The organism is Streptosporangium nanhuense, from assembly GCF_059358815.1.
In genome coordinates, this window is record NZ_JCADBG010000003.1 from 229,294 (window position 1) to 459,979 (window position 230,686).

Consider the following 230,686-nt stretch of genomic DNA (forward strand, 5'->3'; position numbering starts at 1 on the left):
GCGCGGCGCCCCTGATCGGGGTCGTCATGTTCTCCTCGACGTAGCCCCACTCGGGGGGCATGCCCTTCACCCAGCGCTTGAGCAGGTCGCGGTAGTCCATGCCCTTGAAGGACTCGCTGGTGTTCAGCAGCCCCAGGCCCACGTTGGAGGTGCCGTCGCCGACGCCGAAGATCCAGCCGTAGCCGGGCAGCAGGGTGTCGCCGTCCCACAGCTCCAGCCAGGTCTCCAGGTAGTCGTCGTCGTGGCGGGGGCTCTCGAAGTAGGTCCGGACCGCGACGCCCATCGGGCGGTCCTCGCGCTTGTGCAGCCCCATCGCCAGGGAGATGCGGGTGGAGTTGCCGTCGGCGGCGACCACCAGCCGGGAGCGGTAGGTGACCTCCTCGCCGTCACGCTTGGCGACCACGCCGACGATGTGCCCGCTGCGGTCGTCGAGGACCGGGGCGGTGACGTTGACCCCCTGCAGCAGGCGTACGCCCGCCTTGACCGCGTTGGCGGCGAGGATCTCGTCGAAGTCCTGGCGGGTGCGCACCAGGCCGAAGTCGGGGAAGCTCGAAAGCTCAGGCCAGTCGAGTTCGAAGCGCATCCCGCCGCCGACCACGCGCAGGCCCTTGTTGCGGACCCAGCCGGGGGCGTCGATGTCGATCCCCATCGCGATGAGCTGCTTGACGGCTCGGGGCGTCAGCCCGTCGCCGCAGACCTTCTCGCGGGGGAAGGTGGTCTTCTCGAGCAGCAGGACGTCGAGCCCGGCCTGCGCGAGGTGGAATGCGGTTGTCGAACCGGCGGGCCCGGCGCCGACGACGATGACGTCGGCGTCAGCCTCAGCGACTTTCCGCTGTGGGGCGGCTGGCACGGTCACGGGACCTGTCCTGTCCTACACGCTGTGGGGGCCTCGGGGTAAGGGGCCTTTCGTTCCTTTGTGAAGAGCTTCACAAACTTGTCGGGCCGAAGTCTAACGCCTTTGCGGGGCAAAGTGTCAGGCGGGTGTTGCCCTCGTCGCCAATCTTCCACGCGGGCGGCTACGCGGGCTTGTACGCGCGGTGCAGGGCCACGATCCCCAGGCTCAGGTTGCGCCAGGCGACCCGTTCCCAGCCAGCTCCCTGGATGATCCTCGCCAGCCCCGCCTGGTCGGGCCAGGCCCTGATCGATTCGGCCAGATACTCGTAGGAGTCGTCGTTGGAACCGAAGAGCTTCGCGGCCTGGGGCATCAGCTTCATCAGGTACTGCGAGTATACGAGGTCGAACGACCTGGGCGTCGGGTGCGAGAACTCCAGGATCACCAGCCGCGCGCCCGGCCTGGCCACCCGGTACATCTCCCTCAGCGCCCGGCCGGTGTCCTGGACGTTGCGCAGCGCCGTGGAGATCGTCACCGCGTCGAAGACGTCGTCGGCGAAGGGCAGCCGCAGCGCGTCGCCCGCGACGAAGCTGACGCCGCGCACCCCGCCCCCGGATATGCCCGAGCCGCCCCTGCGCCTGACCCCGGTGCTCAGCATGCCGAGCGAGAAGTCGGAGGCGATGGCGCGGGCACCCAGCGTGGTGAACGCGTCGGTGGACGTACCGGTGCCCGCGCCGAGGTCGAGGACCAGCTCGCCGGGGCCCGCGTCGACGGCCGCGGCGGCGGCCTTGCGCCACAGCCGGACCTGGCCCAGGGAGATAACGTCGTTGACAAGGTCGTAGCGCCTGGCCGTGCGATCGAACATCGCGGCGACCTCGTGCGGCTGCTTGTCCAGAGAAGCGCGCGTCATGACTCCCACCCTAGGCCCGCCCCGACAATCCACGGAAAGTAGTCATTCCATCACCCAGAGCATGCTAAAAATTGTCGAATGTTTGCCAGAGCCACTTACGCGCTGGTCGCGGCCCTGACCCTGGTCCCCCCCGGGACCGCCGCCGCCGGCACCACGGAGCACGACGGGGTCGTCTCGGCCGATCCGGTCGGCACCACCCCCCACGTGCTCGACGGGATCGTCAACGCCATCGCGCTGGTGGACGGCACGGTGGTGGTCGGCGGCTCGTTCGCAAAGGTGCGCGAGGCCGCGGACGAAAGGGTGCTGCCGCGCGCCAACCTCTTCGCCTACGAGCTCGCCACCGGCCGGATCCTGCCCGGCTTCGCGCCGCGCCTCGACCGGCCGGTCCAGGCCCTGGCGGCGGGGGTCCACGGCACCGTCTACGTGGGCGGGCGGTTCACCAAGACCGGCGGCGCGCGGACGCGGGGCCTGGCCCTGCTCCGGCTGTCCGACGGCTCCCCGCTCCCCCGCTTCGGCGCCCAGGTCCGCGGCGGCACGGTCACCAGCCTGGCCAGGTCCGGCCGCCACCTCTACGCGGGCGGCGACTTCACCCACGTCGGCCCGGTCGCCCGTACGGCGCTGGCCAGGCTCGACGCCGTCACCGGCGAGGCCGACCCGTCCTTCACGATCGAGCCGGGCGCGCCCAGGGGAGGCAGGACCAGGGTCCACGCGATCTCCCTCGGCCGCGGCAGGCTGGCGGTCGGCGGCGACTTCACCACCCTGGGCGGCCTGCCGCGCGCCCAGCTCGGCCTGGTGGGCGTCGCCCCCCCGGCCGCCACCGCGCGGGGCCTCGCCGCCTCACCGGCCGCGGTGGCACCGTGGCGGACCGACGCCTACCGGGGCAGGTGCATGGCCGACTTCCCCGGCTACGTGCGGGGGCTCGACTTCGCCCCCGACGGGAGCTATCTGGCCGTCGTCACGACCGGCGGGCCGGGGGGCCGGAGCAGGATGTGCGACACCGCCGCCCGGTTCGAGACCGGCGCCCCGTCCGAGACTCGCGCGGTGCGGCCGACGTGGGTGAACCACACCGGGGGTGACTCGCTGTACGCGGTGGCGGCGACGGGGGCGGCCGTCTACGTCGGCGGGCACCAGCGCTGGCTGAACAATCCGGACGGCCACGACTCGGCGGGCCCCGGGGCGGTGGCGCGGCCGGGGATCGGCGCGATCCATCCGCGCACCGGCAGGGCACTGGCATGGAACCCGACGCGGGAGCGCGGAATCGGGATCAAGGCATTCCTCGCGCATCCCGGCGGATTACTGGTTGGTAGTGACACAACCCGCCTTGGTCACGAGTACCATGCCCGAGTCGGCATGTTCCCGTTGCCGATCACTCCCGATTCTTAGTGATTCGCTCGCTCACCGCGTCTCTCTGCTTCGAGAGCAGGACGTAACTGGCCACACCGCTGACCAGGAATGCGGCGATCAACAGGACCAGGGGCTGGCGCAGGCCGAGGATATAGAGCACTCCAAGGCTCACGGCCAGCAGACCGGCTCTGGACGCGGTGTAAACGATGACGGGATGCACACGTCGAGGCTACGTCACTCCGCTCAGAACCTCGCGATCGCGGTGGCTGTACGCGTAACTCTTCGCATCTACTGCGAGCACTGCTAGTCTTCCCAAGAGATCTGTTTCGTAAAGAAACACCCACGAGAGTCCCAAAAAGGCTCTATCATATAACAATCGGGCAGGCAGTAGATAACAACCCGTGATCTTTGTTGAAAACCACGGATAAATCAGGCTTCGCTCGGCACACTGGTTACCTGTCCGCCCGCTGGCAGGAAGCGGGATGCGAGGGGGAGAGATTGTGGAGAGTAGCAGCGAGCGTCTGCTGACGCCCGGAGAGGTTGCCGCCCTCTTCCGGGTCGACCCAAAGACGGTTACACGCTGGGCCGCGGCAGGCCGCATCAGCAGCATCCGTACCCCCGGAGGGCACCGGCGTTTCCGCGAGTCGGAAGTGCACGCCCTTCTGCGTGGAGAGGACGTCTTGACGGCCGAACGGCCGGCAGGCGAGTCCCCGCGCGTCTGACGACTTATGACGTCACACCATCGGTGATCCTGCGCGCCTTACCCGGAAGCCGCAGGGTCACCGTGGAGTCATGTGAAGTAGGACACGACACGGACGGTGACCTCCCCCGTCACCGCGTTCCGCGCCCGGAGCCGTCGCGCTCCGGCCCCCGATCCTCCGGCGACGGCCTCCCCGCCTCCCGGCGACGATCTCCCGCCCGGCCCCGGAAGCCGGCCCCGGTCCTCCGCCCGGCCCCCAGAGGGCTCCTCAGGCGCCCCTAGGTCTCCTGCTCGGCCTTGAAGGCCAGGAACTCCCGCTCCAGCTCGTCGTTCTCCTCCAGCCACCGCCGCCGCCGTTCGGCCCACTCCTCCTCGGTGAGCGACTCGGCCAGCCAGCGGTCGTAGTCGGGATCTCCCGGAGAGACCTCCACGTAGGCGTTGCCGATCAGACGCCCGTCCTCGCTGGCCAGGGTCTGCGGCACGCGCAGGGTCCCGTCAGCGAGTCTGATGACGTACATCCCAGATCACCTAGATTCCGTAGCGCCGGTTGAAGAACAACATGACGTTGAGCGCCATCCGCGTGTCGCCGCCCAGCATGTCGACCAGCGCGGGGCGCTGCCGGGAGACGATCGCGGCGAAGGCGTCGGCGAAGAACTCCTTGCGGCCCAGGTCGCCCGACTGGAGATGGAACCCCGAGGCCAGCGCGGGAACGCACTGGGCGTAGAGGGCGGCGAACTCCGGGGAGTCGGAGACCCAGTCGCCGTGGGGGGCGTCCACGTCGTCCAGGGCGTGCCCGACCTCGTGCATCATCACGTCGGGGGTGGGCGAGGGCCGGTCTCCCACCACGATCTTGCGGTCGCCGTACGCCCCCGCGCACACGTCCCACGTCGCCCGGCCCGAGGGGAGCGGCGCGCCGCGCAGGTAGCCCATGTCGTCGAGGTCGGGCACCCCGCCCTCGCCGACGTAGATGCCGTCGAGGCCGTCGGCCAGCTTGCCCTTCAGCACGTCGGGCAGCCTCGCCAGGCTCTCCACCGCCCGTACGACCTCGGGGGACGGTGTCTCCCGCCGTGAGTCCCACTGGCGGTGCAGGATGCGCTCCAGGCGCCCGCAGTGGCGCAGGCCGTCGCCCAGGCCGGGGGTGTCGGGGGAGTTGGGCTGGGCCCGGGGACTCTCGTCGTCGAGCTCGAAGTCCTTCCAGGTGTACTGCGGCCGGTCGGCCACCGGGGCCGTGACCGTCCCGACCCGGCGCTCGGCCTCGCGGGGGACCTCACGCGGAGCCTCCCGCAGGGCACTCTCCGCACGCGCGGCCGGACCTCGCTGCCACCACCGCCGTCGATGGCGGCCCTTGTCGCCCGAATGTGCCATCACACCCCCTGGGGAAGTGGCAACGGGTCCACGGTACGGGGTGCGACCCCTGCCAGTCATCCGTAACACGGAGCCGGACCGCAGCAGGTCTCACGATGGCTTACAGTTCGGGCATGCCCCTGCTTGTCGGTCTGGCGATACTCGCCTTCTGGCTCTACTGCCTGTTCGACGTCATCACCACGCCGGACGAGGAGACCAGGAACCTTCCCAAGCTCCTCTGGGCGCTCATCGTGGTGCTGATGCCGATCGCCGGGGGGGCCTTCTGGTTGCTGCTCGGACGGCCGACCGGCCCCAGGGCGCCCCGCCCGCTCCAGGCCAATGAAAGGCCGCCGCGCCCCGAGGCTCCCAAGGGCCCCGACGACGACCCCGATTTCCTCAAGGATCTCGACCGTCGCCTGCGCGACGACGACTGACCTCTCCCGGCTCCCGACTCCCGACGATCGACCGGCCGGTGCGGCCGCACGGCCCACCGGGAATTCCGGCGCGGAAACTCACCGGGAATCCGGCGTGGAAATCAGCGGGATCCCGGTTGGGAAATTCGGCGAAAATTCCGATGTGAAAATTCGGCCCGAGGAAATCTCGGCATCGAGATGATTCTCGATGCCGAGAATCAGGGAACCTCGGCGTAGGAGTGCAGGCCCCCGAGGAAAATGTTCACCCCGACCAGGTTGAACAGCAGGCAGGCGAAGGCGACGAGCTGCACGATCATGGCGGCCTTTCCCTTCCAGCCCGCGGTGGCCCTGGCGTGCAGGTAGGCCGCGTAGGCGATCCAGGTGATGAACGCCCAGATCTCCTTGGGGTCCCAGCCCCAGTAGCGGCCCCACGCCTTGTCGGCCCAGAGCGCACCGGCGATGACGGCGAAGGTCCAGATCGGGAAGCCGATCACGATGGCCCGGTGCGCGACCCGCTCCAGGTCCTGCCGGGACGGCAGCCGGACCGCGGTGTCCTTCCTGACCAGGTAGAGGATGCCGGAGACCCCGGCGACGATGAACAGTCCGCTGGCGACGATCGCCGCGGACACGTGGATCGCCACCCAGTACGAGTTCAGCGCGGGCACCACGGGACCGGCCTGCACGTGCAGGTACCGCACGGCGAAACCGAGGCCCAGCGCGGCGGCGACCGTGACGAAGGCGCCCAGGAAGCGGACCGGGTAGCGAAGCTGCATGAACAGGAACGCGCTCACCGCCGCGAAGCACATCGCGACCACGAACTCGTACATGTTGCCCCACGGCCACCGGTCCACGGCCAGGCCGCGGGTCAGGAGGGAGGCGAGGTTGGTGGCCCAGCCGAGCCAGCTCAGCCCGACGGCCACCGGCCCGGCCCACACCGCCCAGGCGGGCGGCGCCTTCTCCGCGGGGGCCCCCTCGGCGGGGGCGGGGCCGGCGCCCCCGCCGACGGTGACCGGAACGGGCTGTTTCGCGCGGGCCGAAGCCGCGGCGGACCGTCCGAAGGCCAGGTCGAGGGCGTAAGCGATCATTGCGGAGACGTAGAGCAGAACCGTCGCCAGGATGAGCTGGTCGCTCAACGTGGCGAGGCCGGCGTCGACCTCAGCGGACATCCTTCACTCCTGAATCGGGAACTCCCGGGTTCGAAACCCCTGGGTTCAAGGCGGAGACGATCTCGGCGAACTCCTCGCTGAAATCGCCGCCCTCGGTGCGCGTGAGACCACCCGCCTCGACCTCGCGGTCCTCGTGGATCCGCACCCACACCCTGCGGCGGCGGACGGTCAGGGTCAGGACGAGCCCGACGACGGCGAGGACCGAGGCCACGAGGGCGGGCATCCGGCCCGGGTCGTGGGTGATCTGCAGGGCGATCCACTCCCTGACGCCGGTGAACTCGATCGAGCCGGCGCCGTTCGGGAGGGTGAGTTTCTTGCCGACCGCCAGCGGGTCGGCCTTCATGACCAGCGGCTTCATCTTCTTCAGGCTCGCCGGGTCGAGCTCGTAGACCGACTGCGGCCGGCCGGTCCGGAGGCCCAGGTCACCGGCGAAGGCGCCGTACACCTGGGCGGTGGGGTTGGCGGCGCCGGGGAAGACCGAGACCCACTCGGCGCCCATCGGGACGGTCGTCGGCAGGAAGCCGACGAGGATGCCGAGCTGCTCGGGCTGCGCGTCCGGAACCTTGATCACGCACTCGGAGGTGAAGGTGGCGGGCTGCACGACCAGGCAGGGCACCGGCCCCTCGAAGGCGACCTGGCCCTTGCCGTCGGTGATCCTGAAGGTCGGCGCGTAGCCGTGGTCGATCAGGTAGCTCAGCGTGCCGTTGACGTCCAGCGGCTCGTTGACCTTCAGGACGTAGTCGCGCGGGGCGGCGCCGGGGGCGTCCTCGACCTTGAGCCTGGCCTCGTAGTCGAGGGCCTGCCCGGCCTTCTCGCCCTTGGCGATGTAGGTCGCCTGGAAGTCGTCGACGGTGAAGGAGAACGGCTCCAGCGACTCGGCGTTCACCTGGGGGCCGGGCATGTAGCGGTCGTAGGCGGCGACCGTGTTGGCGAAGCCCTCGCCCTCCACGACCAGCACGTTGCCCCGGTAGCCGTACAGCGCCCCGGCCCCGACCGCGACCAGCAGGCCGAGCAGGGCCACGTGGAACAGCAGGTTGCCGGTCTCGCGCAGGTAGCCCTTCTCCCCGGCGACCCAGCCGGGCCCCGTGGTCACCCGGAACCGCCTGGCGCGCAGCCTCCTGGCCGCCTCCTCGACGGTGAGGTCGGCCTCGAAGGAGGCGTACTGCGGCAGCCTGCCCAGGTTGCGCGGCGCCGCGGGCGGCTTCCTGCGCAGCTCCCGCAGGTGGGTCGCGGTGCGGGGGATCACGCAGCCGATCAGCGACACGAACAGCAGGAGGTAGATCGCGGCGAACCAGGGCGCCCTGAACACGTCGAACAGCCAGAACCTGTCCAGCCACTCGGCCAGCTGAGGGCTGTCGTCGAAGTACTGGAAGACCTTGGCGTCGGAGACCCCGCGCTGCGGCCAGATCGAGCCGGGGATGGAGCCCAGGGCGAACAGGAACAGCAGGATCAGCGCGGTCCGCATCGAGGTGAGCGTCCGCCAGAACCAGCGCGCCCACCCCACGACCCCGAAGCCCGTGGGCCGCCGCGCCTCGCTCACCACTCGCTCCCCCGTCCCCGGGTCGACGGACACCATCAGATCACCGGCTCGAATCCGCCGACCCAGCCCTGGGTCGTCGCGACGAGCTGCTCCCACAGCCCGGTGACGAGCAGCACGCCGACGACGACGAGCATGACGCCACCCGCCCGCGTGATCAGCTGCGAGTGCCGGCGCACCGCCTTGAACGTCCTCAGCGCCCTGCTGTACGCCAGCCCGGCCGCCACGAACGGCAGGCCGAGGCCGAGCGCGTACGCGAAGGCGAGGATCGCGCCGCGACCGGCGCTGCCCTCGTTGAGGCCGAGGGTGAGCACGACCCCGAGGGTGGGGCCGATGCAGGGGGTCCAGCCCAGGCCGAACACCAGGCCGAGCAGGGGCGCCCCGGCCAGGCCCGCCGCCGGGAGCCGGTGGATGCGGAACTCACGCTGCAGCCCGGGAATGATCCCCATGAAGGCCAGGCCGAGCACGATCGTGAGGGCGCCCAGCACCCGCGTGATGATCCCGGCGTTGTGGAACAGGGCCTGGCCGAGGCCGCCGAAGAGCGCTCCCCCGGCCACGAACACGAAGGAGAAGCCCAGGACGAACAGCACGATGCCCGCGACCATGCGCCCCCGCCGGGGGTCGGCGCTCATGCCGGTCACGTACGACAGGTAGCCGGGGACCAGCGGCAGCACGCACGGCGACAGGAACGACACCAGCCCGGCCGCGACCGCGATCGGCAGTGCCAGCGCCAGGGAGCCGCTCGCGACGGTGCCCACCAGGTCGGCGCTCATCGCGGGCCCGGCCGTCGCCCGGAGCCGTTACCTCTCATCGCGGACCTTGGTCACGGCGGCGAGGAGGTCGTTGTACTTGACCGCGCCGAGGGCCCTGGCGGCGATCCGGCCCTGGCGGTCGATGATCAGGGTGGAGGGGATGGCGGCGGGCGGGACCGTGCCCTGGAAGGAGAGCGCGACCTTGCCCGGCTGGTCGAAGATGCTCGGGTAACCGGACTGGTGGCTGCGTTCGAAGGCGAGCGCGTCGGCCTTGCGGTCCTTGAAGTCGATGCCGAGGAACTCCACGCCTTCGGCCTTCGTCTTGGCGGAGATGTCCTTGAGCACCGGTGCCTCGGCCCGGCAGGGCGCGCACCAGGAGGCCCAGAAGTTGAGCACCACGATCTTGCCCTTGTGCGCCGCGAGGGTCGCGGTGCCCCCGTCGAGGGTCTCTCCCTCCACGGGCGGGGCGATCTTGCGGTCAGCGGCCTGGAAAAGGGTGATCTTGCCGTCGCCCGCCACGAAGCGGGTGTCGCCGGTCTGCGGCTGCGATCCCTGGTTTCCGGCGCATCCGGCCACGGCGATCAGCAGCGCGGCGGCGGCGAAGGATTGTGCGCGCATGGGTGACGGAGGCTCCCTGTACTACAACCGGTAGAGCAATCACTGTACCGGCGGGGTCAGGCGCCCGGCACAGTGGGGCGTTTGACGAGCGCGGCGGCGGGTTCGCTGTATCCGACGCTGATCAGGCGGTTTCCCTCGAAGGAGAAACTCGTGAGGCTGGCGAGGCCGCACTGCCTGCGGCGAGGGTCGTGCGGCAGGCGCCTGCCCTCGGCGGCGAGCCTGATGGTCCAGATCGGGAGCTGGTGACTGACCATGATCGCCTCATGGCCGCGCGCCGCGTCGCGGGCGGCGTCGATCGCGGCCCTCATCCGGCTGACCAGGTGGGTGTAGCGCTCCCCCCAGGAGGGACGGAGCGGGTTCCACAGGTAGCGGTAGAAGCGCGGGTTGCGGAAGAGGCCGTCGCCCCTGCCGAGGGAGAGGCCCTCGAAGATGTTCTCGGCCTCGATGAGCCGTTCGTCGATCGTGACCTCCAGGTGGAAGGTCTCGGCGAACGGGGCCGCCGTCTCCTGGGCACGCTCCAGCGGCGAGGAGAACAGCGCGGTGACGTCACGTCCGGCGACCGTCTTCGCCACCGTCTCGGCCATCTGGCGGCCGTTGTCGGAGAGGTGGTAGTCAGGGAGCCTGCCGTACAGGACGTTAGCGGGATTGTGCACCTCACCGTGGCGCAGGAGGTGAACGACGGTGGTCTCAGCCATGGTGCCGCCAGCCTACCGACAGGTACGGGTTGGTGGCCGGGCAGGTGGGCCACTCGGGCCCGATGGGACGAGATGGGACAGGATAGGGTCACCCGCGTGAGCCCCCTCGCGCTCACTCTCGTCCTCTCCTCATAGGGTCGCCTCCGTGAGCCCCCTCGCGCTCGCCCTCGTCCTCTCCTCCGCCGTCGCCCACGCCTGCTGGAACCTGATGAGCAAGCAGGCGGCCCAGGCCGACGGCGTCGTCTTCGTCTGGATGGTGGCCGCCGCCTCCACGCTGGTCTGGACCCCGGTCGCGGCGGGCTATCTCCTCCTCGGCGGCACCGGCCCCTCCTGGGCCGACCTCGGGGTGATCGCCGCGAGCACCACGCTGCACCTGGGCTATTTCATGCTGCTGCAGCGCGGCTACCGGCACGGCGACCTGTCGATGGTCTACCCGATCGCCCGCGGCACCGGCCCGCTGCTGGCCAGCCTGGTCGCCGTCCTGTTCCTGGGCGAGCGGCCGGGACCCGTCGGCGTCGCCGGGATCCTGCTGGTCGGGGTGGGCGTCCTCCTGCTCGGCGCGGCGCGCCGGCCCAGCCGCCGGGACCTGAGCGGGATCGGGTTCGGGCTGGCCACCGGGGTGTTCATCGCGGCGTACACCGTCTGGGACAAGCAGGTCGTGAGCGCCTTCGCGGTGGCGCCGATCCTGCTCAACTACGGCGGCGACCTCGGCCGCGCCCTGGTCATGACCGCTCCGGTGCTCGGCCCCCGCCGCAGGGGCCTGATCATGCCCGTCTGGCACGAGCACCGGGCCCGGGTGCTGGGCGCGGCGGTGCTGATGCCCCTCTCCTACATCCTGGCGCTGACCGCGTACACGTTCTCGCCGATCAGCGCGGTGGCTCCGGTACGGGAGGTCAGCGTGCTCGTGGCGGTGGTGCTCGGCGGCAGGCTGCTGGCCGAGGGCGACCTGACCCGGCGGCTGCTGGCGGCCTGCGTCATCGTCGGCGGCGTGGTGACGATCGCCCTCAGCTAGGGACGCCGGGCACCGGAAGCCGCCGGAGACGTCACGCGGAACCGCCGGGACCGCTCGGGACCACCGGGGAGACCGTCGTCGAAGCCGCCGCCGGGACCACCACCGGCCTTACCGGCTCGGACACGGGGCCGCGGAAGTCGGCGGAGACGGCCTTCAGCGCCTCGACCGCGGCGCGGATGGCCGGGCGGCGGGCGGCGTCGCTCCGCCAGAGCGCGTAGATCCTGCGCGTCGGGCGCGACCGGATCGGAACAACCCGCACCCCTTGCGGGACGAAGTCGCGGCCCAGCCGGGGGATGATCGCGCATCCCTGCTCCGCCGCGACGAGGGCCATCTGGGTCGGATACTCGTCCGTCATGCAGGTGATGTCCGGCTCCAGCTCGGCCGAGCGCAGTGTGTGGACCAGCCAGTCGTGGCAGACCGTGCCGGGCGCGGAGCTGATCCACTGCTCCCCGGACAGCTCGGCGAGCTCGATCTCGGGACGGTCCGCCAGCGGGTGGGACCCGGGCAGGATCGCGTCGGCGATGTCGTCGAAGAGTGTGGCCCTGGACAGCCCCTCGGGGATCGCGACCGGGCGGTTCATCCAGTCCTGGATCACCGCGAGGTCGAGCTCGCCCCTGGCCACCTCTCGGATCTGCCGCTCCGGCTCGCGTTCCATGAGCTGCAGGCGCAGGTCGGGGTGGCGGGTTCGCAGCAGGACGAGCGCGGCGGGCATCAGGCCCCGGGCCGCGGTGGGGAAGGCGCCGATGCTCAGCCGCCCCACGACCTCACCGCGCAGCGCCTCGAAGTCGGCCTCCGCCGTCTCGACCAGCGCGAGGATGCGCCCGGCGTGGTCGGCGAGCAGCCCGGCCGCGTCGGTCAGCCGCACCCCGCGCCCGTTGCGCTCCAGCAGGGTGGCGCCCGTCTCCCGCTCCAGCTTGGCCAGCTGCTGGGAGACCGCGGAGGGAGTCACCATGAGCGCCTCGGCCGCGGCGCCCACGGAGCCGTAGACGGAGACCGCGTGCAGGGCCTTGAGCCGGTTGAGATCCAACATGTAAGCAATCCTAAACGGCACGAGACAGAAAGTCTCACTTGTGCTGAAATATCATCGGAAACGACGATTGCTGCATGCGTACCCGGCATCTCCTCCTCGCCATCGGCCTCGCCGCCATGTGGGGCTTCAACTTCGTGGTCATGGAAGCGGGACTCCGGCACTTTCCCCCGCTGTTCTACGTGGCGCTGCGCTTCCTGCTCGCCGCCTTCCCCGCCGTACTGCTCGTCGGCGGCCCCGGAGTGCCCTGGCGGAAGGTGCTCGTGGCCGGGGCCACCCTCGGCATCGGCCAGTACACCCTGCTGCTGATGGGCATGCGGGCGGGCATGCCCGCCGGGCTCACCTCGCTCGTCGTCCAGGTCCAGGCGGTGTTCACCGCGGTCCTGGCGGTCCTCCTGCTGGGGGAGCGGCTCACCCGGCGGCGGATCATCGGCATGGCCGTCGCGTTCGCCGGTCTGGCGCTGATCGCCGCCGACCTGGGCGCCGGCGGCCCCATCGGCGCGTTCCTGCTGGTCGTCGGCGCGGCGTTCTTCTGGAGCGCGGGCAACATCGCGATCAGGAACGCCGCGCCGCCCGACTCGTTCCGCTTCATGGTCTGGATCTGCGGGGTCGCGGCCATCCCCATGACGGCCCTCGCCCTGCTGGTGGAGGGGGTTCCCCGGCTGGAGTTCTCGGTGGAGGGCACCCTGTCGGTGATCTACGTGGCACTGGTCGCCACCCTCGGCGGCTTCGCCATCTGGGGCTTCCTGCTCCAGCGCTACGACGCCTCGGTGGTCGCCCCGACCGCCCTGCTCGTCCCCCTCTTCGGCATGACCTCCGCCGCCCTGTTCACCGGCGAGTCGATCTCCCTCACCGAACTCGCCGCCGCCGCCCTGATCATCTCCGGCGTCCTCTACTCCACAACCCGCGCCCGTACGCCCGCCCTCACCGACAGGACTCCTGAAGCGGAAAGAGTATGAATCCCCCGACGGGCAACGGAGCCGGAAACTACGGTGACCGGCATGGATGCCGCCCTCGACCACTGGCCGTCCCCACCCCCGGCAGGCTGGACCGCCGACGACCTCGACCGCCTCTCCGAAGGCCCCGACGGCGAACCCGGCTTCTTCGAGCGCGTCGAGCTGATCGACGGAGCACTCGTCTTCGCCGCTCCCCAGACACGTTTCCACCAGCGCGTCCTGACCGGCCTGGCGACCGGCCTGAAGATCCAGGCACCCGGACACATCGCGGTAGTGACCCGGATGGACATCAAACTCGGACACCGGACGCGCCCTTGCCCCGACATCATGGCCATAGACGTGAAGGCGGCCGATGACGACGACCGGACGTTCTACACCCCCGGCGCGGTGCACCTCGCCGTCGAGGTGGTCTCCCCCGAGTCCGAGGACCGCGACAGAAAGACCAAGCCGTCCCGGTGCCCTTCCCGATCACCACCTCGGCGACCCGCCCCGGTGAAAGGCCGTCCTCGACGCGGCGGAGAAACGCGGTCCAGCCGCCGACCGGCGGCGTCCCATGAGCCTCGTACGCCGAGCGAGCCCCGGCGAGCGCCCATGCGCTCCTTTCCGCACCGGCGCTTCAGCTACGGAGCCAGGCCCTGAACGACCTCGTACGGATTGCTTCAGCGTCAAAGGGCCCGATGGGCGGCCCGTCGCAAAGCGGCTACGGTCCGCGGGGCGTACGGCGAGACCAGCCGTGTGCGGAGGTGGGTGGGTGTTCCGGGCGGCTTATAAAAATCCGCGACCAGCGCGCCCGCCAGGCCGGAGGCCTGACGCACCAGAGCCGCCACCGACGACGGCCGCCCGGAACACCCACCCACCGGAGCGCGAACCCACCCGACCCCCAGCGCCCACCCGGCCAGGCAGCCGGCGAACACCCGCCGAGAAACGACGGCCGCCCGAAGCACGAACCCACCCGGCCCTATCAGCACCTACCGACCAGGCCGACCAACGAAGACCCGCACTAAACGGAAGCCTGAGCGGCGGCCTTCGCGGCGACCGGAAGGGCGTCGGCGATGCGGGAGAGGGCCTCGTCGTCGTGGGCGGAGGACAGGAACCACGCCTCGTACGCCGACGGCGGCAGGTAGACGCCCTGGTCGAGCATCGCGTGGAAGAACGCCCGGTAGGCGACGGTGTCCTGCTTCTGGGCGGTGGCGAAGTCGGTGACCCGCTCGTCGGTGAAGAAGATGGAGAACAGGCTCCCGGCGCGCTGCAGGCGGTGCGGCACCCCGGCCGCGGCCAGGGCGTCGGCGGCGGCGCGGCCGATGACCAGCGCCGCGGCGTCGACCCGGTCGTAGACCCCCTCGTCACAGGCGCGCAGGGTGGCCAGACCGGCCGCGCAGGCCAGCGGGTTTCCCGACAGGGTGCCCGCCTGGTAGACCGGCCCCTCCGGCGCGAGGTGGGCCATCACGTCCGCGCGCCCGCCGAACGCGGCGGCGGGCAGCCCGCCGCCCATGACCTTGCCGAAGGTCATGAGGTCGGCGTCGACCGGGTCGAGCCCGTACCAGCCGGACTCCGACACCCGGAACCCGGTGAGCACCTCGTCGACGATCAGCAGCGCACCGTACTCCGTGCACAGCTCGCGCAGGGTGGCGTTGAACCCGTCGAGCGGCGGGACGACGCCCATGTTGGCCGGGCACGCCTCGGTGATCACGCACGCGATGTCGGCGCCGAAGGTCTGGAAGGCCTCCGTGACCGCCTCGACCGAGTTGTAGGGCAGCACCACGGTGTCGGCGGCCGAGGCGCCGGTCACGCCGGGGGTGTCGGGCAGGCCGAAGGTCACCACACCGGAACCGGCCGAGGCGAGCAGAGCGTCGACGTGGCCGTGGTAGCACCCCGCGAACTTCACGATCTTGGACCGGCCGGTGAACCCCCGGGCCAGCCGCACGGCGGACATGGTGGCCTCGGTGCCGGAGCTGACCAGGCGGACCTTCTCCACCGGCTCCACCCGATCGACGATCTCCTCGGCGAGCTCGACCTCGCCGGGCGTCGCCGTACCGAACGAGGTGCCGTCGCGCAGCGCCTCCTGCAGGGCCTCGATCACGGCGGGGTGCCGGTGGCCGAGGATCATCGGCCCCCACGAGCAGACCAGGTCGACGTAGCGGTTGCCGTCGACGTCGGTGATGTAGGGGCCCTGCCCCGAGGTCATGAAGCGCGGCGTGCCGCCGACGGCGCCGAAGGCTCGGACCGGGGAGTTGACGCCCCCGGGGACGATCTCACGTGCGCGGGCGAACAGGGCCTCGGAGTTATCAGTACGGCTCACGCCCTACAGGGTAGCCACCGCAGGACGAGCCTCCGCCCGTTCTGTCCGGGCATCCCCTGTCCTCCCTGACCGGAACTCCCGGTACGGGACACCCGCCTCAGGACGGCCTGCGCGGAACCCCCGCGCACCGGTGACCGACGACCGGCTCACTCGCAGGTGTCGGCGAGCCAGTCGAGAATGCGCAGAGGGTCGGGCAGCGGGCGTCCGTCGGGCGGGCGCAGCCACGAGCCGGGCCCGCCGGTCGGCAGCAGCGAGGGCGGGGCGAGAACGTAACTGTCGCGGCAGTGCCAGCGCAGGCCGGGCATCTCCTCGATGGTGGACGGGCCGAAGTCGAGGGCGCAGGTCCACCACTCGTCCTCGTCGTCGGAGGCGTTCCTGGTGGCCACAAAGAACAGGGCCCGGTCGCCGTTGACGGCGACCGGGCCCGAGGCTGCTCCGGCGGAGTCCATGTTCGCGAGGGTGGTGCGCCCCGCGGCGAGCGGTACGTCGAAGACGTCGAACACCCGCCCCGTGGGCAGGACCACGTTCGCCTCCGGCTCGTACCGCCACCAGTTGGTGAGCAGGGTCGGGTCGGTGGTGGCCTGCATCTGCCAGGCCCGGGAGAGCGGGTGCGCCCCCGGGTCGGGACAGCCGACCCGGTCGCAGGAGCAGGATCGCGAACCGCCCTTCAGCGGCCTCGCGCCGGGACAGCTCGCCCAGCCCAGGGCGGCGTACTCCAGCACAGAGTTGATCATCTGCTTCGGATGAGCATGTCGTCTGCTTCGACGAACCATCGGTACCCCGACCATTGTGTCCTCCGTCGTCCGCGCACCCCGCGTGCCATCCGGATGCGATCGACCTGTCCCACTCTGGTCAGTGAAGAACGTCAAATACCCAGGGTCTACGCCACCTGGGACACATCCGCACCGGTTATCGCACTCTAACGCACACGCTTCTCCATCAAGCGACGAACCTCCAGTTCTCGGCACGTGCCGTCCGTCTCATCTCGGTTTCGCGGCCACCCCGATCGGCCTCATCTCAGTTTCGCGGCCACCTCGATCGCCCAGTAGGTGAGGATCATGTCGGCACCCGCCCGGCGGATCGCGACCAGCGACTCCATGATCGCCCGGTCCCGGTCGATCCAGCCGTTCGCCGCCGCGGCCTCGATCATGGCGTACTCACCGCTGACCTGGTACGCCGCCACCGGGACGTCCACGGCGTCGCGCACCTGGCGCAGGATGTCGAGGTAGGCCAGCGCGGGCTTGACCATGACGGCGTCGGCGCCCTCGTCGAGGTCCAGCCGCACCTCGCGCAGCGCCTCGCCGGCCGGTCCCGCCGGGTCCTGCTGGTAGGCGTTGCGGTCGCCGAACTGGGGGGCGCACTCGGCCGCCTCGCGGAACGGCCCGTAGAACGCCGAGGCGTACTTGGCCGAGTACGCGAGGATCGGGATCTGCTCGAAGCCGTCGCCGTCGAGGGCCGCCCTGATCGCCGCGACCTGGCCGTCCATCATGCCGCTCGGCGCGATGACCTGCGACCCGGCCCGCGCCTGGGCCACCGCCGAGGCGGCGTAGCGCTCCAGGGTGGCGTCGTTGTCGACCTCCCCGTCCGGGGTCAGGATGCCGCAGTGCCCGTGGTCGGTGAACTCGTCCAGGCAGGTGTCGGTCATCACGACCAGCGCGTCGCCCACGTCGGCGACCAGGTCGGCGACGGCGAGCTGGACGATCCCCTCCGGGTCGTCGGCGGCCGACCCCTGGGCGTCCTTCACCGCGGGGACGCCGAACAGGATCAGCCCGCCGACCCCGGCCTCGGCGGCCTCGTGGGCGGCCTTGCGCAGCGAGTCGCGGGTGTGCTGGAACACCCCGGGCATCGAGCCGATCGGGTTCGGCTCGGTGATGCCCTCCTTCACGAACATCGGCAGCACCAGCTCCGCCGGGTGCAGCCGGGTTCCGGCCACCATCCGGCGCATCGGTGTCGTACGGCGGAGCCTGCGCGGGCGCGCGACAGGGAACTGGGCCGTCATGCTTCTCCCCCTCTCCCCGGCCGGTAGGGGACTGCGGGCCGGAGGAGCTCGGTCGTGTGTTCTATGGCTCGCCGCTCGGCGCGGCGTGGTGCCGATCAGCGTGACGCGGTGCCGACCGCAGTACCGATCATCGCGACGACGACCACACCCCGTGGCGCTCGCCCGGGGCCGTCGAACGCGGCCTGCCCGCCCGCCGTGCGCGGACGGGCGTCGTTTTCAAGGTTACTTCGCGCGGCGCCGGGCTCCCCGCCGGGTCTGCGAGGGCCTGCGGGGGGCGTCCCCCGCCATCACGGCCGCCTGCCGCTGCTTGGCACCATACTCCGCCAGCGCCGCCGCGAGAGCGGAAGCCGAGGGTTTGTCGGCCATCACGTCGACGCGGAGCCCGAACTCCTCGGCGGTCTTGGCGGTCTGCGGGCCGATCACGGCGATGACCGTGACGTTGTGCGGCTTGCCCGCGATGCCCACCAGGTTGCGGACGGTGCTCGACGAGGTGAAAAGGACCGCGTCGAACCCGCCGCCCTTGATGGCCTCGCGGGTCGGGGCGGGCGGCGGCGCGGCGCGGACGGTCCGGTAGGCGGTCACGTCGTCGCACTCCCAGCCCAGCTCGGTCAGCCCGGCCACGAGCGTCTCGGTCGCGATGTCGGCGCGCGGCAGCAGCACCCGGTTGATCGGGTCGAGCATCGAGTCGTACGGGGGCCACTCGGCCAGCAGGCCCTCCGACGACTGCTCGCCGGACGGCATCAGGTCGGGCTTGACGCCGAAGCTCACCAGCGCCCGCGCCGTGCTGTCCCCCACGGCCGCGACCTTGAGCCCGGCGAACGCACGGGCGTCCAGGCCGTACTCCTCGAACTTCTCGCGCACGGCCTTGACCGCGTTCGCGCTGGTGAAGGCCACCCACTCGTAGCGTCCGGTGACCAGGCCCTTGATGGCGCGGTCCATCTGCTGCGGGGTGCGCGGCGGCTCGACGGAGATCGTGGGGACCTCCTCGGGCACCGCGCCGTACGAGCGCAGCTGCTCGACCAGGCCGGCCGACTGCTCCTTGGTCCTGGGCACCAGCACCCGCCAGCCGAACAGCGGCTTGGTCTCGAACCACGACAGCCGGTCGCGCATGCCGACGGCCTCGCCGACCACGATCAGCGCGGGCTCGGTCATCCCCGCGTGCTTGAGATCGGGCGCGAGCCTGCCCAGCGTGGTCACCACGGTGTGCTGCTCGGTGGTGGTGCCCGCGCTGCTGACCGCCACGGGCGTCGAGTCGGGACGGCCCGCCGCGATCAGCGCCTTGCCGATGGGCACGGCCTCGGCGACGCCGTTGTAGATCACCAGGGTGCCCGCCCCGGTGGCGTACGCCGACCAGTCGTCGATCTGGGTCGCGTCCACGACCCGGAACTCGGGCACCGACACCGCGGCGGGGATCCCCGCGTAGGTGAGCACCGCCGTCGCCGGCGGCACGCCGGGCACGACCTCGAAGTCCACCTCCGCCTTGGCGCAGGCCGCGACCTCCTCGGTGATCGAGGAGAAGAACATCGGGTCGCCGGCGCACAGCCGCACGACGGCGCTGCCGCCCTTGGCGGTCTTGACCGCCTTCAGCGAGACGGCGCCGTCCTCGGCCACGTCGACGACCTCGACGCCCTCGCGGCAGTGGCGCAGCAGCGGGCCGTACGCCTCCCGGTCGAGGATGACGACGTCCGCCTTGGAAAGCAGGTCGGCGCCGCGCAGCGTGAGCAGGCCCGCGTCACCGGGGCCGGCGCCGACGAAGGCGACGAACCCTGACGGGCGCTCGAAGGTGGTACTTCCGGAGCTCAATGTGCTCGCTCCCCTATCAACGTGCCGGCCCCTTCCGCGATCATCTCGGCCGCGAGGTCGCGGCCGAGATCCATGGGCGCGGAAGAGCTTCCGGCGGCGGACTTGCGCACCGCGCGCCTGCCGTCGACGGCGACGACAGCGGCGGTAAGGATCAGATCGGACCCGTTCTCGGCCGAGTACGCGCCCACCGGGGCGGCGCACCCCGCCTCCAGGGCGTTGAGCACCGCGCGCTCGGCGGTGACCGCGGCGCGGGTGCGCGCGTCGTCGAGCACGCCCAGCAGGGCGATCAGGTCGGAGTGGTCGGAACGGCACTCCACGGCCAGCGCCCCCTGGCCGGGGGCGGGCAGCATCTCCTCGACCTCGAAGACCTGGGAGATCTCGGCGTCGCGGCCCAGCCGGCCGAGCCCGGCGGCGGCGAGCACGACCCCCTGCAGCTGGCCGGAGGCCACCTTGCCGATGCGGGTGTCCGCGTTGCCGCGGATGGGCACGTATTCAAGATCAGGACGGATCATCCTGAGCTGGGCGATCCGGCGCGGGGACCCCGTGCCGATCTTCGCGCCGGGCTGCAGGTCGGCCAGCTTGGCGACGCTCACCAGCGCGTCCCTGGGGTCGTCGCGCGGCGGGATCGCCGCGATGACCACGCGCGGGTCGGGCGTGGTGGGCAGGTCCTTCAGCGAGTGCACCGCGAGGTCGATCTCGCCCGCGATCAGCTTGTCGCGCAGCGCGCTGACGAAGACGCCCGTACCGCCGAGCTGCGTGAGGTCGGCCTTGGTCACGTCCCCGAAGGTGGTGACGCCGACCAGCTCGACGGCCGCACCGGTCAGCTCGGTGAGGCGGGCGGCGACCAGGCCCGACTGCGTCGTCGCCATGACGCTCCGCCTGGTGCCCAGCCGGAGCGGAGGAGAAACGCTGCTCACAGGCCTGCCTCCTTCTTGCTCGGCTCGGTGTTCTTACCCGGCTCGGCGTCGATCGTCTCGATGCGCCTCACCGCTTCGGGCACCTTCGGGTCAAGATTGAACAGCTCGCGCAGCGCTTCCGCGTAATGATCACCCGCCGGGGACTCCGCCAGCTGCTTGACGCGCACGGTGGGCTCGTGGAGCAGCTTGTCGACCACACGCCTGACGGTGTGGCCGACCTCGTCCCTGACGCGTCCCTCAAGATCGGGAACCCGCGCGGCGAGCCGCACGAGCTCCGCCTCGACCACCTGGGCCGCCTTGCTCCGCAGCGCCACCACGGTCGGCGTGACGCGCGCGGCGCGCTCGGCCGACAGGTAGGCGGTGACCTCCTCGGCGACGATGCCCCGCACGGCGGTGACCGCCTCGGCGCGACCGCCGTCGTCGGTGCCGGCGTCGGCCTCGTCCTCCTGCATGGACTCCAGGTCGACCAGCGTCACACCGGGCAGCCGCCGTACGGCGGGGTCGATGTCGTGCGGCAGGGCCAGGTCCAGCAGGAACGTCTCGCGGGGGGTCACCATGTCGGCCGTGATGACCACGTCGGTGGCGCCGGTGCAGGAGATGACCAGGTCGGCCTCCGCCAGCTCGGCCGCCAGGTCGCCGAACGCGGCGGCCCTGCCTCCGACCGTCTGCGCCAGCCGCACGGCGCGGTCGTGGGTCCGGTTGACCACCACGATGTCGGTGACGCCCACCCGCTGCAGGGTCGCGGCCGACAGGGCGCTCATCGAGCCCGCGCCCACCACCAGGGCCCGCTTCCCCTGGAGGGGGCCGAGGGCGCGCTCGGCGAGGGTGAGCCCCACGCCGACGAGGGAGGCGCCCGCCCGGTCGATGCCGGTCTCGGTGTGCGAGCGCTTGCCCACCCGCAGCGACTGCTGGACGAGCTCGTTGAGCGTCGGGCCGAGGGTGCCCTCCTCCTGGGCGAGCCTGAGCGCCGAGCGCACCTGGCCGAGGATCTGCCCCTCTCCCACGACCATCGAGTCGAGGCCGGAGCCGACCGAGAACAGGTGTTCGACGGCGCGGTCCTCGTAGTGCACGTAGAGGTGGGAGACCAGCTGCTCCATGGAGACGCCGGAATGGGTGCTGAGCAGCCGGGAGAGCGAGGTCACCGCGGCGTGGAACCGGTCGACCTCGGCGTAGATCTCGACCCGGTTGCACGTCGAGACGATCATGGCCTCGGCGACGTGGACGTCCTGCTGGACGTCCTGGAGCAGCTTCACCAGCGAGTCACCGGAGACGGAGACCCGTTCCAGCAGGGCCACCGGTGCCGTCCGGTGGCTCAGGCCGACGACGAGAACGCTCATCGGCCCTCTCCTGCCTTCCGGCCGCCCGCGGAGGCTCCGGAGCCTCGGGAATCCCCGAGGCTCCGGGAATCCCCGGGGCTTCGGGAGGGGAGATGGCCGGCCGGGGCCGCGGCGCTCGCCGCACTACTGGTCACCCTGCTCATGCTCGCCGTGCTCGTGCTCACCGTCTCCGTATTCATCCTCATACGGGCAATGGTCATAGTGATCGCCATGCTCGTCGGGGTCGTCCGGGAAAGTCGGGAGATGCCGTGCCTGTCAGCGTGATCACCGGCTCGTGCGCCGCGCCTCTTCACAAGTCCACCGCCTCGGGCCACTCCTCGGCCATCGCGGGCCCCCCAGTCATCCGATCCGCCTTGCGCTGCTCGTGGAACGCCAGGATCTGCAATTCAATTGATAGGTCGACTTTACGGATATCGACGCCTTCTGGCACGGAAAGGACGACGGGGGCGAAGTTCAGGATGCTGGTGACCCCCACGGCGACGACCCGGTCGGCCACCTGCTGGGCCGCCACGGCCGGTGTCGCGAGCACCACGATCGACACTCCCCGCCGCCTTATCACGGCTTCCAGCTCGTCGATGTGCTCCACATTCAATCCCGCGATGTGGTCGCCCACCACTTCGGGGTCGGCGTCGAGCAGCGCCGCGACCCTGAACCCGCGGGAGACGAACCCGCCGTAGTTGGCGAGCGCACGCCCGAGGTTACCGACTCCGACGATGGCCACGGCCCAGTCCTGGGTGAGACCCAGCTCACGGGAGATCTGGTAGATGAGGTACTCGACGTCGTAGCCGACCCCGCGGGTGCCGTACGACCCCAGGTGGGAGAGATCCTTGCGAAGCTTGGCCGAGTTGACGCCCGCCGCGACGGCCAGGTCCTCCGAGCTCACGGTCGCCAGGCCACGCTCGGCCATGCCGTTCAGCGCTCGCAGATAGAGCGGCAGCCGGGCGACGGTCGCCTCGGGAATGCCGCGTTCGCGGGCTTGGGACAGACGGCGGATCACGTGCCGGAACTCCAGGGGGACAGGCGGCCGGCGCGGCCCGGACGCGACGGATGACGAGGTGAAACCACTGTCATTCAGGTTAGTCCTTTTGTGAACCGATGCACAAAGTGAGTGTTCACAATCTTGGCCGTGCCCCCCTCCGGTCCGCCTTCCGACCCCTCACCAGGCCACTGAACTGCACTTTTGCCGGGTACGAACCCCGCCGTCACTGGATCTTCGCGGTCGCCGGACAGGATCCCCACCCCTCGCCGCGGTTCGGCTACCGTGGCGGTCATGTCACCGCGAGACCATCGCATCACCCTGCTCGGCAAACCCGGTTGCCACCTGTGCGACGACGCGCGGGCGGTGATCGAGCGGGTCGCCGCGGACCTCGGCGTCCCGTGGGAGGAGCGCGACATCACGGCCTCCGAGGAGGACCAGGCCCGCTACTGGGAGATGATCCCGGTCACCCTCGTCGACGGGGTGCAGCACGACTTCTGGCGCGTCGACGAGAACCGTCTGCGCGCCGCCCTCGGCGCCCTCGACGCCTAAGGACCCACGCGGGTGACCACCTGGCGGACCACCCGCGCCGCGCTCACGACCTGAAGGCGGTCGGGAGCGGCATCACCTTCGCGGCGTTCACGGTGAGTTCGATCACATTGGTGGCGAGCACCATCGCCTGGCGCTCGGTGACGAAGCGCTGCGTGTGGGGCTGGCGCTGGTGGTCGCCGTAGGCGACCTCGTCCCGGTAGAGCTCGTAGACGATGCGCTGGAGAGGCGCCGACTTCACCGAGTGACAGGTGTAGACGAGCGTGTCCGGCTCGGAGCGGCGCACCGCCTCGACGGTCTCGTCCGCGAGCCGGTCGAACCTCTCCCCGGTGCCGTCGAGCAGGGTGAAGACGGTCAGCAGGCCGAAGATGCTCGGCGAGGGACGGTTCGAGCCGCCCTGCGGGGCACCGGCACCGCCGGGAATCCCCGGCCCGCCCGGATACATGGCACCGGTCGAGGGGGCGGCGCCGAACGCCTGGTCGTAGCCCGGGGAGCCTCCCCGGTCGTAGCCCCGGGAGCCTCCACGCCCCTGCTCGCTCCCCGGTGAGGGCGCGCCGCCGAAGGCCTGGTCGGCGGGCATCGGCTGGAGGCTGCCCGGCCTGCCGGGCCCGGGCGCGCCCGGCATGCCGAACTCGCCGGTGCCGGGGCCCGCGGGCCTGCCGAACTCACCGGTTCCGCCGGGCCTGCCGAACTCGCCCGTGCCTCCCGGCCTGCCGAACTCGCCGGTGCCCGGGCCCGGCTGCCTGCCGGAACCGGGGGCGCCGTGCCTGCCGAACTCGTTGGCCGGGATGTTGTACTCGCCGGTCGCGGGGCCGGGCACGCCCGGCATGCCCTGCATGCCGAACTGGCCGGTGACCGGCGGCTGCCTGCCGGGATCGCCCCCGCGCCTGCCGGGGTCACCGCCCGGCGGCTGGTCGGCGGGCGGCATGCCGTACTCGCCCGCCATGAACATCCCCGTGGCGGGGCCGCCGAACCTGTCGTCGGGCGGGGAGGGTTGCTGCCGCATGCGCGCAGCGTAGTCGACGTCCTGCTCGCCCGCGCGGTACTCGGCCACGAGATCACCGAGACCGGAGCGGCGGGGTGTCTCCTCGGCCAGAGCGCGGGCGGGGGGGCTCTCCGGGGTCACGCGGCGGCCGGCGACCTGCACGTCGCGGGGCTGGTACTCGGGGCGGCTCCTCGGGGGGTTGTCCTCCCACTCGTCGTCCGCGTCGTCGTCATCGTCGTCCTCGTAGGGCGCGAGCGGGCGGAGCATGGCGTACCAGACCGCGGCGGCCGTGACGAAGAGCAGGAGCGCGGTGAACATCCCCGGCACCGCGAAGCTGACGGCTCCGACGAGGGCGAGCCCCGTGGGCCCGAGCACCAGGAGCGCGTGCATGTTGTCGGCGTCGTAGTCGTCACCGCCGCGCCAGCGCAGGACCGCCAGCAGCAGCCCGCCCAGCAGCACGAGCGCGACGATCACGTGGACGGCCCCGAGCAGGTAGGCCGGGGGCAGGTTCCAGTGGTGGCTGCCCAGCGGGAGGGCCTTGGCGAAGTCCTTCTCCTGCAGGACCGGGTCGATCGCCAGGATCACCGTGGCGATGACGGTGAGGGCGATCCCCAGGAGCCAGGAGGAGAACCTGGCCGTGCTCTTCCTGGCCAGCAACTGGATGACCCCGACGGACAGCCACAGGGGCGCCAGCATGGATCCGGTCAGTTGGTAAATACGGAACGTGCCCGTCCCGAACCCGATCAAGTAACCGGTGGCGATTACTGCGAGTGAGACGGAGAGAGACGCCGTCGTGATGCTCCAGGCGATCAGCCAGCCCTTGGGCTCACTGCGGAGGCGACTGACGAGAGCACCGGTGGCGATGGCTGCGAGCAATGCACCGGCGAAGGCGATGACAGCGACGAGGACTTCCATGGTGTCTCCAATGCTGCCGGACATTACCCCCCAACCGGTAGCCGAACCCTTGGCCGGCTACCGGAGCCGGTTGGAAACAACCGGCCCCACACCGTATCTGGCGATTACCCCCAGTCACGACGCTTCAAAGTGGATTGTGGAATTACCCGTTCATTTCTAGAGTGATCGAGCACGCCGTACCCCCTCCCCTCAGGGATACCGGATGCCTGAAACGTGGCCGCTCGCAGGGCACCTCCCCACGACAGCCGGGGTAGCCCAGCCCGTCCGCAGCAATGACCTCACCGTGCGTGAGGATGCCTCCGAAGAACTCCGGAGGCTCGTTTTGCGTGCCAAAACCGGAGACACGGATGCTTTTGGCACGCTCTATGATCGTTACCTCACCCTGGTGTACCGCTACGTCTACTTCCGGGTCGGCTCACACCCGCTGGCCGAGGATCTCACGAGCGAGACCTTTCTCCGCGCGCTCCGCCGGATCACGGACTTCACGTGGCAAGGGCGTGATTTCGGGGCCTGGCTCGTGACCATCGCGAGGAACCTGATCACCGATCACTTCAAGTCCGGCAGGTACCGCCTTGAGGTCACGACGGCGGAGGTGATCGACACCCCGCTCGACGGCCCGCACATCCCGGAGAACGCCGTCGTCACCGCGATGATCAGCGATCGGGTGCTCACCGCCGTCCGCGGCCTCGGTCCCGAGCAGCAGGAGTGCGTGGTGCTGCGCTTCCTGCACGGCATGTCACTGGCGGAGACCGCGCTCATCATGAACAAGAAGAGCGGCGCCATCAAGGCGCTCCAGTTCCGCGCGATCCGCGCCCTGGCCCGCGCGCTGCCCTCGGACCTCAGCTGAGACCGAAGCCGGCACCGGCCGACACAGGCTGACACCGGGTCGTCGCTCCCCGGCCGCGACCGTCGCGTCCGAAACGATGTTCCAATGCCGATGCGGTTCGACGCGTAACCTGCCGTGCCGAGTCGTCGTTAGGCAAGTGACACCGATGGATCATGAGCTGGGGGCGGCAGGGAGCGTTCATGGGGAAGTGGCTGCCCGGATTCTCTCGGAGGTCGCAGGCGCGCATTCAGGATCGCGTGTCACGACTCGGCGCCCGCATGGCGGCCACCCCCCGGCCCGAGTTCAACGCCAGGCTCCGCGAGCAGCTCACGCAGTCTCCCCCCGGAGAGGACGACGTCCCCGAGCGGCGGCCGGCGGGCCCCCGCCACTCCCGGCGGAGGTCTCGCGCGGGGCTGTTCCCGCAGTTGCTGAGCGTCGCCATGGTGGCCTCGATGCTGGTGTCCGGTATGTGGACCTACCGGTCGATGCCCGGCGACACCTTCTACCCGCTCAAGCGCGCCGCCGAGAGGACGCTGTTCCACCTGAGCAGCGACGACGCCGAGCGGGCCGACCGCTCCTTCGGCTACGCCGAGACCCGTGCCCGCGAGGTCAAGGAACTCCTGGGCTCCGGAGAGGGCGAGGGTGAGGGGGAGCGCGAGGACATGATCGGGGAGACCCTCCAGGCCATGGAGGACACCACGCGCTCCGCGGTGACCTCCCTGCGGCAGATGCGGCGCCGTGACTCCGCGAGCGCCAAGGAGCTCAAGCGCTTCGTCCAGAAACAGCGCACCCAGATCGCCGGGATGATCCCCAGGATGGGCGCGGAGAACCAGCGCAAGGCCCACGTCTACCTCAACTACATCGAGGGCCTGGCCCCACCCGGGTAGCCGGTCCGGTACGGGCCCCCTCTCGCCGCCCCGGACCCGGACCACCGCGAACGGTCCCGCCCCGGACCGCGCCAACGGAACCCGGCCTCCGGTGCCGCCCACCCCCCACCGCCGACGGCCTCGGCGTCGACGCGCTCGCGTCCCGGACCGTGCCAACGGAATCCAGCCCCCCGGCCCCACCCGGCACGCGCGATGCCGTACGACGCCAAGACGTCACATCCAGCTCATACCGACGCTACCGATCTCACCCCTCTGTCCCGGTTAAGCTGAGGTGCTATGAGGCGGCTACTACGACGGCGGGGCGAAGCGGAGACGGCCAGGCGGGCGACGGTCGGCGAGGTCGCGGCGGGCGAGGTCGCCGCCGCGGCCGCCGTGGCGATGCCGATGGCCGAGCCCGACCCGGTGTCCGCCGCCTTCTTCGACGTCGACAACACCATGATGCGCGGCGCCTCCATCTACCACTTCGCCCGTGGCCTCGCCTCCCGGGGCCTGTTCACCAGCAGGGATCTGTTCAGGTTCGCGATGGGCCAGCTGGTCTTCCGGATCCGCGGCGACGAGAACCCCGCGCACATCGACGAGGCCAGGGAGACCGCGCTGGCGTTCGTCGCGGGCAGCAAGGTCGAGGAGATCGTCCGGCTCGGTGAGGAGATCTACGACGAGGTGATGGCGGACCGCATCTGGGCGGGCACCCGCGCCATCGCGCAGGCACACCTCGACGCGGGCCAGCGGGTCTGGCTGGTCACCGCGACCCCGGTGGAGCTGGCCAGGGTGATCGCCCAGCGCCTCGGCCTGACCGGCGCGCTCGGCACCGTCGCCGAGACCGAGAACGGCGTCTACACCGGCCGCCTGGTCGGCGACCTGCTCCACGGCCCCGCCAAGGCGGAGGCCGTTAGGGCGCTGGCCCGCAGGGAGGGGCTCGACCTGGCGCGCTGCTCCGCCTACAGCGACTCGGCCAACGACCTGCCCCTGCTCTCCCTCGTCGGCCACGCCACCGCGATCAACCCGGACGCCGAGCTGCGCGAGTTCGCCCGGCAGAACAGCTGGGACATCAAGGACTTCCGTACGGGACGCAAGGCGACCATGATCGGCCTGCCCATCGCGGCGGGTGCCGGAGCCGTCGCGGGCGGCATCGCCGCCGCGGCCGCCCTGCGCCGCTACTACCGCTCCAGCCGCTGACCCCCTCGCCGCCGTACGCCGGCCTGAGCCGGGAGGGTCTCAGAAAAACGGGGGGAAGGCGTGGCCGCGCCTGAGCCGGAGCTCGTCGAGCTGCTGCTGGACGACCTCCCTGACCTGGTCGGTGAGGTTGAAGACCAGCATGGGGTCGTCGGCGTCGGCGGGGTCGAGCTCGTCGGTGCGGATCGGCTCGCCGAAGCCGATCATCCACTTAGACGGGAGCGGGACCAGCCCCAAAGGCCCGAGCCAGGGGAACAGCGGCGTGACCGGCAGGTAGGGAAGACCGAGCACCCTGGCCAGGATCCGCAGGTCACCGATCTTGGGGTAGATCTCCTCCGCGCCCACGATGGCACAGGGCACGATCGGCACGCCCGCGCGGATGGCGGAGGCGACGAAGCCGCCCCGGCCGAAGCGCTGCAGCCGGTAGCGATCGGAGAACGGCTTGCCGACCCCCTTGAAACCCTCGGGGAAGACGCCGACGACCTCGCCCTTGCGGAGCAGCCGGTCGGCGTCCTCGCGGCAGGCGAGGGTGTGGCCGGTCTTGCGTGACAGGTGACCGAGCACCGGGAGCCGGTAGACCAGGTCGGCCCCCAGGAGGCGGAGCGCGCGACGTCCGGGGTGGTCGTCGTACAGGGCCACCTGCAGCATGAGCCCGTCGAGCGGGACGGTGCCCGAGTGGTTGGCCACGATCAGAGCGCCGGAGTCACCGGGCACGTTGTGCATGCCCACGGTCTCGGTGCGGAACCAGTGGCGGTACAGCGGGCGGATCAGCTCCAGCAGCACCCTGTCGGTGAGCTCGGGGTCGAACCCGAACTCGTCGACCTCGTAGGCTCCGGTCACCCGGCGGCGCAGGAAGGCGAGCAGCTCGGCCAGCCGGTGGTCGTCGTCCTCCTCGCCGGCCGACGGCCCGGGAAAGGGCCACCCGGCTTCGGGGTCGGACTCGCCGGACGCGTCGGAGAGGCGTTCGCCGGTCGGGCCGGGAGACGTGCCGGAGAAGGGTTCGCCGGACGTGTCGGGAGACGTGCCGGAGAAGGGTTCGCCGGTCGGGCCGGGGAGGTGTTCGCGGGAGGCGCGGGCCCTGGTGATGGGGATCACCTCGGCGTCCCCGCTCTCGTCCACCGCCTCGCTCACCCCGTCACCGGCCGGGACACCATGTCCATCAGGGCCACGGGAAGGCCTCCGGCCAGGTCACGCGCGCGGATGAAGTCCTCGAAGGCGGTCGCGGTGGAGAACTTCGGCCTCCAGTCGAGCGCCGCGGACAGCGCGGTGGTGTCGACCACGCGCCCGTGGCACATCAGGCGGAGTTGCTCGGGGGAGAACCCGACCAGTCCCGCGCTCCGGGCGAGGTCGCCCATGAGGCGGAAGACGGGAGAGGGAACGGGCATCGGGAGCAGGCCCGCCCTGCGCGCGCACTGCGACAGGAGCAGCACGCCGTCTCCGGCCACGTTGAACGTGCCAGGGTGGTCCTCCATCGCCATCCGCCGCAGCACCTCGACCGCGTCGTCCTCGTGGACGAACTGCAGCCGCGGGTCGAACCCGAGCACGGTCGGCAGGACCGGCTGGGTGAAGTAACGCGTCAGCGGTGAGTCGACGCCGGGTCCCATGAAGTTGGCGAACCTGAGCGTCGACACGGCCACGTCGCGACGCCGCCTGGCGAAGCCCCGGACATAGCCCTCCACCTCGGAGGCGTCCTTGGCGTAACCACGGCTCGGCGACTCTCCCGGCTCGGCGTCCTCGGTGAAGACCGCGGGGTCGTGCGGGGAGGAGCCGTAGACGGCGGTGGTCGAGCGCATGACGACGCGACGGACCGTCGCGGACCGCTGACAGGCACCGAGCAACTGCATGGTGCCGATGACGTTGTGCTCCTTCATCAGCGCGCGGCCGCCGCTCCTGGGAGGAGCGCTCACCAGACTCATGTGAACGACGGTGTCGATGTCGGCGGCCGCGATCACCTGGGCGATGTCGGGGCTGCGCAGGTCGACGCGGACGAACTCCGTCCGGCCGAGAGGTACGCCGCCATCACGTGAGAGCGAGGGCGGCGGCACCGTATCCACTCCGATGACCCGGTCGATGCCCGGGTCATCCGCGAGAACGCTCGCCACTCGGGCGCCGATGTGGCGCGAGACCCCGGTGACAAGCACGGTGTGGGTCATCGGCGCCTCGCAGATCCGCGCTACTTCTTGTTACGCCGCTGGATGCGGGTCTTCTTGAGAAGCTTGCGGTGCTTCTTCTTCGCCATGCGCTTACGGCGCTTCTTGATCACAGAGCCCACGGGACCCCCAGGTAGCTGGTAGCCGAGAATGTCGAACCGGTGCGCGAGAGCACACCGGCACAACAGACTACCGGCGATCCACGGTAGATCGCCCCTGGGGGGACCCCGGGCGCATGAACTCACGACGTGGCGACCACGTCGCTACCCCGACGAGACAGGGGCCGGCTCTTCGGCGGTCGTACCGGAAATTATGTCCCGGTCAGACCGGAAGGAGCAGGCCATGAGCATTCGGCACGCCTGGCTCACCTTGCGGCCGGATCGTTCCCCCCGGCCGCTCGGCTCGACGCGTCGAGCTCACCCTGTCTCAACCTGCCTCGATGTAGGCATCCCTCAGATAATCGTGAACCGCCTGCTCCGGCACCCGGAAGGATCGACCGACCCGGATGGCCGGCAGCTCGCCCGAATGCACGAGTCGGTACACAGTCATCTTGGACACCCTCATGACAGTGGCCACTTCTGCCACCGTCAGGAACTTCACCTCGCTGAGAGGTCTTTCGCCTGCACCCATCGGACGCCTCTTCCGCACGTGTATCCGGGTTATCCCCACTGGTGCCATTGCTCACGCACGTGTACTGCTGTCAGCGTAAGTCGGGACCCCTGTCACGCAAACCCCCTATTTTCTCAGCCTTCGGTGTCCCGCGTCAGCGAAACAGCTGAAATCGCTGGCCAGCAGCCGGACCGTGCCCCTCGCATTGATCTTGGAACGGACCAACTGTCTCCCATTAGAGTCGCCCACAATCACCAAAAAGTTGGCAAACGGTCGGCGAGGTGCGTGGAATGCAGGCGCGAAATGCCCGTATAGGGATGTCCTAATTTGCGCATCCCCCGTCTCAGAGGGCCCGTACGACCCTCTCGACCAGGTGGTTCGTCAGCGGTTCGTAATAGCGCGGTAGCACGTTGTCATCGAGCGGGACGGTGACCGCGATCTTGCCCTCGGCCTCCCCGACGAAGAGGGCGGGGTCGTTGCTGTCGGCGAACCCGACCGTGAGGATGCCCGCCTCGCCCGCCGCCCCGGCCCAGCCGTGGTCGGCGATCACCAGATCGGGACGGTCCGCGTCCAGCTCGGCGATCATGGCGCGCATCGGGGCCGGGTCGTGGGTGTGCACGAAGGCGCCCTTGTCGTCGAGCATCGCGACGTCGTCCAGATAGCGGATCTTGCGCCTGCGGCCGAACCCGCTGCCCCAGTACGACCAGCCCTCGGCGGGGGCCATCAGGGTCACGCCGCGCGCCCTGAGCATCCGGCCCACGGCCATGTGGATGGTGAGCAGGCCGGTGGGATGCCCGGTGGCGATCAGGACCCTGGGGTTCTCCCCCCGGAGCACCCCGGCGATCGTGTCGCCCATCTTCTCGACCGCCTCGATCGTGCGATCGGGGTCGATGGTGTCCTGCCCCTCCCGGTGCTTGGGGTCGGCCACGACCCCCGCGGACTTGGCCATCAGCTCCAGCACGTCCCGGTAGGACCAGGCGCCGTCCATGGTCAGCCCGAACATGTAGTGCGGATCACGGTTGGACAGCGACCGGTAGTGGTCCAGGTTGTTCTCCCGGCTGGTCGCCACGTCACCGGCGATCCGGGTCCGGATCAGGTGCTCACGAAGCTCAGCGCGCGTCATCGGTTCCTCAGTCCAGTTTGCCGGCAGACCATGTGTCACGGACCGTGTGTCACGGGAGGGGATCGAGCCCGTGAAAGGGGAAGACGGCATTCCTCGTCGCCATGATGGCCCGGTCGATCGGGTCTGCTGGGTCATAACCCGTGGAGAAATCACGAAATTCCGGATCTCTGCCGTCGGTCAGCGTGAGCGGCGCCGTCTGGTTGGTCCGTTCCTTGACGAACGTACGCCACGCTTCGGGAGTGGCGGTCCCGGGGTCGAGGGGGTGGCCCGCCACCTCGGCGATCAGGTGGGTCCACGCCCGGGGGACGACCTGCACCAGCTCGTACCCCCCGCCGCCGGTCACGATCCACCGCCCGCCCGCGGTCTCGTGGGCCAGCTCGTGCAGCGCCGCGTACGCGGCCCGCTGGCCGTCCAGGCTGAGCATGAGGTTGGCCAGCGGATCGAGGGCGTGGCTGTCGCAGCCGTGCTGGGTGACCAGGACGTCGGGGGCGAACTCCCGCAGCAGCGGCGGGACCACCGCGTGGAAGGCCCTGAGCCAGCCGCTGTCGCCGCATCCGGCGGGCAGGGCCACATTGACCGCGGTGCCCTCCGCGCCGCGCTCCTCGGGGAACCCCGTGCCGGGGAAGAGGGTGCGTGGGCTCTCGTGGAGGCTGATGGTGAGAACCCTGGGGTCGTCGTAGAACAGCGACTGCACGCCGTCGCCGTGGTGCACGTCCACGTCCACGTAGGCGATCCTGGACGCGCCCTGGGCCAGCAGCCAGGCGATCGCCGCGCCCGGGTCGTTGTAGACGCAGAAGCCGCTCGCCGCGGCGGCCATCGCGTGGTGCAGGCCGCCCGCGACGTTGACCGCGTGCTCGGCCTCGCCGCTCCACACCGCGCGGGCGGCCGCCAGGCTGGCGCCGGTGATCAGCGCGGACGCCTCGTGGACGCCGGGGAAGGCGGGGTTGTCCGTGGTGCCGAGCCCGTAGGCCACGTCGGGCCGCCCGGTGGCGGAGACCCGTTTGACGGCCTCGATGTAGCCGCGCTCGTGGACGAGCGCCAGCTCGTCGTCGGTGGCGGGGGCGCAGCCCCCCATCTCCACCTGGTCCAGCACGCCGAGCTCCCTGGCCAGCGCCATGGTCAGCTCGACCCGCACGGGCGCGAGCGGGTGTCCTGGGCCGAAGTCGTACGAGGTGAGCGCATCGTCCCAGACAACCCGCACGGACCGGCTCATGCGCACTCCCTGTCTGGTCGCGACGCCACGCGTCACGGCCGATCTTCCTGCTCCCTGATCGACGTTACCGCACGTGTACGGAATGACGTTTACGCGGCCGTCCCGGAGAACGACCCCGTTTTCATCTGAGCGAAATATCCCGATTTATTGCTATTAACGGGCACGTTTAGCGGACCGCGGCAACGGCCCGGATACTTGTCGGCCGTACCCTCAGCGGGGAGGTCGAACAGGTCAGGCGGGTCAGACGGGTCAGACGGAGGAGGCCCGGCGCAGTCCCCTGACAGCGGGGACCAGCAGGAGGGCGGCACACCCGGCGACCGCCACGATCGAGGAGCCGGTCAGCAACTGCGGCGCCCCCACGACCCCGGCCACCGGTCCGGCGAGCACCTGGCCGATCGGGATGAACAGGGTCGAACCGGCGACCTCGTACGCGGTCACCCGGTTGAGCGCCTCCGCCGGGACCTGGGTCTGGATGCTCGTGGCCCACATGACCGACCAGAACGCCCATCCCGCGCCGCCGATCACGTGCGCGGCCATGAGGACCGCGGCCGGCGACGCCGCGGCGATGGAGAGCGGCTCCAGGGCGAACCCGAACAGGCCGATCGCGCCGGCCATCAGCGGCCGTCCCGGGCGGACCCGCATGGCGACCAGGCCGCCGACGATGGTGCCCGCGCCGGAGGCGGACATGACCAGGCCGTAGGCGGTCTCGCCGAGCCGCTCGCTGATCAGGATCGAGCCCAGCGGGATCATCGGGCCGAAGAGGGTGACGCCGAAGACCGCCCACACCAGGATCACCGACCACATCCAGGTCCTGGAGCGGAACTCCTGCCAGCCCCCGCGCAGGTTGTGCCACATCGACCGCTCTGCGACCGGACCGGCCGCCACCGGCAGGCGCAGGAGGAGCAGGCACACCGCGCTGACGGCGAACCCCGTGGCGTCGATCGCGAAGACGACGCCGACCCCGGAGAGGCCCACGATGGCTCCGGCGACGCCGGGACCGGCCAGCAGCATGATCGACTCGGAGACGCGCAGGGTGGCGTTGGCCTTCTGCACGTCCCGCGCCACGCGCGGGACCGTGCTGGAGACGCCGGGCTGGTACATCGCGGCGGCGACGCCGTTGATCGCGGAGATGACGAGGATCTGCCAGAGCTCCGGCCTGCCGAAGACGAACAGCGCCGCGCTGATCCCCTGGCTCACCACCCGGACCGTGTCGGCGCCGATCATCATGCGGCGCGGCGTGAACCTGTCGGCGAAGACCCCGCCGAACAGGATGAGCACCGCGAAGGGCGCCATCCACGCGGCCAGCGCCAGCCCCACCCCCGTGGGGCCGTAACCGAGCCCGCCCACGCCCACCGCCGTCGCGAACGGGACCATCGCGGCCCCGAGCATGGAGACCGACCTGGCGGTGAAGAAGAGCAGGAAGCTCCGCGTCCAGACGGCGGGTCCGGCCTGCTCACCCTGCCTGTCAGCCGATACGGCCTGCTCCACGATCGCCTCATCTCCCCGGAGTCCCCCGGGAGATGATGCCCTATGTAGGAAAGTTTCCTAATAGAGGGGGGTGGGCTCAGCCCTCGGCGAGCTGGCGTCCCCGGTCCCTGGCGGCCTCGATGGCGGCCAGGAAGGCGGCGCGGACGCTGTGCCGCTCCAACTCGGCGATGGCCGCGATGGTGGTGCCGCCCGGCGAGGTGACCGCCTCGCGGAGGATCACCGGGTGCTCCCCCGAGTCACGGAGCATGATCGCCGCTCCGACGATCGACTGGGTGACCATGTCGAGGGCGGCGGCACGGGGCATGCCGAGCAGGATCCCGGCGTCGACCATGGCCTCGACCAGGTAGAAGAAGTAGGCGGGACCGCTGCCCGACAGGGCCGTGGCCGCGTCCTGCTGCGACTCGGGGATGCGCAGCACCTTGCCGACCGGGCTGAACAGGGCCTCGGCCCGCCTGAGGTGCTCCTCGGAGGCGTGCGCGCCCGCGGAGATCACGCTCATCGCCTCGTCGACCAGCACCGGCGTGTTGGACATGACCCGGACCACCGGGATCTCGGCACCGAGCCGCGACTCGACGAACGAGGTCGTGATGCCCGCCGCCGCCGAGATGACCAGGCGGTCGGCCGGGATGTGTCCCGCGATCTCGGCGAGCAGGGACCCCATGTCCTGCGGCTTGACCGCGAGGATGATCGTGTCGGCATCTTTGGCCGCCTCGGCGTTGGAGGCCACCCGCACGCCGTACCGCTCCGCGAGGGCCCGGCCCCGCTCGGCGCGGCGCGCCGTCGCGATCACGTCGCCCGGCTTGAAACCGGCCCTGAGCAGCCCGGACAGCAGGGCTTCCCCCATCTTGCCGGTGCCGAGAATCGCGATCATGTGAGCACCTCGAAATCGTGGATCGGAACTCTCGCAGCCTATCGGCCCGGCCACCGGAGGAATCGTCCCTCGCGCCGAGCTGTTGGCAATGTATGCTGTGTACGTATGCTACCAACATAGGAGGAGTGGATGAGCGTCACTCAGATCGACCTCGACGACGAAGCGCTCGCCGAGGCGATGCGGATGTTGGGCACCACCACGAAGAAGGACACGGTGAACGCCGCCCTGCGGGAGTACGTGACGCGTGTCAGGCGCATCGAGGCACTGGAAGCTCTCTCCGCCCGAGCGGCCCGGGGGGAGTTCGACGATGCGGCGAAGGCGCACCGGGCGGTGAAGCAGGCCCGGGACGACGCCTTCTCGTGATCTCCTACCTGGCGGACACATCCGCCCTGTGGCACCTCTTCCGCACTCCGGAAACACAGGAGGCGTGGGCCGATCGGATCGCCTCCGGAGCACTGAGCGTCTGCGAGCCCACGAGGACCGAGTTCCTGTACTCCGCAACCGGTCCGGCTCACCGCGACGAACTGGAAACGGAGCTCAACGACCTCTGCCGCCTGGCGGCCGTCCCCAAGTCCGCGTGGCGCTGGGTGGAGAACGCACAGTACAAGCTCACTCAGAAGGGTCGGCATCGTTCCGCCGGGCCGATCGACTTGCTGCTGTGCGCCACCGCCGTGCACCACGGATTGACCGTGTTGCACGTCGACCAGGATTTTGTCACTGTTTCGGCGGTCATGACCGAGGTCCGGCAGCGCGATGTCAGGGTTTTCTGAACCGCTCCGGACCCCGATCCGTCTTAGGGGTATGCGTATGATCGCGACCTCTATCCTGGCCGGAAGCCTCCTGCTGGCGCTGGGCTGCGGCGCCGAACCCAGCGCCACGGTCACCGCCGCCTCCCCCTCGCGGCCGGTGAGTCAGGCCACCTCCGTCCCCGGCGGCCCCTCCGAGCCCGCGGGCCACAGCGTGGCCCCCCGGAGCGAGCCCACGAGCGGTGCCCCCAAGCCGACGAAGCCCGAGGGGCACACCGACAACCCCCGCAAGGTCAGGTGGCTGAAGGCCAAGCCGTCGAAGGACGGCCGGAGCCTGCGGATCACCTGGTGGTCCGGGGTGGAGCCGTGCAACGTGCTCGACCGGGTCACCGTGCGCGAGACCTCCAAGCGGGTGACCGTCACCCTCTGGGAGGGCCCGAGCAGCAAGGTCCAGAACGTCGCCTGCATCGAGATCGCCATCCAGAAGGTGACGACCGTCAAGCTCAAGAAGCCCCTCGGCGCCCGCAAGGTGGCCGACGGCTCCCGCTAGACAGGACACCCCCGCCAGAGCCGCCCGCCGGAGCGACGCCCCGGCGGGCGGCTCTCGCGCGTTCCGACAGCCGTGCCAAGGCCTCACCCGAGGACCCGCTCCAAGAACCCGCTCCGAGAACCCGCTCCGAGAACCCGCTCCGAGGACCGCCCCGCAGTCGGGCGCCGGGCGGCGCGAACCCGGTCACCGTCCGGGAACGATCGCGCGCCTTCCCTCGTCAGAGGGGATGCGACCATCTCCGTGTTTTCCCGGAATCGGGAATGCCCCCGCACGGCCGAGGGTTGAGCCCAATAGACTCAAGTCGTTTGACAAACCTCACACGAGGTTCCACTATGAGTCGCATCGACTCAACTTTGACTACAAGGACGTACTCATGGCACGTGCGGTAGGTATCGACCTGGGGACGACCAACTCCGTCGTCTCGATTCTTGAGGGCGGTGAGCCCACCGTCATCGCCAACGCTCAGGGTTCGCGGACCACGCCGTCCGTGGTCGCGTTCGCGAAGAACGGCGAGGTCCTCGTCGGTGAGGTCGCCAAGCGGCAGGCCGTCACCAACGTCGACCGGACGATTCGCTCGGTCAAGCGCGAGATGGGCACCAACTGGTCCGTCGAGATCGACGGCAAGAAGTCCAACCCGCAGCAGATCAGCGCCTTCGTGCTGCAGAAGCTGAAGCAGGACGCCGAAGCCTACCTGGGCGAGAAGATCACCGACGCGGTGATCACCGTTCCCGCCTACTTCAACGACGCCCAGCGCCAGGCCACCCAGGAAGCCGGCACCATCGCCGGCCTGAACGTGCTGCGCATCATCAACGAGCCCACCGCCGCCGCGCTGGCGTACGGCCTCGACAAGGAGAAGGACGAGACCATCCTCGTCTTCGACCTCGGCGGCGGCACCTTCGACGTGTCCCTGCTCGACGTCGGCCAGGAGGACGGCCACGGCTTCGTCGAGGTCAAGGCCACCAGCGGCGACAACCACCTCGGTGGCGACGACTGGGACCAGCGCGTCGTGGACGAGCTGGCCAACCGGTTCAAGAACGCGCACGGCGTCGACCTGACCAAGGACAAGATGGCGCTGCAGCGCCTGCGCGAGGCCGCGGAGAAGGCCAAGATCGAGCTCTCCAGCCAGTCGGAGACCTCCATCAACCTTCCCTACATCACCGCCTCGGCCGAGGGTCCCCTCCACCTGGAGGAGAAGCTCACCCGCGCCGAGTTCCAGCGGATCACCTCCGACCTCCTCGAGCGCTGCAAGGGCCCGTTCAACCAGGTCGTCAAGGACGCCGGGATCAAGGTCTCCGACATCGCCCACGTGGTGCTCGTCGGCGGCTCGACCCGCATGCCCGCCGTGGCCGAGCTCGTCAAGGAGCTGACCGGCGGCCAGGAGCCCAACAAGGGCGTCAACCCGGACGAGGTCGTGGCCATCGGCGCCGCGCTGCAGGCCGGCGTGCTCAAGGGCGAGGTCAAGGACGTCCTGCTGCTCGACGTGACCCCGCTGAGCCTGGGCATCGAGACCAAGGGCGGGATCTTCACCAAGATCATCGAGCGCAACACCACGATCCCGACCAAGCGCTCCGAGGTCTTCACCACGGCCGAGGACAACCAGCCGTCGGTGCAGATCCAGGTCTACCAGGGCGAGCGCGAGATCGCCGCGTACAACAAGAAGCTGGCCACCTTCGAGCTGACCGGCATCGCCCCGGCGCCGCGCGGCATCCCGCAGATCGAGGTCACCTTCGACATCGACGCCAACGGCATCGTCAACGTCTCCGCCAAGGACCTCGGCACCGGCAAGGAGCAGACGATGACGATCACCGGCGGCTCCGCGCTGCCGAAGGACGACATCGAGCGCATGATGCGCGAGGCCGAGTCCTACGCCGAAGAGGACAAGAACCGCCGCGAAGAGGCCGAGACGCGCAACAACGCCGACTCGCTCGTCTACCAGACCGAGAAGTTCCTCGGCGAGAACGCCGAGAAGGTCCCGGACGACATCAAGAACGAGGTCAACGAGGCCGTCACCGAGCTCAAGAAGGCTCTGGAGGGCACCGACTCGTCCGTGATCCGCGCCTCCGCCGAGAAGCTCGCCACGGTCAGCCAGAAGATGGGATCCGCCATCTACGCCCAGGCGCAGGCCTCGGAGACCCCGACCGGCGCCCCCGACGCCGACGCCGCCGACGGCGGGCAGAAGGCCGACGACGACGTGGTCGAGGCCGAGATCGTGGACGACGAGCCGAAGCGCGACAACGGCGCCAAGTGACGGGCGGAAAGCCGAGGGGAGCACCAGCGTGAGCACGCGCGAGAACGGTTCCGAGGAGGAGCCGGTGATCCGCGACAACCGGAAGATAGACCCGGAGACGGGTCAGGTACGCGAGACGGGCCCGGCCGAGACCGCGGGTCAGACGGGTCAGAACGACAGGGAGCAGGCGGCCGACACGTCGTCATCCCTGGCGGCCGACCTGGCCTCGATCGAGCTGGCCACCCAGCTCGCCGAGCGCACCGCGGACCTGCAGCGCCTTCAGGCCGAGTATTCCAACTACCGCAAGCGGGTCGAGCGGGACCGGGTCGCGGTCAGGGAGCAGGCGGTGGCCGGCGTGCTGGCCGAGCTGCTGCCGGTCCTCGACGACATCGGCCGGGCCCGTGACCACGGGGAGCTGACCGGCGGCTTCGCCAAGGTGAGCGAATCACTGGAGGCGGCCACCGGGAAGCTGGGGCTGAGCACCTTCGGCGCCAAGGGTGAGCCGTTCGACCCGACGGTGCACGAGGCTCTGATGCACAGCTACTCCCCCGACGTCACGGAGCCGACCTGCGTGGAGATCCTGCAGCCCGGTTACCGGATCGGCGAGCGAGTGCTCCGCCCCGCGCGCGTCGCGGTCGCGGAGCCAGAAGAGCCCGCCGCGGACGACAACTGACACCCCCACATCTGATCTCTGAGAAGGAACGTAGATGAGCACCAAGGACTACCTGGAGAAGGACTACTACGCCGTCCTTGGTGTGCCGAAGAGCGCTACCGCCGATGAGATCAAGAAGGCGTACCGGAAGCTGGCCAGGCAGTATCACCCGGACGCCAACCCCGGGAGCTCGGCGACCTCCGAGAGCACCGCCAAGTTCAAGGAGGTCTCGGAGGCCTACGACATCCTTTCCGACACCAAGCGCCGCAAGGAGTACGACGAGGCGCGGGCGCTGTTCGGATCGGGCGTCGGCGGCTTCCCGGGGGCGGGGGGCGCCCAGCGCGGGGGTGGTTTCCCGTTCGACCTGGGTGACCTGTTCGGGGGGACAGGCCAGCAACAGCAGCAGAGCGGCGCCGGAGAGCGCATCGGCGACATCTTCGGCGGGCTCTTCAACCGGGGCGGCGCGAGCCGCCCCGGGGGGACGACGACCAGGGCGCGGCGCGGCCAGGACATCGAGTCCGAGGTCACGCTGTCCTTCTCCGAGGCGGTGGAGGGCACCACGGTGTCGCTCCGCCTGACCAGTTCCTCCGCGTGCTCCGGCTGCGGGGGCACCGGCGCCAAGGCCGGCACCGTCCCGCGGGTCTGCCCGACCTGCGAGGGCACCGGGGCGGCCAGCCGCAACCTCGGCAACTTCGCCTTCTCCGAGCCGTGCCGCGACTGCAAGGGCCGCGGCCTGCTCGTGGACGACCCGTGCCCGGTGTGCGACGGGAGCGGGCGGGGCAAGAGCACCCGCACGATCCAGGCCCGCATCCCCGCGGGGGTCGGCGACAACCAGCGCATCAAGATCAAGGCCAAGGGGGCGCCCGGCGAGAACGGCGGTCCCGCCGGTGACCTCTACGTCCTGATCCACGTCAAGCCGCACCCCGTGTTCGGCAGGACGGGGGAGAACCTGACGGTCACCGTCCCGGTGACCTTCACCGAGGCCGCGCTGGGCGCCGAGATCAAGGTGCCGATCCTGAAGGGGCTGCCGGTCACGCTGCGCATCCCCGAGGGCACCCCCAACGGCCGCACCTTCCGGGTGCGCGGCAGGGGCGTGGCCCGCAAGGACGGCACCAAGGGCGACCTGCTCGCCACGGTCGAGGTCCTGGTGCCGCAGCAGCTGGAGGACAAGGCGAGGGGGGCCCTTGAGGAGTTCCGCGACGCCACCGTGGGTGGTGACCCGCGGGCGGACCTGATCGAACAGGCCAGGAGCGAGTAGCCGTGGAAGCCAACTACTTCGATCTGTCGGACGACACACCCGTCTACGTGATCTCGGTGGCCGCCCAGCTGTCGGGCCTGCACCCGCAGACCCTTCGCCAGTACGACCGTCTCGGCCTGGTCAGTCCGGGCCGGACGGCCGGCCGCGGACGCCTGTACTCCACCCGCGACATCGTGATGCTCCGCGAGGTCCAGCGGCTCTCCCAGGAGGAGGGCATCAACCTCGCGGGCATCAAACGCATCCTGGTCCTCGAGACGGAGGCCCTGCGCCTGCGTGACGAGAACCACCGCCTGCGCGCGGAGATGAACATGATCCGCGCGCTCATCCAGTACCAGCTGCCCCCCGCCTGAGACTCCGTCCCGCGTCCTGAGGGCGCGCCGCGTCCCGGCCGACGTCACCGTCGGCCCGTGAGGGCGCGCCGGGCCGGCGTCGCCATTGACACAGCACTTTCGAGTGAGGCCTGACAAGCATGGACTACAAGCTCACCCAGAAGAGCCAGGCGGCGGTCTCCTCCGCCATCAGGCGGGCGGCCGCCGAGGGCAATCCCGAGGTCGCTCCCGCGCATCTGTTCACCGCGCTGCTCGCCCAGACCGGCGGCACCGCCGTACCCCTGCTCGAAGCGGTGGGCGCCGACTGGAAGCAGCTGCGGGTCGAGGCCGAGAAGCAGCTCGCGGCCCTGCCGAAGGCGCAGGGCTCCACGGTCAGCGCCCCGTCGAGCTCCCGGCAGCTCCTCACCGTGATGAACACCGCCGCCCAGCGGGCCCGCGGTCTCGAGGACGACTACGTCTCGACCGAGCACCTGCTGGTCGGTCTCGCCACCGACGGCGGCCCCGTCGCCGCGCTGCTCAAGGCGAACGGCGCGAACCCGAACGCGCTGCTCGACGCCTTCGAGAAGGTGCGCGGGCACGCCAGGGTGACCAGCGAGACGCCGGAGGACACCTACCAGGCGCTGGAGAAGTACGGGATCGACCTGACCGAGCGGGCCAGGGCGGGCAAGCTCGACCCGGTGATCGGCCGCGACTCGGAGATCCGGCGCGTCATCCAGGTGCTCAGCCGCCGTACGAAGAACAACCCGGTGCTCATCGGCGAGCCCGGCGTCGGCAAGACCGCGGTGGTGGAGGGGCTGGCCCAGCGGATCGTCGCGGGCGACGTCCCCTCCAGCCTGCGCGACAAGCGCCTGATCGCGCTCGACCTCAGCGCGATGGTCGCCGGCGCCAAGTACCGCGGCGAGTTCGAGGAGCGCCTCAAGGCGGTGCTCGGCGAGATCAAGGAGAGCGACGGCCAGGTCGTCACCTTCATCGACGAGCTGCACACCATGGTCGGCGCGGGTGCCGCCGAGGGCGCGATGGACGCGGGCAACATGCTCAAGCCCATGCTGGCCCGCGGCGAGCTGCGGATGATCGGCGCGACCACCCTGGACGAGTACCGCGAGCGCATCGAGAAGGACCCCGCGCTGGAGCGGCGCTTCCAGCAGGTCTACGTGGGCGAGCCCACCGTCGAGGACACCATCGCCATCCTGCGCGGCCTCAAGGGCCGCTACGAGGCGCACCACCAGGTCCAGATCTCCGACGGCGCGCTCGTGGCCGCCGCCGCGCTCTCCGACCGCTACATCACCTCCCGCTTCCTGCCCGACAAGGCGATCGACCTCGTCGACGAGGCGGCCTCCCGGCTCCGCATGGAGATCGACTCCCGTCCGGTGGAGATCGACCAGCTCCAGCGGAACGTCGACCGGATGAAGATGGAGGAGCTGGCGCTCGCCAAGGAGACCGACGAGGGCAGCCTGCAGCGGCTGGAGCGGCTCCGCAAGGAGCTCGCCGACCGCCAGGAGGACCTCAACGCCCTGGTCGGCCGCTGGGAGCGGGAGAAGGCGGGGCTCAACCGGGTCGGCGACCTGAAGAAGCAGATCGACGAGGTGCGGAGCACCGCCGAGCGCGCGCAGCGCGACGGCGACTTCGAGGCCGCCTCGCGGCTGATGTACGCCGAGGTGCCCAAGCTGGAGGCCGAGCTCGCCGAGGCCAGCAAGGCCGCCCAGCCCGAGGACGCCATGGTCAAGGAGGAGGTCGGCTCCGACGACATCGCCCAGGTGATCTCCTCGTGGACCGGCATCCCCGCGGGCCGGCTCCTGGAGGGCGAGACCACCAAGCTGCTCCGCATGGAGGAGGAGCTCGGCAGGCGGCTGATCGGCCAGCGACAGGCTGTCGAGGCGGTCTCCGACGCCGTACGGCGGGCGCGGGCCGGCATCTCCGACCCGGACCGGCCGACCGGCAGCTTCCTGTTCCTCGGCCCGACGGGCGTCGGCAAGACGGAGCTGGCCAAGGCGCTCGCGGACTTCCTGTTCGACGACGAGCGGGCGATGGTCCGCATCGACATGAGCGAGTACGGCGAGAAGCACAGCGTCGCGCGCCTGGTGGGCGCCCCTCCCGGCTACATCGGCTACGAGGAGGGCGGCCAGCTCACCGAGGCCGTGCGGCGCAGGCCCTACGGCGTGGTGCTGCTGGACGAGGTCGAGAAGGCCCACCCGGAGGTCTTCGACATCCTGCTCCAGGTGCTCGACGACGGGCGGCTCACCGACGGGCAGGGCCGGACGGTCGACTTCCGCAACGTGATCCTGATCCTCACCTCCAACATCGGCTCGCAGTTCCTGGTGGACCCGGCCATGACGAAGGAGGCCCAGCGGACCGCCGTGATGGCCGCGGTCAGGAACGCGTTCAAGCCGGAGTTCCTCAACCGGCTCGACGACGTGATCCAGTTCGACGCGCTCGGCACCGAGGAGCTGTCCAGGATCGTGGACCTGCAGGTGCTCCATCTGGCCAGGCGCCTGGCGGACCGGCGGCTCACGCTGACCGTGACCCCGGCGGCGCGCGACTGGCTGGCGCTGACGGGCTACGACCCGCTGTACGGCGCGCGCCCGCTCCGCCGTCTCGTCCAGTCCGCGATCGGCGACAAGCTGGCCAAGGAGGTCCTCTCCGGCGAGGTCCAGGACGGCGACGAGGTGCTGGTCGACCTCGACGAGACGAACGACTCCCTGGTCATCGGCCCGGTGAGGGCCTGACGACGACCGGGTGGGGCCGGGTAATGGCTTGACCACCATTGAGTTAAGCCCGCCCCTGGGCGAGACCCCCCTGTTACGTTCGGTTTCGATCGGATTACCGAACGCAACAGGGGGATGTGCATGTCGAACTCATCACGGAACGTCCGAGGAATCCTCGCGATGGCGGTGCTCACGGTCGGTGCCGGCCTGACGATGGTCTCTCCGGCGTCGGCCGAGGTCGTGCCCTGCCAGGAGCAGGGCACGACAAGGGTTCTGGGGGCGCCCGAACCGGTGGCACCCGTGTGCGAGGAGGTCGCCACCGCGACGCCCGAGGGAGCACAGGCCGCGACGCCCGAGGCGGCACAGGCCGTGGCACCCGAGGGGGCACAGGCCGCGACGCCCGAGGGGGCACAGGCCGTGGCACCCGAGGGGGCGCAGGCCGCGACCGGCACCGTGACGCCGCCGGTCACGAGCGACGCCGTGACGCCGCCGGCCGCGAACACCGCCGAGGCTCCGGTGGCGGCGGGCGGCACGGCGACGGCGGAGGCTCCGGTGGCAGCGGAGGCTCCGGTGGCGGAGACGCCCGCCATGCCCGCCATGCCTGTCATGCCCGCCACGCCTGAGACGGTGAGCGGCGCGGAGGCGCCGGTGTCCGTGGACGCCGGTGAGGTGTCCGCGACCGCGGCGCGGCTCGCGCGCGTCGCCGACCTGCCCCAGCTCTCCCAGCCCTCCGCCGTGATCAGCCTCGCCGACGCCGGGGGCTTCGCCGCGGGCATCGGCTTCCACGCCCTGCCGGGCACCCCCGCCGACGGCATCAGCTGGCTGCGGGCTCCGGCACCCCCGGCGCCCGGCGAGCTCGCCGAGGCCGAGGCCGAGACGGTGGCCGAGACGGTGGCCGAGACGGTCACGCCGGACGCGGCGGTCGCACCGGTCACGCCGGACGCCCCGGTCGCCCCGGTCGCCCCCGTCAGCGAGCCCGCGCCTCCGCTGCCCCTTCCCGCCCCGGCGGACGCCGCCGCGGGTGAGAACGTGCCGCCGGTCGGCCCGCCCGTCGCCGACCTGCCCGCGGCGGACATGCCCACCGCCAACCTGCCCACGGCCGAGTCGCCGGCCGTCACCGGCCCGGAGACTCCCGCACGGCCGGACGCCGCCACCGGCACCACGGCGGAGGGCACCACGGTCGAGGGCACCACGACGGTTCCCGCCCTTCCCGCGCTGGAGGGGACGCTCCCCGACCTCGACGTGGAGTGAACCTCCGTACGGAGTGAACCTCGACGTGGAGTAGGACGCGCGAGAAGCGGTGGGTCGGCCGCCGGTCAACGGACCGGTGACCGACCCGCCGTGGAGCCGTCACAGTGGAGCCGTCACAGGGGAGGGCCGTGCCTCACGGGGCACGGCCCTCCCCTGTCGCGTGCGCGAGGCGGCGGGGTGCCGTCAGCGCGAGGCGACGCCGTCAGTGCGAGGCGTCCAGGAGGGCGTCGAGCTCGTCCTCGGGAAGCCCGAGGTCGACGCGGATCCGGTAGCGGGTTCTGAGCAGGGCGATGTGCTCGCCGCTGCCCGCCACCGCCCGGTGCGCCCCCTCGGTCGCCCACTGATGGGCCTCCGCGAGGTCACCGTAGGCGACGAGGGTCTCGGCGACCATGAGGGCGGTGGCCGCGGTGACGTCACCGGCGGCGCGGATAGCCGCGATCACCTCCCTCGCCTCGTCCGGCCGTTCGAGCTCGAAGAGGGTGTCGGCGATCCCCGCCCGGGGGTCGACGCTCACCTCGCCGCCGTCGTCCATCGCCCGCTGGAAGCAGTCGAGAGCCCGGGCGGGCTGCCCGGCCTGCCGCCACTCCTCGGCGGCGAGCACGAGGATCGCCGCCCGTGATATGTCGCCGGACGCGTACGCCTCGACCAGGGCTTCGAGTCGCCGGGCCAGGTCTTCGTGATCATCGGCCAGAAGTGCCTGCTCAAGCAATCGATCAAGTTGCTCACGTGTCACATGCGCCACATCGCGAGAGTACCGAGCGACGCTCGACCGCGTACGGCCAACGGCAGGTATTGGCCACCTTACCTTGGGCAAACCTACGGTTACGCTACGCGTTTTTCCCCAGCAAAACGGGCATATGAGCGACGAGTCCTGCTAGAGGAGGGTGTCACGGGGAGGAGCCGCGATGGGCATGTCCAGGCAGACATCGTTCACGTTGATGCTTCTCCTGTCCTTCTCGGTGATCGTTCCGGGGTCCGCCGGATACCTGTCGGTCAAGATGGAGGCGATCGGGCAGGCCCACCGGGAGCTGCTCACCCTGGAGAGCCGGATCCGCGCAGAGAGGCTCGCCGCCCGGATCAGGAAGCTGGAGCGAACCTCCCGGGACCGGCGGCTCCAGCCGATCATCTCGTCCGGCCGCGAGCCCTGTGACCCCTCCACGAGGCTCCGCGACGAGCAGGAACCGCGGCCTTCCGGCCCCGCGGCGGTCGTGCCGGTGCCGGTGGCGGGCGCGGAAGGGGCGCGCGAGAGGCGACCGCACGCGCGAAGGCACGTCGAGAGGCACGTCGCCCACGGCCGGAACACCCAGCGATGGGACGCGCGAGGACCGCACACGCGGGGACCGGACACCTCGGGATCGGACATCTGGGGACCGGACATCTGGGGACCGGACGTGGGAGGCCCGGGGCCGTCGTGGCAGGACGCGCGGGAGCCCGGAGCGCAGCGGCTGACGGCGCAGGGACCCCTCGAAGCCGGGACGACCGGCGACGCCGCCCCCGTGGAGCGGTGGTCGCAGCTCGAACGCCGGGGCAGGCCGCACCGGGAGGGCGAGGCTCGGGACGCGACCGACACCGGGAGCGCTCCGGAGGGCACCGGCGCGTCCCCCGGCGAGGACCTCCCTGACGGCCCTCCCCTGACCGAGACGGAGGCGAAGACCGAGACGCGCGCGGACTTCGGCCCCCGTCAGACCGGGACACGGGCGAACTGACACGCCGGTCCCTTGAGCGGCTCACGCTCCCTCCGGATACGCCGGCGGCCCTCGGAGCGAGACGCGGGCGACCGGCGGTCCGGCCCCTTCGCGGCCCGCCCCACCCGCGTCTCTCAGACCGAGACGCGGGCGAACTGGCGGTTCAGGTAGCCGCGGATCAGGCGCTTGGCCTCGGCCACGATCTCCGGGGCGCCGTTCGGGTCGCGCCGGAAGGCCAGCTTGAGCACGGCGTCACCGGCCTCCACCGCGACGAGGACGGCCAGGTCGAACTCCTCGCTGTCGGCCAGCCCGTACTCCTGCAGGAGAAGGCCGCGCAGGCGTCCGGCGATCACCGTGTTGTTCTCGGACCCGGGGTCGAGCAGGTTGAGGTCGACGACGTCGCCGAAGTGCAGGGATCGGAACCCCGGCACGGTCCGGTGCATCTCCACGTACTCGTCGATGATCGCGTCGACCGCGTCCCACCAGCCGGCGTAGTCCTCCAGCAGGAAGCGCCTGCCGATCCGGGAGACGAATCCCTCCACGTGGCGCCGGGTCACCGCCTGGGTGAGGGCCCGCTTGTCGGGGAAGAACTGGTAGACCGAACCGATCGCGACCCCCGCGCGCTCGGCGATCCTCGTGGTGGAGAGCGCGTCGTAGCCGATCTCGTCCAGCAGGTCGGCACACGCGTCGAGCATCCGCTCGACACGTCGCGCGCTTCGTCGTTGGGTGGGTTGCCGGCGTAGTGGAGCCTCACCCGGCTCCTCGCAGGAGATGGTGGACACCCCACCATCTTGCCCCTCTGACAGGCCGGGGTCAGCGCTTATTCGTCAATCGCGAGATTTCTCCGCCCCCGGAGAGCTCCGGAGAGCCCCCGGTGAGCCCCCGGTGAGCCGGACGAGCCCCGCCAGGCGGCGGGTGAGCGCCGGGGAGACCCGCGAGAGCGCGTAACCGATCTTGCCCTCCGCGTTCACCGCGACGACGGGCAGATCGCGGTGGACGGCGCGCAGGATGTGCGCGGCCACCCGCTCGGGTGGGTACCCGCGAGCGGCCAGCGCCCTGCCCGCCGACTCCCCGGCGACCCCGGCCAGGTCGCCGACGTAGGTGGCGTTCCGCGCGATCGCGGTGGAGACGAACCCGGGGCAGATCGTGGAGACCCCGATCCCCTGCCCGGCGAGCTCGGCGCGCAGGCAGTCGCCGAGCATCTTCACGGCCGCCTTCGACGTCGAGTACGCGGGCAGCAGCCTGCTGGGGAGGAAGGCGGCGAGCGAGGCCACGTTCACGATGTGACCGCCCTGGCCACGTTCGGCCATCTGGGCGGCGAACAGGCGGCAGCCGTGGATGACACCCCACAGGTTCACGTCCAGGGTCCGCCGCCAGTCGTCGACCGTGTGGTCCAGGAACGGGCCGGCCACCGCGATCCCCGCGTTGTTGACCACGATGTCGGGCACGCCGTACCGGTCCCTGACCAGCCGGGCGAACTCCTCCATCCCCTCGGCGTCCGCGACGTCCACCCGGTGGGCGTGCGCCGCGCCCCCGCTCCGCGCGATGCCCTCCACAGCATCGCGCGCGGCGTCGAGGTCGATGTCCGCGCAGACCACCTCGGCACCGTGCGCGGCGAAGGCGCGGGCGGTGGCCCGGCCGATCCCGCCGCCCGCGCCGGTGACCACCACCAGCCGGCCGTCGAAGGGCCCGCGCTCACCGGGCCGGTCCCTGCGCAGCTCCCTGGAGGGCGGCGCCCCCTCGACGTGCTCGGCGAACTCGGCGATCATGCGGGCGAGCACGCCGGGGTGGCTGCGCTGCACCCAGTGGCCGGCGGGGACGCGGCGGTGCCACAGCCGGGGCGCCCAGCGGTGCGCCGAGGCGAGCAGCGCGGGGGAGACGAACGGATCCCCGGTGGCCTCGACGAGCTGGACCGGCATCCGCGGCGCGGGCTCGGGCGCGGCGGGTGACGCGCCGCGGCCGGTCAGCATGTTGGCCCGGTAGAGGCCGAGACCGTTCAGGCCGTCCCTGACGAGCGTCTCCGCCGGGTGTCCCGGCCGTCCCGGCACGCCCACCGACCGGCTCACCACGCGCCGCAGCACGGCGCGCAGCACGAGCTCGGGGACCACGGGCACCTGGAAGGCGCCGATGTACCAGGACCGCAGGAGCTGCCCGGCGACCTCGCGCCGCCCGCCGTGCCGTACGAAGTGCGCGGCCTTCTCCAGGTGCGGGCCGCCGACGGAGGTGAAGGAGAGGATCCGCTCCTCGATGCCCGGCCTGCCGATCAGCCTCCAGCCCTGGATGGACCCCCAGTCGTGTCCCACGAGGTGCACTCCCGGCTTGCCCACCGCGTCGAGGACCGCGGTCAGGTCGGCGGCCAGGTGGTCGTAGCCGTAGCCCTCGGTGGCGCGCGGGGCACCGGAGAGCCCGGCGCCGCGGACGTCGTAGCGGACCACGTGGAAGCGGTCCTCCAGCAGCGCGGCGACCTCGTCCCAGACCCGGTGGGTGTCGGGGTAGCCGTGCACGAGCACGACGGTCGGGGACGCGGGGTCACCCTGCTCGAACAGCGCCAGCCGGACGTCGCCGGACTCCACCCACCGCATCACGGCCTCCCGCCCATGTCCTTCAGAGCTACCCCGACTGGCCGGGCCTGGCGGACAGGCCTGTGCAGCCGCGCAGCGCCTTCCAGCCCGTGACGGCCTGCTGCCTCCCGGTGCCGGTGAGCGGGATCGGCACCCCGCCCTGGATGGTGGCCGGGGTCCACTGGTCCTTGAGCACCTTGCGGCCGTTGATCGTCAGGGTGAGCACGCCGGTCCTGCCGGTGTCCGGGCCCCAGTTGTAGAAGACGAAGTTGCCCAGGCCGTAGCTGACGTAGCTGTTCTTCAGGTATCCGGCGCCGAGCAGGATGTGCGCGTGGCCGCCGACGACGACGTCCGCCCCGGCCGCGACCAGCTTGGGCGCCAGGCCGCGCTGCGCCTCGTTGGGGCACTTCTGCAGCTCGGTGCCCCAGTGCAGGTGGACGATCACGGTGTCGGAGTTCTTGCGCGCCCTGCGCACCTCCTGGATCAGCCGCGCCTCGTCCTTGGCCGAGGCGAGGCCGCCCTGGTCTCCGGTGGCCGTCCACGCCTGGACGAACTCCGCGTCCAGCACCTGGGTCGCGCCGATGATGGCGACGCGGTTGCCGTTCACGGTCGTCCGCCACGGCTTGTACGCCTCGGCCTCGTTCCTGCCCACGCCCACGACGGGGAACTTGGAACGCTTGATGGCGGCGAGGGAGTCCTTCAGCCCGCTCTGCATGTAGTCCATGCCGTGGTTGTTCGCCAGCGAGGCGACGTCCACCCCGGACGCCTTCAGCGCGGTGAGCGCCGCCGCCGGGGCACGGAAGGTGTACTGCTTGCCGGGGGCGGGGGTGCCGCCGGTGGTGATCGCGGTCTCCAGGTTGACCATCGCCAGGTCGGAGCGCTTGAGCACCCTGGCGATCGGGCCGAGCGCGGTCTTCGGATCGGCGTTCAGCCGGGTGCGCAGCACGCCCTCGAAGTGCACGTCCCCGCCGAAGGAGATGGTGTACGGCCTGCGCTCGGGCGTGGGGGTGGCCTCGGCCGGTTCGGTGGGCTTCTCCACGACGTCGGGGGACGATTCGGGGGCGGCCGACTCGGCGGCGGAGCAGGCCGCGAGGAGCACGGCTGAGGCGGTGATCGCGGCGGCCAGGGTGAGGCGGCGAGCTGTGTACGTGTCCATCGGTATTCGAGGATGCCATCTCCCCCACCGCCTGTGTCACAACTCGCCCCACCAGATTTGTTTCATTGAACCTGGAGCATGTCGTTAATTTGAATCATTCAGGTTTAGGTCGTACGGTGTGGTCATGGAGGACGAGGACCGGCTCCGGCAGGCGGGCCTGCGAGTGACCGCGGCCCGCCTGGCGATCATGCGGACCGTGCGGGAGGGCGACCACCTCGACGTGGACGCCGTCCATCACGGTGTGCTGAGCCGCGTCGGCCAGGTCTCCCTGCAGGCCGTCTACGACTCACTGCACGCGTTGCACAGGGCCGGGCTCCTCCGGCGAATAGAACCCGCGGGCAGCCCCGCCCGGTACGAGACGCGGATCGGTGACAACCATCACCACCTCGTCTGCCGCCGGTGCGGGAAGGTCACCGACGTGGACTGCGCCGTCGGCCACGCGCCCTGTCTCGACCCGGTCTCCGACTCCGGATACCTGGTCGACGAGGCGGACGTGATCTTCTGGGGCATGTGCCCCGGCTGTCGTTCCGAAGAAACTCGATGAAGAGAACCCCCGGAGGACCTCTATGAGCACCAGGCCCATCACCACCACCGACGCGGGAATCGCCGCGCCGAGCGACGAGCACTCCCTGTCCGTCGGCCCGAACGGCCCCCTGCTGCTGCAGGACCACTACCTGATCCAGAAGATGGCCCACTTCAACCGGGAGCGCGTGCCCGAGCGGGTGGTCCACGCCAAGGGCGGCGGCGCGCACGGCGTCCTCCAGATCACCGAGGACGTCAGCCAGTTCACCAAGGCGGGCCTGTTCGCCAAGGGCAAGGAGACCCCGCTCTTCATCCGCTTCTCCTCGGTCGCGGGTGAGCTCGGCAGCCCCGACACCCAGCGCGACCCGCGCGGCTTCGCGCTGAAGTTCTACACCGAGGAGGGCAACTACGACCTCGTCGGCAACAACACGCCGATCTTCTTCATCCGCGACCCGCAGAAGTTCTCCGACTTCATCCACAGCCAGAAGCGCCGCGCCGACACCAACCTGCGCGACCACAACATGCAGTGGGACTTCTGGACGCTCTCACCGGAGAGCGCCCACCAGGTGACGTTCCTGATGACCGACCGCGGCACCCCGGCGTCCTGGCGCCACATGCACGGCTTCGGCTCGCACACCTTCCTCTGGTACAACGCCGCCGGCGAGAAGTTCTGGGTCAAGTACCACTTCAGGACCGACCAGGGCGTCAAGAACTTCACCGACGCCGAGGCCGGCGCGGTCATCGCGCAGGACGCCGACTTCCACATCCGCGACCTGCACACCGCGATCGCGAACGGCGACCACCCGTCCTGGACGGTGAACGTCCAGGTCATGCCGTTCGAGGCCGCCGCCGACTACCGGTTCAACCCGTTCGACCTGACCAAGGTGTGGCCGCACTCCGACTACCCCGAGATCACGATCGGCAGGTTCGTGCTGAACCGCAACCCGGCGAACTACTTCGCCGAGGTCGAGCAGTCGAGCTTCGAGCCGTCCAACCTGGTGCCGGGCATCGGCCCGTCCCCGGACAAGATGCTCCAGGGCCGGCTGTTCTCCTACCCGGACGCCCACCGCTACCGCATCGGCGTCAACTACCAGCAGCTGCCGATCAACGCGCCGAAGGCTCCCGTCCACAGCTACAACAAGGACGGCCAGATGCGCTTCAACAACCCGGGCGACCCGGTCTACGCCCCCAACTCCGTCGCCGGCCCCGCGGCCGACCCGACGCTGTACGAGGGCGAGCACTACCAGGTGACCGGTGAGATCCTCCGTTCCGCCTACACCCTGCACCGTGAGGACGACGACTTCGTCCAGCCCCGCGCGCTGTGGGAGAACGTGCTGTCCGACACCGACCGCTCCCACCTGGTGAGCAACGTCGTCGGCCACGCCTCCGCCCCGGAGGTCACCGCCGAGATGAAGAAGCGCGTCGTCGAGTACTGGACGAACGTCCACAAGGACCTCGGCCAGGGCGTCGCCCAGGGCCTCGGCATCGCCGCCGAGTAGTCACACCTTTTCTCCTCGTACGGCCCGCGTCTCTCCGGAGACGCGGGCCGTACGGCTGTCTTACGGCCTCGCCCTGCGGCTTTCGTTGCACGGCTTTCCCCGGTCGCCCTTGGCAGTCCCCGATTGTCCCCGGACACACGAAAGGGGGCTGTCTCGTCGTTGAGCAAGCCCCCGGTCCTGGAAGGACGGCCGTTCAGAGGTCGAGGGCCCCGCCCTTCACCGCCGCGACGAACGCGGTCCACCCCGGCCGGCCGAAGACCAGCACCGCTCCGCCCCTGTCCTTGCTGTCCCTGACCGCGAATCCCCGCCCGGGCAGGTGAGCCACCTCGACACAGTTACCGTTGGTTCCGCTCTGCCGACTTTTCCGCCATACCACTCTGGACAGGTCAATATCAGACACAACTCACCCCTTCTCCCACGGGGGACCATAAGGCACCTTAAGGATGAAGGCGTGACGAAGAACTTGCAAGGTATTAAGCACGACCGGATAGAACACCGTATCCTGACCGCTCTTCCGGTGTGCGATGATTCTTCCCTGCTCAACCGGTGGGCCCAATCCATCCGGTGGGGCGGAAGCGATGAAAACGCGTTAACCACAGCGGGGCGGCTCTTGTTCTCTTGCGTGAGTGCCGGGGCCGCTTCCCGCTAGATGTCGAACTCCCCTTCCTTCACCCCCCCGACGAAGGAGTCCCACGCACCGGAAGCGAAGGTGAGGACGGGACCGGAGCGGTCCTTGCTGTCACGCACTCCGACTCGCCCCTCGCCCAACCTGGCCACCTCGACACAGTTGCCGCTGGCGGCGCTCAGGGCGCTCTTCTTCCAGATCACATCGTTGTGATTATTCGCGCTCATTATTCTTCCCGGAAATAACGGAACGGGCAGCGGAAACAATATGTCGCTACCTGTCCCAGTACTTGATTGTTTTTTTGATGATCTCCTGTGATGCCGTCTCGTCGAGGGCCCGTTCCATCAGGTAGCCAAAGGCGCGCTCGTACTGGTAGACGATTTCCACGTCCTCGACGAATCGTCCTCCGGGAAGAAGCTCCTCGTAGACGACGTCCTGGAAGTCGGGAAACGTCAGGTGCAGGAACGCCCCGGTGGACACCGGCGGCGGAACGTCCTGGGGAAGAACTCTCATATCCACGTGCTCCAGCTCCGAGACCTCGATCAGGTGCACGAGCTGGTCCCGCATGACGCGAGGGTCGTCGCCGTACTGGTTCTTCAGCACGGATTCGTGCAACACGCTCACGTGGGTCAGCGGATCGGCCTCGTGCAGCAGCGTGCGCTGCCGCGCCAGCCGTATCTCGACCCGGTCCTGGATCCAGCTCGGCGGAAGCAGGCTGGACTCCTGGTTCGCGGCGTGAACGCCCAGGACGTAACCCTCCGTCTGGAGGAGACCCGGCACGATCTGGGGTTCCCAGTTTCGCGCCACGGTGGCCTCCGCCTCCATCCCGATGAGCGTGATGTAGTCATCGGGCACGGAACCGCGGTATCTCTCCCACCACCCCTTCCGAGCGGCGTCGCGCCGCAGCGTGACGAGAACCTCCCGCAGGGGCTCGTCGACCTCGTAGAGGTCGGCGAGCACCTCGACGTCGACCTCGCTGGCCAGCGTCTTGGCGGTCTCGATCCGGCTGACCTTGGCGGTCGACCACCGCAGGCGCTCGGACACCTCGTCACCGGTCAGGTGAAGTCCTTCGCGAAGCCTGCGCAGCTCCAGACCCAGCCGACGCCGACGGAGCGCTGGACTGCCACGTTGCGGCATCACGACCTCCTCACCATGACGGATGGACGTGCGTCACGGCCTCAACAGGGACCTGACGAATGATAGTGCAAATTACACAGATGCTTGCAGTGCATGTGTGGAACATTATTGCCTTTTTCCTTACGGCAAGTCTTGCAGCCAAATCTATGCTGAGCGACTATCAGAACAGGAAGGTTCTCGAAAGATCGGGGGACCCACCGGTGATCATCCGGAAGGGCGTCTTCGAGTGCCTTCACGAGCCACGTGGTGCGGGGCGGGCACGCGGTTGTCCGGCAACGGTGCCGTCTTCGACGAAACGGAGTTGACGCGGGGAGGCCAGCAGGGGGAGCACGGAAATCGGCCGGCGACGGCCCAGCGTCGCACGCATCAAAGAGGGCGCCTTTGTCCGGCGCAAAAAAACACCGGGTCGGCGGCCACCGACCCGGTTGGCACAAGAACTCCGCGTCAATGCCACGAAAGGAGTCTCCTATGTCCTTCCACCGTACCAACAGAACTCATGGAATCAAGACCTTCATCCTCGATCTGATCTATGTGACCGACCGAGAGCTCTATATGGACCAGGACGAGTGGGCCCACCGGCTCGGCTGGACCGTGACCAGGACCGGTTTCGGGACCAGGCGCTACCGCGAGCCCCGGTTCGACCTCCTCAAGGCCGAGCGGACCGCCGCTCCCGCGCTCGCCCTGGCACCGGTCCGCGACGAGGGGGTGGGCGGTGACGTCGCGGCGTGACCCCCGCCACGGCCGCCACCGCGGCTACGGCGGCCGGTCTCCCGGCGGGGCGGGTCTTCTCGTCCGGCTGTGGCGCTGGCGAACGGAGATGATCCTGCTCGCCACCGTCTCGTCCCTCCTGGTCACCGTGGTCCTCTCGTTCGGAGAGGGCGACCGGTGGCCGTTTCTCGTTCTGGCGGGCACCGCCGGTGTCCTGGCCGCCTCCGGCTTCTGGAGGAGGTGGGTGACGGCACACGCGTGGTGCCTGGTCTCCCGGCACCGCATCCGGCGGGCGTGCGCGGAGATCGGGATACACACCCGCTCGGGCCGGTTGCCGCTGATCTTGTGGATCACCCCCTCCGCGGCCGGGGAGAAGGCGCTCGTCCTCGCCAGGGCCGGGACCTGTGCCGAGGACTTCGACGCCTTCTCCGCCGAGATCGCGGCGGCGTGCTGCGCCCGTGACGCCGTGGTCTCCCGGCACGGTGAGTGGGCGAACCTGCTGACCGTCGAGATCGTCAGGAGGGACGAGGCCACCGGCCCGCCCGTGGGTCTCGACCGGCTCTACGGGCGGGCGAACTGGGTGAGCCCGCGAGCCGGCCGGTCCGCGGAGGAGGGGACCGGTACGCGCCCGGCCGGAAGGTTCGCAGCCCCGCTCCCCCTGCCGGGAGGGCTTCCCGAGCCTGACGGGATCCCCGAGCCTGACAGGTTCCCCGGGGCTGGAGAGCCTCCCGGCCCCAGGGAGCTTCCCGGCTCCGGGGAGTTCCCCGAACCCGGCGGGTTCCCCGGGCCCCGCGAGCTTCCCGAACCCGGCGGGTTCTCCAGGCCCGGCGAACTTCCCGAGCCCAGGGAACTTTCCGAGCACAGGGAGCTTCCCGAGCACAGGGAGCTTCCCGAGCCCAGGGAGCTTCCCGAGCCCAGGGAGCTTCCCGAGCCCAGGGAGCTTCCCGAGCCCAGGGAGCTTGCCGAGCCCGGTGAGCTTCCCGATCGGCGACGACAGGCCGCGTGAATCCGGAGGGTCGCGCGGCGGGAAGCCCCGGAGATCGCGCTCCGGGGCTTCCCCACGACCCTGACGACGGCCATGATGAGTCCACTCGCCGAACTCAGGAGTGCCGATGAGAACAGCGCACCGGACCTGCCCCCTCTGCGAGGCCGTCTGCGGCCTCCGGCTCACCATCGACGACGCCGGGCACGTCACCTCGGTCAAGGGAGACCGGGACGACCCCTTCTCCAAGGGGTTCATCTGCCCCAAGGGCGCGACCCTGGGCCACCTCGACGAGGACCCGGACCGGCTGCGCGTCCCGATGGTCCGGACGGGCGGCGAGTGGCGCGAGGCCTCCTGGGACGAGGCGTTCCGCACCGTCGCGGAGGGCCTCGCGGGCGTGATCGACGCTCACGGCCGCCAGTCGCTCGCCGTCTACCTCGGCAACCCGAACGCCCACTCCATGGCCGGCGCCCTGTACGGCGGGGCACTGATCCGCGCCCTCGGCACCCGCAACGTCTTCTCCGCGAGCACCGCCGACCAGATGCCCAAGCACGTCTCCTGCGGCCTGATGCTCGGTGACCCGCTGGCCATCGCGGTGCCCGACCTGGACCGCACCGACTACCTGCTGATGCTCGGCGCCAACCCGCTGGAGTCCAACGGCTCGCTCTGCACCGCCCCCGACTTCCCCGGCCGCCTCAAGGCGCTGCGCGGGCGCGGCGGCAAGCTCGTGGTCGTCGACCCGCGCCGCACCCGCACCGCCGCCCTCGCCGACGAGCACCTGTTCGTCCGGCCGGGTACGGACGCCTACCTGTTGTTCGGCATCGTCCACACCCTCCTCGCCGAGGACCTCACCTCGATCGGTGCCGACATCGACGCCGGCATCGGCGGGGTCGGGGTCAACGGGCTGGACGAGGTGAGGCGGCTGGCGCGGGACTTCGCCCCCGAGGTCGTGGCCCCGATGTGCGGGGTGCCCGCCGGGGAGATCGTACGGCTGGCGCGCGAGCTGGCCGCGGCCCCGACGGCCGCCGTCTACGCCCGCATCGGCACCTGTACCGCCGAGTTCGGCACCGTCGCGCAGTGGCTGGTCGACGTCGTCAACGTCCTGACCGGCAACTTCGACCGTCCCGGCGGGGTCATGTTCGCCAAGCCCGCCGTGGAGAACGGCCGCCGGAGCAAGCCGTACACCACGGGACGCTGGCACAGCCGCGTCCGGGGGCTGCCGGAGGCGAACGGCGAGATCCCGGTGGCCACCCTCGCCGACGAGATCGAGACACCGGGTGAGGGGCAGGTCAGGGGGCTGGTCACGGTGGCCGGCAACCCGGTGCTGTCGGCTCCGGGCGGGCCCCGGCTGGACCGGGCCTTCCGCGACCTGGAGTTCATGGTCTGCGTGGACCCGTACCTGAACGAGACCACCCGGCACGCGAACGTCATCCTGCCGCCGCCGCGCGTGACGCAGTCGCCGCACTACGACCTGTCGCTGCTGGCCTTCGCGGTCCGCAACTACGCGAGGTTCTCCCCGCCGGCCCTGCCGCTGGAGCCGGGGCGCCCCTCGGAGGCCGAGATCATGGCGCGGCTGACGATGATCGCCTCGGGGCAGGGCGCGGACGCCGATCCGGCCGCGCTCGACGAGCTGATCCTCGACCGGATGCTCCGCAGGGCCGTCGAGACGCCCGGCTCTCCGGTGGAGGGCGTGGACCCGGCCGAGCTGCGCGCCTCCCTGGACGGCGACAGCGGGGCCGAGAGGCGGCTGGACGCCATGCTCAGGCTCGGCCCGTACGGGCTCTCCCTGGCCACCCTGCTGGCGAACCCGCACGGCATCGACCTGGGCCCGCTGGAGCCCCGGCTGGGGGAGATCATCCGTACGGCCTCGGGGCGGGTGGAGCTGGCACCGGCGCGGCTGGTCGAGGACGCCGCGCGGCTGCGCGGGCGGCTGGCCGTCCCGCCCGCGGAGATCGTGCTGATCGGACGGCGCCACCTGCGGTCCAACAACAGCTGGCTGCACAACGTGGAACCGCTGGTCGGCGGGACCAACCGGTGCACCCTGCAGATCAACCCGGACGACGTGAACAGGCTCGGGCTGGGCGAGCGCGCCGTGGTGCGCTCGGCCGCGGGCGAGCTGGTCGTGCCGCTGGAGCCGACCGACACGATCATGCCGGGAGTGGTGAGCCTGCCCCACGGGTGGGGGCACTCGGGCACCTCGCAGCCGGTGGCCGCCAAGCACGCGGGAGTCAACGCGAACACGCTGACAGACGATTCCGTCGTGGACGCGCCCTCGGGAAACGCCGTGTTCAACGGGGTTCCGGTCACCCTCGGCCGGGCGTGATCCCATGATCGCTCGGAAAAGCGGGATCGACGCGCATTAGGCTTGCGCGCGTGACCACCCCTCCAGCACTGGACCGTCTGCACGCTCAGCTCACCTTCGCCATGGAGATCGACAAGCTCAGACGCATCGTCCGCCGCAACACCCTCATGGACGGGTCGCGGCGGGAGAACGACGCCGAGCACTCCTGGTACGTGGGCATGCTGGCGATGGTCTTGGCCGAACACGCACCACCGGGCACCGACCTCGACAGGGTCGTCGCGATGCTGCTCGTCCACGACATCGTCGAGATCGACGCGGGAGACACGTTCATCTACGACGCCTCGGCCGTCGAGGCCCAGCCGGCCATCGAGCGCAAGGCCGCCGACCGGATCTTCGGGCTGCTCCCCTGCGACCAGGCCGAGCGGTTGCGCGAGCTCTGGGACGAGTTCGAGGAACGCAAGACGCCTGAGGCCAGGTTCGCCAAGGCCCTCGACCGGATCGCGCCCATCATGGCGAACCATCACAACGAGGGCGGCACCTGGTCGCTGTACAAGGTGACCGCCGAGCAGGTGCTGGAAAAGGTGAAGATCATCGAGGAGGGATCGGCGACACTGGGCGCCTACGCCACCGAGATCATCGCCCTGTCCGTCAGCCGGGGGCATTTGGCGCGTGCATAACGCCGTTCTCGGGTAGGTCCCTATGGGTCGAGAAAGGGGCGATGGTGAAGGAAACCGTCAAAACAGGACGCCGGACCTTCAGACGTCTGGTGCCCGGGGTCGAGCTCACCGATCGTATCGAGCGCTCACCCAGGGCCGACAGGCCGATCCGCATACTCGCCAAGGCCGTACGTCAGCGGATCGGTCCCGGGCCGCTACGGGACCTGCTGCACGGGGTGCCGACCGGCAAACCGCTTCACCCGCCGCTCGCCAACCTCAGCCTGGGGCTCTGGGCGGCGACGGCGGTGCTGGACGTGACCCGCTACGATCCACGGGCCTCACGGGTGCTGGTCGCCGGCGGGCTCGCCACCGCGATGCCCGCGGTGGCGGCGGGCGTCACCGACTGGTCCGCCCTCCACCGCGAGCAGCAGCGGGTGGGGTTCGTGCACGCGATCGCCAACCTGACCGCCCTGGGGCTCTACACCGGTTCGCTGGTGTTGAGGCTGGCCGGGCGTGACCGGGCCGGGCGGATGCTGTCGTTCGCCGGTCTGGGTGCCGCGAGCGTGGGCGGCTACCTCGGCGGCCACCTGGCCTACCGGCAGGCGGCCGGGGCCAACCACGCCGAGTCCGTCGCCCATCTGGTCCCGCTGGGCTGGCACGACCTGTGCGAGCTCGGTGACCTGCCCGACGGGCGCCCGGTGACGCGACGGCTCGGCTACATCGACCTGTTCGTGCTGCGCGTGGGCGCCGGGGTCACGGTGCTCGCCGACCAGTGCGCCCATCTGGCGGGCCCGCTCCACCAGGGGCGCCTGATCTCCGAGGAGGGCACCGCCTGCGTGGTCTGCCCGTGGCACGGGAGCACCTTCAGGCTCTCCGACGGGGCCGTCGTGCACGGCCCGGCCACCGCCCCCCAGCCGTCCTTCGAGACCCGGGTCCGCCGCGACGGGGTGCTCCAGGTCCGGCCCGCGCAGATGTGACCGGATGCCGTGGGGAGCCCTTTGGCGGGGGTCTCCACGGCTTTCACAGCTTTCACGGCTTCCGGCGGGAACCCGCATGGCGGGAAACCTTCGCGGGGTCCTTCGCCGTGGGGAGCCCTTGGCCGGAGCCTCGCGCGGGGTGAGCCGACGTCTGTCCGGGCTTCCCCGGGCACAGCACGACACGGCACCACACGGCCCCTGCGCCCCGCCCAGGCGTGACAGGTACGTCCCACCCGGGCGTGACGAGAACCGGCCCGCCGCCGGCCCGGCCTATGTCGGCTTGCCGTCGGCGGGGTGTTCGACCAGAGCGAGAATACGGCTGGACATGAAACGGGCGGTGCGCACGGCCGTTCCGCTCCGGGTGACCTCGCTCACCTCGACGACGCCGCCTCGGGCGTTGGCAACCTCAACGCGACGCCCCGCTCTGGTGGCGCTGACCTCGTAGGTACGGGAACTGTCTCCTGCGTCGATGACAACCTCGACTTTGTCACCTTTCATACCTATATAGGTACCCGTTATGGAGCAGGTTCACCCGTACACCAGTTTGACTATCGCCACTATCCCGATGCAGACGATGAGCCAGCGCAGCACCGGGGCGGGCAGTCTCCTGCCGATCTTCGCGCCGAAGAAGCCGCCGATGGCGGCGCCCAGCGCCACCATCAGGGCCGCCGGCCAGTCGACCTCCGCGATCACGATGAACAGCAGCGCGGCGGCCGCGTTGACCAGCAGCGCGAGCACGTTCTTGGCCGCGTTGAGCCGCTGCAGGCCGTCGTCGAGGAGAGTGCCCATCAGGCCGATGAGCAGCACGCCCTGGGCCGCGCCGAAGTAGCCGCCGTAGATTCCGCAGGCGAACACGCCGACCAGGAGCCAGGGGCCACCGTGCGGGTGGGCGTGCTCCCTCCGGGCACCCAGCCATTTGTTGAGCCTCGGCTGGATCACCACCAGCACGCACGCCACGCCGATCAGGACGGGCACGACGATGTTGAACGTCTCCGGGGGAAGGTAGAGCAGGAGCACCCCACCGGCCACCGCGCCGACCACCGCGGGGATCGCCAGCCTGACCAGCCGCCGGAACTGCCCCCTCAGCTCCACCCGGTAGCCGAACGCGCCCGTCAGCGAACCGGGGACCAGGCCGACGGTGTTGGAGACGTTGGCGACGACCGGGGGCATGCCCAGCGCGACCATCGTCGGGAACGTGATCAGAGACCCGGAACCGACGACGGCGTTGATGCCTCCGGCCCCGATTCCGGCCACGAAGATCGCGACCGCCTCCCACGGCGTCATGCACTTCCCCTCACTGGTAAGGCTCGCGCCCATGACAGGTGCACGGCACTCACCGGATGTTAGGAGGGAAGCGGCGGTTGTCCGGTGGCGGGGTGTCCTTGACGTCCTTGACGGGAGTATCCCTGACCGGGGACCCGTCCATGGCCGGGAACTCGTCTTTCAGCGGGACCCGTCCTTGCCGGGGGACTCGTGCTTCGCCCCGGACCCGTCCTTGCCGGGGGGCGCGTGCTCCGCCCCGGACCCGTCCTTGCCCGAGGGCTCGTCCTTCACCGGCCTCACCCGGGGCCCGTCCGTGACCGAGGGCTCCTCCCTGACCGGGAACCCTTCCGTGTCGGGGAACTTTTCCGTGTCGGGGAACCCTTCCGCGTCCGGGGGCTCGTCCTTCACCGGCTTCGCCGGGAAAAGGTCCGCCGGGCTTTCGAGGGCCCGTCTCAGGTCCGGCGAGACGACCGGCGGCTTGCCCTCGTCCCCCTTGGCGATCTCACGGAGTGCCCGCAGGTACTCGTGGGCGAGAGGCTCCGAGCCGGACCCGCCCTCGTGGACGGCGCGGAAGAGCAGGCCGATCGCGTCGGCCTCCCCCCTGGCCCGCGTCGCCCTGGCCTCGGCGTCGGCCCGCGCCCTGAGCACCGTGGCCTCCGCCTCACCGCGTGCCCTCAGCACGGCCGCCTGCCGCAGGCCCTCGGCCGCGAGGACGTCCGCCTGCTTCCGCCCCTCGGCCGCGAGCACCGCGGCCCGCCTGTCGCGCTCGGCGCGGGCGTATCTCTCCATGGACTCCTGGACGGAGACGGGCGGGTCGATCGCCGTGAGCTCGGCCCTGCCGACGCGGAGACCCCACGCGCCCGTGACGGCTTCGAGCGCCTCGCGCAGCTCGGCCCCGATCTCCTCGCGGGAGGCCAGCGCGCGTTCCACGCTCATCCCGCCGACCACGTCGCGCAGCGTGGTCATGGTGAGCCGCTCCATGGCGATCAGGAAGTTGGTGATCTCATAGGTCGCCGCGCGGGCGTCGACCACCCGGAAGGAGACGGTCGTGTCGACGGAGACGACGAGGTTGTCGGAGGTGACGACCGCCTGCGGCGGGAAGGCGACGACCTGCTCGCGGAGGTCGACCGTGTCCTTGATCCGGTCGATGAACGGCACCACGAGGTTCGGGCCGGGGGCGAGCGTCCTGTGGTAGCGCCCGAACCGCTCCACGACGCCCGCCGTGGCCTGCGGCACGACACGAATCGTCCGGTAGGCGGCGAACACCGCCACGACCATGACGACGAGTGCGGCGACAAGCGATTCCATGAACCATCCCGGGCGGTCGAGTCACGTGGAACTCTTGACCCGGCAGGATATTTGCTTTTCCCCTCACCGGCCTTTGAACGGCCGAAACAGTCTTGGAACCGCCGTGGAATCGCCTTGGGGCCGTCTCGGAACCGGCGGCCGTTCGAACCTGCCGGTCCGCCCTTGAAGCCGGCGCCCCCTCAGGAGCGGTGTGCCCTCAGAGCTGGTGCGCCCGTGCGTACCAGCGGCCGTCACGCCCCCGATCCAGGGTGAGCGGGACGCTGAAGGTGCGCGACAGGTTCTCCGCGGTCATCACCTGGTCGATCGGGCCCTGGGCCACCACGGAGCCGTGCCGCAGCAGCAGCGCGTGGGTGAACCCGCTGGGCACCTCCTCCACGTGGTGGGTGACCAGCACCATGGTCGGCGCGTTCGGGTCGTGCGCGAACGTCGCCAGGCGGCGGACCAGGTCCTCGCGCCCGCCCAGGTCAAGGCCGGCGGCGGGCTCGTCCAGCAGCAGCAGCTCCGGGTTCGGCATGAGCGCGCGGGCGATCTGGACCCGCTTGCGCTCCCCCTCCGACAGCGTGTTGAACCGGCGCCGGATCAGGTGGGCGCAGCCGAGCTGGTCGATCAGCTCGACGGCGCGCGTGACGTCGTGGGAGTCGTACTCCTCCGTCCAGCGGCCGAGGATGGCGTACGAGGCCGTGAGCACCAGGTCGATGACCTTCTCGTCCGGCGGCACCTTCTCCGCCAGCGCGGCGCTCGCGAGCCCGATGCGGGGCCGGAGCTCGAAGACGTCACTCTGGCCGAGCCGCTCGCCCAGGATCTCCACGATGCCCTCGGTGGGGAACAGCATCGCCCCGACCACCTGCAGCAACGTCGTCTTTCCCGCGCCGTTGGGACCGATGACGACCCACCGCTCGTCCTCGTGAACGGTCCAGTCGATCTCCCGCAGCAGGGCCGCTCCGTCCCTGCGGACGGTGACGTCCTGTAGCCGAAGCACTTGACCGCCCATCCCTTATGCCTCCTTGTGAATCGCTGGAACAAAACCTATTGCAGGACAAGCGCATATCGTGGATCGGTGCACCCTGATTCACCGATCTCGGCCACCCTGGTCTGCTGGGGCAATGCCTGGCTCGCCGGACAGGTCGGCCTCGACGAGGCCGCCGACCGCGTGGAACGGCAGGCAGGCCCCCAACTCGTCGCCGGTGAGACCGGCGACCTCCCCCTCCGCGGTTTCCTCGCCGACCTGCGGATCGAGGGCATGAAGTCGCTTCGACTGGCCCTCCCCATCGCGGGCGACCCACTCGGGCTCACCGGACCGCCCCCCTTCAACTCCGCGGCCATCGAGGCCGGGCAGGCGGCGACAGCCGTGCTTCCCGGCAGATGCGTCGGCCTGATCCCGGTAAACGACCGCCGCGGGTCATCGTACGCCGGGGTCCGCTGGACCGTGCTGGAGGCCCGTACCACCGCCCCCGACCTGCCCTCCCTCGCCGAGGCCGAGCACGAGCTGACCCGCGCCATGCGCGTGGCCACCGACGCCCTGCTCGGCGTGGAGGGCCCGGCCCAGGGACATCGGCGGCTGGAGATCGTGGACGACGGCCTGGCTCCCGGCTACCCCGCCAGGGCGCACCGGGTCGCCGCCCTGGCCGCCCGCCTCGCCGCGGTCCTCCGGGTCGCCGACGACCGCGGGCTCACCTCGGGCCAGATCGCCGTACGCGGCGAGGCCCTGCGCGAGCTCGACCGCGCGGTGCGCCGGGCCCGGGTGGTCGCCCACCACGCCATCACCGAACTGGTCTGACGGTCTTGACGGTCCGGGCGCGTGACATGGAGCGGGTCACCTGGCGAAGGCCGGCCTCCAGGGCCTGACGGCACGGTCCCCGCCCACCGGGACGGCCGGGGGACGACGGCGCGGGCCGCCGGTCCACGGGCGTCAGGCTGCCGGGGTGGCGCGCGGGCCCGGCCGGGAAGGCGAAGGGGTCGACGACGGGCGGAGGACCGCCCCGGGCACCTGAGCGCCTCCGGGAGGCATCGGGGGCGGCACCGGCCCCGCCGTCCGGGGCACCACCGAGACGGTCTCCGGGAGCGCCCGCCCGATCAGAGGCCCTGTCACCGTCAAAGGCCCTGCCATCGTCAAAGGCCCTGTCACCGTCAGAGGCCCTGTCAACCGTCAGGCCAGGCCGTTCCGCACCGCGTAGAGGGCGGCCTGGGTCCTGTCCTGCACGCCCAGTTTCATCAGCACGTTGGAGACGTGGGTCTTCACCGTCTTCTCCGCCACCGCGAGCTGCCTGGCGATCTCCCGGTTGGAGCGGCCCGACGCGATCAGCGCGAGCACCTCGCGCTCCCGGTCGGTCAGCGCCGCCACCGGCCTGCCCTCGGCACCGCCCTCGCGCCCGCCCTCCCGCACGGCCGGGACGGGTCCGGGACCCGACAGCATCGCCTCGGCGGCCTCGGGAGCGAGCAGCACCTGGCCCCCGTGCACCGCCCGGATCGCCTGCACGAGCGCGGCCGGCTCCACGTCCTTGTAGAGGAATCCCGCCGCGCCCGCCCGCATAGCCGGGGCCACGTCACCCCTGTCGCTGACCGAGGTCAGCACGAGCACCCTCGGCGACAGCCCCCGCTCTCCCAGCAGGAGCAGCGCGCCGAGCCCGTCGAGGACCGGCATCCTCAGGTCGAGCAGCAGCACGTCGGGGGCGAGCGACCCGACCAGGGCGACCGCCTCGGCGCCGTCGGCGGCCTCGCCGACCACGTCGAGGTCCTCCTGCAGGCTCAGGAAGGTGCGAAGGCCCTGCCGGACGACCGGGTGGTCGTCGGCGATCAGGACGCGGATCACCCGGTCATCTCCGTCCGGACCACCGGCGGCGGGCCCCACGGCCTCTCCTCCGGCCCGCGGATCACGCGATCCCCTTCCTCGTACCACCCCGTACCACGGATCATCCCGGCACCTCCATCCGGACGAGCGTGCCCCGCCCGGGCTCCGAACTCACCCTCGCGCTCCCGCCGACGGACTCCGCCCTGTCGCCCATCGAGGCGATGCCCAGCCCCCGTCCCGCCGCCGCGGTCACGTCGAACCCGGCCCCGTCGTCGCTCACCTCAAGGAACACGCGCCCGCCCTCGCAGCCCAGCCGGACCTCGACCGCGCGTGCCGCCGAGTGCCTGGAGGCGTTGTGCAGCGCCTCCTGGGCCACCCGGAGGACGGCCACCTCGACCTCCGGTTCGAGCTCGCACACCGGGGACTCCTCGAACGAGAACGAGGCCGGATGGAGCCGGTCGAGCAGGCGGACGTGCTTGCGGAGCGTCTCGGCCAGGCCGTGCCGGTCGAGCTCGGCCGGGCGGAGCTCCACGATCACCGCGCGCAGCTCGGCCAGCGCCTCTCCCGCCAGCCGCTCCACCCGGTCGAGCTCCCGCAGCGCCCGTACGGGATCGCCGACGACCAGGGACGCCGCGGCCTGCGCGGTAAGGCGCAGCGAGAACAGCTTCTGGGTCACCGCGTCGTGCAGCTCCCTGGCCATCCGGGTGCGCTCCTCGATCAGCGTGAGCTCCCGGCCCCGCTCGTACAGGCGGGCGTTGGTGAGGGCGATCGCGGCGTGCGCGGCGAACATGACGAGCAGCCGCTGGTCGCCCTCGGTGAAGCCGCCGGGGGCCCGCTTGTTCGACAGGAAGATGATGCCGAGCACCTCGTCCCCGTCGAGGATCGGCACCCCGAGGAAGTCCTTGAGCACCGGATGGGCGCGCGGCCAGTACTCGAACCTGGAGTCCTTGCGGATGTCGGGCAGCCGGACCGGCGCGCCCTCGCGCAGCATGGCGCCGAGCATGCCGTGCTGGCGGGGCATCGGCCCGATCTCGTCCCACTGCTCGTCGGAGATGCCCTCGGCGACGAACTCGGCGAACGCCCCCTGGTCGTCGGGCACGCCCAGCGCGGCGTAGCGGGCGTCCAGCAACCGCCGCGCCGACCGCACGATGACCTGGAGCACCTCCCGGACCGACAGGTGCCTGGTCACCGCGAGGACGGCGGAGCTCACCGCGTGCAGCACGGCGTCCCGGTCCTCGCTCTCCTCGCTCTCAGGGCTCACGAACCGACTCTAGGCGGCGGCCGACGTCCGCCGCGTACGCCATCGGTCCTAGGCCCATCAGCCCACCCCGGGCCCGGTCCGGCGGCCGATGTGCGGCGGGCGGGCGGCTCCTAGCGTCGAGGCATGACGAAGACCGCACTCATCACCGGTGCCTCCCGCGGCCTCGGCCTGGCACTGGCCCGCTCCCTCGCCGCCGACGGCTGGCGGCTCGTCCTCACCGCGCGGGGCGAGGACGCGCTGCGCTCCGCCGCGGACGAGCTGGGCGCCGTCGCCCTGGCCGGAGACGTCGCCGACCCCGCCCACCGGGACCGGCTGACGCTGGCCGTACGGGAACACGGTGGGCTGGACCTGCTGGTCAACAACGCGTCGGGGCTGGGCACGGTCCCGCTGCCACCGCTGGCCGGATACCCGGCCGACACGCTTGAGGAGCTGTTCCGGACCAACGTGCTGGCCCCGCTGGCGCTGATCCAGGCGAACCTGCGCGGGCTCAGGGAGCGGCGCGGCGCGATCGTGAACATCTCCTCCGACGCGGCGGTGGAGGCCTACGAGGGCTGGGGCGGGTACGGCGCGACCAAGGCGGCCCTGGAGCAGCTCTCCCACGTGCTGTCCGTCGAGGAGCCGGACGTCGCGGTCTGGTGGGTAGATCCGGGCGAGATGTCCACCGCCATGCTCGCCGACGCGGTCGGCGCCGGGGAGGCGGCGCAGGCCCCGGGCCCTGAGACCGTCGTCCCCACCCTGCGGCGGCTGATCGCCGACCGCCCGGACAGCGGCCGGGTGAGGCACGAATGAGCGGGCGAGGACGGGTCCTGAACGGGCTCGTGGCGGACGCCATGGCGGCGGACTTCGTGCTCCCCGGCGAGCTGGAGGCGCACGAGCCGCCGGAGGCCCGGGGGCTGGCCCGCGACGGGGTGCGCCTGCTGGTCTCGGACCGGAGCACCGGAGAGGTGGGCCACCACACGTTCGCCGAGCTTCCCGGCCTGCTCGGCCCCGGCGACCTGCTGGTGGTCAACAACTCCGGCACGCTCCCCGCCGCCGTCCGGCTCGACCGGCTCGCGGTGCACTTCTCCACCGAGCGGGAGGACGGGACGTGGCTGGTCGAGCTCCGGCGGCGACGGGCTCCCGAAATCCCCGAGAACGTGGAGGCGGCCGGTGAGCCCTACGGGGGCGGCGCGGACGGGGAGTGGCTGCCGCTGCCGGGCGGTGCGACGCTGCGGCTGCTGGGGCGCGAGACGCCGCGCCTGTGGCGGGCGAGCCTGGACCGCGAGGTCACGGGCTACCTGCGCCGGTACGGCGTGCCGATCCGCTACTCCTACGTCGACAGGGACTGGCCGCTGGCCGACTACCAGACCGTTTTCGGGGTCCGGCCTGGCAGTGCGGAGATGCCCAGCGCGGGGCGGCCTTTCACCACCGGGCTGGTGACCTCCCTGGTGTCGCGCGGGGTCGGGATCGCGCCGATCACCCTGCACACGGGGGTGGCGTCCCCCGAGAAGGACGAGCCGCCCTACCCGGAGCGGTTCGAGGTGCCCGAGGCCACCGCGCGGCAGGTGGAGCTCGCGCGCGAGTCCGGCGGCCGGGTGATCGCGGTCGGCACGACCGTGGTCCGGGCGCTGGAGACGGCCGCGCTGGCCACCGGCCGGGTCCGCGCCGCGGACGGCTGGACCTCGCACATCGTCACCCCCGAGGCCGGGGTGAGGGCGGTGAACGGCCTGATCACCGGGCTGCACGAGCCGCGCTCCAGCCACCTGCTGATGCTGTCGGCGATCGCCGGCCGCGACCTGCTCTCGCGGTCGTACGCGGAGGCGCTCGAAGAGGGCTACCTCTGGCACGAGTTCGGCGACGTTCACCTGATCGCCGGTTAGCCGGCCAGTCAGTCACAAGGGTTTTCCAAGTCGGGCCCCGCATGCTGAGCGCGGCAGACAACGGGGATCACCGAATTCCGACTGGAGTAGAGAAATGCGCCGGCACCTGACCGCCTTCGCCGCCATCGCCCTGGCGGGAGGCATGCTGCTCACCCCCGGGACCGCGAACGCCGCGGCCCCCCGTATCACCGCACCGCTCACCGCACCGCAGGGAGTCGTGGACCAGCCGCTCGCGCCGCTGAAGACGACCGTCTCCTACCCGCGCAGGGCCTGGGCGGGCGACTCGTACGTCTACACGCTCAGGATCAAGAACGTCGGCAAGTGGTACACCGACATCGCCTACGTCGGCGGGTACCTTCCCTCGCAGGTCTCCAAGGTCCGCATCATCGGCAAGCCCTCCGGCTCGTACTGCGAGGCCTCGGGGCGCGAGGTGGGCTGCCTGCTCGACACCCTGAACCCCGGCAGGACGGCCACCCTCAAGGTCAGGGTCTGGTTGAAGAACGGCGCCCGGGGCACCGCGACCGCCGATTTCGGTTCGGCCTCGATCGACGTCCCTGCGGGCGGGTTGAGCACCCTCGACATCCACGGCATCGACATCGGCACCGACGTCAAGTACGTGCGGGTGAAGACGCGGGTCCTCCGCTAGTCACGCGCTTCACCTGACCGCCTTCCGGCCAGGAACGATCACCGAAAGCGATGGGTGTTCGCAACGCCGGGGAAATCCCCCGGCGGCGACGGCGACGGCGACGGCGACGGCCCGGCCCGTGCCGGACGGGCGGGCGGGCGCGGGGCCCGTGTGCGCTGCGGCAGGGCCGATTACGCCGTGATTCGGACGGGCGAGCGGGCGCGGGGCCCGTGTCGTGCGGCTGTCGCGAAAACCCTTCGCTTCCGAGCCGTCCCGCTCCGGACCGCACCCGCTCCGGACCGCACCCGCGCCGAGGCGTTCCCGCTCTGAGGCGTTCCCGGCGAAAGTGCGGGCAACCTCATATGCGGGGCGCCCGTGTGCCGGGCAGGATCTCCCCATGGCGAGTTTCGGACGGTACGCGATTCATGACCGAGCTGAGAGATGACCGGGCTGAGAGTCGTCCTGGCCGAGGACCACTACCTGGTACGCGAGGGCACCCGCAAGCTCCTGGAGACCTCCGGTGAGATCGAGGTGGTGGCCGCCGTGGGCACCGCGGACGAGCTGCTCGACGCCGCCGGGCGGCTGCGTCCCGACGTGGTGGTCACCGACATCCGGATGCCGGGCTCGGCCGATCTCGTCCGGCCGGGGATGGAGGGGATCGACGCGGCGCACCGCATCCGCGCCGCCTCGCGGGACATCGGCGTCGTGGTGCTCTCCCAGTTCTCTGACGCGATGTTCGCCCTGGACCTGTTCAGGGACGGCACCGAGGGCCGCGCGTACCTGCTCAAGGACCGGGTCGGTGACATCGACGAGCTGCTCGGCGCGATCAGGTCGGTGGCCGGGGGCGGATCGGTGATCGACCCCAAGGTGGTGGAGGGCCTGCTGGCCAAACGGGAGGTGCGCGGCGGCCCCCCTCCCGCGGAGCTGACGCCCAGGGAGCTGGACGTGCTCAGGGAGATGGCGCACGGCCTGTCCAACGGAGGCATCGCCCGCGCCCTGCACCTGTCGGTCTCGGCCATCGAGAAGCACGTCAACTCGATCTTCATGAAGCTGGCCCTGGAGAACAGTCCCGACACCCACCGCCGGGTCGCGGCCGTCATCACCTATCTGGGCTCGGCCTGAGTCCCCGTCCTCCCGGGTTCGAGGACCGTCCCCGGCGATGGCACGGCCCGCGTCCGAGCGCCGCCCGAAGCGGCGTACCGGCCCTTGGGGCCCGTCCGATCAGCGGTGGCCTCCGCTCGCCGTCCCCCGTCAGGCGGCGACGGGAAGGCCGTGCGCGGCCCCGGCGACCAGCACCGATGCGACGGACGACTCGGCGGCCCAGGCCAGCTCCCTGCGGTCACGTCCCCACACGGCGGGCAGCATCGTCACCTCCACCGTGAGTCTCCGGACGGCCACCACGCGGCGGATCGAGGCCGGCAGGGAGTCCTCGCCGACGAAGGCGGGCCCGGTGGCCGGGACGTCCTCCCCCTCCAGATACCTGATCGCCACCGGCCTGACCGGGGCCCCGGCGTCCAGGGCCGCCTGGAACACGGCGGGTTTGAAGGAGCCCATCCCGCGCCCGCACCAGGTCGTCCCCTCGGGGAAGGCCGCCACCGGGTGACCGCCCGCGAGCGCGGCGGCCACACCGCCGACGGCCTCGGGCAGCGCGGAGAGCCGGTCCCTGTCGATGAACAGCGCGCCCGCACCCGCCGCCAGCCGGCCGATCACCGGCCACACCCGTACCTCCTGCTTGGCCAGCAGGCGGCACGGCAGGACCGCCGCCATGACGAGCGGGTCCAGCCACGACACGTGGTTGGCCACGACCAGCGGAGCCGCCCCGGACCGCCCGTCGGCGACCGGACGGGGGCCGGAGACGGAACCGGCCATGAACGCGAACCCCTGCCGCACCTCGATCCGTACGCCGACGGCCCGCAGTACCAGCCGGGACCAGACGCTCGTCAGCCGGAGCCTGCCCTCCGTGCCGAGCCCGCGGGCCGCGAGCGCGAGCACCGCCCCCGCCAGGACCACCAGCGCGACCGCCGCCAGCCGCAGCGCCCTGCGCGGCCCGGCGGCCCTCACTCCCGGCGGGAGGAGGCACAGGGCGGGCCTGCACGGCGCCACCGGCATCCACGGGTTCACGACGCGGCTCCCAGGAAGTGGCGCAGGTACCGGGGGTCCGCCTCGGCCATCGAGAGCAGTACGAAGAAGTCGGCCGTGTCGAAGCCGAGGTCGTGGGCGGGCGGGCCGCAGACCCAGGCCCCCAGCCGCATGTACCCGCGCAGCAGGGGCGGCAGCGCCCGCCCCGGCCTCTTGGCGGGCGCGGAGAAGTCCTCCCGCTGCGGGGGTACGGAGGTCTCCTGCCAGGGGCGTATCGGCGTGACGCGGTAGCCCGGCGGGGAGAGCGGCACCTGTTCCATGATCCCGGCGGCCTCGGCCACCGGCACCGAGCAGCACCCCGCCAGCCAGCCGTATCCCCCGGCCGCCATGTAGCGGGCGATTCCCGCCCACATCAGCCCGAGCACCGCGCCACCCCGGTGACCGGGATGCACACAGGCCCTGCCGGCCTCCACCATGTCCCCCCGGATGCCGGCCAGCGCGCCGAGGTCGAACTCGGAGTCGGAGTAGAGGCGATCGGCCCTGCGGGGAGCGAGCAGCCGGTAGGTGCCGACGACCTCGTCCGTGTCGTCGCACCTCACCAGGAGGTGATCGCAGTAGGCGTCGAGGGGATCGACGTCCAGGCCGGTGATGGGACTGTCCAGCCTGGCGCCCATCTCCTCGGCGAAGACCCGGTGGCGCAGGCGCTGGGCCTCGCGCATCTCGACGGCGGTAGCGGCCAGCCCGACGCTGTAGCGGGCGAGGCGCGGCTCCATGGGAAGGGTCGTCATGAGTTCATGAAGACAGTCACAGGTGACATGGGACCCGAGAGCCCCGCGAACTCCAGGCGTCCGGATGATGAACCGCATTCACGGTCCGATCCGGAGCCAAGTACCGTAGGAACCGATGAACCAGCGCACGCTTCTGATCACGTTGAACGGCCCCGACCGACCGGGCGTGACCTCACGCCTCTTCTCGGTCCTGGCCGGCTTCCCCGTCATCGTCGCCGACGTGGAGCAGGTCGTCATCCGCGGCCGGCTCACCCTCGGCGTCCTCGTCTCGTACGCGGGCGACACGCCGACCGGCACCGGCGGCACCCTCGGCGCCCTCTGGACCGCCGTCGAACGGACCGCGGAGGATCTCGGACTGCAGGTGGAGCTGTCCACCGGCTCCGACCCGAAGGAGAAGCGGCGCAGGGGGCGGCTCAACGTCACCGTGCTCGGCGCGCCGCTGCAGCCCGCCGCCATGGCGGGCATCGCAGGGCGGATCGCCGCGGCCGGTGCCAACATCGACCGGATCGAGCGCCTGTCCAGTTACCCGGTCACCTGCATCGAGCTGTCCCTCTCCGGCGCCGACCCCGACACCCTCAGGGCCGAGCTCGCCGTCGAGGCGCACGCCCAGCAGGTCGACGTGGCCGTGCAGCGGACCGGCCTGCACCGCAGGGCCAAGCGCCTGATCGTGATGGACGTCGACTCGACGCTCATCCAGGCCGAGGTGATCGAGCTGCTGGCGGCGCACGCCGGCTGCCTGGAGGAGGTCGCCAGGGTCACCGAGGAGGCGATGCGCGGCGAGCTCGACTTCGCCGAGTCGCTGCGCCGCCGGGTCGCGCTGCTGAAGGGCCTCTCGGAGGAGGTCTTCGAGAAGGTACGCAAGGAGCTCGTCCTGACTCCCGGCGCCCGGACGCTGGTGCGGACGCTCAAGCGGCTCGACTACCGGTTCGCGATCGTCAGCGGCGGGTTCACGCAGCTCACCGACGCCCTCGTGGACGACCTCGGGATCGACTACTCCGCGGCCAACACCCTGGAGGTCGTCGACGGCGTGCTGACCGGGCGGGTGGTCGGCGAGATCGTCGACCGGCCGGGCAAGGCGCGGGCGCTGGAGCGCTTCGCCCGCGAGGCGGGGATCCCGATCAGCCAGACCGTGGCCATCGGCGACGGCGCCAACGACCTGGACATGATCGCGGCGGCCGGCCTCGGCATCGCGTTCAACGCCAAGCCGGTGGTCCGCCGCGCCGCCGACACCGCGGTCAACGTGCCCTACCTCGACTCGATCCTCTACCTGCTCGGCATTCCCCGCGCCGAGGTGGAGGACGCCGACGCCGAGGACGGTGTCACCACCGCCGAACGGTGACCGCACCGACCTCGCGGACGATCATGATCACCGGCGCCTCGAAGCGGTGAACCACCGGCGCCTCGGACGATCACGGCCACCGGCGCCTCGAAGCGGTGAACCACTCGGCGCCGCGTGACGGTGAACCACCGGCTCCCCGGAGCGATGCCGCCGACCTCGCGAAGCGTGGGCTACCGGCTTCTCGGGGTCGTGAGAGCGGCCAGGCGTACGGCCTCGGCGCCCAGTCCCCGCAGGGCGGGCTGCGCGGCGGCGGCGTGCCTGATGCGCCGTCGCAGACCGGTCATCCTGTCGGCCGCGTCCCCCTGCGGATCGGCCAGCCCGGCCAGTTCGGCGAGCTCGTCCAGGCGGCTCGCGGCCAGCGCGTCCACGTGCGCGCCGATCTCGTCGAGCACCGCGTCGAGATCGTCGGGCGGGATCCCGGCCTCCTCGGTCCTGACCGCCTCGGCGGCCTTCTCCAGCCGGTCGGCGACGAGATCGAGGACCGTCACCGTGGGCCCCGCCCCCTCCTCGGGCGGCGGCACCGCCAGCAGCGCGAACCCGTTGTCCCGCAGCCGCCTGGCCGCCGTCAGCGACTCCCTGAGCCGCCGCGGCGCGCTGCCGCCCGGTTCCTTGTCCAGCAGATCCAGGGAGTCGGCGAGCCGCCCTTCGGCGTCGGCCGCGGCGAAGCCCCGAACGCTCACCTGGGCGGGATCACGGTCGATCAGCGACCGCACCAGGGCGGCGTGGCTGTCGAGCATCTCCCCGATCCTGGTGGTCAGCCGGGTCCGGTGCCCCCTGGGCCACAGCAGCCGGGCGAAGAGCAGCGCCAGCGCGCCGCCCGCGACCGTGAGCCCCACCCTGGCCACCGCCGCGCCCCAGTCGAGCGGCAGGGAGAAGTCGGACAGCGTCAGCGAGAGCGGCGTGGAGAAGATCGCCCAGTATCCGTAGCCGGACCCGCGCAGCGCGAAGCCCAGCGCCGCGAAGACGGAGATGAAGAGCGTCAGGTAAAGATGCCCCGGCGCGACCGTCAGCACCACCGCGGCGGCCAGCGCGCCCACGGCCGTGCCCAGCACCCTCAGCAGCACCCGCTCCACCGTGTCGCGGTAGGCGGGGCGGAGGCTGACCGTCACGGTCACCACGAACCACTTCGCGTAGTGCTCGCGGACCAGCGCCATCAGCGCCATGGCCGTGATCACCGCCAGTCCCACCCGGACCGGGTGATGCCCGGCCGCGACCGCCGGCCTGCGGGGTCGTACGAACCTCGGCAGGCGGGGGCCCACCTCGACGCTCTCGGCGGCCTGCCGGGCCACCGAGCGCACCGCCATCGCGATCCGGTCCACATCCCGGCGGATCTGCCCCAGCAGCACGGCCGCGGGCAGCGGCGCCCTGCCCGCGCGGGCGGTTCCACGGATCTCGTCCACCCGGTCGGCGAACCGCCCGATGGCGGCCAGCGCCTCCGGGATCCGCGACGAGCCGCCGAGCAGCACCGCCTCCCGCAGCGCGCGGGCCAGCACCCCGACCGCCTCGTCCAGCTCCCGGACCCACTCCGTCCCGAGGCCCGTTCCCGCGGCCTGCCGTGCCTCCCCGGGCCCCGCGGCCTCCATGGCCTCCACGGCCGCCGCGCGCAGCACGCGCAGCGCGACCGTCTGCTGGAAGAGGCGGGTCAGCGTGTCCGGCAGCCGCTCCGGCGACCGGTCGTCCTCCACGGAGATCCGGTAGAGGGAGAGCGCCCCGTCCAGGTCCTTCAGCGCGGTGGCGGCCCGGTGGCGCAGCGGCTCCCAGCTCTCGTCCGCGAGCGGCGCCCTTCCCCCGGCCGCCAGGAGGTCGGCCAGCGCCGTACCGGCCTCCTCCACGGCCCTGCGCAGCGGCCGAAGACGCAGTACCGGCCAGACCGCCACCACCAGCAGCACGGCCAGCAGGCCACCGGCGGCGGTGGCCGCCAGGTGAAGCGGCACGCTCATGCCGGGGAGCGCGAAGTACGCCAGGGTCACGGAGAGCACCGCGGGGATGCCCAGCGTCGGCCAGTAGACGCTCGCCGCCGCGACCAGGCCGACCACCACGACGGCGACCGGCCAGGGACCGGGCTGGACGAGCGCACCGAGACCGACACCGAGCGTGACCGTGGTCGTGGCGACGAGCAACCTGCGGACGCGATCACCGTACGGCCGCCCCGGGGCGTCGCCGAAGAGCGTGAGATAGCCGCCCAGGGCGACCGAGGCGCCCTCCCGGAGGTGGCCGAGGAGGACGCCGAACGTCAGGGGGAGGCAGATGACCAGCGCGCACAGCAGGCCGTAGCCCCAGGCCGGACGGCCGGAGAGCCGGAAGTCGGCGCGCAGCGCGCCGATGAGCCCTCGCATGCGACCCCCGATCGCCCCCCTCGTGCCGCCTTCCCTTCCGGAACCGTGCCGGGTCTCAGTGCTTCTTGGGGTTCCAGCGGGCGATCCCGCGGCCGGTGTCGAGGCCGGACCACTCGCCGTCGACCTCGATGACGGCGAACGAGCCGGGCGGGAACCCGCCGTCGCCGTCGACGGTGGTGATCTGCGCGACCAGCTCCTGGACCCCGGGATTGTGACCGACCAGGACCAGCGTGCCGACCTCCGGGTCGCTCCGCCGGATCAGCGTGAGCAGCTCGTCGGGGTAGGCCTCGTATATGGCCGGTTCGATCACGATGTCCGCGCCGGGGAGTGCCAGGTCCGCGGTCCGCCGGGTCCGTACCGACGGCGAGCAGAGCACCAGGTCGGGGGTGAGGCCCATGCCCGCGAGGGCCGCGCCGACCTTGAGGGCGTCGCGTTCGCCGACGTCGGTGAGGGGCCGCTCGCGGTCGGCCAGGCCGGAGGTGTGAACCGCCTTGGCGTGGCGCAGGACGACGAGCGTGCGCGCCGTCATCGCGACGCCCACATGGCCAGACCCACGATCACCGCGAACACCGCGGCCATCGCCAACAGGATGAGGACGAGTGTCTTGCCTCCGGAGGGCTGCTGTTCCATACCGGCCAGTTTCCCACCGGGGTGGTCCGCACACGCCGAAGGGGTGCACGCGGCCCGTGCACCCCTTCGTCGAACTCGTCGAACTCGTCGAACGTTTTTCAGCTGGAGACCTGCTCCGGCTCCCGGTCGGAGTTGTTCTCCTCCGTCGGGGCGATGCTCGCGGAACGCCGCTTGGAGATGACGACCGCGGCGACGACGATGCCCACCGCCAGCACCGTGATGCCGATGCGCAGCGCGGGGCTGTCGGCGTAGGTCACCACGGCCGGGGCGATCAGCAGCGCCACGAGGTTCATCACCTTGAGGAGCGGGTTGATCGCCGGTCCGGCGGTGTCCTTGAACGGGTCGCCGACGGTGTCACCGATGATGGTGGCCTCGTGGGCCGGTGAGCCCTTGCCGCCGTGGTGGCCGTCCTCGACCAGCTTCTTGGCGTTGTCCCAGGCACCACCGGAGTTGGCCAGGAACACCGCCATGAGCGTGCCGCACGCGATGGCACCGGCCAGGAACGCGCCGAGCGGGGCGTACCCGAGGGCGAAACCGACGGCGATCGGGGTCAGCACGGCCAGCAGGCCGGGCGTGGCCAGCTCCCGCAGCGAGTCGCGGGTGCAGATGTCGACGACCCTGCCGTAGTCGGGCAGCTCCGTCCCCGCCATGATCCCCGGCTTGGTGCGGAACTGCTCGCGCACCTCGAAGACCACCCGCCCGGCCGCGCGGCCGACCGCCATGATCGCCAGGCCGGAGAACATGAACACCACCGCGGCGCCGATGATCAGACCGACCAGCACGTTCGGGGAGTCGACGCTCAGGCTGAACGAGCTGAACGAGCCCAGCGCCTGTTTCACGCTCGCCGTCGCACCGACCAGCTCGGTCTCGACCGCCGTACGGAACGCGCCGAACAGCGCGGTCGCGGCGAGCACGGCGGTGGCGATCGCGATGCCCTTGGTGATCGCCTTGGTGGTGTTGCCGACGGCGTCCAGCGAGGTGAGGACCTGTGCGCCCTCGCCCTCGACGTCGCCGGACATCTCGGCGATGCCCTGGGCGTTGTCGGAGACCGGGCCGAAGGTGTCCATCGACACGATCACGCCGACCGTGGTCAGCAGGCCGGTGCCCGCCAGCGCCACGGCGAACAGCGCGATGGTGACGTTGCCGAAGCCCAGCAGGAAGGCCCCGTAGACGGCGGCTCCGATGATCAGCGCGGAGTAGACCGCCGACTCCAGGCCGACGCTGATGCCGGACAGGATGACCGTGGCGGGACCCGTACGGGAGCTCTCGCCGATGTCCCGCACCGGGCGGCGGTTCGTCTCGGTGAAGTAGCCGGTGAGGATCTGGATGGCGCTCGCCAGCACCAGGCCGATGAGCACCGCCCCGACCGCGATCAGGCGCGGGTCCGAGGTGACCGCGGCGATCTCCGGGCTCACGTTGGTCAGCCCGGAGAAGCTGGCCGGCAGGTAGAGGTAGGCCGCGACGGCGACGAGGATCGCCGAGATGGCCGCCGAGATGAAGAAACCCCGGTTGATCGCGGCCATCGCGTTGCGGTCGCCGGCGCGCGGGGCGGTGACGAAGATGCCGATGATCGCCGTGATCACACCGATCATGGGCACGATCAGCGGGAACACCAGTCCCTCGACGCCGAAGGCCACCCGGCCCAGGATCAGGCTGGCGACCAGCATGACCGCGTAGGACTCGAACAGGTCGGCGGCCATGCCCGCGCAGTCGCCCACGTTGTCACCGACGTTGTCGGCGATGGTGGCGGCGTTGCGCGGGTCGTCCTCGGGAATGCCCTGCTCGACCTTGCCGACCAGGTCGGCGCCGACGTCGGCGGCCTTGGTGAAGATGCCGCCGCCGACTCGCATGAACATGGCGAGCAGCGCGGCGCCGAAGCCGAAGCCCTCCAGCACGGCCGGGGCGTCGCCCTGATAGATGATCACCACCACGGCCGCGCCGAGGAGGCCGAGGCCAACAGTGATCATTCCGGCCACGCCGCCGGTGCGGAAGGCGATCCGCATGGCGACCTTCTCGCCGGACGCGCGGGCCGCGGCGGCGACGCGGACGTTGCCGCGCACCGCCAGCCACATGCCGATGAATCCGGTCAGCGCGGAGAACAATGCGCCGACGACGAAGAAAGCCGATCTGCCGATTCTTACGCTGGTCGTCTCGGCAGGTAGGAGATACAGCAGGAACGGAATCAGGATGACGAACAACGCGAGCGTCCGGAACTGCCGCGTAAGGTACGCGGAAGCCCCTTCCTGGACCGCTCTCGCGATGTTCTGCATACGTTCGGTGCCTTGGTCGGCGGCCAGCACCTCACGCACCAGGGTGCCGGCGACGGCGAGTGCGAGCAGGGCGACGGCGGCGACCACGATGATGATGGTGAAGTGGTGACCACTCAGGGATACCGCTGGCTCTGCAGCGGCGAGATGGAGCACAGACATCCGACTCTCCTTGGCAAGACGGGAACACGTCCTGCCCGGAGTGCGCTGCGATGAGATTAGGCGGCTGAAGCGGCGCACGTCCGGGATGGTTGGCAGTGCCGCTTCCAGTTGCAGACCCCCGCGGAGGACGGCTCGCGTGCGGGCCGCTCCGAAGGATAAACCTTGGCCGGTTCCGGGAGTCTACGCAGCGATGACGCGGATATGAAGCCTCTGCCCTCGCCCATTTGACGACACGGCTGACACCCTTCGGCGACCGACCTGCTTATGAGGTCATTTCACCCGTCACACCTGCCCCACCCATTCCCATTTCCCCCCAATTTCAGACAAGAAACATCCAAATTAAGTTTGGACCGAAATTAGGATTTCCTCGGCCTGACGGCCGGGCAGAGTCGCGTGAGCACCGGAAACGATCCTTCGGCGGACCTGCCACTGGCCCCTGACTCTCCACGACGGCGGAACCCGTACGCGTGGACCGCCAAGAGCCCTCAGGTGGACGTCACAGACGCCTCTCGTGGCACACGGGTACCCCTTGGTGGAACGCTCTTTGAGCGTCCTGCCGCGAACGAGCCGGACGACGTGCTCATCAGGACGTCACAGATGGATCCCACTGCCCGGACCGCACTCCGCTGCCCGGACCGCGCGCTCCGGGCCCCGTGCCCCGTGCCCCTCACAACGAAAGCCGGGCGCGTCCACATGGACACTCCCGGCCGCCGAAGTCTTCTTGTCAGACCGGAGACAGCCCGTTCGTCGCCGCCGGCCAGCTCATGCGAATGCACATGCCCTTCTGGCTCGGGTAGACCTGAACGTCGTCGGCCAGCCCCGCGATGACCGCGATGCCGAAACCGGCCATCAGGTCATCGGGAAGCTGCCCGAACGGATCGTCGAACCCCAGAAGGGCGCGATCATGCTCCAGCTCGTCACTGTCACTAGGGGCGGAGTCGGTGACCGTCACCTCGAAACGCCCTAAGTCATCACGTAGCTCGATCCGGATCGGCTCCCCCGGACAGTGGAGGCGATGTGCCTCCACGGCCCGTGAGCATGCCTCACCGACAGCGAGCCTTACCTCGTCCAGCAGCGACTCCTGCACGCCGGTACGCCTGGCGATAGCCGTGGCGACCAGGCGTGCCGTCCGCACATGCGCGGGGAGAGCGCTGAACGTCAGCTCGACGGTAGCCACGACTACTTGTCTCGACCGTGAGCTTCCTTGGCCTCGTCGACCGAGGCATAGATCCCGAAGACCTTTGTCAGCCCGGTGATCCGGAAAATCTTCAGGATGCGCTCCTGGGTGCAGACAAGCTCCAGTGAGCCATCGTGCGCCCTAACTCGCTTGAGCCCGCCGACCAGGACACCAAGGCCCGTGGAGTCAAGGAAGTCGACCTTCTCCATGTTGACGAGCAGGTGGAAATTCCCCTTGTTGACCAGGTCGATCAGGAGCTCACGCAATCTGGGCGCGGTGTAGACATCGATCTCACCCTCGACCTCAACGATGGTGAGACGGTCCTCGGAATGGTGGTCCAACTTCAGATCCACAGATCCTCCAGCGCCTTGCCTGCGAAAGTACCGATTCGGGCGTGCCCTCCTGGGACCGGGTGGCCCCCGGACGACAAGCCCCGACGCGCGGCATTCAACCATGCGTACGCTCAGTGTCTATACGAAATCACGATTCCCGGCGACTCTGCCCACAGATGTGAGACTGGAAACCAGTGACCACGCCCTCATCCTCGCCCCTCAGAGCGGGCACCGCCCTCAGCCGCCTCCTCGACGTTCCCGCACGTCATGGGCGCGTGACCCATGTGGAGCGCGTTCCCGCACGTCAGGCCGGTGAGACCGGATGGCCGGACTGGGTCGACCAGCGGCTGGTTACGCGCTGGGCGAACCACGGTATTTCCGGCCTGTGGCCACATCAGGCCGAGGCCGCGGACCTGGTCCACCGTGGCCAAAACGTGATCATTTCCACAGGGACCGCGTCGGGAAAATCCCTCTCTTACCTGGTCCCGGCGCTCTCGTCGACGCTCGACGGCGGCACGGTCCTCTATCTGTCGCCCAGCAAGGCGCTGGCCGCCGACCAGCTCCGCGCGCTGCGCGAGCTCGACCCTCCCGGGCTCCGGGCCGCCACCTACGACGGCGACACCTCCTTCGAGGAGAGGGCATGGGTGCGCAAGCACGCCAACTACGTCCTCACCAACCCGGACATGCTCCATCGCGGGCTGCTGCCCCGTCACGCTCAGTGGTCGCTTTTCTGGCGACGGCTCCGGATGGTCATCGTGGACGAGTGCCACGGCTATCGGGGCGTGTTCGGCTCCCATGTCGCGCAGATCCTGCGCCGCCTGCGCCGGATCTGCGCCCGCTACGGCTCCCGCCCGACCTTCCTGCTCTCCTCGGCGACGGCCAGCGAGCCCGGAGTCTTCGCGAGGCGCCTGACAGGCCTCCAGATGGCCGAGGTGACCGCGGACGCCTCTCCTCGGGGCGCGACCACCTTCGCGCTGTGGGAACCACCCCTGACCGATCTGCGCGGCGAGGGCGGGGCGCCTGTCCGCCGCCCGGCGACCGCCGAGAGCGCGGACCTCCTGGCCGACCTCGTCGCGTCCGACGTGCGGACCCTGGCCTTCGTCCGCTCCCGCCGTGCCGCCGAGACCGTGGCCCTCACCACGCGGGCCAAACTCCAGGACCTCGTCATCGACGGGGAGGCGCCCGCGGACCTGCCCGGCAAGGTCGCGGCCTACCGGGCGGGATACCTGGCCGAGGATCGCAGGGGGCTGGAAAGGGCACTGCGCTCCGGCGAGCTGCTCGGCCTGGCGACGACCAACGCGCTGGAGCTCGGCGTCGACGTCTCCGGCCTGGACGCCGTGCTCATCGCGGGGTGGCCGGGAACCCGCGCCTCCCTCTGGCAGCAGGCCGGGAGGGCCGGGCGGGACGGACAGGACGCGCTGGCGGTGCTCATCGCCAGGGACGACCCCCTGGACACCTATCTCGTTCACCATCCGGAAGCCCTGTTCGGCCGTCCCGTGGAGACGATCGTGCTCGACCCCGGCAACCCGTACGTGCTGGGGCCACACCTGTGCGCGGCGGCGGCCGAGATCCCGTTGAGCCACGACGAACTGGAGATCTTCGGTCCGACCACCAAGGAGGTGCTCGCGGATCTGGTCGGAGACGGCCTCCTCAGGGAACGCGCCGCGGGCTGGTTCTGGACCAGCCGGAGACGTGCCACCGACCTCGCCGACATCCGGGGCGCGGGTGCCGCGCCCGTCCAGGTCGTCGAGATGTCCACCGGGCGGCTGCTCGGCACCGTGGACGAACCCTCGGCCCACTCGGCCGTGCACACCGGCGCCGTCTACGTCCACCAGGGAGAGACGTTCCTGGTGGCCGAACTCGATCTGGAGGCGGGGGTGGCGCTGGTCGAGGCCGGAACTCCCGACTACACGACCTTCGCCAGGGACGTCACCGACATCTCGGTCATCGAGTCCCTCCGCTCGCACCCTCTCGGGCAAGGAGAGCTCCATTTCGGCGCGGTCGAGGTGACGAGTCAGGTGGTGGCCTATCTCAAACGCCGAACCCAGAGCGGCGAGCTCATGGGGGACGAGCCCCTCGACCTGCCCCCGCGCACGCTGCGGACCCGCGCCGTCTGGTGGACGCTGCCCACCTCGGCGATCACCCCTCTGGCCGGGGAGGGCATGGACCTCGGCGGTGCCGCGCACGCGGCCGAACACGCCTCCATCGGCCTGCTGCCGCTCTTCGCGACCTGCGACCGCTGGGACATCGGAGGTGTCTCCACAGAACTCCATCCTGACACCGGGCTGCTGACCGTCTTCGTCTACGACGGCCACGAGGGCGGCGCCGGTTTCGCCGAACGTGGCTACGCCCGCGCCCGCGACTGGCTCACGGCCACCCGCGAGGCCATCGCCTCCTGCGAGTGCGAGCGCGGCTGCCCCTCGTGCATCCAATCTCCCAAGTGCGGAAACGGCAACGAACCCCTCGACAAGGCCGGAGCCCTTCGACTGCTCGCCGTCCTGCTCTCCCAGGACGAACCGCGGACGTGACAGGTGGAAAAGGCGCGGGCGGGAAAACGAGGAGAGCCTCGAACGGAAAACCCGCGGGCGTGACAAGCGGGCGATGAGCCTCCCCAGGCCGCCCAGGACATGCCCCGGGCGAGCCGCCCTCGGTGACAGGACGGCGCCCGAAGACGAACAGCGCCAGAGAAGCCGGGAGACAAAGGAGAGAGCGGTGGGAAAGGAAAAGGTCTTCACGGTCACCTCGATCGTTTCTGTCGTTGCCATGTCCCCGCCGGGCTCCACCGATCCCCGCCGGACTTCCCTCTCACAGCGGCCCGCCTTCGCCGATCTCCTCCTGCCCCCCTCGCGCGGCGGCTGAGTTTCGTCGATCTCAGATGAGTCCCCGCCCGATTCCCGTCCGCTTTCATCAGCTCGCCGTCACGGGCCGGGGTCGGCGATGTGCACGGGGCCCGCACGCGCCCTGGCGGTGATCGCCACCTGTCCTTTCAAGGGCAGCGAGACCTCCATGGTCACCTCGATGTCCGCGATGCCGCCATCGTCGAGAGAACAACGAGTGACCCTGGCCTCGTTGTCCGCGGCGAGCGAGGAGGCCCTCACGCAACCTCGGCCGGGATCCGCGAAGGCCAGCCGGGCTGCGGCGAGCGCGCTCAGGTCGGCGGCGCTCTGCGCCCGGTGGCGGGCGACCCTGGCCAGGCCCGCGAACACGACCGCCGTCGCGACCGCGAAGACCAGTGCCATGAGCCCGACCGTCCAGATCGTCGCCGACCCTCGCTGCGCGTTCTCTCCGCCCGTCCCCGCACCGATCCCTCGCCTTGTCGTGGACACGTCCTCTCCCCCTCATCCATGACCTGTTTTCCCGATCTCCCGATTGACACGTGCTCCCGATTGACACGTGACTCGCGCCGCCGCCACAGACACGGCCGGCGGGGGCGGCTGCGCCGGTGAACCCCCGTGAGGCCGGCCACGAGCCATGGCCTGTCGCTCCATAGCCTGTCGCTCCATGGCCTGTCCCTCCATGGCCTATCCCTCCATGGCCTGTCGCTCCAGTCCCGGCTCGGTGACGGACACGGCGGTCGCGTGAACGGTCACGCTCGGGAGCGAGGCCCCCCAGCGGGGCCTGATGTTCACCGACACCTCCACTCGCACTGTTTCCGCGCTCCGGGTCACCGCGACCACGGCGCCCGCCGGAGCCGCCGACAGGACACCGCCTCGGACCCGCTCAAGCGATTCGCCGCGCGACGCCGCCCGGGCCCCGGCCCGCGCGGCGTCCACACACTCCAGCCGCGCCTCGACCGCGGCCACGGCCCACAGCCCTGCCGCCAGCACGACCATGAGGGCGGGCAGCGCGGCAGCCGTCTCCGCGGTCACCGAACCTCTCGACCGGCGGGAGAGGACCACCGAGGAGGTCACCGACGCCGGCAGGATCATCCGGCCACGGTGAGCGCTCGGTTGATCAGAGCTGTGATCATCTGCTGGACGTCGGAACTCGTCACCACCTTGAAAAGGAGAGCGGCGAAAGCACAGGCGGCTATCGTTCCGACCGCGTATTCGGCAGTGGACATGCCTCGGTCACGATGCGCGCCGTCGGTCAGCAGTGCCCACCGGGCACGCGACCACCGCGACCAGCCGCGCCGCGCGTGAACAGCACTGGTTCGAGCCATCCGCTCCTCCTGGAGATCTCCACCGGACCCACCGTCCGGCATCGGTCACGCCAGGGTTCTCCATACGCCCGCGGCCCCGCCGCCCCGAACGGCATTCTGTGGAAGACCACCGGTTGTCCACAGCCCAGAAAGCAGAGAATGACGCCGGAAAGCACAAAACGGCCCCCCTCAAGCGAGGAGAGCCGTTTCAGGACCCAGATGGGGAAATATCCGGAGGTCTATCCACAGGGAACGTCACTATCCTGTGGATAACTCTGCCCTGCCGGGGAAAACCCTGTGGATAACTCAGGGAAGCAGCACCTCACCGGCGAGACCGGCCACGACGGGAATGATTCCCAGAAAGACGAAGGCCGGCAGAAAACACAACCCCAGGGGTGCGACGGCCTGGACCCCGACCCGCTGGGCGGCCGCCGACGACGCGGCGCGAGCGGCACGGCGGGAGTCGTCGGAAAGCCTGCTGAGGACATCGGCCACCGGTGCGCCGCTCAGCGCGGCCCGGCCCATGGCCCGCGCCAGAGGGGCGAGCGAACGTTCGGAGGCCAGGGCCCGCCAGGCGCTCTCCGGCGCGGCTCCCAGCCTCAGCTGGCCGCTCACCCAGGCCAGTCTCTCGCCCAACGGCCCGCCGATCGCCCCCACCGTCACGTCGATGGCTCCGGTGATCGGCTGGCCGGCGCGCAGACAGGCGACCATGAGATCGGCCGCCAGAGGTAGATCCGCCGTCACTCTTCGACGTTCCGCGCGCAGTTCGAGGGGTTCCCTCCTTCGCAGGACCGCCAGCGCGATCCCGAAACCGGCGACACCCGCGACCGCCCCCGGCAGGCCGCCCACGGCCAGGAACGCCGCCAGCCCTGCAGCGAGGGCGACCGCGACCTCACCCCGCCCCGGCCGCCTCCTCCCCTCCGGTCCACGGGCCGTCCCTCCGAACGCGCTTCGCTCCCTCCTCTTTGCCGTGCCACGAGCCGTGCTCGCGGACGTATCGCGGATCATGCGCGGTGGCGCGTCGCGAACCATGCGTGTGGAGGGATCACGAGCCGCCCCCACAGACAGGGAGAACGCAGGTGTTTCGACCTCCTGCGGTGTCTCCGGGAACCTGGCCGGACGGGGTGAGCGCCGCACGCGACGGAGCCGGTCGGCGGGCTCTCTTCGGGGGCTCCACAACCGAGCGGCGATTCCGGCGAGCACCACGGCCAGCAGAACAATCACTGTCTCTTCTCCTCCCGGATTCCCGGACCTCGAACCATCGGACCTCAGGCTCTCGGACTTCGGACTCTCGGACCCCGGACTCTCAAAACCCGGGCTCTCAGAACCCGGATTCTTGGACCCCGGACCTGGCAGCGCGGGCATCACGCCTGTTGGGCACGGGTCACCAGACGATGGGTCCACCACAGCCCGCAGGTGTCGAGCGCGAGGCCGATGATCAGACAGCCGACACCCGCCGGGCTGCCGAACAGGAAGTGCAGCGGGCGCATGCCGAGACCGGCCGCCATCAGCAGGCCGAGAACGGGCAGCCCCGCGAGCAGCCGGGCCGTGGCCCGGGGACCGGCGAGCTGGGCGGCGACGTCGTGACGATGGGCCTGGGCCTCTCGCAGGGAACCGGCGACACGATCGACGAGAACGGCCAGACCTGCTCCGGCGGTCACGCTCACCTTCCAGCAGGCGGCCAGCCCTCGGAACGCCTCACCTCCGTGTTCGGGCGCCACCGCCAGCAACGCGGCGGGAACATCGCCTCCGTCTCTCGCGGCCGCGACCAGCGGGCGCAGGGCGACGGGATCGGGAAACCCCGCCGCCTCCACGGCCCGCGCCAGCGCCTCACCCGCCGTCCGCCCCGCCGCCAGCTCCGCGGCGAGGCCCTGGCAAAGCTCGATCGACGCGGCTCGCCAGGCGTCCACACGCTTGGAAGGCCGCGACCGGGCGGTGAACCTCTCGCGGAGAGACCCCGAGGCGACCGGGCTCCGACGTCTCATCCGGCGCAACCTGGCGGTGCCGGGATCGGCTCCCGCCCACAACCACGCCGCCAGAGCGGCGAGGACCAGGGCGGTCGCCATCACGACGCCCACCGTGACGCCGGCTGGGACATCGATCGTGACATCGGCTGGGACGCCGACTGGGACATCGATCGTGACATCGGCCGCGATACCGGTCGTGACGTCGGCTTGTCGGAGCTCGGGCGACCGGGGACGTCCGGCCGGGACTCCCCGTAAGGACCGGACGCGGACATCGTCGATCCTGAATCCGCGATGCCGGGAGAGGACTCTCGCGGACGTGCGGGGCGACGCGAAGGATCTTGAATCCTCTCGGACGGGCCGCTGAGAGGCGCTGAGGTGGATGAGGTGGTGACGCCTCGATGAGGGGTGTCGCTGTAGGGGAAGCCACCGATGGATGGAGTGACCGGCGAAAGCGCCCCGGCTCGGGATGCCGCCGGTGGTTCGCATGACAGCGGCGGATGGGGTGAGACGCGAGACCCGCGCCGGGGAACCGGTGAGGCGTGGACGCCGGGCGCCAGGGAGACGAGGGCCGGCAGGCCCGGACCGGGGACCGCCCGGCCGTCCGGGGTGAAGGTGAGGGCCGACTCGGCCTCGACCAGCCCCGAGGGGCGGCGAACCATCAGGCAGATCTCGGCGACCCGGCGACGGCCGTCGGCGTGGTCGCGGACCAGATGGATGACAACGTCCAAGGCTGCGGCGATCTGGCTGTGGACCGCCTCCCGGCTGAGACCCGCCGCGCACCCCAGTGCTTCCAGGCGGGGTGGCACGTCGGTCGCGGTATTGGCGTGCAGGGTGCCGCAACCCCCCTCGTGCCCCGTGTTCAAAGCGTTCAGGAGGTCGACCACCTCGGCCCCTCGGACCTCTCCGACGACAAGCCGGTCGGGGCGCATCCGCAGGGCCTGGCGGACGAGGTCGCGCAGGCCGACACCACCCGCGCCCTCAAGGTTGGCCGGGCGCGACTCCAGGCGGACGACGTGGGGGTGAAGCGGTCTCAGCTCCGCGGAGTCCTCGACCAGCAGCAGCCTCTCACCGGGGTGGGCCAGGGAGAGCAGGGCGGAGAGGAGGGTCGTCTTTCCCGTACCCGTGCCGCCCGTGACCAGGAAGGCGAGCCTCGACTTGATGACTGCGGTCAGAACGGCGACGCTGTCGGCCCTGATCGCGCCCGCTTCGACCAGGTCGGGAAGGGTGAAGGTGCGCCTGGGCGGGAGTCGCAGGGAAAGGCAGGTGCCGTTGGGCGCCACGGGCGGAAGGACGGCGTGCAGCCGGACGCCTCCGGCGAGGCGGGCGTCGACGTACGGACACGCGTCGTCGAGACGCCTGCCCGCAGCGGAGGCGAGACGCTGCGCGAGCCGCCGGAGAGCGTCTTCGCCCGGGAAGACGATCGAGGTCAGGCGCAGCCCGCCGCCGTCGTCGACCCACACCTCGCGCGGACCGTTCACCAGCACGTCGGTGACCTCGGCCTCGGCCAGCAGCGGCTCCAGCGGACCCGCCCCGATGAGGTCGGCGCACAGGACCCGTGCCACCGCCAGGATCTCCGCGTCGCCGAGCATCGCCCGCTCGGCCCGCAGGGCGGCCGTGACGTGCGCGGCGCTGGGCTCGACGCCTGTCCGGGCCAGCCGCACGCGGACCGCCTCCACCAACTCCGGCGAGACCGTCACGGCGCTCTCGGCCCGCTTCACGAGTCAGGTCCGAACAGCTCGTGCAGGAACGCGGCGCAGAACCGGCCGAGAGAGGTGCGGCGGCCGAGTGGGGGAACGTCTCCCCGATCGAGCACGGCGGCGAGACGGGGCTGGTCGGGGAGGCTGCCGCCACGCGGGATGCCGAGCGAGGTCGCCACCACGTCGTCGTTCAGGACCCCGCTGCGCACGACGGCCCGCACCTCACCCGTGTGCCCGCGCAACCCGGCGAGCACCTGGGCGGCGGCGAGCACGCCACGCACGTCGGCGGTGACGACCAGGAGGGTCGTGACGGCTCGCCCGAGCGCCTCCACCGCGGCCTGGTCGAGATGGCGCGGCAGGTCGACGACCACCAGGTCGAAGCCCCTGCGGCCGGCCTCGAGGACCGAGCGCATCGCCTCGGCCGGGATCGGGTCGACCTGGCCCCGGTCGAAGGAGAGCAACGTCAGCCCGGCGAGGGACGGCAGGGCCGCCTGGAGCGCGGTGTGGCTGACCCTGCCCTCACGGGCGACCAGGTCGGACCAGCGCGCTCCGTCGGTCTCCTCCTGCCCGAGCAGGAGGTCCAGGCCTCCGCCGAGCGGATCGGCGTCGACGAGGAGCGTGCGGACACGCTGCCGGGACGCGGCCAGTGCCAGCGAGCCCGCCAGGACGCTGGCTCCCGCCCCTCCCCGCCCGCCCGCGACACACACCACGGAGCCGGGTCTCGCGGGCGGCTCGACGGCGTCGGCGAACTCGTCGACCAGCTGCCGCTCCGCGGCGGGCAGCTCCAGCACCCCCTGGGCGCCGACCGCGACGCACTTGCGCCACGTGTCGGGATCCTCGGAGGTATGGGTGGCCAGGAAGACACGGGGACGCGAGGGTGGACCGGTCGCGGCCAGGGCGTCGGCCACGTCGCCACCGACGACGACCAGCGGAGCGCGGTTCCAGTAGGGCCGGGCGTGCGCGGGCACGTGGGCGACGTCGAGCTCGGCTCCGGCCGCGGCGGCGACACGGAGCAGGTCGTCGAGCAGATCGTGGTCCTCGGTGATGACCAGCGGGCGGTCCACGGATGCCTCCCTGGGGTTCGGGGGCCCCACTCTCCGTGAAGGCCGCCCCACCTCGGGGCACCGAACGCCGCACTGTGGACAACCGGCCGCCCACGGTCCGCCCTGTGGAAAACCAGCGGCCGTGGCATCCGTACGCGGGGACCACCGATGCGGGAAGGAGGGTGCGGACCCGCGAGGCGAAGAGGACGCGTACCGAGGAGGCCTCCGTGCCGAGAACGTGCCGAGAACATGCCGAGAACGTGCGGAAACAGGGCCGGAACGGGGCGGGGAAGGCGTGCCGCCGAAAAGGAGGGTGGCCGGGAAAAGGGGCGACCCCCGCCGGGGGGGGAGAGCGGGGGTCGCCAACCGGTCCGGCTCTGGGGGGGTAGAGCCGGTCCCGTTTCAGAAGAAAGCTTTCAACAGCAACCGGAGCACGGCAGGGGGATTGCCTTGCAACCTATGCGCAGTTACTCCGGTTTGGGGAGATACCACCTCATGCTGCCCGATCAACTCAAGTTTCGTCGAGGAGTAATCCTTGATTTCCACCACTTTTTTTAATGTAACGGTCCAGTCTCCGGATACGGCCCCACCGAGACACGTCCTACGCGCAGGGGAGCGACGGTGACACCCAGTGATCGTCGCCGGGGTGCCGGACCGTCCGCCGGACGTCATGCCGACCGACTCTCCCGGAGTGTAAAACGGCATAAGAGAGGGTTCGTCCATTAATGTCCCCCGATCCGTAAAGGTCTTGCTCCCAGGGGTTCCCATCAGCACGGATCGGACGTACAAAGGTTTCACGGACCACTTGTCCGGGCACGGCCGCCGAGTACCCACGCGCCGCCAGCCGCGGGAGGCGCGCTGTAGCGGGCTTGTCCCGCTTCAGCGATTATCAGGTGCACGCTTGGTAACTCGGTAGGGACGTGTCGGCGACGGCGCCCCCCACCAGGGGCGCCGTCGGTTTGTGAGGACGGCCGCTCGGGATGTCCGTAATCGATGACGCTCGGTAGTCAGATTCGTGACCGAACGTCGCGCAGGGACACGAGCGAAGTCGGTCACAGCCCTACAAACGCAAGCAAAGCCAACCATCGCTCACGTGCGCGAACGAGCGAGGACGCGAACAGACCAGAATCGCGACGACACGACGGTTCGATGGGCACGGGAGAGCGGTCACCCGGGTGACCGGACAGGGACGAGCACGGATGTCCTCGTCGCCGGAACGCGTTCGGAGCACTTCCGAAGCGCTTCCGGAGCGGTCGGTCGCCGTCCGGTGGCCCGCCCGAGGTCAGCCGCGCTGCATGGCCTCGCAGATCGCCGTGGCCTCGCGCACGCCCAGCACGACAGCCGACGCGCAGTGCCGCACCCACGCGGCGACGCCGTCGGGGGTGCCGCTCAGGTACGACCGCAGCCCCTCCCCGTAGGCCGGGCCGAGTTCGAGGTGGCCCACCTCGACGGCCACCAGCGACTTCGGGTCCAGGCCGTACTCCACCAGCGTCAGCCGCTCCGCCGCCCGCGCGACCACCCCGTCCGCCGTCCCGAACGGGCGCAGCACGGCCAGTTCCGCGTGTACGACGGCGGCGAGCACCAGCGCGGGGGCCTTCGAGGAGGCCGTCACCAGCTGGACCAGCCCGTCCACCCGTGCCACCGCCTCCTGCGGGCCGGGGGCGGCTCCCAGGCCGAGCGGGTCGGGGACCACGGCGGTGGCCCTCGGGCGGCCGAGGTCCCCCGCGCCTTCGCCGCCTCCGACGAGTCCCGAGGCGGCGAGCGTGTGCAGCCTGGCCAGCACCTGGCGGGGCGCCGTCCGCCAGGTGGCGCCGAGCCGCCCCAGTTCGGCCGAGACGCGCAGCGCGCCCTGCACCGTGGGATCGGTGACCTCGGGGATGACGTCGAGGGGCACGTCCACGCCCTCCAGGGCGGCTGACGCGCGGGCACCCCGCAGCGCGGACCTGGCCGACACCTCCGGGCTCTTGCGCCGCAGCACGCGGTGCCCGTAGAGCCGGTCGACGGCCTTGCGCGCGTCGGTGACCGCCTCGGACACTCCGGGCATTCCCGCGATGACAGCCAATGGGTCGTTCACGCTGCCTGACCCTACCGGGACCGCCCGGCGAGGCTCCGGCCAGGCTGAGGGGGCCCGGTCAAGACCCTTCTTCGGAAACCGGCCGGGAGACCCGCCCGCCCGGCACCTGACCGCCGCCCCCGGGAAACAGCGGGGAACCGTTCACCGAGCGCATGACACCGCCCGGCGCACCGCGTCGCCGGGGCGCGTTGAACAACGCCACCTCCGTTCTTACGGTGTCGAAAACGCACCGTTTCGGGGGTGGTTTCCCTCAGGAGTTAAGGCGTTTTGAATGCATATGGTCCTCCATCACCGATTGGTACAGACCTGTCTAGACCTCTTGTGGCGGACACGGCTGGCCTGGTGAAGTGGGACACGACCAGTCGATAGCAGTACGTGAGGAGTGCGTAGTGGCCCCGGAGACCCCTGGTTCCGAGTCGCGTGAGACCCAGGAGACGCTGTCGAACCTGCTGAGCGAGACCCGGCGGTTCGCACCTCCTGCCGACCTGGCCGCGGCCGCGAACGTGACCGCCGACGCCTACCAGGAGGCCGAGCGGGACCGCCTCGCCTTCTGGGAGCGGCAGGCCGAACGCCTGGCCTGGTCGAAGCGCTGGGACACCACCCTTGAGTGGAACCCGCCCTTCGCCAAGTGGTTCGTCGGCGGCGAGCTCAACATCGCCTACAACTGCGTCGACCGCCACGTGGAGGCGGGCCGCGGTGACAAGGTCGCCTACCACTGGGAGGGCGAGCCGGAGGGCGACACCCGCACGCTCACCTACTCCGACCTGCTGCGCGAGGTCTCCAAGGCCGCCAACGCGCTCCAGGAGCTGGGGGTCGGCAAGGGCGACCGGGTCGCGATCTACATGCCGATGATCCCCGAGCTGCCGATCACGATGCTGGCCTGCGCCCGCATCGGCGCGATCCACTCGGTGGTCTTCGGCGGTTTCTCCTCCACCGCGCTCAGCGGCCGGATCAAGGACGCCGACGCCAAGCTCGTGGTCACCGCCGACGGCGGTTACCGCCGCGGCGCGCCCAGCGCGCTCAAGCCGACCGTGGACGAGGCGGTCGCGGAGTGCCCCGGCATCGAGCACGTCCTCGTCGTGAGGCGGACCGGCCAGGACGTCGAGCAGACCGGCAAGGACGTCTGGTGGCACGACGTCGTGGACCGGCAGTCCGACGTCCACGAGGCGGTGCCGAACGGCGCCGAGGACCCGCTCTACATCCTCTACACCAGCGGGACGACCGGTAAGCCCAAGGGCATCCTGCACACCACCGGCGGCTATCTCACCCAGGCCGCCTACACCCACAACGCGGTGTTCGACCTCAAGCCCGACACCGACGTCTACTGGTGCACCGCCGACATCGGCTGGGTGACCGGCCACTCCTACATCGTGTACGGCCCCCTGGCCAACGGCGCGACCAGCGTCATCTACGAGGGCACCCCCGACACCCCGCACCGCGGCCGGTTCTGGGAGATCGTGCAGAAGTACGGGGTCACGCTGCTCTACACGGCCCCGACGGCCATCCGTACGTTCATGAAGTGGGGCGACGACATCCCCGCCAAGTACGACATGTCGTCCCTGCGGATCCTGGGCAGTGTCGGTGAGCCGATCAACCCCGAGGCCTACGTCTGGTACCGCGAGCACATCGGCGGCAACCGTACCCCGGTCGTCGACACCTGGTGGCAGACCGAGACCGGCGCCGTCATGATCAGCCCGCTGCCGGGCGTCACCGAGGGCAAGCCCGGCGCGGCCATGCGTCCGCTGCCGGGCATCACCGCCGACGTGGTCGACGACCAGGGCCGGAGCGTGGGCAACGGCGGTGGCGGCTACCTCGCGATCCGCGACCCGTGGCCGTCGATGCTCCGCACGATCTGGGGCGACGACCAGCGCTACATCGACACCTACTGGTCCCGCTTCGAGGGCATGTACTTCGCGGGCGACGGCGCCAAGAAGGACCAGGACGGCGACATCTGGCTGCTCGGCCGGGTCGACGACGTCATGCTCGTCTCCGGGCACAACATCTCCACCACCGAGGTCGAGTCGGCGCTCGTCTCCCACCCGAAGGTCGCCGAGGCGGCCGTGGTGGGCGCGACCGACCCGGTGACCGGGCAGGCCATCGTGGCGTTCGTGATCCTGCGCGGCAACGCCGAGGAGGGCGCGGACATCGCGGCCGAGCTGCGCGCCCACGTCTCCAAGGCGCTGGGCCCGATCGCGAAGCCGCGCCAGATCCTGGTGGTCCCCGAGCTGCCCAAGACCCGCTCCGGCAAGATCATGCGGCGTCTCCTGCGCGACGTGGCGGAGAACCGCAGCGTCGGCGACGTCACCACCCTGGCCGACAGCACGGTGATGAACCTCATCTCGGAGAAGCTGCCCAGCGCCAAGAGCGAAGACTGAGCGAGCCGGGACACCCGGGTGGGCCGGAAACGCGGCCCACCCGAAGGGGACGAACCTCCTGATCACTTCGAGCCCCCGCGAAAAGCCCTCCCTGAATCCGTGAGTTCCCGCACGTTCCCACGGGCTCACGGGCTCACGGGCTCGGGAAGGGCATCCGGCGGTTCTCCGGAGGCCGGCTCCTCGGCGGTCCCTCGGCGGCGCCTCCGTGGCTTTTCGACGAACGACCGCGGCGACCGGGGTGCCGCCTCCGATGACGGAGATTCGCCACCCGGGAGTCCCTTCTCACCGGTTCGGCGACGTTCACCGGGCCGTCGCCGGGGTAGCTCCCGGCCCGTTGACGTCTTCCCCGGGGCCGAGGGCCGCAGAGTACGAGGAACTCCCGCCCGCACGGGGCCAGGAGTCGCCCTGTCGGTCGCCGTTCCGCCCGGGAACGCGACGGCCCCGGCCAGGAACCCGAGCGACCCGACGGCCCCGGACAGGAACCCGAACGACCCGAGCAACCCGACGATCCCGGCCAGGAACCCGAGCGACCCAAAGGTCCCCCCAAAGACCCGACCGCCTCGCCCGAGAGCCCGACGGTCCCTGTCGAGAGCCCGACGCTCCCTGCCAAGGGCCCGGCGGTCCCTGCCGAGGACCCGACGCTCCCAGCCAAGGACCCGGCAATCCCGCGCGGATTCCGCATCCCGCCGCCCCCGCAGCGGGTATCCGGTGCAGGTTCTCACCACCGGATACCCGAGACCTCACCAAACCGGTGCAGTCCCCCGCCTCCCTTCCCTCACGGGACTAAAGTCTGAAGTCTTGACGACGCAGATATTTGATGACAGGTACGCGATGACCACCGGCGTGCTCGCGGCGCCGGTCCCGGCGACGATTCCGCTGCGGGTGTGCGTGCGCGACCGCCTCAACGCGCAGCATGATGTTCGACAAAGGCCCTCGATAGGAGATCGTCCATGACACATATCCCGCCCGCGGAACCACAGGAGGAGTCACTGGGCGCGCTGGTCGCCGCCGCCAGCGACCACATATCCACCCTGGTCCGCGCCGAGATCGAACTGGCCAAGGCCGAGTTCAGGTTCGACGCCAAACGGGTCGGCACGGCGGCGGGGCTCTTCGGCGCCGCGGCGTTCATGGCCCACCTGTGCCTGATCCTCGCCTCGTTCACGATCGCCCACGCCCTGATCGGCGCGGGCCTGTGGCCCTGGGCCTCCTTCCTGATCGTCACCGTCCTCTACCTGCTCACCGCCGGGCTGCTGGTCTTCATCGGCATGCGGCGGCTCAAGGGGCTGACCGGGATGAAGCGGACACTGCGCTCGCTCAAGACCATCAAGAGCGGTGAGCCCGAACCCGCTCCCGGCGCGGCTCCGATCACCCCCGTCCAGGCGGACGGCCGTCGCGACCCGGCGAGACCCGGCCAGTGAGCAGACCCGACGAGTCCCTGGTCGAGATCGATGGGCCGTGGACCCACCGCTCCGTCCACGCCGGCGGCACCCGCTTCCACGTCGTGGAGGCCGGTAAGGGCCCCCTCGTGCTGCTGCTCCACGGATTCCCGCAGTTCTGGTGGAGCTGGCGCAACCAGCTCGTCTCGCTCCCCGAGGCGGGCTACCGCGCCGTCGCCGTCGACCTGCGGGGCTACGGAGCCAGTGACAAGCCTCCGCGGGGCTACGACCTGCACACCCTGGCCGCCGACGCGGCCGGGCTGATCCGGGCGCTGGGCGAGACCGGTGCGATCGTCGTCGGCCACGACTGGGGCGGGCTGCTCGCCTGGACCATGGCGGTGACGGACCCCAAGGCGGTCCTGCGCCTGGTCCCGGTCTCGGCGCCGCACCCCCGCCGCCTCCGCACCACGCTGTTCACCGAGCCCTTCGGCCAGTTCAGGGCGGCCCGCTACGCGCTGGGCTTCCAGATGCCACTGCTTCCCGAGCGGCGCCTGACCGCCAACTCCGGCGCCAGGGTGGGGCGGCTGCTCGACCAGTGGTCGGGCCCCGGCTGGCCTGAGGAGGAGGTGGCGAGGACCTACCGCGACGCGTTCCGCATCCGCAACGTCTCGCACTGCGCGCTGGAGTACCACCGCTGGTTCGGCCGCTCCCAGCTGCGCCCGGACGGATGGCGCTACGCGAGGACCATGCGTAGCCAGATCAACGTGCCGACCCTGCAGCTGCACGGCGCGCTCGACCGGCACATCCTGCCGCGCACCGCCCAGGGTTCCGGCCGTTACGTCGCCGCCCCCTACCGGTGGCGGCTGGTCGAGGGTGCCGGGCACTTCCCGCACGAGGAGCGTCCCGAGGAGTTCGACACCGAGCTCGTCGCGTGGCTGTCCGACCCGGAGCCCGACCGGTGAACGGGCGGGACCGGGACCCCGACGGGAGACCGCGCAACCAGCGTCCCCGCGACGCGTTCGGGCGCCCGCTGCCGCACGGCGCCGAGGGCGTCGAACGCATCCCCGACGACTACGCGCCGAGCGCCGAGGAGGCCCTCTCCGAAGCGCGCCGCCTGCTCGGCGAGGGGCGGCCGTTCCACGCCCACGAGGTGCTGGAGGGTCGCTGGAAGACCTCCCCCGAGGAGGAACGCGAGCTGTGGCAGGGGCTGGCGCAGATCTGTGTCGGCCTCACCCACCTGCAACGGGGCAACCGCCGCGGGGCCGCGACGCTGTTCGCGCGGGGCGCCGACCGGATCAGCGGCTACGGCATGCCGTACGAGCGGATCGCCAGGACCGCCCACGAGCTCGACGACCTGGAGGCGGAGACCGCCATCGCGAGGATCGAGGCCCTCCTGTGATCCTCGCCCCTCGCCGCCGAAGGGCCGCGCGCTGACTCCACCCCGGCCCCCGGCCCCCGGGCCCCGGGCGTCGGTGCCGGTTCCGGCCGCGGCTCCCGGAGGTCTGCGCTAGTTCTGGTCGCACTCCTGGGTGTCGACCTGGTTGAGGAGCCTGGAGCCGTCCTCGGCGTCCGGCGCGACCTCGGCGGCGGTGAGCACGTAGCCGGTCTCCTGCTGGTCGAGGGCGGCGGCGAAGACGACGCCGTAGACCTTGCCCTCGGGGGTGAGCAGCGGGCCGCCCGAGTTGCCCTGGCGGACCAGGCCGCGGATGGCGTACACGTCACGGACGACGGTCTTGCGCTCGTAGATGTTGAAGCCCTTGGCCTTCTGCTGCACCCGGATGCGGGCGACGTTCATGGTGTAGCCGTGGCCGTGCGGGAATCCGGCGACGATCGCGTCGTCGCCCTTCTGCGCGGTGCCGTCGAAGCGCAGGATCGGCATGTTGAGCCCGGTGACGTGCAGGATGGCGATGTCGCGGTCGGGGTTGTAGAGCACGACCTTGGCCGGGTGGGTCTTGTTGAGGTAGTCGGTGACCTGCAGCCCCTGGTTGACCCCGGCGACCACGTGCGCGTTCGTCATGATCTTGTTCTGGGCGTAGACGAACCCGGTGCCCTCGATGTGCTTGCGGCAGCTCGTGGCCACACCCTGGACCTTGACGATGCCCCGGCGAGCCCGGGTGAGCTGCCTGTTGCCCTTCGCCACGCTCTGGTCGGGCGGCGAGACGTCGACGAGCTGGCCGCCCCCGATGGCGTCGAACACCTTGGGGAAGCCGGAGGTGTCGATGAGGTTCTTGAACGGCTTCTGCAGGTCCTTGGCCGCGCTGGGCAGCGTCTGGTCGACCGTGCTCAGCAGCAGGGACCTGTTGATCTGCTCGCTGATCAGGGTGAACTGCGACGAGGCCAGCAGCGAGCCGATCAGCCAGGCGACGATCAGAACGGAGAAGGCGCTCGCGAAGGTGCCGCCGACCGCGTCGACGACCTTGGCGGGCTCCCAGGTGACGTGGCTGCGGACCACCGCGCCGATCGTGGACGACGCGAACTGCCCGACCGTGGCGGAGAGGAAGACGATGACGATCGCCAGCAGGGCGCGCTCGGTCTCACCGTCGACCACGGCTTCGGCGATGGGCGGGGCGACGAACATGCCCAGCAGCGCGCCACCGACAAAACCGACAAAGCTCAGGGCACCGATGATGAACCCCTGGCGGTATCCCGACACCGCGAAGGCCACCATCAGGGCGATCAGGATGAGATCGAGGAGATCACCGCTCACTCCCTTACGGTATCCAGCCGCCGCCCCGCGCGTGCACACCTTCTGTGAGGTCTCTGCGGTTATCGTGGCCGGATGGCGATGATCGGGGGGGCCGCGGCCGTTGAGTCTCTCATCGAGACCGCACTGCGGGAACGGGATCAGGAGGGCGCGGCCCGCTGGCGCGCGATCACCCAGTTACAGGAACGTGGCGACCTGGAGACCTTCACCGCGGCACGGAGGCTGTGCTCGGGGAGGACCCCCGCCGAGCGGATGCTCGGGGTCGACATCCTGGGGCGGCTCGGCTTCGTCGACCGGACGCTGCCGGTGCTCCGCGCCCTGTCCGTCCGCGAGGAGGACTGCCTGGTTCTCTACTCGGTGCTGATCGCCTTCGGCCACCTCAGGGACCGCCGCGCGCTGCCGTCGGTGATCGCCCTCGCCGAGCACGACGATCCCCGGATCAGGTACGGGGCCGCCTACGCGCTGCCGAACATCATGGGCAGCCCGCCCGACCCGACCGGCCTGGCCGCGCTGCGGCGGCTGACCCTCGATCCCGACGAGGACGTGGCCGACTGGGCCCGCCTCGGCCTCGCCCTGTCGACGGGGCGCGAGGTCGAGGACGTCTCGACGGGACGCGAGAGCGAGGACCTCTCGACGGGACGCGAGGCCGAGGACGTCTCAGCGGGAGGCGAGGTTGAGGACGTCGGGCGGGAGGTCCTCGACCCTTGACCGGTCCCAGGGAAGCTCGAAGCCCGAACGGCCGAGCACCCCGTCGAGCACTCCCGCGGTGAATCCCCACACCAGCAGGCCGCGCACCCGGAACGCCGGTCCCTGGTGACCGCTCGGGTGGCGCAGGCTGATCCGGTTGGCCGGGTCGACGAGCTCGCGGATCGGGACCCGCTCCACCGACTCCACCTCGTCGGGCGAGGCCGCGTGCACCACGCAGGGCGTGTGCCACCAGCCGAGCACCGGGGTCACCCGGTTGTCGCTGTGGCTCAAATACAGCTCGGGCATGGTCCCGAGCACCCGGACGCCCGCCGGGTCGAGGCCGGTCTCCTCGCCCGCCTCCCGCAGCGCGGCGCCGATCGGGCCGTCGTCCTCGGGATCCACCCCGCCACCGGGGAACGCGGGCTGCCCCGCGTGCGTGCGCCCGCGCGAGCTCCGCTGGATGAGCAGCACGTCGGGGCCGAGCGGCCCCTCGCCGAAGAGCAGCAGCACCGCGGCCCGCCGCCCCCCGGACGCCGGAGGGCGCATCATCGGGGACACCGGTGCCCTCGCGGCCCGCGCCGCCAGCGTTTCCAACCACCCAGGGACCTCTTCCACGGGCACACCTCCGGTTCTCTGCAACACGGTGCCCCGCCCCGCGCTTCCCGGTGTCCGCGGATCCGCGAGAGGCGGGAACACCGGCCGGACGGCCACCTGCGACGATCAGCGGGAAATCACGAGAAGGGGCCCGGCCGCACCAGCTTGGCGGCCTGGACCGGATCGACGGGGCCGATGCCGTACGAGGGACAGAGCGCGGCGAGCGGGCAGACGCCGCAGGCCGGTTTGCGGGCGTGGCAGACGCGGCGGCCGTGCCAGATCAGGCGGTGGGACATCATCGTCCAGTCGCGCTTCGGGATGATCTTGGCGACGACCTGCTCGATCTTCACCGGATCGGTCTCCGAGGTCCAGCGGAAGCGGTGGGTGAGCCGCTGGAAGTGGGTGTCGACGGTGATGCCGGGCACCCCGAAGGCGTTTCCGAGCACGACGTTGGCCGTCTTGCGGCCGACCCCCGGCAGGGCGACCAGGTCCTTGAGCCTCCCGGGCACCTCGCCGCCGTGGCGCTCGCACAGGGCCTGGGCCATGCCGATGATGCTGTTGGTCTTGGCGCGGAAGAAGCCGGTGGGCCGGATGATCCCCTCCATCTCGGCCCGGTCGGCACCGGCATAGTCTGCCGCTGTGGGATATTTTGCAAAAAGGGTAGGAGTGACCGTATTAACCCTTTTATCCGTACATTGGGCGGACAGGATCGTCGCGACCAGCAGTTCGAGAGGATCGCGGAAGTCGAGCTCACAGTGGGCGTCAGGGTAGGTTTCCACCAGAATCCGGTCCATTCGACGAGCTCGACGAACCAGGGCAAGCTGGGATTCACCATCGGGGCTGACGTTGCTGAGCACTCCGACAGCCTACGCTCAAGGCCCCCCGGAGAGTGGCACGGTGGGATGGGTCACAATGACTGCGTGAGCCGTGAAACAGGAGGCACTGTGAACTCCGACGACGTGCTGGGCAAGGCCCCTCTGTTCGCCGCGCTCGACCGTGAGAGCGCCGCCGCGCTGCGCACGAGCATCTCCGAGGTGGAACTGTCCAAGGGGCAGACCCTCTTCAGCGAGAACGAGACCGGAGACCGCCTCTACGTGGTGCTCGAAGGCAAGATCAAACTCTCCCGGACCTCGCCAGACGGCCGGGAGAACCTGCTCAGCGTGCTCGGTCCGAGCGAGATGTTCGGCGAACTGTCCCTGTTCGACCCCCGTCCCCGTACGGCGTCGGCCACCGCGCTGACCGACGTCCTCCTGGCCGGGCTCGGACACGACGACCTGCGGCCCTGGCTGACCGGCCGGCCCGAGGTCGCCCTCCACCTGCTGCGGGCCCTGGCCCAGCGCCTGCGCCGTACGAACGACGTGCTGGCCGACCTGGTCTTCACCGACGTTCCCGGCCGGGTGGCCAAGGCCCTGCTCGACCTGGCCGAGCGCTTCGGCCAGCGGATCGACGACGGCGTACGGGTCCACCACGACCTCACCCAGGAGGAGCTGGCCCAGCTGGTCGGCGCCTCGCGGGAGACCGTGAACAAGGCGCTGGCCGACTTCGCCCAGCGAGGCTGGCTGCGCATCGAGGCCAAGGCCGTGGTCATCATGGACCTGGAGCGGCTGCACAACCGCTCGCGCTGACCCGCCTTCCCGGGGCCCGGAAAACATCCGGGGGACGAGCCGGCCGGGAAAGGACCGTTCCGACGGTGGTTCCTCCGGCCCGGGGGCGGGTCTACCCGTCGAGGTAGGCGAGCTGCGCGCGGACCGACATCTCGGCGGCGGGCCAGAGCGACCTGTCCACGTCCGCGTAGACGATCTCGACGATCTCCCCGGGCGTCACCGCCCCCTGCCGCCGGGCCTCCCGGATCTGGTCGAGCCTGCGCCGCCGGTGCGTGATGTAGCCGTCGAGGGCGCCGATCGGGTCGGGCAGCACCGGGCCGTGGCCGGGCAGCAGCGCCTCGGCCCCGACCGCCTCGGCCCTCGCCCTGAGCAGGTCCAGGGAGCGCAGGTAGTCGGCCAGGTCGCCGTCCGGGGCGATCATGGTGGTACCGCGGCCGAGCACCGTGTCACCGGTGAGGATCGCCCTGTCCCGCGGCAGCCAGAAGCAGAGCGAGTCGAACGAGTGGCCGGGCGTGCCCACGACGTGCAGTTCCAGATCCCCTGCCGTGAGCACGTCGCCGTCGCCGAGGCCCTCCTCACCCAGCCGGTGCGCGGGATCCAGGGCCCTGACGGGCGCGCCGACCAGCCCGGCGAACTTCGCGGCGCCGCCGCTGTGGTCGTGGTGGCCGTGGGTGAGCAGGATCGCGACGACCCGGCGCCCCTTCAGGTGCCCGGCGACCCTCGCGAGGTGCTCGTCGTCGTCCGGTCCCGGGTCGACGACCAGCACCTCCTCCCCGAGCTCCCCGAGTTCTTCGAGCTCCCCGAGCCCCCGGAGTCCCCCGGGTTCGCCGAACCCCCCGGGCTCCCTGGGGCCGATCACCCACGTGTTGGTGCCCTCCAGGGTCATCTCGGAGGGGTTCGGGGCGAGGAGGTTGAGCGCGTGGTCCGTACCGGCCCCGTCCGGTCCCTCCAGGGGGATCCGCAGCCCGCTCACCGCACGCCGAACCGGTAGTCGTCGTCGAGCACGATGCGCATCTCCCCGTCCACCTCGGCGATCTTCGGCATGAAGGTCACGATCTCACGCTCGGCCGCGAGCGCCTCGGGCACCTTCTCGTAGGCGCTCAGCTCGGTGAGCGTGCGGTGCGTCGGGGGCATCAGGAAGATCTGGCCCGCCGCGCCCTGGGCGAGCGCGTCGGCGGGCCGGACCCAGACGACCTGGTCGGCCTCGCCGCCGACGTCGCGGGTGAGCTGGCCGGCCGGGAGCGCCGCGACGAAGAACCGGGTGTCGAAACGCCTGGTCTCGACCTCGGGGGTGATCCAGTGCGCCCAGGGGCGGAGCAGGTCGGAGCGGAGGACCAGGCCGCGCCTGCCGAGGAAGTCGGCGAAGGACAGGGTCTTGCCGATCAGGGCGAGCCGGTCGGCCTCCCAGTCGTCGCCGGTGGTGTCGGACACGACGGAGTCCGCGGAGGGACCGGCCAGCAACACCCCCGACTCCTCGAACGTCTCCCTTACGGCGGCGCACACCAGGCCCCTGGCGGTCTGCTCGTCCGCGCGGAAGATCTCGCCCCAGGCGGCGGGCGGCGGCCCCGCCCAGTCGATCACCTGGTCGGTGTCGCGCGGGTCTACCGACCCTCCGGGAAAGACGTAGGCCCCCGCGGCGAAGGCCATGCTCGCCTTGCGCCGCAGCAGGTACACCTCCAGCCCGCCGGCCTCCTCACGGAGGACGACCACGGTGGCGGCGTCCCGGGCGGGGACGGGGGCGACCCGCCCGGCCAGGATGTCGCGTGCGCGCTCGCCCAGTTCACCGGGAAGCGGGATACCGCCCATTGAGACCCTCCGCCAGAACATCACTCGGTTTCAGGTCCATCATGTGGCACGGCATCGTCCCGGACAATCACGGGTCCGCCCCGGCGCCCCGGGGCACGACGCGCCCGTACGCCCCCGGCCGACCCCGGGCAACCGTCACACCCGTCACCTCCGGCCCTCAGGGTGCCCGTACGACGCCCGTACGGCCCTGTCGAGCCCCCGGCGGCACCCGTGCGGCCCGGGGCCTCAGCCACCGTCGCCGGGCCTCACCGGCCGCCAAGGGCTCTCGATCGATGACCAGGGGCTCTCGACCGATGACCAAGGCTCTCGACCGATCACCAGGGCTCTCGACCGGTGACCAAGGCTCGACCGGTCACCGGCTGCCGGAGGCCCTCACGCCCCGGTGGGTCCAGAAGCCGTCAGGGGCCCACGGGGCCCGATCCGCCGGGGACTCCGAGACTCCGGCCACCCCTGGCCACCCCTGGACGACCCTGGACGACCCTGGACGACCCTGGACGACCTCAGCGGACCTCGGCGATCACCTCGACCTCGACCGGCGCGTCCAGCGGGAGGGCGGCGACACCGACCGCGCTGCGGGCGTGCTTGCCCGCGTCGCCGAGCACCGCGGCGAGCAGGTCGCTGGCGCCGTTGACGACCTGCGGCTGGCCGGTGAAACCAGGAGCGCTGGCCACGAAGCCGACCACCTTGACGACGCGGACGATGTTCGACAATCCTCCGGCCGCCGACGCGATGGCGGCGAGGGCGTTGAGCGCGCACACCCTCGCGAGCTCGTAGGCGTCCTCGACGTCCACCTCGGCGCCGACCTTGCCGGCGGTCACCAGCTTGCCGTCCACGATCGGGAGCTGCCCCGAGGTATAGACGTGATCGCCGGAACGCACCGCCGGGACGTACGCCGCCAGCGGCGGCACCACCTCCGGCAGGGTCAGGCCGAGCTCCGCCAGTCTCTCCTCGGCCGTCACTGCCTCGGCCGCTTCAGGTAGGCGACCAGCTGCTCGGGGTTGGGACCCGGCACGACCTGGACGAGCTCCCAGCCGTCCTGGCCCCAGTTGTCAAGAATCTGCTTCGTCGCGTGGACCAGCAGCGGCACCGTCGAGTACTCCCATTTCGTCATGCGGGACACATTAGCGAGACCACCCCCGGCAAGCGGCCACCTCGAACCCCCGAACACCGGGCCCGGCCCCGGAGGGATCCCGGGGGCGAGCCCGCGACCGAACGGGTGACCGAGCGGGTGACCGGAACGGTTCGCTGTGAGAATCTGCATATTTACTTTCCCGGCCCGATCGATTAGCGACGCGACCGCGCACGGTCGCCCGGTCCGCGCGGGGGCTCCCCGGCGGGGCCGGCGCCGGCGCGTGCGGGCCACGCGGCCCCGCTGAGCAGGGCGACCGGCGGCGAAGGCACCCGGGAAGGCCGTCCCGGCCGCCCTCCGGACGGGTGCCCCCGACCGGTCACGCCCGCCCTCGGCCGCCGGGGGCCCGTGCCGATGCGCGCTCTCCGGGGAAGGCGCCGAAGAGTTGTCAAGTAGCCGTTGGGTAGCCTTCGAAGGGTGAGAGCTCGCGACACCGATTGGGACGGCGTACGCCTTCACGTCGTCACAGGCAAGGGCGGCACCGGCAAGACCACGGTGGCCGCCGCACTCGCGCTCGCCCTCGCGGCGGGTGGCAGAAAAGTCCTGCTGGTCGAGGTCGAGGGCCGCCAAGGTATCTCCCGTGTCTTCGACCTGCCACCGCTGCCGTACGAGGAGCGCAAGATCGCCGTCGCGCCCGGCGGCGGGGACGTCTACGCGCTGGCCATCGACGCCGAGGAGGCCATGCTCGAGTACCTCGAGATGTTCTACGGCATGCGCAGGGCGGGCCGGGCGCTCACCAAGATCGGCATCATCGACTTCGCCACCACCATCGCCCCCGGCTTCCGTGACGTCCTGGTCACCGGCAAGACGAGCGAGGCCGTCCGGCGCAAGGGCAAGGACGGCAGGAGGACCTACGACGCGGTCGTGCTGGACGCGCCGCCGACCGGCAGGATCGCGCGCTTCCTCAACGTCACCAACGAGGTCGCGGGGCTGGCCAGGGTGGGCCCGATCAAGAACCACGCCGACCTGGTGAACGGCGTCGTGTCCTCGCCCGAGACCGCGGTGCACTTCGTCACGCTCCTGGAGGAGATGCCGGTCCAGGAGACCCTGGACGGCCTGCGCGAGCTCCGCACCGCCGGGCTCCCTCCCGGCGGGATCTTCGTCAACATGATCCGCGAGTCGCTGCTCCCCGCCTCCGTCCTGGACGCCGCCGCCGAGGACAGGTTCGACCCGACCGAGCTGGTGCTCGGCCTCAAGGCCGCGGGACTCACCGACGGCGGCCCCGGCGCGGTCGCGGTGGCCGAGGCCCTGACCGAGGAGATCGCCGAGCACGCCCACCGCACCGAGCTGGAACGGCACGAGAGACGGTCGCTCGACAAGGCCGCCCGTCCCCGCTACGACCTGCCGTTGCTGGCCGACGGGGTGGACCTGTCGGGGCTGTACGAGCTGGCGGAAGCGATCCGCACCCAGGGAGCAGCGTGAAGAAGCCTCCGTTCCTCGACCTCGACGCGATCATCGACGACCCGAACACCCGGATCGTCGTCTGCTGCGGCTCCGGCGGTGTCGGGAAGACCACCACCGCCGCGGCGCTGGGGCTGCGCGCGGCCGAGCGCGGCCGTTCCGCCGTGGTGCTCACGGTCGACCCCGCGCGGCGGCTGGCGCAGTCGATGGGGCTCACCGAGCTCGACAACACCCCCAGGCCCGTCATGGGCGTCGAGGGGGAGGGCCGGCTGCACGCCATGATGCTCGACATGAAGCGGACCTTCGACGAGATCATCGAGGCGCACGCCGACCCCGAGCGAGCCCGGCAGATCCTGACGAACCCCTTCTACCAGTCCCTGTCGTCAAGCTTCTCCGGCACGCAGGAGTACATGGCGATGGAGAAGCTCGGCCAGCTCAGGCGGTCGGACGAATGGGATCTGATCATCGTCGACACCCCGCCGTCCCGCTCCGCGCTCGACTTCCTCGACGCTCCCGAGCGGCTCGGCCGCTTCCTCGACGGCAAGCTCATCCGGGTGCTCATGCTTCCCGCCAAGGCCGGGGGACGCAGCGCGTTCAAGCTGTTCAACGCGGGTTTCGGCATCGTCGCCGGAGCGCTGACCAAGCTGCTGGGCGCGCAGGTGCTCAAGGACCTGCAGACGTTCGTGTCCGCGCTGGACGCCGTCTTCGGCGGTTTCAGGGCGCGGGCGGACCAGACCTACCGGCTCCTGCAGGCACCGGGGACGGCGTTCGTCGTCGTGGCCTCGCCCGAGCGCGACGCGATGCGCGAGGCGTCCTACTTCGTGGAGAGGCTGGCCGAGGAGCGCATGCCCCTCGCGGGCCTCGTGATCAACCGGGTGCACCGCTCGCCCGCGTCCATGCTGTCAGGGGCGCGGAGCACCGCCGCCGCGGAGGACCTGGAGTCGCGCGGCGAGCACGAGCTCACCTCCGCCGTGCTGAGGTTGCACGCCGGACGGATGCAGCTGGCCGCTCGCGAGCGGCGCGAGGAGGAGCACTTCATCTCCGCGCATCCCACGGTGCCCGTGGCGCGGGTTCCCGCCATGTCGCAGGACGTGCACGACCTGGAGGGGCTTCGCGAGGTGGGCGACCTCCTGGCCGCCCGCTAGACGCTCAGACCGAAGGTGGGCGACCTCCTGGCCGCCCGCTAGACGCTCAGACCGAAGGTGGGCGACCTCCTGGCCGCTTGCCGAACGCCGGAGGCCGTACGGCGGGGTGAACCGGGACCGGGCCGGGGTGGCGCCTCCGGGCCCTGTCGCCGAGCCGGGGCGGAGAACGCGCGACGGCACGCGTCCCCCGGCCCGTGACACACACGTTCCGGCATGTTCCGGCCCATGACATGCGTGTACGGCTGGCGCTCGGCGCCAGCCGTACGGGATGGGCGCGAACTCAGCCGGCGATCAGCTCATTGGTCCGCTCGTATTCCTCTTTGGCCAACTCCAGCAGGTCCCGCCAGGAGTCGACATCCGGTCGCCGGCGCAACAGCGCCCGGCGTTCGCGCTCGGTCATCCCGCCCCACACCCCGAACTCGATGCGGTTGTCCAGCGCATCGGCGAGGCACTCGGTCCGGACCGGGCATCCTCGGCAGATCAGCTTCGCTCGGTTCTGGGCAGCACCCTGAACGAACAAAGCGTCAGGATCCGCACCCTTACAGGCCGCACGGGAGGTCCAATCCGTGATCCACATTCGACCCCACTCCCCTTTAGGTGGTCAGTCGTGACTTGGGCCGACGGGCGCGGGCGTCGGGCCTCGGTATTCAATTGCTGCAGAAAGAGAACGTACGCAACCAGACGTTCGGGCCGACAGACCCCGGCGGGACCAAATTCTCACATGGTCATCCACGGCCATCTGGCCGGGAATGACTAGTCACCTGCCTGAGATACCGGGACAAACCCAAGCTAAGATGGCATTCCGTTACCGTTTGCGTCATCCGTCCGACGTACCCTGGTTCCTGTGCAAGCTCAAGGCAAAGACCAGGGGTCTGTGATCAGCGCTGCCGGTAATGTGCTGAAGTTGCTCGCCGCGGCCGGTGTCACGGGCGTGCTCGTCGCCGCCGTGGCGCTTCCGGCGGTGGGTGGCGCGGGGATGACGGTGAACGCGGCGTCCGACGAGCTGCGTCTTCTCCCCGAGGAGCTCAAGGAGCCCCCTCTCGCCGAGAAGACCACCCTGCTCGACGCCGACGGCAAGCAGTTCGCCCAGTTCTACTTCGAGAACCGCGAGTCGGTGAAGCTGGACGAGGTCGCCGACGTCATGAAGACGGCGATCGTGGCGATCGAGGACTACCGGTACTACGAGCACGGCGCGATCGACCTTGAGGGCACCTTCCGCGCGGCCGTGAAGAACGTCTCGGGCGGCGGCGTCGTCCAGGGCGGCTCCTCCATCACGCAGCAGTACGTCAAGCTCGTGCTGGTCAACGCCGCGGAGACCAAGGAGGAGCAGGCCGCCGCGATCGCGCCCACGCTCTCCAGGAAGCTCAACGAGCTGCGCTACGCGCTGGCCATCGAGGAGAAGTACACCAAGTCGGAGATCCTTGAGCGCTATCTGAACATCTCCTACTACGGCGCGGGCGCCTACGGCATCCAGGCCGCCTCCCGGCGCTTCTTCAACAAGCCGGCCTCCAAGCTCGCCCTGTGGGAGGCGGCCACCCTCGCCGGGGCCGTGCAGAACCCGAGCGTGACCGACCCGAGCGCGGGCAAGGCCTCCCGCGACCGGCTGCTGGAGCGGCGCAACATCGTGCTGGGCCGGATGGCCGAGCTCGGCAAGATCACGCCGCAGGAGGCCGAGGAGGCCAGGAAGAAGAAGCTCGGCTTCAAGAACATCGAGGCCCCCGGCGGCTGCGAGGAGAGCGCCTACCCGTACTTCTGCCTCTACGTGCGGCAGGAGATCGCGACCAACGAGGACTTCGGCAAGACCCGCAAGCAGCGCGAGAGGCTGCTGCAGCGGGGCGGACTGGTCATCAAGACGACGCTCAACCCGAAGGCCCAGAAGGCCTCGGAGAAGGCGATCAAGGAGTATGTCAAGACCAGCGACAAGCCGGTCGCCGCGCAGGCGATGGTCGTCCCCGGCACCGGCGCCGTGAAGGCGATGGCCGCCAGCCGTAAGTTCGGCAGGAACAAGAAGAAGAACGAGATCAGCTACAACCTCGTCGGCGACAAGGCCCACGGCGGCGGAGCGGGCTTCCAGGCGGGCTCCACGTTCAAGCCCTTCACCCTGCTGACCGCCCTGGACCAGGGCATGAAGCTGAACGACGGCTTCGGCACCGGATCCGGCTACCGGGCCCCGAGCAAGGGCGCGTTCCGCGACTGCAAGGGCAACGGGGTCGGAGAGCCCAGCCACGAGGTCAAGAACTCCAGCGAGGGCGGCGGCGGCTTCAAGACCCTGACCACCGGCACCCTGGGCTCGGTGAACACCTTCTTCATGCGCCTGGAGCAGGAGGTCGGCCTCTGCGAGACGGTCAAGATGGCCAAGAGCCTGGGCATCAAGCGCGCCGACGGCAGGGGCCTGAAGGAGTTCGAGACCTTCACCCTCGGCATCAACGAGATGGACCCGGTGACGGTCTCCGCCGCCTACGCCACGATCGCCGCCCGCGGCGCCTACTGCAGCCCGATGGTGATCACCGAGAGCACCGACCGCGACGGCAAGAAGACCTCCTACAAGCCCAAGTGCAAGCAGGTCCTGGACGAGGAGGTCGCCGACGCGGCCAGCCACATCATGTCCGGGGTCTTCACCAAGGGCACGATGACCGAGGTCGGCGGCATCGGCCGTCCGGCGGCGGGCAAGACCGGCACCACCGACGCCTACACCGCCGCCTGGTTCGCCGGGTTCACCCCCGAACTCGCCTCCGCGGTGAGCCTCGGCGACCCGCGCGGCGCCTTCAAGTACGACCTGACCGGCGTGACCATCGGCGGGCGCTACTACAGCTACGTGTACGGCGCCTCGATCTCCGGGCGGATCTGGAAGGACTCCATGCTCGGCGCGCTCAAGGGCGTCGAGGCGACTCCCTTCACCCCGGTGAACATGGAGCGCTTCGGCGGCTGCACCGGCGGCCGGTGCGCGCCCAAGCCCCCGCCGAAGCGCGACGACGGCGACGGCCCCCGCGGCGACCGGGGCGACCGCGGTGACGACGGCGACGGCCCGTTCGGCCCGCCGGACGGCGACAACCGGGAGGTCAACGGCGGCTTCCCGTTCGGCCCGAACGGCGGCGCCCCGATCACCCCGGCCGTCCCGTAGCGACACCGCGGCCCCTGCGGCCCCGGCGACACCGGACTCCCGGGAACGCCGGGGTTCCAGGAACATCGGAGCCCCGGGAACGCCGGGGTTCCAGGAACACCGGAGCCGCGAGAACGCCAGAGCCCTCCTCGCCGGACCTTCGAAGGTCCGGCGAGGAGGGCTCTCGCCGTATCGGGAAGCCGTATCAGGAAGACGCCAGGCGCGCCCGTACGGCCTGCGCGACGCGACCGCCCTCGGCGCGTCCGGCGACCTTCGGGTTCACGATCTTCATGACCTGGCCCATGGCCTGCGGCCCGGTGGCGCCGCTCTCGGCGACGGCCTCCTCCACGAGCCCCGCGAGCTCCTCGTCGGACAGCTGCGCGGGCAGGTACGCCTCCAGCACGGCCTGCTCGTCGACCTCCGCCTGGGCCTGCTCCGCCCGGCCGGCACCGCTGAACGCCTCGGCCGCCTCGCGGCGCTTCTTGGCCTCCTTGGCCAGCACCTTGACGACCTCGTCGTCGCTGAGCTCGCGTGCCGTCTTACCCGAGACCTCCTCCACGTTCACGGCCGCGAGGGCCATGCGAATCGTGCGGGTGCGGATCTCGTCCCTGCTCTTCATGGAGGCCGTGAGATCGGCCTTCAGCTTGTCCTTCAATGCGCTCATGCCGTCCATCTTGCCGCCTCACCAGCCTCGCTGTATCCCGAGTTTCCGTTCGAGGGCCCGATCTCGGGCATGATGAGAAGGTGAGGAAAGCAGCCGCGGTGCCCCTGTCCCTGTTCGGAGTCGGCCTGGCCGGCCTCGCGTACGCCTCGGTCGTCGAGCGCAACGCGTTCCGGCTGCGCCGCTTCGACGTGCCCGTGCTGGAGCCCGGGCAGCGGCCCGTACGCATCCTCCACCTGTCCGACCTGCACCTCACCCCGGGCAGGCGGAGGCTGATCGACTGGGTGCGCTCGCTGGGAGCCCTCAACCCCGACCTGGTGGTCAACACCGGCGACTCCATCTCGCACCCCGACGCGATCACGCCCCTCATGCACGCCCTGGAGCCCCTGCTGTCCCGCCCGGGCCTGTTCGTCTACGGTTCCAACGACATGTACGAGCCGCGGCCGAAGAACCCCGCACGCTACCTCTGGCGCACCTCCAAGGCCGACTACGGCCAGAAGATCCCCTCCCTCCCCTGGGAGGAGCTGGGCGCCGCCATGGCCGCCGAGGGCTGGCTGGACATGAACAACACCACCGCCCGGCTCAAGGTCGGCGACCTCGACGTGGCCGTGGGCGGCATCCACGACTCCCACATCAACCTCGACCGCTACGACCTGATCGCCGGTCCCGCCCCGGCGGCGGCCGACCTGCGGCTGGGCGTGATGCACTCGCCGGAGCCCCGCAACCTGACCCGCTTCGCCGCCGACGGCTACCAGCTGCTGCTCGCCGGGCACACCCACGGCGGCCAGCTCTGCGTCCCCTTCTACGGCGCCCTGGTCACCAACTGCGGCATCGACCGGGCCCGCGTCAAGGGCATGAGCCGCCACGACTCCGCCTACCTCCACGTCTCCGCCGGCCTCGGCACCAGCCCCTACGCCCCGGTCCGCTTCGCCTGCTACCCCGAGGCCAGCCTCCTGACCCTGATGCCCCGCCGCCGTGGCGACGCAAGCACCCACGAAGTCCGCTAGACTTTTCCAAGCACGAGCAAGACCGGGCGTGTGAACGGGGTGTGGCGCAGCTTGGTAGCGCGCTTCGTTCGGGACGAAGAGGCCGCAGGTTCAAATCCTGTCACCCCGACGTTGAAGTGAAGTCCCGAGGTAAAGGGCCGTTTCTGAGAGATCAGGAACGGCTTTTTGCTTTCCCGGACCCGGTGGTCGTGTGCCGGGGCACGTCAAGATCACCGAATGGCCGTTCGATTGACACCGGGTCGCCGGGCACCGCGATCCGGATGTCCTCGAATCGCATGCGCGGCCCCTTCCCGGTGGTCATCCCCATTTCCTTTGGAAATCGACGTGAAAAGGCCGCTCGAAGCCGGGCGATCGGCTCGCGGCAAAAATCCGTTCTCACCGGACCGCCAATGGCATCGTGAGAGTCCGCTCCGGTGTGCCCGGGGTCCGGAAATGTCATCGAGGCGCGTCGCCCATGGCCTTTTCCGGTGTGAAGCCCTCCGGCAGGTCCCGAAGGTGCCGGTCGCCGGACGTGACGCGCACCGGGCCTCCGACGGCGAACATGATCTGGTGGGCGCTGCGGACCAGCACCCGCCCGACGGCGGAGTCGATCGCCCCCGCGAGATGGGGAACGCTCGTGCTGTAGCTCACGTTGAACACGACCTCGCAGCCGTCGGCGAGGTCCCTGCTCGTCCACGCCCCCTTGAGGTGCTGGAAGTCCCCTCTGACCTGCTCGAACTCGATGCGGTACGGCTGCGGGCCGCTTCCGGCCGCCCGGCTGCGCTGCGTCCACCTCGCCGTGCCGCCGCGAAAGGCCAGCACCCACCGGCGGAGCCCGTCGCCGGTGTCGGAGACTGAGACGATGTCACGGGCGTACGCGGGGAACGCGGGCTCGTCGCCGAGCCGCTCGATCACCTCGGCGGCCGTCGCCGGCACCGTGGCCTTCAGGGTACGAGATGTCATGACGGGTGCTCCTTGTCAGTCCGCCGTCGGTCGGCCGTCAGTTCGCATCGGTCCGCGTCGGAGTCAGGGGCAGGGTCAGGCCGCCGAGTGGATGACGCTGACACCCTGCAGATGGGTGGTGCGCAGCATGGGGTGACTCGCCTCGCCGAAGACACCGCCGGTGAGACCGGGGCCGCCCTGGTTGGGCAGGAAGGGGAGGAAGGCGGTGTGCGAATCGTTGATCTTCAGGTTGCCGCCGTTGGTGACGCCCTCCAGGACCCGCTCGATCGTCGAGGTCCCGGCCGACCAGAAGGAGTTGCGCAGGCCGTACACGTTGCCGTTCACGAAGGTCAGCACCTCCTCCAGCAGGGCGTCGTCCGCCGTGCCCGCCTCGGGGACGATGATCGGCAGCAGCGGGAAGAACGTCTCGTCGCGGACCACCGACAGCGACCGGGCGTCCCTGAGGCCGTCGACGCGGACGATGCTCGGCTCGACGAAGAAGCCGGTGCCGGACACCGAGCCGTCCACTTCGAGACGACGGCCGCCGTGGACGAGCTTCGCGCCCTTGGAAAGCGCCTCCTCCAGGCAGTGGAAGAACCAGTCGATCCCGAGGACCGGGGTGAGCACCACGCCGGCCTCGTCCGGATACCCGGGCCGGATCTTCCTGGTCGCCGTGACCAGCCGCTCGATGAGCTCGTCCGCGATCTCCGGGTGGGCGATCACCTGGTTGGGCACGTTGCAGATCTGGCCGGAGTTCATGAAGAACTGGGTGAGGCTCTCCACCGCGGTGCCCAGGTCGGCGTCGTGCCACACCACGCAGCAGTCGTTGCCCGCGAGCTCCAGGATCGGCTTCTTGCCCGCGGCGATGCAGTCGGCCTCGAACTCGATCCCCTTCTTGCTGCCTCCGAAGTAGAGGACGTCGTCGACGTGTTCGCTGGCCATCCAGGCGTCGAGCATGGGCGGCCCGCAGAGGACGTTGAGCGTCCCCTCCGGCGCTCCCGCCTCCTCGAGCACCGGCGCCACGATTTCCCGCATCGCGTACATGCAGCTGAGCGCGACCCCGCGGGGGGCCCGCACCACCACGGCGTTGCCGGCCAGGAGAGCGGTGAGGCCGTTCAGCGCGTTGACCGCCGCGGCGTTCTGGGGAGGGTTGATGCAGACGACGCCGTCGGGGACGCGGCGCAGGACCATCTCGCGCTCGCCGTCCTGCCGCCGGAACTCCATCTGCCCGGCGCACCATTCGAGTGTCTCCCGGCTCCAGCTGGTGAACGGGAGGTCGCCGATCATGCCTTCGGCCGCGGAGCGCGGCGTGCCCTCGGCGACGAGGATCTCGACGAGGGGGTCGCGGTGCTCAAGGATCCGTTCCGCGATGCGACGCCCGATCTCGATCCGCTCGGCGAGCGGGACGCGGCTCCATTCGGGGGCGGCGCGGGCGGCCGATTCGAGGGCCAGGGCCGTCATGCTCTCGTCGGCGACGACGCACGCCCCCACGACGCGTTCTCCCGCCGTGCGCGGGTCGACGACTCCCAGGTCGAGGTCGCGCTTGAGCCGCAGGCTGGGGAAGGTGTCCTCCATGATGGCCCGGGCGGTGAGTGTGTGAACGAACCGGGCGTTGTCTCCGGTGACGTCCCGGCCGCCAATATAGGCGGGGTACAGTCCGAACTTCACGTTTCCTCCTCCGCTCGATCCGGCCACGGCTTACATTCACGCTAGGCGCGGAAATACCGTCGGGACAACGGACGCACCATAAGGGTTGCTTATCGGGACGGAGAAGCGTTCCTTATTGAGCTCGGGGCCGTTTCCTCCCTCGCGATCCGGGGGGCGTCGGCGAGACGTCGCCGGTGACGAGCGCCGTCGAGACGCTCGTCGTCCCAGGGCCGGATCGGCTCTCCGAGCAGGCGGATCAGGCTTCTTCCCGCGGCAGGGCGGGGCGTGCGCGCAGGCCTCGCCGCCGTGGCGCCGGTTGTACGAACCTCGTCCCGGAAAGGTGTTTGAATTACGTGACCTAACTGCTTCTTCCGCGTTTTTCAAAATGGGCAGGCCGGTTTATGAGCGACCTCGCACCGGGGTGTTCGTTTGCGGATCCGGGCACGCCCGAGGCGCCTCCGCCGGCTCGGTGAAAAGCCCGTGAAAGGGCCGGTGAAGGGTCGGCGAAAGGGCCGGCGAAGGCCCTGTGAAAGGCCGGCGGAAGCCGGACCCGCGAAGGTCAGCCCGCCTGGGGCGGGCGACCCGGGTCTCCGGGGTCTTCTGGAGCGGCGTGTCGCAGCCAGACGTAGTCGACCGGCTGGGAGACGTTCCACTCCGCGGCCAGGTGGGGCTCGACCGGCAGGAAACCGGCTCCCCGGTAACATCGCAGGGCCCGGTCGTTGTCCGGGTGCACGCGCATGAAGACATTCGCGTAACCCGTGGCCCTGGCCAGTGCGGCCAGGTCTCGCACCAGCTCCCGCCCGATCCCCCTGCCCCGGGCGCGGGGGGCCACGATGATCCGGGCGAGCTCGATCTCCCCTTCCTCGGGGTCGATCCACAGCTCCCCGTAGCCGAGCGGGTCGCCGTCCGCGAAGAGCATGTGGGAGCGTACGTCCTCTCCTCGCTGCCAGTCGGTGACGACCTCCGCGGGCAGGGGGAACTCGTGCCGTCCGCACCACATCGCGACCTCCCGCGACGAGGCGGGCCAGCCCGCGACCGTGGCCGCGTGCGCCGCGGCGAAGGGCAGCAGGTCCATACCTGGTCCATTCATTCCAGCATGATCTACCCGGCACGCCGCCGGGCGCTCCCTCAGCGGTGCCGGGCGCCCTCGTGGTCCGCGTGGCCGGCGGGCTCCAGCTGCAGCGTGGAGTGCTCGACGTCGAAGTGACCGGCCAGGCACTCGTGCAGCCGGTCCAGGACCGGGCCGAAGGAGCCGTCCACCAGGGCGCCGTCCGCCATCACGACGTGGGCGGACATGACGGGAAGCCCCGAGGTGATGGTCCAGGCGTGCAGGTCGTGGACGTCGATGACCCCCGGCGTCTCCAGCAGGTGCCTGCGGACCTCCTCCAGGTCGACGCCCCGGGGAACCGCTTCGAGCAGGATGTCCACGGCCTCGCGCAGCAGGCTCCAGCTGCGCGGCACGATCAGCAGGGCGATGACGACGGAGACGATCGGGTCCACCGTGGTCCAGCCGGTGAGCGCGATGACGACCGCGGCGACGATCACCGCCACAGAGGCCAGCAGGTCACCGAGGACCTCCAGGTAGGCGCCTCGCATGTTGAGGCTCTCCGTCTGGCCGGGGCGCAGCAGCCACAGCCCGATCGCGTTGGCGGCCAGGCCGACCGCGGCCGCCACGAGCATCACCGTCCCGCCGACCGGCTCGGGGTCGGCGAAGCGCCGGAGGGCCTCGTACATGATGTAGAGGCTCAGGGCGAGGAGGACGACCGCGTTGATCGCGGCGGCGAGGATCTCCGCCCGCTGGTAGCCGAAGGTCCGCCGGGCGCTGGCGGGCTTGCCGGCCATCCAGACGGCGAACAGCGCCAGCGCGATGCCCGCGGCGTCGGTGGCCATGTGCCCGGCGTCGGCGAGCAGCGCCAGGCTGCCCGACAGCGCCGCGCCGATGACCTCGACGACGAGCACGCCGATGGTCAGCAGCAGCACGACGACCAGGCGCCCGCGGTGTGCCGCGGTCGCCGTCGGCTTCGTGTGCCCATGCCCGTGTCCGTGCCCCATTGCGCTCCATCCCCGTGAGTACAGCTCTCAGTGTTTATACAGCAGCCACTGTATATACAGCAAGTGATGTATTGTGATAACCATGCTCACCGCCGCGACACGCCTGGACGCGATGGCCCGTCTCGGAAGGGCGCTGGCCGACCCCAATCGCTGCCGGATGCTCATCGCCCTCCTCCAGGGACCCACCTACCCCGCGCGACTGGCCGACGAGCTCGGACTGACGCGCCAGAACGTGTCCAACCACCTGTCATGCCTGCGCGGCTGCGGCCTGGTGGTCGCGGTGCCCGAGGGGCGCCAGACCCGGTACGAGCTGTCCGACCAGCGCCTCGCCCACGCCATCGAGGACCTGGTCCACGTCGTGCTCGCCGTCGACCCCGACCACCAGGACGCGCACGAGGCGGGTCCGACGGGATAGCCCCATACCGGTATCACCCGATCCTCCCGCCTCGTAACCGCCTGTCCAGCGCCTTTCCAACGGTACGAGGGAACGCGGCGGAGCCGGCCGACGACAGCCGGTCCGAACGTGCGCGGCCATGATCGTGCCGCCGCGGCGAGTCGCGCGGCGCCGGACGACCCGGCCGCCGGTCCCTCCCGGCCGTCAGGGGCGGCGCGCGGCCGCGACGAACAGCGGAACGGCCAGGAAAAGCCGTCCGGCACGTGCGCGTCCGGCCTGTTCCGCGATCCACATGTCGGCGTCCTCCTCGGTGACGGCACCGGCGTCCCGGGCCGCACCGGCGGTTCCCACGAGCATGGGCAACATCAGCGGGCCGGTGAGGACACCGGTGTGGACCTCCACGGTGACGTCGTCGAATCCGGCGTCCAGCAGGAGGGTGCGGTAGGCGCGGGCGGCGCGGGGCGCGGCGATGAGGTCGGCGCGAGCGTGCACGATGGTCCGGGTGAGGGCCGGGGTGTCGGAGTCGATGACGAAGGTGTCCCAGTCCTGCCCGATCAGGACGGCCCGCCCGCCCGGGGCGAGCACCCGCCGAGCCTCGCCGAGCGCCCCGGCGGGATCGTCGAACTCGTGGTAGAGCTTTTCCGCGCGGTACCCGGCCAGCTCACCGTCCTGGAACGGCAGCTCGCGGGCGTCGCCGACGCGGAGATCCGCGCCGGGCTCGCGCCGGCGGCCTTCGGCGATCATCTGCTCGCTGAGGTCGACTCCGGTCGCCCGCGCGCCGCGCCCGGTCAGCTCGGCGACGGCCAGGCCGGTCCCGCAGCCGGCGTCGACCACGGGTGCCCCCGGCGTGAGGTGGAGCAGGTCGTAGGAGCGGGCCCGCAGCCGGACGGAGTCGGGGAGGGCGTCGAGCGCGTCGAGCAGCCGGACCAGGCCGGTGACGGCGTCCCCCTCCGGTTCCTGCCGGTCCGACGGGTCCGTGCGGTCCTCCCGGTCCGTGCGGTCCTCCCGGTCCGTGCGACCTCTTCGGTCCGCTCGCCTCTGCCGGTCTTCCGGCTCGGCTCGGCCTTCCCGGCCTGGCGGGTCTATCCGACCCGACGGGTCCGTTCGGTCCGTGCGGTTCGTTCGGTCCGTGCGGTTCGTTCGGTTCGTTCGGTCCGTGCGGTTCGTTCGGTCCGTGCTGTCTGTGCGGTTCGTTCGGCCTGTGCTGTCTGTGCGGTTCGTTCGGCCTGTGCTGTCTGTGCGGTCTGTGCCGATGTTGTTGGACATGTGGTCGAGGATGCGACTTAATGCCGACATGAAGTCAAGCGACACCGGCGTGACGATGAGCATCGGCGAGATCGCCGGGCGGTTCGGGCTGCCCACCCACGTCCTGCGGCACTGGGAGGCCATGGGGCTTCTGACCCCCGCCCGCGTCGGGGCCGACCGTCGCCGCTACGACCGCGACCACCTCTATCGCGTCGCGGTGATCCTGCGCGCCAAGGAGGCCGGGTTCTCCCTCACCGACATCCGGGAGATGGTCTCCACCGGCGATCCGGAGGAGCGACGCGACGTCCTGCGCCGCAGGCACGCGGATCTGACGCGACGCGTCGCCCAGGCGCGGTCGTCGCTTCACATGATCGAATGTGCCCTGGCCTGCGACCACGAGGACTTCACCGGCTGCGCCCACTTCCAGCGCAGCCTGGCGGAGAAGATCGACGTGTGACCGCCCGCGACGGGCCCGGCGACGGCGGCTCCCGTCGCGACGCGCTCAGGAACGGACGAGCCTGGCGATGGCGTCGGCCGCCTCCTTGACCTTCTCCTCGGCCTCGGCGCCGCCCTTGGCCGTGGCCTCGGCCACGCAGTGCGCCAGGTGCTCCTCCAGCAGGGACAGCGCGAAGGACTGCAGGGCCCGGTTGGCCGCCGACACCTGGGTGAGGATGTCGATGCAGTATTTGTCCTCCTCGACCATCCGCTGCAGCCCCCGTGCCTGCCCTTCGATCCGGCGCAGCCTCCGCAGATGGTCCTGCTTGTTGGCGGTGTATCCGTGCATCTCTCCCCCTCCGCTCGGCCTCCCCTGTTGAAGAATACCCCCGGTCAGTATTTGGGGTCGCCCCGCGGACCGGGTCACCGCTACACGCCGCCGACCACCTCGGCGGGCGGCGACGCGAACTCCCAGCCTCGCAGCAGAGCCCGGGTGACGACCGTGACCGCGCAGCGCTGTGCGGCGTACGTCAGGGCCATGGTGTGGTGTTCCCGGGAGAAGTCGGCGACGGCGTCGGCGACGAGGAACGGCTGGAGGTCCTGCATGAAGGCGTCGCACACGGTCATGAGACAGCCGATGTGCGCGTAGACACCGCAGACGATGAGCTGGTCGCGTCCCATGGCCTCCATCCGGGCGCGCAGGTCGGTCCTGCAGAAGGCGCTGTAACGCCACTTGGTGAGCAGGATGTCGTGCTCGGCGGGAGAAAGGCTCGCGACGATCTCGCTCTCCCGGAGGCCGGGGATCCCCGGGCCCCAGAAGTCCAGGAGGAGGCCGCGCTCGCGCTCGCTCTGGCCTCCGGGCTGCGCCGAGTAGACGACGGGAACCCCCAGGGCGGCGCAGGCGTCGCGCAGGAGGCCGATGTTGGCGATGAGACCGGTCAGCGGCGAGACCTCGGCGGCGAAGGGGGCGAGGAAGTAGTTCTGCATGTCGTGGACCAGCAGGACGGCGCGGCGCGGATCGGGGCGCCAGCTCACCCGGTTCTCGGGAAGATCGTCCTCCCCCGGCAGCGGGTAGGAGGCGATCGGGGGAAGGGCCACGGGCACTGTCTCCTTTCCTGTGATGACGGATCCTGTGATGGCGGATCTTTCCCGCGGCGGCGGGCCGTTCCCAGCGGCGGCGCGGCGTCCCCCGCGCCGGCGGGGTCAGCGGTCCTGGTCCAGGCCTACGGCACGGAGCATGGTCTGGAACTTGGCGGTGGTCTCGGCGAGCTCGGTCTCCGGCACCGATCCCGCGACGATCCCCGCGCCCGCGAACAGCCTGAGGGTGTGGTCGGCGACCTCGGCGCAGCGGATGGTCACGACCCACTCGCCGTCGCCCGTCGCGTCGCCCCACCCGACCAGGCCCGCGTACAGGCCGCGATCGAACGACTCGATCTCCTCGATGGCCTCGCGCGCGGCGCTCGCGGGCGTACCGCAGACGGCGGGGGTGGGGTGCAGCACCGTGGCCAGTTCCAGCGACGTGACCGACGGGTCGTCCAGCACGCCGGTGATCCGGGTCGACAGGTGCCACATGGAGGCGGTGGACAGCGGCGAGGGCCCGGCGGGAACCGACAGCCTGCGGCAGTACGGGCGCAGTGCCTCCACGATGCTCTCGATCACCAGGGCGTGCTCGCGGAGGTCCTTGTCCGAGCCGAGCAGGGCACGTGCCCGTTCGCGGTCGACGACGGGATCCGGGTGGCGGGGCGCGGACCCCGCGAGCGGGTTCGTCGTGACCCGGCGGCCCGAGCGGGAGACGAGCAACTCGGGGCTGGCCCCCAGGAGGGTGCGGGCGGTGTCGCTGCTCGACGGCAGGTCGACCGCGTAGCCGTAGGCCTGCGGGTCGCGTCGCACGAGGTTGCGCAGGACGCGGCCGACGTCGACGGGGGCGCCCAGGGTGACGTCCATGGTGCGGGCGAGCACGATCTTCTTGAGTTCCCCGGCGGTCAGCTTGGCCAGCGCCTTCTCCACGCCGCGCACGTAGTCGCCGGGATCGGAGACCGGGCCGAAGCCGGTGAACGTCCCGGTGATCCGCTCGGGAGGGGCGGAGGGGCCGGTCGGCGGGCTCGTCCAGCAGACGGCGGCGGGTACCAGCAGGCGCGCGGGACGGTCGTCGCGGAAGGGGATCGCGCCCACCACGACGGGGTTGGGGTGATCGGAGTCCAGCGCGTCGCGCAGGGCGGAGGCGACGCGCCCCTGCAGGCTCGTCGTCCCGGACCCGGGAACCTCCTGGAGCACCCCCCTGGCGAGCAGGGTCCGGGTCGGCGAGGTGAAGAAGAAGGTTCCGGGCTCGTAGTCGCCCAGGAGGTCGGGCATTCGAGACATGGTGAGGACGTCGTTCGACGGCATGGCGAAGAGGTCTCCTGTCGGGAGGGATCCAGGAATGGTGGGAGGGTGCGGGCACTACGACCGGAGCGTGGCGCCCCCGTCGACGTACAGGTCCTGCATGGTGATGTGCCTGGCGCGGTCGGAGGCCAGGAAGAGGACCGCGTCGGCGATGTCGGCGGGGTCGGCCAGCCTGCCGAGGGGGATGCCCACCCGGAACGTGGCCAAGGATCCGTCGATGGCCGTCCGGGCGTCGTGGTCGCCGGCCCACAGGGCACGCTGCATGGGAGTGTCGGTGGAACCGGGCGACACCACGTTGCAGCGGATGCCGTACGGTGCCAGCTCCAGGCCGAGGCACTTGGTGAACTGCGCGGCGGCGGCCTTGGAGGCGGCGTAGGCCGACATGTTCGTCCGGGGCACGCCCGCGGCGTTGGAGCCCACGGTGACGATCGCCCCGGATCTGCGGGGGATCATCCGGCGGGCGACCGCGCGGGACAGGTGGAAGACCCCGCCGGTGTTGACGGCGAAGGTGCGGGCCCAGTCGTCGTCGCTGATGGAGACGGCCGGTCCTGAGCAGAGCACTCCGGCGACGTTGACGAGCAGCCCGATCGGGCCGAGGTCGGCCTCGACCCGTGCGACCACGTCGTCGACGGCGGCGCTGTCGGTGACCTGGCAGGGATAGGCGACCGCGCCGCCGAGCTCGGCGGCGACGCGCCCCACCCGCTCGGCGTTCACGTCGAGCGCGGCGACGCGCGTGCCCGTCGCGGCCAGGGCTCGCGCCACCGCCTCGCCGATGCCCTGTGCCGCACCGGTGACCATGGCCACCGCGCCTTCCGTCACCATGTCCTCGACCTCGCCGTTCTCGCCGCCTTCAGCCTGTGCCGGTAGGCAGGTTAGCCCGATCACTTTGGGTTGCGCAGCAAAAACTTATAGTTACTTTTCACAGATCAGGAGGACATCACGGGTGTTATCGGGAAGACTCCGGCTCCCTGGACACGGGGGTCGGGGACAGGCCAGGCGGACGGAAGGGTCTGCGGCGACGCTTCCGGGGACGGAGCCGCCCCTCGGGCTTCTCCCCAGCTGAATGAGTAAATCTGCACGTTTATGTGCAATCAACATGACGTCAACCGTCATGTCTTAACATCGTCCTTCGTGACAAGTCAGGATATTTCAGAGCAACAGAGGTATGTTCCCCCGGCGCCCCCCGCCGAACCCCTCGCACGGGAAGAACCTCCCGCGGAGGAGGAGAACACCGGCGTCCTGGCGATGATCGAACGCATCGGCTCGGTCATCGTCCCGATCGGCGTCGCGCTCTACGCCGTCCTCTACATCGGCGTCGAGCAGATGTACGGGATCTTCAACATCAGCCCGCAGCAGGCGGGCATCGACCAGTCCGTCCTGCTCGGCCGGTTGATGGGCACGCTGGTCCTGCTCCTGCTGATCGTCCTGCCGCTTCTCGGCCTCGTCGTCGGGCTCGGCTGGCTGCTCGACAAGGTGACCTTCGGCGCGGTCGGCAGGGCCACGACGGCCGTACGGCAACGTCCCTGGATCGCCGCCCTGGTCGCCGCGCTGTGGTGCGGCGCGACCTACTGGGGCGTGCTGAACCTCTTCGGCGATCTCGACATCGCCATCATGGTCGTCGTGGCGGTGGGGCTGGGCGTGCTGACGTTCCTGGTGCCGTTCCGGCTGCTGCGCCGCAAGCCCGTCGGCCGCACCGGCATGAAGGTGCTCATCGGCGCCCTCACGGGCATCGGCCTGGGGTTCCTGCTGATCCTGCAGATGATGCTGGGAGCGTCCAAGGTCCAGGAGACGGGAGAGGCCAACATGCTCCTCCCGTTCGTCGGGTTCCAGGACCAGTGGACCGTCATCAGGAACGCCGAGGACGACAAGCCCCTCTACGAGGGCCGGTGGATGATGCTGCTCGGCGAGAGCGAGGGCACGTACGTCTTCTACGACTGCGACAAGCTGGACACCTTCCGCCGCCCGATCGAGACCACGAACCTCAGCAGCATCCAGCTCCAGCCCGAGCGGGAGCCGGGCTTCAAGTGCGGCACGCTCGCCGAGCAGGACGCGCAGGCCGAGGCGGGCGAGGGCGAAACCACCCAGTAGGCGTGTTCGGGCGTCCTCCTCGGACTCCTCTCTCCGAACCCCTTCTTCCGCACTCTCCCTTTCAGGTCTCCCCTTTCCCAAGCTGCCGGCTTCCACTTCGAGCTCCCCGCGACACCCGCCGGCGGCGGGACCCGATGTTCCGGGTCCCGCCGCCGGGGACGGCACGGGGGTCGGTGCGGGGGTCGGCGTCCCCCGCACCGGTGCCGTCGGAACGAGACGCCGGGCCGCGCACCGCCGTCAGGGCGGGACGCGGATCCGGCGAACCGCCGTCAAGGCGGGACGCGAATCCGGCGGTCCGGCGTCAGGACGGGGTGCCGTCCGCGCCGCACTTGATGACCGGGCGGATGCAGTCACGCACGCGACGCTCCATCTCGGCCACCGGCCAGGCGTTGAAGAAGTCCCCGTGCATCGTGTATCCGCGACCCGACGCCAGCCGGAAGTTGGCCGGGTTCCCGTTCACCGGGTAGCGCAGCACCTGGCGCAGCTTCGGCACCGGCACCGGGTGCGAGGCCGGGCAGGCCTGGTTGACCGGGTAGGCCATGTGGCTCTTGTGGTCGGCCGAGTCCAGGTTCCGGCCGTCCCAGCACTGCGGGAAGTCCAGGTAGGACTCCATCATGGTCCCCGCCGGGCAGGTCACGAAGTCCTTGGACGGCGGGACGTGACCGGCGTGCAGGCACGACCAGCGGGCGTTGCTGGTCGGGTCGTTGGGGGTGGTCGCCTTGGCGTTGCCCGCGACGATCCGCAGGCCCAGCGGGAGCGGCTGGGTCCGGGCGACGATGTCGTCGCGCACGCCCTCACCCAGGTAGTAGAACGTGGTGATGGTCGGCTCCACCGGGGTGTTGCCGTTGTAGAGGGTCGGCACCCAGTACGACGACAGGTCGGTGCGCGGGTTGCAGTTGGTGGGGGAGCTCTGCAGGGACGCCAGCGTCGTGTTGGCGTTGGTGGTGGTGCTGCCGAAGAAGCTGTGCATGTGCGACGCGCCGGGCATGTTCGGGAAGATGATCGGGTCGTCGGGCAGCCGGTGGCTGAACGGGCAGTCGGCGAGGAACTCCGCCACCCGTACGACCGCGGCGGACGAGCTCCCCGCCTGGGCCTTTGAGGTCGCGCTTGCCTGGGTGGTGTGGATGACGAGGGACGTACCCAGGAGCGCCACTATCGCGGTCACCAGGGTCAGCGGGCGTAACCGGCGTCGTAGGCGGGCTGGGGAGAGTGCCGGGTGCATGGATGGACTCCTTTTCGGGGGGACTCCGGCCGTAGAGGCTCCGGTTCTAGGGGGCTCCGGTTCTGGGGTTCCGGTTTTTGGAGGGCTCCGGTTCTGGAGGGCTCCGGCACGGCTCGGGTGAGCCGTGCCGGAGCGGAGGGGGTTACTTGTAGACGCGCACGTAGTCGACGAGCATCTGCTTGGGGAAGCCGGTGCCGGCGTCCGGCGGGCCGGGCCAGTCGCCGCCCACCGCGAGGTTGAGGATGATGTAGAACGGGTGGTCGAAGACCCACGGCCCCCGCGTCGCCTCGACCTGCGCCTTGCTGAGGGTCAGGACCGTCCGGCCGTCCAGGGTGTAGACGATGCCCTTGCTGTCCCAGGTGGCGGCCCAGACGTGGAAGTCGTCGGAGAAGTCCGCGCCGTTGGGCAGCGTGTAGGGGGAGCCGATGCCGCCGCCGCCGTTGTAGGCGGGGGCGTGGATGGTCGAGTAGGAGGTCTTGACGTCCTTGCCGAGCACCTCGAGGATGTCGATCTCCCCGTTGTACGGCCAGGGCCTGCCGGTGAGGAAGTCGGCGCCCATCATCCAGAACGCCGGCCACAGGCCGTTGCCCTTCGGGACCTTGACGCGGGCCTCGACCTTGCCGTAGGTGAAGGTGAACTTGCCGCCGGTGTTGATGCGGCCGGAGGTGTACTGGCAGGGTCCGCCGGGGCAGGACGATCCCGCGGTGGTCTCCTGACGCGCCGTGATGACGAGGTTGCCGTTGCCGTCCATCGCGGTGTTCTCGGGCTTGTAGTACTCAAGCTCGTTGTTCGGGCCGGTTCCCGGGTCCTGGGTCCACTTGGCCGAGTCGGGCCTGGTGCCCGCGCCGCCGTTGAACTCGTCGCTCCAGACGAGCGTCGTCGGCGGGTTGGCCGGGTCCTGCGGGAGCGGCGGCGGCGTGATCGGGGCGCCGCCGGTGCCCCAGACCTGGAACTCCCACAGCGAGTAGCCGTACGGGGTGGCGCGCTGGGTGCCGTACATGCGCACGTAGCGGCCGGTGCCGTTGACGGTCAGCGTCTGCTTGAAGCCGGTGCCGGTGGTCGTGGAGTAGATCGGCGTCCAGGTGGTGTTGTTGTCCGAGACCTGGATCTGGAACGCCCTGGCGTAGGCCGGGTCCCACTGCAGGACGACCTGCTTGATCTGCGCGGTGGCGCCGAGGTCGACGGAGATCCAGCCCGGGTCGACCCAGCCGGTGGTGGAGCTGGTCGCCCAGCGGGAGGCGGGGTCGCGGTCGAACGCCCTGGCCGGGGTGCACTCCCAGCAGTTGCCGTCGCTCTGGGAGGTGGAGGCCGCGCCGGGCCTGCCGTAGGACAGCAGCTTGAGCGCGCCGGGGTCGGGGTCGGGTGTGGGGGTCGGGGTCGGGGTGGGGTTGGTGCCCCCGATGGTCCCGTAGACCTGGAACTCCCACAGCGAGTAGCCGTACTGGGTGGCGCGCTGGGTGCCGTACACGCGCACGTAGCGGCCGGTGCCGCTGACGGCCAGCGTCTGGCTGCCGCCGGTGGCGGTGGTCGTGGAGTGGATCGGCGTCCAGGTGGTGCCGTTGGGCGAGGTCTGGATCTGGAAGGCCCTGCCGTAGGCGGCCTCCCAGTTCAGCGTCACCTGCGTGATGGTCGCGCCGGCGCCGAGGTCGACCTGGATCCACTGCGGGTCGCTGAACGCGCTGGACCAGCGGGTGCCCGCGTTGCCGTCCACGGCCGCGGACGCCGGGAAGGCCACGCTGCTCTCCGAGGACGAGGCGGTCGCCGTCTTGCCCTGGGAGATGAGGGCGTCGGCGGCCGTCGCGGGCATGATCGCGAGACAGGACGTGACGAGGGTGACGGCCGCGGCTATCAGCAGGGCCATGCGGCGGCCGGGACTTCGGGACGAGGGCATCGCGTCTCCTCGGGGATGGGGGGTGCGTACCGGTAACGAGTCGGGGAGCGCTCTCTCACCCAGAGATTGCTCTCGCTCGACAGGGGCTGTCAAGTGTCCGTTTAACCAGGATGAAACGGGCTACACATGATCCGGCAATCAACCGAACACTTCGGGGAGCGCTCCCGGATAATGGCTTGCATCGTTACAAACGGCTGTGAACTGGGACTAAGAAGATCCTTCCCAGGGAGCGCTTTCCCGGATTTCCCTTACCGACCGCCGCGAGGGGAAATCCGGCCGCGTTCTGGACATTGACAGAAATCCACCTTCCGGTCACCCTTTGTGAGGGAGCGCTCTCTTCATGATCATCGACTAAGCTTGGGAAAGGGTGGGACCGCACGTTCAGGCACCACCGGTCAGCGGGCGGTACGAACTGCGGGAGAACCACATGAGACGACCCACCCTGGAGGCTGTCGCCACCCGGGCCGGCGTGTCCAAGTCGACGGTCTCCAGGGTGGTGAACGGCGAGCCGACGGTCGCCTCCGACATCCGCGACCTCGTCATGCGGGCGGTGAACGACCTGGGCTACGTCCCCAACCCCGCGGCGCGCAGCCTGGTGACCCGGCGCACCGACTCCATCGCGGTGATCGTCTCCGACCCCTCGTCCGGGCTCGTCTCCGACGACCCGATGTTCTCCACCGTCGTGCGCGCGGCCAGCCGCGAGTTCGAGGCCGCCGGCAAGCAGGTCGTGCTCATGCTCGCCGGTTCCGACGACGCCCGCGTGCGGGCCCGGCAGTTCGTGGCCGCCCGCCACGTGGACGGGGTCATGCTCGTGTCGATGCACGGCGCCGACCCCCTGCCCGCGGCACTGGCCGCCACGGGCGTCCCCCTCGTCTCCCACGGCAGGCCCGCCTTCCGGCTGGACGTGCCGTGGGTCGACAATGACAACACCGGCGGTGCCGCCCAGGCGGTACGGCACCTCCTGGAGCGGGGACGGCGCCGGATCGCCACGATCTCCGGCCCGCTGGACATGTCCGCCGCCCAGGACAGGATCGGCGCCTACCGCGAGGTCCTGAGCGAGACCGGACGGCGCTCGATCGTGGCCATCGGCGACTTCACCCGGATCTCCGGGGCCGAGGCCATGGCGCAGCTGCTCGAGGACGACCCCGCGCTGGACGCGGTGTTCGCCGCCAACGACCTGATGGCGATCGGCGCCATGCGGGCGCTGCGCCGGGCGGGCCGGCGGGTGCCCGACGACGTGGCGGTGGTGGGGTACGACGACATCGAGGCGGCCCTCTACACCGATCCCCCGCTCACCACGGTGCGCAGCCCCATGGGCGAGCAGGCCGCCGCCTCGGCCCGCCTGCTGCTCGGCCTGCTGAGAGGCGATCCCGCGCCCCCGGTGATCCTCCCGACCCAGCTCGTGGTGCGGGAGTCCAGCTAGCCGGGAGTACGGCCGGAGCACACGGCGGCCGACCGGTTCGGTTCCGATGGTGCGAGAGCGCCCGAAGGCATCGAATGACGCATCGAAAACCACATAGTCCTCATGTGGGCAATTATTCGAGTAATCACCAAAAAGAATCCCGGCGAGCAATAAACAGCCCTTATCTCAAATGCGTGAATCCGGAGGACGACCACTCACGGAGAACATGCAGCAGGAAAATCAAGTAATTTGGACATATTCCCCTAATTGACGAATCCGTTTAACCCTTGTTAACGGGGATTGCGCTTCGCCGTGTCGATCATCGGGTAACTCCTGCTTGCCGCCACTATCGCGGTTCAAGCAATCCAACTCCCATGAATCACAAAAGACATGGAATGCGATGACTTCTAGCGGTAGAATACGGGCTCAAATTATCAATCCCGGCAAGCGTGCCCGAAACTGGCCGGTCGCGACAACGATCGGCGCTATTCTGGCGTTTTCCTGCCAGACTCCGGCTGACGCCGTCAGCGGCATCACAGGAATCCCTTTCCTCAAGACGAGGATCATCGGCGCCGAGACCGCGCCTGTTCGCGAGGCGACCGGAAGGTGCAACCGTTCACGTATCCATGCGACGGGAGCCACCAAGCGGAAGAGATGCAAGTGCGGGAGAGGGCGCTGCTGCTGTCGTGACGGCCGTGACGGCCGTGACGGTGAGGACGGGCTACCGGGAATCGGGCTGCGCGGCCCCGCAGGTCCAGCCGGGCCTGCGGGCCCCACAGGGCCTGCCGGTGCGGACGGCACCGACGGCGCGACAGGGCCCGCCGGAGCAGACGGCGCGACCGGACCAGCGGGACCCGCCGGAGCAGACGGCGCGACTGGACCAGCAGGACCCGCCGGGCCCATCGGCCTGACCGGACCCGCCGGACCAGCCGGAGCAGACGGCGAGGCAGGACCCGCCGGACCAGCAGGAACTGCCGGAGCAGACGGCGCAGACGGCGCAGACGGCGCAACGGGACCAGCAGGCGCGGACGGCGCGATAGGGCCCATCGGCTTGACCGGAGTCGCCGGCGCCACCGGACCTGCCGGAGCAGACGGCGCACCAGGCCCAGCAGGACCAGCGGGACCAGCGGGAGCAGACGGCGCGACCGGACCAGCGGGACCAGCGGGAGCAGACGGCGCGACCGGACCAGCGGGACCAGCGGGAGCAGACGGCGCGACCGGACCAGCGGGACCAGCGGGAGCAGACGGCGCGACCGGACCAGCGGGACCCGCCGGGCCCATCGGCCTGACCGGACCCGCCGGACCAACAGGACCAACCGGCGAGGCAGGACCCGCCGGACCAGCAGGAACTGCCGGAGCAGACGGCGCAACGGGACCAGCAGGCGCGGACGGCGCGATAGGGCCCATCGGCTTGACCGGACCCGCCGGACCAGCCGGAGCAGACGGCGCGACCGGACCAGCGGGACCCGCCGGGCCCATCGGCCTGACCGGACCCGCCGGACCAACAGGACCAACCGGCGAGGCAGGACCCGCCGGACCAACAGGACCAACCGGCGAGGCAGGACCCGCCGGACCAGCAGGAACTGCCGGAGCAGACGGCGCAACGGGACCAGCAGGCGCGGACGGCGCGATAGGGCCCATCGGCTTGACCGGAGTCGCCGGCGCCACCGGACCTGCCGGAGCAGACGGCGCACCAGGCCCAGCAGGACCAGCGGGACCCGCAGGAGCAGACGGCGCAACGGGACCCGCAGGACCCGCGGGGCCGAGCACCCTGGTCACCAGTCAGGTCTCCGCGGGGACGCCGACTCTCGTCCCCGCCGACACGACGGTGACCGTTCTCGGCGGCGTATGCCCGGCGGGCACGCTCGCCATCGCCGGAGAGTGGACCGGCAGCGCCCCGGGTGTCGACGTGACGGCCTCCGAGTCGGTGGTCGGCAACCGATGGAGCGTCACATTCGCCAACGGCGGAGCGCTCTCGCCCACCGTGACGGTCTCCAGCTCGTGTATCGGACCCGCGTAAGGGTGGTGTTCTCAACGTGGGGCTCGGTCCAGCCCTACGTGCGAGAACTCGCAAAGGCAACGTGAGTGGTTCGGTGGCTCGCGTTGCCGGAGCGGTCGAGGCATGATCCGGAGGGGTTTCGCGTGGTCTCACTCCGGCTCACCGAAAGACCGCTCAGGCAGCCGTGGATCCGGCCGACCACGACAGCGTGAGAAGCAGTGGCGAGCGTTGGATCCGTAGCGAAGAATCAACGGCGAAAACCGCACATAACCTATCGCGGATCACGATCGGTGAATCCCACCAAAGCTCTCGCGACGCCCGAGAAGCCTAAATTCCGACCATTGCCACAGGGGAGCAGATCCCTGGAGCACACGGTTTTGGAGTTCGACAACCTGGACACATCCCCACCGTTGACGAATCCCTTTAAACCTCGTTAACGGAGGTTGCGCTTTGCCATGTCGATCATCGGGTAACTCCTGCTTGCCGCCACCGTCGCGGTTCAAGCAATCCGATTCCCTGGAATCACAAAAGACATGGAATGCGATGACTTCTAGCGGTAGAAGACGGGCTCAAATTATTAATTCCGGCAAACGTGCTCGAAGCTGGTCCGTAGCGACAACAGCAATCGGTGCCGTCCTGGCGCTTTCCTGCCAGCCGGCGGCCAACGCCGTAACCGACACCACCGGCGTCATTTCCCTCGACGCACGGGACACCGGCGGTAAGACCGTTCCGGTTCGGATGGTGACCGGCCCACAGGACGACGCGCGTACGTCCCTGATGAGACCTCTCAGGCGGGGAGACTGCAAGTGCCAGGGGAAACACTGCGCGTGTGATCGTGACCGTCCCGGCAAGCACAACCGTGCCGGTGGGAAGAGCAGGGAAAACCGCGAGAGTGGAAGGAAAACGCCGAACCTCGGACTGTCGGCGGAGTCCGCGGACCCGGCGAGCACGGCCAACGCGGCTAACGCAGCCAACGCAGCCAACGCAGCCAACGCAGCCAACGCAGCCAACGCAGCCAACGCAGCCGACCCGACCAGGACGAGCCTTCCGGACGGCCCACTCGAACTGGTGGGACCGGCGGGCCCCGAAGGACCGGCAGGACCGGCGGGCGCCATGGGAGTGGCGGGTCCGGCCGGACCGACGGGAGCGACGGGGGCGAAGGGTGACACCGGCGCCCCCGGCGCACCGGGAGCGCCGGGTCCCGCGGGCGCGCTGGGCCCCATGGGCGCCACAGGTGCCACGGGCCCGGCCGGTCCGATCGGACCGATCGGACCGATCGGACCGGCGGGAGCCGACGGGCTCACAGGACCGATGGGGCCGGAAGGGCCTGCGGGAGCCGTCGGCCCCGAAGGACCGGCAGGCCCGATCGGACCGGAGGGACCGGCGGGACCAGCCGGTCCCGCGGGAACCACCGGTGCTCCCGGCCCCGCGGGCGCGGACGGCGCGGCGGGACCCGTCGGTCCCGCGGGCGAACCGGGCGCCACCGGACCGGTGGGACCGACCGGCGCCACGGGAGCCGCGGGCGCGCCTGGCGCGCCCGGTCCGGCGGGGCCCGTAGGACCCGCGGGCCCCGCGGCGCCGACGTCCGCCGTGTCCGTGGCGTACCTGCTTCTCGAACCGATCACCGCGTCGGTCCGGGGCGACGGGACGGCACGGATCCGCGACCCGCGAACGAGTCCACGCTGGCACGACCTTTCGACGGTCCCCGGCCATCCCATCGACGCGGTGGACGTCGCGGCGACGGTCCTTCAGGACGGCGCCCTTCCGTATCTTCACCTCACGGTTCAGAGCTCGGCCGGCCAGGTCTCCTGGACGAAGTGCCTCCTCGGCCGCCCGGCTCCGGTAACAGGGGGCTTCTACGCTCCGGGAACGCCTCTCGGGCCTCCCGCGTACCCCGCCAACTGCGACAAGTTCACCAGCGAGACACCGCCGGTCTAAACTCCCGCGGAGCCTGACCGGACAGCCCGGACAGCCCGGACAGCCCGGACAGCCCGGACAGCCCGGACAGCCCGGACAGCCCGGACAGCCCGGACAGCAGAGAATGCCGTGCTCGGCGCCAGCCGGGCACGGCAGGGGAACCCGTCCGGAGAACGTCCACGGATCATCCGGATCACACAGCCCTTGGACCGTGTGGTGCGCGTCAGTTCCGGACGAGGACCAGCCGCGAGGGGTCCTCTCCGGCCAGCGTGACACGGAGCCTGCGCCTGGCGGCGACCGCCCGGTACGCGGCGGCGCACGCGTTCGCGCCCAGCGCGACGACGACGAGCAGGCCGAGGCGAAGCAGGTCCGGCCTGCCGAAGGTGAGCTCCCCGACACCGTTGACCAGGAATCCGGTACCGAAGAACCACGCCATGACGGCCGTCGCCAGCGCGACCCCGGCGCGGACGCCGCAGACGGAGTAGGCGCACACGGCGATCGCCACGATCAGCACGCGGCCGGTGACCTCCGCCGGGGTGAGGAGCAGCGAGGCGGTCGCGACCGCGGCGACGACGGTGACGAACCCTCCGGCGAGCGAGAATCCCACCGGTTCGGCGCCGAACACCGCGACCACCCCTTTCGCGAAACCGATATCTGTTGCGAAGCAGACATTTGCCGAGGGCAGATCTCCGCCCCTCCATGAAACCCCCGGAAACGCCCGCGGGCCAATGTCGATATGTTTTCTTCACCCTTTCCCTACGCTCATTTGCGTCGTTCCCCACCCACCGCAGGCCTTCTACAGGCCCACGTCCCGGCGCAGCAGGTCCTGTTCCATCTCCCTGCGGACGAGCAGCCTCGCCCGGCCGTCGCGCACGGCGACGACCGGGGGCCGGCCCATGAGGTTGTAGGTCGAGGCCATCGAGTGGTGGTAGGCCCCGGTGGCCGCCAGTGCGATGAGGTCGCCCGGACGCAGGTCGGCGGGGAGCGGCACGTCCTCCGCGATCGTGTCGCCCGTCTCGCAGTGGTGCCCGACGACCGTGAACGAGCGCGGCCCCTCGCGGGAGACGCGCCCGGCGAGCCGTACGGTGTAGCGCGCCCCGTACAGGGCGGGGCGGGGGTTGTCGCTCATCCCGCCGTCGACGGCGACGAACGTCCGCGAGCCCCCGCGCTTGATCGCGACGACACGGTAGAGCGTGGTCCCGGCGGCGCCGGCGATCGCCCGGCCCGGTTCCACGATGAGCCGGGGCACCGGCAGGCCGACCCCGGCGGCCCGTTCCATGATCGCGGTGACGACCGCGTCCGCGAAGCGTTCCGCACTGAGCCCCTCCACGCCCGGCAGGTAGGCGATGCCGTGCCCGCCGCCCAGGTCGAGCTCGGGCAGGGTCACGCCGTGGGTGTCGCGGATCCGGGCCATCTCGCCGACCAGGATCCGGGCCGCCCGCTCGTACGGCTCGACGTCGTCGATCTGCGAGCCCAGGTGGCAGTGCAGCCCGGCCAGTTCCAGCCGGGGCTGGTGCAGGACCCTGGCCACGGCGTCGCCCGCGGCGCCGCTCACGATGGACAGGCCGAACTTCTGGTCCTCGCCCGCGGTACGGATCTTGGGGTGGGCGCCCGCCTCGATGTCGGGCGTCACCCGGACCAGCACCTTCTGGCGCCGGTCGATCGGGACGAGCGCGGCGAGCCTGTTGATCTCGCCGATGTTGTCCACCACGATCCTGCCGACGCCCTCGTCCACCGCCCTGCGCAGCTCGGCCGGGGTCTTCGCGTTGCCGTGCATGATGATCCGCCTCGCGGGGAACCCGACGGACCTGGCGACCGCCAGCTCGCCCGCCGAGCAGACGTCGAGGCTCATCCCCTCGGCCCGCATCCAGTCGGCCATCGCGCGGCAGAGGAACGCCTTGGCCGCGTACGCGATCTCGGCACCCGGGAGCGCGGCACGGTAGGCACGGCAGCGCAGCCGCACGTCCGTCTCGTCGATCACGTAGCTGGGGGTGCCGAACCGGTGGGCGATCTCGGTGAGGGACACCCCGCCGATCGTGACCTCTCCCGCGGCCGTGACGCGCGTGGTCGCCGACCACGGGGCGCCGGCGACCTCGCCGGACGCGGTCGCCGCCCGCCCGGGGAGAGCCGCCCGCGTGGGGAGACCGGTAGCGGGGGCCGGGCCCCCCGGAGCCCGGCGGACGGGTAGCGGCGACGGGGTTCCACTCGCGTGCGAGACGCCCATGCTTCCTCCTGCTTTCGCGGCCCGGCCGGATGGCCGGACACAGGGGACGCTAGGTCGGCGAAGGGCTGATCGGACGGTTCCGGACGCGACCCTGACGCGCCGCCGCCCTACCCTGACACCTCCTTGACGACCGGACACGAAGCGTAAGGACCGCGACGCGGAGCGTCCCCCCGGCGCGGGGAACCGGCCGGAGGGACGCTCGGGGCCTTCGACGACGGTCCGGCGGGCGCCCGGTGAACACCCCGGCGGACCCCGGCCGACATCGGCGGGCGCCTGCCGAAAACTCCGGCGGGACGTGCCTAGCGGGCACTCTCCAGGAGCTTCTCGGTGGCGACGAGGCGCACGCAGGTGGCGAGGCCGGAGATGGCCGTCTCCAGCTCGTCGAGCTCGGGGTAGGTGGGGGCGATGCGGATGGTGCTGTCGCGGGGATCCGTCGCGTACGGGTGGGTGGCGCCCGCGGGAGTGAGGGCGATGCCCGCCTCACCGGCCCGCCTCACCACCTCGCGCGCGCAGCCCTCCAGCACGTCGAGGCTGACGAAGTAGCCGCCCTCGGGGCTGGACCAGGCCGCCAGGCCACTGCCGCCCAGCTCCTTCGTGAGGATCGTCTCGACCGCGTCGAACTTCGGCCGGAGCAGCTCCCGGTGGCGGCGCATGTGCTCGGCCAGGCCGTTCGCGTCCCGGAGGAACTCCACGTGGCGGAGGTGGTTGATCTTGTCGGGGCCGATGGTGCGCTTGGCGGTGTGCCCGAGCAGCCAGGCCACGTTGGCCGGGGACGACCCGAAGAAGGAGACGCCGGAACCGGCGAAGGTGATCTTCGAGGTGGAACCGAAGACGAAGACGCGGTCGGGGTGGCCGTTCTCGGCGCACAGCGCCAGCACGTCGGCGATCTCCGCGGGCGTGTCGGTCAGGTGGTGCACGGCGTAGGCGTTGTCCCAGAAGATCCGGAAGTCGGGGGCCGCGGCCGGCATGGCGGCCAGGCGCCGCACCGTCTCGTCGCCGTAGGAGACACCGCCGGGGTTGCTGTACTTGGGCACGCACCAGATGCCCTTGACCTGGGGGTCGTCGAGCACGAGACGCTCCACGACGTCCATGTCCGGCCCCTCTGCGTTCATCGGCACGGGAATCAGCTCGATGCCGAACCGCTCGCACAGGGCGAAGTGGCGGTCGTACCCGGGCACCGGGCACAGGAACGCGATCCGCGGCTCGTCGGCCCAGCGGCGCTCGGCGCCGGGCAGCGTCCCGAGCAGGGCGTGGACGATCGTGTCGTGCATCAGCGAGAGGCTGGAGTTGTCCGCGGCGACGAGCTGCGCGGCGGGCACCTGCAGCGGGCCGCTGAAGATCTCCCTGAGCTCGGCCAGCCCCTGGAGCCCGCCGTAGTTGCGGCAGTCGGTGCCGTCCGCGGCGGTGTGCCCGCCGGGCAGGTCCAGCAGCGCCTCGGAGAGGTCGAGCTGCCGCGCCGACGGCTTGCCCCGCGTCAGGTCGAGGGACAGGCCGCGCCGGACGAGCGCGTCGTAGTCACGCTGGGCGTCGTCCCGCCGGGCGGTCAGCTCGTCGATGGTCAGGGCCGGAGAGGTCACGGGAGTTCCTTCGCCTGCTGGTGATCGGCTCCGGAGGCGGTCGGCGACCGGCTGGGAAGACGGTTGTGGAGCGGCTCCGAAGGTGGCCTGGTCAATTTCGAAGAATAGAAGACCGCTCCGCCCGATCGGAAGCCGGACCGTCCGCGCCGCGCCGCCCCGGACGATTCGCCGTCGAACGTCCAGCTTCCGTCACGCCCGTCGCGCCCGTCGCGCCCGTCCGATCGACCGGACGATTCGCCGCCCGATCGCGCGCGTCACGCGACCCGCTCACCTTACGATCACCGTATGGCGGAGGTCATGGTACGTGACGGAACCTGGACATTCGACGGCGAGCTCCTGCGGATCGTGCCCGGTCGCGACCGGAGCGTGAAGAAACTGCGGCAGCTGCTGGGCGAGGTGCGGGTGCCGCTGGAGGCGGTGGCGGGCATCTTCTACGAGCCCGCGAAGAAGGGCGGCAGGCTGCGGCTGCGGCTGCGCGAGGGCGCCGACCCGTTCAACCAGGCGGCGCTCGGGCGGATCGCCGACGCCGCCGACCCCTACCAGCTGGTCGTGGACGCCGACCGCACCGGCGCCGCCGAGTACTTCGTCGACGAGGTGCGCAACGCGCTGGTGATCGAGCAGGTGCCGGACGGCCCCTCGGAGCGCTATCTCATGCCGGGCCCCGCCCTGCCCGTGGTGGTCCCCGCGGGCGACGGCACCGCGACGTTCGACGGCGAGTCGGTCCGCCTCGAATGGAACTGGGCCACCGAGGAGGCCAAGAGGTCGGCCGGTCCCCAGCGGCTCGCGCTGAAGGACCTCAAGGGCGTGGAGTGGTTCCCGACCGCGGGCCTGGAGAGCGGCTATCTCCGCTTCCACGTGACGGGCGCGACCTCGCACAAGCTCGCTCCCAAGCACGACCCGAGCTGCCTGGTCCTGTGGGGCTTCGACAAGGAGACCCGCACGACGGCGCTGCTCGTCGCCGCGATCCTCGCCAGGCTGCCGCACCCCTCGGACGCCCGCCTGCCCCCCGCCGACCCCCCGGCGATCGAGGCGGCCGCGGCACCCGCCGGCGGCGACGACCCGGACTCGCTCCTGCGCCGCCTGCGCGAGCTCGGTGACCTGCACAGGGACGGCATCCTCACCGACGAGGAGTTCACCACCGCCAAGCAGGCCCTGCTCCGCCGCTTCTGAGCGACACCCGCTTCCGGAAGACCCCCGCCTTCGAGCGGTCGCGCGCGTGCGGGGGTCACCGGCACTGGGCGAGCATGACCCTCTTGTCGGCGCGGGTGACCGGCAGGTCGTACTTCAGGGCCACCTGGGCGAAGCGGACGACGTAGGCACAGCGGACCTTGCGCACGGGAGGGAGCCAGGACGCCGGTCCCGAGCCGCCCTTGGCCTCGTTGGCGTCGCCGTACACCGGGAGGAGGTTGAGCGGGTCGTTGGCGATGCGCTTCCGCTTGGACGGCGGCCAGCGGGAGGCCCCCATCCGCCACTCGTAGGACAGCGGGACCACGTGGTCGACCTGGACCTCGTCGGAGCGCTGCTTGGTCCAGCGGACGACCCGGCCGGTGTAGGGGTCGCGCAGCTTCATGGACACGACCACGCAGTCGGATCCGCGGCGGTAGCGCACGTCCTCGCCGTCGCGGGCCAGCAGGTCGTCGCGGGTACCGCAGCCGTTGCGCGCGTACGGCACCCCCCTGGCGGTGTCGGCCCAGTTCTCGCCGAACCTGGCCCGGGTGTAGCCGGCCTTGGAGCCCATCGGCCCGACCCGGAGCCTCCCGATCAGCCTGACGGCGGTGCCCCGGTCCCCGGCCGACCTGACGGGTGCCAGGCCGGGGCCCACGCCGTCCGGGTTGTCCAGCGGCGCGACCCGGGCCGGTGCGGCCCTCGCCCGTGTGTCGTCGTGCGTCGACAGTGAGAAGAGCACCGCGGCGCCGAGCATCACGGTGACCACCCCCCGCGTGCTCACCCATGCCTCCAGAAGGTCTACAGGCTCGTGCTTGACCGATTCCCGGTAGTCCCGTGGTTGACACGGGGGTGTCCGCTGGTTGAGACCGTACCGGGAGGCGGCCGGTCAGGGGGTGGAAGCCGGTCAGGGCTGGAAGCGGTAGCCCATGCCCGGCTCGGTGAGCAGGTGGACCGGGTGGGCGGGGTCGCGCTCCAGTTTCTTGCGCATCTGGGCCATGTACTGGCGGAGGTAGTTGGTCTCCTTGCCGTAGGCGGCGCCCCAGACGTCGTTCAGCAGGCGGCGCTGGGTGATCAGCTTGCCGGGGTTGCGGACCAGGATCTCCAGCAGGCGCCACTCGGTGGGGGTGAGCCGCACGCCGCCGGAGACGGTCTTGCCCGCCAAGTCCACCTCGTGCTCGCCGATCACGAACCGGGCCGGTTCCTCCTCGGTGACCGAGGCGCGGCGTGACACCGCGCGGATCCTGGCGAGCAGCTCGTCGACGCCGAACGGCTTGATGACGTAGTCGTCCGCGCCCGCGTCCAGGGCCTCCACCTTGTCGCGGCCCTCGGCCCTGCCGGACAGCACGATGATCGGGACGGTCGTCCAGCCGCGCAGCCCGTGGATGACGTCCACCCCGTCCATGTCGGGCAGGCCGAGGTCGAGCACGACCAGGTCGGGATGCCGGTCGGCGGCCTGCCGCAGGGCGGCGGCGCCGTCGGGGGCCACGGCCACCTCGTACCCCCGGGCGGCCAGGTTGATCCGTAGCGCCCGCAGGAGCTGGGGTTCGTCGTCGACGACGAGGATGCGCGTCACGGGTCCTCCACGGGTGCGAGCGCGGCCCGGTGCCGCGGGAAGACGGGCAGGGTCAGGACCATGGTGAGGCCTCCGCCCGGTGTGTCGTCCGGCAGGAGGGTGCCGCCCATGGCCTCGGCCAGCCCCCGGGAGAGCGCGAGGCCGAGACCGACGCCGGTGGCGTTGTCGCGGTCGCCGAGCCGCTGGAAGGGCATGAAGACCCGGTCGCGGGACTCCTCGGGGATACCCGGCCCCCGGTCGACGACCCTGATCTCCACGTGGCCGCCGCCGCCGTTGCCGTCGCCGTCGCCCTCGTCGGCGCCGTCACCGTCCACGCTCGCGCCGACCAGCACGGCGACGCCCGGCGGGCTGTAACGGACGGCGTTGGAGACGAGGTTGACCAGTACGCGTTCGAGCAGCGCCGGGTCGGCGGCGATCTCGGGGAGGTCCTCGGGCAGGCGGTTCAGCACCCGGTCGTACGGCGGTCCCAGCTCGTCGACGACCCGGGGGACGATGTCCTCGAGCGCCGTCGGCTGGAGCGTCAGCCCGAGCACCCCCGCCTGCAGGCGGCTCATGTCGAGCAGGTTGGCGACCAGCCTGTCCAGCTTGATCAGGGACTCGTCGGCCGTGGCGAGCAACTCCGCCCTGTCCTCCGGCGACCAGTCGACGTCGGTGGCGCGCAGGCCCTCCACGGCGGCCCTGGCCGAGGCGAGCGGGGTGCGCAGGTCGTGGCTGACCGCGGCGAGCAGCGCGGTGCGCATCCTGTCGGCCTCGGCGAGCGGGCGCAGCCGCCCCGCCTGCTCGGCGAGACGCTGGTGGCGCAGCGCCACCGCCGCCTCGGCGGCGAACGCCTCCAGCACCCTGCGGCCGGACGTGCCGGGCAGCCATCCGCGTACGGCCAGCACCAGGTCGTCGTCGACGACCACGTCGGTGCCGGCGACGCCGGGACGGGTGGACGGCTCCCCGCCCCCGGTCGCCACGATCCGCCAGCCGTCGGAGCCGTCAGAGCCACCGGAGCCGCCCGAGCCGCCCGAGCCGCTCAGAACGTCCGAGCCGTCCGAACCGTCCGAGTGCTCCGAACCGTCCGGGTGCCCCGGGCCGTCCGGGTGCCCCGGGCCGTCCGGGTGCCCCGGGCCGGACAGGCCGGGGGAGCCGGGCGGCCCGTCGGGACGGCGTTCCAGCAGGGTGACGGAGGCCAGCCCGAAGATCTCCCTGAGCCGGGAGAGCAGGGACGGCAGCGCCGCCTCGCCCCGGAGCACGTACCCGGCGAGGGTCGCCAGCACCTCGGCCTCCGCGCCCGCGAGGGCGGCCTCCCTGGCTCGGCGGGCCGCCAGGTCGACGACCGCGCTCACCATGATCGCGACCAGCACGTAGACGACCAGGGCGAGCAGGTTCTCCGGTCGCGTCACGGCCAGCGAGTGGAAGGGCGGCGTGAAGTACCAGTTGAGGAGGGCGAACCCGGCCACCGCGGCGGTGATCGCGGGCCACATGCCACCGGCCAGCGCGACGCAGACCACCATCAGCAGGAACAGCAGTATCACGCTCGGCAGCGTCGCGTGGTCGAAGCCCAGGAGGGCGGCGGTGAGCAGGGGGAGCCCCAGCAGCGCCGTCCCCCAGCCTGCGAGCCTGCGGGAGCGGGTGAGCGCGGCGCGCGACGGGCCACGGCCGCCGGACCTCCCCATCTCCTCGTGGGTGATCATGTGAACGTCGACGGTCCCCGAGGACGCGGCCGTGGTCACGCCGACCCCGCGGAAGAGTCTTCGCGCGAGCCGCCCGCGCCGGGAGACCCCCAGCACCAGCTGCGTGGCGTTCACCCGCCGGGAGAACTCGAGCAGCGCCCGCGGCACGTCGTCGCCCACCACCTGGTGGTAGCCGCCCCCCAGGCTCTCCACCAGCGCGCGCTGCCGGGCCAGGCGCGCCGGATCGGCGTTCGCCGGCCCGTCGGCCATCGTCACGTGCACCGCCAGCAGATCCGCCCGCGGGGACCGGGCCGCGATCCGGGCCGCCCGGCGCACCAGGGTCTCCCCCTCCGGGCCCCCCGCCAGCGCCACCACCACCCGCTCCCGGGTCTCCCACACCCCGGCGGCGCGGTGGTTGCCGAGCCGGTCGCCGACCTCGCCCGCCATCCACAGCAGCGACAGCTCGCGCAGGGCCGTCAGGTTGCCCGGCCGGAAGTACTTCGACAGCGCCGCGTCCGCCCTCTCCGGCGTGTACACGTCGCCGCGCGCCACCCGGCCGCGCAACGCCTCCGGGGCCATGTCGACCAGCTCCACCTGCGCGGCCCGCCGTATCACCTCGTCGGGGACCGTCTCGCGCTGGACCACCCCGGTGATCTCCTCGACCGCGTCGCGGAGCGACTCCAGGTGCTGGACGTTGACGGTGGAGACCACGTCGATCCCGGCCAGCAGGATCTCCTCCACGTCCTGCCAGCGCCTGGCGTTGCGCGAGCCCGGCACGTTGGTGTGGGCCAGCTCGTCGATGAGAACGACCTCCGGCCTCCTGGCGACGACGGCGTCCACGTCCAGCTCGCCGAACACGGCCCCGCGGTGCTCGAGCGCCGCCCGGGGGAGGACCTCCATCCCCTCCAGCAGCCTCTCGACGCGCTCCCGCCCGTGCGTCTCCACCAGCCCGACGACCACGTCGGTGCCGCGCTCCACGCTGCGGCGCCCCTCGGCCAGCATCGCGAAGGTCTTGCCCACCCCGGGGGCCGCCCCCAGGTAGACGCGCAGCCGTCCGCGTGCCATGCAGCTCGTCCCTCACCGATCGCCGATCCCTGCCGGACGCCGGGCCGGGCCCGGCCGTTCTCCCCTGAGGCCAGGCTACGGCGGGCGGCCTCCCGGCCGATCAGGTGACCCGGTGAGCGGCGCGGGACGGTCGGGAGTGGCCCGGTGGGCGGGGTGGGACGGCCCACGTGGCCCGGTGGGCGGCGGAGGACGGCGCAGTCGGCCCGGGAGCGGCGCGGGACGGCGGCCGGGTCAGAGCCAGTTGCGCTTGTTGAACGCCCGGTAGAGCAGGACGGTGCCCACGATGATCAGGATCGTGGACGTCCAGAACCCGATCGACTGGTCGAAACCGGGATAGGGCACGTTCTGCCCGTAGAAACCGGTGATCATCGTGGGCACCGCGATGATGGCCGCCCAGCTGGTGATCTTCTTCATGATGTCGTTGAGCCGGAACCCCTGCTGGTTCATGTGGGCCTCGCGGACGTTGCTCACCAGGTCCTGCAGGGACTCGCTCCACTCCGCGGTGCGCATGGTGTGGTCGTGGATGTCCTGGTAGTACGGGACCAGCTTGGGATCCAGGACGTCCTCCCTGCGCAGCAGGCTGCCCACGACCTCACGGGTCGGCACCGCCAGCCGCCGGAAGCGCACCAGCTTCTTGTGCATCTCGAAGGTCCGCCGCTGGATGTGCGGCATGTCCCCGGGGTTGTCCTGGAAGAGGTCGTCCTCCAGCTCCTCGACCCGGTCGTCCACCCCCTGCAGCACGTCGAAGTAGCCGTCCACGATGTAGTCGAGCAGCCCGTGCAGCAGGTACGGCACCCCGAACCTGACCATGGCGGAGTTGGCGTCCCAGCGCCTGATCACCTCGTCGATGTCGAAATCGGGGTTCTCCCGCACGGTGACCAGGGCGTTCCTGGTCGCGAAGATCGAGACCTCGATGAAGTCGATCCCCTTGTCCACCAGGTTCGCCGCGTAGGTGGTGATGAACAGGTGACTGTCGTAGGTGTCGAGCTTGGGGCGCTGGTGGCTGTGGAGCGCGTCCTCGACGGCCAGGGGGTGCAGGCCCAGCTCTTCGCTGATCTTCGCCAGGTCCGACTGCGTGGGCGAACAGAGATCGAACCAGACGACGACGGACTCGTCCTCCACGTACTCGGAGATGTCGTCGATGGGAAAGCCCTCGGCCTCCAGGACGCCGTTGCGATACAGGCGGGTGCGGTCCATGGGCGTCAACCCTAGACCCGCCGCGACGGGCCCGGAATCTCCGGGAGATCCACATTTCCGCGCCAGCGGCACCGCCCGCCGACGCCGCCCTCCGACACCGCCCGCCGATACCTTCCGCGGGCACCCCGCCTCGCCGACGCCCCCCCCCCGCCCGTGCCGGCCGTGATCCCCCTACGCCGCCGTGGAGGGGACCGGCTTCCCGGAACCGGCGGGCGCGGCGAGGAGGCCGAGGATGTGCCGTACGGCGGTGCGGCCCGCGCGGTTGGCGCCGACGGTGCTGGCGGAGGGACCGTAGCCGACCAGGTGGACCCGGGGGTCGAGGACGGCCCGGGTGTCCTCGACCCGGATGCCGCCACCGGGCTCGCGCAGGCGCAGCGGGGCCAGGTGGCCGATGACGGGCCGGAAGCCGGTCGCCCAGAGGATCACGTCCGCCCCGACCAGCCGGGCGGGCCCGCCCGGCCCGGCGTCCCAGGCCACGCCCTCGGGGGTGATCCTGTCGAACATCGGCAGCCGGTCGAGGACCCCCGTCGCCATGGCCGCCTCCACCTGGGGGGTCACCGGATATCCGGTGACCCCGATCACGCTGCCCGGCGCGAGCCCCGCCCGGACACGGGCGTCGACCCTGGCGACGGCCTCGCGGCCGAGGTTCTCGTCGAAGGGCCCCGTCTTGAAGGCGGGAGGGCGCCGGGTGACCCAGGTGGTCGTGGCGACCTCCGCGATCTCCATCAGGAGCTGGATCGCCGAGGCCCCGGCGCCGACCACCACCACGCGCAGTCCCGCGAACTCCTCGCGGCTCACGTAGTCGGCGGTGTGGAGCTGGCGCCCCCGGAACGTCTCCTGGCCCGGGTAACGCGGCCAGAACGGGCGGTCCCAGGTGCCGGTGGCGTTGACCAGCGCGCGGGCCGACCAGTCGCCGGCCCCGGTCTCCACCAGCAGCCGTCCTCCCGTGCCCTCCCGTACGGCCCGCACCTCGACCGGGCGCCGTACCGGCAGATCGAAGGCCCGCTCGTAGGCGGCGAAGTACTCGGAGACGACCTCGGCCGAGGGCCGGGTCGTGTCGGCGGCGCCCAGCGGCAGCCCCGGCAGGTCGTGCACGTGGTGGGTGGCGCCGAGGGTGAGGGAGGGCCAGCGGTACTGCCACGCGCCGCCGGGCCTGGGGGAGCGGTCGAGCACCGTGAAGTCCAGCCCGGCCCGGCGCAGGAAGTAGGCGCTGGAGAGCCCCGCCTGCCCCGCGCCGATGACGACGACGTCGATGTCCGTGGGGTCTCGCGGCGGCTCGTTCTTCACATTCCCCGGCAACCATGGGGATCCGATGAATAATCCCGCGCGCCCGGGGCAGCAGTGGCTGTCACAGCAGCCAAAGCCTGAGGTGGTAGCCACATGATAGTGCTGGGACTTCTCTTGATCGTACTCGCGGGTGCGACCGTGATCGCGGTCTCCTGGGACGAGACCGCGGCATCGACCACCACCGCTTCGTTCACCGTGTTCGACCGCCTGTTCCAGTTCACCCAGCTGGAACTCTTCTTCGCGGGCGTGGCCACCGGAGCGGTCTTCCTGCTCGGCCTGGGGATGATGTTCTCCGGTATGCGGCGCTCGGCCGCGAAGCGTCGCAGCCTTCGCGCCTCGCGGACGGAGGCGCGCGACCGCGTCACCCGTCTGGAGGAGGAGAAGCGGGAGCTGGAGCGCAAGCTCGAATCGACTCCCGCGACTCCCGCGCCCGCCACGGCCACGAGCACGACCACGGCCCCCGTGGTCGACCGTGACCGCGACGGCGTCGACGACCGCGTCGAGGACACCGCGCCCCACCCCCGGGTCGACGTGCCCCGTCAGTCCTCCACCGACCAGCTGGTGGCCGGTCGCCACGGCCGCTCGGACCACCGCTAGTCACGTAGTCACGCTCTCTCGCAGCCGGTGCGCCCCTCAGGGCGCACCGGCTGAGGCGTCTCCGGGCCTTTCTCGTACGCGTCCGGATCCGCCGGGGCCTCGCCGGCCGGGGTTTCACGGGATTTCCCACGGTGGTGCAGCAGGGTCATGAGCCCGCCCGCGACGAGTCCCCAGAAGGCGGCGCCCACGCCCAGGAGCGTCAGTCCCGACGCGGTGACCACGAAGGTGACGGCCGCGGCCTCCCTCGCCTCGGGATCGGCGACGGCGGAGGCGATGGCCGAGACGAGCGCGCCGAGCAGGGCGAGACCGGCGACGGCCTCGACGAGCAGCGGCGGGGAGAGCAGCACGAGCGCGGTGGCCAGCCCGGAGCCGACCCCAAGGACGATCATCGCAACGCCCGAGGAGACCGAGGCGATCCATCGGCGGGCCGGATCGGGGTCGGCGTCGGGCCCGGCGGACAGCGCGGCGCTGATCGCCGCCAGGTTCACCGCGTGGCCGCCCAGCGGGGCACCCAGCGTGCTCGCCAGGCCGGTGGAGACGAGGATCCCGCGCAGCGGGGGACGGTAGCCGTACCCGGCCAGGACCGCCATGCCCGGCACGTTCTGCGAGGCCATGGTGACCAGGAACAGCGGGAGCGCGACGCTGACCATCGCCTGCGCGCTCCAGGACGGGACCGTCACCTCCAGCACCGGCCGCACGTCCACCGCGCCCAGCCCGGGACCGGTCAGCACGATGGCCGCGACGGCGACGAGGAGGGCCACCGGGATCGCCCACTTGCGGGCGAACCTGCTCAGCAGCGCCCAGGTGAGCACGACGGGACCCGCCGTCAGCGGTATCTCGGCGAGTGCCCTGACCGGCGCGACGCACAGGTCGAGCAGGACCCCGGCGAGCATGGCGCCGGCGATCGACGTGGGGATGGCCGCGATCCACCGGCCCAGGGCGGGGAAGAGACCGGCGGCGGTGAGGAGGAGTCCGGAGACGACGAACGCCCCGACCGCGACGGGAAAACCGCCCTCCACGGCGCCGGTCGCGACCAGCAGCGCCGCCCCCGGGGTGGACCAGGCGCCGACGATCGGGACACGCTGCCGCAGCCCCAGCCAGACGGCCACCGCGCCGCTGGCCACGCTGAGGACGAGCAGCCCCGACGCCGCCTGCCGCTGGTCGGCGCCCACCGCCCGCAGCCCCGCCAGGACCACGGCGAAGGAGCTGGCGAAACCGACCACCGCGGCCACCACTCCGGCCAGCACGGGTTGCAGCAGACGTGTCATTTCCGTTCCTCACGCGTTGACGGCGACATCGGCGCGTCGTGACGAGGACGCTCGAACCCGGTGACCTCCCCGCGTTCCCTCGCTCCTCTTCGCTTCTCGGCCCGGTCACCGGCGCGTCCTCCGGGGGGAGCGCCAGCCGTTCCGTAAACGGAACGGCTCTCGTGCTGCACCATAGCCTCATGGACTCCGGAGCACAAAGCCCCAGGCCCGCCGCGGACGGCGGCGGCGCGCTCGACATCGGGCGGCGGATTCGCGGGTTGCGCGAGGAGCGCGGCATCTCCCTGTCCGCCCTCGCCCGCGGCGCAGGCGTCGGCAAGGCCACGCTCTCCGGCCTGGAGAACGGCACCCGCAACCCCACCCTGGAGACCCTCTGGGCGATCACCGCCGAACTCGGCGTCCCCCTGGCGATGGCCGTCGGCACCCCGCCTCCGGTGGACGCGGGCGGGAGCGGGCGGACCGAGGGGGTGCCCGTCGTCCACGGGACGGCCGTCGAGGGGAGCCTGCTCCAGGTCTTCGAGGACGAGGGGGTCACGTACGAGCTCTACCGGATGGTGATCCGGGCGGGGACGACACAGGTCTCGCCCGCCCACCACGAGGGGGTCACCGAGCACGTGACCGTCTTCGCCGGGACGCTCAGCGCCGGACCGGCCGGGGCTCCCCTGCGGGCCGGTCCCGGCGAGCACGTCTCCTGGCGGTCGGACGTCCCGCACACGTACACCGTCCTCGGTGACCAGGACGTCCATGCGAGCCTGCTCATCCGCTACCCGCGCCGCTGATCCCGGCGATCCCCGGGACCCGAATGCATTCACAAAACACGTAAAAAGTAATATTTGCCCCATGAAACCACGGTCCATGGCGGTTTTCTTCTGGGCCACGGGTGTGGTTGCCTACGTCATCGCCGTCTTCCACCGGCAGTCGCTGGGCGTGGCGGGCATCGAGGCGGCGGCGAGGCTCGACGTCGGCGCGGCCGGGCTCTCGGTCCTGGCCATGTGCCAGCTGCTGGTCTACGCGGGCATGCAGGTGCCCGTCGGGATGCTGGTCGACCGGCTCGGTTCCAAGCGCATGCTGGTCCTGGGCGCGCTGGTGATGGCCTGCGGCGAGCTCGTCTTCGCCCTGGCCGGGGGCCTGCTGCCGGGGATCGCCGGGCGGGCGCTGATCGGGTGCGGGGACGCGATGACGTTCATCAGCGTGATCAGGCTGGTCGGCCTCTCCTTCCCCGCCCGCCGCAACCCGCTGATGGTCCAGCTCACCGGGCTGCTCGGCCAGCTCGGCGCGATCGCCTCCGCGGTGCCCCTCATCTACTCCCTGCACACGTACGGCTGGACGCCGACCTTCCTGGGCGCCGCCGTCCTGGGCCTGGTCTCGGCTTTCCTGCTGGTCACGGTGCTGCGCGACCCCCGCCCCGAGCGTACGGGGGAGCCGCCGAGCCTGAAGGCCGCCTGGGCCGAGCCGGGCACCCGGCTGGGCATGTGGACCCACGCGGCCACCCAGTGCTCGGCCGCGGCGTTCCTGCTGCTGTGGGGGTATCCGTTCCTGGTCCAGGGCCAGGGGCTGGCCCCCGCGACGGCGGGGGTGCTGCTGACCACGCTGACCCTGTGCGGCATGGTGTGCGGGCCGCTGCTCGGCTATCTCGCCGGACGGTTCCCCTTCCACCGCTCCCGGATGGTGCTCATCGTGATCGGCACCACCGCCGGCGCGTGGACCGCCGTGCTGCTCTGGCCGGGACGGGCACCGCTCTGGCTGCTGGTGGCGCTCGTGGTGGTGCTGGCGGCCAACGGCCCCGGGTCGATGATCGGCTTCGACTACGCCAGGACCTTCAACCCGGCCACCCGGATCGGCGCGGCCACCGGCATCGTGAACGGCGGCGGCTTCGTCGCGTCCGTGGCGGTGATCGCCCTGATCGGCGTCACCCTGGACCTCCTGGGCAACACCGGCCCGGACGCCTTCCGGTGGGCTTTCGCCACCCAGTACCCGATCTGGGCGCTGGGCGCCGTCCAGGTCGTCCGCTACCGGGGCAAGGCGCGGCGCCGGCTGCTCCCGGCCGCCGCCGCCCGGACGGGCTCGTGACGACCCCGCCTCAGCCGATCCTCGTGAAGGGCTCCGCGAAGTGGGCGGTGGCGATCGTCCCGCCCTCCGCCCTGACCCGGTCGAGCAGTTCCACGCGCGTGGCGGCGGCCAGCTCGGGATCGGCGTCGTAGAGGTAGGGCACCCGCGGGTCCTCCAGCTGCACCGGATGCAGCACCACGTCGCCGGTCAGCACCAGATCGCCGACCTGGACGACCTGGTGGCCCGGGGTGTGCCCCGGGGTGAGCAGCACCCGGACGCCGGGCAGCACCTCCGCCCCGCCGTCCACCACCTGCACCCGCTCGCCCAGCGGCCGTACGACGTGGTCGAGGACCGCCTCGTCCGCCGCGTCGATCTCGGCGCGCTGCAGGACGTGCCGGGCGCCCGCGAAGACCGGCGTCCCCGCGACCACCGCGCCGCTCGCGTGGTCGCTGTGCAGGTGCGTGATGACCACCGCGTCCACCTCCTCGGGCGCCGTCCCCACCCGGGCCAGCTCCGCGCCCAGGGCGCCGGGCACCGGTGCCCAGCTCGCCGCGGGCGAGTCATGGGGGCCGATGCCGGTGTCGACCAGCACCGTGCGTCCCGCCGCGTCGCGCAGCAGGTAGCAGTGGAAGTGCAGGATCCACTCGTCCGACTCTCCGTGGCGTCCGCCGGGGAACATCTGCGACATCGGGCGCCGGATCGCGTCGCCCATGGGCCCCACCGCGTCACACAGCGGGAACACCTCGACCCCGGCGACCGTTATGGGTTGATGTAGCATCCGCTCTCCTGTTCGGGATGGGGCGACGGTGCTACCGTGATACCGGGCGTGACGCACCGCTGGCTAGGCCGCGTGCGATGGATCCGCCCCCGTTTCTCGCTTTTCTCTCGGCACCGCTCCCGCCTCAGGCGTGCGGTCCTCTTCACCCGTTTCTCCCGTTTCTCCCGTGAGAGGTCATTCATGACCACCGAACCCGTTTTCAAGGAACCCACCATCGAGAAAACCACCGCCAAGAAGGTGCCGCGTCCCCGTGGAGGCGACGCGAGCACCCCCGGGAAAGCCCCCCGGGGGAACGGCGCGGCCACCGCCGGGCGCTCCCCCGGGCACTCCTCCAGGCGCGACACCCCCGCCGGAGGCTCCCCCGGGCACTCCTCCGGACGCGGCACCCCCGCCGGACGCTCCCCCGGGCGCGACGCCCCCGTCGAGACCGTGACCGGCCTGCTCGACGTCCGCGACCGGACCGGGCACATCAGGACCGGCGGCTACCTGCCGTCCCCCCGCGACGTCCGCGTGCCCCACTCCCAGCTCTCCGAGTACGGCCTGCGCCCCGGCGACCACGTCGTGGCCACCGCGCGCGCCCCGTACGAGCGCCTGGAGGGGGTGGAGAGCGTGAACGGCGCCGCCTCCTGGAGGCACCGGCCCGACTTCGCGGACATGACCCCGATCCACCCGCGCGACCGGCTCCGCCTGGAGACCGGGTCGCTGACCGGCAGGGTCGTCGACCTGTTCACGCCGGTCGGCAAGGGCCAGCGCGGGCTGATCGTCGCCCCGCCCAAGGCGGGCAAGACGATGGTCCTGCAGGACCTGGCCGCCGCGGTCACCGCCAACCACCCGGACTGCCACCTCATGGTCGTGCTCGTCGGCGAGCGGCCCGAGGAGGTCACCGAGATGCGCGAGTCCGTCCACGGCGAGGTCGCGGCGTCCACGTTCGACCGTCCCGACCGCGACCACATCGCCGTCGCCGAGCTCGCCGTCGAGCGCGCCAAGCGTCTCGCCGAGGCCGGGCACGACGTCGTCCTCCTGCTCGACTCCCTCACCCGGCTCGCCCGCGCGTACAACAACCTCGCCCCCGGCGGCGGGCGCACCCTCGCCGGGGGCATCGACGCCGCCGCCCTGCTCCCCCCGCGCCGCTTCTTCGGCGCCGCCCGCAACCTGCGCGACGGCGGCTCGCTCACCATCCTCGCCACCGCGCTGGTCGAGACCGGCTCGCGGATGGACGACAGCCTCTTCGAGGAGTTCAAGGGCACCGGCAACATGGAGCTGCGCCTCAGCCGCGCCCTCGCCGACAAGCGCCTCTACCCCGCCGTCGACCTCGACGCCTCAAGCACCCGCCGCGAGGAGATCCTCCTCGACCCCCAGGAGCGGCAGCTCACCTGGCGGCTGCGCCGCACGCTGGGCGGCCTGGAGCGGCAGCAGGCCCTGGAGCTCCTCACCGGCAGGCTGAGCGAGACCCCCTCCAACGCGGCCTTCCTCCAGCAGATCCAGCAGACCACCTGACTCCCCCGTTCGGCACGGCATCTCGGCCCCGGCGGGACGCGAGATGATGGGGAGATGCTGGACGATGTCGTCGAACACCTCGCCTGCCCGGTCTGCCGGGGCTCCCTGGAGCTCGGGGAGCGGGTCCTGCGGTGCGCCCTGGGGCACGGCTTCGACGTGGCCAGACAGGGATACGTCAGCCTGCTGACCGGCTCCCGGGTGCCGGGAACGGCCGACAGCGCGGCCATGGTCGCGGCCAGGGACGCGTTCCTCGCCGCCGGGCACTACGCCCCGCTGGCGGAGGCGGTCGCCGGCGCCTGCCGTACCGGCGCGAAGGTGGTCGCGGACGCCGGTGCCGGTACGGGCCACTACCTCGCGCGGGCGCTCGACGGGCTGCCGGGGGCCGCCGGGGTGGCGCTGGACGTCTCCAAGCACGCGATCAGGCGGGCCGCGCGGGCCCATCCCCGGCTGGGGGCGGTGGTGGCCGACGTGTGGAGACCGCTGCCGCTGGGGGACGGCACGATCGATGTGCTCCTCAATGTGTTCGCTCCCAGAAATGGGGCAGAGTTCGCACGAGTGCTCAAGGGGGACGGTGAGCTCGTAGTGGTCACACCGACCTCGCGGCACCTCACGCCACTGGTGGAGCGGCTGGGGCTCCTGTCGGTGGACGACTCGAAGGAGCGGCGCGTGGCGGAGAGCCTGAACGAGTACTTCGTCGAGACCGGCCGGAGCACCCTCGCGTTCGAGATGTCCCTGGGGCATGATGCGGTTGAGGCGGTTGTGGGAATGGGGCCCAGCGCCTGGCATACGGATGCGGAAGTTATGCGAAGAAGGATCGCCGAACTCCCAGAAAAGTGCCTTGTGGAGGCTTCTTTCCGTATGTCTATCTTTAAGCACCACCTCTGAGCAAGCTGTGTGCTTGACAGCCCCCTTCGGGGCGCCTGTTACTGATGTGACTTTTAGTCCGAAATTCCCCGACATTACTCAAGCAATTAGTCGGTGAAGACGACATACTGGACCGCAATCCGGCGAGCCCGCGCCTGGACGCGTGAAGCTGACGCCTTGACGGAGGGAAGCGCCATATGAAGGCGGAGGAGCGCTGGCAGGCCAGGTTCCGTGCGCCGCGCGCGACGTTGCCCGCGTGGGCGGGCCAGGCCCCCAGCCGGTCCGTCTACCGCAGCAACGCCTCGGGGGCGTGGGAGGTCTACGCCTGGGACCGCGCGGGTGGCTCCACCCGCCAGGCGACCTCGCGGCCCAAGGGCACCTCGCACGGCGCCATCGACCCCACCGGGCAGTGGATCTGGTGGTTCGACGACACCGACGGCGACGAGTGGGGCCGGTGGATGCGCCAGCCCTTCTACGGCGGCCCCGACCAGCCCGTCGACCTCGACCCCGGCTTCCCCGCCGGGCTCGGGCTCTCCGCGACGGGCGACGCGGTCATCGGCATGGCCAGGCCGGGGCGGGGCTTCACCGTCCATCTCGTACGGCCGGGCGAGCCCGCGCGGACGATCTACGAGCACACCGAGGCGGCGGCCGTCTCCGCGGTCTCCCTGGACGGCTCGCTGATCGCGATCAGCCACAGCGAGCGCGGCGACGCCCGGCACCCCGGCCTGCGGGTGCTCCGGCGCAACGGCGACGTCGTCGGCGACCTGCACGACGAGCCCGGCAAGGGGGTCGTCGGCCTGCGCTTCGCGCCGGTGTCGGGAGACCGCCGCCTGCTCACCCTGCACGAGCGCAGGGGCCGCCGCGAGCCCCTCGTCTGGGACCCCGAGACCGGTGACCAGCGGGAGATCTGGCTGCGCGACCCGGGCGAGATCACCGCCGACTGGTACGACGACGGCCGCTCGCTGCTCGTCGTGCGGGCCAACCGGGGGCGCACCTACCTGAGCCGCTACGACCTTCCCGGCGGCGGGCTCTTCCCGATCGAGACCCAGCACGGCGTGATCGACGCCGCCGCGCCCCGCCCCGACGGCTCCGTCGAGTACTCCTGGTCCAGCGGGGCCCACCCGCCGCTGATCCGGTCGACCAGCGGCCACGTGGTGATGAACCACGGCGGCCCCACCTCACCCCCGTCGGTCCCGGTCGAGGACGTGGACGTGGAGGGGCCCGGCGGCCGCATCCACGCCCTGGTGTCCCGCCCCGAGCGCGGCTCCGGCCCCTTCCCCACGGTCTTCCTGCTGCACGGCGGGCCCACCGCCCAGGACGACGACTCCTTCGTGCCGCAGGTGGCCGCCTGGGTGGATCTCGGCTTCGCGGTCGTGCGGGTCAACTACCGGGGCTCCACCGGATACGGCTCGGCCTGGCGCAACGCCCTGCACGGCGACGTCGGGCACATCGAGCTGGCCGACGTGTCCGCCGTCAGGGACACCATGGTCGACCGCGGCGTCAGCGACCCCGACCGGCTGGTGCTGTCCGGCGCCTCCTGGGGCGGCTACCTCACGCTGCTCGGCCTGGGCACCCAGCCCAAGATGTGGGCGGCGGGCATCGCCACGGTGCCGATCGCCGACCACACCGCCGCCTACGCCGAGGAGACGGAGGCGCTGCGCTCCTACCACCGCGCGCTGCTCGGCGGCTCACCCGAGGAGCAGCCCGAGCGGTACGCCAACAGCTCGCCCATCACCTACGTCGACCAGGTCGAGGCCCCGCTGCTGATCCTCGCCGGGGAGAACGACCCGCGCTGCCCGATCGCGCAGATCGAGACGTACGTGACCAGGCTCGCCGAGCGCGACCACGATCACCGGGTGTACCGCTACGACGCGGGCCACGGCTCCCTGGTCGTCTCCGAGCGGATCGCGCAGATGTCGGCCCAGCTGGACTTCGCCAGGAAGCACGTGAAGACCGACATCTAGCCCGTGTCGCGACGCGCGGGTCCCGGAAGCCCCCGGGCAGGCAGAACGGCAGGGAGTCAGCGGGCCCGCAGGACCACGATCGCCATGTCGTCGGCGCTCGGCTCGGGCGCGAAGTCCTGGACCGCGCGGCGGATCCGCTCGGCGACCGCCCGCGCCGACAGCCCCACGCACTCGGCCAGCAGCTTGGCCAGCCCCGCGTCGTCGTCGAGCAGCCGCCCGTCCCTGCGGCGCTCGGTGACCCCGTCGGTCACCGCGAGGAGCACGTCACCGGGGTCGAGGTGGACGAGCTCCGCCTTGAAGGTCGCCTCGGGGAAGACACCCAGCAGCGACTGGGAGGTCACCACGGTCTCCACGACGCCGCTGGGCTTCAGCCGCAGCGCCTCCGGGTGCCCCGCGGAGACCATCGCCACGTCCAGGCCGCTCGGCACGGGCTTGATCTCCCCGTGCAGCAGCGTCAGGAAGCGGGCGCGCTCGCCCTCGTCGAGGATGGCCTGGTTGAGGCGGTCGAGGACGGCCGCCACCCCGTACCCCTCCCGGGCGAGCAGGCGCAGGGTGTGGCGGGCCAGGCCGGTGACCGCGGCGGCCTCGGGGCCGGTCCCGCAGACGTCGCCCACCGCGAACCGCCAGGAGCCGTCGCCGGCCGCGAAGAGGTCGTAGAAGTCGCCGCCGACCTCGTTGGTCTCCCCCGCGGGCTCGTAGACCACCGCGGGGTCCAGGCCGGGGATCTCGCCCGGCTCGTCGGGAGGGAGCAGGCTGCGCTGCAGGGCCCGGTTGGCCGCCGCCTGGGTGGCGAACAGCAGGGCGTTGTCCAGGGCGAGCGCGGCGCGGCGGCCGATGTCCTCGGCGTACTGCAGGACGTCCTCGGTGAACCGGTCGGCCCGCCCCAGGCACATCGCGCCCAGCGAGCGCCCGCGCGCGAGGAGCGGGATGATCAGCACCTGCGAGTCGCCGAGCTGCACGGACCCGCCGTTCTGCGGGATCTGGACCTCGGCGAGCTCCTCCCTGAGCTCGTCGATGCGCCGCTCGTCGGTGTGCCAGAGGTAGGCTGGGCGTTGCGGGCCGCCGCCGTTGCTCCATGTGTAGACGGCGCACCAGGTGGCCAGCCGCGGCACCACGATCTGCGAGATGATCGCGGGCACCATGTCGGGATCGAGGGTGCCCGCCAGCAGATCGCTGGCGTCGGCGAGAAAACCCATCCAGATAGGCCCTCGGCTGGGTTCCTCGGCGGTCCACTCCGAGGACGGCCGCCCGGAGGAGCCGGGCAGCCGGATCCTGGCCCAGTGCGTGCGCTGCTGACCGGCGAAGGTGACACCCCATTCCTCCACCGGTACGGACGGGACGCCGGGGCCCCCGTCGGGGGCCTGCTTGCGGCGCACCTCGATCTGCAGCCCGTCGCCCAGATGGCTCCAGACGATCTCGAAGGGGACGTCGGTCACCTGCGACGACAGGTCGGCCGCCAGCCGCTCGGCGACCGCCAGGACGGACGCGGCGGCCCAGGCGGTCATCACCTCGATGGTGAACCGCCTGGCGGCAGGAACGGCCGTGTGTCCTGGGGCGAAGGTCGCCGCCAGGACGGCGCGTGGAGCACTGGTCACTGTTCCGTGACTACCACACTTCCCGTTGACATGGGGTGAATCGAAGGTGGGACTACACATTGCGCACCGTGACAGACTGGGGTGACTCACGGCTGCGCCCCCGGGAGTCAAGGAGGTCATTTGGCATCCTCCTCTCCCCGAAGGGAGGGGATTCTCACGGTCGCCCGTGGGGGTTCCTGCTTCACCGCCGACCGCCCGCCAGAGAGGACTCTCCTTGAGGTCTTACGTCAGCTCCACAGGCGTTTCACCTCTCCGCCAGCCCGGCGGCGAGGATGTTCTTGGCGGCGTTGACGTCCCGGTCGTGGGAGGCGCCGCACGCGCATACCCACTCGCGGACCCCCAACGGCATGGACCGCTGGATCGTGCCGCACGCGGAGCACAGCTTCGACGACGGGAAGAACCGGTCTGCGACCAAAAGTTCGCGCCCGTACCACTGCGTCTTGTACTCCAGCATGGACCGCATCTGGCGCCAGGAGGCATCGGAGACGGCGCGGGCCAGGCTGTGGTTCTTCACCAGGTTACGCACGGCGAGGTCTTCGATCACGACCGTTTGGTTCTCACGGACGAGACGCGTGGTGACCTTGTGCAGATGATCACGCCTGCGGTCGGCGATACGGGCGTGGACGCGGGCGAGCGCGAGTTTCGCCTTCTGCCGGTTCGCCGAGCCCTTCTCCTTACGGGAGAGGGTGCGCTGAGCCTTGGCGAGCTTGCGGCGGTCGGCCCGCTCATGCTTGGGGTTGACGATCTTCTCTCCTGTGGAGAGCGTCGCCAACGCCGTAATGCCCGCGTCCACCCCGACCACGTTCTGAGTCGAGGGGAGCGGGGCGATGGTGTCCTCGCACAGGATCGAGACGAACCAGCGTCCTGCCGCGTCCTTGGTCACGGTCATCATGGACGGCTGCGCGCCCTCGGGAAGGGGACGCGACCACACGATGTCCAACGGCGCGTCCATCTTCGCCAAGGTGATCCGACCGTCCCGGTAGGTGAACGCCGAACGGGTGTACTCGGCCGACAGGCGCGACTTCTTGCGGGACTTGAACGCCGGATACTTGGCCCGCTTGGCGAAGAAGTTCGCGAACCCCGCCTGAAGGTGACGCAATGCCTGCTGGAGCGGGACCGAGGAGACCTCGTTCAAGAACGCGAGGTCCTCGGTTTTCTTCCACTGTGTCAGCGCGGCCGACGACTCCACGTAGGAGACCTTTCGGCCTTCCAGCGTGTAGGCGCGGGTGCGTTCTTCGAGGGCTTTGTTGTAGACGAGGCGGGCGCAGCCGAACGTGCGAGACAGCTCCGCTGCCTGCTCGTCCGTCGGGTGGAAGCGGAATTTGAACGCCCGCTTCACGATGTGCGCCACGCTTCACATGCTAATACAAGATCAGTTAAGTTTCGGATGGAATGGGTTATGCGGGTCCAGGCACGCTTAGGCGCTAGAGGGCCTTCTCGCTCCCGTTTCCTCCCCGGTCCGAAGGCCGGAGTATCCACAGGAGTCATTCGATGACCACGGTCGACACCGTGTCCGGCGTCGAGGAGCGACGTTACAGCGAATCCGATCTGCGACCGATTTTGCAGACGCTGATCACCTGGCGCGACGGTGACTTCCGCCGCCGGGTGCCGCACGCCCCGCCGGGAATCCTCAGCGAGATCCGCCTGCTGCTCAACGAGGTGGCCGACCGCCGCGAGCACCTCGCCAACGAGCTGCACCGGGTGCGCCGCGAGGTGGTGAAGGAGGGCCGCTTCGGCGAGCGCCTCACCCCCGGTCCCGGAGTGGGCTCGTGGGCCGAGAGCGTCGATTCGGTCAACACGCTGATCGACGCGCTGGTGGGCCCGGTCAGCGGGGCCGCGGACGTGATCGACGCGGTCGCGAAGGGCGATCTGTCCCGCCGGATCGACCTCGACCGCGGTGCCAGGGGCGAGGTGCGCCGCCTCGGCAAGGCGATCAACGGCATGGTCGACCAGCTGTCGCTGTTCACCTCCGAGGTGACGCGGGTGGCCAGGGAGGTCGGCACCGAGGGCCGCCTGGGCGGCCGGGCGAACGTGCGCGGCATGTCGGGAAGCTGGCGCGACCTCACCGAGGCCGTCAACACCATGTCCAGCCGCGTCTCCGCGCAGGTCCGCGACATCGCCGCGGTGACCACCGGGGTCGCGCGGGGCGACCTGAGCCGCAAGGTCACCGTCGACGCGGTCGGCGAGATGTTCGAGCTGAAGAACACCGTCAACACCATGGTCGACCAGCTGCTGGCGTTCGCCGAGGAGGTCACCCGCGTCGCCCGCGAGGTCGGCACCGAGGGCCAGCTCGGCGGCCAGGCGCAGGTGCGCGGCGTCTCCGGGGTCTGGAAGGACCTCACCGACAACGTCAACGTGATGGCGGGCAACCTGACCACCCAGGTCCGCGCCATCGCGGCCGTCTCCACGGCGGTGGCGCAGGGCGACCTGTCCAAGAAGATCACCGCGGACGCTCAGGGCGAGATCCTCCAGCTCAAGGACACCCTGAACACCATGGTCGACCAGCTGTCGATGTTCGCCGACGAGGTCACCCGCGTCGCCCGCGAGGTCGGCACCGAGGGCCAGCTCGGCGGCCAGGCCCGCGTACGCGGCGTCTCCGGGGTCTGGAAGGACCTCACCGACAACGTCAACTCCATGGCCAACAACCTGACCTACCAGGTCCGCAACATCGCCGAGGTCACCACCGCCGTCGCCAACGGGGACCTGACCCGCAAGATCGACGTGAACGCCCAGGGCGAGATCCTCGCCCTGAAGACCACGATCAACACCATGGTCGACCAGCTGTCCTCCTTCGCCTCCGAGGTGAGCCGGGTCGCCCGCGAGGTCGGCTCCGAGGGCCAGCTCGGCGGCCAGGCGCAGGTGCCCGGTGTCTCCGGCACCTGGAAGGACCTCACCGACAACGTCAACGTGATGGCGAACAACCTGACCACCCAGGTCCGCCAGATCGCCGCGGTGTCCACCGCCGTCGCCCAGGGCAACCTGTCCAAGAAGATCACCGCGGACGCTCAGGGCGAGATCCTCCAGCTCAAGGACACCCTGAACACCATGGTCGACCAGCTGTCGATGTTCGCCGACGAGGTCACCCGCGTCGCCCGCGAGGTCGGCACCGAGGGCCAGCTCGGCGGCCAGGCCCGCGTACGCGGCGTCTCCGGGGTCTGGAAGGACCTCACCGACAACGTCAACTCCATGGCCAACAACCTGACCTACCAGGTCCGCAACATCGCCGAGGTCACCACCGCCGTCGCCTCCGGCAACCTGACCCGCAAGATCGACGTGAACGCCCAGGGCGAGATCCTCGCCCTCAAGACCACGATCAACACCATGGTCGACCAGCTGTCCTCCTTCGGCGCGGAGGTCACCCGGGTGGCCCGCGAGGTCGGCTCCGAGGGCAAGCTGGGCGGCCAGGCCCGCGTCGAGGGCGCCGAGGGCATCTGGAAGCGCCTCACCGACAACGTCAACGAGCTCGCCGCCCGCCTCACCACCCAGGTCCGCGCCATCGCCGAGGTCACCACCGCCGTGGCCACCGGCGACCTGACCCGCTCCATCACCGTCGACGCCGAGGGCGAGATCGGCGAGCTGAAGGACAACATCAACATGATGGTGGCGGTGCTGCGCGACACCACCACCGCCAACCAGGAGCAGGACTGGCTGAAGTCCAACCTGGCGAGGATCTCCCGCCTCATGCAGGGCCACCGCGACCTGATGGAGGTCGCCAAGCTCATCATGAGCGAGCTGACGCCGCTGGTGTCGGCCCACTACGGCGCCTTCTACCTCGCCGAACCCACCGGCGACCGCGACCTGCACCTCATCGCCGGGTACGGCGCCCGCCCCGGCAACGGCCCCAGGCAGCGGTTCGCGACCGGCGAGGGCATCGTGGGCCAGGCCGCGATGGAGGGCCGGGGGATCCTCCTCGGCAACGTGCCCGCCCGCTACCTGACCGTCGACACCGGGCTGAGCACCTCCACGCCCGCGCAGATCGTCGTGCTGCCGGTCCTGTTCGAGACGCAGGTGCTCGGCGTGCTGGAGCTGGCCTCGTTCAGCGAGTTCAGCGAGATCCACCACGACTTCCTGAACCAGCTCGTCGAGACCATCGGCGTCACGATGAACACGATCATCGCCAACTCCAGGACCGAGGACCTGCTGACCGAGTCGCAGCGCCTCACCACCGAGCTGCGGGAGCGCTCCGACGAGCTCCAGCGCCAGCAGGAGGAGCTGCGCCGCTCCAACGCCGAGCTGGAGGACAAGGCCGCGCTGCTGGCCAAGCAGAACCGGGCCATCGAGATCCAGAACTTCCAGATCGAGCAGGCCCGCCGCACGCTGGAGGAGCGCGCCGAGCAGCTCGCGGTCTCCTCCCGCTACAAGTCCGAGTTCCTCGCCAACATGTCCCACGAGCTGCGCACCCCGCTCAACAGCCTCCTCGTGCTGGCCAAGCTGCTCACCGAGAACGCCGAGGGCAACCTCACCCCCCAGCAGGTGGAGTTCGCCAGGACCATCCACGGCGCCGGCTCGGCCCTGCTGCAGCTGATCAACGACATCCTCGACCTGTCGAAGGTCGAGGCGGGCCGGATGGACATCCACCCCCAGCAGATCTCGCTGCCCAAGCTCGTCGACTACTTCGAGGCCACCTTCGCGCCGCTGGCCCAGGACAAGGGCCTGTCGTTCACCGTCGAGGTCGATCCCTCGATCCCGCAGGAGCTCCGCACCGACGAGCAGCGCCTGCAGCAGGTGCTGCGCAACCTGCTCTCCAACGCGATCAAGTTCACCCCCAAGGGGGAGGTGCGGCTGCGGGTGATCCACGCCAGGCGCGCCGTCTCCTTCGTGGACGACACCCTGCGCGGCGCCGACGGCATCCTCGCCTTCGAGGTGGTCGACACCGGCATCGGGATCGCCTCCGACAAGCTGGAGGTCATCTTCGAGGCGTTCCGCCAGGCCGACGGGACCACCAGCCGCAAGTACGGCGGGACGGGCCTGGGCCTGTCCATCTGCCGCGAGATCGCCCGCCTGCTCGGCGGCGAGATCCACGTGGTCAGCGAGGTCGGCGAGGGCAGCACCTTCACCCTCTACCTTCCCCCGTCGTACGGCGGCCCGCTGGCCTCGCGCGACGGCGGGGCCAGCGCCCCCAGCTCCCCCCGCAACCCGGCGCTCGTCGGCGTGCTGGAGGAGCCGGACGACCTGCCGGAGCTGACGTTCAACGACGACATGCCCCTGCCGCAGTTCCCGCAGGGCGAGGGCAAGCCGTGGAAGGGCGACGACCCGCTGACCGGGGCGAAGATCCTGATCGTGGACGACGACATCCGCAACGTCTTCGCGCTGACCAGCGTGCTCGAACGTTACGGCTCCACGGTGATCTACGCGGAGAACGGCCGCGAGGGCATCGAGCAGCTCGAACGCAACGAGGACGTCGCCCTCGTCCTGATGGACATCATGATGCCGGAGATGGACGGCTGGGCCACCACCTCCGCGATCCGCCGGATGCCCCAGTTCGCGGACCTGCCGATCATCGCGCTAACCGCTAAGGTCATGCGAGGCGACCGGGAGAAAAGCATCGCATCCGGCGCCTCCGACTACGTGCCCAAGCCCGTGGACGTCGACCGCCTCCTGGAGAGGTTGCGCGGCTGGCTGACGCGGGGCAAGCCGGCCGGCGACTCCAACGAAGGCGTGTGATCGATGCCGGACAGAGCCAAGATCCTCCTGGTCGACGACCGGGAGGAGAACCTGATCGCGCTCGAGGCCATTCTCAGCTCGCTCGATCTGATACCCGTCCGGGCGAAGTCGGGGGAGGAGGCGCTGAAGGCGCTGCTCGGCACGGAGTTCGCGCTGATCCTGCTCGACGTCCGGATGCCGGGCATGGACGGGTTCGAGACGGCGGCCCACATCAAGCGCCGCGAACGCACCCGCAACATCCCGATCATCTTCCTGACCGTGGTCGACAGCGCGCCCGACTACGCCTTCCGCAGCTACGCCGCGGGTGCCGTCGACTACCTCACCAAGCCCTTCGACCCGTGGGTGCTCCGGGCCAAGGTCGCGGTGTTCGTGGAGCTCTACAACATGAACCGCAGGCTGGCCGAGCAGGCCACCATGCTCCGCGAGCGCCTCGGCGCGGAGCTGCCGCCCGGTGAGGCCTCCGACCAGGCCGCCGTGCTGCCCGAGCTGTCCAGGCGCCTGACCGCCGTCGAGGAGGAGCTGGGCCGGGTCTCCGACCTGACCCGCAAGAGCGGCGACCTCAGCCTCGCGGGGCCGATCGCCGACCTGTCCAACCGCCTCAGCCACCTGCGCGCGGGCTTCGACGCCCTCACCTGACGGGCCCCGCGGCCGGGCTCCCGGACGCTCTCGTCTGACGGGGCCACGGCCCCCGCCACGGGTGCCGTACGGGCTCCCGGACGCTTCAGCGGCGGGCGCGCTCCAGGGCGTCCCAGAAGCCGCGGCGCAGGGCGTGACGGACCTCGTCGTGCAGGAGGAAGTCGATCGGCAGGGAGGAGCCCTGGAGCAGGCGCGCCTCCAGGTCCGAGGGCATCCTGGGCTTGCGGGCGAGGACCGCCTCCAGCCACAGGGCGGGCGCGTCCTTGGCCACGGACTCGCCGAAGTCGTGGCCCTCCTTGTGGGCGGCCTGCACCGCGTCGGAGAGGGTCGTCGCGGGGCCGGTGCTCTGCGGGGGGACCGGTGCCGCCTGGGGGCCGGTGTAGGCGCCCGCCTGCGGGGGCTGGTAGGTCGGCATGCTGCCGGTGTTGGCGCCCAGCGAGTATTGCGGCGCGGTCGGCAGCGGGCCGGTCTGGGTGGTGCCGGTGGCCGCGTGCGAGGGCGTGGAGGCGGGCGGGGGCGGCGGGGGTGGCGGCGCGGCGGGAGCGACCGGGGTGATCGGCGACTCCTGGGTGTAGCTCGGGTAGGTCGAGAGCGGCGCGGGCTGGGCGTGCGCCGCGCGGGAGGTCTGGATCGCGGGGATGGGGCTGGTGGCCGGGGCGCCGTTGCTCCCGCCGGAGCCGCGGGAGGTGACGGGCTGGCCGTTGCCGGAGCCGTGCTGGTGGCCGTTGGTCACCAGGGCGGGCACGTCGCCGCTGAGCATGCTGACGTGCGGGCGCAGGTGACCGGCGCCGATCTCGATCAGGTCGTCGCACTCCTGGCGCAGCGTGCGGGAGACGGCCCAGCTGCCGTCGGCGCTGATGTGGACGACGGTGACCCGGATGCCGAGGTCCTGGGCGTCGCAGACGACCTGCGCCAGGTCCTCGTCACCGCTGACCACGACCGCGTCGCAGACCGCGCCGTTGCGGGCCAGCGTCATCAGGTCGCGGTGGACCTGGGCGTCGACGCCCTCGCGGCGGCCGGGGCGGATGCGCGACAGGCGGAGCTTGAGGCCGGGAATGTCGGCCAGCGTGTCGTGCTCGGGGGTGCGGCGGCCCTCCACGGTCGCCTCGTACCAGTAGCAGCGCAACAGCGGCAGGCCGGTGCGCTCTCTCGACAGCTTGTTCAGCAGCTGGAGCAGCCCGGGGTAGTCCCAGGAGACGGACTCGCGGTGGCGGGTACCGTGCACCGCCATCGCGCCGTCGGCCAGCAGGTAGCCGGCGTCCACGAACAGCGCGCAACGATCCACACGACACCGCCCTTCCTACGTAGCCCGATCCTTCGGTTCAGACAAGCCTGAAAGAACCCCTAAGAGACCGGACAGACGGCCCTTCCTCAGGGTAATCAAGCAGCTGACCATCCGAGGGTGAATCCCGACGATTCCACCCGCGCTCGACCATACGCTGGATCGTTCACGCAGACCGTACCAGTTTGTCCCGTTCGTGGATCCCCTCGGCGAGCTGCCAATCGCCCGGGTTTCCCACCGCCCCGCCACACGCGTCCCCGTGCCCCGCACGACGCCTCCACCGCACAACTGCCCCGGGCGAACGGTGCGCCCCTCCACCACCGGGGACGCCCTCGGAGGGCACGGCCGGACGCCCCTTCGCCTGCGCGACACCTCCTCCGCGCCCCCTCCACGACACTTCCTCGACACCGCCGCCACCGTGGAGACCGCGCGGGCCGCGCACGCCGTCCGGGAGCCGCGCGGGCCGCGCACGCCGTCACGGGGCGGTCGGCACGCTCACCGCCGCCGCGCCGAACAGCAGGACGTCCTGGCGCGTGCTGAGCTCCAGCACCGGGTCGCGGCCGAGGGGCGCCCGGAAGCGGTCCACGTCCGTGCCGAAGGTCGTGCCGGTGCCCCGCGCCCCGGCGGCGGACCCGTCGAAGGGATTGCGCGGGTCCCGCTCCCCGCCCGCGGGCCGCAGGGGCCGGCCGCCGAGCCTCACCCGGTCGCCGATGACGCCCGCGTCACCCTCCCAGGTCACCAGGGCCAGCCTCGCGGGAACGCCGGAGGCGGTGAGCCCTCCGAGCGGTATCCGCGCCGAGCGGCGCGCCCCGTCCAGCACCGTCGCGGTGTCGACGACGACGGCCTGGCTGTACGGCCGGCGCGGGTCGGCCACGATGACCACCAGGCTCCAGCCGGCGTGGCGCGCCACACCGGACCGCACCGAGGCGTCGGCCACCCAGTACGTTCCCCGGACCGTGCCCACCAGGCGCGTCACGTCGGCGAACGCCTGGTAGCCGCGCCCGGCGGGCAGCTCACGCTCCACCACCTGCGAGGCCCTGACCTGCCGGTACCGGTCCTCGCCCGGCACCTTGAGCTTGATCCGCCCGCTGGGGGGCGCGCTCGCCGACCAGTAGAGGCCCGCCCAGACCACCTTGCTCGCCGCGGGCAGGGCGATCCTGGCCGCGCTCGAACTGCTCGTCGAGGGGTCCTCGTCGCGGTCGAGGGGACGCATCTCCCAGCTGTTGTTGTCGCGCCTGCCGCCCCGCCGCGAGTGGGCGGCCTCGCACGCGGGCTCCCAGGGCGCGCAGTTCATCAGGGTGTTGCCGATCGCGGAGACGGCCACCCTGCCGTCGGTGGCGAACCGGGCCGGGGCGCCCGTCACCCGTACCCCGCCGCGCGACCTGGCCGCCACCCGCGTCCCCGCGGTGGAGACCGTGACCGAGGGCCCCGCCCCGTAGGGCGCGTCGCCCGACACCAGGACCCTCAGGAAGACCGCCGTGGCCCGGCCGGCCGGCAGCGGGCCGCGGACGCACCGGGCACCCCGGCTCCTGGCCCGGCAGGACCAGCCGTCGACCGTGCCGACCGGCGTGACGACGCCGACGGCGTTCCCCCTGCGGGACCCGGACGGCAGCGTCACGCCCCGCGGCAGGCCGACCTCGGCGACGACGTCCTCGCTCTGCCCCTGGCCCGCGTTGCGCAGGCGCACCGCGACGATCCCGGCCTCGGACCTGACCAGCGCGCCGAGCGCGTCGATCCTGGCCACCAGCCGGGGGGCGGGCCCAGAGCCCGTCCGGCCGTCCTGGAGCGCCCCGGCCGTTTCCGGCGCGGCCCCCGCCGGGGCGCCGCTCCCGCCTCCCGTCCCGCCCTCGCCGGGCTCGCCGGGCTCGTCGGCGGGTGCCGCACCGGGCGCCGTTCCGGCGGGGCCCGTCTCTCCGGGGCCGGGGGTCCTCCCGGTCTCGGCGGGCTCGCGGCCGGGTGCCGTCGTCCGCCCCGAGGGTGACGATACGGGCGAGGCGGAGGTGCCGGGCCCGCCCGAGGACCGTCTCGGGGCGGGGGAGCCGGGCACGGGGGCCACGACGATCGGCTCGGAGGCCGTGCTCGTCCCCGGGACGGGCCCGTCGGCCGACACCAGCACCAGGGCCGCGGCCACCGCGACCGCGGTGGCCGTCGCGCCGGTCGCGACGGCGCGCCGCACGGATCGGGGAGCCCTGTGCCAGCGGCCGGACAGCCCGCCGCCCGGCGTGAGGCCCATCCTGGCGAGTGCCGTCAGGTAGGCGGGGAACGCGGGCCCGGCGACGAGCGGGCCGATCACGGAGCGGACGCCCCGGCCGATGCCGGTCAGCTCCGCGAGCACCGCGCGGCAGCCGGAACAGCCGTCCAGGTGCCCGTCGATGACCCTGCCCTGCTCCCTGGGCAGGCCGCCGCGCGTGTAGGGGCCCAGCCTGGTCAGCACGGGCCGGCACTCGGGGGCGGACGTCTCGGCCAGGTGGATGCGCAGGCACGCCTGGCGCGTCCCCTCCCTGGCCCGGTGGGCGAGCGCCGCCGCGCCGTTGACCGTCAGGCCCAGCAGGAGCCCGACCTCCTCGGCCCTGAGCCCCTCGACCTCGGCGTGCCACAGGACGAACTGCCAGCGCTCGGGCAGGGAGAGGAACGCCCTGGCCACCGGCGAGCGGTCCAGGCCCTCCAGCGACGGGTCGACGAGAAACGCGCGTGAACCGGGAGGAGACTCCCCGTCCACCCTCTCGTCGACCTCCCCCACCGCCCGCTCGCCGGTCCCCCCGTCCTCCCCGCTCTCTCCGTCTTCTCCGCTCTCCCCACCCGTTCCCTCCGCCGTCTCCGCCGTCTCCTCCGCCTTCTCCCCGGTCGCCGGTACGGCGGCCGCCGGGCCGCTCCCCGTACCGGAACGGGGGTCGGCGGTGCGGCGCAGGACGGTGAGCAGGTAGGGGCGGAACGCCTGTTCCGGGCCGTGTCCCTGGGCGATCACGTGGTGGGCCCTGGCGAACGTCCTCTCCACGACGCCCTCGGCCTCGGTCTCGCCCGGCAGGAGCAGGCGGGCCAGGGCACGCGCCGCGGGGGCGTGTCGCTGATGGAGCACCCGGTAGGCGGCCACGTCGCCGTTCCTGGTGGCGGCCAGCAGTTCAGCGTCGCCTTGAGATGTTTTCACACTCATTGTGACCTCGTCATTACCCGGAGTTGCCTGCCGGATAATCCCGCAGTACGCGCCGCGAGTAAACCCGGATCGCACTTTTGCCACCTCCGGCCCGAAAACCGCGTTAGGGCGATCCCGTTTCCGGGCGGGCCCGATCGGACGGGTTCCGGGACCGCCCTAACCTTGTGCCATGAGCGATCGCGAGAACCTGCTGGCGGAGATCAAGGGCAAGGCCGTGGTGCACGGCAAGGTCGTGCTGTCCTCGGGCCTGGAGGCCGACTTCTACGTGGACATGCGCAGGGTGACCCTTGACGGGCAGGCGGCGCCGCTGGTGGGACGGGTCATGCTGGACATCACCGAGGACCTCGACTACGAGGCGGTCGGCGGCCTCACGCTGGGCGCCGACCCGGTGGCGACCGCCATGATGCACGCGGCGGCCGCGCAAGGCGGGAGGCTCGACACGTTCGTGGTCCGCAAGGCGCAGAAGACCCACGGCATGCAGCGCCGGATCGAGGGACCGGACGTGTCGGGGCGGCGGGTGCTGGTGGTCGAGGACACCTCCACCACCGGCGGATCCCCGCTCACCGCGGTGGAGGCGCTGCGCGAGGCCGGCGCCGAGGTCGTGGCGGTCGCCACGATCGTGGACCGGGGGGCCGCCCCGGCGATCACCGGGGCGGGGCTGCCCTACCTGACCGCCTACACCCTGGCCGACCTCGGGCTGGCCTAGCGCCGCGCACGCCGGTCCCGGCCGCTTCGGAGCCGCGTACGGGAGCCGGAGGCTCCGCGCGAGAGATCCGGAGCCGGCGGGAGGGGCGGGGTCAGTCGCGGGTGACCGTGAACTCCTGGCGTTCCCCCGCCTTGCCCGGGGAGCGGACGGCGCCGTTCACCTGGACGCGGACGGCGGCGGAGTCGGCCAGGACGACGTCGACCTTGGCGTCGAAGGCCTGGAACCGCTCGCCGCGGTCCAGCTCCCGGTCGAGGAGCACGTCGCCCCCGGTGACCTTCAGGAAGACCGTGGGGCAGTGCTCCCGCAGGCACTCGACGAGGACCGTCGGGACCCGCTCGGGGGTGGCGGAGGGGGGCGGGGAGGCGGCGGCGGTCGACACATCGGCCGAGGGGGCGGGCGAGGCGGCCGTCTCGGCGTCCGAGCCCAGGCTGCCGAACAGCGAGAGGGCCCCGAACACGATCAGGGCGACGAGCGCCAGCACCGCCAGTCCGACGAGGACCAGGCGTGCGATACCCATGGGGTCAGACCTGTGGCGTCCCACACTGTGGAGATTAGCGGTTCGTGAGGAGATTTCACGACCGACCTGGCGGATCCGCCGGGAGGATCCGCGATCCGGAAGATCATCCGCTCCCGCCCAGGTCGTGCGCCCCGGGTTCCCCTGCCGTTCCCCGGCCGTGGAAGCCGGGAGACGACCGCGGACGGGCCGGAGCGGTACCGGAGCCGTCCGGCCGGGGAACGGCAGGGAAACGGCCGGGGATAGGTTGGAGACGTCGAAGACACGGCCGGGGACACATCGGTGCGGATCGAAGTGGTACCGGAGCTATCCGGCCGGGCATGAACCCGGAATACTGGCCCACGGGCTATGCCTCATAGCCACGCGCCAGCTTTTCACAGCCGTCTCCAGGGAGATGACACGATGCCTATCGCTACTCCAGAGGTCTACGCCGAGATGCTCGACCGGGCAAAAGCGGGCGGTTTCGCCTACCCGGCCATCAACGTGACCTCATCACAGACCCTCAACGCTGCGCTCAGGGGGTTCGCCGAGGCGGAGAGCGACGGCATCATCCAGGTGTCGACCGGCGGCGCCGATTTCCTCTCGGGCACCACGGTCAAGAACATGGTGACCGGCTCGGTGGCGCTGGCGGAGTACGCCCGCGTCGTCGCGGCCAACTACCCCGTGACGGTCGCCCTGCACACCGACCACTGCCCCAAGGACAAGCTGGACGGTTTCGTGCGCCCGCTGCTCGACATCTCCCTTGAGCGGGTGGCCAGGGGCGAGGACCCCCTCTTCCAGTCGCACATGTGGGACGGTTCCGCCGTGCCGCTGGACGAGAACCTGGAGATCGCCAGGGAGCTCCTGGAGAAGACGGCCCGCGCGCGGATCGTCCTGGAGGTGGAGATCGGCGTGGTCGGCGGCGAGGAGGACGGCGTCGTCGGCGAGATCAACGAGAAGCTCTACACCACCCCCGAGGACGCCCTCGCGACCGCCGAGGCCCTGGGCGTGGGCGAGCGCGGCCGCTACATGCTCGCCGCGACCTTCGGCAACGTGCACGGCGTCTACAAGCCGGGTCACGTCAAGCTCCGCCCGAGCGTGCTCAAGGACATCCAGGAGGCGGTCGGCGCCAAGTACGGCAAGGAGTCGCCGTTCGACCTGGTCTTCCACGGCGGCTCCGGCTCGCTGCTGGAGGAGATCCACGAGGCAATCTCCTACGGCGTGGTGAAGATGAACATCGACACCGACACGCAGTACGCCTTCACCCGCCCGATCGCCGACCACATGTTCAAGAACTACGACGGCGTGCTCAAGGTCGACGGCGACGTCGGCAACAAGAAGGTGTACGACCCCCGCTCGTACGGCAAGGCCGCCGAGACCTCGATGGCCGCGCGCATCGTCGAGGCCGCCCAGCACCTGAAGTCCGCGGGCACCAAGATCTCCTAAGGCCCGCGAAAAGGCCCCGTGTAAAAGGCCGCGGAAAGCCCCGGGAAAGGGGCAGAACGAAGATCACGAGATCGGCTTCCGGAAAGACTCCGGGGGCCGATCTTGGCCTGACGCGGGTACACCGGGTAGGACTGTCGTTATGGAATCGCACCAGAACCTCCTCGCCGGCCCGCCGCCCACCCTGCTCCCGGACCTGCCAGAGGCCCGCGAGGCGCTGGAATCCGGCGCCCAGGCATCCGACGTGGCCGCGCGTTTCCCCGCGTACCCGGCCGCCTGGGCCGTGCTCGCGGACGAGTACTTCGCGGCGGGGCACGCCGTGACGTCGTACGCCTTCGCCCGCACCGGCTACCACCGCGGCCTGGACCAGCTGCGCAGGGCGGGCTGGAAGGGGCACGGCCCGATTCCCTGGGAGCACCTTCCCAACCAGGGGTTCCTGCGCTGCCTGCACGCGCTGGCCCGCGCCGCCCAGAGCATCGGGGAGAAGGAGGAGGCCGAGCGGTGCTTCCAGTTCCTGAAGGACTCCAGCGCCGAGGCGTCCGAGGAGCTGACCAACCGCTGACCGGCCCCCGACCGGCCGGCGACCGCGCCGTCACGCGGCCGGTCCCGCCCCCGGTCCGTCTTCCGATCCGCTCCCCCGCCCCACCCCCTGATCCGCCCGGCTGAGCCGCTGATCAGCTCCCGATCCGCCCCCGGGATCTCTCGCCGGACCCTCTTTCGCGAGGTGGGAGATCCCCATTTCGGACGCCGTCGGGTATTCTCTCCACGCAAGAGCCCCTGTCGCGATTGCGCCAGGGGTTTTCGTTTTTGTGGTGGGAGACTCACGATGCCGGCTGTCGTTCTCGTTGGTGCCCAGTGGGGCGATGAGGGCAAGGGTAAGGCGACCGATCTGCTCGGAGACCAGGTCGACTACGTCGTCAGATACCAGGGAGGCAACAACGCGGGCCACACGGTCGTCATCGGCGACCAGAAGTACGCCCTGCACCTGCTGCCCACGGGAGTGCTCTCCCCGAACGTCGTCCCCGTGATCGGCAACGGCGTCGTCATCGACCCGGGCGTGCTGCTGAGCGAGATCGACGGGCTGGAGGCGCGCGGGGTCTCCTCCGAGCGCCTGCTGATCTCCGCCAACGCGCACCTGATCATGCCCCACCACAAGGCCCTCGACAAGGTCACCGAGCGCTACCTCGGCAAGGCCAAGATCGGCACCACCGGTCGCGGCATCGGCCCCGCGTACGGCGACAAGATCTACCGGATGGGCGTGCGGGTCCAGGACCTGCTGGACCCGGGCATCCTGCAGAAGAAGATCGAGGTCGCGCTGGGCGAGAAGAACCAGATCCTCACCAAGATCTACAACCGCCGGGCGATCGACGCGGGCAAGGTCCTGGACGAGTATCTCGGCTACGCCGAGCGCCTCACGCCGCACATCGCCGACACCTCGCTCATCCTCAACAGGGCGCTGGATGACAACAAGGTCGTGCTGCTGGAGGGCGGGCAGGGCAACCTGCTCGACATCGACCACGGCACCTACCCCTTCGTCACCTCCTCCTCCCCGACGAGCGGCGGCGCCTGCTCCGGCTCCGGCATCCCGCCGACCCGGCTCACCGGCGTGATCGGCATCCTGAAGGCCTACACCACCCGCGTCGGCTCCGGCCCGTTCCCGACCGAGCTCGACGACGAGATGGGCGAGTGGCTGCGCACCACCGGCGGCGAGTACGGGGTGACCACCGGCCGCAACCGCCGCTGCGGCTGGTTCGACGCGGTGATCGCCCGCTACGCCAGCCGGATCAACGGCATCACCGACTACTTCCTCACCAAGCTGGACGTGCTGTCCGGCCTGGACACGATCCCCGTCTGCGTCGCCTACGAGGTCGACGGCGTCCGCCACGACGAGATCCCGATGACCCAGACCGACTTCCACCACGCCAGGCCGGTGTACGAGGAGTTCCCGGGCTGGAAGGAGGACATCACCGGTGCCAGGAGCTTCGAGGACCTGCCCGCCAACGCGCAGGCGTACGTGAAGGCCCTGGAGGAGATGAGCAGCGCCAGGATCTCGGCCGTCGGGGTCGGCCCCGGCCGTACCGAGACGCTCCAGATCCACTCGATGCTGTAGTTTCCGCCGGTACGGCTCGCGCCTCGGCGACGCCGAGACGCGAGCCGTACCGGACGATCGGCGCGCGAGGTGGATAAGGTCCCTGTGTGCATGCCGAGATTCACGGTCACCGCGGCGCCCGCGGGCTCCGTCCCGAGAACACCCTGCCCGGCTTCGCCCACGCCCTCGAACTGGGCGTCGACGCGCTCGAGCTCGACGTCGCGCTGACGGCCGACCGGCGGCTGGTGCTCACACACGACCTCACCGTGTCAGCGGTGACCAGCGCCGACGTCCGTCCCGCCTTCGCGGGCGACCCCGCCTTCCCGTACGTGGGCCGGCCCGTCGGCGCGCTCACGCTGGCGCAGCTGCGCACGCTGGAGTGCGGGGTGCGAGTGCCGCGCCACGCCGAGGACCGCTTCGCCCCGACCCAGGTGCCGGTGCCCCACACCAGGATGCCGACCCTGGGCTCCGTGCTGGGGCTGATGGACGCGTACGGCGCCGACGGGGTGCGGGTGCACGTGGAGCTGAAGTCCGACCCGACCCGGCCCGACCTGAGCGCCGACCCCGCCGAGTTCACCGAGATGGTGGTCGCCGAGCTCGACCGGCACCGCAGGCTGGAGCGGTCGGCGATCCTCAGCTTCGACTGGCGCGTCCTGCGGATCGCCCGCTCGCTCACCCCCGCGACCCTGCGCTACGCCCTGATCGAGCGCGCCACCATGGACAGCGTCTGGCTCGACGGCCTCCGCCTGGAGGACTTCGACGGCGACGTCCCGGCCGCCGCGGCCGAGGCCGGGGGCACCACGCTCTCCCCCGAGCACGTGATGGTCGACCGGGAGTTCGCCAGGCTGGCCGAGAAGGCCGACCTGCCGATGGCGGTGTGGACCGTCAACGACCCGGGACGGGCCGCGGAGCTGCTCGACCTCGGGGCGGCCGCGATCGTCACCGACTATCCCGACCGGATGATCGGCCTGTGGACAGAGCGGGGCATGCGCGTCCCCCGGCCGGTCACCCCCGCGCGCCCCCTCAGCGCGTGAGAGCCCGGCTCACATCCAGCCGTTGCGGCGGAAGCCCCGGTAGAGCAGCGTGCAGGCGATGACCATCACGCCGAGCACGAGGGGATAGCCGAAGACGGAGTCGAGCTCGGGCATGTGCTCGAAGTTCATCCCGTAGATGCCGGCGATCATCGTGGGGACGGCCATGATGGCGACCCACGAGGAGATCTTCCGCATGTCCTCGTTGGCGAGCGCGTTGGAGCGGGCGAGCGCCGCCTGCAGTATGGAGTTGCAGAGCTCGTTGGACGACTCGACCTGCTCGCAGACGCGGGCCAGGTGGTCGACGACGTCGCGGAAGTACTCGCGCATCTCGGAGGGGATCATCCGGCGCTGGGCCAGCGTGGACATCGGCGACTGGAGCGGCATGACGGACCGCTTCATCTCGATCATCTCGCGCTTGAGGTTGTAGATCCGGCCGATGTCGCGGGCGCTGACGTCGGCGAAGACCATGGCCTCGACGTCCTCCAGCTCGGCCTGCATGCGGTCGGCCACGCTGAGGTACCTGTCGACGACGTGGTCGGCGATCGCGTGCAGCACGCCGGTGGGGCCCCGGCTGAGGAGCTTGGGCTTGTCCTCCAGGCGCGCGCGCACCTCCGAGAGGGGGCAGTGGCTGCCGTGGCGCACGGTCACCACGAAGTCGGGGCCGACGAACACCATGAGCTCGCCGGTGCCGATGATCTCGCTGGTGGCGGTCAGCACCTCGTGGTCGATGTAGGCGACGGTCTTCAGGACCACGAAGATCGAGTCGCCGTAGCGCTCGACCTTGGGCCGCTGGTGAGCCTTGACGGCGTCCTCGACGGCGAGCGGGTGCAGGGCGAAGACCTCCGCCAGCCACTCGACCTCGGGGGCGTCGGGCTCGTGCAGGCCGACCCAGACGAAGGCGTTGCCGCCGCCGGAGCCGCCCTCCGCGGCGGCGTTGTGTGCGCGGACGATCTCCAGGGCGTCGGGGATGCCCAGGGCGTCGATCTTCTTGCCGCCGACGTAGGCGGCGTACTCGACGAGCGAGTCGCTCGGCGGGACGCAGACCCCGGTCATCCGCTCACGGAGCGAGACGGCGGGCGCGTGCGCGGCACGGATCGCACGGGTGTGCTTGATGCGGGGAAAAAGAAGCGAGGAGCGCATGGCGAGCCTTTCCCGCCCGACCTGGCGGGATCCACACGCGATGCGATGTCACCCCCGGTGAGGGAGGTGATGCGTGCGGCGCCGGTCGGGCACCGAGATGGGGTGGTCGAGAGTGCGCACAGCAGGAGTGCGCGAGCACGTACTGCTGGGATCGCCAGAGGACATCCCGAACCACCTCCAATCAGCAAGAGACACGCAAAGCCACCCAAAAGTTAACACTATCGGGGGGACGTCTTTCAGCTTACTCCCAGGTTCAAGTGTTGATCATGCAGAACCAGACAAAATTCACACGTCCTTTGCGGCACCTACCCCTGCCCGCGCAGGTCCGGGGTTGTCCACAGCCTGTGGACAACTCTGGAGAACCCCGGAAAATTCCGGCTGGGCGCGGGTCTCCGGGGCCTCCCGGGGCGTGACCCCGAGGCGGACGCCGGGAGGACGATAGGCTCTGACGAGTGCGCGTTCTTGTGATTGGATCCGGCGGGCGTGAGCATGCCCTGTGCCGGTCGCTGGCGGCGGACCCCCAGGTCACCGAGGTTCACTGTGCTCCCGGAAACGCGGGGATCGCGCAGGTCGCGACCCTGCACCCGGTGGCGCCGACCGACCCTGCCTCGGTCACCGGGCTGGCCGAGGGGCTCGGGGCGGACCTGGTCGTGATCGGCCCCGAGGCGCCCCTGGTCGCCGGGGTCGCCGACGCCGTCAGGGAGGCCGGGATCCCCTGCTTCGGGCCCTCCCGCGAGGCGGCGCTGATCGAGGGGTCCAAGGCCTTCGCCAAGGACGTCATGGTCGCCGCGGGCGTCCCCACCGCGCGGTCGCACACCTGCGTCACGCCCGAGGAGGCCGCCGCCGCGCTCGACGAGTTCGGCACGCCGTACGTGGTCAAGGACGACGGCCTGGCCGCCGGCAAGGGCGTCGTGGTCACCGGCGACCGCGACGAGGCGCTCCGGCACGCCGCCGCCTGCGGGCGGGTCGTGATCGAGGAGTTCCTCGACGGCCCCGAGGTGTCGCTGTTCGCGCTCTGCGACGGCTCCACCGCCGTGCCGCTCCAGCCCGCCCAGGACCACAAGCGCGCCTACGACGACGACCAGGGCCCCAACACCGGCGGAATGGGCGCCTACACCCCGCTGCCCTGGGCCCCGGACGACCTCGCCGACCAGGTGATGGCCGAGACCGTCATGCCGACCGTGAACGAGCTGGCCAGGCGCGGCACCCCGTACTCGGGCGTGCTCTACGTGGGGCTGGCCCTCACGTCCAAGGGCCCGAAGGTGATCGAGTTCAACGCCAGGTTCGGCGACCCGGAGACCCAGGTCGTGCTGGACCGACTGGAGACGCCCCTCGCGGCCCTGCTGCTCGCCTGCGCGAACGGGACGCTCGACCGGTTCGGGCCTCTCTCCTACCGCGACGGCGCCGCGGTGACCGTGGTGATCGCCGCGGAGAACTACCCGGCCGAGCCGGTGAAGGGCGACGTGATCGAGGGCCTGGCCGACCCGGTCGAGGACGCCTACGTGCTGCACTCGGGCACCGCCCTCGACGGCGGCCGGATCGTCTCCAGCGGGGGCCGGGTGCTCAGCGTGGTCGGCACCGGGCCCGACGTCCCCGCCGCCCGCGCCGCGGCCTACGAGGCCGTGGAGCACATCCGGATGCGCGGCTCGCACCACCGCACCGACATCGCGGGCCGCGGCGCCTGACCCGCGGTTCCCCGAGGACGCTCATGGCCGCGGGGACGACGTGCCGACTTTCCGCGAGCGCCTGAACCCCCGGTTTCCGGGGAGGCGTAGCGCTTGATCGGCATGTCGGGGTAAGCCTGGGGCAGTCAGCAGTGCCCCACAGCATGCCCGTCCCAGGCCGCTCCCCCCGGAGGAACGATGTCGCTTGACCCCGCGATGCCCCCCGAGCGGATCGGCGACACCGGCGTGCTGCGCTGGCCCGGCACCTGGCGGGTGTACGTGGCGACCCGGAGCGAGGAGATCAGGGCCGACGCCGAGCGGGCCCTGACGATGCGCGACGAGGCCGGCCAGCTGGTCTCGGTGGGCGAGGGCATCGGCACGCACCTGGCCCGCGCGGAGACCTACGCCCGCAGCAGGCACGGCGTGCGGCGCTGGCTGACCGGCCAGGCCATCGAGGGCGCCTGGTCCAACGTCAACAGCGCGACCGTGATGCTGTACGGCGTGCTGCCGACGGCCGAGCTGTGCGGGCGGGGCCCGGAGGTGGTGGCGATCGGCCGGGCGTACCTGCCCGGCGACGACCCCCGGCTGGTCCACCTCCAGGCCAGGCTGGCGGCGGGGGACCTGGCGGAGAACGACAGGCCGCTGATGCAGTCGGTGCTGCGGGCCGCGTACACCGCGCAGGCGATGGAGACCGGGCGGGTCCGCAGCTTCCGCAACCTGCTGCTCGGCGGGGTGGTCATGCTGACCCTGATCGTGCTCGGCGTGGTGGTCATCGGCGCGATCTGGCCGAACGTCATCCCGATGTGCGGCAACCAGTCGGTGATCCGCACCCAGGGGCTGATGCCCGCCCAGATCTGCCCGACGGGCGGCCTGCAGCCCGGCCACGGCGACGTCCCGCTCGTGGCCCTGATCGGCATGCTGGGCGCGGCGCTGGCCACCGCGGCCTCGCTGTCGACCCGCTCGGAGCTGTCCACCCGCTACTCGCTGGCGGTCGTCCAGAACCTCCTCAAGGCGCCCGCGGGGGTGGCCACCTCGGTGCTCGGGCTGCTGATCCTCAACTCGGGCTTCGTGCCCGGCTTCGCGGGGCTGGGCTCGCAGCCCGCGATCCTGGTCTGGGCGATGGCGTTCGGGTACGGCCAGCAGGTCGTCACCCGCTTCGTGGACCAGCGGGCCGACAGCCTCCTGTCGGCCGCCTCACCGCTCACCGCCGCGGGCGGCACGAAGGACCGGTAGCGCCCGTCCTTCCACGGGCGGCGCCTCTGACTTCCACGGGTGGCGCGCCCGAGTTCCGCGTCCCGGCGCGCCCGACTTCCACGGGTGGCGCGCCCGAGTTCCGCATCCCGGCGGCCCCGAGTTCCGCGTCCGGCGGGCCATGAGATGATCTTCTGCGCGACCCGGCCGCGGGCGCCGCGGGGGGCATGATCGAGGGTCGCGGGAACACCGGGAAGCACGGGCGGACGCGTGATCGCCGCCCGCCGCCGCGAGGGCCGATGATTACCGGCCGTTCGCGGGGTAGTTCCCTCCTGAAGTGGCCGGTTCAGGGGCATCCAACGACTACTGTTGGCCGAATAAACCTCGGCTGCCGCCCCGCGCCACATGAATCACCCAAACCACTTCAAGGAGCATGACGCATGGTCCGTTACCGCGTGCGCGGTGGCAACCCACTTCGTGGAACCGCCTTCATCCAGGGTGCCAAGAACGCCGTGCTGCCCATGATCGGCGCGGCGCTGCTGGCGTCCAGGGGCCGAACGGTCCTGCGCAACGTCCCCATCATCGAGGACGTCCGCCGCGCGGTCGAGCTGGCCGAGACGGTCGGTGCCACGGTCGAGCTCCACGAGGCGGAGCGCACCCTGGTGATCGACGCCTCGACGCTCAGCAGCCCGGTCCTGCCCGCCGAGATCGCCCGCCGCTTCCGCGGCTCGGTGCTGTTCGTGCCCGCCCTGCTGCACCGCCTCGGCGAGGCGATCATCGAGGGCGTGGGCGGCTGCAACCTGGGCAGCCGCAACCTCGACTTCCACTACCTGGGCTACAAGCGCCTGGGCGCGCTCGTGGACGAGGGCGACTCGGTCATCCACGTCAAGTCGTCGGGCCTCACCGGCGCCACCCTGTACCTCGACACCCCCTCGCACACCGGCACCGAGAACCTGATCATGGCCGCCGCCCTCGGGCGCGGCACCACCGTGATCGAGAACGCGGCGCTGGAGCCCGAGGTCCTCGACGTGATCGACATGCTGACCCGGATGGGCGCGAAGATCAGTGGTGGGGGCACGGGGTTCATCACCGTCGAGGGCGTCGAGGAGCTCCAGGCCGTCGAGCACACCGTGATGCCCGACCGCCTCGACGCGGGCGTGTTCGCGATGGCCGCCGCCGTCACCGGCGGCGAGGTCAACCTGGTCGGCGCCGACCTGGACCACCTCGGCGTGGTCCGCTACAAGCTGGAGCAGATGGGGGTGGAGTTCGCCGACCACGGCGCGGTGCTCCACGTGCGCCGGGACCGCCCGCTGCGCCCGATCAACGTGATCACCGACACCTACCCCGGTTTCGCCACGGACCTGCAGTCGCCCATCATGACGGTCGCCTGTCTCGCCGACGGCGCCAGTTACATTCATGAACGCATCTTCGATGGGCGTTTCGCTCTGGCCTCAGAGCTGAACAAGATGGGCGCCGATATTGAAGTGAAAGAGAACAGCGCTGTCGTTCGCGGCGCCACTCCGCTCACCGGAACGCGAGTGACCGCACACGATCTGCGTTCGGGAATCGCGCTCGTGCTCGCGGGCCTGGCCGCCGAGGGGGAGACCGTGATCGAATCGGGATATCTCATCGACCGCGGGCACTCTTATCTGGCCGAGCGTATGCAGTCCCTGGGGGCCGATGTGCGGCGAGAGATTTCAGCGTCATAATCAGCAGGTTTGAGACGCTCAAAAACCGCTCTGACCTGTGTAAACGATGCCAGTCATGGCTTTAACCCGGAAGTGGCTTCCGGAATTGGCCGCAAATCGGGCGTGACATTACGGCCCTCGCGAGCGATCGTTCCAAAAGAGAGCCGAAAACAAACGGACGGCATGATGGGACGAACATTGGTCGAGCGGGCCGAAGAAGCGCCACGAGTGTCACGCCCGGGTGCCATGACACCGGACCTCACTATCGGTGTGGTGGGCCCCCATGACCTCGTCGAACGGGTGATGTTGATGGGGCATGCGGCTGCCCCGTTACCCTGCCGCCTGGTGGCGGCGGCATACCGTGACGAGCAGGAAGCAGCCGACAAGGTCACCCGGCTGGGAGCCGGGGTGGACGCATGCCTGTTCGCCAGCCCGGTCCCCTACGACCTGGCCCGGCGATCGGGGGTGCTGACGATGCCCGCGACGTATGTCCAGCTCGGCGGCGCCGCCCTGATCGCCGCGCTGGCGAGGGCCGCGCTGGACGAGCGGATAGACCCGCGCAGGGTCAGCATCGACGTCCTGGGCAGGGCAGAGGTCGAGGAGGCGTACAACGATCTGAGTCTCCCCTCGGGGGATGTGCAGAGCCGCGACGAACCGGGCGCCACCGGTACGATCGCGGCCTTCCACGAACGCCTCGCCCGCCAGGGCAACACGAGCGGGGCGCTCACCTGTCTGCCCGCGGTCGCCGACCGCCTCCAGACCGCGGGGGTGCCCGTGGTGAGGATCCGCCCCACCTCCGCCGCGGTGCGCACGGCGCTGCACACGGCGGCGCTGCTGGGCGCGCACCACAGGCTGGAGGAGTCGCAGCTCACCGTGGTCCTGGTGGAGGTGCCCACGCTGCGCGAGCCGGTCCGCCGGGCCGCGCCGCGCTACTGGCGCGACGAGCTCCGGCTGTCGCTGCACCGGTTGCTGGTGCAGGAGGCCAACCGGATCAACGCGTCGGTCACCGCGGTCGACGACCACAGCTACATGGTCACCGCGACCCGCGGTTCGGTGGCCGCGGCCACCGAGGGCTTCCGGGTCCTGCCGTTCGCCGCGCGGGTCCGCGACGAGCTGGGCCTGGCGGTCGAGGTGGGTGTCGGCATGGGCCGCACCACCCACGACGCCGAGTCGCACGCCAGGGCCGCGCTGGCGCGCACCCAGGCGGGCAAGCAGGCCCAGGGCTTCGCGGTCGACAGGGAGGGCAGGGCGCTGATCCCGGCGCCCAGGATGCCCCCTCAGGGCGCCGGACCGCTCAAGCCGAAGGGCGTGGAGGTCCTGGCCCGCCTGGCGGCCAAGCTGGAGGGTGGAGACACCGTGGTGGACGCGGAGGGCGCGGGCAAGATGCTCGGCGTCACCCCGCGCACGGCACGGCGGTTGCTGCGCACGCTGGTAGACGAGGGACTCGCGTGGCCGCTCCCGCCGAACCGGACGCCGCAGCCGGGGCGCCCCCGGCAGCTGTACCGGCTGATCGTGGAGAAGCTCGGCACCCGCTGAGCCCCCGCGCCACGGTCATCACCGACCTGGAGGCTTCCGCCGCACCCGGACGGCGGAACCTCCCAGGTCACGGCTCGCCTGTTCCGGCGTGACGTGGCCCGTCGGCTCGCGAGGTGTTCGTCGCACGCTGTCCGTTTCGCGCTTCCTGTTGCACGCTGTCCGTTTCGGACCGTCTGTTTCGCGCTGTCCGTCTTGGGCCGTTCATCGCGGCAGACCGGCCCCGGCGTGTTCACCGCGGCTTGTTCATTCCGGCCTGTTTATTTTGGTCTGTTCACAGGTCCTGTTCACGGGGTTTGTTCATTCCGGCCCGGCCATTACGCCTCTCCTGTCCCAATGCGGCGAGGATCCCGGGGTCGCGACCCCCCGGAGCCCGCTCCGCCGGGCCGAGCCGGATCCGATGTCGCGCGACCTCCACGTCGCAGCCCGCCGCACCGGTCTCAAGGGCCGAAACCCGCGAGCGGATTGTCGGTTTCAGCCGCTATTGTCATGAGCTATGGGTCAAGACAGTACTGACAGCCGCACGTCGCTCCTCGTCTGGGGAGCGCTGGCGATCGTGTACGTGGTGTGGGGTTCCACGTACCTGGCGATCATGATCACGATCGAGACGATCCCGCCGCTGCTCAGCGGAGCTGTCCGCTTCGTCACGGCCGCGCTCGTCCTGGGCGGCGCGGTGTACCTGCTGAAGGGCCGGGGCGCCTTCCGGATGACCTGGAGGGAGGCGGGCGGGGCGGCCCTGGTCGGCCTGCTGCTGCTGAACGGCGGCAACGGCATGGTCGCCGTGGCCGAGCAGCACATCTCCAGCGGGCTGGCGGCGCTGCTGGTAGCCTCCACACCGCTCTGGCTGGTCATCTTCAGGGTCATGTTCAGGGACCGGCCGCGGGCGCTGACACTCGTCGGGGTGCTCATCGGGTTCGGCGGCGTGGCGGTGCTGTCGCTGGGCGGCGGGAGCAACGCGGCCGACGGCACCGGAGTCGTGATCATCCTGCTGGCGTCGCTGTCGTGGGCGGCCGGCTCGTTCCTGGCGTCCCGCATCCCGATGCCCGCGAACCCCTTCTCCGCGAGCGCCGTCGAGATGGCGGCGGGCGGCCTCGGGCTCGCCCTGACCGCCGCCGTGATGGGCGAGCGCCTCGACGTCGCCGCCGTCTCCGCGCGCTCGTGGACCGCGCTGGCCTACCTGATCCTGATCGGTTCGCTGGTCGCCTTCACGGCGTACGTGTGGCTGCTGGGCAACGCGCCGATCTCGCTGATCTCCACCTACGCCTACGTCAACCCGGTCGTGGCGGTCGTGCTGGGCGCCCTCGTGCTGAGCGAGCCGGTCACCGGCTCGATGGTCGCGGCTGGCGTGGTGATCGTCATCGGCGTGGCCCTGGTCGTCTCCACCGAGCGGCGCGGGAAGCCGCAGCCCGTACCGGAGACGAAGGCGGAACCCGCGGCCGTGTAGCGCGCGGTCGTACGACCCGCGACCGTGCGGGCTCACACGGTCGCGGGCACCCGGTGCGAAGGCGGGCCGGCGAAGGTGGCCAGGCGGAGGTGGCCCGGCGGAGGTACCGGAGCGACGGGCGGGCCGGCGGGGCGGCCGGCCCGGGCGGGTCAGGCGCTCCAGAAGGCCGACGCGGCGGCCAGGAAGGTGTCGTTGGCCTCGGGGTCGCCGATGGAGACGCGGGCCCCCTCCCCGGCGAAGGGCCGCACCGCGACACCCTCGGTCGCGCACGACCCGGCGAAGTCGAGCGTGCGCTCCCCCAGCCGCAGCCAGACGAAGTTGGCCTCGCTCACCGGCACCTCCCAGCCCTGGGCGATCAGCGCCTCGCGGACCCGGTCGCGCTCCTTGACCACGGCGTCGACCCGCTCCATCAGCTCCTCCTCGGCGGCCAGCGAGGCGATCGCGGCGGCCTGGGCGAGGTGGTTGACCGCGAACGGCACGATCGTCTTGCGGACGGCGGACGCCACCGGCTCGCCGGCGACCAGGTAGCCCACCCGGAGCCCGGCCAGGCCGTACGCCTTGGAGAAGGTGCGCAGCACGGCCACGTTCGGCCGGTCGCGGTAGACGGTGAGCCCGTCGGTGACCCCGGCGTCCCTGACGTACTCGCGGTAGGCCTCGTCGAGCACGACGAGCACGCTCTCGGGCACCCGGTCGAGGAAGGCCTCCAGCTCGGCCGCCTGGACGACCGTGCCGGTGGGGTTGTTCGGGTTGCAGACGAAGATCATGCGGGTGTGCGGGGTGATCGCGTCGGCCATCGCCTCCAGGTGGTGCGTCTCCCCCAGCAGCGGGACGCGCACCGAGGTCGCCCCGGCCAGATCGGCGAGGAGCGGGTAGGCCTCGAAGGAGCGCCAGGCGTAGATCACCTCGGCGCCCGGCTCGCTCACGGTCTCGAAGAGCTGCTGGGCCACCGTCACCGAGCCCGCGCCGAGGGCGACGTGCTCGGCCGGGACGCCGTACCTCTCGGCGATCGCCCCGGTCAGCTCCGTGGCCGCCGGGTCGGGATAGCGGTGCATCTGGGTCGCCGCCCTGGCGACCGCCTCCACCACCGAGGGCAGCGGCTCGTAGGGAGATTCGTTCGAGGAGAGCTTGTAGGACCGGCCGTCGGCGGACACCACGGCCTTGCCCGCCCGGTAGGCGGGCATCGTGTCCAGGATCGCGCGGAAACGAGGCATGGCCTTACTTTATGAGCAGCGGGCGGATGGGGCATCCTGTAACACTGGAGGTGAGAGGCATGCCCGACCGGAAGGACGACATGAGCATCGCACCGCTGGCCGAGAGGCCGAGCGCTGAGGCGCCTAACACCGAGGCGGACGATACGGAGTCGCTCGAGCTGGAGCCGCTGCCCAAATGGGTGTTCCCTCCCCAAGAGGGCTTCTCGGCCGAGGACCTCGACCGACTTCGAGGGATCCCTCCGCACACGGAACTCATCGATGGCACTCTCGTCTTCGTGAGCCCCCAGACTCGTTTCCACTCACTCATCATGTTTCTCCTGGAGACCACGCTGCGCCGAGCCCTTCCGGTCGGCCTGCGCGTTCGCAGGGAGATGACGGTGACGCTCGGCAATCGCCAGCGCCCCGAGCCCGATCTCGTGGTGATCCGGGCCGACGGTGACCTGGGGATGAAGCAGACCACCTACCAACCGGCCGACGTCGTCCTCGCCGTCGAGGTCGTCTCCGCCGAGTCGGAGATCCGCGACCGGGAGCGCAAGCCCGTTCTGTACGCCCAGGCGGGCATCGACCACTTCTGGCGGATCGAGGAGAAGGACGACCGCCCGGTCGTCTACGTCTACGAGCTGGACCCGGCCACCAAGGCCTACGCGCTCATGGGGATCCACCACGACCGGCTGAAGATCAGCATCCCGTTCGACGTCGACGTCGACCTGACGGAGATCGACGACCTCTGAGGCGACCTCTGATCGGCTGCGAGGCCCCCGGCTCACGACGACGGGGCCCCGGCTACTCCTTCAGGGAGCGGAGCATCGGGGGGTGCAGCGCCACGGCCGGGCCGCGGCGGTAGAGCTTGGCGGGGCGGCCGCCGTCGCGGGTGGTGGTGCCGCCGGTGGGCACCAGGAAGCCCTCGGCCTTGGTGACCTTCCGGTGGAAGTTGCGCGGGTCGAGGGCGCGGCCCCAGACGATCTCGTAGACCCGGCGCAGCTCGGCGACGGTGAACTCCGGCGGGCAGAAGGCCGCGCCCAGCGGGGTGTACTCCAGTTTGGCGCGGGCCCGCTCGATCCCGTCGACCATGATGCGCCGGTGGTCGAAGGCCATCTCGCACAAAAGCGCGGAGACCGGCTGCCAGCTCATGTGCACCTCGGTGGAGGTCGGCAGGTGCGGGGCGAGGCCGAGGTAGGCCACGCTCAGCACGCGCTGGCGCGGGTCGCGGTCGGGGTAGCCGTAGGTCTGGAGCTGCTCCAGGTGCACCGGGGCCCCCGGAAGGCCCGCCCGTTCGGCGAGGACCCGGGCCGCCGCGGCGGGCAGGTCCTCGTCGAGCTGGATGAAACCGCCTGACAGGGCCCAGCGTCCCTCGTACGGCGGGTTGTCGCGCCGCCAGACGAGCGCGCTCAGCACCTGGCGGCGCACCGTGAGGACGACAAGGTCCACGCTGACGGGAATGCGCGGCACCATGGCAGGCACGTTACACCGGTCAGACCCGCACGCGGACGTGCAGCGGCTCGGTGGCGGCACGACCGTCGGCCGCCGCGACCGAGACCTGTACCCAGGTGTCGTCGGGCACCTTGGACCAGTCGAACGGGATCCACGCCGTGCTCATCCGCACCGGCAGGTCAGGCGGCGGCGTGGTCAGGTTCACCCCGGCCACGTCGACGACGTGGGGCTCCTTCTGACCCTTCCAGGTGAGCGTGACCTTGGAGCCCATCGGGATGTCGTAGCCGCGGATCTCCACGCCGTCCTGGATGTCGCGCTGCATGCGGATCGCGTCGGCCGCGATGGGACGGTCGTGGTCGCGGGCGATCTCCTCGGCCAGCGACGGGGAGCCGCAGGTGTAGAAGTCGCTCCACATGTAGGAGACGATCTTGGAGACGTAGCGTCCGACCTGCGCCACGGCCGTGTCGAGCCGCTCCTTGTCGGTGCGTCCCCGGTCGGAACCCGCGGCGCACCGCTCCTCGCCGGCCGGCTCGAAGGCCTCGACGTTGGCCCAGAGCTGCACGTTGAAGCCCTGCTCGACCATCCTGGTCCTGGCCAGGGACATCTCGCGGTAGTAGTCGCGGGTCGAGCCGTGGTAGGCGTCGCCGTTGGTCTTCTCGTCGACGACCGGGCGCAGCCGCTCGTCGACCTCGTCCTCGCGCTGGTCGGGCCAGAACAGCCCTACCTTGCCCGTGCCCCGGCTGTCCTGCGGGGCGATGATCCCGACGCCGGTCCTGGCGAGGGCCTCGAAGCCCTTGGCGACCTGCTTGGGGGTGGCGCTGAACGGCCGCTCCTTGCGGGCGTCGAGGTAGGGGCTGACCAGGACGGGCCTGCCGGGCATCTCCTGCTCGACGATCTCGTGCTGCGAGGCGTAGACCCTGAGCGTCGGATGGTCGGAGTCGGAGTCGCCGAGGTACTTCATCTCGCGCATCTGCAGCTCGAACGGCTGGTAGAAACCGCCCAGCGACTCCCGGTCCTGGAAGCGCGCCCCGTAGTCCTGCATGATCCGCCGGGTGAGCGTGGTGAGCGTGTCCGTGCCCTGCTTGGCGGCCCGGGTCTTCTGCGCCGGGTCGCGGGGGGCGAGCGGCAGCGCGGGATAGACCTTCACCCCGAACCGGTCGCCGAGGTCGAGCAGCTCGGTGAGGCTGTCCTCGTGCGCGGCCGCGACCAGGATCACGTGGTAGCCGCGTCCCTTGGCCCGGATGTTCGCGCAGCTCGGGTCGTCGCTGCCGTCGTCGGGGGCGACGATCCGGTAGAAGACGGTCTTCTCCGTGACGATCTTCCGCTCGAAGTCGGGGCAGCGGAACAGGTCGGGGCCGAACGCCTCGTCGGTCCGGTAGACGAACGTCCAGCTCACCCGGTTGCCGGGGTTGGCGGCCTTGAGGTCGTTCTCCGCCGCCAGCGCGCACGGCACCCCGTCCTCCTCGCACGGCTCGTAGCGGGCGTCGACGTTACCCTCGCCGTCGAGGACCCGGCCGTCGTCGTCGACCTTGCGCGCCTGCAGGCCCCAGCCGATCCGGATCACCGTGTCGCCGCCCACCTCGTGGATGGCGCCGAACTGCCGGCGCCAGGTGCAGTGGTCGGCGGTCGGGATCAGCCAGTAGCCGGTGATGGCGTACGGCCAGCGCATCGTCGTGTCGAACGTTCCACACGGGTCAGTGAACTCGGCCACCTCCGGCACCGGGACCGAGGGGGAGGCTTCGGGGGACGAGGCGGACGGTGAGGGCGACGCCGCGAGCGACGAGCTCCCCGCCGTCGGGGAGCCGTTCCCGGAGGGCGTGGTCACCACGAACGCCGCCACCCCTGCGAGGATCGCCACGCCCAGGAAAGCGATGAGCCAGCGCACGTTCAGGACACTACCGTTCTTGTGATCAGGCAGACATAAGGAGCCGGGCGAGCACCGTGAGCCCCTCCGTACCGGAGATCAGCTCTTGACGCCCGCCCACGCCTCCAGCTGCGAGACGAAACGGCGGGCCGAGTTGGGCCAGTGGTGGTTCGCACGAGCCGCCGCATACCCTCGGGCGCCCCGGCCATACCGCTCCCTGGCGTCGTCTCTCAGGAAGAGCACCGCCTGGGCCACGGCCTTGGGATCCTGCCAGGGCACGACGATGCCGCTGTCGTAGCGCTCGACCAGTTCCACCGCGCGGGGCGAGGGGGTGGTGATCACCGGGATGCCGTGCGCCATGTACTCCACGATCTTCGTGGGCATGGAGTGCCGGTAGTTGGGCTCGTCGTGCAGCAGGGAGAGCCCCGCCAGCGCGCCGTCGAGCCGCTTGAGCGCCTCGTCGTTCGGCATGAAGTCGCGCCACTCCAGCACGCCCTCCGCCACCGCCTCGTTCAGCGTCGGCCGCGACTGCGGGTCGGCGTAGCCGATCAGCTCGACCGCCACCCGGTACGGCTGGAGCAGCCGGGCCACCTCGATGGCCTCGCGCACCCCGCGCGCCCCCGACAGCCAGCCGAGGTAGACGACGCGATCGTCACCCGGCGGGGTCACCTCGTCGGGCACCCAGGTCTCGTTGGGCACCACCAGGTGAGCCTGGCGGAACCTTCCGGCGTAGGCGGTCTCGGCCAGCAGCAGGTGCAGGTGCCGCTCGGCCGTGCCTTCGAGCAGGCGGGCCAGGAACCGCACCGGCGGGCGCAGGAACGCGGGCAGCCAGGGCTTCAGCGACAGCGTCGCCGGGGTGTCCTCGTGGACGTCCCAGACCACCGGGGGCCGCTTGCGCATGCCCACGACCGCGAGCAGCAGCTCCGGGTCGTGGATGACCACGAGGTCGACCTGCCCGCGCATGCGCTTGAACACCTTGCGCGCGGCGCGCACGGCGGCGAACCGCTTGCGCTCGGCGGCGCGGGGGAGGTCGACGCCGTTCACCCAGGAGCGGGCCATCACGCCCCGCGCCGTGTACGGGGCCGCATACGTGACCTCATGACCGGCGTCCACGAGCGCGCGGATCTGCCGGTGCAGGATCCGGGCGTCCTCGGGGTGATGCACCACCGTCATGACGAGCACGTGCACTGCGCGCAGCCCTCCGTCGCTAGAGCCGCTCGACGCGTTCACCCTCGGCGAGCACGCCTCGGGTGTCGAGCACGAGCTTGCCTTGGTCCTCGACAATCGACAGGTCGAAGGCGGCGTGCTGCTGCAGCAGCAGCGTCACGTCGGCCTCGGCCACCGCCTTGGCGAGGTCTTCCTCACGCGGCACCTCGACGTCGTCGACGTGCCATTCCTTGACGTACGGGTCGGCGAAGACGAGCTCCGCGCCCAGCTCCAGCAGCGCCCGCGCGACCGGCAGGGCCGGGGTCTCGCGCTCGTCGGCGATGTCGGGCTTGTAGGTGACACCGAGCAGCAGCACCCTGGCGCCGTTGACGGCCTTGCGCTGCCGGTTGAGCAGGCGCTGCACGCGGGCGACCACGTACGACGGCATCCGCTCGTTGATCTCCTGGGCCAGCTCGACGAAGCGGAACGGGTAACCCAGCTTGCGCACCGTGTAGGAGAGGTAGGACGGGTCGACGGGGATGCAGTGCCCGCCGACGCCCGGTCCGGGAAGGAACTTCTGGAACCCGAACGGCTTGGTGGCCGCGGCCTCGATCGACTCCCAGAGGTCGACACCGAGCTCGTCGCAGAAGATCGCCATCTCGTTGACGAGGGCGATGTTGACGTGGCGGTAGGTGTTCTCCAGGAGCTTGGCCATCTCGGCCTCGCGGGTGCCGCTGACCGGCACGACCTGCTCGATGAACTGGGAGTAGAACCCGACCGCGCGGTCCTTGCAGGCCGGGGTGTAGCCACCGACGACCTTCGGGGTGTTGCGCAGGCCGTACTTGGGGTTGCCCGGGTCGATGCGCTCGGGCGAGAAGGCGAGATGGAAGTCGGTGCCCGCCGTGAGGCCCGAGCCCTTCTCCAGGATGGGGCGGGCGACCTCGTCGGTGGTGCCGGGCCACGTGGTGGACTCCAGGACCACCAGCGAGCCCGCGCGCAGGTTGCGGGCGACGGTGCCGGTGGCACCCTCGACCGCCGACAGGTCGGGTCGGTGGTCCTCGTCCAGCGGGGTCGGCACGCAGATGACGATGGTCCGGCTGTCGGCCAGGACCGATTCGTCCAGCGTGGCGGTGAAGCCCCCCGCCAGCATGTGCTCAAGGTCGGCGTCGGTCAGGTCGTCGATGTAGGACGAGCCCGCGTTGAGGGCCTCGACCTTCACGGGGTCGACCTCGAAGCCGACGACCCGCAGACCAGCCGCCGTGGCCTCCTTGGCCAGGGGCATGCCGACGTAGCCCAGACCGATGATGGCCAGGTCGTAGGCAGTCACTGGATGACCTTGGAACGCCGGAAACAACACTTCATGGTCGCAAAGGCTATCTCAAGTCCGAACGAGCTACGCCTAATGCGATTGAACGCATCGCAAACGGCTGGGATCCCCGTTACCAACACGAGACCATCAACCAGCAATCGATCGGTAAATATCACGGTAAGTCTCCGCGATGCGGCTCCACGTACGCTTCGCCGCCACCTCGGCCCGTCCCGCCTCACCCATCTCGGCCCTTCGCCCCGGATCGTCACGCAGCCCGGCGATCGCCTTGGCCAGTGCCTCGGGGTCTCCCGCGGGCACCAGAAGCCCGGCTCCCTCGGAGCCCACGAGCTCGGAGAGGGCGGGCAGGTCGCTCAGCACGACCGGCTTGCCGAGAGCCATCGCCTCGACGGGTTTCAATGGTGTAACGAGTCGGCAGACCCGCAGGTCCTCGCGGGGGCAGACGAAGATGTCGATCGCCGCCTGCGCCTGCAGGGCCTCGTCGGGACCGACCCGTCCCGGCAGGATCGCGACGTCGCCCAGCCCCAGTTCCTCGACCTGTTCCAGCAGCGCCGCCCGCTCCACGCCGTCGCCGACGAGCAGCACCCTGACCGGCGCGCCCTCGTCCCGCAGCAGCGCGGCAGCGTTGATCATGGTGGCGAAGCCCTCGTAGGCCACGATGCTCGACACCGAGCCCATCACGATCTCGCCGGGCTCGATGCCGTACGCGGCGCGGAAGGCCGCGCCGTCGTACTCGGCGCTGAGCAGCGAGTCGTCCACCGCGTTCGGCGCGAGATAGATCTTCTCCCTCGGCACCCCGCGTTCGACGATCTCGGTGGCCATGGTCTCCGCGAGGGTGACCACGGCGTCGGCGGAGCGCATGATGAACGCCTCGCGGTCGCGCTGGAGCACGTGCCGCTGGCTGCCGATGCGCTTGGGGTCGCGGGAGGCCCAGGTCTCCTCCAGGAAGCCCCGCACCTCGTAGACCATCGGCGTGCCGGTGCGCTCGCGCACCGCCAGCGCCACCGACCCGTTGCGATGGTCGGTCGCGGCGTGCAGCACCTGCGGTCGCAGCGTCCTGACCAGCTCGGTCACCTCACCGGCGCCGCGGATCATCCGCCCCTGGCTCTCGAACGGCACCTCGCCGCTCGGGATGAGCCGGTGGTAGGGGATGCCGTCGATCTCCTCGTACGGCGTCGCGTCGGCGTGCCCCTGCATCATCGGCCAGCCCCAGCTGGTCACGACGTGCGGGTCGAGCCCGGCGGCCTTCTGCGAGGTGACGATGCGGTGCGTGCGGACGGTGTATCCGGCCTGCGTGTACGGCAGCGCGTTGGTCACGCAGTGCAGCACCCGGCCGGGGAACCGCTCGCCGACGATCACCTTCGCCTTGGGCGGGATCGGGTTCGGCTGGATCGCGGCCAGCTCACCGGCGTAGTAGGCGGCCCTGCGTCTGATGAACGGGTAGCGCGTGTGGGCCTGCAGCACCGCGGCGGCCTCGCTCATCCGGCCGGAGTCGAAGTGCTCCTTCGCCTCGCTCCACGGGCCCTTCACCAGGCGCATGCCGAGCTTGCGTACGACGATCTTGGCGCGGCGCGCCACGGGCCAGGCGAACCGGCCCACGACGGGGCGGACGCTCGGCGGGAGCGTCTCGGCCGCCGCCTGCGCCACGCGCACCGGGTCGGACTTCACCTTGGTCACCACGACGCGGGAGACGATGACCGGGTGCTGGACGAACCCCTTGATCAGCCCGCGCAGTCCGGCCCTGGCCGACTTCGCAGCCACCGGGGTGGCCGGGGGCGTGGATGAGGCCGGGGTGTCGGGGGACGTCGGGGGGGCCGAGGGCGCCGGCAGTGACGCGGGGACCTTCTCCTCGTCCTCGTCCGAGGGCCTCGCCGGGACCGTGGGCATGTCGGAGACCGGGACCTCGTCCTTGGGCGCGTCCGGGTCGTTGACCGCGTCCGGGTCCTTGGGCGCGACCGGAGTCGTGTCCGCGACCGGAGTCGTGTCCACGGCCGGGGGCGTCTCCGCGCTCGGCGGGGGCGGTGGCTCCGTGGGCGTGTCCACGGCGGGCTCCGCCACGACCGGGGTCGTCTCCTCCGGGAGGGAGGAAGCCTCCGGCGCGGAGGGTGTCTCGGACCGTTCCGGACCCGGGGTCGTCACCGGCTCCGCGGGGGCGGAGTTCTCGACGGGGGCTCCACCGGCCGGTGCCGAGGATGTCGCCGGACCCGGAGGCTTCGCCGGAACCTTCGCTGGAACCGAGGGGGAGTCTGGCCTGTTGGCATCGGATACCACGCCGTGACCGTACCATAGGCAACGTTTGCCCCACTGCCGCATGAAAGGCGAGGTCAATGAGGGACTTTGCCCGTCCGGGCGCTGCTCAGGGCCCCGATAATCCCCTCGTCCTGCACGTGCTCGGCGCGCGTCCCAACTTCGTGAAGGCCGCGCCCGTGGTGCGCGCGCTCACCGAACTCGGGGTGCGACAGGGCATCGTCCACACCGGTCAGCACTACGACGCGCTCATGTCGGACGTGTTCTTCGCCGACCTCGGTCTCCCCGAGCCGATCGCCAACCTCGGCGTCGGTTCCGGCTCGCACGCCCGCCAGACGGCGGCCCTGCTGGTCGGCCTGGAGGACGTGGTGCTCGAACACCGTCCCACGCTGGTCGTCGTGTACGGCGACGTGAACTCGACGCTGGCCGCGATCCTGGTCTGCGCCAAGCTCCACGTGCCGACCGCGCACGTGGAGGCGGGCCTGCGCTCCTTCGACCGGGAGATGCCCGAGGAGGTGAACCGGGTCGTCACCGACGGCCTGTCCGACATCCTCTTCGCCACCTCGCCGGACGCGCTCTCCCACCTGGCCGCCGAGGGCGTCGACCCGGCCCGGGTGCACCTCGTCGGCAACCCGATGATCGACAGCCTGTTCTCCGCGCTCGACCACCTCGACCCCGCCCCGGTGCGTTCCCGGCTCGGCCTTCCCGAGCGGTACGCGGTGGCCACCCTGCACCGCCCCGGCAACGTCGACGACCCGGCCTCCGCCAAGGAGCTGGTCGACGCCGTGCTGTCGGTGAGCGAGCGCCTCCCGGTCGTGGTGCCGCTGCACCCGCGCGGCCGGACCCGCCTGGCGGAGGCGGGACTGGTGAACGGGGACAACCTCCTCATCGTCGACCCGCTGGGCTACGTGGACTTCCTGTCCCTGGTGCGGGGCGCGACGCTGGTCGTCACCGACTCCGGCGGCGTGCAGGAGGAGACGACCATGCTGGGCGTCCCCTGCCTCACCGTGCGGCCCAACACCGAGCGGCCGATCACCATCACGCACGGCACCAACCGGCTCGTCACCCCCGCGCAGCTGGCCGCCGCCGCCGACCGGGCCCTGGCGGACGGCGCGGCGACGCCGTCGGGCGAGCTGCCCCCGCTCTGGGACGGCAAGGCCGGTCCCCGGATCGCCAGGGTGATCGAGACCTGGCTGCGCGGCGGCAACCTCTCACCGGCCGGCCAATCCGTACCGCCCAAATCCCTTTAAAACGACTATTTCGGTACGGCTATGGTCGTACGCTGGCACGACCCCTGACAAAGGCGATTCCCCATGAGCGATGAGACCCCAGAAGAGCCGAAGTTCCAGCGTCTCGGGCCGATCAACTGGCTGCCCGAGGAGCGCAAGGTCGTCGAGCGTCTTGAGGAGCGCGTCCAGGATCTGGAGCGGCGGCTCGCCATCGCCGAGGCGCGTGCCGACTACGCGCAGTGGAAGCTGGAGTCGACCAAGGTGCAGCGCCCCTACCGGGTGGCCGAGGCACTGACGGCGGCCAAGGGCGCTCCCGGGGTCACCGCGCTGCCTGGCAAGCTGCGCTCCGCGTTGCAGGCCCGCAAGGGGCCCAAGCCGCCCCGCCCGGTGGCCGAGGTGGTCGAGGAGCTCAAGAACCAGGGGCCCGTGGTCGACGTGCCGCAGGTCAAGTGGCCGGCCGGTCCGATCGTGCGCCCCGACATGAAGGTCGCGGTCATCCTGGACGACTTCTCCCGGATGGCGTTCAGGTACGAGTGGGACCAGATCGAGTTCGGGCTCCGCGACTGGCCGGAGATCTTCGCCGAGCGCCGTCCTGAGATGCTGTTCGCGGAGTCGGCCTGGCACGGCAACCAGGGCCGCTGGCGCTACCAGATGACCGGCACGAACGCCCCCAAGCCGGAGCTGCGCGCCCTGATCGACTGGTGCCGCGCCGAGGGGATCCCCACGGTCTTCTGGAACAAGGAGGACCCGCCGAACTTCGACTTCTTCATCGACACGGCCAAGCTGTTCGACTACGTCTTCACCTGCGACGGCGACATGGTCCCCCGCTACCGCGAGGTGCTGGGCCACGACCGGGTCGACGTCCTGCAGTTCGCCGCGCAGCCCCGGGTGCACAACCCCATCCAGGAGAAGCGCGGGCGCGTGAACGACGTCGTCTTCGCGGGCATGTACTTCCGGGACAAGCACCCCGAGCGCCGCGAGCAGATGGAAACCGTCATCGCCCCGATCCGCGAGCTCGGGCTGCACATCTTCGCCCGCAACGGCACCGTGGACCCGAAGTACGCCTGGCCGAAGGAGTACGTCCCGCACATCGTGGGCGAGCTACCGTACGACCAGATGCTGGCCGCGTACAAGATGTACAAGGTCTTCCTCAACGTGAACTCGGTGCTCGACTCGCCGACCATGTGCGCCCGCCGCGTCTTCGAGCTGTCGGCCTGCTCGACGTCGGTGGTCTCCGGCTGGTCGCGGGCCATCGAGGAGACCTTCGGGTCGCTGATCCCGATCGCCCGGGACGAGCTGGAGTCGTACAACCAGGTCCTGCACCTGATCAACAGCCCCGAGCTGCGCGCCCGCCAGGGGCACCTGGCCATGCGCGAGGTCTTCGACAAGCACCTGTTCTCGCACCGCGTGGACCAGATCCTGGGACTCCTCGGCAAGCCGACGCAGCAGCGGACCCGGTCGATCTCGGTGGTCCTGCCCACCAACCGCGCCTCCCAGATCGAGCACGCGATCTCCTCGGTGGCCCGGCAGATCCACCGGCCGGTCCAGCTCGTCATGGTCCTGCACGGCCTCGACATCGACCCCGTCGTCGTCGCCGACAAGGCCCGGATGGCCGGGATCACCGACGTGGTGGTCCTGCCCGCCGACGAGTCGCTGTCGCTGGGCGCCTGCCTCAACATGGGCATCGCCGCGGCCGAGGGCGAGCTGATCGCCAAGATGGACGACGACAACCTGTACGGCGAGCACTACCTGTCGGACCTGGCCCGCGCCTTCGACTACTCCGACGCCGAGCTGGTGGGCAAGGGCGCGCACTACGCCTACTTCGAGGGCAGCAACACCACCATGCTGCGCCTGCCGGGCCTGGAGCACCGCTACGCGTTCCTGGTGCAGGGCGGCACCTTCCTCGGCAAGGCCGACATGTTCCGCCACTACGGCTTCGAGGACATCACGCGCGGCGAGGACACCCACCTGGTCCGCCGCCTCAAGGAAGACCGCGTCAAGATCTACTCCGCCGACCGCTTCAACTTCGTCTACTGGCGCAGCGGCGACAAGTCCATGCACACCTGGCAGGCCGACGACATCAAGCTCACCCGCAACGCCCAGTTCTCCTTCGCCGGGCATCCCGAGGCGCATGTGATGATCTGACTTCGGCGGTTCCCGGAGGATGTCGTCCGGGTGTTCGTCCGGTGTGGGACGTGGGTTCGCGCTCCGGTGGGTGGGTGCTCCGGGCGGCCGTCGTTGGTGGCGGCCCTGGTGCGTCAGGCCTCCGGCCTGGCGGGCGCGCTGCTCGCTGATTTTTATAAGCCGCCCGGAACACCCACCCACCTCCGCACACGGCTCGTCTCGCCATACGCCCTGCGGACCGTAGCTGCTTTGCGACGGGCCGCCCATCGGGCTCTTTGACGCTGAAGCAATCCGTACGGGACCGTTGCTCGTCGAACGCCGTAGCTGAAGCGCCGGTGCGGAAAGGAGCGCATGGGCGCTCGCCGGGGCTCGCTCGGCGTACGAAGCTCATGCGGTCCTGAGTACACCGTCGGCCGGCAGGTGGAACCAGACGGCGGTGCCCGCCTCGGTGTCGTGGTGAACACCCCACCTGGCTGCCATGGCTTCCACCAGGAGCAGGCCGCGTCCGCCATCGCTGTCGAGTCCGGCCGCACGGACGAACGGCAGGTTGGTCGCCGAGCCGTCGTCGATCACCTCTGCGTGCACCATGCCGCCGCCGATTCCCAGGCAGACCGTCACCGACCCTCCCGGTGTGTGCCCGGAGTCAGAGTGGACGACGGAATTGGTCACGACCTCGCTGAGCAGCAGCACCACGTCGTCGAGGGCGGTGTCGGCGACTCTCCCGTTCAGGAGGTGCCGCGCCCAGGTGCGTACCGTCGCGACCGAGCAGGGGGTTCCCGCGAACTCGGCGTGGCCCAGCGGGTGCAGCACAGCCCAGCGCTCCGAGGCCGTCCGCTGCCGCTCGTACCGGCAGGCGGCCTGGTTGTACGCGATCACGCGATCGCCACCGAGACGATGACGTCGGCCGCATTGTCGGCCTCGGCCCACACCGCTTCACCGGGCCGCCACACCCTGGCCCACCAGGGCCGCCAGACGAACACCCACCCGCAGGCACGGCGCACGACGGTGATGCGGACGCGGACCTCGCTCCCGGACATGACCTCCAGCACCGGCTGCCCTGTCCGAGGAAGGACCAGCGAGGTGCACAAGCCGAGACCTCGCAGGTCCCAGCCGAGTCGTACGAGGTGAGTGAACTGCTCTTGCGGATCGCGTGTGCCCATGGTGCCGACCTCCTGCTGCGGAGTCGTTCCGCGTGGTGGGTGCTGGAGAGATGCGCCCCGTCCGAATTGCGTACAGGGAGCTGTCTGGTGGCGTTTCGACGTTCACTTGCAGTTATCGAAGACAACGGAAAGTGATGACGTCGTCATGATGAGCTTGGGTAGTGCAGCCTGTCAATGCACTGTGCAGTTTCAAATTAATCTGCGTACCCGGGACAGCCTCGTGATCACTCCGTCACACTGGGCACATGTCACCGACCTACAGCCCCACTGTCCGGCTTCGGCGTCTTGCCCGTGAACTACGCAAGATGCGCGAAGCGAGCGGACTGGGCCCCGAGGATGCCGCAGCCCGGCTCGGATGGAGCCGTAGCAAGGTGAGCCGTATCGAAACAGGTCGTACTCGTGCGAGCGCCACCGATGTGGCCGCTGTCTGCGATCTTTATGGCGCCGATTCGCCGACCCGCGCCGGGCTGATCCAACTTGCGAAGGAGGTCCGCCAGAGAGGTTGGTGGACCGCTTACGCCGACGTGTTCACCGGCTCCTACATCGGCCTGGAAGACGAAGCGGCTTCGATCCATCAGTGGGAGGTGCAACTCGTCCCAGGCCTTCTGCAGACCGAGGACTACGCCCGCGTAGTGATCGGCGCCGGAAGACCTGGACCGTATGACGGCGAAGACATCCATCGACGGGTCATGGCCCGCATGGCACGACGCACCCTGCTCAGCCGCCCCGAGGCGCCCGAACTTCACGCGGTGATGGACGAGGGCGTCATCCGCCGCCCTATCGGAAGCCCTGCGCTGATGCGCGACCAACTGGAAGCGATATTGATCGCCGCACGACGTTCCAACGTGACGGTTCGTGTCCTTCCTTACATCGCCGGAGCACACGCCGGGCTGGAAGGGGCGTTCACCGTCCTGTCCTTCGCGGAGGAGGTCGATCCCGCCGTCGCCTACGTCGAAGGCACAGCCGGTGACGTCTATATCGAGAGCTCAGATCAGGTAGATCGCTATAAAATGACATTCGCACGCATCTGCGATGTGGCTCTGTCCCCGGAAGCATCCATAGGACTGATCACCGAGGCGAAGGAACAGTTAGCTCATGACTGATCTGACAAACGCCCTCTGGCAGAAGAGCAGCCTGAGCGGCAGCGGTAACAACTGCGTCGAAGTCGCCTCCGTCTCCAACCTGATCGCTGTCCGCGACTCCAAGGATCCCAGCGGTGCCGCGCTCGTCTTCTCATCGGGTGGCTGGGCCGTCTTCCTCGGCCGCGTCAAAACCGGAGACTTCGACACACGCCCCTGACCACGCGAGCGGTCAGAAGAGATTTCAAGCGCAGGGAAGGGAGAACTCGGATGTCCCAGCGCTATCGGGCCAATGCTGTCTGGCAGAAGAGTTCTGATCCCACCCGCGCGCTGGTCATCGCCATGCCTGAGGTCTTCCCCTGGGTCCGCCACCTCACCTCCGCCGAACTGCGTGCCTTCACCCTCGAACTGGTGGAGGCGCTCTCCGGCGCCGTGGAACTGGATGTGGATGTCATCACACAGGAGGTAATCGCAGGCTGGCGGGCGACCGCCAGGATCAAGGCTGACCCCACCCGCTATGCCCAGGCTCGTAAGGCCACACGCGGCGACTTCGGGCCGGTGGAGGTTTCGGCGTGAGTCCGGAGCGTGGTGACCGGGTCACGGTCCCGCCTCCGGGTGACGAGGTGAATGGGACAGGGTGAGGGGCGTCGATCAGCTCTCCTGCGGTGTGGCGGCGCGGCCGTCGATGATGTCGAGGGTGAGGAGGGCGAGGTTGGCGGCGAGGGTGGCGCCGATGATCGTGGTCGTCACGGCGGGGAGGCCGTCGGCGGCCGAGAACCCCAGCCAGGCTCCGGCGAGTGCGGCGGCCGGTGCGGCGGCCAGGCCCCGGTGCCGGTGCCGGGAGGTCCGGTCGCGACGGGTCCAGGCGCAGTAGGCGCCGTAGCCGATGGCGGCGCCGACGGGCGGTACGGTGACGAGCGGGTCGCCGAGGTAGGTCGCCGGCCACAGGATCGACACGGTCAGCACGGCCAGGGACCAGCCGCCGAGGCCGAGGACCACCGGGGTCAGGACGCGCAGCCAGATGCCGGTTCCGGGCCCGAAGCCACCATGGCGGCGTACCCGGCGGGTCATCCCGGCGAGCAGGGCGGCGGCGGCCAGCGTGAGGCCGGTCAGGACGCCCGCGAGGATCTTGGCGATGTTCGGCATGCTGAGCGTACCGGCCTGGAAGTCGACCTCGTGGGTGGTGTACCCGGAGGTGTCGACCCGGCCGTGGTCGAAGAAGGCGGTCAGCAGCCGCCGGTTGGCCTCGGGCTGATAGCGCCAGAAGTCTGTGGTGTGCCCGAGTTCGGCCAGGATCACCTGGCGGCCGTTGGGCAGTGCGGGCAGCAGTTCCCCGGTGGCGAGTTCGGCGGGGGTGGTGAAGTCGACGGTGCCGCCGATCAGGAGTGTCTCGACGTCGGTCGGGCGCGTCCGCTGGTATCCGCGATTATCGGGGCTGGAGGGCCACGCTCTGGTGAGGCCACCGCCGGCCCACAGCAGATCCGCGCCCGCGTTGCCGAGGATCGAGCCCGGGTCGCCCCCTCCGGCGTAGTAGCGGTCGACCGGCGCGGCGTCGACCATGGTGGTCGCGGCGGACTCTCCCCAGACGAAGGACGTCGGGATGGTCAGGTCGGCGAGAAGGGAGACGGCCCAGAGCCCGCTGGGATCGCCGTCGGCGGCGGCCAGCCAGGCGTCGAGCATCGCGGGCGCGTTGAGCGGTGCGGCGAACCGTGTGGAGTTGACCAGTCCCATCAGCGTCGCGGCGCGGACGTTGCCGCTCTTGATGACCAGGGGTCCCCAGTGGTCGGGCAGGTGGGCGGCGGTCGCCTTCATGGAGGCGGCGAGGTCTTCGGTGCGTGCGGCGCATGTGTAGTCCTGGGCGCACAGCCCGGCATATCGGGCGAGTTGGTCGTCCGTGATGGCGGGGTCCCAGAGGAAGTGACCGGGCGGGTTCACGCCGGTCATCACCGACCGGTGGATGGACCGCGGATGGCGCCAGGCGTAGATCATGGCGGTGCGGGTCCCGACGCTCTGGCTGATCAGGTTGATCCGCCGGTAGCCCAGCGCGCCGCGGACGGCCTCCAGGTCCTCGACGCGCTGGGGCAGCGAGTAGCCGTCGAGGTCGGCGCCTTCCTCGGTCAGGCGTCCGGCACAGTCGGCGTAGGCCCGGGAGGTACGGCGCGATGTGTCGGGTCCGGCGAGGTCGGCGGAGTACCGCATCGCCGTGGTCACCTCGGGACAGTCGAGGACGACGGAACCGTCGATGCCCCGGTAGCCGACCAGGACGATGTCGTGCCGCTCGGAGAGGCGGCCGGCCTCCTTGAAGGTCATGTTCGTCTGGCCGGGCCCGCCCCCGAGACGGAAGATCGGCTCGGCCGGGTCGGGGCCGGTGGCCCGGATGCGGGTCACGGGCAGCGTGATCGGCCGGGAGCCGGGAACGTCGTGGTTCTCGGGGACGGTCAGGATGCCGCAGTCCGCCGGGAGGGCTCCGGTCTCGGTCTCGTACGTGCAGGGGTGCAGGCTCAGCGTGCCGGCCTTGGCCGCGGGCGACGCCACCGGTGTCGTCGTGTCCCGTACGCCCAGGTAGCCGAGGGCGAGAGTGGTGAGGATCATGGCCGCCAGGGCGATGATCCTGGCGGGGGTCAGTCCCGAGGTGTCCATGCCGACCTCTCCTGTGTGTCAGGAGCGAGTCTGGTGCGAACGGGCCGGCGGCTCGCTGACGCCTGCCGGTGTATTGGAGGTAAGGGCGGCCCTACCTCATATAAGAACCCGGTGACGGCCGTTGGAGGGCGGCGGAGTACGGAGGGGTCGAGGCCGGGAGGATGGCTGGGAAACTCGCCGATACTCCTTTGTGAGCTGACACTCCTTTGTGAGCAGGATGAATATGACGCCTACCCGACCGGGGCGGCTTCGGCTGTCGTGGCGGCGAGGGTGAGGGCGCCGATGAGGGCGGCGCGGGGGCCGAGGGTGGAGGAGCGGATCTGGACGCGGTCGCTGATCGCGGGCTGGGCGAAGCGGCGCAGGGATTCGCGGACTCCCTCCAGGAGGGGTTCCCCCGCGGTCGCGAGCTCGCCGCCGATGATGATCATCGCGGGGTCCAGGGCGTTGCACAGGTCGGACAGGACCCGTCCCAGCTGGCGTCCCGCGTCTGTGACGATCCGGGCGACGACCGGGTTGTGGACGAGGGCGTCCAGGAACAAATCGTCGGGTCGTTCGGAGGGCGGCAGGCCCGCCGCGATGAGCTGCCTCCACACCTCGGCGATCGACACCACCGATTCGAGGCAGCCGCGCTGCCCGCAGCGGCACTGCGTCCCGCCCTCCTGGACCAGCGTGTGGCCGATCTCCCCCGACGCCCCGTACGCCCCGGTGTATCGCCTGCCCCCGAGGATGAGCCCGGCCCCGATGCCGTGGGAGGCCTTGACGTAGACCAGGTCGGACACGTTCTGCCCGGCCCCGTGGGTGTGCTCGGCCAGCGCGGCGAGCTCCGCGTCGTTCGCGATCACCACCTCGCCGCCGAGCCGGGCGATCAGCTCCTGCCGGGGCCGGACCCCGGCCCAGCCGGCGAGGATCGTGGCCGACTGGATCTTGCCGGTCGCCTGGTTGATCGGTCCCGGGATCCCCGCCACGGTCCGCCGTACCGAGCCGGCCGGGATTCTCGCCCGGTCCAGCAGGTCGATGACCAGGACCGCCGCCCGGTCGAGCGCCTTGCTCGCCGAGGCGTCCACGTCGAGGGGCACCCTCCCCTCGGCGACGATCTCCTGCGCGGTCGAGGCGAGCGCCACCGAGACGTGCCTGTGCCCGAAGTCGATTCCGATGAGGTGCCCCGGAAGGCGGCGCGGCGACAGGCGTGACGACGGCCTGCCGCGTCCCGCGTGGCCTGCGGCCTCGTGCTCCTGCACCAGCTCGCTGGCCAGCAGATCCCGGACGATCCCCGCGACCGTGCTCGGCGCGAGGCCGGTCCGGCGGCTCAGCTCCTGCCGGGTCGCGGGGAAGGACTGGTTCAGCGCGTCGAGGATCGCGCGCCTGCTGCGCTCGATCCGCTGGTTCGATGTGGTGGGCACCGGCCGAGCCTACCTAATTCGGCTGTTTAACACACTAATTAAATCGTATTAAGGGTGTTGACCAGAGTCTTTTGTGGCCTCTACCGTCACGGAACATGTCACGGAGCCTTTTCCGTCACATCACCACCCCGTTAGAAGAGGCGTGCATGGAACGTAACAAGGCCGCGCGGAGAAGAAGATGGGCGGGACTGCTCTCGATGACGGCGGCCGTCGTGGTCTCCGGAGGGATCGTGGCGGTGCCGGCGCTGGCCGAGGAACCCACGCCCGCCTCCAGCGCCCTCGCCGAGGTCGCCGCGGAGGGCGCCCAGGTCGTCGAGTCGCCGGACCGTGATCTGCGGGTCGCGGTCGACGTCGTCGACGGGCGCCTCACCTACGACGTGACAAAGCGCGGCAAGGTGCTCGTCGGCGCGTCCGGGCTCGGCGTGGATCTCGCGGGACGCCCCAGCCTCACGCAGGGCATGGCCGTCGAGTCCGTCGAACGGCGCACGATCGACGAGACGTGGAAGCCTGTCTGGGGGACGTCGAGCAAGGTCAGGAACCACGCGAGCGAGCTCACCGTCCACGCGGTGCAGGCGGGCACCGGGTTCAGGCTCGACGTGGTGTTCCGGGTCTTCGACGACGGGGTCGGCTTCCGCTACCACTTCCCCGACCAGCCCGGCCTGGACGCCTACACCGTCACCGCCGAGCAGACCGAGTTCGCCCTCGACCCGGCCGCCCGGAGCTGGTCGATCCCCGCGGGCAGGACCTGGGCCGCCGACGAGCAGCACTACCGCGACCTGCCCCTGTCGGGCGTCTCCACCGCCCAGACCCCCATCACCGCCTCCCCCGCCGCCGACTCCTACGTGGTGGTGCACGAGGCCGACCTGACCGACTACCCCAGCATGACGCTGAAGGCGGTACCGGGACGGCCCGGCCGGTTCTCCAGTGACCTGATCGCCCTCCCCGACGGCACCAGGGCCAAGCTGAACGGCGCCTTCTCCACGCCCTGGCGCACCCTCACCGTGGGCGAGCGCCCCGGCGACCTGGGCGAGTCCCACCTGATCGAGAACCTCAACGACCCGTGCGCGATCTGCGACGACACGTCCTGGATCAAGCCCGCGACGTACGTGGGCGTCTGGTGGGAGCTCCAGCGCAGGCACACCACCTGGAACTCCGGGCCCAAGCACGGCGCGACCACCGCGCGGGTCAAGCAGTACATCGACCTGGCCAAGGAGGCGGGCGCGAAGTTCGTGCTCGCCGAGGGCTGGAACACCAATTCCGGCGGCAGCTGGGCGAACCAGGACTTCCTCACCCCGCAGGCCGACTTCGACCTCCCCGAGGTCCTTCGCTACGCCGCCGACAAGGGTGTCGGGTACATCGCGCACAACGAGACCCGGGGCGACATCGACTACTACGACCAGCACCTGGAGGAGATCTTCTCCAGGTACGAAGAGCTCGGCATCCACGCGATCAAGACCGGCTACGCCACGAAGTTCCTGCTCGGCGGCGTCAACCGCAGCCACTACGACCAGGAGGCCGTCCGCCACTACCAGCGGGTGATCGACGCGGCGGCCCGGCACCGCATCACGGTCAACGCCCACGAGGCGATCAAGCCCACCGGCCTGGCGCGCACCTACCCGAACATGATGTCGGGCGAGGGCATCGCGGGCATGGAGCAGCAGAACTACATGGGCTCCAACGGCAACCCGCCCGCGCAGGCCACGATCCTCCCCTTCACCCGGTTCATGGGAGGACCCGCCGACTACACGCCCGGCGTCCTGAACGTCACGTGGGACCCGGCCAAGCTCGGCACCCGCGTCCAGACCACCTCGGCCGCGCAGCTCGCGCTGTACCCGACGTTCTTCAGCCCGCTGCAGATGCTCGCGGACACCCCGGAGAACTACGCGGCCCACCCCGGCTTCGCCTACCTCAAGGACATGCCCGCCACCTGGGACGAGACCCGCGTCCTGGACAGCGTCATCGGCGACCACACCACGACCGCCCGGCGCAGCGGCGACACCTGGTACCTCGGCGCGATCACCGACGAGAACGACCGGACCCTCCAGGTGCCGCTCTCGTTCCTCCCCGGCGGCAGCTTCGTGGCGGAGACCTACGCCGACGCCCAGGAGACCACCTGGAAGGGCGACCCGCTCCCGGTCGAGATCCGCAAGACCCTGGTCAGGTCGTCCACCCGGCTGTCGATGTCGCTGGTCGCCGCCGGCGGCCAGGCGGTCAGGATCAGGCCCGCGACCGCGGACGACCTCCGCGACCTCTCCTGGTACGCCGCGCCCCGCGCCGGTCACGGCACCCCCGAGGCCGTGCTGGACCCGGCCACCCAGCGGCTCACCGTGAAGGCACAGATCACCAACTCCGGCAGCACCGTGGCGGGGTTCCCGACCCAGGTGTTCCTCGACGGCCGCGCCGTCGGTGACGCCCAGCGCGTCCGCGTCGCGGGCGGCGGGGCCAGGACCGTCGAGTGGACGCTGCCCGCCACCGAGGTGCCCGACCAGGACTTCCGGGTCGCGGTCGGCGCGCCCACCGGCGAGCGCGGCGAGGCGGCCCACGTGACGCAGACGCGTTCGCTGCTCGGCCTCGTCCGGGAGCTGCGCAGGTCCGGCGAGGTGACCTCGTCCGCGATGGCGCTCCTCCAGCCCGCGATCACCAGGTCCGAGACCCTGCTCCGCCAGGGCGACCCGACCGGCCGCCTCCTGGCCCTCCAGGAAGTACGCCTCGCCCTCTACGGTCTCCCCCTCACCGAGGTGACCGCGCGGGCCCGTACCGCCGTCGACGAACTGCTCACCACCCGGCTCGGCGCACCGGAGGCGCTCTTCTCCCTCGCCCTGAAGGTGCGGCTGGCGACGGACACGGGCGCCCTCGGCCCGGACCTGTCCGGCAGGCTCGTCCCCGAGGTCAGGGCCGCGATCACCGCGGCGGTCGCCGGCGACCCGGCGGGGATGCGGGCGGCCCTCACCCGGTTCACCACCCTGGTCAACGCCGAGCCGATCGCCCCGGACCTCGCGGCCGACCTGCTGTCCGTCAGCGGGCATCTCGCCGCCGGCCCCCGCAGGCTCGAAGCGGAGTCCGCGCAGCTCGTCAGCGGCGCGTGCCTGCGCACCGAGCACGCCGGCTACACCGGCACCGGCTTCGTGGCTTGCCTGAAGACCAAGGACAGCGCCGTCCGCTTCAACGCCCCGGTCACCGCCGACGGCCTGTACACCGTCCGCCTGCGCTACGCCAACGCCATGGGCGCCACCCAGACCATGACCCTCTCCAGCGGGACGCAGTCCCTCCAGCTCCGGCTGCCCACCCTGCCGACCTGGGCCACCTGGTCCGAGCAGCAGGCCGACCTCCGCCTCACCAAGGCCACCCCGCTGACCTTCGTGTACGGCCCCAACGACAACGGCAACGTCAACCTCGACTCCATCACCCTCGACCCCAACCCCGGCGTCATCCGCAGGTGACCCGCGACACCGGAGTCATCACCGTCCCCGCGCGATCGGCCGATCGCGCGGGGACGGGCGCGTTCGCGGAGACCGCGATCGCGAGCCGCGCCCTCCTCGCCCCACCTCGTACCGGGCAGGCGTCCGTTGGGTGACGGTGGCAGACTTCGTCCATGAATCCGGAGAGCGTTACGGCGGCGGTGGCGGGCACGTGGGAGCTGGGCGATCTGGTCGTCAACCGGATCGGGTTCGGTGCGATGCGGCTGACGGCGAACGCCGACGGCACCCCGAGCGACCGTGACCGGGCGATCGGCGTGCTGCGCCGCGCGGTCGAGCTCGGGGTGAACCACATCGACACCGCCGCGTTCTACTTCTCCCCGCTGCGTTCCGCCAACGAGCTGATCAACCGGGCGCTGGCCCCGTACCCGGACGATCTGGTCATCACCACGAAGGTCGGGCCGGGCAAGGACCCGTCGGGCGCGTGGCTGCCCCTGGCCAGGCCGGAGCAGTTGCGCGGCCAGGTCGAGGAGAACCTCCGCCAGCTCGGCCGCGACCACCTCGACGTGGTGAACCTGCGCGTCCACGGGCCCGACTCGATCGCCGAGCGCTTCGGCGCGCTGGCCGAGTTGCGCGACGCCGGGCTCATCCGCCACCTGGGCGTTTCCAACGTCAGGCCCAAGCACCTCGCCGAGGCCCTGGCCATCGCCCCGGTGGTCTGCGTGCAGAACAGGTACGGTCTCGGCGCGAGCCCCGAGCGCCGCGAGTTCCTGCGCGCCTGCGGGGAGCGGGGCATCGCGTTCGTGCCGTTCTTCGCGATCGCCGGGGAGGGACGCGAGGCGGGCGCGAGCGGCACCGGGAACGAGGAGGTCCTCGCCGTCGCACGCGCGCACGGGGCGACGGCCGCGCAGGTCAGGCTGGCGTGGACGCTGTGGCACGGGCCGCACGTGCTGGCCATCCCCGGCACCGGCGACCCGGAGCACCTGGTCGCCAACGTGGCCGCCGGGGCGCTGCGGCTCTCGGAGGACGAGGTCGCCCGCCTCGAAAGGGCGACCCCGGTCACCTTCTGAACCACCGGGCCGCCCCGGAGGCTCAGCCGGTCGTCCGGTAGGTGCAGACGTTCACGCCCGCGGCGCTGGTGACCGTGGAGACCAGTTCGAGCGTGCGCAGGCCACCGTCGTCGGGGAAGATCGACTTTCCGCCGCCGAGGATCACCGGCGTGACGATGAGCCGGAGCTCGTCGGCCAGTCCCTCGCTCAGGAGGGTGCGCGCGAGGGTGGGGCTCCCCATGACCACCAGGTCGCCACCGCCGGTCTCGCGCAGTTTCCGGATGCGGGCGACGGTCTCGTCACCGGGGATGAGGGTGGTGTTGTTCCACGTCAGCTCGTCGTCGCCCAGCGTCCGGGACACGACGTACTTCGGGATGGCGTTCATCCGGTCGGCGAACGGGTCACCGGCCCGCCCGGGCCACGCCGAGGCCATGGTCTGCCAGGTGCGGCGCCCGAACAGCAGCGCCTCGGCCCCGGCCAGCGCGCTGTCGAAGGTACCGCCGACCACCTCCGGGTCGAAGAACGGTGCCGACCAGCCGCCGTGGGCGAAGCCGCCGTCGGTGTCCTCCTGGGGTCCGCCCGGCGCCTGGACGACGCCGTCGAGGCTCATGAACTCGGTGATCAGGACGCGCATGGGATTTCGTTCCTTCGTGCTCTGGGGGGGTGGGGTGTCGGTCGGGGGCGGGGTAGCCGGTCAGCCGAAGTTCTCGGCCGTCCAGGTCTCCCACGCGGCCTGCTCGTCGCGGCCCGCGAAGTTCTGGTGGCCGAGCACGAGGGCGTCGCCGCGGGCGGTGCCGGAGTGGATGAACCGGTACAGGCCCTCGTCCGTCCGTACGCCCAGGTTGACGGGGAGGTTCGCGTAGTAGACGACCCCGGCGGAGCCGTCGGGGAGCCGGACGCCGTCGCCCTCGCCGACGTCCGGAGTGACGCCCAGCGACTCCGTGACGGTCTTCCAGACGGCGTCCGGGCCACCCGCTCCCGGCCGGAAGACCGACGTGACCGACGGGGTGCGGGCACGGCCGGCGAAGTGGGCGAGATACTGCCGGAGGGTCTCCAGGTAGATGGGCCAGCCGGCCTTCATCGCCTCGAACTCGGTCTCCCAGTCGTCGCCGAGCATGCCGTACTGCGCGAGCCTCAGCACGGTCGTGCCGCCGCCGCGCCCCTCGACGAGATACTCCATCGCCATGAACCGGCCGTCGGGGGCCTCCGCGCTCCGGGTCGCGAGGCGGGTGCCGGGCTCGTAGGCGGTGATCGTGGCCTGCTGGGTGTGGCCCATCATCGTGAGGTGGGCCGGAGCTCCGGCGGACGTGCCGAGCTCGGTGCGGCCCATGAACCAGGAGTCGACGCCGGGCCCGGTCGCGATCGCGTCCCAGACCTGCTCGGGGGTGGCGGCGAGCTCGATCTCCTGGTTCAGCTCGAACGGGTGTGTCATCGGGCTTCCTTCGCGCTAGGGGGGACGGCCGCGCTCGGGTGGACGGCGACGACGATCCGGTGGTCGCGGCCGTTCTCGGCGGACTCGTCGTGGTACTTGGACACCAGGGCCGTGACCGCTCCGGCGAGCTCCTGGGCGAACGCGGCCCGGTCTGCGGCCGAGGCGAAGCGCACCTCGCCGTCGATCGCGAAGGTCGCGACGCGCTTGCGCGCCTTGGCCGCGCCGGTGATGAGCGCCCCGACGTCGCGGACCAGCCGGGCCGCGACGGCCAGCAGCCAGCTCGCCGACAGCTGGTCGGGGGAGCGGGCCGGGTCGGGCTCGACCGACGCCAGCGCGGTCGGGGAGATCACGTAGGAGGCCGCGGTCGCGCGCATGATGCGCTCGTTGACGTTGCCCTTGCGCCGCTCCTCGATCATCTCGACGAGCCCGTGCGCCTCAAGCGTCTTCAGGTGGTAGTTGACCTTCTGCCGGGGCAGGCCGACCTTGGCGGCCAGCATGGTCGCGGAGCCGGGCTCGCTCAGCTCGGCCAGCAGCCGGGCCCGGATGGGGTCCAGCGAGGCCTCGGCGGCGGCCGGGTTCTCGATCACGGCGATGTCCTGCATGACCACAGGCTATGACCGACAAATTATATTGTCAAGGCAATCTTATTTTCCTTGGTTGAGCTGGGCACTCCTCCGTTCCTACCAGCCGGGCGTTCACGCTGGAGGCGTGCGATGGAAGCCTCAGGAAACGACGACGGCCCCGTCCCGGAAAGATCCGGGACGGGGCCGTCGCAGGTGCCCGGGGTGGTGGTCTCCGATTTCCTGCGGGATCTCCCCGCGGAAAACGGCCACCCCGGGTCACGGGCTAACGGACGCCTCGCCTGCCGTACAGGCTCACCGCCAGGATGACGCCGACTGCGGCCAGGGCGATCTGGATGATCAGCTCGATCCAGTCGATACCGGACGTAGCGGAGACCCCCAGGGCCCCGGCGATCACGGTGCCGATGAGTGCGGCGACGATACCGATCACGATGGTCAGCCAGATCGGGATGCCCTGCTTGCCGGGCACGACGAGCCGACCCAGGGCACCGATGATGGCGCCGATGACGATGGCGGTAATGATGCCGGTGACTGTCATGTTCCACGCTCCCTGTCTGCTCAGCTGCCAGGCGTATGCCCTGGGAAAAAGGAACAACACATAACGGGGTGCCCCGAATTAGTGGCCGCCGGTCACGAGTCCGTCGCGCGGAGGTCTCAGGCCGGTCCTGACCCGCGCGCCTCCGCGAAGGAAATCCGGCCTCACCTGCCCCGGGAGCCCTACGGCCCCTGCGGTTCTCATGGCTCGCGTCCGCCCTCCCGGGCGGCGAGATCGAGATGAAGCCGGAGGATCAGGGGGCGGGGGCGACGGGTTTCCCAGGGGGTGTGGCCCCTCTTTCCTGAGGTGTGCTTCCTCCTTCCGGGAGTGCGGTCCCTCTTTCCGGGAGTACGGTCCCGCCGGTTCCGTCGCCTCCGCCCGGGGTGGCCTTGACGGGGACGGGAGCCGGAGCCGAACTGTCCGGGGCGGTCGCGGGGGTGACGGTGTTCAGGAGGGAGCGGGCGAGCCCGAGGCCGGCGCCGCCGAGGGTGAGGGCCTTGGCGAGCATCTCCTCGACGCCCTGGGCGCCGTTGAGGACGACCATGTGGTCGACGTTGCCGAAGGCCTTCGCGCCCGCCTCGACGATCTGCGGCCACTTCTCGGCGAGCTGCTGGGCGATGACCGCCTCCTGGTTCTCGGCGAGGGCCTCGGCGCGGGCCCGGATCGCGTCGGCGACGGCCAGGCCCTTCGCCCTGGCGGCGTCGGCCTCCGCGAGCCCCTGCGCCTTGGAGGCGTCGGCGGCGGCCAGGCCGCGGGCCCTGGCGGACTCCGCCTCGCCGAAGCCGGTGACCTTCGTCGCCTCGGCGGTGGCGATACCGCGCAGCCGCACGGACTCCGCCTCGGCCGCCGCGGCCTGCTTGACCTGCGACGCCTGCGCGGCGGCGCGGAGCTCGGTCTCGCGCGCCTCGGCCTCGGCCTGGGCGATGCGGGCGTCGCGCTCGGCCCGGGAGACCGTCACGGTCTCGTACGCCCTGGCGTCCGCGGGCTTGCGGATCTGGGCCTGGAGCCGCTGCTCGGCCAGCGCGGCCTCCAGCTCGGCCGCGCGGGTCTCCTGGACGACGACCTCCTGCCGGGCGGACGCCTCGGAGAGCGGTCCCGCCTGGCGGGACCTGGCCTGGGCCTGGTCGATCTCGGCCTGGTAGAGGGCCTGCTTGATCTGCGAGTCGCGCCACGCCGCGGCCTTGTTGGCGGCGGCGATCTGCTCGGCCTGGGTGGCCTCCTGGTCGCGCTGGGCCTCGGCGATGCGGGCCGCGGCGGCGATACTGGCGGCGTGCGGCTTGCCGAGGTTGGTGATGTAGCCCGTACCGTCCTCGATCTCCTGGATCTGCAGGGAGTCGACGATCAGGCCGAGCCTGATCATCTCGTCGGCGGCCGAGGCGCGGGTCTCGCCGGTCAGCCGCTCGCGGTTGAGGATGAGGTCCTCGACGGTGAGGTTGCCGATGATGGAGCGCAGGTGGCCGGTGAACAGCTCGTGGATGGCGCCGTTCATCGAGTCCTGCTGGTCCAGGAAGCGCCGGGCGGAGTTGGCGATCGAGTGCAGGTCGTCGCCGACCTTGTAGATCACGACGCCGCGTACGACCACCGGGATGCCCTGCTGGGTGACGCAGGAGACCTGGAGGTTGGCGGCGCGGCTGTCGAGGCGCAGGCGACGCGCCGTCTGGAAGCCGGGGAGCACGGAGGTGCCCTTGCCGGTGACGATCCTGAACCCGAGGCTGTCGGCGTCCGCGGAGTTACCCCGGGCGCCGAGACCGGAGATGATCAGCGCCTCGTTGGGCTCCGCCACCCGCCAGACGGTCTTGAACAGCAGGATCAGGACGAGAAGGGCGACAAGAGCTGCGCCCCCTATGACGAGGTACTCCATGGGCGTCTCGGCCTCCGCGGTGTGGGGGAGAGCAGGGGAGAGTGAGGGAGAGTCGGGGAGCCGGGATGAAGGAGGGCGAGGGGGGTCAGGGAAGCGCGCGGGCGACGTAGATCGTGCGCGGGGGGAAGAACTCGACGACCACGACGATCGAGGCCGGGGCGATCTCCTCGTCCGGGACCGTCGGGTAGGCGTAGAACGCCTCGACGCCCCCGCGGACCGCCACCATCACCTCCCCGACCAGGCCGGGGCCGATCCTTCCGGTGACTCTTCCCTGCTTACCGATCACGCGATACCCCCGCGACATCCATCAAAGGGATAAAGCGAATGCGGACACCGCCCCCGGCGCGCCGCGCCTCACCGTCCGGCGACATGGAGACGCCGGATCCATCGCCAATCCCCTCACTTCACTTTATACGGGTAACGAGCCGATTGACCATAACGTTCCGGGTTATCCGGTAATCCATATGACACGCCTTCCCTTCCCTGCGGAATCACCGGGTCGCGGCCACGGAAGGGCACGGAAGGGCACGGAAAGATACGGAAGGGCACGGAGCAGCGGAAACGGGAGGAGACCGGCCCGGGGTGGCTGAGGTCGCACCTCGGACCGCTCGCGGCGGGGGCGGATTTTCCCGGACCGGATAAGCCCAGGCGGCACCGAAGTCGCATCACCACCTCTCTCCCTTTAATTCCCAGCCACCATGACATGCCTCTCATGTAGGAGATGTCACGACAGCACGTTAATGGCCGGGGTAAAAACTTCCCGAAAACGCAGCGCGGCGGCCCCGACGATCCATTCACATCGTGAGGATCACCCCATGACCGATCCTCACGAGATCAATCCCCGTAAGGCCCTGGAACTCGGCATGGACCGGCCCATCTCCCGCCGGGACTTCTTCGATGGGGCGATCGCGGCCACCGGGATAGCGGCGGCGTGCTCGCTGCTCGGGGCCGGGGGCTGGGGTGACCCCCCTCCCTCGCCCCCGGAGAGCCTGGGCCTCTCGCCCGACATGTCCTATCCGCCGTCCCTCACGGGGCTGCGCGGCGACACGGCGGAGGCGCTGAGCGTGCCCCACGCCCTCCGCGACCAGCGGTTCTGGCCGTACGCGGGCACGCCGGAGCCCACCGGCGAGCACTACGACCTGGTCGTGGTCGGCGCGGGGATCAGCGGCCTCAGCGCGGCCCACCGATGGCTTGAGCACGACCCCTCCGCGCGGATCCTGATCCTCGACAACCACGACGACATCGGCGGGCACGCGCTGCGCAACGAGTTCCGTCCCGCGGCCAGGAAGGGGCCGCTGGTCGCGTGCGGCGGCTCGCGGTCGATGGAGCGCCCGTCGGCGTGGACCCCGGAGGGCAAGGACCTGCTCGCCAAGCTGGGCATCCGCCCCGAGAGCCTCGGGGAGCCCGCCGGCCGGGGCCTGTACGCGAGCCTGGGGATGCACGACGGCGTCTTCTGCGACCGGGAGACCTTCGCCCAGGAGAGGCTCGTCGTGCTCGCGCCCGGCAGGAGCGCGGCGCAGTGGATCGCCGAACTGCCCGTCGCGGAGCAGGCCAGGAGGGACCTGCTCATGCTGTACGGCGGCCCGCCCGACTGGTTCCCCGGCCTGTCCGCCGAGGAGAAACAGGCGCGGCTGGCCCGGCTGACCTACTCGGGTTTCCTCAGGGACGTCTGCGGGGTCCACCCGGACGTGCTGGCGTTCGTGCGGACCATGCCGAGCGACGAGTGGGCCTACGGCTCCGACGCGTTCGGCGCGATCGACGCCTGGGCCGCCGCCGACGAGTACCGGTACGCGGGGTTCCAGGGGCTCGGGCTCGACAGGTCCAAGCCGTCCAGGTACAACTCCCCGACCGTCATCAAGGAGTGGGACGCGGGCGAGCCGCGCGCCCGCCGCTTCCCCGAGGGCAACCAGGCGATCGTCCGGATGATGGCCGCCCGGATGGTCCCCGGCTTCGCCACGGCCACCGGCGTGGACGACATCACCACCGCGGGCTTCGACTACGACGCGCTCGACCGGCCGGGCAACCGGGTCCGCGTACGCCTGTCCAGCCCGGTGGTCTCGGCCGCCAACGACGGCCTCCCCGGCGCGGATCCCGGCACGGCCACCGGCGCCACGGTCGGGTACTTCGACGGCGAGCGGGTGAGGACCGTGGCGGCGGGCAGCGTGATCATGGCCTGCTGGAACGCGATGATCCCCTACCTCGTCGGCGACCTCCCGCCCACGCAGCAGGCGGCTCTTCGGCGGTCGGTCAAGGTGCCCCTGCTGTACGCGACGGTCCAGATCCGCGACTGGCGGGCCTGGCGGGAGCTGGGCATCAGGCGCGCCCGGTTCACCGGCGCCCGCTGGTGCGTGGCCGAGCTCGACGACCCGGTCGACCTCGGCGGCTACCGGTGCCCGAGGACGCCCGAGGAGCCGATCGCCGTGCACATGGTCAGCACCCCCGTCACCCCCGGCATGTCACCCGCGCACGGCTCGGTCGCCGGGCGGTACGCCCTGATCGGGACGCCGTACGAGCACCTGGAGTACAGCATCCGCGACCAGCTCACCCGGCTGCTCGGCCCGGGGGGCTTCGACGCGGCCCGCGACATCGAGGCGATCACGGTCAACCGGTGGGGACACGGCCACGCGCCCGAGTACGCCACCCCGTGGGACCTCGACTTCTATCCCGACGGGCTCTTCCCCGCGGCCGTCGCCCGCAGGCCGCACGGCCGGATCGCGATCGCCAACTCCGACTCCGTCCCCGCCGCCCGCGCCGACGCGGCCGTCACCGCCGCCTATCGCGCGGTCGCGGAGCTCCGGGTCCGGCCGCCGCGCCCCTCCGGCGGGCCGATCCCGATCTGATCCCACGCCTCGCTCGGGCCCCTGATCGCGGCCTGGCGGACCGGTCCCGCTTCGGACGCCGCGACCGGACGACGCGGTGCTCCGAGTCCGGATCCGCCCGGATCGGGGCTCTCAGCCCGGCTTCCTCAGCCCGGCTTCCTCAGCCTGGTGAAGGCCCAGCTCATGCCGGGCTCGACCGCCCAGCGGGTGACGCGCCGCACCGGTGCCGTGCACAGCAGGGCGGCGAGCCCGACCCCGAGGAGCGCCACGGCCGCCACCCCCGGCACGGTGTGGGACCAGTCGCCGTAGAAGCGTTCGGCGACCTTCACCACCAGGCCGTGGAGGAGGTAGGCGTACATGGTCGCCATGCCGAGCCCGGAGTACCAGGTGCGCCCGGAGGGGGTGACCGCCAGGAACGCGGCGACGAGCAGCGCCCCGGCGGCCAGCATGCCCAGGCGGATCAGGCTGCCGGTGAGGTCGTCCACCCCGATCACGTCGTTGGCGTGCCGCCAGCGGATCCACTCGGTCTTCACGGAGGTGTGCACGGCGAGCGCCAGGGCCGCGCCGGCGACCAGGGTGACCGCGCCCGCGACCCGGACCCACCGCCTCCTGAGCCACTCGAAGTGCTCGGGCCGCAGCATGAGCCCGAGCACGTAGAACGGGAGCAGGCCGAGGGTGCGGTTCATCGACAGCTCGTCGGGGAGCCTGCTCATCCCCGACAGCAGCGACAGCCCGACGGCGACCACCAGCGGCCACCGCAGCTGCTGCCAGACCGGCGTGGACAGCCTCCACAGGAACAGCGACATCAGGAACCAGGTCAGGTAGTACGGGTCGAGGAGGCTGATGTCGAGCTTGCCGTACAGCAGGAGGCGGGGCAGCGAGTAGATCAGCTCGAAGATCACGTACGGGACGGCGAGGGTGCTGATCAGCTTGCGCGCCTTGCCCGACGAGAAGGTGAAATTTCGTGACAGGTAGCCGCTGAGCACGATGAACAGCGGCATGTGGAACGTGTACACGAAGAAGTAGGCGGCGTGCGCGACCGGGACGTCCCGCAGGTCCTCGATCAGATGGCCGGACACGACCAGGGTGATCGCCAGGAACTTGGCGTTGTCGAAGAACGGATCCCTGCCCGCGACGGGCGGGAGGACGGCCCGCAGCGGGGTTGTGACGCTCACAGCCCGGGACGGTAACCGGAGCCCCCCAACGCCCGGCGAACGGCCGGTGACACCCGGGGAAATCCCGGCTGCGAACCACCTCGAAGCGTCTCGAAGAACTATTAACCCTTGCGAATCACCGTGAGAAGCCGTGAGTCGCGGGGATTCTCGCGAGTCACACCGAGCCGTCGTGGCCGTCGCGAGCCGCCGCCGGCCGTGGCGAAGCGTGCCCCCCGGATGCCCCCGGATGTCTACGGACACCCGCGCGCATCCGTGGGCGTACGAGTGCGGACACCGCCGACCGCTACCGCTACCGCGTCGCGCGGGCGGTCACGCGACGGCGGCGGCGCTGGCGTCCCAGAGGGCGCGGGCCAGCGCGGGATCGGACATGCCCCGGGGAACGGCCGCGAGGGCGCTCTTCGCGAAGTAGCGGCCCGGATGGGCGGCGCCGTCCGGGTGGGTGGCGAGGTGGACCATGGTGCTCGCGCCCTCCTCGACGCTCTGGCCCATGCCGGGGACGTTCTTCACCATCCACATCATGAGCGTCGCCGGGGCGAACTCGGTCTTGATCACGCCGGGGTGGAAGCAGGTCGCGGTCACCCCGGTGTCCTCGAGGCGCCGGGCCAGCTCGACCGTGAACAGGGCGCCCGCCTGCTTGGTGTCCCCGTACTGGAGCCAGCCGTTCCAGCGCCGCCGCTCGCGGTCGAGGTCGGAGGGGTCGAGGCGCCCGGTCTTGCCCGCGCGGGAGGTGGTGGTGATCACCCGCCCCTTCACCCGTTCGAGCAGCAGGTTCGTCAGCAGGAAGGGGGCCAGGTGGTTGACCTGCATCATCGTCTCGTGGCCGTCGCGTGTGAGCGTGCGCTCGGTCGTCATGACGCCGGCGTTGTTGACGAGGATGCCGATCCGCTCGTAGCGGGACAGCAGTTCCGCCGCCAGCCTTCGCACATCATCCAAAAGGGTGTAATCGCAGGTAAACGTATCCGGAAGTGCCCCGGAGACCGCCCGCACCCTTTCCGCCACGCCCGCCGTCTTGTCGGGATTACGGCCAACCAGAACCACCGTCTGCCCGCGTCTCGCGAGCTCCACCGCGGCCGCTTCACCAATTCCGGCACTAGCCCCGGTAATCACACTAATCATCAGATCCTCCACTGCGCAAAAACCTTATTCGGTGCTAGTCTCCTGTGCGATCTTCGGAGGCGTATCCATCCCTATACCGGCACGAGCCTCCACACGCTCAGGGGTTGGGACGAGTGGACATGAGCTCTAGAAACCGCTCGATTCGGTTCAAGATTTTCTTGCTGTTGCTCCTGCCGCTGCTGTCACTGAGCGCGCTGTGGGGCTTCGTGCTCAACCTGACCGTCGGTGACGGTATCGCGCTGCTGAGGGCGAACACCCTCTACCAGACGGTGGGCGTCACCTCCACGGAGCTGGGTCTGCAGCTCCAGGCCGAGCGGACGCAGTCGTCCGTGGCGATCAGCTCACGGGTCCTGACCAGCGGGATGGGCGAGCAGCGGGCCCGCACCGACCGCGCGGTCGAGGGGTTCAGGCAGGCGGCCGTCGGCGACGATTCCGGCAGCCCGGAACTGCGTAACTCGCTGGACGAACTACTCCGCCGGCTCGACAAGCTCCAGAGCATCCGCTCGGGCGTCGACAGCGGGCAGCACTCGCGGCTGGACGCGCTGTCGAACTACAACCAGATCCTCGACGCGGTCTTCCTGGTGTACGACCAGATGGTCGTGTTGCCCGACCTGTCGATCTTCCAGCAGGCCGCGGCCATGCAGGGGATGGGCAACGCCCACGAGATGCTCGCCAGGGAGAACGCGCTGATCAGCGGTGCGCTGATCGACTACCGGCTCTCCGAGGAGGAGCGCAGGGCCTTCGGCGAGTACGTCGCCACCCGGCGCTTCCTGCACACCCGGGGCGCGGCCTCGCTGGACGCCGAGCTTGGCGCGCAGTACCGCGCGACCTTCGCCTCCGCCGCCTTCGAGAAGTTCACCGACCTGGAGAGGGCCGTCGCCGGGTCGAGCGGCGGCCGGCTGGCCCCCGCGGCCAGCACGTGGAAGGCGACCACGGACGGGATCTCGACCTGGCTCGACCAGGTCAACCTCGCCGCCTCCAAGGCACTGTCCAAGCGGGTGGAGGGGGTCGCCACCGGCGTCATGGTCCGGATCCTGATCGCCGGCGGCGTCGGCCTGATCGCGGTGGTCGCGTCGATCATCATCTCGGTCCGCTTCGGCCGCCGCCTCGCCACCGAGCTGGCCGGGCTCCGCTCTGCCGCCCTGGACCTGGCGGACGTGCGGCTCCCCCGCGTCGTGGACCGCCTGCGGCGCGGCGAGGACGTCGACGTGCGCGCCGAGGCGCCGCCGATCGAGGCGGGCGGCTCGACCGAGGTGCACGACGTGGCCCACGCGTTCGGCTCGGTGCAGCGCACCGCCGTGGAGGCCGCCGTCGGCCAGGCCAACCTGCGGCGCGGTGTCAGCCAGGTCTTCGTGAACCTGGCCCGGCGCAAGCAGAGCCTGCTCCACCGCCAGCTCACCCTGCTCGACAGCATGCAGCGCCGGGCGACCGACCCCGACAGCCTCGAGGACCTGTTCCGGCTGGACCACCTGACCACCCGCATGCGGCGGCACGCGGAGGGCCTGATCATCCTGTCCGGCGCGGCGCCCGGCCGGTCGTGGCGCAAGCCGGTGCCGGTGATCGACGTGCTGCGGGCCGCGATCGCCGAGGTCGAGGACTACACCCGGGTCAACGTGGTGCCGGTGCCCGACGTCTCGCTCGACGGGGCCGCGGTCGCCGACATCACCCACCTGGTGGCCGAGCTGATCGAGAACGCCACGATCTTCTCGCCGCCGCAGACCTCGGTGACCGTGCGCGGCGACGTGGTGGCCAACGGGTTCGCCGTCGAGGTCGAGGACCGCGGCCTGGGCCTGACCACCGCGGAGTACGAGGCGATCAACGAGCGCCTGGCCAGCCCGCCGGAGTTCGACCTGGCCGACAGCGACCGGCTCGGCCTGTTCGTGGTGGGCCAGCTCGCCTCCCGGCACGGCGTCCAGGTCATCCTGCGCGGGTCGCCGTTCGGCGGCACCACGGCCATCGTGCTCATCCCCCGCTCGGTGATCACCCAGCAGGACTCGCCGCTCGCCCTCACCGTCGAGCGGACGTCCTTCACCCCGGAACGGACGTCCTTCACCGCCGAGCGCGTCACCGGGCGCCAGAAGGAACTGTTCGAGGCCGCCCCGCCGGACGCGCCCGCCCCTCCGGCCAACGGCAACGGCCTCCCGCGCAGGACGAGGCAGGCTCCCCCGAACCAGCCGGGCCAGCCGGGCCACCACGGCCAGCCGGTCCAGCAGAACCAGCCCGGCCAGCCCGCCGCCCCGTCGCTCAGCGTGGTGACCGACCTGCCCGCCCGTACCCCCTCCTCGGACCAGGCGGGGCAGCCGCCCGGGGGCTGGGACACGGGCTGGGACGCGCCGACGCGCGAGGCTCCTCCCCAGGAGCCGTCCCAGGCGCCCCATGAGACCCACCAGACGCCTCGCGACACCCAGTCCCGGGACAGGGGCGGCAACGGCGGCCCGACGCGTCAGGCGGCCGTACAGCCCCCCACGGGGCCGGGCGGCCTGCCCCGCCGGGTCCGGCAGGCGAACCTGGCGCCTCAGCTCCGCCAGGAGTCCGAGCCGGCCGAGCCGGAGCCGAGGACGGAACCGGGCGAGGAGCGTTCGCCGGACGAGGTCCGCGCGCTGTTCTCCGCCTTCCAGGCGGGGGCGCGACGCGGTCGCGAGGAGCAGGAAAATGACTTCGCGCACCATACGACAGGCGACAAGGGGGAGAAATGACCGGGAAATTGACCAACACCGGCGAGCTGAACTGGCTCCTCGACGACCTGACCACCCGGGTGGGCGCGGTACGCCAGGCGGTGATCCTTTCGACCGACGGGCTGGCCGTCGGGTTCTCGAAGGGGCTGCTGCGCGAGGACGCCGAACACCTGTCCGCGGTCGCCGCCGGGTTCCAGAGCCTGGCGCGCGGCGCGGGACGCCACTTCGGCGGGGGCGAGGTGCGCCAGACCATCGTGGAGATGGAGTCGGCGTTCCTGTTCGTCACCGCCGCGGGGCAGGGAACCTGCCTGGCGGTGCTGAGCAGTTCCGACGCCGACGTCGGCCACATCGCGTACGAGATGGCGATGCTGGTCAAGCGGGTCGGCCAGCACATCTCCACCAATCCGCGCCAGGGTCTCTCGTGAGCGAGGGAACGGGGGGCCGCGTCGTCGACGGACCGTTAGATCCCCGAACCCGGTGCTGGAGGTCGTCCGGATGACACACTGGATGGACGAGGAGGCCGGGCCGGTCGTCCGCCCGTACGCGCTCATCGGGGGGCGCACCCGCTCCTCCGGTGACAAGCTGGACCTGGTCGCGATGGTCACCTCGACTCGCGGCGCTCCTGCCGGGGGATTCGTCCCAGGCCCCGAGCAGGAACGCATCCTCGCCATGGTCACCACTCCGACCTCGGTCGCCGACGTCGCCTCGGACCTCAACCTGCCACTCGGCGTGGTCAGGGTCCTTCTCGGCGACCTGCAGGACCACAAGCTCATCTCGATCGGGCGCGCCTCCGCGAGCGAGCGCATTCTCAAGGAAGTGATCAATGGACTTCGGGCCCTCTGACGAACCCGTCGCCCTCAAGATTCTCATCGCGGGTGGCTTCGGGGTGGGCAAGACCACGCTGGTGGGCGCCATCAGTGAGATCCGGCCGCTCCGCACCGAGGAGGTCCTCTCCGACCGCGGTATCGGCATCGACGACGTCGACGGCGTCGAGGGCAAGACCACCACCACGGTCGCGATGGACTTCGGCCGCATCACGATCAGGGAGGGTCTGGTCGTCTACCTGTTCGGCACGCCGGGCCAGGAGCGCTTCTGGTTCATGTGGGACGAGCTGTCCTACGGCGCGCTGGGTGCCGTGGTGCTCGCCGACACCCGGCGGCTGACCGACTGCTTCCCCTCGATCGACTACTTCGAGCAGCGCGGCACGCCGTTCATCGTGGCCGTGAACTGCTTCGACGGTGCCGATCGGCACGAGGCGGAGGAGGTGCGCGTCGCCCTGGACCTCGACATGGACGTGCCGGTGCTGCTCTGCGACGTGCGACGCCGCGTCTCCGCGAAGACGGTGCTCGTGACGCTCGTGGAGCACTCCCTGAGGGTGCTGACGGCCAGCCAGAGCTGAGAGGCGGGCCGGGGTGCTCCCCCGGCCCCCGCCGGGGGTCGTAACGGCCGGGGCGCTACGGCCGGGGGGCGTGCGCGCCGGGCCGGAGGGCCGCGGCGCCCTTTTCCGCCACCGGGGGCGCCGGGGGCGTCACAGCGCCCGCAGGCCGCTGATCAGTTCCTTCAGGAGGCTCTCCGGGGGCATGGAGGCGGCGGGCAGCGGCGACCGCACCAGGATCAGGCCCTGGTCCAGCAGGTCGCCCAGGAGGACCTTGATCACGCCGATCGGCAGGCCCGCGTCCGAGGCGATCTCCACGATCGGGCGTGCCCGCCTGACCAGGTTGAGCAGCCGCCGGTGCTCGGAGCCCAGGTTCGCCCCGGCACCGGCCGGCGCGCCGGTCGCCACCACCATCGCGAGCAGGTCGAACGAGGACGACGACGCCCGGGTGCGCCCGCCGGTCATCGCGTAGGGACGGACGACGGGACCGGCCTCCTCGTCGACCCACTCGACGTCGTCATTCATTGGCCGGCCACCCGGGGGCTGGTGGCCAGGTGCTGGCCGACGCGGGTGACCAGGCGGGCCATCTCGTAGGCGATCAGGCCCACGTCGGCGGCGCCGGTGGTCATGACCGACAGGCAGCTTCCCTGGCCCGCGGAGGTGACGAAGAGGAACGCGGAGTCCATCTCCACCATCGTCTGGCGTACGGCACCGCCGCCGAACTGCAGGCTGGTGCCCTTGGCGAGACTCTGGAAGCCGGAGGCGACAGCGGACAGGTGCTCGGCGTCCTCCTTGCTCAGCCCTCGGGACGAGGCCATCATCAGCCCGTCGTTGGACAGGATCAGCGCGTGCGAGACGTCCGCCACACTCGTGACGAAGTCGTCCAGAAGCCAATACAGCTCACCCGGCACGTGGTTAAACCCCTTCCCCTCTGATGATCTCGCTGACCGCCGGCCCCCACCGGCGCGATGAACTCGTTCCCTCGGACCCGCTCCCACGGGCGTCGCCGGGGCTCGGCGAACCCGGGACCGGGGATCCGCTCCGGCGCGCACGGTCGTCCCGGCTCATCGCTTGGCACCGCCGTCCTCGTCGTCGGCGCGGCCGCGCTGCCACCCGGACTGCAGGGCGCTCATCAGCGCCCTCGCCTCCTCGGGAGAGCGTCCCTCGACCTCGGCCGGGCGGGACTCCTGGGCCGGGCGCGGCCGCGGCATGTCCGCCTGTCGCGACGGGAGTGTGTCCCCCTGCCGCGACGGCGGTATGTTCGCCTGCCGCACCCGGCGGGGCAGGCCGTCCCCGCCGCGCCTCAGCGGCTTCCACAGGTCCGCGGGGACGGGGACCTCACCGGAGGAGTCACCGGGCCGGTCCACCCGCTCCACGAAGGTCTCGGCGCGCTGTCCCGCCGACTCCGGGCGCACGCTGATGACGGTGAGCACCGGCGGCTCCTCGACGGGCTCGGGGTCGCCGAGCAGCTGCTCGGGAATGAGGACGACCACCCCGGTGCCGCCGTACGGCGAGGCGCGCAGCACCACCTCGACCCCGTACCTGGCGGCCAGCAGCCCGACCACGGCGAAGCCGAGCCGGTCGGTCTCGGCGGGGTCGAGCTCCGGCGGGCTGGCCAGGCGCTCGTTGATCGCGGCGCGCTTGTCGTCGGTCAGCCCGAGTCCCCTGTCCTCGATCTCGACCGCGAAGCCCCGCCCGACGAGCTCGCCCCTGACCGAGACCTGGCTGCCCGGCGGGGAGAAGACGGTGGCGTTCTCCAGGATCTCGGCGAACAGGTGCATCATGTCGGCGACGGCGTTGCCGACCAGGGTGGTGCCGCCCGTCGGGTAGATCCGCACCCGGGCGTAGTCCTCGACCTGGGCGGCGGCCCCGCGCAGCACGTCCTCCATCGGCACCGACGAGCGCCACTTGCGGCCCGCCGCCCCGCCGGACAGGATCACCAGGCCCTCGGCGTGGCGGCGCATGCGGGTGGTGAGGTGGTCGAGCTTGAAGAGGTTCTCCAGCGCCTCGGGATCCTCCGCCTGCTTCTGCATGCCGTCGAGCATCTTGAGCTGGCGCTGCAGCAGCGACTGGCTCCGGCGGGCGAGGTTGCGGAAGGACTGCGAGACGCCCTCGCGCAGCCTGGCCTGCTCCACGGCGGCGTCCACGGCGCTGCGCTGGACGCTGTTGAAGGCGTCGGCGACATCGTGGATCTCGGCCGTGCTGCCCGACGGCTTGAGCTCGGGCGCCTCGGCCGCCACGTCCACCCTGTCGCCGCGGCGCAGCTTCTCCATGACCTTCGGGAGCCGCACCTGCGCGAGGTCGGCGGCGGCCCGCCGCACGGCGGCGAGCTCCTTGGTGATCCCGCTGCCGACCCGGAACGAGACCAGCAGCGACGCGACGACCGCGATGAGGCCGAGCACGCCGATGACGCCGGCGCGGACGAAGACGCTGACGGCCGCGGGCGTGGCCTGCTCGACGAGCGCGGGGGTGACCGCCGTCAGGGACCGCTGATAGGCGGCGTCCAGCGCGTCGCCGGCGGCGCGCCAGTCGCTGGACCGCACCTCGGCGCCGGTCAGCACGTGGTTCTCGAGGGTGATGAAGCGGGCGTACGTCGAGGAGGCGACCAGGTCGGAGAAGGGGGCCCGCAGCTCGGGCTCCAGCTCCGGGAGCGCCTGTTCCATGAGGAAGATCCGGTTGGCGGAGAGCTGGGTGAACAGCCGCATCTCGCTCGGCGTCATCCGGCTCCTGAGCGCCAGCGAGCCCGCGGCGAGTGCCCGCTCGCGGCTGAGCAGGTCCATCGCCTGGCTGATCATCGTGATGCCGCGCGACTGGCGGTAGAGCGGGAGGTCGTTGTTGAGGCTCAGGGTGTTGAAGAGCCGCCGCAGGGCGTCCGGCAGCCGGGCGAACTCCTCGGAGAGTCCCTCCGGGCCGATCCGCCCGGAGTCGACCCTGGCGCGGATCATGTCGAGCGCGCCCACCTGCCGCATCAGCTCGTCGTGGCGCGTCCTCATCTCCTCGGACATCGCCGCCTGCGCCGCGTCCCCGGTCGTCTGCTGGCGCAGCCTGACGCGGGCCTGGTCGGTGACCGAGCGCTGCCCCGCGAGGGTGTCGCGGTCCGCGGCCGAGCGGGTGGCCAGGAACTCGGCCGACAGGAGGTGCTCGCGCTGGACCGCGGTGCCCAGCTCTCCCGCGGGCTTGCCGATGGTGTCGTACAGCGTGCCGACGGAGAGCAGGCTCATCGAGTCGCCGACCGTCACGACCGTCGCGAAGCCCCACAGCGCCACCAGCGAGGCGAGCGGGATGACCAGCAGCACCGAGACCTTGAACCGGATTGACCTGCTCGATGCCATGTCACCTCAACGGTTCGCTCTCAGATCGCCGGGGGAGGCCCGGAGGATCTCTAGATCGCCGACGAGAATAGCACTGGCGGCTCCTGCTATTTGTAGCCCATTCGTGACATGTCGTGAAAGAGTTTTCAGAAGTGAGTGCGTCAGCCGAGAGCGGCGCGTGATGCGGGAGCGGCGCTCCGGGTCCAGGTCAGTCGCGCGAGCCGGACGGCCAGCACGCCGATCAGGGCGACCTCGGTGCCGAGCAGGGTCCACTCGGCGAGACCGGCGAGCACCCCGTCCCCGGGGAGCGTCACGTAGGTGAGCGCCAGCAGCCCGAACCCCCCGGCCAGCGTCAGCCACTCCAGCGGCCTGGCCACCGGCCGCCACCGCTCGTCCTCGCCGAACCGCGCCACCGTCAGAGCGCCCGCCGCGGGCACCGCGGCCAGCACGGCGAGCGACACGTAGCGGTACGCCTGGGAGATCAGGTCGGTCCCCGTGCCGGGAAGGGCCGCGGGCACCACCGCGAGCACGATGAGCCCCGCGCCCCAGGCCAGCAGCAGCCGCTCGGCCAGGACGCCCACCGGCGCCCCCACGGCCCGCAGCCCGGCGGCCACCGCGAAGGCCGCGACTCCCAGCGCCGCCATCGCGAACCCGGTTGCCCCGGTGCGGTCCAGCGCGGCGTACTCGCTGATCGTCAGATCGAGCGGGTTCGCGTAGGGAACCGGGTCGGCCTGTCCGGCGGCCGCCGCCACGGCGGCCACGACGAGCCCGGCGCATGCGATCAGGGGGTAGAGCCTCTTCGACGCGAGCATGAGCTAAGACTGTCCGCCAGAGGACGTTTCAGACATCCGGCGGCACCCCTGATCCAACCCTGAGCCACCCCTGAGACGCCCCGCCCGGCGGCGGTCCCCGCGTCCGGGACGGAGGCGGGGGAACACCATGGTGCGAGCCGCGAGGCACAAGCCGGGTGAGGCCGCGCGCCGGACGAGGGCGCGCGGCCGTGTACCCGCGGCTGTACCCGCGGCTCGGCGGAGGTCGTGCTCAGCGGAGGTCGCGGACCTCGGCGTAGCGGGCCCTGACCTCCGGTGCGGGATCGGCCTCGTAGTGCTCGGCCTTGCCCGCCTCCCACTCCGGGGGCTCGTCGCCGCCGAGCAGCCAGGCGGCCTGCCTGGCCGCCCCGTCGGCGACGTACTCCCCGGGCTCGGGGACGACCACGGGCCGTCCGAAGACCGCGGGGGCGATCCGCCGTACGGCCTCCGACCTGGCGCCTCCCCCGATGAGCAGCACCCTGGCCGGGTCGAGCCCGAGGGCGTCGAAGGCGTCGGCGAGATGGCAGAGCATGCCCTCCACCGCCGCCCTGGCGAGGTGCGCCGGGGTGGAGGTGGCGAGTGTCAGCCCGTGCAGCGAGCCCGTGGCGGTGGGCAGGTTCGGGGTCCGCTCGCCCTCCAGGTACGGGACGTGGACGAGCCCTCCGGCCCCCGAGGGCGCCTCCAGGGCCAGCCTGCCGAGCTCGTCGAGACCGACCCCGAGCATCCGCGCGGCGGCGTCGAGCACCCTGGCCGCGTTGAGCGTGGCCACCAGCGGGAGGAACCGTCCCGTGGCGTCCGCGAACCCGGCCACGGAACCGGTCGGGTCCGCGCTCGGGCCCGCGGCGACCGCGAAGGCCGTCCCCGACGTGCCGATCGACACGACCACGTCCCCGGGCAGGGCGCCGACCCCGAGGGCCGCCGCCATGTTGTCGCCCGTGCCCGGCGCGAGCCGCACGCCCGCGCCGGAGACGCCGGCTGCGGGCCGCACCTCGCCCGCGGGGTCGCGGGGCCCCAGCACCTCGGGGAGTCCGGGCACGGCGCCGAAGGCCGTCCGCAGGAGGTCGGTCCGGTAGGCGCCGGTCGCGGGCGACCAGTACCCGGTGCCCGACGCGTCACCCCTGTCGGTGACGAACTCCCCGCCCAGCCGCCAGGTGAGCCAGTCGTGCGGCAGGCACACCCTCGCCGTGCGACGGGCGGAGTCGGGCTCGTGCTCGGCGAGCCAGCGGAGCTTGGTCACCGTGAACGACGCGACCGGCACGCTGCCGACCGCCTCGGCCCAGGCCTCGGGACCGCCCAGCTCCTTCACCAGGTCGGCGGCGGCTCCGGCGGAACGGGTGTCGTTCCACAGCAGCGCCTTCCTGACGACGTCGCCGGACTCGTCCAGGCAGACCATGCCGTGCTGCTGCGCGCCGACGCTCATCGCCTCGACGCCGTCCAGCCCACCGGCCTGCGCGATCGCCTCCTGGAGCGCGTCCCACCAGGCCCCGGGGTCGACCTCGGTGCCCTCGGGGTGGCTCGCGCGCCCCTGGCGGACCAGGGCGCCCGTGCGGGCGTCCCTGATCACCACCTTGCAGCTCTGGGTCGACGAGTCGACCCCGGCCACCAATGTCATCCGCGGACTCCGAGGAGGTAGTCCATCGCGAGCTGGTTGAGGCGCGTGAAGTGGAAGCCGCGCGCGGCCACCGCGTCGAGGTCGAACTCGTCGCGGCCGAGGTCGGCGATCGTCTCGCCGGGTGCCAGCGTGGGCTCGGAGAGCTCGGCGACCTTGCTCGCGGCGAGCGCCTCGGCGACCTCGGGGTCCGCGCGGAACGCCGCGACCTTCTCCTTCAGGATCAGGTACGTGCGCATGTTGGCCGCGGCCGAGACCCAGACGTCCTCGGAGTCCTCGGTGCGCAGCGGCTTGTAGTCGAAGTGCCTGGGGCCGTCGTAGCCGCCGTTCTCCAGCAGGTCGACCAGGAAGAAGGCGTTCTTCACGTCGCCGTGGCCGAAGATCAGGTCCTGGTCGTAGCGGGGGCCGTGCTGGCCGTTCAGGTCGATGTGGAAGAGCTTGCCGTGCCAGAGCGCCTGCGCGATGCCGTGCGCGAAGTTGAGCCCGGCCATCTCCTCGTGGCCCACCTCGGGGTTGAGGCCGACGCGCTCGGAGTGCTCCAGCTCGTTGATGAACGCGAGCGCGTGGCCGATGGTCGGGAGGAGGATGTCGCCCCGCGGCTCGTTCGGCTTGGGCTCGATGGCGAACCTGATGTCGTAGCCCTGCTCGATCACGTACGAGGTGAGCAGGTCCATGCTCTCCTTGTAGCGGCTGAGCGCGGCCCTGATGTCCTTGGCGGCCCCGGACTCGGCTCCCTCGCGCCCGCCCCAGCAGACGTAGGTGGTCGCGCCGAGCTCGGCGGCCAGGTCCACGTTGCGGATGACCTTGCGCAGCGCGTAGCGGCGGACGTCGCGGTCGTTGCTGGTGAAGCCGCCGTCCTTGAAGACGGGGTGGGTGAACAGGTTCGTGGTGGCCATCGGGACCTTGAGCCCGGTCTCGGCCAGCGCCTTCTTGAAGTTCGCGATGGCCCTGTCGCGGTCGGGCTCGACGGCGAGCAGGTCGTCGTCGTGGAAGGTGACGCCGTACGCGCCGAGCTCGGCGAGCCTGTGCACGCTCTCCGCCGGGTCCAGCGGGGCCCGGGAGGCGTCCCCGAAGGGGTCACGGGCCTGCCAGCCGACGGTCCACAGCCCGAAAGTGAAGCGGTCTTCGGGCTTGGGGGTGTAGGCGCTCATCTGCGTTCCTCCGATTTAATCCACTTTATGGACTTAATATGGATCGAGGTGGTGGGATCGTCAAGAGGTGGATGCTCCATGACACAGGCTGTACGCCACAATTCGATGCGCGCCCGCAATCTCGGCGTGGTTCTCGGCGAGGTCCGCAGGAGCGGTCCGGTCACCCGGGCGGCGCTGGCCGAGATCACCGGACTGACCAAGACGACGGTGTCGAAGATGGTCGGCGACCTGATCGAGGCGGGCATGGTCACCGAGTCGGGCGCGCTCAGGGACGGCGAGCGGGGGCGGCCCGGCACGGCCGTCTCGCTCAGCGGGCGGCGGGTCGCCGCGCTCGGCCTGGAGATCAACGTCGACTACCTGTCCGCCTGCGTGGTCGACCTCACCCTCGCGGTGCGGCTCAGATATACACAGGCTGTGGACAACCGTACGTCCTCCCCTGTGGAAACCCTGTCTCACCTGGAAGAACTCGCCCACAGGGCTGTGGACGAAGCGCACGCGGAGGGCCTGTCCATCGCCGGATCGACCCTCGCGGTGCCCGGCCCCGTGGACGGCGGGCTCGTCCACACGGCCCCCAACCTCGGCTGGCACGACGTCCGCGTCTCCGACCTGCTGGACTTCCCCGTCGAGGTGGACAACGAGGCCAACCTCGCGGCCCTGGGCGAGTTGTGGTTCGGCTCCGTCCCCGGCGACTTCCTGCACGTGTCGGGGGAGATCGGCATCGGCGCGGGCCTGGTGGTCGGCGGCACCCTGTTCCGCGGCGTCCGCGGCCTCGCCGGGGAGCTGGGACACGTGGTCGTCTCCCCCGACGGCCCGGCCTGCCGCTGCGGCGGCCGGGGCTGCCTGGAGCAGTACGCCGGACAGGACGCGCTGCTGAGGGCCGCCGGACTGGCCGGGGTTCCCGACGGGGTGGCCGCGCTGCTCGCGCGCCTGCACGCGGGCGAGCGGGACTCGCTGGAGGCCTGCGAGCGCGCCGGCCAGGCGCTCGGCGTCGCCCTCACCTCGGCGGTGCATCTGATGGACCCGGGGACCATCGTGCTGGGCGGGGTGTTCGCCACGCTGTTCCCGTGGATCCGGGGTCCGGCGCACGAGACGATGACCTCCCGGCTGGGCGTGATGCGCCGTGCCGTCCCCGAGCTGACCGTCTCGCGGCTCGGCGGCGACGCCGCGACCCTGGGCGCCGCCGGGCAGGTCATCCACCGGGTCATCGCCGACCCCTGGAGCCACCTGGCCGCAGCACGGATCTGACCGCGACGTCCACGCTTCATGGTAGGCCCGGCCTTCCAGCCGGGAAGGTCCGCCGCCATTTCATGGCCGGCTTCACGCGCCCGGCGAGATCAGGTGGCCGGAAGGTGATCCAGGTGGATGACGGACCGCCACACGTGCTGTGCCCAGGACAGGTCCTGCGGGTCGTCGTGGACGCAGGCCAGGGCGACGGCCTCATCGTGGTGGATCACGAAGCCGTACAGCTCGTGCTGCGGCTGCTCAGGCCCGGTGGAGGTCAGCCAGAAGGCGTGCCGCAGACCGCCCTGGTGGTGCTCGGTCAGCTGATGGGCCGCGTCGGTGACGGGGGCGCCCTCGATCAGCGAGGCCAGAAACTCATCCGGCGTCCCCGGGCCTGAAGCGGTCCGCAGGTCGGCGTATACGGTTCGGCCTGGACCGGCGAACTGCAAGGTTCCCTCGATGACGCGTGCCGCCATCCCCGCGCTGCGTTCAATGCTCCAGTGGTCGTTCAGCCGGGTCCTGACCGGTACGGGGAGCGCGTGGCCGAAATGGCGCAGCACCTCGTCCCGGTCCCAGTCTGCGCGTAGAACCCGGGTGAGCAGAGGGTGAGGGCTGGCGTCCACGTAGGGGATCTCGTCGACGTTGCGGACAACGACCGTGAGGTCGGCGCCCATCACGTCCTGGTCCCAGGGCTTGATGGCGTTGGCCAAGGTGCCGCTGAAGGCCAGACCGGCGTACGCGGGTTCGTCCCACAGCGAGTGGGCGCGTTCCAGATCGTCCTCACTGATCCGTATCCAGGTGCCCAGCATCAACGTCACCCCACCTGACAGCCGCACCGGCAGCAGGCACCTGGCGAAGCATCCGTGACCGTCCACACGTAGCAGGCCGGGGTTCACCGGGTGTCGCGCGGTCTCCGCGACCTCCAGGGCGACGTCGGGCAGCCCGAACCGCACGTCGATCTGGTCGGTGCCGGACAACTGCGTGCCGCAGCAGGAACACGTCACAACGGCGTCTGTGATCATGATGGGAAAGCATATCCAGTGCGGTGACGAGGTCCGTCGGAGCCGGTCGCGTCGCGGGAGGGCCTGCGCTGCGGGATCGGCGGAACCACGAGGCGCGGGGACGGCGGCACAGGAGATGGGATCGCCGTCCGCCGCGCTGCTCAGGGAGGGGCCACCGGTTCGACGTAGTGCTTTCCGAGCCGTCCGGCGACGCGGTGCGCGGCCTGTGACACGTCGTCTGCGGGGGCGTGGTCGGCGGGTTCCTCCAGGCAGGTGGTGCCCCAGCAGAAGAACATGCCCATGGAGTCGGCCCACACGGTCAGATCGGCGCTGATCACCAGGCGGGGTCGACCCTGGTCGTAGGAGATCGCCGGATAGATCCGGTGGGTGTGAAGTTCGGTACGCAGGTGCTTGAGCGCGGAGATGGCACCGGGATGCCAGGTGATCGTGCTCAATTGGTCACCTGCCGGGGCGCCATGGGACGGCATCACGACTGACTCCTTGATGGGTGCGTGCCGCTGCACCTGTCGGGCGGCTCGGGCCGCGCCGGCGTCAGCGCGGGTCGACATGCTCGGCCAGGATCACGTCGGCCAGGAGAGGCAAACCGGCTCGCAGCACGTCGGCGGCGTCCTTGGCGCGCAGGACGGCGTAGTGCTCGGCGAGATGTTCGGCCGCTGCGAGCAGTGTCAGCGCGGAGCTGAGCAGCGGGCTGCCCGTCCCTCGACCAGGGTTTCCGCAGTGCCGAAGAGTGGGAGCTGAGCTGCGGCGACCACCTGTACGCGCTCAGGAACCGCCCTCCCGCGCAGGTGGCGGCCGATCTCATCGTCGACCTGCTCACGGTACGACAACAGATAGAGGCGTCCGCTCCCGCCGACGTCGCGGACTTGCACCGGGTCCTGGCCGCGCTTTCCGCCGTTCACGCCAACGCGCTGATCCGCCTTGGAGACCACGGGGCCGCCGTGCGCTGGTGGCGCACCGGCCGGAACGCGGCGGACGCCTCCGGGGACCTCGAAACCCGCCTGCTGATCCGTGCGGAGGAAGCGGGACACGGCCTGTACGGGCAGCGTGCCCCGGAGACCGTGCTGCGCCTCGTGCACAATGCCGAGCAGATCGCCGGAGCACCGAACGTCGATCTCATGACCACCCGTGCGAAGGCACTGTCCTTGCTCGGACGGCACGGGGAGGCGTTGAAGACCCTGGACACACTCCTCGACCTCGCGAGCAAAGGGGTGAGCGCCGACCCGCTCGGTTTCTGGAAGGAAAACCAGATCTATTTCGCCGAGAGCTGGGTCTACGCCGGTGCGGGAGACGAGACCAGGGCGGGTGTGGCCCGCGACAACGTGATCAGGCTGACCGGCGACTACCAGTACCGGGCCAACATCGCTCTGCACGAGGCGCTCTCCGTGGTCGTTCGAGGAGGCGTCGACGAGGGCGCGCGCCGTGCGGCAGCGGTGGTGGACGCCGTTCCGATCGCCTATCGCAGCAACCACATCATCGAGACCGGGCGCATGCTGCTGCGCGCCGTCCCTCTCGACCAGCAGGACCGCCCGGTCCTCGGCGAGTTCCGTGAGGTTCTGGCAGTCAAGGCCGCGACGTAGTTCTCTGTGGACGACTGCCGCCGTACGGGCTCGATCGCGAAAGACCGGCGTCCCTCCGATCAGGGGAGACATCCACTCTCCCCATACGGAGCCGGGAGTTGGTTGAGATCGTTTCCTGGTTCGCCTGACGTATCGACGCGGAGATGCCGATGTCCCCTCAGCCGTTGTCCGAAGAGCAGATCGTCGCCCGTCTGGCCGAGCTACCGGGATGGGAACGTGAGGGGCAGACCATAACCCGGACGTTCAAGCACGCCTACCACGAGTGCGTACACCTGGCCATGTACGTCGCGGCCAAGGCCCGCGAGATCGGCCACCACCCTGACATGCACATCACCTGGCAGCGGATCCGGTTCGCGATCACCACTCACGACGCCGGAGACCGCCTCACGGCCAAGGACTTCGAACTCGCCCGCCACATTGACGCGATCGCCGCCGGCCACAATGCCGAAGCGGCTTGAACACGGGTTTGGAGCAAAGCGGTCCGCCGAGCGTCGGCATCTCTGATAAGGCCACGCCCTGCGAACGGCTCTCCCAGGACCTGTAGGAGGTTTAGATCATGAGCCTTTTCGGCGCTGATCATTCAGCTTGGTAGGTCATCGCTGGACGACCCCTCCTTGGTCAGGGTCTCCCGTATCCTATTCCGTCCTGTATGGGATGCTTTGCGCCATGCAGATAAGAAGCGGAAAAGTTGATGACATTATCCCTATCGTTGCTCTGCACGTGGACAGTTGGCGTTCGGCGTATGCGGGGATCATGCCCGACAACTTCCTGAACGGACCCCTGACCGACGACCGACTGACGCTGTGGCGAGAACGGCTGGCTTCGCCTGTGCAGGGATCAGGGCTGTTCGTCGCTCACGACGGCGATGGAGAGTTGCTTGGCTTTGTCTACCTGCTTCCGGTTCCCGGTGAGCGGATCCTGCTTGACAATCTCCACGTGCGGCCGGGGAGCATCGGCTCAGGCATCGGAACGCAACTGCTGCGGCGAGGGTTGGCGTGGGCGGCGGACGAGCACCCCGGCAGGGAGGTCTATCTGGAGGTGCTCAGTGCGAACACGCGAGCCATCGATTTTTACGAACGACACGGCGCACGCCGCACAGACGAGCGGATGTGCCGTTTTCAGCAGGGTTTTGAGCTGCCCGAGTTCGAGTACGCCTGGCCAATGAACTAGTACTAGCACCGATCGGCCCGCGCGCCACGTTGCGCCGGTTCGGCTACCAGCCGGACGACATTTCCCGCTTCGCCGCGCGCATCACGGGGCTGTCGACAACGATCCCCGCCCGCAGCTCACAGCCGACTTCATCATCGACCTCTATCGCCAGTCCCTTCAGCCCGAGAATGCGCTTTCTGCGGGCGGGACTCCGGTCCCGATCCGCGGCATAAGGAATGGGATGTATAAGGAGTCAGCCACCGCCAAAGACCTCTCTCGATTAGCACGATCGGACCGCGGAGGCCAACACCCGAGAACATCCCCGTGAGGTTCGGTCACGAAGGATCCGGGGGGGCGAGGATGGCGGCGCAGATCTCGGCCAGCCGGAGGACCTGCTCGGGGTCGAGGCGGTCGAACAGGGTCTGCCGTACCGCCTCGACGTGGCCGGGGGCGGCGGCGGCGAGCACCGCGAGGCCCTGGTCGGTGAGGATCGCCCAGCTCACGCGCTTGTCTGCGGCGCACGGCTCGCGCCGCACCCAGCCGTGCTCCTCCAGTCGCTTCACCGCGTGCGACAGGCGGCTCTGCGAGGAGTTGACCTCCGCCGCCAGCTCGCTCATCCGCATCATGCGCCCGGGGGCCTCGGAGAGCTTCACCAGCACGGCGTAGTAGGCGTGCGGCATGCCGGAGTCTCGTTGTAGCTGCCGGTCCAGCTCCTCCTGGACACGCTGCGAGGCGGCCAGGAACGCACGCCAGGTGCGCTGCTCGTCATCGTCCAGCCATCGCGTCACGCACCCACCTTACTTGAACTCTCAACAAAGCGGGGGTAATCTACTTGAGAGTTCAAGCTTTTGGGAGGAACCATGCCGGTCCAGCGACTCAACCACGCCGTTCTCTTCGTGCGCGACGTGAAGCGCAGCGTCGCGTTCTACGAGGAGGCACTCGGCTTCAGGGCGGTCATGGGCATGCCGGGCGCCGTGTTCCTCCAGGCCTCGGGGTCCAGCAACGACCACGACCTGGGCCTCTTCGAGGTCGGCGCGCAGGCGGGCCCGTCGGGGGCCGGGCGCTCGACCGTCGGCCTCTACCACCTGGCCTGGGAGGTCGACACCCTCCGGGAACTGGAGCGGATCGCCCTCAAGCTCGGCGAGCTCAACGCCCTCGTCGGCGCCTCCGACCACTCCACCACCAAGGCCCTGTACGCCAAGGACCCCGACGGGCTGGAGTTCGAGGTCTCCTGGCTGGTCCCCGCCGACCTTCTCACCGAGGAGGTGCTGAGCGGGCGCTCCAGCATCAAGCCCCTCGACATCGCCAAGGAGAAGGAGCGGTACGGCGCCGAGACCCGCGGCGGCCTCGGGGTCTCGATCCCCGTCTGATCGTTCCGGGCGTCCGGCTCGTCCGGTTCTGATCGTTCCGGGCGTCCGGCTCGTCCGGTCACCCCGACGGCCCAGCGTGCCTCGCCGGGCCGTCGGGGGACCTGGACGGGGAAGAGGGGGGTGATCCGGCGAAGGCCTCCCCAGCCCTTCGCCGGATCACGGACTCCACCGACGTGCCCGCACAGCTCGGGGATACTCCCCTTTCCGCGGTTTTTACCTATCCGTAAACCGTCTCGCGGGCGCCTGCCCCTGCCGGACCGGCGTCAGAGCCTGCCGAACCAGTCGCGTACCGCGCCGATCCCGCCGGTCCCGAGAGCGACCATCAGCGCGCACCGCGCCTTCGAGGGCGTCAGGCCGCGCGCCCCGATCGCCCCGACGCGCGCGGCGAGCCCCGCCCCGAAGCGCATCTCTCCGAGCGGGACCGTGTGCGTACGGCATCTAGACGCGACGACCACCGGGATCCCCCACTCCGTCAGCTCGGCGATCGTCGTGAAGAGCTCGACGGGTACGTTGCCCAGGCCGGTCCCCTCCAGCACGACACCCTGCGCCCCGGCGTCCACGACGGCGGTGAGCAGCGCGGGGACGATCCCCGGATAGGTCTTGATCAGGGCGACGTCCGACGCCGGGTCCCCCACGAACGCGGGCGGCCGGGACGGCGGGGCGAACAGCGTGGCGACCCGGTCACCGGTCACCCGGCCCAGCACGGGGAAGGGGGCCGACGAGAACGCCGCGACGCTCGTGGCGTCGACCTTGGTGACCCAGCGGGCCGCGTGGATCTCGTCGTTGACGCACACGACGGCCCCGGCACCGCGCAGCGCGCCGTCGGCGGCGGCCGTGATGGAGGAGACGAGGTTGCGCGGGCCGTCCGGGGACGGCTCGTCCAGGGGGCGGACGGCGCCGGTCAGCACGATGGCGCCGCGCTCCGCCGCCCGGCCCGCGAGCAGGTCCACGAGGTAGGCGGTCTCCTCCAGCGTGTCGGTGCCGTGGGTGATCACGACGCCGTCGAACCCGCGGTCCAGGATGGCCGAGCGCGCCCTGCGGGCCAGTTCGAGCATGGTCGAGGGCGACATGTCCCAGCTGGGCTCCGCCATCACGTCCTCGGCCACCACGTCCGCGGTGACCGCGCCGGGCGGGAGCGCCCGCAGGAGTTCGGCCCCGGACAGGACGCCCGGACGGCCGGGGGCGTACAGGTGGGCGATGGTGTCACCGGTCGCCAGCAGCAGCACACGCTTCAAGGAGGTGATCCCTTCGATGACCACTTTCAGATCGCCCCTATTTATAACCCATGACTACCCCCATTGGGGTTATCCGGAGGCCGGCGCGTGCCCGGAGGCCGTGCGGGACCGTACGAGACCGCCGGGAACGATCACGGCCCGGCGTGGGCCCCTGTCAGGGGCACCGGTGCCGTCAGCGGTCCGGGAGACGTGACAGCTCTCCGGCGAGCCCGGCTCCGGGGTCGGCGAGCCCGTCGCTCAGGAACAGCGCGCGGGCCGCCTCCCTCGTCCCGTCGTCCCGCCGCGCCCTGGTCACGAACTCCTCGGGTGTCCGCCCGAACAGGCGCCGCAGATTCGCGGAGCGCGCCAGCAGGTGCCCGATCAGCTCCGGCTGGGGCGCGAGCGGCAGCGGCTCGCCCCCCTCGTCCACCAGGCAGCCGTGCCTGCCCGCGTAGACGTGGCACGACGGGAGGACCTCTCCCGAGGAGAGGGTCACCGGGAAGGAGTCCGGGGGGAGCGGGAGCCGGAGGTAGTTCGGCTCGGTCGCGTCCAGCGCGGCGAGCTGGGCGTCGTCCACCCACACGACGAACAGGAGCGACGCCCCGGCCACCCTGACGGGCGCGGCGGGCAGGTAGGCGTTCCGGCTGACGTGCGCCGAGACCCCCGGGGCGACGCCGTGCACGGTGGCCGGGATCAGCGGGACGACGGGCCGGAGCCCGGCGGCGGTGAACTTGCGGCGCAGCTGGCCAGGCGCGGCGTTGGACCCGACCGCGACCACCGGGTGGCGGGCCTCCGCCGGCCCCGCGCCGAGGCTCGCCAGGTGGTCGGCGAGCCGCACGACCCGGCTCCCGGCCCGGACCCGGTGGCCGCCGAGGGCGCCGGCCTCCTCGGACATCGGCAGGAACCGGTCGCCGTCCAGCAGCCCGGCTCCCGCGGGGAGGCGGCCCGGGTAGGTCAGGGGCTCAGACATCGGGTCGTCGGCGAGCAGCCGGAGGGGATCGGCGGAGCCGGAGACGCCGGGGAGTGCTCCCGCGAGGTCGGCATGCTCGCGGGGGCTCATTCTTCAAGGGTAGGTGAAGCAGACAAACAACTCCTTTACCCCATGAAGGGTCAGACCGTACGACCGCGAGGGCAGAGGCGGGGGCACGCCCGTGGCGGGGGTGGGGTTTGCCCCACCTTTTTCCGGGATACCTCGCCCCTGTGTCCGGGCCGCCGCGGTCCCTACGGTGGATTCCATGACCGGCACCGAGATGACCACCCCCTGGGAGAGGATCAGCGCCCACTGGTCCACGCGGGCCTGGCTCCGCACCGCGCACCTGGTGACGGGCGTGCCGATCGCCCTGCTGGGCACGGCGGCGATCGGGGCGCTGGTGACGGTGTCGGTGCTGCTGGTGTGGACCGTGGTGGTCCCCGTGGTCGCGCTGCTGCTGTTCTTCGTGGTCGTCCGGCTGCTCACCCTCGTGCAGCGCTCCCGGTTCGCCGCCTTCCTCGGCGTCGACATCCTCCCGGTCCCGCGCCGCCCCCTGAGCGTGAACCCGTTCAGGCGGCTGCTCCAGGAGGCCAGGACGCGGAGCA

At 71.0% G+C, this 230,686-nt stretch carries 202 protein-coding genes, 1 tRNA gene and 4 pseudogenes (2 of these 207 running past the window's edge); 87 read left to right on the forward strand and 120 right to left on the reverse strand.

Going from position 1 to position 230,686, the window contains the following annotated elements:
* Both AC5L38_RS08890 and AC5L38_RS08895 read right to left on the reverse strand, forming a co-directional pair.
* Nucleotides 1-856, reverse strand: partial view of a geranylgeranyl reductase family protein gene (locus AC5L38_RS08890; RefSeq protein WP_389919303.1) — the 5' portion only. The gene continues 422 nt to the left of window position 1, outside the view; the window shows 856 of its 1,278 coding nt (coding positions 1-856); its start codon is at nt 854-856; its stop codon lies beyond the left edge, outside the window.
* Between the two features lie 160 nt (nt 857-1,016).
* On the reverse strand, nt 1,017-1,742 hold the full coding sequence (locus tag AC5L38_RS08895; RefSeq protein WP_495242268.1) for a demethylmenaquinone methyltransferase: 726 nt from the start codon (nt 1,740-1,742) through the stop codon (nt 1,017-1,019).
* 78 nt (nt 1,743-1,820) lie between these two features.
* Between AC5L38_RS08895 and AC5L38_RS08900 the strand changes: the two genes are divergently transcribed.
* A complete protein-coding gene (locus AC5L38_RS08900; RefSeq protein WP_495242269.1) occupies nt 1,821-3,125 on the forward strand; it encodes a hypothetical protein in 1,305 nt (434 codons plus the stop codon).
* Here the strand turns inward: AC5L38_RS08900 and AC5L38_RS08905 are convergent.
* A complete protein-coding gene (locus tag AC5L38_RS08905) occupies nt 3,109-3,306 on the reverse strand; it encodes a DUF4229 domain-containing protein (RefSeq protein ID WP_495242270.1) in 198 nt (65 codons plus the stop codon). The genes AC5L38_RS08900 and AC5L38_RS08905 overlap by 17 nt on opposite strands.
* A gap of 262 nt (nt 3,307-3,568) precedes the next feature.
* Here AC5L38_RS08905 and AC5L38_RS08910 point away from each other — a divergent pair, with 262 nt between their 5' ends.
* Complete coding sequence (locus AC5L38_RS08910) at nt 3,569-3,808, forward strand: BldC family transcriptional regulator (protein WP_012887349.1); 240 nt, start codon at nt 3,569-3,571, stop codon at nt 3,806-3,808.
* Nucleotides 3,809-4,064: 256 nt separating this feature from the next.
* Here the strand turns inward: AC5L38_RS08910 and AC5L38_RS08915 are convergent, their stop codons facing one another.
* Nucleotides 4,065-4,304 carry a hypothetical protein gene (locus AC5L38_RS08915; RefSeq protein WP_389919314.1) on the reverse strand — a complete coding sequence of 80 codons (240 nt, stop codon included), beginning with the start codon at nt 4,302-4,304 and terminating at the stop codon, nt 4,065-4,067.
* A gap of 10 nt (nt 4,305-4,314) precedes the next feature.
* A complete protein-coding gene (locus tag AC5L38_RS08920; RefSeq protein WP_495242271.1) occupies nt 4,315-5,151 on the reverse strand; it encodes a hypothetical protein in 837 nt (278 codons plus the stop codon).
* Nucleotides 5,152-5,264: 113 nt separating this feature from the next.
* On the opposite strand from AC5L38_RS08920, the gene AC5L38_RS08925 reads away from it, so the two are divergent.
* Nucleotides 5,265-5,564, forward strand: a complete 300-nt coding sequence (locus tag AC5L38_RS08925) for a PLD nuclease N-terminal domain-containing protein (protein WP_495242272.1) — start codon at nt 5,265-5,267, stop codon at nt 5,562-5,564.
* 197 nt (nt 5,565-5,761) lie between these two features.
* Here the strand turns inward: AC5L38_RS08925 and ccsA are convergent, their stop codons facing one another.
* From ccsA to AC5L38_RS08950, 5 genes are read right to left on the reverse strand one after another with little or no spacing between them, the layout of a single operon-like run.
* A complete protein-coding gene (ccsA, locus tag AC5L38_RS08930; protein WP_495242273.1) occupies nt 5,762-6,709 on the reverse strand; it encodes a cytochrome c biogenesis protein CcsA in 948 nt (315 codons plus the stop codon).
* On the reverse strand, nt 6,699-8,285 hold the full coding sequence (gene resB / locus AC5L38_RS08935; protein WP_495242274.1) for a cytochrome c biogenesis protein ResB: 1,587 nt from the start codon (nt 8,283-8,285) through the stop codon (nt 6,699-6,701). The genes ccsA and resB overlap by 11 nt, the downstream gene beginning before the upstream one ends.
* Nucleotides 8,285-9,019: a cytochrome c biogenesis CcdA family protein gene (locus AC5L38_RS08940; protein ID WP_495242275.1), complete on the reverse strand. Its 735-nt coding sequence runs from the start codon at nt 9,017-9,019 to the stop codon at nt 8,285-8,287. The genes resB and AC5L38_RS08940 overlap by 1 nt, the downstream gene beginning before the upstream one ends.
* Before the next feature lie 27 nt (nt 9,020-9,046).
* Nucleotides 9,047-9,616 carry a TlpA family protein disulfide reductase gene (locus AC5L38_RS08945; RefSeq protein WP_495242276.1) on the reverse strand — a complete coding sequence of 190 codons (570 nt, stop codon included), beginning with the start codon at nt 9,614-9,616 and terminating at the stop codon, nt 9,047-9,049.
* 56 nt (nt 9,617-9,672) lie between these two features.
* Nucleotides 9,673-10,311, reverse strand: a complete 639-nt coding sequence (locus AC5L38_RS08950) for a histidine phosphatase family protein (RefSeq protein ID WP_495242277.1) — start codon at nt 10,309-10,311, stop codon at nt 9,673-9,675.
* A 145-nt stretch (nt 10,312-10,456) separates the two neighbouring features.
* Here AC5L38_RS08950 and AC5L38_RS08955 point away from each other — a divergent pair, with 145 nt between their 5' ends.
* Nucleotides 10,457-11,323, forward strand: coding sequence for an EamA family transporter (locus AC5L38_RS08955; protein WP_495242278.1), 867 nt, complete (start codon nt 10,457-10,459; stop codon nt 11,321-11,323).
* A gap of 31 nt (nt 11,324-11,354) precedes the next feature.
* Here AC5L38_RS08955 and AC5L38_RS08960 read toward each other — a convergent pair whose 3' ends face one another.
* Nucleotides 11,355-12,353: a LysR family transcriptional regulator gene (locus tag AC5L38_RS08960; protein ID WP_495242279.1), complete on the reverse strand. Its 999-nt coding sequence runs from the start codon at nt 12,351-12,353 to the stop codon at nt 11,355-11,357.
* A gap of 74 nt (nt 12,354-12,427) precedes the next feature.
* On the opposite strand from AC5L38_RS08960, the gene AC5L38_RS08965 reads away from it, so the two are divergent.
* Both AC5L38_RS08965 and AC5L38_RS08970 read left to right on the forward strand, forming a co-directional pair.
* Nucleotides 12,428-13,309, forward strand: a complete 882-nt coding sequence (locus AC5L38_RS08965) for an EamA family transporter (RefSeq protein ID WP_495242280.1) — start codon at nt 12,428-12,430, stop codon at nt 13,307-13,309.
* Between the two features lie 42 nt (nt 13,310-13,351).
* On the forward strand, nt 13,352-13,945 hold the full coding sequence (locus AC5L38_RS08970; protein ID WP_495242281.1) for a Uma2 family endonuclease: 594 nt from the start codon (nt 13,352-13,354) through the stop codon (nt 13,943-13,945).
* Nucleotides 13,946-14,306: 361 nt separating this feature from the next.
* Here AC5L38_RS08970 and hemL read toward each other — a convergent pair whose 3' ends face one another.
* The 7 genes from hemL to AC5L38_RS09005 form a co-directional block, all read right to left on the reverse strand.
* Complete coding sequence (gene hemL, locus AC5L38_RS08975; RefSeq protein ID WP_495242282.1) at nt 14,307-15,605, reverse strand: glutamate-1-semialdehyde 2,1-aminomutase; 1,299 nt, start codon at nt 15,603-15,605, stop codon at nt 14,307-14,309.
* Nucleotides 15,606-15,751: 146 nt separating this feature from the next.
* Nucleotides 15,752-16,393 (reverse strand): bifunctional DNA primase/polymerase, encoded by a 642-nt coding sequence (locus tag AC5L38_RS08980; protein WP_495242283.1) that lies wholly within the window; start codon nt 16,391-16,393, stop codon nt 15,752-15,754.
* A 224-nt stretch (nt 16,394-16,617) separates the two neighbouring features.
* On the reverse strand, nt 16,618-17,604 hold the full coding sequence (gene hemB / locus AC5L38_RS08985; RefSeq protein WP_495242284.1) for a porphobilinogen synthase: 987 nt from the start codon (nt 17,602-17,604) through the stop codon (nt 16,618-16,620).
* A 222-nt stretch (nt 17,605-17,826) separates the two neighbouring features.
* On the reverse strand, nt 17,827-19,407 hold the full coding sequence (locus AC5L38_RS08990) for a bifunctional uroporphyrinogen-III C-methyltransferase/uroporphyrinogen-III synthase (protein ID WP_495242285.1): 1,581 nt from the start codon (nt 19,405-19,407) through the stop codon (nt 17,827-17,829).
* Nucleotides 19,404-20,324, reverse strand: a complete 921-nt coding sequence (gene hemC, locus AC5L38_RS08995; RefSeq protein WP_495242286.1) for a hydroxymethylbilane synthase — start codon at nt 20,322-20,324, stop codon at nt 19,404-19,406. The genes AC5L38_RS08990 and hemC overlap by 4 nt, the downstream gene beginning before the upstream one ends.
* Nucleotides 20,321-21,661 carry a glutamyl-tRNA reductase gene (locus AC5L38_RS09000; protein ID WP_495242287.1) on the reverse strand — a complete coding sequence of 447 codons (1,341 nt, stop codon included), beginning with the start codon at nt 21,659-21,661 and terminating at the stop codon, nt 20,321-20,323. The genes hemC and AC5L38_RS09000 overlap by 4 nt, the downstream gene beginning before the upstream one ends.
* Before the next feature lie 289 nt (nt 21,662-21,950).
* Nucleotides 21,951-22,658 carry a redox-sensing transcriptional repressor Rex gene (locus tag AC5L38_RS09005; protein ID WP_329089022.1) on the reverse strand — a complete coding sequence of 236 codons (708 nt, stop codon included), beginning with the start codon at nt 22,656-22,658 and terminating at the stop codon, nt 21,951-21,953.
* Nucleotides 22,659-22,931: 273 nt separating this feature from the next.
* Between AC5L38_RS09005 and AC5L38_RS09010 the strand changes: the two genes are divergently transcribed.
* Nucleotides 22,932-23,189, forward strand: coding sequence for a glutaredoxin family protein (locus AC5L38_RS09010; RefSeq protein ID WP_495242288.1), 258 nt, complete (start codon nt 22,932-22,934; stop codon nt 23,187-23,189).
* 43 nt (nt 23,190-23,232) lie between these two features.
* On the opposite strand, the gene AC5L38_RS09015 is transcribed toward AC5L38_RS09010, so the two are convergent.
* A complete protein-coding gene (locus AC5L38_RS09015) occupies nt 23,233-25,086 on the reverse strand; it encodes a putative quinol monooxygenase (RefSeq protein ID WP_495242289.1) in 1,854 nt (617 codons plus the stop codon).
* Between the two features lie 322 nt (nt 25,087-25,408).
* Here AC5L38_RS09015 and AC5L38_RS09020 point away from each other — a divergent pair, with 322 nt between their 5' ends.
* The 3 genes from AC5L38_RS09020 to AC5L38_RS09030 all read left to right on the forward strand — a co-directional run bounded on the left by AC5L38_RS09020 (nt 25,409) and on the right by AC5L38_RS09030 (nt 27,975).
* A complete protein-coding gene (locus tag AC5L38_RS09020; protein ID WP_495242290.1) occupies nt 25,409-25,933 on the forward strand; it encodes a sigma-70 family RNA polymerase sigma factor in 525 nt (174 codons plus the stop codon).
* Between the two features lie 236 nt (nt 25,934-26,169).
* Entirely contained in the window at nt 26,170-26,799 is a 630-nt protein-coding gene (locus AC5L38_RS09025; protein ID WP_495242291.1) for a DUF5667 domain-containing protein, read from the forward strand.
* Between the two features lie 276 nt (nt 26,800-27,075).
* On the forward strand, nt 27,076-27,975 hold the full coding sequence (locus tag AC5L38_RS09030) for an HAD family hydrolase (protein WP_495242292.1): 900 nt from the start codon (nt 27,076-27,078) through the stop codon (nt 27,973-27,975).
* A 39-nt stretch (nt 27,976-28,014) separates the two neighbouring features.
* Here the strand turns inward: AC5L38_RS09030 and AC5L38_RS09035 are convergent, their stop codons facing one another.
* From AC5L38_RS09035 to proC, 8 genes are all read right to left on the reverse strand, one after another.
* Entirely contained in the window at nt 28,015-29,103 is a 1,089-nt protein-coding gene (locus AC5L38_RS09035; RefSeq protein ID WP_495242293.1) for a lysophospholipid acyltransferase family protein, read from the reverse strand.
* A complete protein-coding gene (locus AC5L38_RS09040; RefSeq protein WP_495242294.1) occupies nt 29,100-30,125 on the reverse strand; it encodes an NAD-dependent epimerase/dehydratase family protein in 1,026 nt (341 codons plus the stop codon). Before AC5L38_RS09040 ends, AC5L38_RS09035 begins: the two co-directional genes overlap by 4 nt.
* A 20-nt stretch (nt 30,126-30,145) precedes the next feature.
* Nucleotides 30,146-30,244 carry a 30S ribosomal protein bS22 gene (locus AC5L38_RS09045; protein WP_018654693.1) on the reverse strand — a complete coding sequence of 33 codons (99 nt, stop codon included), beginning with the start codon at nt 30,242-30,244 and terminating at the stop codon, nt 30,146-30,148.
* Between the two features lie 304 nt (nt 30,245-30,548).
* Nucleotides 30,549-30,752 carry a helix-turn-helix domain-containing protein gene (locus AC5L38_RS09050; RefSeq protein WP_012887307.1) on the reverse strand — a complete coding sequence of 68 codons (204 nt, stop codon included), beginning with the start codon at nt 30,750-30,752 and terminating at the stop codon, nt 30,549-30,551.
* 322 nt (nt 30,753-31,074) lie between these two features.
* Nucleotides 31,075-31,854 (reverse strand): phosphatase, encoded by a 780-nt coding sequence (locus tag AC5L38_RS09055; protein ID WP_495242295.1) that lies wholly within the window; start codon nt 31,852-31,854, stop codon nt 31,075-31,077.
* A 49-nt stretch (nt 31,855-31,903) separates the two neighbouring features.
* The gene (locus tag AC5L38_RS09060) at nt 31,904-33,067 is read right to left on the reverse strand and encodes an acetoin utilization protein AcuC (protein ID WP_495242296.1); all 1,164 of its coding nucleotides are present in this window, start codon (nt 33,065-33,067) and stop codon (nt 31,904-31,906) included.
* Nucleotides 33,068-33,316: 249 nt separating this feature from the next.
* Nucleotides 33,317-34,555, reverse strand: a complete 1,239-nt coding sequence (locus tag AC5L38_RS09065; RefSeq protein WP_495242297.1) for an MFS transporter — start codon at nt 34,553-34,555, stop codon at nt 33,317-33,319.
* Between the two features lie 76 nt (nt 34,556-34,631).
* Nucleotides 34,632-35,426 (reverse strand): pyrroline-5-carboxylate reductase, encoded by a 795-nt coding sequence (gene proC / locus AC5L38_RS09070; protein WP_495242298.1) that lies wholly within the window; start codon nt 35,424-35,426, stop codon nt 34,632-34,634.
* A gap of 129 nt (nt 35,427-35,555) precedes the next feature.
* Between proC and AC5L38_RS09075 the strand changes: the two genes are divergently transcribed.
* The 9 genes and pseudogenes from AC5L38_RS09075 (at nt 35,556) to AC5L38_RS09115 (ending at nt 45,141) form a co-directional block, all read left to right on the forward strand.
* Nucleotides 35,556-35,789 carry a type II toxin-antitoxin system VapB family antitoxin gene (locus AC5L38_RS09075; RefSeq protein ID WP_495242299.1) on the forward strand — a complete coding sequence of 78 codons (234 nt, stop codon included), beginning with the start codon at nt 35,556-35,558 and terminating at the stop codon, nt 35,787-35,789.
* Nucleotides 35,786-36,196: a PIN domain nuclease gene (locus AC5L38_RS09080; RefSeq protein ID WP_495242300.1), complete on the forward strand. Its 411-nt coding sequence runs from the start codon at nt 35,786-35,788 to the stop codon at nt 36,194-36,196. Before AC5L38_RS09075 ends, AC5L38_RS09080 begins: the two co-directional genes overlap by 4 nt.
* A gap of 37 nt (nt 36,197-36,233) precedes the next feature.
* Complete coding sequence (locus AC5L38_RS09085) at nt 36,234-36,722, forward strand: hypothetical protein (RefSeq protein ID WP_495242301.1); 489 nt, start codon at nt 36,234-36,236, stop codon at nt 36,720-36,722.
* Between the two features lie 373 nt (nt 36,723-37,095).
* Nucleotides 37,096-38,970 (forward strand): molecular chaperone DnaK, encoded by a 1,875-nt coding sequence (gene dnaK, locus AC5L38_RS09090; RefSeq protein ID WP_495242302.1) that lies wholly within the window; start codon nt 37,096-37,098, stop codon nt 38,968-38,970.
* Nucleotides 38,971-38,998: 28 nt separating this feature from the next.
* The gene (gene grpE, locus AC5L38_RS09095) at nt 38,999-39,622 is read left to right on the forward strand and encodes a nucleotide exchange factor GrpE (RefSeq protein ID WP_495242303.1); all 624 of its coding nucleotides are present in this window, start codon (nt 38,999-39,001) and stop codon (nt 39,620-39,622) included.
* A 34-nt stretch (nt 39,623-39,656) separates the two neighbouring features.
* Entirely contained in the window at nt 39,657-40,859 is a 1,203-nt protein-coding gene (gene dnaJ, locus AC5L38_RS09100) for a molecular chaperone DnaJ (RefSeq protein ID WP_495242304.1), read from the forward strand.
* Between the two features lie 2 nt (nt 40,860-40,861).
* Nucleotides 40,862-41,114, forward strand: a pseudogene (locus AC5L38_RS09105) (heat shock protein transcriptional repressor HspR); the annotation flags it as partial.
* Between the two features lie 214 nt (nt 41,115-41,328).
* Nucleotides 41,329-43,911 (forward strand): ATP-dependent chaperone ClpB, encoded by a 2,583-nt coding sequence (gene clpB, locus AC5L38_RS09110; RefSeq protein WP_495242305.1) that lies wholly within the window; start codon nt 41,329-41,331, stop codon nt 43,909-43,911.
* 159 nt (nt 43,912-44,070) lie between these two features.
* A complete protein-coding gene (locus tag AC5L38_RS09115) occupies nt 44,071-45,141 on the forward strand; it encodes a hypothetical protein (RefSeq protein WP_495242306.1) in 1,071 nt (356 codons plus the stop codon).
* A gap of 202 nt (nt 45,142-45,343) precedes the next feature.
* On the opposite strand, the gene AC5L38_RS09120 is transcribed toward AC5L38_RS09115, so the two are convergent.
* Nucleotides 45,344-45,850 (reverse strand): tetratricopeptide repeat protein, encoded by a 507-nt coding sequence (locus AC5L38_RS09120; RefSeq protein WP_495242307.1) that lies wholly within the window; start codon nt 45,848-45,850, stop codon nt 45,344-45,346.
* 202 nt (nt 45,851-46,052) lie between these two features.
* Here AC5L38_RS09120 and AC5L38_RS09125 point away from each other — a divergent pair, with 202 nt between their 5' ends.
* The gene (locus tag AC5L38_RS09125; RefSeq protein ID WP_495242308.1) at nt 46,053-46,847 is read left to right on the forward strand and encodes a hypothetical protein; all 795 of its coding nucleotides are present in this window, start codon (nt 46,053-46,055) and stop codon (nt 46,845-46,847) included.
* A 113-nt stretch (nt 46,848-46,960) separates the two neighbouring features.
* Here the strand turns inward: AC5L38_RS09125 and AC5L38_RS09130 are convergent, their stop codons facing one another.
* The 3 genes from AC5L38_RS09130 to AC5L38_RS09140 all read right to left on the reverse strand — a co-directional run bounded on the left by AC5L38_RS09130 (nt 46,961) and on the right by AC5L38_RS09140 (nt 50,543).
* Nucleotides 46,961-47,521 carry a TetR family transcriptional regulator gene (locus AC5L38_RS09130; RefSeq protein ID WP_440100364.1) on the reverse strand — a complete coding sequence of 187 codons (561 nt, stop codon included), beginning with the start codon at nt 47,519-47,521 and terminating at the stop codon, nt 46,961-46,963.
* A gap of 132 nt (nt 47,522-47,653) precedes the next feature.
* Nucleotides 47,654-49,408, reverse strand: a complete 1,755-nt coding sequence (locus tag AC5L38_RS09135; RefSeq protein ID WP_495242309.1) for an SDR family oxidoreductase — start codon at nt 49,406-49,408, stop codon at nt 47,654-47,656.
* 28 nt (nt 49,409-49,436) lie between these two features.
* Nucleotides 49,437-50,543: a CapA family protein gene (locus AC5L38_RS09140; RefSeq protein ID WP_495242310.1), complete on the reverse strand. Its 1,107-nt coding sequence runs from the start codon at nt 50,541-50,543 to the stop codon at nt 49,437-49,439.
* A 124-nt stretch (nt 50,544-50,667) separates the two neighbouring features.
* Between AC5L38_RS09140 and AC5L38_RS09145 the strand changes: the two genes are divergently transcribed.
* Together AC5L38_RS09145 and AC5L38_RS09150 are read left to right on the forward strand one after the other, a co-directional pair.
* Nucleotides 50,668-51,087 carry a Fur family transcriptional regulator gene (locus tag AC5L38_RS09145; protein WP_495242311.1) on the forward strand — a complete coding sequence of 140 codons (420 nt, stop codon included), beginning with the start codon at nt 50,668-50,670 and terminating at the stop codon, nt 51,085-51,087.
* 22 nt (nt 51,088-51,109) lie between these two features.
* Complete coding sequence (locus AC5L38_RS09150) at nt 51,110-52,564, forward strand: catalase (protein ID WP_495242312.1); 1,455 nt, start codon at nt 51,110-51,112, stop codon at nt 52,562-52,564.
* 193 nt (nt 52,565-52,757) lie between these two features.
* On the opposite strand, the gene AC5L38_RS09155 is transcribed toward AC5L38_RS09150, so the two are convergent.
* The 3 genes from AC5L38_RS09155 to AC5L38_RS09165 form a co-directional block, all read right to left on the reverse strand.
* Nucleotides 52,758-52,964, reverse strand: coding sequence for a DUF397 domain-containing protein (locus tag AC5L38_RS09155; protein WP_495242313.1), 207 nt, complete (start codon nt 52,962-52,964; stop codon nt 52,758-52,760).
* Nucleotides 52,965-53,209: 245 nt separating this feature from the next.
* Complete coding sequence (locus AC5L38_RS09160) at nt 53,210-53,416, reverse strand: DUF397 domain-containing protein (protein ID WP_495242314.1); 207 nt, start codon at nt 53,414-53,416, stop codon at nt 53,210-53,212.
* Nucleotides 53,417-53,462: 46 nt separating this feature from the next.
* A complete protein-coding gene (locus AC5L38_RS09165) occupies nt 53,463-54,326 on the reverse strand; it encodes a helix-turn-helix domain-containing protein (RefSeq protein WP_495242315.1) in 864 nt (287 codons plus the stop codon).
* Nucleotides 54,327-54,794: 468 nt separating this feature from the next.
* Between AC5L38_RS09165 and AC5L38_RS09170 the strand changes: the two genes are divergently transcribed.
* The 5 genes from AC5L38_RS09170 (at nt 54,795) to AC5L38_RS09190 (ending at nt 59,951) form a co-directional block, all read left to right on the forward strand.
* A complete protein-coding gene (locus tag AC5L38_RS09170) occupies nt 54,795-55,055 on the forward strand; it encodes a hypothetical protein (protein WP_495242316.1) in 261 nt (86 codons plus the stop codon).
* On the forward strand, nt 55,039-56,040 hold the full coding sequence (locus tag AC5L38_RS09175) for a hypothetical protein (protein ID WP_495242317.1): 1,002 nt from the start codon (nt 55,039-55,041) through the stop codon (nt 56,038-56,040). Before AC5L38_RS09170 ends, AC5L38_RS09175 begins: the two co-directional genes overlap by 17 nt.
* A 106-nt stretch (nt 56,041-56,146) precedes the next feature.
* Nucleotides 56,147-58,339, forward strand: coding sequence for a molybdopterin-dependent oxidoreductase (locus AC5L38_RS09180; RefSeq protein ID WP_495242318.1), 2,193 nt, complete (start codon nt 56,147-56,149; stop codon nt 58,337-58,339).
* Between the two features lie 101 nt (nt 58,340-58,440).
* Nucleotides 58,441-58,995, forward strand: coding sequence for an HD domain-containing protein (locus AC5L38_RS09185; RefSeq protein WP_362690460.1), 555 nt, complete (start codon nt 58,441-58,443; stop codon nt 58,993-58,995).
* Between the two features lie 41 nt (nt 58,996-59,036).
* A complete protein-coding gene (locus AC5L38_RS09190) occupies nt 59,037-59,951 on the forward strand; it encodes a Rieske (2Fe-2S) protein (RefSeq protein ID WP_495242319.1) in 915 nt (304 codons plus the stop codon).
* A 270-nt stretch (nt 59,952-60,221) separates the two neighbouring features.
* On the opposite strand, the gene AC5L38_RS09195 is transcribed toward AC5L38_RS09190, so the two are convergent.
* The 4 genes from AC5L38_RS09195 to AC5L38_RS09210 all read right to left on the reverse strand — a co-directional run bounded on the left by AC5L38_RS09195 (nt 60,222) and on the right by AC5L38_RS09210 (nt 63,513).
* Entirely contained in the window at nt 60,222-60,449 is a 228-nt protein-coding gene (locus AC5L38_RS09195; RefSeq protein ID WP_440083857.1) for a DUF8836 family protein, read from the reverse strand.
* A 30-nt stretch (nt 60,450-60,479) separates the two neighbouring features.
* Nucleotides 60,480-61,235, reverse strand: a complete 756-nt coding sequence (locus AC5L38_RS09200; RefSeq protein ID WP_495242320.1) for a sulfite exporter TauE/SafE family protein — start codon at nt 61,233-61,235, stop codon at nt 60,480-60,482.
* A 159-nt stretch (nt 61,236-61,394) separates the two neighbouring features.
* Entirely contained in the window at nt 61,395-62,522 is a 1,128-nt protein-coding gene (locus AC5L38_RS09205) for an SPFH domain-containing protein (RefSeq protein ID WP_495242321.1), read from the reverse strand.
* Nucleotides 62,523-62,718: 196 nt separating this feature from the next.
* A complete protein-coding gene (locus AC5L38_RS09210) occupies nt 62,719-63,513 on the reverse strand; it encodes an ABC transporter ATP-binding protein (protein ID WP_495242322.1) in 795 nt (264 codons plus the stop codon).
* A gap of 66 nt (nt 63,514-63,579) precedes the next feature.
* On the opposite strand from AC5L38_RS09210, the gene AC5L38_RS09215 reads away from it, so the two are divergent.
* Complete coding sequence (locus AC5L38_RS09215; protein ID WP_495242323.1) at nt 63,580-64,299, forward strand: Rv1486c family protein; 720 nt, start codon at nt 63,580-63,582, stop codon at nt 64,297-64,299.
* A gap of 369 nt (nt 64,300-64,668) precedes the next feature.
* Here the strand turns inward: AC5L38_RS09215 and AC5L38_RS09220 are convergent, their stop codons facing one another.
* Nucleotides 64,669-65,331, reverse strand: coding sequence for a response regulator (locus AC5L38_RS09220; protein WP_495242324.1), 663 nt, complete (start codon nt 65,329-65,331; stop codon nt 64,669-64,671).
* Nucleotides 65,332-65,431: 100 nt separating this feature from the next.
* Entirely contained in the window at nt 65,432-66,571 is a 1,140-nt protein-coding gene (locus tag AC5L38_RS09225; protein ID WP_495242325.1) for a GAF domain-containing sensor histidine kinase, read from the reverse strand.
* A gap of 123 nt (nt 66,572-66,694) precedes the next feature.
* On the opposite strand from AC5L38_RS09225, the gene AC5L38_RS09230 reads away from it, so the two are divergent.
* From AC5L38_RS09230 to AC5L38_RS09245, 4 genes are all read left to right on the forward strand, one after another.
* Nucleotides 66,695-67,360, forward strand: a complete 666-nt coding sequence (locus tag AC5L38_RS09230) for an SDR family NAD(P)-dependent oxidoreductase (RefSeq protein WP_495242326.1) — start codon at nt 66,695-66,697, stop codon at nt 67,358-67,360.
* Nucleotides 67,357-68,430 (forward strand): S-adenosylmethionine:tRNA ribosyltransferase-isomerase, encoded by a 1,074-nt coding sequence (locus AC5L38_RS09235; protein ID WP_495242327.1) that lies wholly within the window; start codon nt 67,357-67,359, stop codon nt 68,428-68,430. Before AC5L38_RS09230 ends, AC5L38_RS09235 begins: the two co-directional genes overlap by 4 nt.
* Nucleotides 68,431-68,524: 94 nt before the next feature.
* Nucleotides 68,525-69,076, forward strand: a complete 552-nt coding sequence (locus AC5L38_RS09240) for a hypothetical protein (RefSeq protein WP_495242328.1) — start codon at nt 68,525-68,527, stop codon at nt 69,074-69,076.
* 420 nt (nt 69,077-69,496) lie between these two features.
* Nucleotides 69,497-70,177 carry a response regulator transcription factor gene (locus AC5L38_RS09245; protein ID WP_495242329.1) on the forward strand — a complete coding sequence of 227 codons (681 nt, stop codon included), beginning with the start codon at nt 69,497-69,499 and terminating at the stop codon, nt 70,175-70,177.
* Between the two features lie 129 nt (nt 70,178-70,306).
* Here the strand turns inward: AC5L38_RS09245 and AC5L38_RS09250 are convergent, their stop codons facing one another.
* The gene (locus AC5L38_RS09250) at nt 70,307-71,176 is read right to left on the reverse strand and encodes a lysophospholipid acyltransferase family protein (protein WP_495242330.1); all 870 of its coding nucleotides are present in this window, start codon (nt 71,174-71,176) and stop codon (nt 70,307-70,309) included.
* The gene (locus AC5L38_RS09255) at nt 71,173-71,922 is read right to left on the reverse strand and encodes a GNAT family N-acetyltransferase (protein WP_495242331.1); all 750 of its coding nucleotides are present in this window, start codon (nt 71,920-71,922) and stop codon (nt 71,173-71,175) included. The genes AC5L38_RS09250 and AC5L38_RS09255 overlap by 4 nt, the downstream gene beginning before the upstream one ends.
* A gap of 115 nt (nt 71,923-72,037) precedes the next feature.
* Between AC5L38_RS09255 and serB the strand changes: the two genes are divergently transcribed.
* Nucleotides 72,038-73,261 (forward strand): phosphoserine phosphatase SerB, encoded by a 1,224-nt coding sequence (gene serB / locus AC5L38_RS09260; protein WP_495242332.1) that lies wholly within the window; start codon nt 72,038-72,040, stop codon nt 73,259-73,261.
* Nucleotides 73,262-73,431: 170 nt separating this feature from the next.
* Here the strand turns inward: serB and AC5L38_RS09265 are convergent, their stop codons facing one another.
* The 5 genes from AC5L38_RS09265 to AC5L38_RS09285 form a co-directional block, all read right to left on the reverse strand.
* Nucleotides 73,432-75,597, reverse strand: coding sequence for an FUSC family protein (locus AC5L38_RS09265; RefSeq protein ID WP_495242333.1), 2,166 nt, complete (start codon nt 75,595-75,597; stop codon nt 73,432-73,434).
* 55 nt (nt 75,598-75,652) lie between these two features.
* Nucleotides 75,653-76,126, reverse strand: coding sequence for a SixA phosphatase family protein (locus AC5L38_RS09270; protein WP_495242334.1), 474 nt, complete (start codon nt 76,124-76,126; stop codon nt 75,653-75,655).
* A 199-nt stretch (nt 76,127-76,325) separates the two neighbouring features.
* Nucleotides 76,326-78,656, reverse strand: a complete 2,331-nt coding sequence (locus AC5L38_RS09275; RefSeq protein WP_495242335.1) for a sodium-translocating pyrophosphatase — start codon at nt 78,654-78,656, stop codon at nt 76,326-76,328.
* Between the two features lie 724 nt (nt 78,657-79,380).
* A complete protein-coding gene (locus AC5L38_RS09280; protein ID WP_495242336.1) occupies nt 79,381-79,833 on the reverse strand; it encodes an ATP-binding protein in 453 nt (150 codons plus the stop codon).
* A 2-nt stretch (nt 79,834-79,835) separates the two neighbouring features.
* On the reverse strand, nt 79,836-80,186 hold the full coding sequence (locus AC5L38_RS09285) for an STAS domain-containing protein (protein ID WP_030916965.1): 351 nt from the start codon (nt 80,184-80,186) through the stop codon (nt 79,836-79,838).
* 254 nt (nt 80,187-80,440) lie between these two features.
* Here AC5L38_RS09285 and AC5L38_RS09290 point away from each other — a divergent pair, with 254 nt between their 5' ends.
* Nucleotides 80,441-82,693 (forward strand): DEAD/DEAH box helicase, encoded by a 2,253-nt coding sequence (locus tag AC5L38_RS09290; protein ID WP_495242337.1) that lies wholly within the window; start codon nt 80,441-80,443, stop codon nt 82,691-82,693.
* Nucleotides 82,694-83,083: 390 nt separating this feature from the next.
* Here AC5L38_RS09290 and AC5L38_RS09295 read toward each other — a convergent pair whose 3' ends face one another.
* The 8 genes and pseudogenes from AC5L38_RS09295 to AC5L38_RS09330 form a co-directional block, all read right to left on the reverse strand.
* Nucleotides 83,084-83,491: an Rv3654c family TadE-like protein gene (locus AC5L38_RS09295; RefSeq protein ID WP_495242338.1), complete on the reverse strand. Its 408-nt coding sequence runs from the start codon at nt 83,489-83,491 to the stop codon at nt 83,084-83,086.
* Nucleotides 83,492-83,686: 195 nt separating this feature from the next.
* Nucleotides 83,687-84,094: a TadE family type IV pilus minor pilin gene (locus AC5L38_RS09300; RefSeq protein ID WP_495242339.1), complete on the reverse strand. Its 408-nt coding sequence runs from the start codon at nt 84,092-84,094 to the stop codon at nt 83,687-83,689.
* Nucleotides 84,091-84,327: a DUF4244 domain-containing protein gene (locus tag AC5L38_RS09305; protein ID WP_495242340.1), complete on the reverse strand. Its 237-nt coding sequence runs from the start codon at nt 84,325-84,327 to the stop codon at nt 84,091-84,093. Before AC5L38_RS09305 ends, AC5L38_RS09300 begins: the two co-directional genes overlap by 4 nt.
* A 285-nt stretch (nt 84,328-84,612) precedes the next feature.
* A complete protein-coding gene (locus AC5L38_RS09310) occupies nt 84,613-85,050 on the reverse strand; it encodes a type II secretion system F family protein (protein ID WP_495242341.1) in 438 nt (145 codons plus the stop codon).
* A 620-nt stretch (nt 85,051-85,670) separates the two neighbouring features.
* A complete protein-coding gene (locus AC5L38_RS09315; protein ID WP_495242463.1) occupies nt 85,671-86,372 on the reverse strand; it encodes a type II secretion system F family protein in 702 nt (233 codons plus the stop codon).
* A gap of 446 nt (nt 86,373-86,818) precedes the next feature.
* Nucleotides 86,819-87,991 (reverse strand): annotated as a pseudogene (locus tag AC5L38_RS09320) (TadA family conjugal transfer-associated ATPase); the annotation flags it as partial.
* Entirely contained in the window at nt 87,988-89,034 is a 1,047-nt protein-coding gene (gene ssd / locus AC5L38_RS09325) for a septum site-determining protein Ssd (protein WP_495242342.1), read from the reverse strand. The gene ssd and the pseudogene AC5L38_RS09320, both read right to left, overlap by 4 nt.
* Nucleotides 89,035-90,295: 1,261 nt before the next feature.
* Nucleotides 90,296-91,087 (reverse strand): Fic family protein, encoded by a 792-nt coding sequence (locus AC5L38_RS09330; RefSeq protein WP_495242343.1) that lies wholly within the window; start codon nt 91,085-91,087, stop codon nt 90,296-90,298.
* 389 nt (nt 91,088-91,476) lie between these two features.
* Here AC5L38_RS09330 and acs point away from each other — a divergent pair, with 389 nt between their 5' ends.
* The 4 genes from acs to AC5L38_RS09350 all read left to right on the forward strand — a co-directional run bounded on the left by acs (nt 91,477) and on the right by AC5L38_RS09350 (nt 96,237).
* Entirely contained in the window at nt 91,477-93,462 is a 1,986-nt protein-coding gene (gene acs / locus AC5L38_RS09335; protein ID WP_495242344.1) for an acetate--CoA ligase, read from the forward strand.
* A 950-nt stretch (nt 93,463-94,412) separates the two neighbouring features.
* Complete coding sequence (locus AC5L38_RS09340) at nt 94,413-94,880, forward strand: phage holin family protein (RefSeq protein WP_495242345.1); 468 nt, start codon at nt 94,413-94,415, stop codon at nt 94,878-94,880.
* Nucleotides 94,877-95,800, forward strand: coding sequence for an alpha/beta fold hydrolase (locus tag AC5L38_RS09345; RefSeq protein WP_495242346.1), 924 nt, complete (start codon nt 94,877-94,879; stop codon nt 95,798-95,800). Before AC5L38_RS09340 ends, AC5L38_RS09345 begins: the two co-directional genes overlap by 4 nt.
* Nucleotides 95,797-96,237 (forward strand): DUF309 domain-containing protein, encoded by a 441-nt coding sequence (locus AC5L38_RS09350; protein WP_495242347.1) that lies wholly within the window; start codon nt 95,797-95,799, stop codon nt 96,235-96,237. Before AC5L38_RS09345 ends, AC5L38_RS09350 begins: the two co-directional genes overlap by 4 nt.
* A 108-nt stretch (nt 96,238-96,345) precedes the next feature.
* On the opposite strand, the gene AC5L38_RS09355 is transcribed toward AC5L38_RS09350, so the two are convergent.
* Nucleotides 96,346-97,545, reverse strand: coding sequence for a MarP family serine protease (locus tag AC5L38_RS09355; RefSeq protein ID WP_389916912.1), 1,200 nt, complete (start codon nt 97,543-97,545; stop codon nt 96,346-96,348).
* Nucleotides 97,546-97,617: 72 nt separating this feature from the next.
* Between AC5L38_RS09355 and AC5L38_RS09360 the strand changes: the two genes are divergently transcribed.
* Nucleotides 97,618-98,250, forward strand: a complete 633-nt coding sequence (locus tag AC5L38_RS09360) for a HEAT repeat domain-containing protein (protein ID WP_495242348.1) — start codon at nt 97,618-97,620, stop codon at nt 98,248-98,250.
* On the opposite strand, the gene AC5L38_RS09365 is transcribed toward AC5L38_RS09360, so the two are convergent.
* Nucleotides 98,200-98,844, reverse strand: coding sequence for an NUDIX hydrolase (locus AC5L38_RS09365; protein WP_495242349.1), 645 nt, complete (start codon nt 98,842-98,844; stop codon nt 98,200-98,202). The genes AC5L38_RS09360 and AC5L38_RS09365 overlap by 51 nt on opposite strands.
* Nucleotides 98,845-98,960: 116 nt before the next feature.
* Nucleotides 98,961-99,680 (reverse strand): endonuclease III, encoded by a 720-nt coding sequence (gene nth / locus AC5L38_RS09370; RefSeq protein ID WP_495242350.1) that lies wholly within the window; start codon nt 99,678-99,680, stop codon nt 98,961-98,963.
* Nucleotides 99,681-99,725: 45 nt separating this feature from the next.
* Here nth and AC5L38_RS09375 point away from each other — a divergent pair, with 45 nt between their 5' ends.
* On the forward strand, nt 99,726-100,448 hold the full coding sequence (locus AC5L38_RS09375; protein ID WP_329426616.1) for a Crp/Fnr family transcriptional regulator: 723 nt from the start codon (nt 99,726-99,728) through the stop codon (nt 100,446-100,448).
* 91 nt (nt 100,449-100,539) lie between these two features.
* On the opposite strand, the gene AC5L38_RS09380 is transcribed toward AC5L38_RS09375, so the two are convergent.
* The 4 genes from AC5L38_RS09380 to sp36 form a co-directional block, all read right to left on the reverse strand.
* Nucleotides 100,540-101,400 (reverse strand): MBL fold metallo-hydrolase, encoded by an 861-nt coding sequence (locus AC5L38_RS09380; protein ID WP_495242351.1) that lies wholly within the window; start codon nt 101,398-101,400, stop codon nt 100,540-100,542.
* Complete coding sequence (locus AC5L38_RS09385; protein WP_495242352.1) at nt 101,397-102,233, reverse strand: NUDIX hydrolase; 837 nt, start codon at nt 102,231-102,233, stop codon at nt 101,397-101,399. Before AC5L38_RS09385 ends, AC5L38_RS09380 begins: the two co-directional genes overlap by 4 nt.
* Nucleotides 102,234-102,733: 500 nt before the next feature.
* On the reverse strand, nt 102,734-103,192 hold the full coding sequence (locus tag AC5L38_RS09390) for a RidA family protein (protein WP_495242353.1): 459 nt from the start codon (nt 103,190-103,192) through the stop codon (nt 102,734-102,736).
* A complete protein-coding gene (gene sp36 / locus AC5L38_RS09395) occupies nt 103,189-103,344 on the reverse strand; it encodes a Sp36 family protein (protein WP_344742745.1) in 156 nt (51 codons plus the stop codon). The genes AC5L38_RS09390 and sp36 overlap by 4 nt, the downstream gene beginning before the upstream one ends.
* Before the next feature lie 435 nt (nt 103,345-103,779).
* Between sp36 and bagA the strand changes: the two genes are divergently transcribed.
* Nucleotides 103,780-104,784: an ATPase BagA gene (bagA, locus tag AC5L38_RS09400; RefSeq protein ID WP_495242354.1), complete on the forward strand. Its 1,005-nt coding sequence runs from the start codon at nt 103,780-103,782 to the stop codon at nt 104,782-104,784.
* Nucleotides 104,781-105,908, forward strand: coding sequence for an ATPase BagB (gene bagB, locus AC5L38_RS09405; RefSeq protein WP_495242355.1), 1,128 nt, complete (start codon nt 104,781-104,783; stop codon nt 105,906-105,908). The genes bagA and bagB overlap by 4 nt, the downstream gene beginning before the upstream one ends.
* A gap of 280 nt (nt 105,909-106,188) precedes the next feature.
* On the opposite strand, the gene AC5L38_RS09410 is transcribed toward bagB, so the two are convergent.
* Nucleotides 106,189-106,485, reverse strand: coding sequence for a WhiB family transcriptional regulator (locus tag AC5L38_RS09410; RefSeq protein WP_012887233.1), 297 nt, complete (start codon nt 106,483-106,485; stop codon nt 106,189-106,191).
* A 318-nt stretch (nt 106,486-106,803) separates the two neighbouring features.
* Here AC5L38_RS09410 and AC5L38_RS09415 point away from each other — a divergent pair, with 318 nt between their 5' ends.
* A complete protein-coding gene (locus AC5L38_RS09415; RefSeq protein WP_495242356.1) occupies nt 106,804-109,029 on the forward strand; it encodes a transglycosylase domain-containing protein in 2,226 nt (741 codons plus the stop codon).
* A 184-nt stretch (nt 109,030-109,213) separates the two neighbouring features.
* Here the strand turns inward: AC5L38_RS09415 and AC5L38_RS09420 are convergent, their stop codons facing one another.
* On the reverse strand, nt 109,214-109,672 hold the full coding sequence (locus AC5L38_RS09420) for a GatB/YqeY domain-containing protein (protein ID WP_495242357.1): 459 nt from the start codon (nt 109,670-109,672) through the stop codon (nt 109,214-109,216).
* A gap of 80 nt (nt 109,673-109,752) precedes the next feature.
* Here AC5L38_RS09420 and AC5L38_RS09425 point away from each other — a divergent pair, with 80 nt between their 5' ends.
* Together AC5L38_RS09425 and AC5L38_RS09430 are read left to right on the forward strand one after the other, a co-directional pair.
* On the forward strand, nt 109,753-110,676 hold the full coding sequence (locus AC5L38_RS09425; protein ID WP_350968855.1) for a metallophosphoesterase: 924 nt from the start codon (nt 109,753-109,755) through the stop codon (nt 110,674-110,676).
* Between the two features lie 35 nt (nt 110,677-110,711).
* Nucleotides 110,712-110,785: transfer RNA gene (locus AC5L38_RS09430), tRNA-Pro, on the forward strand.
* 326 nt (nt 110,786-111,111) lie between these two features.
* Here AC5L38_RS09430 and AC5L38_RS09435 read toward each other — a convergent pair.
* The 4 genes from AC5L38_RS09435 to AC5L38_RS09450 form a co-directional block, all read right to left on the reverse strand.
* Entirely contained in the window at nt 111,112-111,618 is a 507-nt protein-coding gene (locus AC5L38_RS09435; protein WP_495242358.1) for a type II toxin-antitoxin system RatA family toxin, read from the reverse strand.
* Between the two features lie 75 nt (nt 111,619-111,693).
* On the reverse strand, nt 111,694-113,265 hold the full coding sequence (locus AC5L38_RS09440; protein ID WP_495242359.1) for an aldehyde dehydrogenase family protein: 1,572 nt from the start codon (nt 113,263-113,265) through the stop codon (nt 111,694-111,696).
* Between the two features lie 538 nt (nt 113,266-113,803).
* Complete coding sequence (locus AC5L38_RS09445; RefSeq protein ID WP_495242360.1) at nt 113,804-114,319, reverse strand: GNAT family N-acetyltransferase; 516 nt, start codon at nt 114,317-114,319, stop codon at nt 113,804-113,806.
* 53 nt (nt 114,320-114,372) lie between these two features.
* On the reverse strand, nt 114,373-115,296 hold the full coding sequence (locus AC5L38_RS09450; RefSeq protein ID WP_495242361.1) for a cation diffusion facilitator family transporter: 924 nt from the start codon (nt 115,294-115,296) through the stop codon (nt 114,373-114,375).
* Nucleotides 115,297-115,378: 82 nt separating this feature from the next.
* On the opposite strand from AC5L38_RS09450, the gene cmtR reads away from it, so the two are divergent.
* Entirely contained in the window at nt 115,379-115,711 is a 333-nt protein-coding gene (gene cmtR / locus AC5L38_RS09455; protein ID WP_495242362.1) for a Cd(II)/Pb(II)-sensing metalloregulatory transcriptional regulator CmtR, read from the forward strand.
* Between the two features lie 183 nt (nt 115,712-115,894).
* Here cmtR and AC5L38_RS09460 read toward each other — a convergent pair whose 3' ends face one another.
* Nucleotides 115,895-116,620, reverse strand: coding sequence for a methyltransferase domain-containing protein (locus AC5L38_RS09460; RefSeq protein ID WP_495242464.1), 726 nt, complete (start codon nt 116,618-116,620; stop codon nt 115,895-115,897).
* A 364-nt stretch (nt 116,621-116,984) separates the two neighbouring features.
* Between AC5L38_RS09460 and AC5L38_RS09465 the strand changes: the two genes are divergently transcribed.
* Nucleotides 116,985-117,392: a MerR family transcriptional regulator gene (locus tag AC5L38_RS09465; protein WP_495242363.1), complete on the forward strand. Its 408-nt coding sequence runs from the start codon at nt 116,985-116,987 to the stop codon at nt 117,390-117,392.
* Nucleotides 117,393-117,437: 45 nt separating this feature from the next.
* Here the strand turns inward: AC5L38_RS09465 and AC5L38_RS09470 are convergent, their stop codons facing one another.
* The 4 genes from AC5L38_RS09470 to AC5L38_RS09485 form a co-directional block, all read right to left on the reverse strand.
* Complete coding sequence (locus AC5L38_RS09470; RefSeq protein WP_495242364.1) at nt 117,438-117,719, reverse strand: metal-sensitive transcriptional regulator; 282 nt, start codon at nt 117,717-117,719, stop codon at nt 117,438-117,440.
* 80 nt (nt 117,720-117,799) lie between these two features.
* A complete protein-coding gene (locus AC5L38_RS09475; RefSeq protein WP_495242365.1) occupies nt 117,800-118,468 on the reverse strand; it encodes an isochorismatase family protein in 669 nt (222 codons plus the stop codon).
* Between the two features lie 105 nt (nt 118,469-118,573).
* Nucleotides 118,574-119,722: an isochorismate synthase DhbC gene (gene dhbC / locus AC5L38_RS09480; RefSeq protein WP_495242366.1), complete on the reverse strand. Its 1,149-nt coding sequence runs from the start codon at nt 119,720-119,722 to the stop codon at nt 118,574-118,576.
* A gap of 87 nt (nt 119,723-119,809) precedes the next feature.
* Entirely contained in the window at nt 119,810-120,574 is a 765-nt protein-coding gene (locus AC5L38_RS09485) for a 2,3-dihydro-2,3-dihydroxybenzoate dehydrogenase (protein WP_495242367.1), read from the reverse strand.
* A gap of 423 nt (nt 120,575-120,997) precedes the next feature.
* Here AC5L38_RS09485 and AC5L38_RS09490 point away from each other — a divergent pair, with 423 nt between their 5' ends.
* On the forward strand, nt 120,998-121,840 hold the full coding sequence (locus tag AC5L38_RS09490; protein ID WP_495242368.1) for a hypothetical protein: 843 nt from the start codon (nt 120,998-121,000) through the stop codon (nt 121,838-121,840).
* Nucleotides 121,841-122,141: 301 nt separating this feature from the next.
* Here the strand turns inward: AC5L38_RS09490 and AC5L38_RS09495 are convergent, their stop codons facing one another.
* Both AC5L38_RS09495 and AC5L38_RS09500 read right to left on the reverse strand, forming a co-directional pair.
* Nucleotides 122,142-123,062, reverse strand: a complete 921-nt coding sequence (locus AC5L38_RS09495) for a DUF1996 domain-containing protein (protein WP_495242369.1) — start codon at nt 123,060-123,062, stop codon at nt 122,142-122,144.
* 142 nt (nt 123,063-123,204) lie between these two features.
* On the reverse strand, nt 123,205-124,953 hold the full coding sequence (locus AC5L38_RS09500; RefSeq protein WP_495242370.1) for a discoidin domain-containing protein: 1,749 nt from the start codon (nt 124,951-124,953) through the stop codon (nt 123,205-123,207).
* Nucleotides 124,954-125,380: 427 nt separating this feature from the next.
* Between AC5L38_RS09500 and AC5L38_RS09505 the strand changes: the two genes are divergently transcribed.
* On the forward strand, nt 125,381-126,376 hold the full coding sequence (locus AC5L38_RS09505; RefSeq protein WP_495242371.1) for a LacI family DNA-binding transcriptional regulator: 996 nt from the start codon (nt 125,381-125,383) through the stop codon (nt 126,374-126,376).
* A gap of 4,118 nt (nt 126,377-130,494) precedes the next feature.
* Here AC5L38_RS09505 and AC5L38_RS09510 read toward each other — a convergent pair.
* The 3 genes from AC5L38_RS09510 to AC5L38_RS09520 form a co-directional block, all read right to left on the reverse strand.
* Complete coding sequence (locus AC5L38_RS09510) at nt 130,495-130,896, reverse strand: hypothetical protein (RefSeq protein WP_495242372.1); 402 nt, start codon at nt 130,894-130,896, stop codon at nt 130,495-130,497.
* 171 nt (nt 130,897-131,067) lie between these two features.
* A complete protein-coding gene (gene lysA / locus AC5L38_RS09515) occupies nt 131,068-132,495 on the reverse strand; it encodes a diaminopimelate decarboxylase (RefSeq protein ID WP_495242373.1) in 1,428 nt (475 codons plus the stop codon).
* A gap of 299 nt (nt 132,496-132,794) precedes the next feature.
* Nucleotides 132,795-134,072: an aspartate aminotransferase type Ic gene (locus AC5L38_RS09520; protein WP_495242374.1), complete on the reverse strand. Its 1,278-nt coding sequence runs from the start codon at nt 134,070-134,072 to the stop codon at nt 132,795-132,797.
* Between the two features lie 285 nt (nt 134,073-134,357).
* Between AC5L38_RS09520 and AC5L38_RS09525 the strand changes: the two genes are divergently transcribed.
* Nucleotides 134,358-135,242, forward strand: coding sequence for a DUF4429 domain-containing protein (locus AC5L38_RS09525; protein WP_495242375.1), 885 nt, complete (start codon nt 134,358-134,360; stop codon nt 135,240-135,242).
* A 55-nt stretch (nt 135,243-135,297) separates the two neighbouring features.
* On the opposite strand, the gene AC5L38_RS09530 is transcribed toward AC5L38_RS09525, so the two are convergent.
* From AC5L38_RS09530 to AC5L38_RS09550, 5 genes are all read right to left on the reverse strand, one after another.
* Entirely contained in the window at nt 135,298-136,020 is a 723-nt protein-coding gene (locus AC5L38_RS09530) for an HNH endonuclease family protein (RefSeq protein ID WP_495242376.1), read from the reverse strand.
* Between the two features lie 123 nt (nt 136,021-136,143).
* Nucleotides 136,144-136,812: a response regulator gene (locus AC5L38_RS09535; RefSeq protein ID WP_495242377.1), complete on the reverse strand. Its 669-nt coding sequence runs from the start codon at nt 136,810-136,812 to the stop codon at nt 136,144-136,146.
* Nucleotides 136,809-139,535, reverse strand: coding sequence for a sensor histidine kinase (locus AC5L38_RS09540; RefSeq protein ID WP_495242378.1), 2,727 nt, complete (start codon nt 139,533-139,535; stop codon nt 136,809-136,811). Before AC5L38_RS09540 ends, AC5L38_RS09535 begins: the two co-directional genes overlap by 4 nt.
* A 231-nt stretch (nt 139,536-139,766) precedes the next feature.
* The gene (locus AC5L38_RS09545; protein WP_495242379.1) at nt 139,767-140,732 is read right to left on the reverse strand and encodes a magnesium transporter CorA family protein; all 966 of its coding nucleotides are present in this window, start codon (nt 140,730-140,732) and stop codon (nt 139,767-139,769) included.
* 171 nt (nt 140,733-140,903) lie between these two features.
* A complete protein-coding gene (locus tag AC5L38_RS09550; RefSeq protein WP_495242380.1) occupies nt 140,904-142,019 on the reverse strand; it encodes an FAD-dependent oxidoreductase in 1,116 nt (371 codons plus the stop codon).
* A 114-nt stretch (nt 142,020-142,133) separates the two neighbouring features.
* Between AC5L38_RS09550 and AC5L38_RS09555 the strand changes: the two genes are divergently transcribed.
* Nucleotides 142,134-142,616, forward strand: coding sequence for a hypothetical protein (locus tag AC5L38_RS09555; RefSeq protein ID WP_495242381.1), 483 nt, complete (start codon nt 142,134-142,136; stop codon nt 142,614-142,616).
* A gap of 8 nt (nt 142,617-142,624) precedes the next feature.
* Here the strand turns inward: AC5L38_RS09555 and AC5L38_RS09560 are convergent, their stop codons facing one another.
* A complete protein-coding gene (locus AC5L38_RS09560) occupies nt 142,625-143,884 on the reverse strand; it encodes a benzoate/H(+) symporter BenE family transporter (protein WP_495242382.1) in 1,260 nt (419 codons plus the stop codon).
* A 179-nt stretch (nt 143,885-144,063) separates the two neighbouring features.
* On the opposite strand from AC5L38_RS09560, the gene AC5L38_RS09565 reads away from it, so the two are divergent.
* Together AC5L38_RS09565 and AC5L38_RS09570 are read left to right on the forward strand one after the other, a co-directional pair.
* Nucleotides 144,064-144,660 (forward strand): helix-turn-helix domain-containing protein, encoded by a 597-nt coding sequence (locus tag AC5L38_RS09565; protein WP_495242383.1) that lies wholly within the window; start codon nt 144,064-144,066, stop codon nt 144,658-144,660.
* Nucleotides 144,661-144,721: 61 nt separating this feature from the next.
* Nucleotides 144,722-145,951, forward strand: coding sequence for an MFS transporter (locus AC5L38_RS09570; protein WP_495242384.1), 1,230 nt, complete (start codon nt 144,722-144,724; stop codon nt 145,949-145,951).
* A gap of 10 nt (nt 145,952-145,961) precedes the next feature.
* Here AC5L38_RS09570 and AC5L38_RS09575 read toward each other — a convergent pair whose 3' ends face one another.
* Complete coding sequence (locus AC5L38_RS09575) at nt 145,962-146,708, reverse strand: MBL fold metallo-hydrolase (protein WP_495242385.1); 747 nt, start codon at nt 146,706-146,708, stop codon at nt 145,962-145,964.
* A 429-nt stretch (nt 146,709-147,137) separates the two neighbouring features.
* Here AC5L38_RS09575 and rho point away from each other — a divergent pair.
* The 3 genes and pseudogenes from rho to AC5L38_RS09590 all read left to right on the forward strand — a co-directional run.
* A pseudogene (gene rho / locus AC5L38_RS09580) lies at nt 147,138-148,205 on the forward strand (transcription termination factor Rho); the annotation flags it as partial.
* Nucleotides 148,206-148,259: 54 nt separating this feature from the next.
* Nucleotides 148,260-149,090: a putative RNA methyltransferase gene (locus AC5L38_RS09585; protein WP_495242386.1), complete on the forward strand. Its 831-nt coding sequence runs from the start codon at nt 148,260-148,262 to the stop codon at nt 149,088-149,090.
* A gap of 176 nt (nt 149,091-149,266) precedes the next feature.
* Nucleotides 149,267-151,033: a S9 family peptidase gene (locus tag AC5L38_RS09590; RefSeq protein ID WP_495242387.1), complete on the forward strand. Its 1,767-nt coding sequence runs from the start codon at nt 149,267-149,269 to the stop codon at nt 151,031-151,033.
* Between the two features lie 56 nt (nt 151,034-151,089).
* On the opposite strand, the gene AC5L38_RS09595 is transcribed toward AC5L38_RS09590, so the two are convergent.
* Complete coding sequence (locus AC5L38_RS09595; RefSeq protein WP_495242388.1) at nt 151,090-152,628, reverse strand: PP2C family protein-serine/threonine phosphatase; 1,539 nt, start codon at nt 152,626-152,628, stop codon at nt 151,090-151,092.
* A 116-nt stretch (nt 152,629-152,744) separates the two neighbouring features.
* Nucleotides 152,745-153,979: pseudogene (locus AC5L38_RS09600) on the reverse strand (RNA-guided endonuclease InsQ/TnpB family protein).
* A 140-nt stretch (nt 153,980-154,119) separates the two neighbouring features.
* Between AC5L38_RS09600 and AC5L38_RS09605 the strand changes: the two are divergent.
* Nucleotides 154,120-158,292: a HAMP domain-containing protein gene (locus tag AC5L38_RS09605; RefSeq protein WP_495242389.1), complete on the forward strand. Its 4,173-nt coding sequence runs from the start codon at nt 154,120-154,122 to the stop codon at nt 158,290-158,292.
* A 3-nt stretch (nt 158,293-158,295) separates the two neighbouring features.
* On the forward strand, nt 158,296-158,928 hold the full coding sequence (locus AC5L38_RS09610; RefSeq protein WP_495242390.1) for a response regulator: 633 nt from the start codon (nt 158,296-158,298) through the stop codon (nt 158,926-158,928).
* A gap of 85 nt (nt 158,929-159,013) precedes the next feature.
* Here the strand turns inward: AC5L38_RS09610 and AC5L38_RS09615 are convergent, their stop codons facing one another.
* Both AC5L38_RS09615 and AC5L38_RS09620 read right to left on the reverse strand, forming a co-directional pair.
* Nucleotides 159,014-160,213, reverse strand: coding sequence for an NYN domain-containing protein (locus AC5L38_RS09615; RefSeq protein WP_495242391.1), 1,200 nt, complete (start codon nt 160,211-160,213; stop codon nt 159,014-159,016).
* Between the two features lie 472 nt (nt 160,214-160,685).
* Nucleotides 160,686-163,355 carry a zf-HC2 domain-containing protein gene (locus AC5L38_RS09620; protein WP_495242392.1) on the reverse strand — a complete coding sequence of 890 codons (2,670 nt, stop codon included), beginning with the start codon at nt 163,353-163,355 and terminating at the stop codon, nt 160,686-160,688.
* Between the two features lie 175 nt (nt 163,356-163,530).
* Between AC5L38_RS09620 and pyrE the strand changes: the two genes are divergently transcribed.
* The gene (pyrE, locus tag AC5L38_RS09625; protein WP_495242393.1) at nt 163,531-164,067 is read left to right on the forward strand and encodes an orotate phosphoribosyltransferase; all 537 of its coding nucleotides are present in this window, start codon (nt 163,531-163,533) and stop codon (nt 164,065-164,067) included.
* Between the two features lie 91 nt (nt 164,068-164,158).
* Here the strand turns inward: pyrE and AC5L38_RS09630 are convergent, their stop codons facing one another.
* Nucleotides 164,159-164,584, reverse strand: a complete 426-nt coding sequence (locus tag AC5L38_RS09630) for a hypothetical protein (RefSeq protein ID WP_495242394.1) — start codon at nt 164,582-164,584, stop codon at nt 164,159-164,161.
* Between the two features lie 399 nt (nt 164,585-164,983).
* Between AC5L38_RS09630 and fbaA the strand changes: the two genes are divergently transcribed.
* The 4 genes from fbaA (at nt 164,984) to AC5L38_RS09650 (ending at nt 169,126) form a co-directional block, all read left to right on the forward strand.
* A complete protein-coding gene (gene fbaA, locus AC5L38_RS09635) occupies nt 164,984-166,006 on the forward strand; it encodes a class II fructose-bisphosphate aldolase (RefSeq protein WP_495242395.1) in 1,023 nt (340 codons plus the stop codon).
* Nucleotides 166,007-166,145: 139 nt separating this feature from the next.
* Nucleotides 166,146-166,565, forward strand: a complete 420-nt coding sequence (locus tag AC5L38_RS09640; RefSeq protein WP_495242396.1) for a DUF3151 domain-containing protein — start codon at nt 166,146-166,148, stop codon at nt 166,563-166,565.
* Nucleotides 166,566-166,829: 264 nt separating this feature from the next.
* Nucleotides 166,830-168,113: an adenylosuccinate synthase gene (locus AC5L38_RS09645; protein WP_495242397.1), complete on the forward strand. Its 1,284-nt coding sequence runs from the start codon at nt 166,830-166,832 to the stop codon at nt 168,111-168,113.
* 86 nt (nt 168,114-168,199) lie between these two features.
* Complete coding sequence (locus tag AC5L38_RS09650) at nt 168,200-169,126, forward strand: glycerophosphodiester phosphodiesterase family protein (protein ID WP_495242398.1); 927 nt, start codon at nt 168,200-168,202, stop codon at nt 169,124-169,126.
* A 9-nt stretch (nt 169,127-169,135) separates the two neighbouring features.
* Here AC5L38_RS09650 and corA read toward each other — a convergent pair whose 3' ends face one another.
* Nucleotides 169,136-170,266 carry a magnesium/cobalt transporter CorA gene (gene corA / locus AC5L38_RS09655; protein WP_495242399.1) on the reverse strand — a complete coding sequence of 377 codons (1,131 nt, stop codon included), beginning with the start codon at nt 170,264-170,266 and terminating at the stop codon, nt 169,136-169,138.
* A gap of 452 nt (nt 170,267-170,718) precedes the next feature.
* Between corA and purD the strand changes: the two genes are divergently transcribed.
* The 5 genes from purD (at nt 170,719) to AC5L38_RS09680 (ending at nt 177,786) form a co-directional block, all read left to right on the forward strand.
* Nucleotides 170,719-171,951: a phosphoribosylamine--glycine ligase gene (gene purD, locus AC5L38_RS09660; RefSeq protein WP_495242400.1), complete on the forward strand. Its 1,233-nt coding sequence runs from the start codon at nt 170,719-170,721 to the stop codon at nt 171,949-171,951.
* Nucleotides 171,952-172,128: 177 nt separating this feature from the next.
* Nucleotides 172,129-173,163 (forward strand): hypothetical protein, encoded by a 1,035-nt coding sequence (locus AC5L38_RS09665; RefSeq protein WP_495242401.1) that lies wholly within the window; start codon nt 172,129-172,131, stop codon nt 173,161-173,163.
* Nucleotides 173,164-173,561: 398 nt separating this feature from the next.
* Nucleotides 173,562-174,830 (forward strand): UDP-N-acetylglucosamine 1-carboxyvinyltransferase, encoded by a 1,269-nt coding sequence (murA, locus tag AC5L38_RS09670; RefSeq protein WP_495242402.1) that lies wholly within the window; start codon nt 173,562-173,564, stop codon nt 174,828-174,830.
* 225 nt (nt 174,831-175,055) lie between these two features.
* On the forward strand, nt 175,056-176,345 hold the full coding sequence (locus AC5L38_RS09675) for a GTP cyclohydrolase IIa (RefSeq protein WP_495242403.1): 1,290 nt from the start codon (nt 175,056-175,058) through the stop codon (nt 176,343-176,345).
* 493 nt (nt 176,346-176,838) lie between these two features.
* Nucleotides 176,839-177,786 carry an EamA family transporter gene (locus AC5L38_RS09680; protein ID WP_495242404.1) on the forward strand — a complete coding sequence of 316 codons (948 nt, stop codon included), beginning with the start codon at nt 176,839-176,841 and terminating at the stop codon, nt 177,784-177,786.
* A 149-nt stretch (nt 177,787-177,935) separates the two neighbouring features.
* Here AC5L38_RS09680 and hisC read toward each other — a convergent pair whose 3' ends face one another.
* Nucleotides 177,936-178,997: a histidinol-phosphate transaminase gene (gene hisC, locus AC5L38_RS09685; protein ID WP_495242405.1), complete on the reverse strand. Its 1,062-nt coding sequence runs from the start codon at nt 178,995-178,997 to the stop codon at nt 177,936-177,938.
* Between the two features lie 59 nt (nt 178,998-179,056).
* Between hisC and AC5L38_RS09690 the strand changes: the two genes are divergently transcribed.
* Nucleotides 179,057-179,728, forward strand: coding sequence for a Uma2 family endonuclease (locus tag AC5L38_RS09690; protein ID WP_495242406.1), 672 nt, complete (start codon nt 179,057-179,059; stop codon nt 179,726-179,728).
* Nucleotides 179,729-179,780: 52 nt separating this feature from the next.
* Here the strand turns inward: AC5L38_RS09690 and AC5L38_RS09695 are convergent, their stop codons facing one another.
* The 5 genes from AC5L38_RS09695 to AC5L38_RS09715 form a co-directional block, all read right to left on the reverse strand.
* Nucleotides 179,781-180,449 (reverse strand): NUDIX hydrolase, encoded by a 669-nt coding sequence (locus AC5L38_RS09695; RefSeq protein WP_472746061.1) that lies wholly within the window; start codon nt 180,447-180,449, stop codon nt 179,781-179,783.
* Between the two features lie 19 nt (nt 180,450-180,468).
* Nucleotides 180,469-182,313: a DUF4434 domain-containing protein gene (locus AC5L38_RS09700; RefSeq protein ID WP_495242407.1), complete on the reverse strand. Its 1,845-nt coding sequence runs from the start codon at nt 182,311-182,313 to the stop codon at nt 180,469-180,471.
* A 78-nt stretch (nt 182,314-182,391) separates the two neighbouring features.
* Nucleotides 182,392-183,480, reverse strand: coding sequence for a glycosyltransferase (locus tag AC5L38_RS09705; RefSeq protein ID WP_362689755.1), 1,089 nt, complete (start codon nt 183,478-183,480; stop codon nt 182,392-182,394).
* A 19-nt stretch (nt 183,481-183,499) separates the two neighbouring features.
* Nucleotides 183,500-184,765, reverse strand: a complete 1,266-nt coding sequence (locus tag AC5L38_RS09710) for a nucleotide sugar dehydrogenase (protein ID WP_495242408.1) — start codon at nt 184,763-184,765, stop codon at nt 183,500-183,502.
* A 129-nt stretch (nt 184,766-184,894) separates the two neighbouring features.
* On the reverse strand, nt 184,895-186,808 hold the full coding sequence (locus tag AC5L38_RS09715; RefSeq protein ID WP_495242409.1) for a glycosyltransferase family 4 protein: 1,914 nt from the start codon (nt 186,806-186,808) through the stop codon (nt 184,895-184,897).
* A 284-nt stretch (nt 186,809-187,092) separates the two neighbouring features.
* Between AC5L38_RS09715 and wecB the strand changes: the two genes are divergently transcribed.
* Complete coding sequence (wecB, locus tag AC5L38_RS09720; RefSeq protein ID WP_495242410.1) at nt 187,093-188,262, forward strand: non-hydrolyzing UDP-N-acetylglucosamine 2-epimerase; 1,170 nt, start codon at nt 187,093-187,095, stop codon at nt 188,260-188,262.
* Nucleotides 188,263-188,325: 63 nt separating this feature from the next.
* Nucleotides 188,326-190,386: a glycosyltransferase family protein gene (locus AC5L38_RS09725; protein WP_495242411.1), complete on the forward strand. Its 2,061-nt coding sequence runs from the start codon at nt 188,326-188,328 to the stop codon at nt 190,384-190,386.
* Between the two features lie 366 nt (nt 190,387-190,752).
* On the opposite strand, the gene AC5L38_RS09730 is transcribed toward AC5L38_RS09725, so the two are convergent.
* Both AC5L38_RS09730 and AC5L38_RS09735 read right to left on the reverse strand, forming a co-directional pair.
* Nucleotides 190,753-191,241, reverse strand: a complete 489-nt coding sequence (locus AC5L38_RS09730) for an ATP-binding protein (protein WP_495242412.1) — start codon at nt 191,239-191,241, stop codon at nt 190,753-190,755.
* Nucleotides 191,238-191,525, reverse strand: coding sequence for a hypothetical protein (locus AC5L38_RS09735; protein WP_495242413.1), 288 nt, complete (start codon nt 191,523-191,525; stop codon nt 191,238-191,240). The genes AC5L38_RS09730 and AC5L38_RS09735 overlap by 4 nt, the downstream gene beginning before the upstream one ends.
* Before the next feature lie 245 nt (nt 191,526-191,770).
* On the opposite strand from AC5L38_RS09735, the gene AC5L38_RS09740 reads away from it, so the two are divergent.
* Genes AC5L38_RS09740 through AC5L38_RS09750 form a run of 3 tightly spaced genes read left to right on the forward strand, consistent with a single transcriptional unit; the run spans nt 191,771 to nt 193,180 of the window.
* On the forward strand, nt 191,771-192,628 hold the full coding sequence (locus AC5L38_RS09740; protein ID WP_495242414.1) for a helix-turn-helix domain-containing protein: 858 nt from the start codon (nt 191,771-191,773) through the stop codon (nt 192,626-192,628).
* Nucleotides 192,621-192,824, forward strand: coding sequence for a DUF397 domain-containing protein (locus AC5L38_RS09745; protein WP_495242415.1), 204 nt, complete (start codon nt 192,621-192,623; stop codon nt 192,822-192,824). The genes AC5L38_RS09740 and AC5L38_RS09745 overlap by 8 nt, the downstream gene beginning before the upstream one ends.
* A gap of 50 nt (nt 192,825-192,874) precedes the next feature.
* Nucleotides 192,875-193,180, forward strand: coding sequence for a hypothetical protein (locus AC5L38_RS09750; RefSeq protein ID WP_495242416.1), 306 nt, complete (start codon nt 192,875-192,877; stop codon nt 193,178-193,180).
* Nucleotides 193,181-193,255: 75 nt separating this feature from the next.
* Here the strand turns inward: AC5L38_RS09750 and AC5L38_RS09755 are convergent, their stop codons facing one another.
* Together AC5L38_RS09755 and AC5L38_RS09760 are read right to left on the reverse strand one after the other, a co-directional pair.
* Nucleotides 193,256-195,244, reverse strand: a complete 1,989-nt coding sequence (locus AC5L38_RS09755; protein WP_495242417.1) for an alpha/beta hydrolase — start codon at nt 195,242-195,244, stop codon at nt 193,256-193,258.
* Nucleotides 195,245-195,474: 230 nt separating this feature from the next.
* Nucleotides 195,475-196,644: an ROK family transcriptional regulator gene (locus AC5L38_RS09760; RefSeq protein WP_495242418.1), complete on the reverse strand. Its 1,170-nt coding sequence runs from the start codon at nt 196,642-196,644 to the stop codon at nt 195,475-195,477.
* A gap of 146 nt (nt 196,645-196,790) precedes the next feature.
* Here AC5L38_RS09760 and AC5L38_RS09765 point away from each other — a divergent pair, with 146 nt between their 5' ends.
* Both AC5L38_RS09765 and AC5L38_RS09770 read left to right on the forward strand, forming a co-directional pair.
* The gene (locus tag AC5L38_RS09765) at nt 196,791-200,084 is read left to right on the forward strand and encodes a glycoside hydrolase family 97 N-terminal domain-containing protein (protein WP_495242419.1); all 3,294 of its coding nucleotides are present in this window, start codon (nt 196,791-196,793) and stop codon (nt 200,082-200,084) included.
* Nucleotides 200,085-200,236: 152 nt separating this feature from the next.
* The gene (locus tag AC5L38_RS09770) at nt 200,237-201,130 is read left to right on the forward strand and encodes an aldo/keto reductase (protein ID WP_495242420.1); all 894 of its coding nucleotides are present in this window, start codon (nt 200,237-200,239) and stop codon (nt 201,128-201,130) included.
* Between the two features lie 22 nt (nt 201,131-201,152).
* On the opposite strand, the gene AC5L38_RS09775 is transcribed toward AC5L38_RS09770, so the two are convergent.
* The 6 genes from AC5L38_RS09775 to AC5L38_RS09800 all read right to left on the reverse strand — a co-directional run bounded on the left by AC5L38_RS09775 (nt 201,153) and on the right by AC5L38_RS09800 (nt 205,804).
* A complete protein-coding gene (locus AC5L38_RS09775) occupies nt 201,153-201,743 on the reverse strand; it encodes a dihydrofolate reductase family protein (protein WP_495242421.1) in 591 nt (196 codons plus the stop codon).
* A gap of 60 nt (nt 201,744-201,803) precedes the next feature.
* A complete protein-coding gene (locus tag AC5L38_RS09780) occupies nt 201,804-202,541 on the reverse strand; it encodes an SRPBCC family protein (protein WP_495242422.1) in 738 nt (245 codons plus the stop codon).
* The gene (locus AC5L38_RS09785) at nt 202,538-203,143 is read right to left on the reverse strand and encodes an ArsR/SmtB family transcription factor (RefSeq protein ID WP_495242423.1); all 606 of its coding nucleotides are present in this window, start codon (nt 203,141-203,143) and stop codon (nt 202,538-202,540) included. The genes AC5L38_RS09780 and AC5L38_RS09785 overlap by 4 nt, the downstream gene beginning before the upstream one ends.
* Before the next feature lie 244 nt (nt 203,144-203,387).
* Complete coding sequence (locus AC5L38_RS09790) at nt 203,388-203,660, reverse strand: GlsB/YeaQ/YmgE family stress response membrane protein (protein ID WP_389916749.1); 273 nt, start codon at nt 203,658-203,660, stop codon at nt 203,388-203,390.
* 250 nt (nt 203,661-203,910) lie between these two features.
* Complete coding sequence (locus AC5L38_RS09795) at nt 203,911-205,518, reverse strand: SPFH domain-containing protein (RefSeq protein ID WP_495242424.1); 1,608 nt, start codon at nt 205,516-205,518, stop codon at nt 203,911-203,913.
* An 85-nt stretch (nt 205,519-205,603) separates the two neighbouring features.
* Nucleotides 205,604-205,804 carry an NfeD C-terminal domain-containing protein gene (locus AC5L38_RS09800; protein ID WP_362870139.1) on the reverse strand — a complete coding sequence of 67 codons (201 nt, stop codon included), beginning with the start codon at nt 205,802-205,804 and terminating at the stop codon, nt 205,604-205,606.
* A gap of 529 nt (nt 205,805-206,333) precedes the next feature.
* On the opposite strand from AC5L38_RS09800, the gene AC5L38_RS09805 reads away from it, so the two are divergent.
* Nucleotides 206,334-208,358: an NAD(P)-binding protein gene (locus AC5L38_RS09805; protein WP_495242425.1), complete on the forward strand. Its 2,025-nt coding sequence runs from the start codon at nt 206,334-206,336 to the stop codon at nt 208,356-208,358.
* Between the two features lie 125 nt (nt 208,359-208,483).
* On the opposite strand, the gene AC5L38_RS09810 is transcribed toward AC5L38_RS09805, so the two are convergent.
* Together AC5L38_RS09810 and AC5L38_RS09815 are read right to left on the reverse strand one after the other, a co-directional pair.
* Nucleotides 208,484-209,512: an acyltransferase family protein gene (locus tag AC5L38_RS09810; protein WP_495242426.1), complete on the reverse strand. Its 1,029-nt coding sequence runs from the start codon at nt 209,510-209,512 to the stop codon at nt 208,484-208,486.
* A gap of 309 nt (nt 209,513-209,821) precedes the next feature.
* Nucleotides 209,822-210,628, reverse strand: coding sequence for an SDR family NAD(P)-dependent oxidoreductase (locus AC5L38_RS09815; RefSeq protein ID WP_495242427.1), 807 nt, complete (start codon nt 210,626-210,628; stop codon nt 209,822-209,824).
* A gap of 158 nt (nt 210,629-210,786) precedes the next feature.
* Between AC5L38_RS09815 and AC5L38_RS09820 the strand changes: the two genes are divergently transcribed.
* The 4 genes from AC5L38_RS09820 to AC5L38_RS09835 all read left to right on the forward strand — a co-directional run bounded on the left by AC5L38_RS09820 (nt 210,787) and on the right by AC5L38_RS09835 (nt 214,702).
* Complete coding sequence (locus tag AC5L38_RS09820) at nt 210,787-213,324, forward strand: sensor histidine kinase (RefSeq protein WP_495242428.1); 2,538 nt, start codon at nt 210,787-210,789, stop codon at nt 213,322-213,324.
* Entirely contained in the window at nt 213,321-213,728 is a 408-nt protein-coding gene (locus AC5L38_RS09825) for a roadblock/LC7 domain-containing protein (protein WP_329088690.1), read from the forward strand. Before AC5L38_RS09820 ends, AC5L38_RS09825 begins: the two co-directional genes overlap by 4 nt.
* A gap of 70 nt (nt 213,729-213,798) precedes the next feature.
* Nucleotides 213,799-214,146 (forward strand): DUF742 domain-containing protein, encoded by a 348-nt coding sequence (locus AC5L38_RS09830; RefSeq protein WP_495242429.1) that lies wholly within the window; start codon nt 213,799-213,801, stop codon nt 214,144-214,146.
* Nucleotides 214,127-214,702 carry a GTP-binding protein gene (locus AC5L38_RS09835; protein WP_389916729.1) on the forward strand — a complete coding sequence of 192 codons (576 nt, stop codon included), beginning with the start codon at nt 214,127-214,129 and terminating at the stop codon, nt 214,700-214,702. Before AC5L38_RS09830 ends, AC5L38_RS09835 begins: the two co-directional genes overlap by 20 nt.
* A 129-nt stretch (nt 214,703-214,831) precedes the next feature.
* Here AC5L38_RS09835 and AC5L38_RS09840 read toward each other — a convergent pair whose 3' ends face one another.
* From AC5L38_RS09840 to xylA, 6 genes are all read right to left on the reverse strand, one after another.
* On the reverse strand, nt 214,832-215,203 hold the full coding sequence (locus AC5L38_RS09840; protein WP_495242430.1) for a DUF742 domain-containing protein: 372 nt from the start codon (nt 215,201-215,203) through the stop codon (nt 214,832-214,834).
* Entirely contained in the window at nt 215,200-215,589 is a 390-nt protein-coding gene (locus tag AC5L38_RS09845; RefSeq protein WP_362869759.1) for a roadblock/LC7 domain-containing protein, read from the reverse strand. Before AC5L38_RS09845 ends, AC5L38_RS09840 begins: the two co-directional genes overlap by 4 nt.
* Nucleotides 215,590-215,742: 153 nt before the next feature.
* Nucleotides 215,743-218,010, reverse strand: a complete 2,268-nt coding sequence (locus tag AC5L38_RS09850) for a sensor histidine kinase (RefSeq protein ID WP_495242431.1) — start codon at nt 218,008-218,010, stop codon at nt 215,743-215,745.
* 140 nt (nt 218,011-218,150) lie between these two features.
* A complete protein-coding gene (locus AC5L38_RS09855) occupies nt 218,151-218,801 on the reverse strand; it encodes a DUF998 domain-containing protein (RefSeq protein WP_495242432.1) in 651 nt (216 codons plus the stop codon).
* A 229-nt stretch (nt 218,802-219,030) separates the two neighbouring features.
* On the reverse strand, nt 219,031-220,410 hold the full coding sequence (xylB, locus tag AC5L38_RS09860; RefSeq protein ID WP_495242433.1) for a xylulokinase: 1,380 nt from the start codon (nt 220,408-220,410) through the stop codon (nt 219,031-219,033).
* Nucleotides 220,407-221,558 (reverse strand): xylose isomerase, encoded by a 1,152-nt coding sequence (gene xylA / locus AC5L38_RS09865; protein ID WP_495242434.1) that lies wholly within the window; start codon nt 221,556-221,558, stop codon nt 220,407-220,409. The genes xylB and xylA overlap by 4 nt, the downstream gene beginning before the upstream one ends.
* 78 nt (nt 221,559-221,636) lie before the next feature.
* On the opposite strand from xylA, the gene AC5L38_RS09870 reads away from it, so the two are divergent.
* Entirely contained in the window at nt 221,637-222,803 is a 1,167-nt protein-coding gene (locus tag AC5L38_RS09870; protein ID WP_495242435.1) for an ROK family protein, read from the forward strand.
* 89 nt (nt 222,804-222,892) lie between these two features.
* Here AC5L38_RS09870 and AC5L38_RS09875 read toward each other — a convergent pair whose 3' ends face one another.
* Together AC5L38_RS09875 and AC5L38_RS09880 are read right to left on the reverse strand one after the other, a co-directional pair.
* Entirely contained in the window at nt 222,893-223,801 is a 909-nt protein-coding gene (locus tag AC5L38_RS09875; RefSeq protein ID WP_495242436.1) for a DUF2199 domain-containing protein, read from the reverse strand.
* A 140-nt stretch (nt 223,802-223,941) separates the two neighbouring features.
* The gene (locus tag AC5L38_RS09880; protein ID WP_495242437.1) at nt 223,942-224,235 is read right to left on the reverse strand and encodes a hypothetical protein; all 294 of its coding nucleotides are present in this window, start codon (nt 224,233-224,235) and stop codon (nt 223,942-223,944) included.
* Between the two features lie 351 nt (nt 224,236-224,586).
* Between AC5L38_RS09880 and AC5L38_RS09885 the strand changes: the two genes are divergently transcribed.
* From AC5L38_RS09885 to AC5L38_RS09895, 3 genes are all read left to right on the forward strand, one after another.
* On the forward strand, nt 224,587-225,378 hold the full coding sequence (locus AC5L38_RS09885) for a hypothetical protein (RefSeq protein ID WP_495242438.1): 792 nt from the start codon (nt 224,587-224,589) through the stop codon (nt 225,376-225,378).
* A gap of 164 nt (nt 225,379-225,542) precedes the next feature.
* Nucleotides 225,543-225,836: a 4a-hydroxytetrahydrobiopterin dehydratase gene (locus AC5L38_RS09890; RefSeq protein WP_495242439.1), complete on the forward strand. Its 294-nt coding sequence runs from the start codon at nt 225,543-225,545 to the stop codon at nt 225,834-225,836.
* Nucleotides 225,837-226,044: 208 nt separating this feature from the next.
* A complete protein-coding gene (locus tag AC5L38_RS09895) occupies nt 226,045-226,548 on the forward strand; it encodes a GNAT family N-acetyltransferase (protein WP_495242440.1) in 504 nt (167 codons plus the stop codon).
* 314 nt (nt 226,549-226,862) lie between these two features.
* Here the strand turns inward: AC5L38_RS09895 and AC5L38_RS09900 are convergent, their stop codons facing one another.
* Entirely contained in the window at nt 226,863-227,315 is a 453-nt protein-coding gene (locus AC5L38_RS09900; protein ID WP_495242441.1) for a MarR family winged helix-turn-helix transcriptional regulator, read from the reverse strand.
* A 72-nt stretch (nt 227,316-227,387) separates the two neighbouring features.
* Between AC5L38_RS09900 and AC5L38_RS09905 the strand changes: the two genes are divergently transcribed.
* Nucleotides 227,388-227,897 carry a VOC family protein gene (locus AC5L38_RS09905; protein ID WP_495242442.1) on the forward strand — a complete coding sequence of 170 codons (510 nt, stop codon included), beginning with the start codon at nt 227,388-227,390 and terminating at the stop codon, nt 227,895-227,897.
* Between the two features lie 263 nt (nt 227,898-228,160).
* On the opposite strand, the gene AC5L38_RS09910 is transcribed toward AC5L38_RS09905, so the two are convergent.
* Nucleotides 228,161-229,123, reverse strand: coding sequence for an asparaginase (locus AC5L38_RS09910; protein WP_495242465.1), 963 nt, complete (start codon nt 229,121-229,123; stop codon nt 228,161-228,163).
* Nucleotides 229,124-229,304: 181 nt separating this feature from the next.
* Nucleotides 229,305-230,171: a hypothetical protein gene (locus AC5L38_RS09915; RefSeq protein WP_495242443.1), complete on the reverse strand. Its 867-nt coding sequence runs from the start codon at nt 230,169-230,171 to the stop codon at nt 229,305-229,307.
* 175 nt (nt 230,172-230,346) lie between these two features.
* On the opposite strand from AC5L38_RS09915, the gene AC5L38_RS09920 reads away from it, so the two are divergent.
* Nucleotides 230,347-230,686 carry the start of a sensor histidine kinase gene (locus AC5L38_RS09920; RefSeq protein ID WP_495242444.1) on the forward strand. Its footprint extends 899 nt past the window's final position, so only the first 340 of its 1,239 coding nucleotides appear in the window; its start codon is at nt 230,347-230,349; the stop codon falls past the right edge of the window.

Coding starts and splice junctions, on each gene's coding strand:
- AC5L38_RS08895 (WP_495242268.1), bottom strand. CDS start 1,742: ATGACGCGCGCTTCTCTGGACAAGCAGCCGCACGAGGTCGCCGCGATG.
- AC5L38_RS08900 (WP_495242269.1), top strand. CDS start 1,821: ATGTTTGCCAGAGCCACTTACGCGCTGGTCGCGGCCCTGACCCTGGTC.
- AC5L38_RS08910 (WP_012887349.1), top strand. CDS start 3,569: ATGCGAGGGGGAGAGATTGTGGAGAGTAGCAGCGAGCGTCTGCTGACG.
- AC5L38_RS08915 (WP_389919314.1), bottom strand. CDS start 4,304: ATGTACGTCATCAGACTCGCTGACGGGACCCTGCGCGTGCCGCAGACC.
- AC5L38_RS08920 (WP_495242271.1), bottom strand. CDS start 5,151: ATGGCACATTCGGGCGACAAGGGCCGCCATCGACGGCGGTGGTGGCAG.
- AC5L38_RS08925 (WP_495242272.1), top strand. CDS start 5,265: ATGCCCCTGCTTGTCGGTCTGGCGATACTCGCCTTCTGGCTCTACTGC.
- ccsA (WP_495242273.1), bottom strand. CDS start 6,709: ATGTCCGCTGAGGTCGACGCCGGCCTCGCCACGTTGAGCGACCAGCTC.
- resB (WP_495242274.1), bottom strand. CDS start 8,285: ATGGTGTCCGTCGACCCGGGGACGGGGGAGCGAGTGGTGAGCGAGGCG.
- AC5L38_RS08940 (WP_495242275.1), bottom strand. CDS start 9,019: ATGAGCGCCGACCTGGTGGGCACCGTCGCGAGCGGCTCCCTGGCGCTG.
- AC5L38_RS08945 (WP_495242276.1), bottom strand. CDS start 9,616: ATGCGCGCACAATCCTTCGCCGCCGCCGCGCTGCTGATCGCCGTGGCC.
- AC5L38_RS08950 (WP_495242277.1), bottom strand. CDS start 10,311: ATGGCTGAGACCACCGTCGTTCACCTCCTGCGCCACGGTGAGGTGCAC.
- AC5L38_RS08960 (WP_495242279.1), bottom strand. CDS start 12,353: ATGTTGGATCTCAACCGGCTCAAGGCCCTGCACGCGGTCTCCGTCTAC.
- AC5L38_RS08965 (WP_495242280.1), top strand. CDS start 12,428: ATGCGTACCCGGCATCTCCTCCTCGCCATCGGCCTCGCCGCCATGTGG.
- AC5L38_RS08970 (WP_495242281.1), top strand. CDS start 13,352: ATGGATGCCGCCCTCGACCACTGGCCGTCCCCACCCCCGGCAGGCTGG.
- AC5L38_RS08980 (WP_495242283.1), bottom strand. CDS start 16,393: ATGGTCGGGGTACCGATGGTTCGTCGAAGCAGACGACATGCTCATCCG.
- hemB (WP_495242284.1), bottom strand. CDS start 17,604: ATGACGGCCCAGTTCCCTGTCGCGCGCCCGCGCAGGCTCCGCCGTACG.
- AC5L38_RS09000 (WP_495242287.1), bottom strand. CDS start 21,661: ATGAGCGTTCTCGTCGTCGGCCTGAGCCACCGGACGGCACCGGTGGCC.
- AC5L38_RS09010 (WP_495242288.1), top strand. CDS start 22,932: ATGTCACCGCGAGACCATCGCATCACCCTGCTCGGCAAACCCGGTTGC.
- AC5L38_RS09015 (WP_495242289.1), bottom strand. CDS start 25,086: ATGGAAGTCCTCGTCGCTGTCATCGCCTTCGCCGGTGCATTGCTCGCA.
- AC5L38_RS09030 (WP_495242292.1), top strand. CDS start 27,076: ATGAGGCGGCTACTACGACGGCGGGGCGAAGCGGAGACGGCCAGGCGG.
- AC5L38_RS09040 (WP_495242294.1), bottom strand. CDS start 30,125: ATGACCCACACCGTGCTTGTCACCGGGGTCTCGCGCCACATCGGCGCC.
- AC5L38_RS09050 (WP_012887307.1), bottom strand. CDS start 30,752: ATGGGTGCAGGCGAAAGACCTCTCAGCGAGGTGAAGTTCCTGACGGTG.
- AC5L38_RS09055 (WP_495242295.1), bottom strand. CDS start 31,854: ATGACGCGCGCTGAGCTTCGTGAGCACCTGATCCGGACCCGGATCGCC.
- AC5L38_RS09060 (WP_495242296.1), bottom strand. CDS start 33,067: ATGAGCCGGTCCGTGCGGGTTGTCTGGGACGATGCGCTCACCTCGTAC.
- proC (WP_495242298.1), bottom strand. CDS start 35,426: ATGATCGCGATTCTCGGCACCGGCAAGATGGGGGAAGCCCTGCTGTCC.
- AC5L38_RS09075 (WP_495242299.1), top strand. CDS start 35,556: ATGAGCGTCACTCAGATCGACCTCGACGACGAAGCGCTCGCCGAGGCG.
- AC5L38_RS09085 (WP_495242301.1), top strand. CDS start 36,234: ATGATCGCGACCTCTATCCTGGCCGGAAGCCTCCTGCTGGCGCTGGGC.
- dnaK (WP_495242302.1), top strand. CDS start 37,096: ATGGCACGTGCGGTAGGTATCGACCTGGGGACGACCAACTCCGTCGTC.
- dnaJ (WP_495242304.1), top strand. CDS start 39,657: ATGAGCACCAAGGACTACCTGGAGAAGGACTACTACGCCGTCCTTGGT.
- clpB (WP_495242305.1), top strand. CDS start 41,329: ATGGACTACAAGCTCACCCAGAAGAGCCAGGCGGCGGTCTCCTCCGCC.
- AC5L38_RS09115 (WP_495242306.1), top strand. CDS start 44,071: ATGGCGGTGCTCACGGTCGGTGCCGGCCTGACGATGGTCTCTCCGGCG.
- AC5L38_RS09125 (WP_495242308.1), top strand. CDS start 46,053: ATGTCCAGGCAGACATCGTTCACGTTGATGCTTCTCCTGTCCTTCTCG.
- AC5L38_RS09130 (WP_440100364.1), bottom strand. CDS start 47,521: ATGCTCGACGCGTGTGCCGACCTGCTGGACGAGATCGGCTACGACGCG.
- AC5L38_RS09135 (WP_495242309.1), bottom strand. CDS start 49,408: ATGCGGTGGGTGGAGTCCGGCGACGTCCGGCTGGCGCTGTTCGAGCAG.
- AC5L38_RS09140 (WP_495242310.1), bottom strand. CDS start 50,543: ATGGACACGTACACAGCTCGCCGCCTCACCCTGGCCGCCGCGATCACC.
- AC5L38_RS09145 (WP_495242311.1), top strand. CDS start 50,668: ATGGAGGACGAGGACCGGCTCCGGCAGGCGGGCCTGCGAGTGACCGCG.
- AC5L38_RS09150 (WP_495242312.1), top strand. CDS start 51,110: ATGAGCACCAGGCCCATCACCACCACCGACGCGGGAATCGCCGCGCCG.
- AC5L38_RS09160 (WP_495242314.1), bottom strand. CDS start 53,416: ATGAGCGCGAATAATCACAACGATGTGATCTGGAAGAAGAGCGCCCTG.
- AC5L38_RS09165 (WP_495242315.1), bottom strand. CDS start 54,326: ATGCCGCAACGTGGCAGTCCAGCGCTCCGTCGGCGTCGGCTGGGTCTG.
- AC5L38_RS09170 (WP_495242316.1), top strand. CDS start 54,795: ATGTCCTTCCACCGTACCAACAGAACTCATGGAATCAAGACCTTCATC.
- AC5L38_RS09180 (WP_495242318.1), top strand. CDS start 56,147: ATGAGAACAGCGCACCGGACCTGCCCCCTCTGCGAGGCCGTCTGCGGC.
- AC5L38_RS09185 (WP_362690460.1), top strand. CDS start 58,441: ATGGAGATCGACAAGCTCAGACGCATCGTCCGCCGCAACACCCTCATG.
- AC5L38_RS09190 (WP_495242319.1), top strand. CDS start 59,037: ATGGTGAAGGAAACCGTCAAAACAGGACGCCGGACCTTCAGACGTCTG.
- AC5L38_RS09195 (WP_440083857.1), bottom strand. CDS start 60,449: ATGAAAGGTGACAAAGTCGAGGTTGTCATCGACGCAGGAGACAGTTCC.
- AC5L38_RS09200 (WP_495242320.1), bottom strand. CDS start 61,235: ATGACGCCGTGGGAGGCGGTCGCGATCTTCGTGGCCGGAATCGGGGCC.
- AC5L38_RS09205 (WP_495242321.1), bottom strand. CDS start 62,522: ATGGAATCGCTTGTCGCCGCACTCGTCGTCATGGTCGTGGCGGTGTTC.
- AC5L38_RS09210 (WP_495242322.1), bottom strand. CDS start 63,513: ATGGGCGGTCAAGTGCTTCGGCTACAGGACGTCACCGTCCGCAGGGAC.
- AC5L38_RS09230 (WP_495242326.1), top strand. CDS start 66,695: ATGACGAAGACCGCACTCATCACCGGTGCCTCCCGCGGCCTCGGCCTG.
- AC5L38_RS09235 (WP_495242327.1), top strand. CDS start 67,357: ATGAGCGGGCGAGGACGGGTCCTGAACGGGCTCGTGGCGGACGCCATG.
- AC5L38_RS09240 (WP_495242328.1), top strand. CDS start 68,525: ATGCGCCGGCACCTGACCGCCTTCGCCGCCATCGCCCTGGCGGGAGGC.
- AC5L38_RS09245 (WP_495242329.1), top strand. CDS start 69,497: ATGACCGGGCTGAGAGTCGTCCTGGCCGAGGACCACTACCTGGTACGC.
- AC5L38_RS09255 (WP_495242331.1), bottom strand. CDS start 71,922: ATGACGACCCTTCCCATGGAGCCGCGCCTCGCCCGCTACAGCGTCGGG.
- serB (WP_495242332.1), top strand. CDS start 72,038: ATGAACCAGCGCACGCTTCTGATCACGTTGAACGGCCCCGACCGACCG.
- AC5L38_RS09265 (WP_495242333.1), bottom strand. CDS start 75,597: ATGCGAGGGCTCATCGGCGCGCTGCGCGCCGACTTCCGGCTCTCCGGC.
- AC5L38_RS09270 (WP_495242334.1), bottom strand. CDS start 76,126: ATGACGGCGCGCACGCTCGTCGTCCTGCGCCACGCCAAGGCGGTTCAC.
- AC5L38_RS09275 (WP_495242335.1), bottom strand. CDS start 78,656: ATGTCTGTGCTCCATCTCGCCGCTGCAGAGCCAGCGGTATCCCTGAGT.
- AC5L38_RS09300 (WP_495242339.1), bottom strand. CDS start 84,094: ATGATCCTGCCGGCGTCGGTGACCTCCTCGGTGGTCCTCTCCCGCCGG.
- AC5L38_RS09305 (WP_495242340.1), bottom strand. CDS start 84,327: ATGGCTCGAACCAGTGCTGTTCACGCGCGGCGCGGCTGGTCGCGGTGG.
- AC5L38_RS09315 (WP_495242463.1), bottom strand. CDS start 86,372: ATGGCGACCGCCCTGGTCCTCGCCGCTCTGGCGGCGTGGTTGTGGGCG.
- AC5L38_RS09340 (WP_495242345.1), top strand. CDS start 94,413: ATGACACATATCCCGCCCGCGGAACCACAGGAGGAGTCACTGGGCGCG.
- AC5L38_RS09360 (WP_495242348.1), top strand. CDS start 97,618: ATGGCGATGATCGGGGGGGCCGCGGCCGTTGAGTCTCTCATCGAGACC.
- AC5L38_RS09375 (WP_329426616.1), top strand. CDS start 99,726: ATGGGTCACAATGACTGCGTGAGCCGTGAAACAGGAGGCACTGTGAAC.
- AC5L38_RS09385 (WP_495242352.1), bottom strand. CDS start 102,233: ATGGGCGGTATCCCGCTTCCCGGTGAACTGGGCGAGCGCGCACGCGAC.
- sp36 (WP_344742745.1), bottom strand. CDS start 103,344: ATGACGAAATGGGAGTACTCGACGGTGCCGCTGCTGGTCCACGCGACG.
- AC5L38_RS09410 (WP_012887233.1), bottom strand. CDS start 106,485: ATGTGGATCACGGATTGGACCTCCCGTGCGGCCTGTAAGGGTGCGGAT.
- AC5L38_RS09420 (WP_495242357.1), bottom strand. CDS start 109,672: ATGAGCGCATTGAAGGACAAGCTGAAGGCCGATCTCACGGCCTCCATG.
- AC5L38_RS09435 (WP_495242358.1), bottom strand. CDS start 111,618: ATGACATCTCGTACCCTGAAGGCCACGGTGCCGGCGACGGCCGCCGAG.
- AC5L38_RS09445 (WP_495242360.1), bottom strand. CDS start 114,319: ATGGACCTGCTGCCCTTCGCCGCGGCGCACGCGGCCACGGTCGCGGGC.
- AC5L38_RS09450 (WP_495242361.1), bottom strand. CDS start 115,296: ATGGGGCACGGACACGGGCATGGGCACACGAAGCCGACGGCGACCGCG.
- cmtR (WP_495242362.1), top strand. CDS start 115,379: ATGCTCACCGCCGCGACACGCCTGGACGCGATGGCCCGTCTCGGAAGG.
- AC5L38_RS09465 (WP_495242363.1), top strand. CDS start 116,985: ATGAAGTCAAGCGACACCGGCGTGACGATGAGCATCGGCGAGATCGCC.
- AC5L38_RS09470 (WP_495242364.1), bottom strand. CDS start 117,719: ATGCACGGATACACCGCCAACAAGCAGGACCATCTGCGGAGGCTGCGC.
- dhbC (WP_495242366.1), bottom strand. CDS start 119,722: ATGCCCGACCTCCTGGGCGACTACGAGCCCGGAACCTTCTTCTTCACC.
- AC5L38_RS09485 (WP_495242367.1), bottom strand. CDS start 120,574: ATGGTGACGGAAGGCGCGGTGGCCATGGTCACCGGTGCGGCACAGGGC.
- AC5L38_RS09490 (WP_495242368.1), top strand. CDS start 120,998: ATGATCGAACGCATCGGCTCGGTCATCGTCCCGATCGGCGTCGCGCTC.
- AC5L38_RS09495 (WP_495242369.1), bottom strand. CDS start 123,062: ATGCACCCGGCACTCTCCCCAGCCCGCCTACGACGCCGGTTACGCCCG.
- AC5L38_RS09500 (WP_495242370.1), bottom strand. CDS start 124,953: ATGCCCTCGTCCCGAAGTCCCGGCCGCCGCATGGCCCTGCTGATAGCC.
- AC5L38_RS09505 (WP_495242371.1), top strand. CDS start 125,381: ATGAGACGACCCACCCTGGAGGCTGTCGCCACCCGGGCCGGCGTGTCC.
- lysA (WP_495242373.1), bottom strand. CDS start 132,495: ATGGGCGTCTCGCACGCGAGTGGAACCCCGTCGCCGCTACCCGTCCGC.
- AC5L38_RS09525 (WP_495242375.1), top strand. CDS start 134,358: ATGGCGGAGGTCATGGTACGTGACGGAACCTGGACATTCGACGGCGAG.
- AC5L38_RS09540 (WP_495242378.1), bottom strand. CDS start 139,535: ATGGCACGCGGACGGCTGCGCGTCTACCTGGGGGCGGCCCCCGGGGTG.
- AC5L38_RS09545 (WP_495242379.1), bottom strand. CDS start 140,732: ATGGACCGCACCCGCCTGTATCGCAACGGCGTCCTGGAGGCCGAGGGC.
- AC5L38_RS09560 (WP_495242382.1), bottom strand. CDS start 143,884: ATGACACGTCTGCTGCAACCCGTGCTGGCCGGAGTGGTGGCCGCGGTG.
- AC5L38_RS09565 (WP_495242383.1), top strand. CDS start 144,064: ATGGACTCCGGAGCACAAAGCCCCAGGCCCGCCGCGGACGGCGGCGGC.
- AC5L38_RS09570 (WP_495242384.1), top strand. CDS start 144,722: ATGAAACCACGGTCCATGGCGGTTTTCTTCTGGGCCACGGGTGTGGTT.
- AC5L38_RS09575 (WP_495242385.1), bottom strand. CDS start 146,708: ATGCTACATCAACCCATAACGGTCGCCGGGGTCGAGGTGTTCCCGCTG.
- AC5L38_RS09585 (WP_495242386.1), top strand. CDS start 148,260: ATGCTGGACGATGTCGTCGAACACCTCGCCTGCCCGGTCTGCCGGGGC.
- AC5L38_RS09590 (WP_495242387.1), top strand. CDS start 149,267: ATGAAGGCGGAGGAGCGCTGGCAGGCCAGGTTCCGTGCGCCGCGCGCG.
- AC5L38_RS09605 (WP_495242389.1), top strand. CDS start 154,120: ATGACCACGGTCGACACCGTGTCCGGCGTCGAGGAGCGACGTTACAGC.
- AC5L38_RS09610 (WP_495242390.1), top strand. CDS start 158,296: ATGCCGGACAGAGCCAAGATCCTCCTGGTCGACGACCGGGAGGAGAAC.
- pyrE (WP_495242393.1), top strand. CDS start 163,531: ATGAGCGATCGCGAGAACCTGCTGGCGGAGATCAAGGGCAAGGCCGTG.
- AC5L38_RS09630 (WP_495242394.1), bottom strand. CDS start 164,584: ATGGGTATCGCACGCCTGGTCCTCGTCGGACTGGCGGTGCTGGCGCTC.
- fbaA (WP_495242395.1), top strand. CDS start 164,984: ATGCCTATCGCTACTCCAGAGGTCTACGCCGAGATGCTCGACCGGGCA.
- AC5L38_RS09640 (WP_495242396.1), top strand. CDS start 166,146: ATGGAATCGCACCAGAACCTCCTCGCCGGCCCGCCGCCCACCCTGCTC.
- AC5L38_RS09645 (WP_495242397.1), top strand. CDS start 166,830: ATGCCGGCTGTCGTTCTCGTTGGTGCCCAGTGGGGCGATGAGGGCAAG.
- corA (WP_495242399.1), bottom strand. CDS start 170,266: ATGCGCTCCTCGCTTCTTTTTCCCCGCATCAAGCACACCCGTGCGATC.
- AC5L38_RS09665 (WP_495242401.1), top strand. CDS start 172,129: ATGTCGCTTGACCCCGCGATGCCCCCCGAGCGGATCGGCGACACCGGC.
- murA (WP_495242402.1), top strand. CDS start 173,562: ATGGTCCGTTACCGCGTGCGCGGTGGCAACCCACTTCGTGGAACCGCC.
- AC5L38_RS09675 (WP_495242403.1), top strand. CDS start 175,056: ATGACACCGGACCTCACTATCGGTGTGGTGGGCCCCCATGACCTCGTC.
- AC5L38_RS09680 (WP_495242404.1), top strand. CDS start 176,839: ATGGGTCAAGACAGTACTGACAGCCGCACGTCGCTCCTCGTCTGGGGA.
- hisC (WP_495242405.1), bottom strand. CDS start 178,997: ATGCCTCGTTTCCGCGCGATCCTGGACACGATGCCCGCCTACCGGGCG.
- AC5L38_RS09690 (WP_495242406.1), top strand. CDS start 179,057: ATGCCCGACCGGAAGGACGACATGAGCATCGCACCGCTGGCCGAGAGG.
- AC5L38_RS09695 (WP_472746061.1), bottom strand. CDS start 180,449: ATGGTGCCGCGCATTCCCGTCAGCGTGGACCTTGTCGTCCTCACGGTG.
- wecB (WP_495242410.1), top strand. CDS start 187,093: ATGAGGGACTTTGCCCGTCCGGGCGCTGCTCAGGGCCCCGATAATCCC.
- AC5L38_RS09725 (WP_495242411.1), top strand. CDS start 188,326: ATGAGCGATGAGACCCCAGAAGAGCCGAAGTTCCAGCGTCTCGGGCCG.
- AC5L38_RS09735 (WP_495242413.1), bottom strand. CDS start 191,525: ATGGGCACACGCGATCCGCAAGAGCAGTTCACTCACCTCGTACGACTC.
- AC5L38_RS09740 (WP_495242414.1), top strand. CDS start 191,771: ATGTCACCGACCTACAGCCCCACTGTCCGGCTTCGGCGTCTTGCCCGT.
- AC5L38_RS09745 (WP_495242415.1), top strand. CDS start 192,621: ATGACTGATCTGACAAACGCCCTCTGGCAGAAGAGCAGCCTGAGCGGC.
- AC5L38_RS09750 (WP_495242416.1), top strand. CDS start 192,875: ATGTCCCAGCGCTATCGGGCCAATGCTGTCTGGCAGAAGAGTTCTGAT.
- AC5L38_RS09755 (WP_495242417.1), bottom strand. CDS start 195,244: ATGGACACCTCGGGACTGACCCCCGCCAGGATCATCGCCCTGGCGGCC.
- AC5L38_RS09765 (WP_495242419.1), top strand. CDS start 196,791: ATGGAACGTAACAAGGCCGCGCGGAGAAGAAGATGGGCGGGACTGCTC.
- AC5L38_RS09770 (WP_495242420.1), top strand. CDS start 200,237: ATGAATCCGGAGAGCGTTACGGCGGCGGTGGCGGGCACGTGGGAGCTG.
- AC5L38_RS09775 (WP_495242421.1), bottom strand. CDS start 201,743: ATGCGCGTCCTGATCACCGAGTTCATGAGCCTCGACGGCGTCGTCCAG.
- AC5L38_RS09780 (WP_495242422.1), bottom strand. CDS start 202,541: ATGACACACCCGTTCGAGCTGAACCAGGAGATCGAGCTCGCCGCCACC.
- AC5L38_RS09785 (WP_495242423.1), bottom strand. CDS start 203,143: ATGCAGGACATCGCCGTGATCGAGAACCCGGCCGCCGCCGAGGCCTCG.
- AC5L38_RS09790 (WP_389916749.1), bottom strand. CDS start 203,660: ATGACAGTCACCGGCATCATTACCGCCATCGTCATCGGCGCCATCATC.
- AC5L38_RS09795 (WP_495242424.1), bottom strand. CDS start 205,518: ATGGAGTACCTCGTCATAGGGGGCGCAGCTCTTGTCGCCCTTCTCGTC.
- AC5L38_RS09805 (WP_495242425.1), top strand. CDS start 206,334: ATGACCGATCCTCACGAGATCAATCCCCGTAAGGCCCTGGAACTCGGC.
- AC5L38_RS09815 (WP_495242427.1), bottom strand. CDS start 210,628: ATGATTAGTGTGATTACCGGGGCTAGTGCCGGAATTGGTGAAGCGGCC.
- AC5L38_RS09825 (WP_329088690.1), top strand. CDS start 213,321: ATGACCGGGAAATTGACCAACACCGGCGAGCTGAACTGGCTCCTCGAC.
- AC5L38_RS09830 (WP_495242429.1), top strand. CDS start 213,799: ATGACACACTGGATGGACGAGGAGGCCGGGCCGGTCGTCCGCCCGTAC.
- AC5L38_RS09835 (WP_389916729.1), top strand. CDS start 214,127: ATGGACTTCGGGCCCTCTGACGAACCCGTCGCCCTCAAGATTCTCATC.
- AC5L38_RS09840 (WP_495242430.1), bottom strand. CDS start 215,203: ATGAATGACGACGTCGAGTGGGTCGACGAGGAGGCCGGTCCCGTCGTC.
- AC5L38_RS09850 (WP_495242431.1), bottom strand. CDS start 218,010: ATGGCATCGAGCAGGTCAATCCGGTTCAAGGTCTCGGTGCTGCTGGTC.
- AC5L38_RS09855 (WP_495242432.1), bottom strand. CDS start 218,801: ATGCTCGCGTCGAAGAGGCTCTACCCCCTGATCGCATGCGCCGGGCTC.
- xylB (WP_495242433.1), bottom strand. CDS start 220,410: ATGACATTGGTGGCCGGGGTCGACTCGTCGACCCAGAGCTGCAAGGTG.
- xylA (WP_495242434.1), bottom strand. CDS start 221,558: ATGAGCGCCTACACCCCCAAGCCCGAAGACCGCTTCACTTTCGGGCTG.
- AC5L38_RS09870 (WP_495242435.1), top strand. CDS start 221,637: ATGACACAGGCTGTACGCCACAATTCGATGCGCGCCCGCAATCTCGGC.
- AC5L38_RS09875 (WP_495242436.1), bottom strand. CDS start 223,801: ATGATCACAGACGCCGTTGTGACGTGTTCCTGCTGCGGCACGCAGTTG.
- AC5L38_RS09895 (WP_495242440.1), top strand. CDS start 226,045: ATGCAGATAAGAAGCGGAAAAGTTGATGACATTATCCCTATCGTTGCT.
- AC5L38_RS09905 (WP_495242442.1), top strand. CDS start 227,388: ATGCCGGTCCAGCGACTCAACCACGCCGTTCTCTTCGTGCGCGACGTG.
- AC5L38_RS09915 (WP_495242443.1), bottom strand. CDS start 230,171: ATGAGCCCCCGCGAGCATGCCGACCTCGCGGGAGCACTCCCCGGCGTC.